Here is a 225,600-nt window from a genome sequence, read left to right as displayed (position 1 = left end):
CGCGGTGAACGTGAGGTGGTCCAGTTCGCCGGGCGACGCGGTCAGCAGGTAGCCGGAGGCCCGGCTGCTGATCCGTTCGCCGAGTTCGGGGTCGATCTCGGCGAACCGCCTTCGCAGCGAATGGACGTACGTCCGGATGTTCGCCGCGGCCGATCGCGGCGCCGAATCCGGCCACAGCACTTCCACCAGCACGTCCGTCGACACGACGACGTTCGGCTGCAGCGCCAGGGCGGCCAGCAGCAGCCGGGGCTTTGGCCCGCCGAGGGCGATCACCCGCCCACCGGCGGTGACCTCCAGCGGGCCGAGGACGCGGATGGTAAGCGAGGTGGTCTCAACCTGCCCGATGAGTTCCCCCATGCCCGGATGTTATTTCCCCACCACCGTGCCCGATAGATCCATTCGGAGTGTCTGTCCGCAGGCCAGCGCTTTGTATGGGACGTGTACCGGGTTGCGTCACGCTCCCGCCATGAAGCGTTTGAACCTCCGGCGTATCGCCGGTCTAGGGATCATTCTCACGGCGGTGGGCACGCTCTCGGTGGGCGGCGCGCTCGAGGCGTCCGCCGCGGCGACCGGCACCGTGAAGACGGCGGGCGACCCGCTGAACGTCCGCCGGGCGCCCACCACGAGCGCCACGGCCGTCAAGACCGTCGCGAACGGCGCGTCGGTCAGCATCGACTGCCAGACCGCCGGCACGTCCGTGACCGGCACCTACGGCACGAGCACGCTGTGGGACTACGTGCCCGCGCTCGGCGGCTACATCTCCGACACCTACGTCCTCACCGGTTCCGACACGCGGATCGCGCCCGACTGCGGCGTCGGCACGGGCAGCGGCCAGTGCGCCGACGCCTGCGCCGGCGAGGGCCAGTACCGCTCGTCCGACTCGCACTTCCTGGTCTACGACACCGATGCCGACGGCTACTCCGCCGTCGTCGCGTACTGGCTCAAGGGCGGCGCCGGCCCGTTCTACGTCTGGAACTCCGGCGGCGAGGGCACGAAGGTCGACAAGGCCGTGACCGTCACGAAGGGCGGCTGGGTCTTCTACAAGGTCTGCGTCGCCAACTACACCACCGGCAAGCCGGACCTGAAGTCCTGCAGCGACGGCATCACCGACTTCGCGGCCTGACCGCGTCTTCCCCTTCCCCGAAAGGACTTCCGACATGGGTCAGGTCAACCGGCGCAAGGTGCTCCTCGGCGGGCTCGCCGCGGTCACCGCCACCGCGGCTTCGGCGGCCCTGCCGTCCTGGGCGAACGCCCGCACCACCGCGGCCGCGCCCGCCATCCACGATCCGTTCCAGCTCGGTGTCGCCTCCGGCGATCCGCTGCCCGACAGCGTGGTGCTGTGGACGAGACTCGCGCCCGCGCCGCTCAACGCGGACGGCTACGGCGGCATGCCCGACGCGACGTACGCGGTCGACTGGGAGATCGCGAACGACGCGGCGTTCTCCTCCGTCGTGCAGAGCGGCTCGGCGAGCGCGGTCCGCGCGTCCGCGCACAGTGTCCACATCGAACCCGCCGGGTTGCAGCCCGCGCGTGAATACTTCTACCGCTTCAAGACTTCCGGCTACATCTCGCCGGTCGGCCGCACGCGCACCGCACCCGCCGCGGGCGCCGCCGTCAACCAGCTCAAGTACTGCTTCACCTCCTGCCAGCACTGGGAGGAGGGCTACTACCACGCGTACAAGGGCGTCGTGGCCGACGACCCGGACCTGGTGCTGTTCCTCGGCGACTACATCTACGAGAAGAAGTCGGGCCGCGCCGCGGCGGAGCGCAACCCGCGCAGCCTCGCCGTCGCCGACGACGCGACCACGCTCGCGATCTACCGCGCCCGTCACGGGCAGCACAAGACCGACGCCGACCTGCAGGCCGCGCACGCCATCGCGCCGTGGATCGTCGTCTTCGACGACCACGAGGTGAGTCAACTAACAACAGTGTATCACCCTCTGAACAGCGGAAAGGTGAGGAGCTGCCCGGCACCACGCCGGACAGGTTGGCGGACGGCTCACTCTGATGCTCGGGTGATCGCAGGTGCTTCGTCGCGGCCGGATTCGGTAGCCGCTCCACACTGGAGGCGGGTTAAGGCCACGGGTCGCCGACGATGCCACCTCGTAGCCACTTGGCAGTCTTCGCGTACTGCTTCACAGAGACTTGATTAGTAAGGAACGCAGCACCACCGTGATGTGGTATTGCGACCGCGAACGGGCCATGGTCATCTTCGTACAGGGTGAACGGCTCGATCAGGCCTGGCGGGCAGAAGGACGCCGAAACAAGACTGACGGAAATGCGCAGCAGTTTCGACACCGTCGCCACCTCCTCGATCTGATCGTATAGCACACTCGGAGTGCAGGCGTCTGGCCGAGTGGCGGCCTCCCCGAGAAGAAACACGTACAACTGCTGCCCCCTTTCCTCCGGACAGATCCGCGCCGACGCTGGGACAAGGTCATTGGCGCTGGTGTCGGTGTGTGCCAATTCTGGCACCTGAACCGCGCTGGAGTACTCGGCTGAGCGCAGCACTTTCGGGAACAACGTCGGCGACCATTCGAATATCTTCCTGGACAGCCGCTCGAATCCGGAACGAAGCAATCTATCGTTGTGTCCCGTCGGATCGAAGAAGTCGGGTTCGTCGACACGGCTTGCCACGTCGACGAGTTGTTTCATTACGACTTCTGAGGTGCCCAGAATGCCAAGGAGATACGCCACCGTGGCGACCCCCTGTCGACGATAAGTTTCGAGCCCCGACAGTTTGCTCGGGCTAATTTTTGCAATTCTGGAGACCTGGCGAAGACTAAGTCCGCGCTGCTCGCGGAGCCTGCGAAGTTCGTTTGCGACTATGATAACAGTGGGGCGGGCGGAAATTCGGGTCATGCTTCAGGCCATTCGTTTCGTGGGCGACTAGCGTTGTCGAGTGTTCGTGGTCGTAGCTACGAAGCGGGGTTGGCGCCCTTCGTGTTCCGCTCCTCTGGTGTCAAGGCGGGACATTCGCCAGAAGTGAGCTGCCGCACCTCTGGGGGGTCGATTTGTGACTGATTCATACTCGCGGTAAGTACTTCCCTTGCTCGTAAAACGATTGCCTGAGCGGCTTCCAGGTGGCTCACCAGTCGTTGAGACCCGTACAGTGTAAGGCGCACCCGCATCCGTCGACCTCGTCCACGGTGGGTCTGCACGATCTGCGCGCGTCGAAGAACGGCTACGTGGTACTCGAAGCTGCTCTGCTTAACCTCGATGGACTCGCAGACGAACTGGTAGTCACGCCACTTCATTTCGGCAAGCAGAGTTACGATGAACAGTCGAACGGGCGTGATCAGATGACGATCAAGTGCACAACCTGGCCAGCTAGGTTGCGATTCATTCTTCTGTGTCAACGATATTTCCCAGGTAGTGGACGAGATGGACGGAACCGGGGCCAATAGGTGTTTGCAATGTGTTGCGCTGCCGTCCAGTCTTCGTCGGTCATTGGCTCGCCGGGTACCCGTTCCCGCGCCAGTCGCTCAAAGTCCTGATCCTCCGTCGAGTCAGGCGCCGTTTGATCTGTCATGTCAAACCTCCGGTGAACCGTCGGGAAGCGGAAGCTGAGGCTCGGTGGTCGGAGTCCGACGAAGACAAGATTCGCATGGCATCCCTAGTGGACGATCAAGCAATTCGAGTTCGCCGGGATCGAACGATGCCGAGCAAAACGCGGTCAATCGGTCCGGCGCGGTGTTCTGGTCCGGCGCCTCGAATACGTGTACGACGCGGCGCGTCTCGCCCACGACGCCGGGCCGTGGGCGGCCGAAGAACAGGCGAACCGTCATCGCTCACCTCGCCGCGCGTGGCGTTCGGCGGGAACGGGCGCGGTCGGGGCGCAACCCGTCCCCGCCGAACTCTCGGGTCCACCGACACGTTTAGGGGACGTGGTGGCGGACGATCGTGCGTGCCGGAAGATCCGACTCCGCAAACCTCGTTTTTGACGCTTTGGTGCCCGCAGGCGCTCGTTCACGTCTGGCAACCTGGCGCGTGCCGCCAGGTACGCGCGGCATCGGGCGCACGGCGGGCCGGGTGGCATGAGGCTCGACGCGATCAACAACCGGTGCCCGCACAAGGCGGAAAACTGTCCGCATCGCCCCCGGACTCCGCGTGCGAACTCCTCATCCGTGACCGCGTGATCGCGGCCATCGGTGAGGCATCGACTCCAGGTCGTGTATAGGTCGCCGGCCAGCTCCGTCCGGCCCGACTTGTTCATGTGCCACTCCGCTCGGCTGTTGCTCTGACCAGCTACAACGGCTGGTAACGCTGAGATCAGCCTTGCGTATAGGATGATTTCGTCGAAAGGTCGTGGAAGGGCCACGGCCGTGCCCTGGCAGGGCCACCGGAGATGCGGGGAGCGCAGCATGAGCGATGAGCAGGAGCCGCGCCATTCGCGCACCGTGCTCGAACAGCTCATCCGGGAGCGGCGAGAGACGTTCGAGGAGTTCGCCGGATTCGCGATGACCTTTGCCAGGGACTGCGGCGAACCCGGCACGCTCAGCAGTCGGCACCTCAAGCGGCTGGCGTCAGGTCGTGGCGATGGCGGCAAGCCTCTCGGTCGCCCCCAGCAAGCCACGGTGAGACTGCTTGAGCGCATTTTCGGCGTGAGTATCGACGAGCTGCTTTCCCCGCCCCGGGAGCGCCGCACCTCCGGTGAGAACGACGGAGAGTTTCGGGCTCTGCTCCGCACGTCGGCTCGGATCGACGGCACGGTGCTCAACCTGTTGCGCGATCAACTCAACGCGACGCGCCGACTTGATCGGCAGTTGGGGGCGATCCTCGCGCATGACGAAGTGGTCGCGAAAATCAGCCAGGTTGGCAAACTGATGGGTCACAGCGTCATGCCGACCACCCGCGAGGCATTGGCCGCTTTACTTTCGGAGCTTCGCACGCTGGCTGGCTGGCAAGCCCTCGACCTGGGCAACGTCTCGCAGTCCTGGCAGCACTACGAGCAAGGCAAGCTGGCTGCCAAGGAACCGGCGAATCCCGCTTTCGAGGCGCACACCTGGGCAGGCCAGGCGTTCGTGTTGTTGGACGTCGGCGATTCAGCGGCAGCGGTTGACCTGATGACGACGGTCCGCCGGAGGGTGGAGCGAAAGACGGACCGGTTGCTCCGGTCGTGGCTGGCAGCCGCGCACGGGGAAACGCTAGCCGCCGATGGGCAGCGTTCGGCGAGCCTCCGCGCTTTCGATCACGCTGCCGCGTTGCTCCCGGATAACGTTCGTCAGGACGGCGGGCCGTATCTCGCGCTCGACCCCGTCCACCTTGGCCGCTGGCGTGGCCACGCTCTTGCGAGGGTCGGTGAGCCTGAGGCAGTCGACGTGCTCACGGATGCGCTTGATCGTCTCGATCCCACGTTCGTCCGAGCGGAGACCGCGTTGCGGGTCGACTTAGCCACGGCGTTCGTGGCGATGCATGAGCGTGAGCAAGCCCATAAGCACATCGGACGCGCTCAGGCTCTCGCTGCGGACATCGGCTCGGCGCGCCAGCACCGTCGGCTCGAAAGGCTTAAGGCGCGCGTCGAATCACGCTAGGCTCCCTGCGTGACTGAAGACGTGGGGTCGTGGAAGACCTTCGGTGAGCGGACCGTCTATGACAACAAGTGGGTGCGGCTCGGGCTGACCGACGTACAAGCGCCTAACGGTGAGCGGTGGGAGTACCACGTCGTCCACCTGGCTCCGATCGCGATCGGGTTGATCGTGGATGATCAGGATCGAGTCCTGATGTTGTGGCGCTACCGGTTCGCCACGGATCAATGGGGTTACGAACTGCTTGGCGGGCTGGTCGAGGACGGCGAGGAACCGGCAGCGACGGCCGCCCGTGAAATCAGGGAAGAGAGCGGTTACCAGCCTATCGGCGACCCTGAACACTTGATCAGCTTCGAACCTCTCCCCGGGCAGGTGACAGCACCGACCGATGTCTACCTGTGGCGCAATGCCGAGAAGGTTGGCGAACCGACCGACACTGAAGAAGTCGGACGGCTTGAGTGGGTTCCGCTGAGCCGGATTCCGGAATTGGCCCAGCGCAAAGAAATTCTAGGCGCGGGCGCGCTGGTTCCCTTGCTGTACTACATCGCCTCACGCTATGTCGTCGATGGCACTGCCGGGCAAGATCAGCCCACTGAGACGGCGTAACTGCCGATCTGACTTGATCTGTGCGGCGAGCCGCCGCGCCTGCCGTGCGTGTTCGAGCGAAGCGTCTCGGTCGCCTGCCGCTGCAAAAGCGAATGCCAGGTCGACCAACATGCCAGTCTTGGCACGGATGAAATCCGGCGGCAGGCGCGGTAACGCATCGGTGAGCCGTTGGATCGCATCCGGCTCGCCGAGTTTGCTCAACGCGTTGCCGCGCCAGCGATCCAGGTGCGCTCCGCCCAGAAAGAGGAACGGCAAAGCCGGGTCCACGGGGTCGGTTGGCAACTGCTGGTCCGCCGTGTCGAATGCGCGTAACGCATCATCCCTCTGGCCTGCCGCCGCAAGCCCTTCTCCGTGTGCCGCTGCCATCCATGCCCGCAGGACGGGTGGTGCAGTGCGTTCGGCAAGAGCGCGTGCTTCGGCGAGTTGCCCCACGGCCGATTGAACTTCGCCGAGATCAATCAAGATGAACGCCTGCTGTGCGGTCGAGTGAGCAAGCAGAATCGGTGATCCCGCTTCGCGGGCTGCCGCCTTGGCTGTCTCGTGGTGTTCCCACGATTGCCGAATTGCGTTGCGGTCAAGTGCCTCCCAGCCGGCCAGCGCGGACGCCTCAGTGAGCACGCTGGCCAATGCTTGGCGTTGGCCTTGTAGCGTACTGAAGCCAAGTAAGCTCTGTATCTGTTCTATGTTGCTGCGCAACTGATCCAGCAGTGCAACGCCGCCGAACCTCCGGTCGACATGCCGCGCCTGATCGACTTGCCGTTTGAAGATTTCGATGGTCTCGGTGTCGACTGAGCGCGCCAGCGCGAGCCGCGAGATCAGTTCATCGGCTTCGTCGTTCACTTCCTCTTCGGGAAAGCCAAGTTCTTCGTTGGTACGGCCGTAGACGTCGCGGAACAGGCGGCGGTACGGCTGGCTGACACCCTCGCGACCGTTCTCCCAGCGCGACAGCTTGGTCTTAAGGCTCGTGGCCGACATGGCCGGGACATTGAGTGTATCCGCGCGTCGCAACAGCATCTTGATTACATCGTCGGCCTTGTAACCGAGATGCCTGCGCACTGCCTGAAGCCTGGTCTCAGCCATCAGTCGCAACCCGCAAATAACCACCCTGACCTGCGTAGTTAATTGAAGTTAATGGGACCGCGGTTAACCTCAGCCACCTGTGTAAAGGTGCCTCCCTGCCGTTTCCTGGAGGCATGAACACGAACGAAAGCAGCCCGCTGTGCAGGTCGCAGAGGCAGTGTGGACCGGTCAGCATCAGACTCCTAACGTCTGTCGGGCCGACTCAACACGACGGCAATTTCTCCGCGCAGTGCGGCAAGCTGCTCGGTGATCTCCGACAGTCGGCGCTCGATGACGGCCAGCCGTGCCGACACGGCGTCTTCCATGTCCTCGCGAGGCTGCCCCGGAGCCGGCGGAATTCGGCCATGCAGTACCGCGAGCAGGTGTTGCGGGTGCAGGCCGAGCGCCTGGGCCAGCGCCTCAAGAGTCCGGTCACTGCGCTTGCGTTCAACGGTGTGGTTCTGAATCTCGCGGACTATCGCCTGAGAAACCTGCGAGCGTTCCGCCAGCTCGCGTTGCTTCCACCCGAGCTCGTGAACGCGCTCGTTGATGGTCCTCGCGACCGCCGCCCAATCTTCCAACACCCATTCCTCCGTGGTCCGCCTCAGTGCCGAGATTAGCGCTTGACGGATTGCGCGGTACCGAGATCGACACCGCGTCGCGCATTCGGCCTACTCGCGTGCACGTAAGAGACTAAATCAGCTTGTTTTGTCCGCTTAAATCATCGTTCTTGACTCTTAGGGACTCAATCTAATGACGAAGAAACTTCCTGACGTCGGTATCCCGGCGTTCTACTCACTGGCCGACGCCGCGTGGATTCTTGGGGTCGACCGCAACGAGGTTCACCGCGCTGTTCGAGTCGGCGTACTTCGGGCGGAGCGCCGCCGGTCTCGGCTCGTGATCCCTGCCGCCGAGTTGCGCCGGGTGCTCGACGGCGGTGCGCGATGACTGAATACGACTACACGGAGATGGCTTCCCAGCTCGACCGGTACGCCGACGTGCCGGACGACGTGCTTACCAGCGTGGTGACCGGCGAGGGCCTGTGTTTCTGGGCGTTCGACCGGACCGACGTCCCCCGGCTGTCCGGGGAGTGTTCTCCGGATCGGGAGCTGGCCGCGCGGATGTGCGGCGGGTGCCCGGTGATCGACCAGTGCCGCGAGCTGGACTTGCGGACCGCCGGGCCGGACACGGTCGGGGTGTGGGGTGCGCTGCCCGACACCGACCGGCGTGCCCTGCACCCGGTGTGGCTGCACCGCCGGGGTGGTGAGGCGCGATGACGCTCAACCTCACTGCCTCACAGGTCCTCGCCGGGGCCGGGGTGCTGCTGGCCCTGTTCGCGGTGTGGCGCTACAGCGCCCGCAAGGCGCAGCGGGCGGCCGACAAGGCACGGGCCAGTGCCCGGGTGGTGTCGCTGGCCGGTCGGGTGCTGTTCACGGGTGCGGCGTTCATGGGCGTTCAGTGGCTCGTGATCACCCACGTCCATAACCCCACGTTGGTGCTGGTGGTCCTCGGGCTGCCGGACCTGATCGCCGCTTATGTCCTGACGCGGGTCCTGACGGTCACGTCCATGGACACCACCACCACCAGCCGACGCCGGGGCGGTGGTCGCCGATGAACACGACCAACGAACCTCGTCGCCGGTTGGCAGCGGTGCGGGACCTTCCCGCCGTGGCGGGTCGGGCGCAGCGGCTGGCCGCCGACGCGGCAGAGGCGGCCGACGTCCGGCGGTGGCAGACCCACCCGGACGTGGTGGCGTTGCGGGTGGAGCGGGTCCGGGCGCAGGTGGACCGGCTGTGCTGGTCCGGGATCGTGCTCGGGTTGGCGTTCACCACGGCCAACGTGCAGTTCTTCGCCGCTGCCGGGTCGGGCGTGGGGTCGCTGCCGTGGCTCACGGCGTGGCTGCTGGACCCGACCGTGTGCCTGATCCTGCTGGCCATCCTGCGAGCCGAACAGGTCACCGCCCGGTACCAGGTCCACACGGGAGCGTGGGTGCGGGCGGCGAAGTGGCTCACGCTGGCCGCGACGTACGTCATGAACACCTGGTCGTCTTGGCTGGCCGGCTCACCCGCCGGGGTGGTGCTGCACTCGGTTCCGCCGCTGGTGGTGTTCGTGGCCGCCGAGGCGGTCACCGATCTGCGGGACAAGCTCACCGACGCCGTGGCGGTGGCGTTCAGGAACGCCACCGACCAGGCACAGGTTCGTGAACCGGAGCCGGTCCACGAACCGGGTGGATCGGTTCACGAACCGGCCGCGCCAGTGGTTCACGAACCGGCTGGACCGGTTCGTGGACCGGTCCGCGAACCGCACGCACTGGTCCACGAACCCGGCGCGGCGGTCCGCGAACCGCACGAGGAGCGTCCGGCCCGCCGGAAGCTGTTCGCGGACTATCTCGCCGACGCCCGCCACGCGTGGACGCCCGGGGTGGAGATCACTCCGGCGTGGGTGCGGGAGGTCACCGGGTGTTCCCGTGGCGTGTCGTTGCGGGTCGCCGCCACCTTGACCGCCGAGACCGGCGGGGAGGTGCGCGACGATGACTGAACCCCACGGAAAGGAACACGACCACGCCGAGCTGGCCCGCGCCGCCGGGCGGGACGTCGAACACGTCGGTCCGGTCCTCGACGGTGAGTTGATCGACGACACGTTGCCTCAGCCGCGTAGCCGCACGGCCTCACGTCGGGTGGTGTCGTGGCGGCAACGCTGCGGTGCGGTCGCCGGGCGGCTGTGGCGGTCCGGGCCGGTGCTGCGGTCGCGGTCGCTGGTGGCGTATCGGGTGCGGAAGGTCCCACATGACGTCCTGCGGTTGGTGTGGTTCGTGCTGCGGGGCAACTGGCGGTGGCTGGTCAAGTTCTGGAACTGGGCCACCTATGCCGACCTGCGGGCCGACGCCCGCCGTGCCCGGCTGGCCGGAGACGCCGACGCCCGCCGCGCGGCGCAGGAGCTGATCCGGTCCGACGCCACCGCGCGGTGGGCGAAACTCGGGATCGTTTTGCGCAGGTTGGTGATCACGCTGCGGGTTGCCGCGCCGGTTGCAGCGGTGCTGTGGCTGGTCGATTCGGTGATGGACCGGGCGGACATGTGGCCGTGGCTGGCCGACGTCTACGTCGGAGTCAACACGGCGTGGTCGGTGGTGACCGTGACGGTGCCGCTGCTGCTGGTCCTGGTGCCGGTGGTGTGGGCGGTGGCAGCGGCATTCGAAGGACGCGACCGCACGCCCGGGGCGGGGTGGCTGGTCCGGCCCGACCGAGACGACGCCGATTCCTGGATCGACGAACGCATGATCAGCAAAGCGTTGGCGCACTTGGGCATCAGTCCGCTGGATCGGTTCTACAAGGACGGTGGCGAACTCGTCTACACCGTGGCGGCCCGCAAGGACGGTGACGGGACGTTCGCGCAGGTCCGGTTGCCGATGGGGGTCACCGCGGACATGGTCGCGGGGCGTCGGTCGAAACTGGCCGCCAACCTCGGGCGGGCGTCGTTGGAAACGTGGCCTACCAAGGGAGATGAAGACGGAATCCTTGACCTGTGGATCGCCGACAAGGGCGTCTTGCGGGGCGGTGCCGGCGGCTGGCCGCTGGTGGCCGAGGGACAGGTGGACGTGTTCGACGGTGTCCCGTTCGGACTGTCGCAACGTGGCCTGGTCATCAACGCGCCGTTGATCGGGGTGAACTGGCTGATCGGTGGCCGACCCGGGCAGGGCAAGTCGGCTGCGTTGCGGACGTTGCTGCTCGGTGCGGCGCTGGACCCCACGGCGGAGCTGTGGGTGTTCGTGATGGGCGAGTCACCCGACTTCGACCCGTTCGCACCGCGCCTGTCCCGCTACCGGATGGGAATGGATGACAGCGTCGCCGAAGCGGCAACGCAGGCGTTGGCCGATCTGCTGGCCGAAATGGAGCGACGCGGCAAGATCCTCGGGGAGCAGCCGGGCCGCCCGCCGAAGGTCTCACGCAAGCTCGCCGACAAGGCCGGGCTTGGCCTGCACCCGCTGGTCTGTGGGATCGACGAGTGTCACGAACTGTTCCAGCACCCCACCTACGGGAAGAAAGCCGCCGAACTGGCCGTGCGGTTGATCAAGCGAGGACGCAAGTACGGGATTGTGCTGCTGCTGGCCACCCAGTCGCCGACACGCGACAGCATCCCGAGGGAGGTCACCCGCAACGTCTCGTGCGGGGTGGCGTTCTCGGTGGCTGATCAGGTGGCCAACGACGGGTTGTTGGGGTCGGGCAAGTACGCCGCTGGCATCCGGGCGACCGATCTGCGGATCAACACCGACCGGGGAACGTGTGTGGCGGTCGGGATCACGGATGAGACGTTCGAGTTGGTGCGCACGTTCTACGTCCCGTTCGAGGACGGGGCCGACGACGTGTCTCCGGTCATCGCGCGGGCGGTGGCGTTGATCGAGGAGATGGGCCGGGCGGTCGAGTCCAGCGCACGTCCGGTGATCGAAGCGGCACCGGTCGTCGACCACCTGGCCGATGTGGACGCCGTGATGGACGGACAGCGTCGCGTCCGGACACAGGTGATCCTCACGCGGCTGGCCCGGCACAACCCGGGCGAGTACGACGGGTGGGCGTTCCGGGACCTCACGGCCGCGCTCACCGTCTACGGCATCGCGCCCGGCAAGTCGGACGGGCACAAGGTCATCCGGGCTGAGGACGTGGCCGCCGCGCTCGCCGACCGCGCCGGCGACGACACCGACGGGGACGGCAGGGAGGCGGGCAGGGACCCGGCAGGGACTCAGGGACTTCTCCCTGAGAGGCCCCTGACTGAAAGTCCTGCCTCTGACCAGCGTGAATACGGATCAGGGACCCCAGGGACTCACCGCCAGCCTGACCCAAATCGGGCCGAAGCCGGGGTGATTCCGGGACCAGCGAAGGTCCCTCCCTGCCTTCCCCGCCGACCGGATGAGGGGAGGTGACCGGCCCTCTGCCCGACCACTTCACCGACGCACCGCAGACGACCACACGGCAGGACCGGAAAGGCAGCGATCATGACCACCACCGCGAGGCAGAGGACGGCGGTCCGCTCCACGACGGGGGAGCGATCGGGCCGAGCACATCGGATGGTGACCGTGCCGACTGCCCGGACAGCGGAGACCAGTCCGACACCGACCAGTCCCGGCGTACCCGGCAGAGCGCCACCGTAGAACGACCTGAGCGAGCGGTAGGCTGCTCGGAGCCATACGCCTCGAGCACACCGGCGGACCCGGCGGCTAATGGTCCCACGGTGGCGCTGACTGCGGATTCGGACGGCACACTGTGGGTTGCAGTCGACGGTACGGATATCGAGGAACTGGCAGGCAGGATTACCGCAGCGTGCGACGCCCTATCCCGGATGCGCTCAGCCCGGTGACGGCCCGCAGCGCAGCGGCCCCCGGCCTATGGGACGGAGGGGCCTCACACGGTCCGCGCAACGGAGCCCGGCAACCACAAACCAGGTTGCCGGGCTCCGTTGCGAACGGAGTCGTCAGTCTCTTAAGTCGTCACGGGGACTACGCCCAGCGCTGAGCGTGTTTTACGTGGTGACCGGTCGCTGATGAGCAATGATCTTGGGTGTGGTTGATCGGTTCACCTGCTACAAAACTCCGCCAACTCACCAGATGAGACACGCCTCTAGCAGTCCAGGTCCGTAAAGTCAAGACTTCCACCTAAAGTCCCCTAAAGGTAGTAGTCAGAGATCCTACTGCGACGCAATGCGGCCAGAAGCCATCAGCAGCCAGAGCGTGCGATATCGTATCAGTGCGAATGAGTTGCGACGGAAGGTGGATTGCCAGACGGCAAGCAAGTGGAGGCTCATGCGGTGCGTCACCCGACAACATCAGAAGACGCATCGGCCACTCTACCTGTAAAGCAAACCACTCCTGCGGACTGAAGGAACTAGGACTACCTGACGTGGACGAACCGAACGGTAGGGTGGAGCAGCATTACGCCACGCTCGAAAATCGATGGACCGTCACCGACGGTGTCAACGAGTACGGCAGGCTTGTTGTACCATTCGGCAACTCCGATGAGCCTATTCATCGATGGTTCCACTTCAAAGAAGCCTACTCATCTCACCTGCTTGCACGTGTCGTCAAGGATCTCAACCTCGATAGTCGTCGACAACTTCGCATCCTGGATTGTTTTGCCGGTGGTGGCACAACTCTGGTCAGTGCAGTGCAGATGGCTTCAGACTTTCCAGACGGTGTGTTGGCCGCAGGAATCGAGCGTAATCCCTTCCTGCATCACCTCGCGTCAACTAAGGCCAGAGCGGCTGCTTCGGGAGAATCTGGACTTATCTCGCAAATTAACGATGACTTTGCTGTAGTAGAGAGACAATTTGAGGTACAACTCAAAAGGCGTCACCAGGTTCCCGAACTAACAACATGGAAAAACGATCACTACTTCCCTCCGCGGCAGCGGCGGAGGCTTCTGGCGCTACATGCCGCAGTAGAAGGCCTCAAGTCATCCATGTCGCGGGACGTGTTGCTTCTCTGCGCCGCCGCCGCCGTCGAGCCATCAAGCAGACTTCGTCGGGACGGACGCACGTTGCGGTTCGCAGAATCAAAGATTCTGCGCGATCCGTGGGAAGAATTTTCGCGGCGTGTTGAGGTTGTCGTTGAGGATCTTGCCGTAAACGTTCCCAGGAAAAGCGTTCGGGCAGTGGTTCATCTGGGGGATGGACGCAAGGCTGCCGAATACGTAGATGAAGGCCAGCAATTTGACCTTATCATTTTTTCACCGCCGTACCCGAACAACATCGACTACACAGAGGTCTACAAAACCGAGGCTTGGTATCTAGGTGCATACGGAAGTCAGGAGGATTTCCGAAACCAGCGCCTTTCAACCGTGCGAAGCCATCCGAGTGTAAAGTATGAAGACGTATACCACTATAACGAATCTGAGAACGCTGCGGAAGTCGAACGGCTCCTAGCGCCACTGCTGGCGGCGGTGCCGAAAGATCGATACCGGAGTGGACGCGAGATGATCATCCGTGGATACGCAGACGACATGCTTGCAGTGCTCCGCTCCGCTCGAACAGTGATCGCAGACGATGGGCGGCTCGCATTTGTTGTTGGTAACTCAGTACACGGCGCTCCTGGATCGAACTTTGTGATCGCGGCGGATCTCATCATGGCAAGGCTTGCTGAGTTGTCATGCTGGCGCGTGGAGGAGATTCGCATTGCCAGGACGCTGCACAGAAGACGGGTCACATCGCCCTACCTGCGAGAGTCGATGGTAATTCTGGGGCCGAGTGAATAGCACCTGCGAACTTAACGAATTAACTTAGGGGGTAGTTGGCTTGAGCGTCAAGAGGAAGCTTCCTGTACTTGAGCGGGTTGAGCTCAAGAATTTTACCCTTTATCAAAACATGCGCCACGTTGACGTGACCGTCGGCCCGGGCGTTTTTTGCCTCGCAGGCGCTAACGGCATGGGTAAATCGACCTTCCTGGCTGCCGTCAACTACGGCTACACCGGAATCGTCCCGCAACCTGATCGAACATTCAAATCTGTCGACGAGTACTATCGCTTTAGTCTGCCGTACGCGGCAGACTATTTCGATGGTCGTGTCGATGAAACTGACCGAGATTCAGCCGAGGTAAGAATTTCATTCTCGATTGATTCTGTCCATTACGAAGTGGCTCGGAACTTTTTTGAACCCCAGTCGCTTACGTATCTCTCGGTCAAAGACGATCAGGGCAATCCCCTTATTGACACCGAGGGTCTAGATGGTGCGGCCTTGCATACGCAGTACACCCACCGTATCCTGCAAGACTGTAGGTTGAACAAATTCGAACAATTTGTGTTTTTGCAGCTCTTCTTGGTCACGTTCGATGAGCGCAGGCATCTTATTTTTTGGGACGCCACCGTAACTGAGCCAGCGCTCTACCTAGCGTTTGGACTTGAGGCTCACGAAGCGAGCATGGCGGGAGAACTCAGGCGAAATATTGAGCGCGCTGATTCTCTAGCAAGAAACGCTCAGTGGCAAGCGACTGCGGCACGGAAACGTCTGAATGCTCTAGGAGATCCTGCTGATGAGGAGCAATTAAAGGACCTCAAGCGGCAGTATGATGACCTCTGTGAAGTGTCGTTCGAGACATCAAAGCTATTCGCAGCTGCGCGGCGCGAATATGACGATGCCGAGCTGCGGGTCGCCGAACTGAGTGCAAAGCACACGCAGCTTAGACAAAGTTACGACCATGCTTTCGCTCATCGCATGCAAGCAAACAGGACGCCTCGACTTCATCCTGTCGTGCAGAGTGCCATAAACTCTCACAAGTGTGAAGTTTGTGGAAATGAGGGCGAACAAGTTGTGCGGCACGTTGAGCAGATCCTGGAGTCTGGCCATTGCCCGCTGTGCGCCAGTGAGCTGGTTGTCGCAACAAATCCTGGCGCGATGGACGAGTTGGAATCTATCGATAGAGATCTGGCTGGCCTACAGAAAGATCTGAAAGACGCCCAAGTAAGGGCAAGGCGTCTGCGCTCAGAGATGGACGAACGCGGCCGCAGCGTTGAGGTCTCATCGGACGCGCTTATGAAGTTCGAGGCAGAGCATACTTCTGCGCTTGCACTGATTGCTGATCCTAATATCTCGACCATCGCTCGAAGGGCGGCGGCGAAGACGGAATTCGATGATGCTGTAAAGCGCCGTGATGAGCAACGGGCAAAGCGCGAAGCTTTCAGACGCGAACTTAAGCCACTGCAAAAAAAACTCGCAACAGCATACGAAGACGCGGAACTTCGATTCGTTCCGTTGTTTCGACAGTTAGCGCATCAGTTCATCGGACTCGATCTAGACATTTTTCTTGGAAAGACTAAGGCTGAAGGAAAAGCGGAATCTTACAATCTTCAGTTGGAGGTTCAAGGAACACGCCGCCAAACAACATCTGAGCTTTCGGAGAGTCAGCGGTTCTTTCTGGATATCGCACTACGCATGGCTCTGCTCCAACATATGAGCGGCCAGCACGGTGCAGGGATGCTTATCGACACCCCCGAAGGATCCCTAGATATCTCATACGAGAAGCGTGCGGGTTCTATGTTCGCTGGTTTTATAAATGATGGTTATCAGATCGTAATGACTGCGAACATCAACGCTAGCCAGTTGCTGGTTCAGCTTGCTTCTGTCTGCGGCAAGGACCGCATGAAGCTGGTCCGGATGACAGAATGGGCGCCGCTAAGTGAGGTGCAGGCTGAGTCTGAAGATCTTTTCGACAAAGCCTTTCAATTCATCGAGAAGGCGCTGGTCGCGGCTAATCCGCAGTTGACGCTCTTCACGGAAGTATGATCGTGGCGTCTGCTGCGCCCGAGGCGCACTATGACGTATTGTTCATTACTGCTCGCATAACTGAGATCGCAGGTGGAGTAACTCGGAACGAGTTGACACTCTTCGCATATCTCTCCTGCTTGTTGTCTGTCTACCGCGGTGAGCCGCCAAGTTCGTGGGGGTATCGGTTTGCCGCTACTCGTACATATTCGCCATACAGTGACGACCTCGCGGAGGCTGTAGATGTGCTGTTGGCGGGAAATCTTCTTGACGAACAAGATGCTGGACTAAATCTAACATCAAAAGGTAGTGCAGAACTCGACGGATTCTCACTGTTGCGTCGGTTCGCTCTTCGCGGCGAGTTTCTACGTGCTTCGTGCTCTAGCGCATTCGCAATGCCACTTCCAGAAGTCGGGAAATCTCTGGCTGAAGAACCCCAGCTTCGGCGCGCTTTCGAGCTATCTAGCAGCAGGCCGCTGTTGGATGCCCAGGGCGAAGCGGCTATCATGGAGCACTTTGCTGCTTTGGCTGATGCATTGCCCGATCAGTCGGATCTATTTGTTCCCGCAGTTGTATGGCTTTCGTACCTCTCAAAGGCTGTGGACGATCGCCTTTCCGGTGCGAAGGAAGATATAGGAGGCTCGTTGAGATTGACCGAGGGGGATAAAAAGTGACACGAGTCAATCCTGATGAGCTCAAAGCGATTGCTAGTGAGCTGTTCGCGCCGCGCATTGCGGAGGATCTAGGGCGGTGGGGGAGTGTTACTCTCCAGTCAATGCTTCGTAGCCTGCGCTCCATACACCGAGCAGTGAGCACCGAGCGCCTTAGTAGAGGACTCACTGTTGTTGCGCTCGAGCATGACAGTGAGCGCATCCTTGCGCTACCACCTGCGACAATTTCGCAACATAGGCATCTTACGACTTTTCATAACGGTGGTGATCCTCTTTCGATCCAAGTTTGCGCCGATGGGAGTTTTTATGCATGGGCGCAAGAGGTTTCGCTCGATGACCTTGAAGGAAAGTTTCTTGCATATCGCTTTGATGGCCCTAGAAATGAATACTTTGTAACTCCAATAGCGGAACATCCGGTGCCTGAGCTATCCGCTGCACCTAGCTACTTCGGTGTTCCTTACTTTCGAGAGCTTCAGGATGCTCTTGTTGACTACGGTCAGAGCCTGGCGAAGAAGTCCCAGTGTCCCGTTCTTGCAAAGACTTGGCGTGATGAGAAGCGGCTAATGTTCCGCCCGAAGCCTGAGGCGGACATGCGCAGATCTCTGGAGTCGTACTTACGTGCATCGCTGCGCGACTACTCAGAGATTTGTATCATGCCGGAGCAAAACGTTAATGAGTCGAGGCCTGTAGATATCAAGGTTGTCTGGTCTGGTGAAAACCGCGTTGCGCTAGTAGAAATCAAATGGCTCGGAATGAGTCATGGTGAAGGTCCAGAGGCGAAGATGGTGACTTGGACTGCCTCAAGGGCTCGCGATGGCGCAACGCAACTTTCGGACTATCTTGATCTTTACGCGCGAGAGGCGACACATGAGGAGACCAGGGGCTATCTGGCGGTATTCGACGCACGAAGGCGTCGGATAAAGCCTACGTCAGTTAGTTTAAGCGTCGATGATGGCATGCACTTTAGAGCGCTCGAGATTGATTACCCGAATACCGTGTTGGATCGGTATGATTTCGCACCGCCTGTTCGGATGTTTTGCGAGCCCGTGGTCGAGAGTCTGGATCCAAAAAACTAAAGATTTCCCACTGCCAGCGGACGTGGCTCGAACACCGGGGCCAGCGGCTCCGCCAACGCCCACAGCTCATCCGGCCCCAACCGCAACGACAACCGATCAACCGCGTCCAAGATCATCGCTCATCAGTGACCGGTCGCCACGTAAAACGCTCTCAGCCGTGTTCCGACTTGCCGGTTCCCGGATTCCAATCGAGCAGATCGGTGATTTCCAGCGTGTTCCCGGCGTCGGTGACTTGCTCGGCTAGTTCCGGCATGGCATCCCTCCACCCTTCTGGCAACTGCCAACCAGCTTTCCATACGCCATCGGGCCGTTTCTGAATTGCGAAGGAGAACCCAAGTTCCAGCCACCTGAGGCGACGGTCTTCCGACGTCATGCCCGCTAATTCCTGCTGCCATGTCCGATCGGTCGGGACCCATTGCACGCCGCCAGGGTCGACGGGTTGTTCCCTCAGTGCGTCCAAGTCAGTGAGAATCTTGTCGCCGTCTTCTTTGGCTCGGCGTCGTTCTTCTGCTGACTTGGCCCGCGCCACGCTCGACATGACTTTGCCGTACTCGCGTTCCAGCTTGGCTATTTCGTTCGCGTGGTTGGTCGGCGGCAACACCACGCGTTCGCGAACGGGAACCAATGCGAAGATCTTATAGAAAGCTTGCGTGGCTAGTGGCTCGATTTCCTCAGCTCGCATCGCCGGGCCGTGTTTGCGTGACGGGCAACGCCAGTAATTGTATTCGTACACGACTGACGTTCCGTCTTTGCGTTTCCGGTCATGGTGGGCGATACGGTGCCAGAGAGGGTCGAAGCATTGTGCGCACACCAGGACGCCGGAGAACTCATAAGGCTGATTACTGCCGCGCACCTTCCGGATGGACTTCTCGTCCAGTCGGGCGGCTATCTCTGCCTGCTCGGCGGGTTCGAAGATCCCGTACTCCACAAGGACGGGGTGTGTCAGTAGGCGGCGCAGGACGGAAGGATTCCACTCGTGCCCCTTGTATTCAATAGTAGCAGGGTCTTCGCCGCGTCGTTCTGCTCCGAGCTGCAATTGCCGATCGCGAGGGGCTAGAACCTTGTTCGCTTTAAGCCATGTGCACATTTCGGTAAGGCCCTTGCCTTTGCGTGCGAGCTTCGATAGTGAATGAAGGTTCCTCACCGCGTACGGGTCGAGTCCGAGAACCCATCCGGCGCCGCTGGGAAGCTCTACCGGCATGGTGCCGTAATGATGCCCCTCGCCGCCCCAGCGGCCTTCCTCTTTAAGCTTTGCCTTGGCCGAACGGAAACGCTCTTTCATTCGCTCGCGTTCCATTCGGGCGAAGGCGGCAATCAGCGTGATCAGGAATTCGGACATAGAGTTGCTGGAGTCGATGCCCTCGGCAATGCAGATGAGCCGCTTCCCACGCGCCCTCAGCCATTCTAGCAAGGTGAGAGCGTCCATGACATTGCGGACCAGACGATCCAGCTTGGAAACAACGAGTGTCTTCCACGGTTTCGGTGGCGCATCAGACAGCCAGGATTTAAGGCCGGTCCGCTTATAGGGCTCCAAATCGCCGGACACGTGCAAGTCTTCGACGGTGTCAACGATCGGGATTCCGTAGGCATTCGTCCACCGATGCGTGGCGTCCGTCTGTACTTCCTTGGACGTGCTCTCGTCGGTGAAGAACGACTGCCGGACGTAGCACAGGGCCGCGTCGCCCTCCGGGGTGAACGGCACCACCTCCGGCCGCTTGCTGGCCTGGAGCTTGTAGCGGCGCTTCTTCCGGGGTGCAGGTGCGCTCATGGTCGGTATCCTCGCTGGTAGACGCCGTGATCGAGTGTAGTCAGTTGACGCGCCTGGTGCGACCACGAGGTGATGAACAACTGGAACGGCACCACCTCGCCCGCGCCCGCCACCCGCAAGGCCGCCGGGTTCCAGGCGTTCTACGAGCACACCCCGATCCGCTCGACCGCCAAGCCGAACGGCTCGTCGATCCAGCTGTACCGCCAGCTCATGTGGGGCAACCTCGCCCGGTTCCACATGCTCGACACCCGCCAGTTCCGCAACGCCCAGGTCGCCGACCCGTCCGGCTCGGCCGGCCCGGCCTGCGCCGACATGCGCAGCACCTCGCGCAGCATCCTGGGGGCCACGGAGGAGGCGTGGCTGCTCAAGCAGTTCGAGTCGCACCCGGCGACGTGGGACTTCCTCGGCCAGCAGGTCTTCTTCGCCACGCGGGACGGCGACGGCAACAAGGCCACCTGCGAGAGCCCCGACTCCTGGCAGGGCTACGAGGCCTCACGCGACCGGATCGCCAAGGGCTGGGTCGACCGGAAGGTGGCCAACCCGATCGTGCTGACCGGCGACGTCCACCGGCACTGGGCCGCCGACCTGCGCCTGGACTACTTCGACCACAGCGACCCGCTCATCGGCTCGGAGCTCGTCACGACGTCGGTGACGAGCAACAGCGACACCGCGACCCCGCCGAGCGCGGCGTGGCTGGCGAACAACCCGCACGTCAAGTACTGCAAGGGCGAGCGCGGCTACGTCCGCGTCACGGCCACGCCGTCGCAGACGCGGGCGGACTTCATGACGACGTCCGACACCAGCGTCTACGACCCGGCGAAGGTGGTCATCAAGAACGACGCCAGCTACGTAGTGCAAGCAGGGACGCCTGGCCTGCAGAAGGTCTGAAGCCCGGGCGCTACGCTGAGTGACGTGACCGATGAACTGGGCCTGCGGGAGCGCAAGAAGCTCCGCACGCGGGCGGCGATCTCGACGGCGGCGATCACGCTCTTCCTGGAGCGCGGGTTCGACGCCGTCGGGGTCGCCGAGGTGGCGCGGGTGGCCGAGGTGTCCAAGCGGACCCTCTTCGCCTACTTCCCGAGCAAGGAGGACCTGGTGCTGCACCGGTTCGCCGACCACGAGACGGACGCGGCGGACGTCGTCCGCGCGCGCCGCCCGGGTCAGGGGCCGCTGGCGGCGCTGCGGGAGGCGTTCCTGCGCGGCCTCGCCGAGCGCGAGCCGGTGACCGGCCTGTGCGACGCCCCCGAGGTCGTCGCGGTGTTCCGGTTGGTCACCGGCACCCCGGCGCTGGTGGCGCGGCTGGCGGAGTTCGTCTCCGCGGGGGAGGCGGCACTGACGGCCGCGTTGACCGAGGCGGGCGTGCCCGCGCCGGACGCCGAACTGGCCGCGGCCCAGATCGCGGCGGTCCGCCGGCTGCTGTCCACGGCGAACATGGACGCCGTCGCGGCGGGGATTCCGGCCGAGCGGCGCCATCCGGACGCGGTCGCCGCCGCCGATCGGGCGTTCGGCCTGCTGTCGTCCGGCGTAGGTTTCGGCTGATGCCCGATTCATGGTGTGGACCATGAAAAATGCACGTTCGCCGCGGCCTTCGCGAAGGTAGACTGCGAAAATCCTGATAGGACACCGAAGCCGGCAGAGGTCTCCGGTGTCAGGACCGGTTCGCCGCCACGAAAACCGGAGCACCGCACCATCGCACAACGGGGGACCCGCACCCGGCTGGGGGTGGTGCGGGTCCCCCGGTCAGCCGTGGAAAACGCTTTCTGGCGCTCGCGGCACGTCGGGCCTGGGTGATGGCGTCGTCGGCCCGGCACAGCACAACCCGAAGCGGCGGCCGGCCCACCCGCCCCCGACGCGGCTGGGCCGGCCGTCAGCCGGCGGTGGACACCAGGTCCACGGTGAGCGCCGCGGTCCAGCCGAACGAGCGGGCGCCGTGGCCCGCGCCGGTGAACGGGTCCGCGTACTCCGCGAAACCCGTGCGCGTGGCCGTTTCGACGAGGTCGTCGCGCAGCCACGAGGCCAGCGCGTGCTCGCCGTGGTGCAGCAACCCCTGGCGGACCAGCCAGCCGACGTTGAACCACGACGGGCCGCGCCAGTAGCGGCCCGGGTCGAAGTCCGCCGCGGTCAGGTCGTAGCTCGGGACGCCGTGCACCTGGCCGAGCCGGAAGCGCGGGCCGGTGGCGGTGGCCAGCAACGCGGGCGCGACAGCGAGATCCGGCAGCACGAGCGGCAGCAACCCGGCGCAGGTGTACTCGCGGGTGCGCTCGCCGGTGCGGACGTCGCGGGCGAAGAAGAAGCCGGACTTGCTGTCCCACAACGTTTCCTGCAGCGCCTTGGCGACGCGGGCCGCGCTGTCGCGGTGCGTGGCGGCGGCCGCGGGCAGGCCGAGCACCTCGGCGATTTCGGCCAGCGCGAGCTCCGCGTCGGCCAGCAGCGCGTTGAGGCCCGGGTCTTCGACGGTGAAGCCGCCGTCGACGTCGGCCCAGCGCGCGTCGAGGTAGCCGCTGTCGCGGTAGGCCGAGGCGAGCCGGACGTAGCGGCCGTAGTCCTCGTCGCTCGGGCGGTCGGCGGCGTGGCCGTGCTCCAGGTCGCGGCGGACGAACCCGGCCGGGTCGGCGGGCGTGACGCGCGAAAGCGGGCCATCCCACGCCGGGCTGTTGTCCATCCCCGATTCCCACGGGTGCACGATCGAGGCGAGCCCGCGCCCGCCGGCGTCGCGGTAGGTCCGCAGGTAGCCGTGCCAGGCCTTGAGCTTCGGGTAGAGCGTGGCGAGGAACGTCTCGGCGCCGGAACCGGCCGGGTCGGCGCGGTGCACGGCCAGCACGGCGCGCGCGTGCACCGGCGGCTGGATCAGGCCGGACGTCCGCCCGGCGCGCCAGAACGCGGGGCCGGGGAAGTACGCCTCGGGCGGGGTGTCCGGGTTGAAGAGGATGTGCGGGACGCGGCCGTCGCGCCACTGCGCGGAGAACAGCGTCACCAGCTCGCGCCGGGCGCGCTCCGGGGCCAGGTGGCGCAGGCCGAAGGCGATGAAGGCGGAGTCCCAGCTCCACTGGTGCGGGTACAACCCCCGCGAAGGCACGGTGGACGCGCCGATCCAGTTGTCGGCCAGCACAGCCTCAGCGGACCCCCATGTTACGTCCATGTGTCCAATCTATCTCCTACTTATGTCTTGTCAATGGACAAAAGTGGCCCCTGGGATGATGTGACCCACAGCGAAGGGGGCCCGGATGACCACGCCGACCAGCGCCGGTGAGCTGCTGAGACTGGTCCGGACCGGTCAGGCGACCACGCGCAAGGCCCTGCTCACGCGCAGCGGGCTGTCTCGCTCGACGCTCACCGCGCGGCTCGATCTGCTCCAGTCGGCGGGCCTGCTGGCCGAAGGCGGGCAGGAGGACTCCACCGGCGGCCGCCCCGCGCGGCAGCTGCGGTTCGACGACCGGCACGCCGTCGTCCTCGCCGCGAGCGTCGACACGATGCACGCCGAAGCCGCGCTGACCGACCTGTCCGGACGCCGGCTGGGGGGCCGCGAGGGCCCGGTGCGCGTCGCCGACGGCCCGGAACCCGTGCTCGGCCGGATCGCGGAGTGGTTCGAGGAGCTGCTCGCCGACGTCGACCTGCCGGTCTGCGGCGTGGGGATCTCCGTCCCGGGGCCGGTCGAACCGGGGCAGGCGCGGGTCACGCAGCCGCCGATCATGCCGGGCTGGGACCGCTACCCGATCGGCGAGTACCTGGGGGAGCGGTTCGGCGCCCCGGTGCTGGTCGACAACGACGCGAACCTGATGGCCCTGGGCGAGCACCGCGCGCGCCACCCGGAGTCGCCCGCGCTGGTGGTCGTCAAGGTGTCCACCGGCATCGGCGCCGGCCTGGTCATCGGCGGCGAGGTCTACCGCGGGGTCGACGGCGGCGCCGGCGACATCGGGCACATCCGGCTGCCGGCGTTCCCGGAGGCCCGCTGCATGTGCGGCTCCCTGGGCTGCCTCGCGGCGGTCGCCAGCGGCGGCGCGCTGGCCGCGCGCCTGACCGAGCAGGGCCTGCCGACGACGTCAGGCTCGGGCGTGCGCGATCGCATCGTGGCCGGCGAACCGGCGGCGGTCCGGCTGGCCGGGTTCGCGGGCCGCCAGGTGGGCGAGGTGCTCGCGACGCTGGTGTCGGTGGTCAACCCGGGCGTCCTGGTGATCGCGGGCGACCTGGCCGAGCCGCATTTCGTGGCCGGCGTCCGCGAGGTGCTGTACCGGCGCGCGTTGCCGCGGGCGACGCAGAGCCTGCAGGTGGAGATCGGCGGTACCGGGCTCGCGGTGGGCGGCGCGGTGGCGATGGTCGTGGAGTCGGTGTTTTCCCCGGTGGAAGTGGATCGCCGGCTGGCGGCGCAGGCCTGACGCCGGGCCGCGGCCCGACCCGGATCACCGGCCGAGCCGGTTGCTGACGGCCTAAGTGCCGTCATCGCGGGACTGTCCGGAGTGGACGGAGCAACCGACTTTCGTAGGTGGCGGGTACTCCGATCGCGTGGTCCGTAATACGGCCACGAAACGGACTTACCGCGCATCGCGGAGCAATCCTCGCGTATTTCGGACGACAAATCGGATTTCCGTCCCGCGCTCCGGATCCGGTGAATTCGCGACCAGATAACGGTTCCGCAAGTACTTCCCCGGGGCCGGAACCCCGATCTAGTCTCGTCCGGTGTTCTAGGTCCGTTACCTGGGCCGAATCAGAAGAGGGAGATTTCTGTGCGAAGAAGCTCCACCCTGCTCCTTTCGCTCGCGGTGGTGGGTGGTCTCACCGCGGCCATGCCGGCAGCGGCGTCGGCACAGGGGCGTCAGGACATTCCGCAGTCGCACCCGTTGTGGGCGAACGCGCAGGCGAAGGTCGCCGACACGGCGCCCGCGGCGAAGCTGAGCTTCCGCGTCTACCTGAACCAGCGCGACAACGCCGGAGCCGAGGCGCTGGCCCAGGCCGTGTCCGACCCGGACAGCAAGACCTACCGCCAGTTCCTGAGCACCGACCAGGTGCGGGACCGCTTCGCGGCCGGCGACGCGACGGTCAACGCCGTCAAGGCGTGGCTGACCGGCAGCGGCTTCAGCATCGGTGACATCCCGTCGAACCGCGCCTACGTCGAGGCCACCGGCACCGCCGGCCAGACGCAGAACGCGTTCGGCGTCAAGCTGGGCAAGTACAGCGTCAAGGGCCAGACCCTCCGCGCCGCCGACAAGAACCTGTCGGTGCCCGCGAACCTGGCGAACGACGTGCTCGGCGTCGTCGGCGTGGACCAGGCGACCAACCTGTTCAAGCCGGACCACACGGACGGCATCGACTCCGGCAAGGCGACCAAGTCGGTCCAGCCGTCGGACGTCGCGCCCGGTCCCGGCTTCCGCAACGCGCCGCCGTGCAGCTCCTACTACGGCGAGAAGGTCGACACCACCGACCCCGCCTACAACGGCAAGCAGCTGCCGTACGCGCCCTGTGGCTACACCCCGGCCCAGCTCCGCTCGGCCTACGGTGTCGACCAGGCCGCGCGGTTCGGCGCGGACGGCCACGGCACCACGATCGCCATCGTGGACGCCTTCGCTTCGCCGACGATCTACGCCGACGCGAGCACGTACGCGAAGAAGAACGACCCGCAGCACCCGCTGAAGCAGAGCCAGTTCTCGCAGCACATCTTCCCGGCGAACCCGGTTCTCGAGCCGCCGGACCAGTGTGACGCGGCGGGCTGGTACGGCGAGGAGACCCTCGACGTCGAGGCCGCCCACGGTCTCGCCCCGGGTGCGAACATCCTCTACGTCGGCGGCGAGTCCTGCGAGGACAACGCCCTCGACGTGGCGCTGAACTACGTGATCGCCGGCCACAAGGCCGACATCGTGTCGAACTCCTACGGCGACACCGGCGAGGACATCCCGGCCGACGAGGTCAAGGTCTTCAACCAGATCTCGCTGCAGGCGGTCCTCGAGGGCATCGGCGTGTACTTCTCCTCGGGCGACAACGGTGACGAGGTGGCGCGCCTCGGCACGCCGTCGCCGGACTTCTCCGCCTCCGCGCCGTGGATCACCGCGGTCGGTGGCACGTCCATCGCGATCGGCAAGAACGGCCAGAAGATCTTCGAGACCGGCTGGGAGACCAGCAAGTCGGTGCTGACCAACGGCGTCTACGGCCCGGCCAACTACACCTCCGGTTCCGGTGGTGGCACGAGCCGCCTGTTCCCGCAGCCCTTCTACCAGAAGGGCGTCGTTCCGGACGCGCTGTCCACGAAGAACCAGACGGCCGGCAACAAGGGCCGCGTGGTTCCGGACATCTCCGCGATCGGTGACCCGAACACCGGCTTCCTGGTCGGCCAGACGCAGACCTTCCCGGAGGGTGCGCACTACGACCAGTACCGGATCGGCGGCACGAGCCTCGCGTCGCCGGTGTTCGCCGGCATCATGGCGGTGGCCGACAGCTTCGACCACTTCCACCACGGCTTCATCAACCCCGTGATCTACAAGCTGACCTCCCGCACCAAGGCGATCAGCGACGTGCAGCACGTGGACGCCGCGGTGGCCCGGGTCGACTACGCCAACGCGGTCGACGCGTCGGACGGTCTGCTCCGCTCGGTGCGGACGTTCGACTACCAGGGTCTGACGATCCACACCACCAAGGGCTACGACGACGTGACCGGCCTCGGCTCGCCCAGCGGGCTGCTGTTCCTGCTCCTCGTCTAGTCAGCTCCATCGAGGTCCGTGAAGGCCTCCTTACCGGCTCTTATGGCCGGTAAGGAGGCCTTCACGGCGTTTTAGGCCGCATTGCGAGGGGGATGACCGCGCGGATCGTCGTGCCTTCCCCGGAAGTCTCCACGCACAGCTCGCCGCCCAGGGCCTGGACGCGGTCGCTCAGCCCGGCCAGCCCCGAGCCGCCGCCGGGGTCCGCGCCGCCCACGCCCCGGTCCGTCACCTCGACCCGCAGCCGCGCACCGGCCACTGCGATGCGGACGTCCGCGTGGCCGGTCCGCGCGTGCTTCAACGTGTTCGTCAGCGCTTCCGACGTGACGTAGTAGGCCGTCGCCTCCACCGCGGCGTCGAGGCGCGGGACGGTGCCGACCGAGAGCGCCACCTCCATCGGGACGCGGTCCGCCAGCGACCGCACCGCCGCGACCAGGCCCGCCTCGGTGAGGATCGCCGGGCGGATGCCGCGGGCCAGCTCGCGCAGTTCGGTGATCGCCGTCTGCAGCTCGTCGACCGTGCTCGTCAGCAGCTCGCCGACCGCCGGTGGCAGCTCCGCGCGGCGGTTGGCCATCCGCAGCAACAGGACGACGCTGACCAGCCGCTGCTGCGCGCCGTCGTGGAGGTCGCGTTCCAGCCGGCGGCGCTCCTCGTCGCCGGCCGCGACGAGCCGGGCCCGCGACGCGCGCACCTCGGCCAGCCGTTGTTCGAGCTCGGCGGTGAGCCGCTGGTTGTCCAGCACCAGCCCGGCCGCCGCGTTGAGCGCGTCGATCGAGCGGCTGTCCTTCCACACCTCGTCGTCCTGCACCAGCGCCGCCAGCCCGGTGCCGTCGCGCTCCAGCAGCAGCCGGGTCATCTCGGCGTTGCCGACGCGGGCGCGCAGCACGCCGGCCAGGAACGCCAGCGGCCACAGGCAGAACGCGATCCGGTAGATCCCGAGCAGCGGCTCCCACAGGGGGCTGGCATCACCGAGCGCGGTGCCCGCCGCCGACGTCGCGGCGCCGACGAGGGCGATCGCGATCACCGGCGACAGCAGCCGCCGCTGGGGCAGCCGGCCGGTCAGCCACTGGTACAGCAGCACCACGAGGACGCCGGCGCTGATCACCGCGGCCGCGAGGCCCAGGACGCGGTCGGCGAGGCCGCGCCCGTCGTGGTCGGCGGAGATCGCCAGCAGGTCGCGCGGGTCGTCGCCGAACAGCAGCCCGAGCACCCCCAGGCCGAGCACGACCAGGTAGGACGCGGCCACGAGCAGCCGTTCCCACCGCGACCGGAGCCCGCCGTGCGGGAAGGCGAGCACCAGGTGCGCGATCACCGGGCTGGACGCGGCCCGCAGCGGCACGGCGAGCGTGTACAGCACCGGGTTCGCGGTGAACTGCAGGTCTTCGAGGAACAGCGCGACGCCGACGAGCGCGATGAGCACGCCGATCGCGTTGGCCGGGCGCCGCACGTGCGCGACCGCGCCGGCGAGCAGGAACAGGAACCCCGTGGTGGTGCTGAGCGCGGTGTCGAGCGCGGCGTGGCTGCCGTCGGCGACCTTGAGCGTCAGCGCGGTGACGCCGAGGCCGAAGCCGAGGCTGAGCAGCCCGGTCAGCACGACGGTCCGGGGGTGCTGCACCACGCGAACCCCTCCCCGGACGGCTAACCGTGATTCGCCCGTTCGGCCCGCCGCGTTACACCGCGCGGCCGTCCGGGCACGGTGTGGCGCCGCGCACTCGCGGCCGGCTGGGTCGCTAAGCTCCCCTGACCATTCGGCGAGGAAGGGCCTCACGGTGAAACTGCTGGTCACGGGCGGTGCGGGCTACATCGGGAGCGTGGTGACCCGGGCGCTGCTGGCGGCCGGGCACGAGGTGAAGGTGAGGTCGCGGAGTCCGTTTCCCGGCCGGACCGCTACTGGACGTCAACGTGCGCGGCTCCCTCGCGCTGCTGGAAGCGGCCCGCACGGCGCGCGTCCGGCGCCTGATCTTCTCGTCGACCGGTTCGATGTACCGGGGCGAGGGCGACGAGACCGCCAGGGTGGAACCACGCAACCCCTACGCGGCCAGCAAGCTCATGGTCGACCTGATGCTGTCCGCGGAAGCCGCGGCGTTCGGCCTCGGCGCGACTAGCCTGCGCTACTTCAACGCGGCGGGCGCGGTCGGCGACCTCGGCGAGCGACACGACCCGGAGAGCCACCTCATCCCCATCGTGGTGCAGGTCGCGGCGGGCAAGCGGGAGCGGTTGCAGATGTACGGCGACGACTACCCGAGCCCGGCCGGCACGAGATCTACAACCTGGGCAACGGCAACGGCTACACCAACATGCAGGTCGTGGCCGCGGTTCGCGAGGTCACCGGGCACCCCATCCCGGTCGTGCTCGCCCCTCGGCGCGACGGTGACGCGGTCGTCACCGTCGCGAGCAGTGAGAAGGCCCGGAAGGACCTGGGGTGGCAGCCCGGCCGGCCCGACCTGCGCGACATCGTCGCCGACGCCTGGACCTTCCACACCAACCACCACTGACCGTCGAGGCCCGGTCGCGAGCTCGCCGGGCCGGTGGGTGATCACGCATCCCCTAGGGTTGCCTCGATCACCCGAGTGGAGGCAGGACATGAGCGGACGCGGTCTCGACGCCGAGGTCTTCGGCGGGCGGATGCCCGCCGGGGGCTCGGACCTGGCGATCGAAACCCACGGCATCACGCCGGTGCCGGAGGGCAACCGGTTCGGGCGGCCGTGGCGGTTGTTCAGCGTGTGGTTCGCGCCGAACCTGACCATGACGGCGGTCTTCACCGGCACCCTCGCCGCGTCTCTCGGCCTCGGCTTCTGGACGGGCCTGGTCGCGATGCTCGCCGGCACGGTCCTCGGGTCGCTGCCGGTGGCCTACCTGTCCACCTGGGGCCCGCGCACCGGCACCGGCCAGCTCCCGCTCGCGCGGCTGCCGTTCGGCGGCGGCGTCGTGCTGCCCGGCCTGGTGCAGTGGCTCGGTTCCATCGCCTGGGACGCACTGGTCGGCCTGTTCGGCGGTGAGGCGCTGGCCGAGCTGACCGGGCTGCCGTTCTGGGCCGCGGTGCTGATCGTGCTGGTCCTGCAGTGCGCGCTCGGCGTCTTCGGCTACGCGCTCATCCACCGCGTGCAGGCCGTGATGAGTGTCCTGCTGGTGCTCGCGTTCGCCGCGCTCGCCGTGAAGGTCCTTTCCGGACACCCGGTCGCGACGGCCGACACGGCCACCGGCGGCGACCACACCGGCGCCGTCGTGCTGTTCTCGACGATCGCGCTGTCGCTGGCGATCTCCTGGGCGCCGTACGCCTCGGACTTCAGCCGCTACCTGCCCGCGGACACGTCGTCGCGCGGCGTCTTCTGGTTCACGCTCCTCGGTCTGACGGCGTCGTACGCGATCGGCGAAGGCCTCGGGCTCGCGCTCGGGTCGTCGCTGGGCGACCAGACGGCGACCGGCGTCGCGACGTTGCTCGGCGGCGGTTTCCTCGGTTCGCTGGCCCTCGCGGTGATCGCGCTCGCGGCGGTGTCGTCCAACGCGATGAACGACTACAGCGGATCCCTGGCGCTGCAGACCGTCGGCGTCCGGCTGCGGCGCCCGGTGTCGGCGGTTCTCGTCACGGTGCTCGCGTTCGCGCTGATCCTCTGGATGCACAGCGGCGAACTGGCGGCGAAGTTCCAGAACGTGCTGCTGTTCGTCAGCTACTGGATCCCGCCGTTCCTCGGCGTCGTGCTCCCGGACTGGCTGCGGCGCACCCGCGGCGGCCGGCCGGTGGACACTCGCGCCGCGACGACCACGCGTCCCTGGGCCGCCGTCGTGGCGTTCGTCGCGGGCTTTGGCGCCGCGGTGCCGTTCATGAACACGTCGCTCTACACCGGCCCGGTCGCCGCGGCCCTGCACGGCGCCGATCTCGCTTACTACGTCGGGTTCGTCGTTTCGCTGGCAGCGTATTTCCTGCTGCGCGGCCGCCGTCCGGTTGACCTCGACTAATGTAGAGGTTCAACGATGGTGTGGTACCCCTGCAAGGAGGAACCATGCCAGTCGCACTGATCACCGGCGCCTCGGCGGGGCTGGGGAAGGCCCTCGCCGCGGCCCTGGTGAGTCGCAAGTGGACGGTCGTCGGCGACGGCCGGGACGCGGCCGCGCTGACCGCCGCGGCCCGGGAGGCGGGCTTCACCCCCGTCCCCGGCGACGTCGCCGACCCGGACCACCGCGCCGCACTCGCCGCCACCGTCGGCTCCGGGCTCGACCTGCTCGTCAACAACGCCGGCACGCTCGGCGTCAGCCCACTGCCGCCGCTGAGCCGTTATCCCCTGGCAGAGCTGGAAAACGTCTACCGCGTGAACGTCTTCGCGCCGCTCGCGCTGACCCAGCTGCTGCTGCCCGCCCTGACGAAGGCCGGCGGCACGATCGTCGACGTCAGCTCGGACGCCGCCGTCGAAGCCTACGAAGGCTGGGGCGGCTACGGCTCCGCGAAGGCCGCGCTCGACCAGCTCACCGCCGTGCTCGGCACGGAGCACCCGGACCTGGCCGTCTACGCGGTCGACCCCGGCGACCTGCGCACCGCGATGCACCAGCTCGCCTTCCCCGGCGAGGACATCTCCGACCGGCCGCTGCCCGAGACGGCGGTCCCGGCGTTCTTGCGGCTGCTCGACGAGCGTCCGGCCAGCGGCCGTTACCGCGCCGCCGACCTGCTGGTGCCCGCATGAGCGTCCGGTTCGACCTGCCCGGCGAACTGTCGGCGTCGGCGCCACCGGAAGCCCGTGGGGTGGCGCGCGACGAGGTCCGCCTGCTGGTCGCGAGCCCGTCCGCGGTGCACCACACGGTGTTCAGCGCGCTGGGCGATCACCTGCGGCCGGGGGACCTGCTGGTCGTCAACACGTCCGGCACACTGCCGGCGGCGGTCGACGCGCGGCGCGGCGGGCACGCGGTCGTCGTCCACTTCTCGACCGAGCTGGACGACGGCGCGTGGGTGATCGAGCTGCGCGCCCCCGGCGGCCCGCTGCTCGACGGCCGGGCGGGAGAGCGCCTGGACCTGCCCGGGGGCGCGTCGCTGACGCTGCTCGCCGAGCACGTGCCGGGTCGGGCGCGGCTGTGGCAGGCGGCCGCGTCGGTGCCGGTGCCCGGGTTGCTGGCCGCGAGCGGCCGCCCGATCCGCTACGGCTACGTCCCGCGCGCGTGGCCGCTGAGCGACTACCAGACGGTGTTCGCCCGCGAGCCGGGCAGCGCGGAGATGCCGTCGGCGGCCCGGCCGTTCACGGACGCGCTGGTCACCCGCCTGGTGACCGAGGGCGTGCTGGTCGCGCCGCTGCTGCTGCACACCGGGGTGTCGTCGCTGGAGACCGGCGAGCCACCCCAGGCCGAGCGCTTCCGGGTGCCCGCGACGACCGCCGCGCTGGTTTCGTGGGTCCGCACCCGCGGCGGCCGCGTGATCGCGGTGGGCACGACGGCGGCCCGCGCCCTCGAATCGGCGGCCGAAGGGACGTCCGAAGGCTGGACGGACCTGGTCCTGGGCCCGGACCGCCCGGCCCGGGTGGTGGACGGCATCGTCACGGGCCTGCACGCGCCGGACGCGTCCCACCTGCTGCTCCTGGAGGCGGTGGCCGGCCCGGAGCTGGTCCAGCGCGCCTACGACGCGGCTGTCGACCACCGCTACCTGTGGCACGAGTTCGGCGACGTCTCCCTGCTCCTGCGCCGCTGAAACGCCGTGAAGGCCTCCTTACCGGCCATAAGAGCCGGTAAGGAGGCCTTCACGGACATCCGCTACTGGCGGGCCGGTTCGCGGGCGTCGTCCTGGCGGCGGGCCCGGTACAGGCCGGCCACGGCGACGACCGTGATCCCCAGGCCGACGCCGCTGACGATCGAGGCCACCAGGCTCGCCGTGCCGGTCGCCAGGCCGAAGAGGCCGCCCAGGTACACCGGAATGCACAGGCTGACCGGCAGCCAGGTCCGCAGCGCGAACGCGCGGTCCGACGCCAGCCACAGCACGAGCGAAACGGCCGCCGCGGTGGCGACCGGGATGGCCCAGACGACCATGCTCGTCACGGCGTCCATCCCCAGCGACCGGAGCCATTCGAACGACGCCTGGCCCAGCCCGACGAAGAGAACGACCAGCGCCACGCGGATGGTGGCCCCCTGGCCGGCACGGTGTGCGGTGCTCGTCATGTCATCCCTCCCAAGTCCGTGGTCACCTGTACCACGTCCGGATGACGCGTCCGGTTGCCCGCGGCCCGCAATTCGATGGCGACGACCAGCAGAACGATCAACGCCAGGCCCGTCAGGACGATCAACACGAACAGGTGACCCCGCGACGCCGTGCCGGTGACCAGGCCCGTCATGGCGAAGGCCAGGGACAGCACGGCCGCCCAGTCCGGCAGGAACGCGGCCCGTGGGCGCGGCCTCCCGGAGAGCGCCCAGACCGCTAGACCGGCCAGCAGACCCAGCAGCGGGGCCGCGGCGACCGCCCCCACGGCCGGCCACTCGCCCAGGCCCGTCGTCTCCAGCCAGTCGGCGCCGATCGGCCCCAGCCCGAGACCCGCCCACATCAGCAGCACCAGCTGGATCGTCAGCCGGTTTCGCGCGTCAGGTTCCACAGCTCCCCCTCGGAAGTCGTCGGGAGAACCACGCGCGAGCGGCCCAGGAGGTTGCACGTAGGCGCCTGAATCGCCGATGTCAAGGAATCTCACTCGTTTTCCCGGGATGCGGATGGCTATGCGCCCCAGTGGGTGACCGTGCGAACCTCGCCCCCGACATCGACCCCGTGAAAGGCGACGCTGACGTGCGCTCCCACCACAGAACCCGCTTCCTGGCCTCGGCGTTCGCCGCCCTGACCGTCGTGGGCGTGCTCGCCGGCTGCTCCCGCGCCGCGGAGAACACCGCCCCCGCCGCCAACGCGGGCGCCGCCACCGAGGTCCGGCTCGGGTTCTTCCCGAACGTCACGCACGCCCCGGCGCTGATCGGCGTCAAGAAGGACTTCTTCAAGCAGGAACTGGGCTCGACCAAGCTCACCACCCAGACGTTCAACGCGGGCCCCGACGAGGTCAACGCGCTGCTGGGCAACTCCCTCGACATCGCCTACATCGGCTCCGGCCCGGCGATCAACGCCTTCACCAAGTCCAAGGGCACCATCCAGCTGATCTCCGGCGCGGTCTCGGGCGGCGCGCAGCTGGTCGTCAAGCCGGACATCGCGAGCGTCGACGCGCTCAAGGGCAAGAACATCGCCACCCCGCAGCTGGCCAACACCCAGGACGTCGCGCTCAAGAAGTTCCTCGCCGGCAAGAGCCTGACCGGCCAGGTCAAGATCACCAACCTGGACAACTCGAAGACGCTCGACGCCTTCAAGAAGGGCGAGGTCGACGGCGGCTGGCTGCCCGAGCCGTGGTCGTCACGGCTGGTCCTCGACGCCGGCGCGAAGGTCCTGGTCGACGAGAAGGACCTGTGGCCCGGCGGCCGGTTCCCGACCACCGTCGTCATCGTGCGCAGCCAGTTCCTGCAGGAGCACCCGGACACCGTCCGCGCCGTGCTGAAGGGCCAGCTGGCCGCGATCGACTGGGCGAAGGCCAACCCGGCGGACGCGAAGACCGTCGTCAACGGCGCGCTCAAGGAGCTGGCCGGCAGCAGCCTGAGCCCGGCGGTCATCGACCGCGCGTTCTCGAACATCGAGCTGACCTCCGACCCGATCCCCGCCGAGTTCCCGCAGCTCGCGCAGGACTCGGTGACCGCGGGCGTCGTGAAGAGCGTCGTCGCGCTGAAGGGCTTCGCCGACTTCGGCCCGCTCAACGACGTCCTCAAGGTCCAGAACCAGCCCGCCGTGAACGCGCCCGAGCTCGTCAAGTGATCCGGAGAGGCAGCCTGCGATGACCACGACCCTCCCGAGTGGCCGGACCGGGCACACCGGCGTGGCCGCGGTGCGGCTGGACGGTGTGCGCAAGACGTTCGGCACGGGCGGGAACGCGGTGGTCGCACTGGACGGCGTCGACCTGACGGTCGCGCCGGGCGAGTTCGTCTGCCTGCTCGGCGCGTCCGGCTGCGGCAAGAGCACGCTGCTGAACCTGGTCGCGGGCCTGGACGCGCCGTCGGCGGGGCAGATCACGCTCACGACGTCCCGGCCGGCGGTGATGTTCCAGGAAGCCGCGCTGATGCCGTGGCTGACCGCCGCGCGCAACGTCGAGCTGCCGCTGCGCCTCGCCGGCTTCGGCCGGGCCGAGCGCCGCGAGAAGGCCGCCGAGCTGCTGGACCTGGTCCGGCTGACCGACGCCGGGGCGAAGCGGCCGCACGAGCTGTCCGGCGGGATGCGCCAGCGCGTCGCGCTGGCCCGCGCGCTGGCCGCGACCCTGCGCGTCGGCGGCGACCCGGAGCAGGCGCTGCTGCTGATGGACGAGCCGTTCGCCGCGCTCGACGCCATCACCCGCGACGTCCTGCAGGGTGAGCTGCTGCGCGTCTACCGCAGCACCGGCACGTCGGTGCTGTTCGTGACCCACGACGTGCGCGAGGCGGTCCGGCTCGGGCAGCGCGTGGTGCTCCTGTCGTCGCGGCCCGGGCGGGTCGTGCGCGAGTGGGTGGACGTGCCGCTGGCCGACGCCGAGGAGCTGACCGAAGAGATCACCGGCCACCTGCGAGAGGTGATCAGCACCCATGCCGCAGCTTGACCGGTCCGCAGATGTCGAAGACCTCGACGCCGTCGGCGCCGGACTGGACTCGCTCGACACCCCGGTCGGCGACCGCCGGCCGAGCTTCTGGAAGCGGTTCGCCTGGGGTTTCCTGCCCCCGGTGCTGGCGATCGTCGTGCTGGTCGTCGTCTGGCAGCTGCTGTGGGCCGCGGCGTTCTGGCCGGAGACGCAGCTGCCCGCGCCGATCGCCGTCTGGGACGAGTTCTGGAGCCACGTCGTCACCGGTGAGGTGTTCGGGTTCGTCTGGACATCGGTGCACCGCGCCGCGCTCGGTTTCATCGCCGGAGTCGTCCTCGGCACGCCGCTCGGGCTGCTCGTCGCTAAGGTCCGCGTGGTGCGGGCCGCGATCGGGCCGCTGCTGACCGGGCTGCAGAGCCTGCCGTCGGTGGCGTGGGTGCCGGCCGCGATCCTGTGGTTCGGCATCAACGACGGCGCGATCTACTTCGTCGTGCTGCTCGGTTCGGTGCCGTCGATCGCGAACGGCCTGGTCTCGGGCATCGACCAGATCCCGCCGATCCTGCCGCGTGTCGGCCAGGTGATGGGCGCGGGCCGGCTGTCGTCGGCCCGGCACATCCTGCTGCCCGCGGCGTTGCCGGGCTTCCTCGCCGGGCTCAAGCAGGGCTGGGCGTTCTCGTGGCGCTCGCTGATGGCGGCCGAGCTGATCGCGCTGTCCCCGCAGCTGGGCGTCGGCCTCGGTGCGTACCTGAACCAGGGCTCCTCGCTCAACAGCATCGAGACGGTGATCGCGGCGATCTTCCTGATCCTGCTGGTCGGCGTCGGGATCGAGCTGATCGTGTTCCGCCCGCTGGAGCGCTCGGTGCTGCGGGCCCGCGGGCTCACGTCGTCGCTCTAGAAACTTTTCCGCGCGGCGTGTCGAAGCGCCGCTGACGGCGTCGACGTCCCCTTCGCAAGCAGGTCCTACGCGAAGGAGATGGCGATGGGTGTCATGGCTGTGCTGGTGGCCTCGGTGGCGGGGTTCGTGGTGAGTTCCGCCTGGTACACGGCGTTCGGGACGGTCTGGGCCGGTCTGAGCGAGGCGGCCGCCGAGCGTCCGGCGCCGTGGAAGATGGCGGCGGAGTTCGTCCGGACCCTGGCGCTGGTCACGGTGTTCGCCGGGCTGAGCACCGCGGTCGGCGTCGACGGCGTCGCGGGTGCGCTCGGCCTGGCGCTGGTGCTCTGGGTGGGCTTCCCGGTGCTGATCCTGGCCGGGTCGGTGCTGCACGAGAACGTGCCGGTGCGGCTGGCCGCCTTGCACGCGGGCGACTGGCTCGTGAAGATCGTGGTCGTGGCGCTGGTGCTGGGGGTGTGGCGATGACCGGGGTGCTGATCGACGGGATCGCGTTCGGCGAGTCCCCGCGCTGGCACGACGGCCGGTTGTGGTTCGCCGACTGGCTGGCGCACGAGATCGTCGCGGTCACGCCGGCGGGGGAGCGCGAAGTGGTGTTCCGCGCGGACTTCCCGACGATGCCGATGTGCTTCGGCTTCCTGGACGGCGACCCGCTGATCGTCTCGTCGTCGCAGGGTCTGTTGCTGCGGTTGTCCCGGGACGGCTCCTTGTCCACCCACGCCGACCTGGGCGGGAAGGGCTACAACGAGATCGTGGTGGCCGCGGACGGTGGTTGCTACGTCAACGGCGGCGGCTTCGACCTGATGGCGGGGGAGGCGTACCGCCCCGGCGGCGTCTGGCACGTCTCGCCGGCCGGCGTGGCTCGCCAGGTCGCCGACGACATCGCGTTCGGCAACGGCATGGCCCTGACCCCGGACGGCTCGACGCTGGTCGTGGCGGAGTCGTACGCGAACCGGCTGGCGGCGTTCACCGTGTCACCGGACGGCGCGTTGAGCGAGCGCCGGGTGTGGGCGGACCTCGGCGACGGCGTCCCGGACGGCATCGCCCTCGACGCGTCGGGCGCGATCTGGGTGGCGGACGTCCCGGGCAAGTCGTGCACGCGGGTGCGCGAAGGCGGCGAAGTCCTGGAGCGGGTGGAGCTGGACCGCGGGTGCTTCGCGTGCGCGCTGAGCGAGGACACGCTGTACCTGGTGGCCCAGGAGTGGCACGGCCTGGACGGCGTCGGCGGCCCCCGGACGGGCCGGATCCTGACCCACCCGGTCGGTCAGTCCTCCGGCGGGGCCGTCGCCACCTCGAGCGAGAGCTGCTGAAGGACCTCCAGCACGTCGGGCTCGGGCTGCTCTTCCTCATAGGCCTCGACGACCTTGACGAACCCCATCAGCAGGCCGCGCATGACGGCCTCCTGGCGGTGCGCCAGCTGGTCGACGGCCTGGTTGACGATGTGCTGGACATCGGCGACGTGCTCCGCCGGGACGTTCATGTCCGCGGTCATGGTGAAGTCGAACGCCCCTTCGAGCAGCTCGGGGTACCCGCTCGAGCCGGACTCGTCGTTGCCGTCGCGCAGGTTCCGCCGAAGCCGGTAGACCGACGCGAGCAGGCCGATCCCGGTCTGCACCAGTTCCGTGTCCTCCATGGCCGTGAGCATGCCACGGCCGCGGCCGGACCCCGGTGATCGCCGCGCGACCCGGCCCGACGCGGAGTTGTCATCGGTCCGGGTTGTTTGCCAGGGCTGACCGAGCCGCTGCCAGAACTGGCTCCCGTGTACATGCCCGCCGTCACTTCGCCGTCATGGGGCGGACTGACTTGGCGAGTCCCCTCCGTTTGCCGGCCGCACCGGTGCGATCTCGTCGACAGAGGGAAAATTGTCCGTCTCCGAGGTTCGAATCGAACGACGAACAATCTCCACTTGCTCAAAGTAAGCCGCCAGCTGTTGCTGCTCGGTCAGGCCGAACAGCCTTGGCCGGTCTAGTAGTCGCCTGTACAAGTCATAGAACTCGGACTCGCCGTGTCGAAACGCCTTGTAGTTGTTCTCGACCCTGAAAGCTCGCGAGAATGCGAGCAAGATCGCGGCGTGTGCACCGACGATGGTCAACAGCCACTTGGACTGAGCGTCGTCAGTGATGGCTTGCGACAAGAATGGCACGGATGCAGTCGACAGCGTGATCCAGACCAGGCAATACGTGTGGAACGCTTTGTACTTGCTCGCCTGTGTCTTCCAGTAACCCAGCGTGCCGCGAAGGCGTTCAAAGTGCTGATCAAGCAGCTTCCTGGCCTCTTCGGAGAAATGCGGGGACTCGTCAAACGACGGGCCGCCGGGATGCAGGTCAACCCCCTTGAGCAGCGCCCGTCCAACTGGCACGAAACTTCCAACAGCTGCAGCTGGGTAAAGGATCAACGCGAGCGTCCAGCCGTTCACTGCACCGACCTCACTCCTTCACGCGGCGCCGACGTAGCACCCTGCAGATCGTCCAGGCCTCAGCTGACGTCCGACCCCCTCGATCGTAGTTATGACGGTTGGTCGACCACCGGGCCTTGCCTGTTACGGATCGCCAGCGAAGGTGCGACCTTCTGATCCGCAGTCAGATGCCCGGCGTGACGTGTGATCTCTCGTGGAGCGGCATCGGCGAAAGCCGGCCACCCACAGACGCCGTCACCGTGCAGACGACTCGACCCCCGGGCCGGAGCCCGGGGGTCGATGTCAGCTAGGTGCGAAGGTCAGCGGCCTCGGCGGGCGCCCGCGCGGGTGCCCGAGGAGAACGCCGCCGCGCCGCCCGACCGGCCGGCGCCCGCGCCGGCGGCAGGGGCGCCGCCACGGCGACCGCCGCCGCCGGAACCACGGCGGTCGGCAGAACCCGAAGCTCCGGCCGCCGCCGGGGCACCCGACCTGCGGCCCGAACCCGAGCCGCGGCCCGGCTCCGAAGACTGCGTGCGGCGGTCCGAACGCGGCTGGTCGTCGCGGCGGGACTGAGAGTTCGCCCGGGCCCGCTGGCCGCCGCGGTTTTCCTTCGGCGCGCCCGCGCCACCGTGACGTCCGCCGCGGGCCGGGCGCTCTTCACCGTCGCGCACGCGGGCCGGGCGGGCCGCGCCCGAGGCCGTGACCTTCTTCGGGCGGTTGTCCACCGGGGGCCGCTTCGGCGCCGCCGTGAACGACCGCTCGCCCGGGGCCAGCTCCGCCAGCAGCGGGTGGCCCGGGCCGAGCTGGGTGGTGGTCGGCTTGATGCCGGCCTTGCGGGTGAGGTCGCGGACGTCGCGGACCTGCTCGTCGGTCATCAGCGTGACGACCGTGCCGGACGCGCCGGCGCGCGCGGTGCGGCCCGAGCGGTGCAGGTACGCCTTGTGCTCGACCGGCGGGTCGGCGTGGATGACCAGCCGGACGTCGTCGACGTGGATGCCGCGGGCCGCGATGTCCGTCGCGACCAGCGTCTTGGCCGCGCCCGAGGAGAACGCCTCGAGGTTGCGCGTGCGCGCGTTCTGGCCGAGGTTGCCGTGCAGCTCGACGGCCGGGACACCCGACGCCACCAGCTTGCGGGTCAGCGCCTTCGCGCGGCTCTTCGTCCGGGTGAACACGAGCGTGCGGCCCGGCGCCGCGGTGAGGTCGACCAGCACCGGCAGCCGGTGGGTCTCCTCGAGGTGCAGGACGTGGTGCTCCATCGTCGAGACCGGCGACTGCGCCGAGTCGACGCTGTGCGTGATCGGGTTGCTCATGAAGCGCTTGACCAGCACGTCGACGCCGTTGTCCAGGGTCGCGGAGAACAGCATCCGCTGGCCGCGGGACGGCGTCGCGTCCATGATCCGCCGCACCTCGGGCAGGAAGCCCAGGTCGGCCATGTGGTCGGCCTCGTCGAGCACGGTGATCTCGATGGCGTCGAGCTTCACGTGCCCGGAGCGCATGTGGTCGGCGAGCCGGCCGGGGCAGGCGACGACGATGTCGACGCCGTCGCGCAGCTTGGTGATCTGCGGGTTGGCCGAGACACCGCCGAAGATGGTGGTCGTGCGCAGGCCCAGCGGCTTGGCCAGCGGCAGGATGGACGCCTCGATCTGCGTCGCGAGCTCACGGGTCGGCGCCAGGATCAGCGCGCGCGGACGGCCGGGCTTGCGCCGCGTCGGCCCCGCCGAGAGGCGGGCCAGCACGGGCAGCACGAAGCCGTAGGTCTTGCCGGAGCCGGTCCGGCCGCGGCCGAGCACGTCACGCCCGGCGAGGGTGTGCGGCAGGGTCGCCGCCTGGATCGGGAAGGGCTCGGTGACGCCCTGAGCGGCCAGCGCGTCCACGAGCGTGGTGGGCAGGCCGAGTTCAGCAAATGTGCTCATAAGTGCATGCGGGCGCGGCTGCGCCCTGGTCTCCATAACCTGAGAAGGGTTGTCCTGCCCGGCGCAGACCGGTCAACGGCCGCGGCGCGTGGTAGTCGACAACAGCAGCGGGCCGAGGCAGAACTGAGCGGCCCGCAAGATCAGTGTACCCAACGCGAGTGACGTACTCCTAGTGAGATTGCCCGCACCAGGATCGCCTTGCTAAGTTACCGGTCGGTAATCAAGGAGGCTCACCCCATGCTGCTGAACCCGCACGAGTACGACCCGGCCCACTTCGACGCCGAAACGCGCCGGCTGCTCCGGGCCACCATCGACTGGTTCGAGCAGCGCGGCAAGGCGAAGCTGGCCGAGGACTACCACGCGCGCACCTTCTACGCGGACTTCCTCGAGTTCGCCGGCAAGGAAGGCCTGTTCTCGACCTTCCTGACGCCCGCCGCGAACGCCGACGGCAACCCGGACAAGCGCTGGGACACCAGCCGCGTCGCCGCGCTGTCGGAAATCCTGGGGTTCTACGGGCTGAACTACTGGTATCCCTGGCAGGTCACGATCCTCGGCCTGGGACCGGTGTGGCAGAGCGGCAACGACGTCGCCCGCAAGCGCGCGGCGGACGCCTTGGACGCCGGCGGCGTCGGCGCGTTCGGACTGTCCGAAAAGGACCACGGCGCCGACATCTACTCCTCGGACCTGGTGCTCACCAAGGACGGCGACGGCTACCGCGCCACCGGGTCGAAGTACTACATCGGCAACGGCAACGTCGCCCGCACGGTCGCGGTGTTCGGCCGGATCGACGGCGTCGAGGGCCCGGACCAGTACGTCTTCTTCTACGCCGACGCCGAGCACCCGAACTACCACGTGGTGAAGAACGTCGTGCCGTCGCAGATGTACGTCGCCGAGTTCCGGCTCGAGGACTACCCGGTGCACGCCGAAGATCTCCTGCACGTCGGCGCCGAGGCCTTCAGCGCCGCGCTGAACACGGTCAACATCGGCAAGTTCAACCTCTGCTTCGGCGGCATCGGCATGGCGACGCACTCGCTGTACGAGGCCATCACGCACGCGCACAACCGCGTCCTCTACGGCAAGCCCGTGACGAACTTCCCGCACGTCCGCCGCGAGTTCGTCGAGGCCTACGCGCGGCTGACGGCGATGAAGCTGTTCTCCGACCGCGCCGTCGACTACTTCCGCACGGCTTCCGCGGACGACCGCCGCTACCTGCTCTACAACCCGATCACCAAGATGAAGGTGACCACCGAGGCGCAGAAGGTGATCGGCCTGGTCGCCGACGTCGTGGCGGCCAAGGGTTTCGAGGCCGGCACCTACCTCGCGATGGCCAAGAACGACATCGACGGCCTGCCGAAGCTCGAAGGCACGGTCGCGGTGAACCTCGCGCTGATCGCGAAGTTCATGCCCGCGTACCTGTTCTCGCCGCAGGAGTACGCCCCGGTGCCGACCCGCACCGACGCCGCGGACGACGAGTTCCTCTTCCGCCAGGGCCCGGCGCGCGGGCTGTCGAAGGTCCGCTTCCACGACTGGCGGGCCGCGTACGCGCAGGCGTCGCACATCCCGAACGTCGCGCTGTTCACCGAGCAGGCCGGCGCGCTGGTGAAGCTGCTCACCGAGGCGACGCCGGACGAGGCCCAGCAGGCCGACCTCGACTTCGGCCTCGCCCTCACCGAGCTGTTCACCCTGGTCGTCTACGGCCAGCTGATCCTGGAGCAGGCCGGCATCACCGGGCTCGACGAACAGGTCGTCGACCAGATCTTCGCGGTGCTGGTGCAGGACTTCAGCCTCGCCGCGGTGGACCTGAACGGGAAGCCGAGCTCGACCGAGGCCCAGCAGGCCATCGCGCTGGCGGCGCTGCGCAAACCGGTCGTCGACGCAGCGCGGTTCGACGCCGTCTGGGCGCTCGTCCGCGACCTCTCCGGGGCCTACGCTATGCACCCATGATGGCCAGGGAGTACCGGCTGGGAACGCTGCGGAAGACCGTCAACGCGCTGGTGAAGCCGCTGCTCGCGCGCGGCGTCCCGGCCGCGGGCAAGGGCGGCGTGCTGTTGACGACGAAGGGCCGCAAGAGCGGTCTCGAGCGCACGACACCGGTAAACGTCGTCGAGGTCGGCGGCGACCGGTGGCTCGTCGCGCCCTACGGCGCCGTCGCCTGGGTGCACAACCTGCGGGCCGACGCCGTCGCCCGGCTGAGCCGCGGCCGCGAGCACGAGACGTGGGAGGTCGAGGAGGCCGACGCCGCCACCGCGGCGCCGGTGCTGCAGGCCTACGTGCGGCAGATCCCGGTCACCGCGCCGTACTTCGACGCCAAGGGCAGCGGCCCCGTCGAGGCGTTCGCGGCGGAAGCCGATCGACACCCGGTGTTCCGGTTGGCAAGATCGCGGGCGTGAGGCACGAGCGGGCGGCGGAGCTGCTCTGGGACGCGTGGCGCACCGGCGAGCGGCTGGACGGGCTCCCGGCCGACGTCCGCCCGCGTGACGCCGCCGAGGGCATGGCGGCCCAGACCGCGCTGGCCGAGCTGGCCGGCCCGGTGAGCGGCTGGAAGATCGCCGCGACCACGGCGTACGCCCAGCAGCACCTCGGCGTCCCCGGGCCGCTGCCGGGCGCGTTGTTCGAGCGCTTCCACCAGCTCGAAGGCACGCCGGTGCCGGCCGACACGATGACGATGGGCGTCGCCGAGCCGGAGTTCGCCTTCCGCATGAAGGCCGACCCGGGCCCGGCGCCGTCGCTCGGCGGGGTGCTCGACGCGGTCGACACGATGTTCCTGGCGCTCGAGATGCCGGACAGCCGCTACACCGACCACCGCGCCGCGGGCGGCCCGCAGCTGCTGGCGGACGTCGCGTGCGCGGGCCGGTTCGTCGAAGGACGGGCCGTGCCGGGCTGGCGCGACCTCGACCTGCCGGGCCACGCGGTGGTCCTGCACGCCGACGGCGCGGAGTTCGCCCGCGGCCACGGCGGCCTCGTCCTGGGCGACCCGCGCCTGGCGCTGCACTGGCTCGCGACGGAACTGGCCCGCACGGGCCACCGCCTCCGCCCGGACGACGTCGTGACGACGGGCACGGCGACCCCGCCGTGCCCGATCCACGCGGGCGGCCACGTGCTCGCCGACTTCGGCACGCTGGGCCACGTCGAAGCGCGTTTCGTCTGACGGTCGGTGCCGGTTGTCGTGAGTGGTAATGAGGGTTCTAATCCTCATTACCACTCACGACCGGTAGCTGCGTCCGGGCACTAGGGTGATCATGTGCTGACTTTCCGTGCCGGGTTCGTCGTGCTCGCCGTGGTCGTGGCGGCGCTCGACGCGGGGTTCTGGCTGTTCACCCGCGGCCAGCACCAGACGAGTGCGCGGGTCGGGTTCCTGGTCGCGTTCGTGCTCCTGCTGGCCCTGCTCGCGGCGACCGCGGGCCTGGTGCGCTGGGAGGTCGCGGCCCCGCTCGCCGCGGCGTCGACGTCGGGCCTGTTCTTCGTCGGCGCGGCGTCGATCTTCAGCGTGGGCCTCGGTTTCCTGCTGACGGCGGTCGTCGAGGCGGCGCTCGTGCGCGGCATGGTGCTGGACGCGTCGCCGGTCGGCTGGCGCGGCGGCACGTGGCTGATCAGCCTGTCGGCGGCCGCGGTCCCGGCAGGGCTGTTCGTGGTGGGCCTGGTAGCGCTGAAGTGAGCCGGAACGCCGCCGGGCTCGCCAAAAGCCGTGAAGGCCTCCTTCCCGGCCATAAGAGCCGGTAAGGAGGCCTTCACGGCTTTGGTGCCTACTTGCCGAACCCGGCCCGGCGAAGCGCTTCCGCCATCGAGCCGCTGCTGCTCGAGGAGCCGGAGTTCCCACCCCGGCCGCCACCGCCGCCACCGCTGCCACCGCGCTGACCGCCGCCGCCACCGGAACCGCCCCGGCGCTGACCACCGCCACCGCCGCCGCCCTGCTGACCCCGGTCACGACCGCCGCCCCCACCACCACGGGACGACGAAGCCGCACCAGGCTCGTCGTCCAGGCGGAGGGTCAGCGAGATCCGCTTGCGCGGCACGTCGACCTCGAGGACCTTCACCTTCACGATGTCGCCGGGCTTCACGACCTCGCGCGGGTCCTTCACGAAGTTCTTCGACAGCGCCGAAACGTGCGCCAAGCCGTCCTGGTGGACGCCCACGTCGATGAACGCGCCGAAGGCCGCCACGTTCGTGACGACGCCCTCCAGGCGCATCCCCGGCTTGAGGTCGCCGATCTTGTCGACGCCCTCGGCGAACGTCGCCGTCTTGAACGCCGGGCGGGGGTCGCGGCCCGGCTTGTCCAGCTCCGCCAGGATGTCCGTCACCGTCGGGAGGCCGAACGTCTCGTCCACGAAGTCGGCCGGGCGAAGCGACGACAACGTCCGCGTGTTGCCGATGAGCGCGCGCAGGTCCGTGCCCGTCGTGGTCAGGATCCGCCGGACCACCGGGTACGCCTCCGGGTGCACCGACGACGAGTCGAGCGGGTCGTCGCCGTCCGGGATGCGCAGGAAGCCCGCGCACTGCTCGAACGCCTTCGGGCCGAGCCGCGCGACCTCCTTCAACGCCGTCCGGGAGCGGAACGGGCCGTTCGAGTCGCGGTGGGAGACGATGTTCTCCGCCAGCCCGGTCGTGATGCCCGAGACGCGGGTCAGCAGCGGCGCGGACGCCGTGTTGACGTCGACGCCGACCGCGTTCACGCAGTCCTCGACCACCGCGTCGAGCGAGCGGGACAGCGAGACCTCGGACAGGTCGTGCTGGTACTGGCCGACGCCGATCGACTTCGGGTCGATCTTCACCAGCTCGGCCAGCGGGTCCTGCAGCCGCCGGGCGATCGAGACCGCGCCGCGCAGCGAGACGTCCATGGTCGGCAGTTCCGCCGAGGCGAACGCCGACGCCGAGTACACCGACGCGCCCGCCTCGGACACGATCGCCTTGGTCAGCTTCAGCTCCGGGTGCTTCTTGATCAGCTCCTGGGTGAGCTTGTCCGTCTCGCGCGACGCCGTGCCGTTGCCGATCGAGACCAGGTCGACCTGGTGCCGGGCGCACAGCGCGGCCAGTTCGGCGATCGACTGGTCCCACTTGTTGGCCGGCTGGTGCGGGTAGATGACGTGGGTGTCGACGACCTTGCCGGTCGCGTCCACGACGGCCACCTTGACGCCGGTGCGGAAGCCCGGGTCGAGGCCCATCGTGGCGCGGGTGCCGGCCGGGGCGGCGAGCAGCAGGTCGCGCAGGTTGGACGCGAACACGCGCACGGCGTCGTCCTCGGCCGCCTGGCGCAGCCGCATCCGCAGGTCGATGCCCAGGTGCAGCAGGATCTTGGTGCGCCACGCCCAGCGCACGGTGTCGTTCAGCCACTTGTCGCCGGGGCGGCCCTCGTTGGTGACGCCGAACTTCGCGGCGATGCGCGTCTCGTAGTCGGTCGGCCCGACCTGCGGCTCGTCGGTCGGCTCGGCCGGCAGCATCGTGAGGTCGAGGACCTCCTCCTTCTCGCCGCGCAGCATCGCGAGGATCCGGTGCGAGGGGAGCTTGGTGTAGGGCTCGGAGAAGTCGAAGTAGTCGGAGAACTTGGCGCCGTCCTCCTCCTTGCCGCTGCGGACCTTGGCCACGAGGTGGCCCTGACCCCACATCTTCTCGCGCAGGTCGCCGATGAGGTCGGCGTCCTCGGCGAAGCGCTCGACGAGGATCGAGCGGGCGCCGTCGAGGGCGGCCTGCGCGTCCGCGACGCCCTTGTCCGCGTCGACGAACACCGCGGCCGCGGCGTGCGGGTCCGTGGTCGGGTCGTTCAGCAGGCCGTCGGCCAGCGGCTCGAGGCCCGCCTCGCGCGCGATCATCGCCTTCGTGCGGCGCTTCGGCTTGAACGGGAGGTAGATGTCCTCGAGCCGCGACTTCGTGTCCGCGGCGAGGATCGAGGCCTCGAGGGCCTCGTCCAGCTTGCCCTGGCTGCGGATCGAATCGAGCACGGCGAGCCGGCGCTCGTCGAGTTCCCGCAGGTAGCGCAGCCGCTCTTCGAGCGTGCGCAGCTGCGCGTCGTCGAGCATGCCGGTGACTTCCTTGCGGTACCGCGCGATGAACGGGACGGTCGAACCGCCGTCGAGCAGCTCGACGGTGGCCTTGACCTGTCCTTCGCGCACGCCCAGTTCTTCGGCGATCCTCTGCTCGACCGACACGCTCACTGCAACACGCTCCTGCTTCGCCCTCGGGTGGATCCGATCCGTCCATTCTGCCGTTCCGACCGCCCCGACTTTCGGATGGGGCTGACATCGGTGTCCTTGACATTCAGATTGGTCTAGTCCATTTTGTGGTGACCTGCCTCACGACCAGTGGAGGTCGCCCCGTGGTCCCCCAAGCCCGTCTAGCTCTGTTGTCGTTACTTTCCGCGGTCGCGCTGTGTCTCGGCGTGACGTTCGTGCTCGCCGGCAACGCCTCGGCGGCCAACATCCTCGCCAACCCCGGCTTCGAGTCCGGCACCTCGGGGTGGACCTGCACCGCCGCCCCGACCGCGGTGAGCACCCCGGTCCACAGCGGCAGCCGCGCCCTGAGCGCGACGCCGACGTCGTCGGACACCGCGCAGTGCTCGCAGACGCTCACCGTCGCGGCGAACACCGCCTACAAGCTGTCCGCCTGGGTGCAGGGCAGCTACGTCTACCTGGGCGTTTCCGGTTCCGCGACGACCAGCACGTGGACGCCCGGCACCAGCGGCTACGCGCAGCTCTCGCTGAGCTTCACGACCGGCGCCAGCACGTCGCTGACGGTCTACCTGCACGGCTGGTACGGCCAGCCGACCTACTTCGCCGACGACGTCAGCCTCGACGGTCCGGGCACCCCGCCGCCGACGACGCCCACGACCCCGACCACGCCGACGACCCCCACCACCCCGACGACGCCGCCGACCACGACCACCCCGCCGACGACGACCACGACGCCGCCGACCCAGGGTGACCTGCCCAAGCACGTCCTCACCGGCTACTGGCAGAACTTCTACAACGGCGCGAAGGCGCTGAAGCTGGCCGACGTTCCGACGAAGTACAACATCATCGCGGTGTCCTTCGCGGACGCCACCGGCACGCCGGGCGCGGTGAGCTTCACGCTCGACTCGGGCCTGTCGTCGCAGCTCGGCGGCTACACCGACGCGCAGTTCAAGGCCGACATCAAGACGGTCCAGGCGCGCGGCCAGAAGGTCATCATCTCGGTCGGCGGCCAGAACGGCACGATCAGCGTCGGCGACTCGTCGTCGGCGACCAACTTCGCCAACAGCATCAAGACGCTGATCACGAACTACGGCTTCGACGGCGTCGACATCGACCTGGAGAACGGCGTCAACGCCACCTACATGGGCCAGGCGCTGCGCAGCATCTACAACGGCGGCGGCAAGGTCATCACGATGGCGCCGCAGACGATCGACATGCAGTCCACCGGCGGCGGCTACTTCCAGCTCGCGCTGAACATCAAGGACATCCTGACGATCGTCAACATGCAGTACTACAACTCGGGCACCATGCTCGGCTGCAACGGCAGCGTCTACGCGCAGGGCACGGTCGACTTCCTGACCGCGCTGGCCTGCATCCAGCTGCAGGGCGGTCTGCGGGCCGACCAGGTCGGGCTCGGGCTGCCGGCGTCGTCGCAGGCGGCCGGGGGCGGCTACCAGGCGCCGGCGAACACGGTTTCGGCGCTGAACTGCCTGGCCAAGGGCACGTCGTGCGGCTCGTTCAAGCCGTCGGCGACCTACCCGACGATCCGCGGCGCGATGACGTGGTCGATCAACTGGGACGCGACCGCCGGGTACGCGTTCGCGAACACCGTGTCCGCTGGGCTTGCCGGCCTGCCGTGACGCACCCGTCATGAAGGGGCCCTTCCGGACGCTCGTCCGGAAGGGCCCCTTCACGGCACCCCCAGCCGGCGCGCGCAGACCCCCCGGCCGCGCGCCCGCGCCACCTAGACTGCAGGACGATCCGTGTGTGATCGTTGCGGAAACGTGGAATCCGCAGGTCGGAGCGGGTCTGAGCAGGTCTAGGGAGGAGTTCGGTGATGCGGTTCGGCGTCCTCGGCACCCTCGAAGCCGAATCCGAGGGGGCCGCCCTCGACGTCGGGCACACGCGCCAGCGCTACGTGCTCGCGGCGCTGCTGGCGGACCCGAACCGGCCGGTGACGCCGGACCAGCTCGTCACCCGCGTCTGGAGCGGCAACCCGCCGCACCGGGCGACGGCGACGCTCCGGAGCTACCTTTCGCGGCTGCGCGCCGCCGGGTGCGCGATCGAGCGGACCCCGCACGGTTACGTGCTGCGCGTCGACCCGGCGTCGGTCGACCTGCACCGGTTCCGGGACAAGGTGACGCGCGCGCGAGCGGCGTCCGACGACGTCGCCGCGGCCACGCTGTTCGACGAAGCGCTGGCGCTGTGGCGCGGCGAGCCGTTCGCCGGGCTGGACTCGCCGTGGCTGACCGGCGTCCGCGAAGGCCTGGAAGCGGAGCGGTTCGCGGCCCGGCTGGACCGCCACGACGTCTCGCTGCGGCTCGGGCGGCACGCGGCGCTGCTGGCGACGCTGCCGCAGCTGGCCGCCGAGCACCCGTTCGACGAGCGGCTCGCGGGGCAGCTGATCCTCGCCTACTACCGCAGCGGGCGGCAGGCCGACGCGCTCGCGCACTTCGAGGGCATCCGCCGTCGCCTGGCCGAGTACCTGGGCGCCGACCCGGGGCCGGGACTGCGCGGGCTGCACCGGCGGATCCTGGCGGGCGACCCGGGGCTGGAACCGCCGCCGGCCGCGCGTGAGGAGGTGCGGACGGGGTCGCTGATCGAGCTGGCCGCGATCCGCGCCGTCGCGACGTTGCTGATCGTGGCGCGCGAAGGCGACTTCGAGTCCGCGGCCTGGCGCGTGCGCAGCACGGCGGACGCGCTGGAGAAGGAGATCGGCGAGCTGGAGGCCGAGATCGGCGGCCCGCTGGTGGTGCACGACGACACCGGCGTCCGGCTGACGGAGCTGGGGGAGCGGCTGCGCACGGGCGCCCGGGCGGGCGTGGCGGAGCTGGCGGCGATCTTCACCGAGACGCGGGTGTCCGGCCGGCGGATCAGCGGCAGGCTGCGCGTGGGGTACGTCGCAAGCCTCGGCGGCGACCTGGTGACGCGGCTGACGTCGGAGTTCGAGCGCCGCCACCCGGCGTGCCGGGTGAGCCTGACCCCGACCCGCATCGGCGCCCGCTGGACCGAGCACGACCTGCTCGCCGAGGGCGACCTGGACCTGGTACTGCACTGGTCACCGGGCGGCGACACACGGTCGTTCGACCTGCCGAACCTGCGCACGGGCCCGCCGCTGCTGTCCCTGCCCCGAGGTCTCCTGATGCGCGAAGACCACCCGCTGGCGTCGCGGGCTTCGGTGACCCTGGAGGACATCGCGGACTACCGCCTGCTGGACCCGAGCAAGACGCTGAACCCGGTGGCCCGCGACCAGTGGGCCCCGCCGCGAACGCCGTCGGGCCGCCCGATCCCCCGCACGGAGGACGACGTCCCCCAGCTGATCGGCCGCACCCGCATCGGCGTCGAGGACATGCTCACGCTGGTGGCGCGCGGAATCGGCCTGCACATCACGGTGCTGTCGCTGCTGGAGCGCTACCCGTTCCCGGGCCTGAAGGTGGTCCCGGTGACGGGCATCCCGCCGATGATCGCGGTCCCGGTCTGGCGCGCAGCGGAGGAGAACGAAGCGATCCGCGCGTACGTCGCGGTGACGACGGAGCTGATGGCCGAAACTGTCGGTGACCCCGGATAAACTGGCGACATCGGGGAGCCGCACATCCACGCGCGCTGCTGAACCGCCCCCTCCGGGCGGGAAACTGCCACTCGCAGCGCGGCGAACGCGCGGCTCACTGCGGCACCAGTGGCAGCCGCAGCGCGCCAGGTGCCTCCGCAGGCACCACCGGCTTCCGCGGTGCCACCGCCGCCACTCGCCGATACTCCGCGCCCAGCGAAGGGCGCGGGTCCGGCTCGCCGGCGTTCGGCCAGAAAGCCATCGCCCGCTCCGCCTGGGCCGTGATCGTCAGTGATGGGTTCACGCCCAGGTTCGCCGTGATCGCCGAGCCGTCGACGACGTGCAGGCCCGGGTAGCCGTACAGCCGCTGGTACGGGTCGACCACCCCGGTGGCCGGCGAGTCACCGATCGCGCAGCCGCCGATGAAGTGGCCGGTGATCGGGATGTTCGCCGGGTCCGTCCACGCGCCCTGCGGGAGGCCGCCGATCTTCTCCGCCACCCGGCGCGTCACCTCGTGGCCCGCCGGGATCCACGAAGGGCTCGGGTCACCCGCACCCTGCTTCGTCGTCATGCGGCGGCCGAACAGGCCGCGTTTCGTGTACGTCGTCACGGAGTTGTCGAGCGTCTGCATCACCAGCAGCCCGATCATCCGCTCCGACCAGCGCCGCGGGTTGTGCAGCTTGACGACGTCCCGTCGCTGCCGCCACAACTCCTTCATCCCCAGTACCCAGCGCCGCTTACCAGAAGCAGCGTCCACCAGCACCGTCGTCATCAGGCCCATGAAGTTGCTGCCACGCCCGTACCGCACCGGCTCCACGTGCGTCACCGCGTCCGGGTGGATCGACGACGTGATCGCGACGCCGCGTGTGTAGTCCGTGTCGTCCCGCAGCGACCGCGCGGCCAGCACCGCCTCGGAGTTCGTCCGGGCGAGCAACCCGAGACGCGGTGACAGATCCGGCAAAGTCCCGTTGTCCCGCAAGCGGTGCAGCAGCCGTTGGGTACCCAGGGAAGCCGCCGAGAACACCACCTGCGACGCGGTGAACGTCCGGCGAGCCCGCCGCCCGGTGCGCACGGTGTCCACCGCGTAGCCGCCCTCGATCGGCCGGACGGAAACAGCTGTGGTCAGGGGGCGCACCACGGCACCCGCCTTTTCGGCCAGGTACAGGTAGTTCTTCACGGTCGTGTTCTTCGCGCCGACGCGGCAGCCCGTCATGCACTCGCCGCACAGCGTGCACTTCTGCCGGACCGGTCCCGCGCCGCCGAAGTACGGGTCCACTCCGGACTGTCCGAAGTAGACGCCGACGGGCGTGCGCCGGTAGGTGTGGCCGATGCCCATGTCCTCGGCCACCGAGCGCAGCACCCGGTCCGCGGCCGTCGTCGCCGGGTTCTCGACCACGCCGAGCATCCGCTTCGCCTGGTCGTAGTACGGCGCCAGCTCGTCCTTCCAGTCCGTGATGTGCGCCCACTGCGGATCGGCGTAGAACTCGTCCGGCGGCTCGTAGAGCGTGTTCGCGTAGACCAGCGACCCGCCGCCGACGCCCGAGCCGCTCATCACGAAGGTGTTCTTCAGCAGCGGCTAAGCGTTCCAATGCCGAAACACCCGAGCTTCGGCGCCCACAGGTACTTCCGCAGCCGCCACGACGCCTTCGCGAACTCGTCGTCGGCGAACCGGCGGCCGGTCTCCAGCACGCCGACGCGGTAGCCCTTCTCGGTCAGCCGCAACGCCGTGACGCTGCCGCCGAACCCCGACCCGATCACCAGGACGTCGTAGTCCATCACGCCACCCGGTAGTCGGCGATGTCGAACCGCTTGGTCCGGCGGTCGTATTCGGTGACCAGGCCCGGCCAGTTGGTCGTCACCCGGCCGTCGGCCTGGCGGTACCAGCTCGTGCACGCGCTCCACACGCTCCGGCCCAGCCGCGCCTGCACCTCGTCGTCGTACCGCTGTTCGACCTCCGGCAGCACGTCCAGCAGGGACACCTCAGGACGGGCTAACCGTTCTACAGCCTGACGGATATACCGAGCCTGGCGTTCGAGCATGTAGATGATGGAGCCGGCGCCGAGGTTGGTGTTCGGCCCGTAGACGCAGAACAGGTTGGGGAAGCCGGGCACGGTGATCCCGAGGTAGGCCCGCGCGCCGCCGGACCACGCGTCCCGCAGTGTCCGGCCGCCGAGACCGCGCACCTCGATCCGGCCGAGGAAGTCGGTCGCGGCGAACCCGGTGCCGTAGACGATGACGTCCGCCTCGTGCTCGACGCCGTCCTCGGTCCGGACGCCCTTCTCGGTGATCTCGCTGATGCGCGCCGTCTCGACGTCGACGTTCGGCTGCGCGAGCGCGGGCAGGTAGTCGTTGGTGAAGAGGATCCGCTTGCAGCCCAGCGGGTAGCTCGGCTTCAGCTTCGCGCGCAGCTCCGGGTCCTCGATGTGCCGGCGGCGCAGCTGCGCGGTCCGCAGTTCGAACATCTTCGCCAGCACGGGGTGGCGCGTCATCGCGTAGGTCGCGTACTCGGCGAGCAGGAAGATCCGCAGCCGGCCGAGCAGCTGCGTCGGCGGCAGGTGCTCGAACAGCCAGTGCTGCCAGCCGCGGTAGGCCGGGTCGGATTTCGCCATGACGTACGGCGGCGTCCGCTGGAAGACGGTCACCCGGTCGGCGTGCTTCCGCACCTCGGGGACGAACTGGACGGCGCTGGCCCCGGTCCCGATGACGGCGACGCGCTTTCCGCGCAGGTCGACGTCGTGGTCCCAGCGCGCCGAGTGGAAGGCGGCTCCCGCGAACCGGTCCCGCCCGGGGATGGTGGGCAGGACCGGCCGCGACAGCTGCCCCACGGCCGGGACGAAGACGTCGGCCGTGTAGGTCTCGCCGCTCTTGGTCGCGACGCGCCAGACGCCGTCGTCGAACACGGCCTCGGTGACCTCGGCGCCGTACCGGATGTGCGGCTCCAGGCCGTACTTCGTGATGACACCGCGCAGGTAGGCCAGGATGTCCGGCTGGTGCGAGAACCGCTTTGGCCAGCGCGGGTTCGGCTCGAACGAGTAGGAGTACAGCGGCGAGGGGATGTCGCAGGCGGCGCCCGGGTAGGTGTTGTCCCGCCAGACGCCCCCGGGCCCGGCCGCGCTCTCCAGGATCGTGAAGTCCGTGAACCCGGCGCGCTTGAGCTCGATCGCCGTGCCGATGCCGCCGAACCCGGTGCCTGCGATCAGCACCGACGGCCCCTTCGCCGAACCAGTCATGCTGAAGAAAGCTACCCACCCGGAGCCTGTGACAACAGGACACGAGCGGTCACGCGATCGAGATTTCCGGCCACGGCGCCGTTCAGGTCAGCACCCGGACGTCGTGGGTCGCCGCGTCCGGCTCCGCCCAGCTCAGCAGCCGCGCCGCCGCGCTCTCCAGGGCCTCCAGGTCCCGCTTCGGCAGCTTCTCGAACGGCGTCAGCTCCACCGCCGCCGCCTTGCGGTCCTTCCGAAGTTCCCAGAACCCGCGCACGTACCCACCCGTTAGCAGCGTCCCCTTGACCAGGCCGTTCTGCGTGATGACGCGCTTGCGGTGCTCGTCGCTGATCACCCGGCTGCGGTCGGCGTACGACAGGATCGTCTGGTCGAACGGCCCCAGCAGCCGCGGCGGCGCCGGGACGTCCTCGTCCGGCACGGACAGCTCCGGCAGGTCCAGCAGCTCGCGGCCGTCCGGGTCGCGGTAGCGGCGCAGGTCCATCGCCGCCGCGACCTCGCCCAGCCGGGCGATGCCCGCCCACGTCTGGACGTCCGCCACGGACGCCGGGCCGAACGCGCGCAGGTACCGCGCGATCAGCGCGGCGGGGGACGGCGGGGGCAGCGGCGCGCCGACCCACTCGTCCAGGCACGCGTACGTCGTCTGGCCGGCCTTGCCCCAGATCGCCCGCGGCGGGACCTGCACCAGCGGCAGCCGGCCGCGGGCCAGGTGGGTGAGGGACGCCGTCGGGACGTCCGGCCACCGCCGCGCCAGCTCGGCGCCCAGCGCGGTGCTCGACAGCGGCGTGTCGAGCAGCAGCTCCCGCGCGGCCGCGGCGACGACGTCGTGGTCCAGCCCGGTCAGCGCCTGCGCGTGCAGGGTGTTCTGCTTGAGGTCGCGGTCGTAGAGCACCTGCACCGCCGGCCGCCACGCCAGCGCGTCCGCCGCGGTCACGAGGTGGACCGTGCCGCGCATCAGCGCGATCCGGACCACCCGGCGGCTCTCCAGCAGCTCCGCCAGGTCGCCCGGCTGGAAGCCGTGCAGGCGCGCCCACAGCGCGTAGTACGGCGGGAACGGCGCCTGCGCCTGCAGCCCGGCCAGGTGCGCCACCGCGTCGTAGGCGGACAGCTTCGCGCGGCGCAGCAGCAGCTGGCGCTCCAGCGTCGCGCGGTTCAGCGCCCGTCGGCTCAACGTCGTCACAGTGTCACCCTAACGATCACCCAGGACAGTTCCGGTCCTCGATTCGCCGCCTCGCCGGGCGTGATCCATACTTCCGGCCATGGCCGAGTTCGCCGCCCCCGCCGTCGGGGACTGGGACTTCCCGCGCGGCACCGCGAGCATCGAGCTGATGACCCGTTTCGCCGCCGACCGCGGCCTGGCCGCCGGCCGGCTCCTCGCGGCGACGTCGTTGTCCGCGGACCTGCTCGCCGACCCGGCGGCGCAGGTCGACGCGCGCCAGGAGCTGGCCGTCGTCCGCGCGCTGGCCGCGGTGGACGGTTCGGACGCGACGGCCCTGGAGCTCGGGCGCCGTTACCGCGTCACCACCTTCGGCATCTTCGGGTTCGCCTGCATCAGCAGCCCCACGCTGCGGGACGCGATGCTGCTGGCGCTGCGCTACTTCGACCTCAGCTTCGCGTTCTGCATCCCGAACGTCGTGGCCGACGGCGACCGCATCGCCATCGAGCTCGACAACAGCCGCGTGCCCGCCGACGTCGCCCGGTTCCTCGTGCTGCGGGACCTGTCCGCGATCTTCGCCGTGATGCGCGACCTGCTGCCCGAGATCGCGCTGGACGACCTGAGCTTCCGCCACGACGCGTCCACAGTGGACGCCTACCGGGCGGCGTTCGGCGTCGAGCCCCGGTTCGGCGCCGACGCCTGCCGCGCCACCCTCGACCCGGCGTTCCTCGCGCTGCCGCTGCCGCAGGCCAACGAGCAGACCGTCGCGCTCTGCGCCGCGCAGTGCGAGGCCCTCGTCGCCCGCCGGCGGCAGCGGTCCGGGATCTCCCAGCAGGTGCGCGAACGCCTGGTGCGGCTCGGCGGGGTCGACGCCGGGATGGACGAGATCGCCCGCCAGCTCACGCTCAGCACGCGCACGCTGCGGCGGCGCCTGGCCGAGGCCGGCACCAGCTACCGCGCGCTGGTCGACGAAGTCCGCCAGGCGCTCGCCGAAGAGCTGCTCGACACCGGCGTGCTGTCCGTCGAGGACGTCGCGTACCGGCTCGGGTACGCCGAGGCGTCGAGCTTCATCTACGCGTTCAAGCGCTGGACCGGGATGACGCCCGCTGCTTTCGCCCGGCGCTTCCGCGCTGCTCGGCAAGCACCGCCGGGTAGGTGATTTTCAGCAGGTTGAGGATCGAATCGGTGAGAAACGTACGCAGCGCCGTCCGGTCCAGGGTGCCGCGGATGAGCCATTCGCGCGACGCCGCGCGCAGCATCCCGCCGAACGACCGGATCATCGCGCGCAGCTCCTCGCGGCCTTCGGTCACGTCCGTCATCAGCGCGGCTTCGAGCACGCGGTCGGCGGCGATCTCGTCCGCCTCCAGCATGATCCGCTCGATCTCCGGGTCGCGGCCCGCCGACTCCGGCCCGATCACGGTCAGCCAGGCGTCCCGGTTGCGGTCCACGACGTCGATCCAGCGCTCGACGCCGATCGCCAGCCGCTGCTCCATCGTGGTGTCCGGCAGCGCCTCGGTGACCGGCGCGGGCACGATCATCAGCTGCCGCACCACTTCCAGGTACAGCTCGCGCTTCCCGCCGAAGTAGTGGTTGATCAGCGGGCGCGCCACCCCGGCCGCGGCGGCGATGTCCGAAGTGGACACCGACGCGTAGCTGGCCGCGCCGAACAGGCGCCGCGCGGCGGCGAGGATCTCGGCGCGCCGCTCGGCGGGCTCGAGCCGCCGACGGGGCCGCGTTCCGCTGGTCATCCGCTCAGCCTCGCCGGGGAGCGGCACGCTGTCAACAAGTAGTTGACTTCTCGTCAAGAGAGTGACTCCGGTGGCGGGCAACCGAAGTCGCGTCAGCCGCTGCCGTTACGGAACCGGAACAACCCGCCGGTAACTTCCCGGCGCCCGGACACGACGAGACGACAGGGGGTCCGTGTGACCGGGGGTAGGAGCAGATGATCGAAGACGACGCGCCGATCCGGCCGGCGGGACGCTGGGTGAGCGTCCGCCTGCAGCATCGTCACGTCAGCTTCGACGACGCCTTCGAGCCGGACGAGCCGCTCCCGGACGGCGACTGCGCGGACGACGAGTCCTTGTCGTACTCCGGAATCGTGATCACGAGCTTCGACCAGGGGTCGAAAGTGGCCGAGCGCTGGATCCCGCTCGGCGTCGACCCGTCCGAAACGGACGACGAAGAACTGATCGAGCAGCTGCGCGAAGCCCTTCTCTGGCAAGCGGGGCGGCCGCCCCAGGAAGCTTCCGGCGAGTGACCTGCCGCGGCCCTCGTGAGTGGTAATGCGGGTTCTAACCCGCATTACCACTCACGAGGGCGTGCGCAGCCCTTCGAACGCCACCTTGCACACCGCGTCGGCCACCTCCGCCGCCGAACCGCGCCGCGGCCGGTACCACTCGATCAGCGAGTTGACCATGCCGAAGATCAGCCGCGCGATCACCGCCGGGTCGACGTCCGGGCGGATGTCGCCCTCGGCTTCGGCTTGCTTCACCAGGTCCGTCACCAGGAGGTCGAATTCGCGCCGGCGAGCCAATGCGGCGCGTTCCACCTTCGTGTTGCCGCGCACGCGCAGCAGCAGCGTGACGAACGGCAGCCGGTCGGCCAGCACCAGCACGCTGCCGCGCACCAGGTGCTCCAGCCGGTCGACCGCCCGCCCGTCGAGCCGGGCCGTCTCCTCGGCGACGGCGAACAAGCCGTCGAGGGCCCGGTCGACCGACAGCCGCAGCAGCTCTTCCTTGCTGGGGACGTGGTGGTAAATGGCCGACTTCGTGATGCCGAGCTTGCGGGAGAGGTCCTCCATGCTCGTGCCGTCGTAACCGCGCTCGTTGAACAGCTTCACCGCCACCTGCAGCAGCGATTCGAGGTCGTAGCCGGGACGTCCGCGCCGGGGCGCCGTCACGGCTTCTCCCGCTGGTCCACGATCCGCCGCATCTTGCCCATCGACCGCTCCAGGGTGTCCGGGTCGACGACGTCCACCGACACCGTCACGCCGACGCCGTCCTTCACACCGGTCACCAGCTCGGCGGCGGCGCGCACCCGGTCCTCGGCGACGGCGTCGTGGCGCGCCTCGACCAGCACGGTCAGGTGGTCGAGCCGCCCGCGCGTGGTGCGGACGAGCTGGAAGTGCGGGCTCAGCGCCTCCGTGCGCAGCACGATCTCCTCGATCTGGGTGGGGAAGACGTTGACGCCGCGCAGGATGATCAGGTCGTCGGTGCGGCCGGTGACCTTGTCCATCCGCCGGAACGCCGGGCGCGCGGTGCCCGGGTTCAGCGCGGTCAGGTCGCGCGTGCGGTAGCGGATGATCGGCAGCGCCTGCTTGGTCAGCGACGTGAACACCAGCTCGCCGGTCTCGCCGCCGCCCAGCACGTGCTCGTCGAAGGGGTCGATCACCTCGGGGAAGAAGTGGTCCTCCCAGATGTGCAGGCCGTCCTTCGTCTCGACGCACTCCTGCGCGACGCCGGGGCCCATCACCTCGGACAGCCCGTAGATGTCGACGGCGTCGATCGCGAACCGCTCTTCGATCTCCGTGCGCATCTGCTCGGTCCACGGCTCGGCGCCGAAGATCCCGACCTGCAGGGAACTTTCCCGCGGGTCGACGCCCTGGCGCTCGAACTCGTCGAGCAGCGTCAGCATGTACGACGGCGTCACCATGATGATCTCGGGCCGGAAGTCGGTGATCAGCTGCACCTGCCGCGCCGTCATGCCGCCGGACGCCGGGATCACCGTGCAGCCCAGCTTTTCCGCGCCGTAGTGCGCGCCGAGACCGCCGGTGAACAGGCCGTAGCCGTACGCGTTGTGCAGCTTGTGGCCCGGCCGCCCGCCCGCCGCGTGGATCGACCGGGCCATCACCGTGGCCCAGGTGTCGATGTCCTGCTCGGTGTAGCCGACGACGGTGGCCTTGCCGGTCGTGCCGCTGGAGGCGTGGATGCGCCGCACCTGGTCCTGCGGCACCGCGAACATCCCGAACGGGTAGTTCTCGCGCAGGTCCTGCTTGGTGGTGAACGGGAACTTCGCCAGGTCGGCGAGCTCCTTGCAGTCGTCCGGGTGCACGCCCGCGTCGTCGAACTTCCTCGTGTACGCGGGCACGTTCGCGTAGGCGTGCCGGAGTGTCCACTGCAGACGTTCGAGCTGCAGCGCGGCCAGCTCGTCGGCGGAGATGTTCGCCTCGATCATGCTTCTTCCCGTTTCCCGGAGATGACGCGGCTGCGGCCGCGGAATTCGGCGACTGTTTCCGGTCCCGCGGGGGTCTCCCGGTGCACGGTGACGTCGTAGATGCCGTTGCGGCCGTAGCGGGTGCGCTCGGTGGCCGTCGCGACGAGGTGGTCGCCGAGCCGGCCGGCGGCGACGAAGGAGATCTCCGCGCCCGCGGCGACGGTGACCGGGCCGTGGGTGTTGCAGGCGCAGGCGAAGGCGGTGTCGGCGAGCAGGAAGACGTACCCGCCGTGCGCGATGTCGTGCCCGTTGACCATCGACGCGGTGATCGTCATGGTCGCGACCGCGCGCCCGTCGCCGGCCTCGACGAGGTCGATGCCCAGCGCGCGGGACGCCTCGTCCGCGGCGAACATGGTGTGCGCGGCGTTGGTCAATGCACCCCTCCGTTGACTGACCGAATGGACGGTCATCCGGTGGTGCGCCTCAGTAAAGGCAGAGGTCCGGGCCGGTGTCAAGCGCCGGGGCCTTCCGATCTCGGCGGCCAGCGGCTACGATGGAATTACTGAACGTCCGGTAGGTAATTCGGTGGAGAGGTCGGACTCGATGGGTTTGCTGCGCAGCTACGTCTCGGGCGAGTGGCACACGGCGGCGGAAGACGGTGTTCCGCTGCACGACGCCACGACCGGCGAGGAGGTCGCCCGGGTCTCCTCGGCGGGCGTCGACTTCGCGGGCGCGCTCGAGTACGGCCGGCGAGTCGGTGGCCCGGCGCTGCGCGAGCTGACGTTCCACCAGCGGTCGGCGCTGCTCAAGGCGCTGGCGTCGCACCTGCGCGAGCACCGCGAGGAGCTGTACGCACTCTCCGCGAAGACCGGTTCCACGCTGGGTGACTCCAAGTTCGACATCGACGGCGGCATCGGCGTCCTGTTCAGCTACGCCTCCAAGGGCAAGCGCGAGCTGCCGAACGCCACCGTCTACGTCGAGGGCGGCGTCGAGCCGCTGAGCAAGGGCGGCACCTTCGTCGCCCAGCACATCGCCACCCCGCTGCGGGGCGTCGCCGTCCAGATCAACGCGTTCAACTTCCCGGTCTGGGGGCCGCTGGAGAAGTTCGCCCCGGCGTTCCTGGCCGGCGTCCCGAGCCTGGTCAAGCCCGCCAGCCAGACGGCCTACCTGACCGCGCGGCTGGTCGAGCTGATCATCGAGTCCGGCATCCTGCCCGAGGGCTCGCTGCAGTTCGTCGCCGGCAGCGTCGGCGACCTGCTCGACCACGTGACCGCGCAGGACCTGGTGTCGTTCACCGGCTCGGCGTCCACCGCGCAGAAGCTGCGCGCGCACCCGGCGATCATCCGCAACGCCGTCCGGTTCAACGCCGAGGCCGACTCCCTGAACTGCTCGATCCTCGGCCCGGACGCGCGCCCCGGGACCACGGAGTTCGACCTCTACGTCAAGCAGCTGACCTCGGAGATGACGGTCAAGGCGGGCCAGAAGTGCACGGCCATCCGCCGCGCGTTCGTCCCTGCCGAGCTGCTCGACGACGTCGCCGCGGCCGCGTCCGCACGTCTCGCGAAGGTGACCGTCGGCAACCCGACCGCCGAGGGTGTCCGGATGGGCGCCCTGGCCAGCCTGGAGCAGCGCGAAGAGGTCCGGCGCTCGCTCAAGGCCCTGCTGGACGCCGGCAGCATCGTGTTCGGCGACCCGGAGAAGGTCGACGTCGTCGGCGCCGATGCCGAGCGCGGCGCGTTCCTCTCGCCGGTGCTGCTGAAGGCCGACCCGGAGCGCTCCGAGCCGCACGAGGTCGAGGCGTTCGGCCCGGTCTCGACGCTGCTGCCCTACACCTCCACCGAGCAGGTCATCGAACTGGCGGCGCGCGGCGGCGGCAGCCTGGCCGGCTCGATCGTCAGCGCCGACAAGGAGTTCGTCCGCGAGGTCGTCCTCGGCGCGGCGGCCTACCACGGCCGGCTGCTGGTCCTGGACGCCGACGACGCGAAAGAGTCGACCGGCCACGGCTCGCCGATGCCGCAGCTGGTGCACGGCGGCCCCGGCCGCGCGGGCGGCGGCGAGGAGATGGGCGGCATCCGCGGCGTGCTGCACCACATGCAGCGCACGGCCGTGCAGGGCTCGCCGGCGGTGCTCTCGGCGGTCACCGGCCGCTGGGTCGCCGGCGCGCCGCGCACCGAGAGCGACGTCCACCCGTTCCGCAAGTCCCTGGCCGAGCTGCGCATCGGCGACTCCGTCGTCGCCGGGCCGCGCACGGTCCTGCAGTCCGACATCGACCACTTCGCCGAGTTCACCGGCGACACGTTCTACGCGCACACCGACCCCGCGGCCGCGGCCGCGAACCCGCTGTTCGGCGGGATCGTCGCGCACGGCTACCTGGTCGTCTCGTTCGCGGCGGGGTTGTTCGTCTCGCCCGAGCCCGGCCCGGTCCTGGCCAACTACGGCCTGGAGAACCTGCGGTTCCTCACGCCGGTGAAGGTGGACGACGCGCTGACCGTGACGCTGACCGCCAAGCAGATCACGCCGCGCATCGACCAGGAGTACGGCGAGGTCCGCTGGGACGCCGACGTGACCAACTCCGACGGCGATTCGGTCGCGAAGTACGACGTCCTGACCCTCGTGTCGAAGGAGCAGCCGTGACCGCTGTAGCCGAAAACCTGGAAGAGCTTTTCGAGCACACCATCGAGCGCGACCAGCGCATCGAGCCGCGCGACTGGGTGCCCGAGGGCTACCGCAAGACGATGATCCGGCAGATCGCGCAGCACGCGCACTCCGAGATCATCGGCATGCAGCCCGAGGGCAACTGGATCACGCGCGCGCCGTCGTTGCGGCGCAAGGCGATCCTGCTCGCCAAGGTGCAGGACGAGGCCGGCCACGGGCTCTACCTGTACTCGGCCGCGGCGACGCTGGGCGCCGACCGCGCGGACCTGACCGACAAGCTGATCACCGGCAAGCAGAAGTACTCGTCGATCTTCAACTACCCGACGCTGACCTTCGCCGATGTCGGCGTGATCGGCTGGCTGGTCGACGGCGCGGCGATCTGCAACCAGGTGCCGCTGTGCCGCAGCTCGTACGGGCCGTACGCGCGGGCGATGATCCGCATCTGCAAGGAGGAGTCCTTCCACCAGCGGCAGGGGTACGAGCTGCTGATGACGATGATGAAGGGCACCCAGCAGCAGCGGGACATGGTCCAGGAGGCCGTGAACCGCTGGTGGTGGCCGTCGCTGATGATGTTCGGGCCACCCGACGCCGACTCGCCGAACACCGCGCAGTCGATGGCGTGGAAGGTCAAGCGCCACACCAACGACGAGCTGCGGCAGCGCTTCGTCGACATGTCGGTGCCGCAGGCCGAGGCGCTGGGCGTCACGTTCCCGGACGCCTCGTTGAAGTGGAATTCGGAACGCGAGCACTACGACTTCGGCGCGGTCGACTGGGACGAGTTCAAGAACGTGCTGAAGGGCAACGGCCCGTGCAACGCGTCGCGCGTCGCCCACCGGCGTCGCGCGCACGACGACGGCGCGTGGGTTCGCGAGGCCGCCGTGGCGCACGCGGCCAGGAAAGAGGAGCGCAAGTGAGCGACCTGACTGCCGAAGGCGGCCACGGGGCCGTCCCGCTCGAGGGTGTTCCCGCCGCGCCCGGGCCGGTCAAGCACGACTGGCCGTTGTACGAGGTGTTCGTCCGGGGCAAGCGCGGGCTGAACCACGTGCACGTCGGCTCGCTGCACGCGGCCGACGACGAGATGGCGCTGCACCACGCGCGTGACCTGTACACGCGGCGCAACGAAGGCGTGTCGATCTGGGTCGTGCGCGCCTCCGACATCACGGCGTCGTCGCCGGACGAGAAGGACCCGTTCTTCGCGCCGAGCGGCGACAAGGTCTACCGGCACCCGACGTTCTACGACATCCCCGAGGAGGTGCCGCACATATGAGTTTCGACAACGTCTACGAGTCGCTGACCGAGGAGAACGACGCCCGCTGGGCGTTCGGCACCGGCTTCGAGGACCCGCTGTCCGGAGTGGACACGTCTGTTCCGTCCGGTGTGGACGGTGCTCAGCTGGCCGCGTACTGCCTGATGCTCGGCGACGACGCGCTGATCTTTTCCCACCGCCTGCAGGAGTGGTGCACGAACGCGCCCGAGCTGGAGGACGAGGTCGCGATCGCGAACATCGGCCTCGACCTGCTCGGCCAGGCCCGGCTGCTGCTGGCTCGCGCCGGCAAAGCCGACGGCTCCGCGCGTTCGGAAGACTCGTTCGCGTTCGACCGCGTCGAGCGCGAGTTCCGCAACGTCCGGCTCGCGGAGCTGGGCGGCGGGCACTTCGGGCACCTGATCGCGCGGCTGTTCGTGTTCTCGACGTGGCGGCTGGCTTTGTTGCAGCGACTGGTGTCGTCGGTGGACCCCGTGCTCGCGGCCATCGCGGACAAGGGCGTCAAGGAAGTCACCTACCACCGCGACTACGCGGCGCAGTGGCTGGTCCGGCTCGGCGACGGCACGCCGCTGTCGCATGAGCGGATGCAGGAGGGGCTCGACGCGGTCTGGCCGTACATCGGCGAGCTGTTCAAGACGCACCCTCTTGAACTGGTGGACGCTGCTTCGCTGCGTCCGGAGTTCGATCTTGTCCTGGACCAGGTGCTGTCCGCGGCGACGTTGAGTCGGCCTTCGTCCGGTGACATCGCCGGCGTCTCGGGCCGGACGGGCCGCGACGGCGTTCACACCGAGCAGCTGGGACTCCTGCTGGCCGAGCTGCAGAGTGTGGCCCGGGCGATGCCGGACGCGAAATGGTGACCGCGTCTCTGGTCGCCGCGACCGTCACCGACCCCGAGCTGCCGATGCTGACGCTGGCCGACCTGGGCGTGCTGCGTTCGGTGTCCGAAGAGGACGGTCGCGTCGTCGTCGCGATCACGCCGACGTACACCGGCTGCCCGGCGATGGACACCATGCGCGACGACCTGGAGCACGCGCTGGTCACGGCGGGCTACGCGGACGTCGAGATCCGGACGCAGCTGGCGCCGTCGTGGACGTCGGACTGGATCACGTCGGAAGGCCGTCGCAAGCTGGCCGAAGCGGGGATCGCGCCGCCGGGCGCGGCGCCGCGGCGGTCGGGCCCGATCCCGCTGACGCTGTCGGCGCCGGTGTCGTCGGTGCCGTCGGTGCCGTGCCCGCTGTGCGGGTCCGCGGACACGGAGGAGCAGTCCCGCTTCGGCGCGACGGCGTGCAAGGCGCTGCGGCGCTGCCGGTCGTGCCAGGAGCCCTTCGAGAACGTCAAGGAGATCTAGGTGGCGTTTCACCCCTTGAAGGTCGCGGGCATCGCGCGCCTGTGCGACGACGCCGTCGCCGTGACGTTCGACGTGCCCTCCGCGCTGGCTTCGGACTTCGACTTCAAACCGGGCCAGTCGCTGACGCTGCGCCGCTCGGTGGACGGCCGCGACGAGCGCCGTTCGTACTCGATCTGCGCGGCGGCGGGAACGGCGCCGCGAGTGGGCGTCCGCCTGGTTCCGGGCGGCTTGTTCTCGTCGTGGCTGCTGAACGACGTCCGCGCGGGCGACACGATCGAGGTCGCCCCGCCCACGGGTTCGTTCACCCCGGATCTGACGCAGGGCGGCCACCACGTCCTGATCGCGGCGGGCTCGGGCATCACGCCGGTGCTGTCGATCGTGTCGTCGCTGCTGGCCACCCCGGACGCGACGGTGACGGTGCTGTACGGCAACCGCCGCACGGACACGGTGATGTTCGCGGACGAGCTGGCGGACCTGAAGGACCGCGCACCATCCCGCTTGGAGCTGATCCACGTCCTGTCCCGCGAGCCCCGCGAAGCGGAGCTGTTCACCGGCCGCCTGGACGTCCCCAAGCTGCGGCAGCTGTTCTCGTCGCTGGTTCCGGTGTCCGAAGTGGACCACTGGTGGCTGTGCGGCCCGTTCGAGATGGTGACGGGCGCGCAGGAGCTGCTGACGTCGCTCGACGTGCCGCGCGCACGCATCCACCAGGAGCTGTTCTACGTCGACACCCCGCCGGAGCCCGTCGCGCACCTGGACCCCGAGGTCGCCGGAGAATCATCGGAAGTCCGGGTGGTCCTGGACAGCCGCTCTTCGACGATGACGCTGCCCAGATCGTCCTCGGTCCTGGACGGCGCGCAGAAGTTCCGCCCGGACCTGCCGTTCGCCTGCAAGGGCGGCGTGTGCGGCACCTGCCGGGCGCGAGTCACGGAGGGCAAGGTGGACCTGCGCCGCAACTTCGCCCTGGAAGAGGCGGAGGTGGCGGCGGGTTTCGTCCTGACGTGCCAGTCGTACCCGGTCTCGGAAACGGTCACGGTCGACTACGACGCCTGAGGCTTTCGCGGGCTGTCCACAGGGGTCCTCACTTGTGGACAACCCGAGGCTCCAGCGCCGTTTCCGTGGGTCCGGACGGTGGTCGCCACTAGACTGGACCTGGGGACGCCCCCCTGGGAGTGGCGGGGGAGTTTCAGCTGGTGCCGAGGTGGGTCAGAGCATGCGGCGGCGGCGGCGACGGCGTGAGCGGGGCGTCTCGGCGGTGTCCTCGCCGACAAGCGCGGTCTCGTCTTCCGGGGGCTTCGGCTCCGTGAGGCCCAGCATCTCCGCCGCCAGCTGCTGTGAGCTTGCGAAGGCGCCCGTCGGGACCTTTTGCGCGCGGCGCAGCGCCGAGGGGCGGAGGCGGTTGTAGCCGCGGACCGTCACCGGGCGGCGCTGGCGCAGCTCGTACGCCGGTTCCTCCGCCAGCTCGCTCGCCAGCTCGCGGTCGATCAGGATCGTGCCCGGGCGGGCCACCGACGTCAGGCGGGCCGCCAGGTTGACGACCGAGCCGTAGACGTCGCCGAAGCGGTTCAAGACGCGGCCGGACGCCATGCCCGCGCGGACCGCCGGAATGCTCTCGTCCGCCGAGGTGCGCTCGGACAACGCCAGCGCGATCTCCGCCGCGGCCACCGCCGAGTCGGCGACGAACAGGACCTCGTCGCCGATCATCTTCACCACGCGGCCGTGGTGCTCGGCGATCGTCTCCGTCGCCAGCAGCTCGAACACGTCGAGCACGCGGCTCAGCTCGTCCTCGTCGATCTGGCGCGTCAGGCGCGTGTAGCCGACCATGTCGACGAACCCGACCACCTGGGTGCGCGTCTCGAGGTTCTCGTCCGGCGCGGCGAACGCCCGGCCGGCGTACGCCGCCAGGTGCCGGCGCCAGACGAAGTTCTGCACCTGCTCGAGCTCCGGCAGCAGCCGGTCGACGAGCCGGGCCACCTGGCGCTCGCTGCGGCCCAGCTCCGGCTGCTCCTTGATCAGCTCGAACAGCATGTCGACCTGCCACTCGGCCAGCCGCGACAGGTGCTGGCCGAGCGCGCGCGTCACCGACACCTCGATGCTCGGGTCGATCAGGCCCGACCGCACCAGCTGATCCGCCGTCCGCATGGCCTCGACGTCGGCGTCGGTGAAGACCACCTCGTCGTCGGGGACGGTCGCGAACCCCAGCGCACGCCAAAGCCGGCGCGACCGATCGTCGGGCACGCCGGCCTTCTCGGCCACTTCGAGCCGGGTGTACTTCCGCCGGCCGCCGAGCAGGATCCGCTCGAGCCGCTGCTGAAGCCCTTCGCCCGAATCGGTCACGTCAGGTCGTGTGGACGATCAGCACGTCCACACCGGACTTGCGCGCCACCTCCGACGGCACCGAGCCCAGGATCCTGCCCGCGATCGTGTTCAACCCGCGGTTGCCGACGACCAGCAGGTCCGCCTCGCGCTCGTGGACGACCTTGCGCAGCGATTCGACCGGGTCGCCCTTCACCGCGACCGTGTCGATCTTCTCCGCGCCGGCGCGGACCGCCCGGTCGCGCGCGGACTGCAGGGTGTCCTCGGCCGGCGCCGAGCCGACGACCTGGTAAGCCTCGTCACCCAGGACGTCCTGGGCCTTGTCGACGTCGGTCTTGCTGGCCGGGTAGAACGCGCACGTGATGACGAGCGTCGCCCCCGCGTCGCCGGCCACCGCCGCCGCGCGGTCCACCGCCGCGAACGAAGACTCCGAGCCGTCCGTGCCCACCACCACGGTCCGATATGCCGCACCCATGCGCAAAACCTCCACGTGATCCCGCGTGAGCAGGGACGATGACGGTCGGCCTCGACCGCGCGGGCTCGTCCGAGCTCGTGTCGGGTCGAAGGCTACTCGCCAGTCGCTTTCTGCGCTCCGCTTGGCCGCGGACTGGGCTTCGGTGTGGGCTTGGGGGCAGGCTTCGCAGCCGGCTTCGGCTTCGGAACGTCCGAGGCCCGGATCCGGATGGTCTCCTCGACGTCGTTCACCGGCTTCGTTTTCCCGGTGTCGGATTTCGCCGCGGGCTGGTCCGGTTTCAGGTCCGCCGCCTTCAAATCGGTCGTGACCTCCGCGGGCACCTTCACGTCGTCGCCGAGGACGGTGTGCGCCTCGGCGAGCACCGCCCGCGCCGCGCGCACCTGCTCGGCCAGCCCGCCGCGCACCTTGCGCAGCGAGTCGACACGTTCATTCGCCTGGGTGATCCGCCGGTTCGACTCGTCGGTCGCCGTCGAGACGCGGCGCCGGGCCTCGTCCGCGGCCTCGGCGAGGCGAGCGTTGGCCTCGTTGAGCGAGTCCTGACGACGCTTGTTCGCGTCCGCGACCGACTCCCGCTGACGGCGGTCGATCTCGGCCTTCGCGGTCTTCTCCTCGTCGAGGATCTTCGTGCGGATGTCGGCGGCGTCCTGCGTCGCCTCCTGGACGCGGCGCGCGGCCTCGGCCTTGCTCGCCGCTTCCTGCTCGGCCAGCACCCGCATCGCCTCGCTGCGGCGCGCGGCCATCGCGATCTCGAAGTCCTCTTCGACCTTCGTCCGCCGGTCTGACGACTCGGTGTCGAGCTTCGTGCGCTCGGCCTCGGCCTTGTCGGTGATCTCCGTGGCCTGCGCGCGGGCGTCCTCGAGCACCTTGCGGTGCTCCGCCTCCATCTCCTTGCGGCGCAGGTCGAGCTCGGTGAGCAGCTGCTCGTAGCGGGCGCGCATGGCGCTCGCGTCCGTCTCGGCCTTGGCCCGGATGTGGCCGGCCTCCGCTTCGGCGCGGGCCCGCGTGTCCGCGGACTCGTCCTGGGCCAGGCGCAGCATCCGCTGCAGCCGCTCCGAGAGGCCTTCGACGCTGGTGGGCGGCTGGGCCAGCCGGTCGACCTGCCCGCGCAGGTCCGCGATCTCGCCGCGCGCGATCTCCAGCTGCCGGGCCAGGTCGCCGGCCTGCGCGATGGCGGCGTCCCGATCCGCGGTGAGCATCTTCAGGTCGGCGTCCAGCCGTTCGAGGTGCTCGTCGACCTGTGCTCGGCTGTACCCGCGCTTCGCCACGTCGAAGCCGGCTCCCAGCGGCACAAGCTCCCGTTCATCGCCAAGGCTCATGCGCCTACCGTAGTCGCAGCCGGGTCACGGAAGGGTGAGCACCCGGGGCCTGCGCCGAAAGTACCGCCCGATGCGGCGAAAGGATCTTGCCGGATCGGGCCGGATCCAGGCGGATCCCGACGCCGCGATCCGGCCCCTTTCCCGCTCAGGCGCCGCGAAACGCGTTGATCCCCTCGAGGTGCTTCGCGCGCTTCTCCTCATTGCGGACGCCAAGGCCTTCCTGCGGCGCGAGCGCGAGCACACCGACCTTGCCCTGATGCGCGTTGCGGTGCACATCCAGCGCGGCCTGCCCGGTGTCCTCGAGCGAGTACGTCTTCGACAGCGTCGGGTGGATCAGACCCTTCGCGATCAGCCGGTTCGCTTCCCAGGACTCGCGGTAGTTCGCGAAATGGGAGCCGACGATCCGCTTCAGGTTCATCCACAGATAGCGGTTGTCGTACTGGTGCATGTATCCCGAGGTCGACGCGCAGGTGACGATCGTCCCGCCCTTACGCGCGGCGTAGACGGACGCGCCGAACGTCTCCCGGCCCGGGTGCTCGAACACGATGTCCGGGTCCTCGCCGCCGGTCAGCTCGCGGATCTTCGCGCCGAAGCGCTGCCACTCCTTCGGGTCCTGCTCGGTGTCGCTCTTCCAGAACTTGTAGGCCTCGGCGCTGCGGTCGATGATCAGCTCCGCGCCCAGCTTCCGGCAGATCGCCGCCTTCTCCGGGCTCGACACCACACACACCGGGATAGCGCCGCCGTTCAACGCGTACTGCGTCGCATACGACCCGAGCCCACCCGAGGCGCCCCAGATCAGGACGACGTCACCCTGCTTCATGTCCGCGCCGTTGCGCGAGACCAGCTGCCGATAGGCCGTCGAGTTGACCAGCCCGGGCGAGGCGGCTTCCTCCCAGGTCAGGTGGTCCGGCTTCGGCATCAGCTGATTCGCCTTGACCAACGCGACCTCGGCCAGGCCGCCGAAGTTCGTCTCGAAGCCCCAGATCCGCTGCTCGGTGTCGAGCATCGTGTCGTTGTGCCCGTCCGGGCTTTCCAGCTCGACGTTCAGGCAGTGCGCGACCACCTCGTCGCCCGGCTTCCACGTGTGCACACCGACCCCGGTCCGCAGCACAACACCGGACAGGTCCGACCCGACCACGTGATACGGCAGATCGTGGCGCTTCGCCAGCGGCGACAGCTTCCCGTACTTCTTGAGGAACTTGAACGTCGGGATCGGCTCGAAGATCGACGTCCACACGGTGTTGTAGTTGATCGCGCTCGCCATCACCGCGACCAGCGCCTCACCAGGGCCCAGTTCCGGGACGGGCACGTCATCGACGTGGAGCGACTTGCGCGGATCCTTGTCCCGGCTCTCGAGGCCGTCGAACATGTCGACCTCGTCCGCGTGGACGGTCACCCCTCGATAGCTCTCCGGCACGGGCAACGAGCCGACCGCGGCCGACTCGCCGTTCAGGATGGCCTGCTGGATCTCGCCGAGCTGCGTCATTGATTCCTCCGGGGTCAACGGCGTTGGCGGCCGAAATTACTCGCCGGTAACTCGCGTCCACAACTGTACGAGACAAGCAGCACGACTTCACCTCGAACTGTGACGGAGCAGTCTTGACCGGCTGGCCAGTCAAAGTGCACGATCGAAGCCGGGAACACCCCGCCCGACCAGCAGGATCACCTACGAAGGTGAGCACGAATGAGTGAAGTCTCTCCGCGCGCATGGACCCGGCCCCACGACTGGGCCGAGGTCGTCATCGGAGCCGTCGCCGCTCTTTCACCCCTTTGGCTGAGCACGGACACGACCGCGATGTGGACGATGGTCGTCCTGGGAGCGTTGATCGCCCTCGACGGCCTGGCCTCGCTCGCGGTGCCCGGCGCGGTCTACGGCGAAGGCATCCGGACAGCCCTCGGCGTGCTGTTCTCCATCGCGCCGTGGGTGCTGGGCTACACCGAGTTCACCGGCGCGTCCTGGACGTCCTGGATCGCCGGAGTGCTGACGGTCGTCGCCGGCGCGGCGGCGATGCCGGTCGCGACCGCGGCGCACCGCACAGCGGGCCAGCACTGATCGGCCGGGCACCTGAGCGGCCGGCACTTCAGCTGCCGACACCGAGCGGTCGGCACCTGAGTGGCCGGCACTCGGCGGTCGGCACTGCGCGGGCCGGCCTTTGAGTGGCAGCACTGAGCGGCAGGCGCTTGGGTGGCCGACACTGAGCGACCGGCGCAGGCCGCCCCGCACGGGGCGGCCTGCGCAGTCCGACCGGCTTTGCGTGGCCGGCACACCGAACGACCGGCAGTTGGACGACCAGGAGGCACCGGAATGACCGAGGACTCGGCGAAAGAACGCATCCTCTGCGCCGCCGAGGCGCTCTTCGCCGAGTCCGGCTTCGACGCCACCCCGACCTCCCGCATCGCGGAGCGGGCCGGGGTGCCGAAGGGCCTGGTGCACTACTACTTCCGGCACAAGGCGGACCTGCTCACCGCGCTCGTCGAGCGGCTGCCCGACGAGCGCATCGAACCGGCCGTGGTCGTCGTCCCCGGCGACCTCGCGGGCAGCCTGCGCCGGCTCGTCCGTGAACTGGACCACCGCTTCAGCCGCTCACTCGGGCTGTCGCACCTGCTGTGGCGCGAGGCCGACACCCACCACGTCGTCCGCGACGCCCTCCACGAACGCTTCCAGGCCCTGGTGCGCCAGGTTCGTACGGTGATCCTGGCGGCCACCGGCGGCCACTTGTCGAACGCCGACGTCGACCGCGCATCGGGTCTGCTGGCCCGCGCGGTCAGCCACCGGCACGCGACGGCCCGCCACTCGGAGGGAGACCTCCCCGCCGAGTTCGACGGCGAGCTCACTTTCATCGCGGAGTCGCTCGCCGCCAAGGCCGCATCGCCTGGCGCCACACCCGCCAAGGCGACACCCGCCTAGCAGCGCGCCCGCCGAAGTCGCATCGCCAGGCGCCGCACTCGCCAAGGCCGCCCCGCCCCGCATGCGCGGTTTCGCGCCGGACCTGTTCTGCCGGGCAGGGTTCCGCGTCGGCGCTAGTGCGCGGAGCCGTTCTTGGCCGGCTCCACCAGCTCCACGAGAACGCCGCCCGCGTCCTTCGGGTGGACGAAGTTCACCCGGCTGTTGGACGTACCGCGCTTCGCCTCCGCGTACAGCAGGCGCAGGCCCTGACCGCGCAGTGCCGCCGCAGCGGCGTCCACATCGGACACGCGGTACGCCAGCTGCTGCAGCCCCGGCCCGCTCTTCGCCAGGAACTTGCCGATCGCCGAGTCGTCGCGCAGCGGGGCCAGCAGCTGGATCTGCGTCTCCGTGCCCGCCGTGCCGGGCGCGCGCAGCATCGCCTCACGCACTCCCTGCTCCTCGTTCACCTCCTCGTGCGCCACTTCGAGGCCGAAGTGCGCGCGGTGGAACTCGATGGCCGCGTCCAGGTCCGGGACCGCGATGCCGACGTGGTCGATGGCCGTCACGAACGGCCGCAGGGCGTCATTCATGGAGGCAGGATAGGCGGCCGCGGCACGGCGTCGAGCCGGAATCGTCGCGTGCCCCGCCTCACACTGGCTCCATCAAGAAGCCCACCCCCCGGGTATGGTCGAGCGAACTGCCCATGCGCCGAAGCTTGGAGGACGCCGTGTCCGGTTCCGTGATCCTGGGTGCCGCCCGTACACCGATCGGGCGCCTGCTGGGGTCCCTCAAGGACCTCACGGGGGCGCAACTGGGCGGGGTCGCGATCAAAGCGGCCCTCGAACGCGCCGGGGTCGCCCCGGACGCGGTGCAGTACACGATCATGGGCCAGGTGCTGACCGCCGGCGCCGGTCAGATCCCGGCCCGCCAGGCCGCGGTCGCCGCGGGCATCCAGATGAGCGTGCCCGCGCTGACGATCAACAAGGTCTGCCTCTCCGGCCTCGACGCCATCGCGCTCGCCGACCAGCTGATCCGCGCCGGCGAGTTCGACATCGTCGTCGCCGGTGGCCAGGAGTCGATGACCCAGGCGCCGCACCTGCTGCCCAAGTCCCGCTCCGGCTTCAAGTACGGCGACACCACGCTCGTCGACCACATGGCCTACGACGGTCTCTTCTGCGCCTTCGACCAGGTCGCCATGGGCGCCTCGACGGAGAAGTACAACTCCCGCTACGGCGTCACCCGCGAGCAGCAGGACGCGTTCTCGGCGCGCTCCCACCAGCGCGCCGCCGAAGCCATCAAGAACGGCTACTTCGCCGACGAGATCGCGCCGGTCTCCATTCCGCAGCGCAAGGGTGACCCGGTCGTCTTCGACACCGACGAGGGTGTCCGCGCCGACACCACCGCCGAAGGCCTCGCGAAGCTGCGCCCCGCGTTCGCCGCCGACGGCACCATCACTGCGGGGTCGGCCTCGCAGATCTCCGACGGCGCCGCCGCGGTGGTCGTGGCCAGCAAGGCCAAGGCCGAGGAGCTGGGACTCACGGCGATCGCCGAAATCGGTGCGCACGGGGTCGTCGCCGGTCCGGACGCGAGCCTGCACGAGCAGCCGTCGAACGCCATCCTCGCCGCGCTGGCGAAGGAGAAGCTCACCGCCGACGCGCTCGACCTGGTCGAGATCAACGAGGCGTTCGCCGCCGTCGGCCTGGTGTCGACCGACAAGCTCGGCATCGACCCGGAGAAGGTCAACGTCAACGGCGGCGCCATCGCGCTCGGCCACCCGATCGGCGCGTCCGGGGCGCGGCTGGCCGTGCACCTGATCCACGAGCTGCGCCGCCGCGGCGGCGGGCTCGGTGCCGCCGCGCTGTGCGGTGGCGGTGGCCAGGGCGACGCCCTGCTGCTGCGGGTGCCGTCCGCGTAAGTGGCCGGCGCACTCGACCTCGACGATCTGGTCGGCCGCGCGCGGGACGGGCAACCCCGTGCCGTCGCGCGGCTCCTTTCGCTCGTCGAGGACGCCCACCCGCGTGTCGCGGAGATCGCGCGAGCGCTGACGCCGCACACCGGGCGGGCCCGGATCGTCGGGCTCACCGGCCCGCCCGGCGTCGGCAAGTCGACTTCGACGTCGGCTTTGCTGACGGCGCTGCGCGCGGAGGGCAAGCGGGTCGGGGTGCTCGCGATCGACCCGTCTTCGCCGTTTTCGGGCGGGGCGCTGCTCGGCGACCGGATCCGGATGACCGAGCACGCCACCGATCCCGGCGTGTTCATCCGCTCGATGGCCACCCGCGGGCACCTCGGCGGGCTTTCGTGGGCCACCCCGCAGGCCGTGCGCGTGCTCGACGCCGCCGGTTTCGACGTGGTGCTGATCGAGACCGTCGGGGTCGGACAGTCCGAAGTGGACGTCGTGAAGCTGGCCGACACCACCGTGGTGCTGCTCGCTCCGGGCATGGGCGACGGGATCCAGGCCGCCAAGGCCGGGGTGCTGGAGATCGCCGACGTCTTCGTCGTCAACAAGGCTGACCGCGACGGCGCGGAGGCCACGGTGCACGACCTCAAGCAGATGATCTCGCTGGCGCGCCGGGAGATCCGCGGGCCGAGCTGGCGCCAGCCGATCGTCCGGACGGTCGCGGCCAAGGGCGAGGGAGTCGACGACGTCGTCCGCGCGCTGGCCGAGCACCACGACTGGCTGGTCGCCCACGACGAGCTGGGCCGCCGCCGGGTGGCGCGGGCCCGCGACGAGGTGGAGGCCATCGCGCTCCGGCGGTTGCGAGCCGAGCTGACCGACCTGCGTGGTGGCGGTCGGCTGGCCGGCGTGGCCGAGCGGGTCGTCGCCCGGGAGCTGGACCCGTTCGCCGCCGCGGACGCGCTGATCGCGGACCTGCGGAGCTAGTGCGGGTTCCGCGGTCGGACGGAAGCGGCGCACTACGCGGCTGATGAGCCGGAGGATCAGAGCGCCCACGGCCACTCCCCGGTCAGGTGCGTTCTCAGCAGTGCCGCGTGGGACAACGGTTTCGACAGGTTCTCGACCTCGCCGTTCGTGGTGTAGTCCAGCAGCACGATGTCCCGCTCCGCGCTCGCTTCGCGGAGTTCGCCGACCAGGTCGGCCAGCTTGTTCTCCAGGACCCAGCGGTAGGACGGCAGGTAGATCCGCCTACGGGCCTGTTCGTACGCCAGCAGCTCCGAGCCTTCGACGCCGGTGCGGTGACCCACCACCTCGCCGTGTTTGCGGACCGTGCGCTTCAGGCCCTTCATCGACGTCACGCCCAGCTTCCCGACGTCGATTCCGGTGCCGCGGAAGACTTTCAGCGCCTGCCAGATCCCTTCGACCGACGCGCTCTCGACGCCAGGTGAGTAGGGCACCGGGATCCCGCCGTGCGGGTAGAACGGGCTGAACCGCACCCACGGCTCCGGACCGCGCGACGTCACGTCCGCGATCAGCGCGCCGGGATGGCTTGCCGCCACGGTGTTTCTTCGCCGGTTGACCACGTGGACCGTCATGACTTCCCCCTTCGCCGGGCGGCGCTTTGCCGCGTGATCGAGATCGTGCTCCGGGGGTCCGACAATTTCCGGGGTCCGGCGCCGCGGTTCACCCGAGTGGATGACATGGGCGACTTTTGCCGGTTCTTCTTGTCGGTGGCGGGCCCTAGACTGCGGGACGCTCCGGAACCGGGCGATCACTGGGAGGGCGTGCAGGATGAAGAAAGCACTGGTCACCGCGCTGGCGGTCGGCGCGTTGTTCGCGGCCGGGAGCGGCGTCGCCGCCGCGGCCGACACCGCGCCACCGCCGAAGACCACGCACGGCCCCTGCCAGTACACCGAGACGCCGGACGAGCCGGCTTCCCGGCCGGTGCCGCTGCCGCCCGACCCGCGGCACACCCCGGACCGCGGCAAGGTCGACGTCGCGGTCCCGACCAGCCAGGGCGCGCTCCCGCTGCGGCTCGACCGCGCGAAGGCACCGTGCACGGTGCAGAGCTTCCTGCACCTGGCGCAGCACCGGTTCTACGACCGCACGGTGTGCCACCGGCTGACGTCGTACCCGACGCTGAAGGTCCTGCAGTGCGGCGACCCGACCGCGACCGGCGAGGGCGGGCCGGGTTACAAGTACAAGGACGAGCTGCCGGTGGACCTGCCGCCGGCCCCCACCGACCCGACCGGCGCGCGCCGGGTCTACGCGCGGGGGTTGCTGGCGATGGCCAACGCGGGTCCGGCGACGAACGGCTCGCAGTTCTTCGTCGTGTACGGCGATTCCGCGCTGCGGCCGGACTACACGGTGTTCGGCACGGTCGGCGCCGCGGGCTTGCGGACGCTGGACAAGGTTGCCGCCGCCGGTATTCAGCCGACCGCGGACGACCCGGCGCCCGTCGACGGGACGCCGGTGCTGAAGACGGAACTGCTGCGGGTGCGGCCCGACTGCTGGTTCTGACGGGTACCGCGGGCCACCTCGACGGGGTGGCCCGCGGGATCGGTACGGGCTTGCGTGATTGATGGCGAAACTGGCGCGGTTGGGCCGGTCTGGTGGTTCGGCTGGCCTGCTGTGATGGGGGCCGGAACTCATGTGGTTGGGAGCGGGACTGGCGTGATGGGGGCCGGAACTCGGGTTGCTGGGCCCAGAAACTCGGGCGGCTGACTCGGTTCTGGCGTGGTTGGGCCCGGAATTCGCGCGATTGGGGTCGTAATTGGCGTGATTGGGGCCGGAACTCGGGTGACCGGAGGCGGGACTCGTGTGATTGGCGGCGGGATTCGCGTGATCGGCGAGGCATCTCGTGTGATTGAACGGGCATCACGCGTGATTGAGGGGTCGACTCGCGTGCCTGGAGGGTCGGTTCGCGTGCCTGGAGGGTCGGTTCGCGTACTTGGGGGGTCGGTTCGCGTGTCTGGAGGGGCTGGCCCGTGGCTGGGAGGTGAGTCGCGCGTGAGGGTCAGGTGTTGATTTCCCAGAGGGCCTCTACCAGGGTTTGGACTGCTCCGTTGTAGGCGTGTTTGGGGGGTGCCGCGTAGCCGACTATCAGGCCTCCGGGGCGGTTTGGGTCCATCCAGTAGGTGCCCAGGCCTTCTATGCCGATTGCGCGGCGGCGGCAGGCTGCCATGGCTTCTGTTTCTGTGGGGCCCTCTGGGGGGAGCATCAGCAGGAGGTGGAGGCCCGCCGCTATGCCGTGGGGGCGTACTGAGTCCGGCAGGGCTTCCAGGAGCCGGGCGCGGCGGGCTCGGTACTCCGCCCGGCAGCGGCGGATGTGCTGGTCGTAGGCGCCCGAGTCGATCAGTTCGGCCAGGGCCAGCTGGTTCAGGATCGCCGGGCGGGAGCCGCTGTCCGACATGGCCGCGCGGACCGGCTCTACCAGGGAACGTGGCAGGACCAGCCAGGCGAGGCGGAGTGCGGGGGCCAGGGTTTTGCTTGCTGTGCCTGCGTAGATGACCCGCTCCGGTGCCAGGGCCTGCAGGGCGCCGACCTGCTGGTGGTCGAAGCGGAACTCGCCGTCGTAGTCGTCTTCCAGGATCAGGGCGCCCGAGCGGGTCAGCTGCGTGCGGCGGTGCGGGGCCAGCGTCACACCCGTGGGGTACTGGTGTGCCGCCGTGACGACCACCGCCGGACTGTCCACTGCGGACACGTCGATGCCGTGTTCGTCGACCTCCACGCCGACGATTCGCTGGCCCTGCGCCGCCGCGATGTCGCGGTACATGTGCAAAGACGGGTTTTCGAAGGCCATCTCGGTGATGCCGAGGCCCACAAGGGCCCTCGCGAGGACGGCGATCGCGTGGGAATAGCCGTGGCACACCACGATCCGCGCCGGGTCCGCGACCACCCCGCGGCTGCGGGCCAGGTACGCGGCGAGCGTGTCGCGCAGCTCCGGGGCGCCGAGTTCCGACTCGTAGCCGAAGGCCGCCGCCGGGGTGCGCAGCAGGGCGCGGCGGGTTGCGATGATCCAGGCCTGGCGGGGGAACGCCGTCAGGTCCGGGCGGCCCGGCCGCAGGTCCCAGCGCGGGGCCGGGTCGCGGGGCGCCGGCCGGGGCGCGGACTGGGGGAGCGCGCCCGCCGTCGCGACGCGGGTCGGGGCGCCCTGGGCCGTGTGCAGGTAGCCCTCGGCGGCGAGGTCGGCGTAGACGCGGGTCACCGTGCCGCGGGCGATGCCCAGGTCCTGGGCCAGCGCCCGGGTCGACGGCACAGTTGCGCCCGGCTGCCAGCGGCCCTCGCGGATGGCCGCCCGGATCGCCGCGGCCAAGCCGGGGCGCCCGGTTTCCGGCTGCCAGTCGAGGTGGACGTCGAGGCCGGAACTGGTCCACGAATCTGCCATGTGACTGGACCATACTCGTGGGCCAGTTCGGGCTAGCGTGAAACCATGACGAAGCGAATCGGACTCGGGCACGCGCCCGGGATCTACAAGGCGATGGCGAACGTGCAGGCCGAGGTGGAGAAGGCCGCCGCGAACGCGGGGGTCGACCACAAGCTGCTGGAACTGGTGAAGATGCGCGCCTCGCAGCTCAACGGCTGCGCGTTCTGCCTCGACATGCACAGCCGCGACGCGCTCGAGTCGGGCGAGTCGCCGCGGCGGCTGTTCGTGCTCGACGGCTGGCGCGAGACGACCCTGTTCACCGAGCAGGAGCAGGCCGCCCTCGCCCTCACCGAGGCGATGACCAAGCTGTCCGCGACCCAGAGCGTCCCCGACGACGTCTACGAGGCCGCGGCCGAGGTGTTCACCGAAGACCAGTACCGCGCCATCGCGTGGGAGGTCATCGCGATCAACAGCTGGAACCGGATGGCCGTCACCAGCCACACGCCGCTGCCGAAGCGTGACGCGTGAGCGCCGCCGCGCTCAAGGCCCTGCACGTCCCGGGCACGCCGCTGGTCCTGCCGAACGCGTGGGACGCCGACACCGCGAAGGCCGTCGAGGCCGCTGGGTTCCCCGTGATCGCGACCAGTTCGGTCGCCGTCGCGGCCGCTCTCGGGTTCCCGGACGGGGAGCAGGCACCGGTCGACGAGATGTTCGCGGCCGCCGCGCGGATCGTGAAGGCCGTCGGCGTGCCCGTCACGGTGGACGCCGAGTCCGGCTACGGCCTGTCCGGCGCCGAGCTGGCCGGCCGGCTCCTGGACATCGGCGCGGTCGGCCTCAACTTCGAGGACACCGACAGCGCCACCGGGCAGGTCCGGCCGGTCGTCGTGCAGGCCGACCGGATCGCCGCCCTGCGCGAAGCGGCGGGTGACGCACTGGTGATCAACGCCCGCGTCGACGCCTTCCGCGGCGCGAGCGACCCCCACGACGTGCTGACCGCCAACGTCGCCCGGGCGAAGGCGTACTTCGCGGCCGGCGCCGACTGCGTCTACCCGATCCACCTGCGGACCCCGGACGTGCTGGCGGAGTTCGTGCAAGGCGTCGGCGGCGCGGTCAACGCGCCCGCGTGGCCGGGCAGCCCGGGGATCGCCGGCCTGGCCGAGCTGGGCGTGGCGCGGATCTCGCTGGGCGGCGGCCTGTGGGGCCACACCCGGAAGTTCCTGGCCGACACGCTGGCCGAGGTCGCCAAGGGCACCCTGCCGTACTGAAATGGCCGAAGGCCGCCGCGAGGGGATCGGGAACACCCTCGCGACGGCCTTCGGTGTCGGGCGGCCGTTAGTGGGAGACGGCCTTCTCGGCGCCCGCGCCGGTGAGGGAGCGGACCTCCATTTCGGCGTACTTCTTCGCGTTGTGCTCCTTCGACAGGACCGTGCCGAGCCAGCCGAGGAAGAACGCGATCGGGATCGAGACCAGGCCCGGGTTGTCGAGCGGGAACCAGTGGAAGTCGACGCCCTGAAGCATCGACGCGCTCTTGTGCGTCTTCGGGTCGATCGGCTTGCCCGAAACGGCGGGGGAGAACACGATCAGGATGATCGTGATGGCCAGGCCGCCGTAGATCGACCACAGCGCGCCCTGGGTGTTGAACCGCTTCCAGAACAGCGAGTAGAGGATCGTCGGCAGGTTCGCCGACGCCGCCACCGCGAACGCCAGCGCGACCAGGAACGCCACGTTCTGCCCGTTGGCCAGGATGCCGCCGAGGATCGCGACCGCGCCGATCACCAGCGCGGTGATCCGGGCGACCTTGACCTCCGAACCCGGCGTCGCCTTGCCCTTCTTGATGACGTTGGCGTAGACGTCGTGCGCGAAGGACGCCGACGCCGTGATCGTCAGGCCCGCCACCACGGCGAGGATCGTGGCGAACGCGACCGCCGCGATCAGTCCCAGCAGGACCGGCCCGCCCAGTTCGAGCGCGAGCAGCGGTGCCGCCGAGTTCGCGCCGCCGGGGGCGGCCTTGATCTTGTCCGGGCCGACCAGCGCGCCCGCGCCGTAGCCCAGCACCAGCGTGAACAGGTAGAACACGCCGATCAGCACGATCGCCCAGACCACCGAGCGGCGCGCGTCGCGGGCGGTCGGCACGGTGTAGAAGCGCATCAGCACGTGCGGCAGGCCCGCGGTGCCCAGCACCAGCGCGATGCCGAGGGAGAAGAAGTCCAGTTTGGACGTTCCGGTGGCGCCGTACTGCTTGCCCGGGCCGAGCAGCGCTTCACCCGTCTTGCCCGCCTTGTCGACCGCGCCCTGCAGCAGCGAGGAGAAGTTGAAGCCGTACTTCCCGAGCACCCACAGCGTCATCACGAGCGCGCCGACGATCAGCAGCGCGGCCTTGATGATCTGGACCCAGGTGGTCCCCTTCATGCCGCCGATGAGCACGTAGGCGATCATGATCACGCCGACGATGACGATGACCAGCGACTGGCCGGTCTTGCCCTCGATGCCCAGCAGCAGCGCGACCAGGCCGCCCGCGCCGGCCATCTGGGCCAGCAGGTAGAAGAACGACACGACCATCGTCGACGTCGCGGCCGCCGCGCGGACCGGACGCTGCTTCATCCGGAACGCCAGGACGTCGCCCATCGTGAACTTGCCGGTGTTGCGCAGCAGTTCCGCCACCAGCAGCAGCGCGACCAGCCAGGCCACCAGGAAGCCGATGGAGTAGAGGAAGCCGTCGTAGCCGTAGATGGCGATCGCGCCCGCGATGCCGAGGAACGACGCCGCGGACAGGTAGTCGCCCGAGATCGCGATGCCGTTCTGCGGGCCGGTGAACGCGCGGCCGGCGGCGTAGTAGTCCGACGCCGTCTTGCTGTTGCGGCTGGCCCGGAACACGATCACCAGCGTGATGATCACGAACACACCGAAGATGCTGATGTTGAGGAGCGGGCTGCTGCCTTCGACTCCCGCGGCGATGGTGGTGATCACGCCTGCTCCCCCTTCGTGTTGTCGGCTTCGATGTCCTCGCGGATCTTCTCCGCGATCGGGTCGAGACGGCGGTTCGCGTAGCGGACGTAGAGCCCGGTGATCACGAACGTCGAGACGAACTGCAGGAGACCGAAGATCAGGCCGATGTTGACGTTGCCGAACACCTTCGTGCTCATGAAGCCGTGCGCGTAGTCGGCGAGCAGGACGTAGAGCAGGTACCAGAGCAGGAACAACGCCGCCATCGGGAAGACGAACCGGCGCAGTCGGCTGCGCAGCTCCCGGAACTCGGTGCTTTCGTGCGCGCGTTCCCAGATGGCGTCGGCCGTGTCCGGGGGTCCGCCGGGTTCCGTCGTGCTCATGCTGCTCCCTCGCGACGTTGCGGAATGTGGTCCGCGTCACCGTAGGGAGGAGTAAGGCTCGCGTGAAGAATCAGCGGCTCAACAGCCTCGCGAGACGACGAACGGTTGACGAACGGTCGCGCGGCCTGGCCGAACGGGGTTCGTCCAGGTGCAGGCGGAGCATCGCGGACGTCGCCCAGAGCGGGGGCCGGCCGCGCAGGGAGACCAGCGCCATTACGCCGAACGCCAGCGGTACCGACCAGGGTGCCGGTTGCTGCACCAGGATCGCCACCCAGCCGTGCAGCTGCGGGCCGGCGAGGGCGAACAGGATCGAGCCGGACGACGCGATCAGCCCGGTCAGCACGCCGGCGATCCCGCCCGCCGCGGTCAGCCGCGGCCACCAGATGCCGAGCACGAGCAGCGGGCAGAACGTCGACGCGGCGACGGTGAAGCCCCACGTGACGAGCACCCCGGCGTCCAGCTCGGCCGAGCGCAGGGCCAGCAGCACCATCACGCCGGCGACGCCGAACACGGCGAACCGCAGCCGGCGCAGCCCACCCGGCACCAGGTCGTGGGCGAGCGCCCCGGACATCACCAGCAGCAGCCCGAGCGACGTCGCCAGGAACGCGGCGAACGCGCCCGCGGTCAGCAACGCCGTGAAGAACCCGCCGGCCCAGCCACTGTCCACTTGGTACGGCAGGGCGACGACGACGGTGTCGGTCGCGCCGGAGAGGTAGAGCCCGGGGACCAGGACGCGGCCGAGGACGCCGTAGATGCCGGGGAACAGGTAGAAGATCCCCAGCAGGGCCACGGTGATCGCGGCGGTGCGGCGCGCGGCGCGGCCGTCCGGGCTGGTGTGGAAGCGCATGAGCACGTGCGGCAGGCCCATCGTGCCGAGCATGGTCGCGATGAGCACGGACCACGTGCCCAGCAGCGGGTAGCCCTGGTCGCCGAGGTCGAGCAGCGGGCGCCGCCAGTCCTGGCCGCCCAGCGGTGCGCCGCCGCGGACCGCGGGCACCGCCGTGCCTTCGCCGAACACGACGACGTCCTGGCTGTGCGCGGTGAACTCGCCTGGTGGCAAGGTTTCCGCGACGCCGTTGCGTTCGACGGCGGTCGGTTCGCGGATCACCATGGTGACGTCGACTTCGAAATTCACCGGCGTCTCGCGGGTGAAGTGGGTGAACTCGACGGGGTTCAGCGCGTCGGCCCGGTTCACCGCGCCCGCCTGCAGCACCAGCCAGATCGCCGGGATCAGGAACAGCAGCAGCTTGAGGACGAACTGGAACGCCTGGACGTACGTCGCCGCGCGCATCCCGCCCAGGGCGAGGGTGACGCTGACCGCGGCGCCGGCCAGCACGACGCCGACCCAGTACGGCGTGCCGCCCACCGCCGTCAGCACGAGACCCGCGGTGCGGAACTGCGGGACGACGTAGATCGTGCCGATCACCAGCACCACTACCGCGGCGAGGCGGCGCAGGGCGGGGGAGTTGAGCCGGGCTTCGGCGAAGTCGGGCACGGTCAGCGCGCCCGAGCGCCGCATCGGCGCGGCGACCAGCACGAGCATCGCGATGTAGCCGGCGGTGAAACCGACCGGGTACCAGAGCGCGCCGATGCCGTCCTTGACGACGAGCCCCGCGACGCCGAGGAACGACGCCGCCGACAGGTACTCACCCGACACCGCGGCCGAGTTGACCAGCGGCGAGATCCGCCGGGACGCCACCAGGAAGTCCGACGTCGTGCGCATCGCGGCGACCCCGCGGACGCCGATCAGCAGCGTCATGAGCACGACCGGCGCGACGGCGAGCGCGACGCCCACTACTCGTCCTCGATGCGCTCGGCGCGGCGCAGCTGCCAGCGCGCCAGCAGCGCCATCGACGGGTACGGCAGGACCGCGATCATCAGCCAGGACAGCGGAATCCCCAGCAACCGCACCGAGTCGAGGCCGGGGAAGATCGCGAACACCCCCGGCAGGCCCAGCAGCAGCGCGAACATCAGCACCAGCGCGGGCAGGCCGTGCCGGCGCTGCGCGCGGTATAGCGCGGTGGCGCGCTGGGTCTCCGCCGGTGGCAAGCGCGGGACGCGCCAGCGGCCGCGTGAGCGACGGCGGGCATGGGCGAGGCGCGTCTGCGGGCTGGTGACGGCCACCCGCCGGATCTTGCTCATCGCGCGCCCGGCCCGAGCCGGCCGCGCTGGGCGGCTTCGAGCAGCCTGTCCCGCAGGTCGCGGGCGTGACGCCGGCTGACCGGGACGTCGCCCGCCTCGGTGTGCGCGAGCAGCCCGCCCGCGCTGTCGCTGCGCAGCTCCAGCACCGCGCCGACGGCGAGCAGGAACCCGCGGTGCACCCGGCTGAACCCGGTGCCCTCCCAATACTCCTCGAGCCGCGAGATCGGCATCCGCACCAGGTGCACGCCGCCGCGCGTGTGCAGCCGGACGTAGTCGCCGTGCGCCTCCACGAACAGGACGTCGTCGCGGCGGACGTAGCGGGTGCGGCCGCCGGACTCGACCGGCAGTGCGGCCATCGCGTCCGGGGTCGAGCGCGAAGACGGCGTGGCCATCCGGCCGACCTTCGCCAGCGCGGCGGCGAGCCGTTCGGCCCGGACTGGCTTGAGCAGGTAGTCGACCGCGCCGATGCCGTACGCGGTGACGGCGTGGCCGTCGTGCGCCGTGACGAACACGATCACCGGCGGCTCGCTCAGCTTCGCCAGCAGCGACGCCAGTTCGAGCCCGTCGAGACCGGGCATCGAGATGTCGAGGAACACCGCGTCGAACCGGTCGGCCTGAAGCAGCTTCAACGCCTTCAGCGCGTCACTCGCGCCGACGACTTCGCCGACTTCGGGCGCTTCGCGCAGCATCCGGCAGAGTTCGTCCAACGCGGGCGGCAGGTCGTCGACGGCGAGCACGCGCAGGCCCGTCACGGCAGCACCCCCGGCTGGAACAGCGGCACCCGGACGATCACCCGGGTGCCCGCCCCGACCTCGGTTTCCACGGTGAGGCCGTACCAGGCGCCGTAGACGTCCCGCAGCCGTCTGTCCACATTGGCCAATCCAAGACCGGCCGGGTCGTCCTCGCCGACGCGCCCGGCGAGCAGGTCCGCGGCCCGCTTCGGATCCATGCCGACCCCGTCGTCCTCGACGAAGATCACGCAGTCGTTCCCTTCCGCCTGGCCGTGCACCTGGACCAGCCCGGCCTCCGGGCGCGGCTCGATACCGTGCCGGATCGCGTTCTCCACCAACGGTTCCAGCACGAGGTACGGGACGGCGACGGCGAGGATCTCCGGTGCGACCCGCACCTGGACGCGCAGCCGTTCGCCCAGCACCGCGCGCTGCAGCGCCAGGTACGTCTCGATCGCGCGGAACTCCTCGGCGACGACGGTGTACTCGCCGTGCCGGGCCAGGCTGTAGCGCGTGTAGTCGGCGAAGTCGAGCATCAGGTCCCGCGCGCGGTCGGGGTCCGAACGCACCAGCGACGCGATGACGGTGAGCGCGTTGTAGACGAAGTGCGGCGACATCTCGGCCCGCAGCGCGCGCAGCTCGGCCTGCGCGGCCTGTTCGGCGGACGCCTCGAGCCGGCCGCGTTCCAGCGCCCGGATGACGAGGTCCGCGGCCTGGCCGGCGACGGAGTCCCGGACGTCGCCGACGACCAGCAGCGCCCCGGCGAGCTCGTCGTGGGCGTGCAGCGGCAGCACGAGGACGTCGTCGGCGGAGCCCGGCTCCTCGCTGTGCAGGACGCCGTCCAGGACCGTCGCGACGACGTCGTCCGGCCCGGGACGGCCCGACCAGAGCAGCACGCCGGACAGGTCGGTGAGGCCGACGCCGGGGAAGCCGAACAGCCGCCGCAGGCCGTGCGCGGCGCGGCGGGCGCGGGTGCCGGAGAGGCCGTCGCGCAGGTCGTCGGTGATCCGGCGGGCCGCGGCGAGCACCGGCAGCGGATCGGCACGGGACGCCGCCCGCAGGTGCAGCGCGGTCATCGGGCTCCCCTCGGCGACGGTGTCCAGGGCAGTAGATCCTACGGTGCGGTCCCCGGGCTAGAGGCTCTCGTCCTGGTCGGCGAGCACCTTGGCGTGCCGCCGGAAGCGGCGCCACGTGCTGTATTCACCGCTCGCGGGGGCCGGCACCTCGGCCAGGCGGCTCGGGAAGAGCCGGTCCGGCAGCGAGATCCAGCCCGTCGTGCGCGTCTCCTTCACCGCCACCCGCACCGGCCGGAACGTCGTCGGGTCGAGGTCGTCGCTGTGCCGGACGACCTCCTCGTAGAACCAGGCCGACGTGATCAGCGCGAGCACGCCCCGCGACGTCTTGAGGGCCTTCTTCAGCGGAGGCGCCTCCAGGAGCCGGAACGAGTGGTTGATCGCCGGCGCCGTGACGCCGTTGTCGTCGTAGGCGACCTCGCCCGCGTGCAGCGCCATCCGGAGCCGGATCCGCGCCTCGGCGTGGTGCGTGCGGTTGTGGCGGTGCAGCGCCACGGCGAGCGCGTTGGGCAGGTACTCGACGAACGGCCCCTTGGGGATCTCCGGCGGGGCCAGGACGAAGACGCCGTCGCCGCAGTCCTCGGTCCGGCAGCCCGCCCACGGGACACCGGCGTCGTCGAAGGCCCGGCGCAGCGCCCGGTAGAGGCCCTCGCGCAGCGCCAACCGGTGCGGCGTGGTCCGGCGCGGGTCGCCGTACCCCTCCACGTCCACCGCGAAGATCGTCCGGTGCACAGCCGGCCGTTCGTAGTTCATCGCACCCCTCCCGGCGACACATGCATGTGCTGATGCATGTGCAGCCAGTGTGACGGAAGTCGGCCGTCCGGGGGAATGGGTCATGCGGTGAACGGTTCCCCCACGACGGTGACCGGCAACGGGGGAAAGCCCAGATCAGAGGCCCTGTGAGTGGTGCGCACACCTCTCACGGGGCCTCTGACGGACCGGAAGGGATCAGCAGCTCTGCTTGTAGAAGTACTGAGAGTTGGCGTCCATGTCGTCCTTGGTGATCGAGTGCAGCTGCGCGGTCAGGTTCCGCGTCACCGGCTTGCCCTCGAGTGCCGCGACGGCCTGGTCGACACCCTGGGTGCCGATCGACGCCGGGTCCTGGGCGATCAGGGCCTGGTACTGGCCGCTCTTGAGGCCCTCGACCTCGGACGGGCTGGCGTCGAAGCCGATCAGGTTGACCGCGCCGACCTTGCCGGAGTTGCGGAGGCCGGTCGCCGCGCCTTCACCGGTGTTGAGGTTGGTCGCGAAGACGCCGATCAGGTCCGGGTTGGCGGCCAGCGCGGCCGTCACCTTGGACGCGGCCTGGTCGGGCTCGTTCTGGGTGAACTGGACGCCGATGGACTTCAGGGCCGGCGTGTTCTTCAGCTCCTCTTCGAAACCCTTGACGCGGGCGGCCGTCGTCGACGTGCCGGCGATGGTGTCGAGCACCAGCACCGAACCGCTCTTGCCGGCGGCCAGCTTGACCATGGTCTGCGCGGCGAGCTTGCCGCCCGCGGCGTTGTCCGACGAGACGGACGACTCGGCGACACTCGTGTCCTTGAGCGAGGTGTCGACCTCGACGATCTTCGTGCCGCGCGCCTTGACCTGCTGGATCGGCGCGAGCATCGCCGTGTCGTCGGTCGGCGCGATCAGCAGCGCGGCCGGCGGGTTCGCGCCGAGCGCGTTGACGAGCTGGGTCTGCAGGGGCGCGTCGAACTTCTGGGGCGCCTGCGTGGTCAGCTCGTAGCCGAGCTTCTTGGCTTCGGCCTGCGCGCCGCACTGCAGCGAGATGTAGAACGGCTCGGCCTGCACGCCCGGGATCAGCGCCAGCTTCTTGGCGTTGGCCGAGTTGGCCTGGCTGCTGCCCCCGCCGGTGTCGCCCACCGTGCCGGAACCGCACGCGGTGAGCAGCGCGGCGGCGGACGCCAGCGCCCCGGCCGCGACGAGCGTCTTGGTCAAGTTCATCGGAAGCACCTCTTTGTACTCGGGGGAACTCGGGAGTCTCGGGAACGGGGTCAGCGGGAGTTGCGCTGGCGGCGGCGCCGCTGGTCGAACCAGACGGCCGCGATCAGCACGGCGCCGACCGCGATCATCTGCCAGAAGTCCGGGACGCCGGTGATGTTGAAGCCCTTCTTCAGGACCGCGGGGATGAACACGCCGATCACGGTGCCGAGCACCGAGCCGACGCCGCCGAACAGGCTCGTCCCGCCCATCACCGTCGCCGCGATGGCGTTGAGGTTGTCGCTGGTGTGCCCGGTGATGGTGGTCGAGTTGTAGTAGGCCAGCGACAGGAACCCGGCGAGCCCGGCCAGGACGCCGGTCAGCGTGTAGACCTTCATCAGGTGCGCGGTGACGCCGATGCCCGCGCGCCGCGCGCCTTCGGCGTTCGAGCCGATGGCGAAGGTGTAGCGGCCGAACTTCGTGGTGTGCAGCAGCCACGCGCCGATCAGCGTGATCACCACGGCGATCAGCACCAGGTTCGGGACGACGCCGAAGGACGTGCCGTAGCCGAGCTGCTTGTTGAGCACGACCGGGACCGTGCGCACGTCGCTGCCGTTGTTGATGAGCAGGGACGCGCCGAGCGCCGCGCCCATCGTGCCGAGGGTGACGATCAGCGGCGGGATGCCCGCGACCGCGATGAGGAAGCCGTTGACCAGGCCCCACACCGTCCCGGCCAGGATGGCGACGACCAGCCCGACGATGATCACGCCCCAGCCCGCGCCGCCGGCGTCTCCGCCGGACATGGCTTCCATCGTCTTGCCGCCGACCATGCCCGCGAAGATGAGCACCGAGCCCACCGACAGGTCGATGCCGGACGTGATGATCACGAACGTCATGCCGACCGAGAGCACCAGCAGCACGGCCGTCTCGATGAGCAGCAGCTGGAAGTTGTACACCGTCGGGAACGCGTCCGGCGCGAGCGCGCTGAACACCACGATCAGCGCCGCCAGCACCAGCGCGATCCAGAACGTGTTGGCGCCGACGAGCCGCTTGCCCAAGGGGCGCTTGGTGAAGCCTTCTTCCACAGTGGACTGGATTTCCGGGGCCGGGGCGCTCACGCCGCCTCCTCCTGCACGAGGGCGCCGGTCATCGCGGCGACGAGGTCTTCCAGCTTGGTGCCGGCGCCGGCGAACCGGGCCACCCGCTTGCCGAGCCGGAGCACCTCGACGCGGTCGGCGACCGACAGCACCTCGGGCATGTTGTGGCTGATCAGCACGACGGCGATGCCCTTGTCGCGCACCTTCTTGATGACGTCGAGCACGCGCTCGCGCTGCACGACGCCCAGCGCGGCCGTCGGCTCGTCCATGAACACGACCTTGGACGCCCAGACGACCGACCGCGCCACCGCGACGCTCTGGCGCTGCCCGCCGGACAGCGAGCCGATCGGGACGTCGGTGCTCTGCAGCGTCACGCCGAGCCGCTGGAACTCCTCGATCGCCCGGCGGCGCATCTCGGCCTTGTCGAGCATGCCCAGCTTGCCGAGAATGCCCTTGCGGTGGATTTCCCGGCCCAGGAACAGGTTCGCGGCCGGATCCAGCTCGGGGGCGACGGCCAGGTCCTGGTACACGGTCTCGATGCCCAGGCGCCGGGCCGTGGTCGGGGAGTCGACGTGCACCTGCGCGCCGTCGAGCAGGATCCGGCCCGACGTCGGCTGCTCCGCGCCCGAGAGGCACTTGACCAAAGTGGACTTGCCGGCGCCGTTGTCGCCGATCAGCGCCGTCACCTCGCCCGCGCGGGCCTGGAACGACGCCCCGCGCAGCGCCTCGACCGACCCGTAGTGCTTCGTCAGGTCGACCGCGTCCAGCAGGATTTCGCTCATCCGGTCCGCCCTTCGAGCGCCGGCGGGCGGCAGCGGATCACCGTCGCGGTGCCGGCCAGCTCGGTCTGGCCCGCGTCGAACGGGACGACGAACGTGTCGCCCTTGGCCAGCGCGTGCTCGCCGCCGTGCTCGGTGCGCAGGGTGCCCTCGCCGTCGAGGACGACCAGCACCGCGAACGACGGGTCGAGTGACAACGTTGTCAGTTCGGTCGTGCGAAGCTGCTCCGCTTGGAAGAACCGCTCCGATCCGGCGGCCAGCAGATCGACGGTGGCCGCGGTGTCGCCCGCGGTCCGCTTGATGATGGTCTCGAGGCGCTCGGCGTCCCAGCCGGACGTGTCCAGCGCCTGGATCGCCGTGTCGAAGCCGAGGCCGAGGTGGCCCTTCTCCGGCGAAGCGAGGAAGTCACGCCACTCGATGGTCAGCGAGAAGTCCGTCGGCTGCTGCAACTCGACAACGAAGACGCCCTCGCCGATCGCGTGCGGCAGGCCGGAGGGGATGTAGACGGTGTCGCCCGCGGTCACCGGGACGCTGTTCAGCGCCCCCAGCATCGACGGCACGTCCTGCTCCCGCGTCCACTCGGACACGGTGTCCTTGGTGAGCGTCTCCTTGAAGCCGGGGTAGACGCGCGGGTCGTCGCCGTAGGTGCCGACCACGATCCACGCCTCGGTCTTGCCGAAGTGCGAGTCGAAGTGCTGCTTCGCGAACGCGTCGGACGGGTGGAAGTGCACCGGCAGCCGCTGGCCCGCGTCGAGGAGCTTGACCAGCAGCCCGGTCGACGTCCCGAGCACCTCGACGTGCTTGGCGCCGAGCCACGCCGGGGCGTCCGCCTCGACGGCGTCGCGCAGCCAGGCGCCGCTCGGGAGCCGGGTCAGGCCATTGGTCTCCTGGCCGAACATGGTGCTGACCGAGGCGACCCAGTCCTCCGGGCCGAACTTCTTGTCGGGCGAGGCGCCGCGCAACGCCGCGATGGCGTCGCCCCCGCGGTAGAACTGCGGCGGCTGGTTGGCCGGAAGCCGGATCGGTTCGAGGGTCACGGGGCGACCTCACCGGAACCACGGGCGACGAGATGCACGGGCAGGACGACCTTTCTCGGCGGGGACTGATCTCCTTGGACACGGGCGAAGAGCAGCTCGGCCGCGGCGTGGCCCAGTGCGCTGACGTCGTGCGCGATCACGGTGACCGGCGGGTCGAGCAGGTCCGCCAGCTCGAAGTCGTCGAAGCCGACCATCGCCGGGCGGTACTCGGCGTGGGCCAGGGCCCGCAGCAGGTGCACGGCGACCCGGTTGTTGCCCGCGATCACCGCGGTGGCGGCGTCGGGCCCGTGCAGCAGCCGCTTGACGGCGTCGCCGACGCCCTCCTGGGTCGGCGTGCGCATGGCGACCAGCGACTCGTCGTAGGAGATGCCGTTGCGCACGCAGCCTTCGCGGAACCCGCGCAGGCGCTCGGCCGCGGTGAAGATGTCCGGGCTGTCGCCGAGGAACGCGATCCGCCGGTGGCCGTGCTTGGCCAGGTGCGTGACGGCTTCGATGGTGCCGCCGAGGTTGTCGACGAGCACGGTGTCGGCGACGATGTCGCCCGCCGGGCGGTCGATGAACACGACGGGCGTGCCCGCGCGCATCTCCGGCACCAGGTACCCGTGCTGCAGGCCGGCCGGGACGACGAGGATGCCGTCCACCCGCCGCGCGCAGAACTCCAGCACGAGCTCGCGCTCGCGGTCGGAGTTCTCCTCGGACGAGCCGGTGAGCACCTGCCGGCCGAACGACGTCGCGATGCGTTCCACCGCGCGGTTCAGCTCGGAGTAGAAGGGGTTGCCGACGTCCTCGACGATCAGCCCGATGGTCCCGGTGGTCGACCCGCGGCGCAGGTTGCGCGCGCCGAGGTTGCGCCGGAAACCCAGCTGCTCGATGGCCGCCATGACCCGCTCGGCGGTGTCCGGGTGCACCGCCGGTTCGTCGTTGACCACGCGCGAGACGGTCTTGATGGACACGCCCGCCAGCCTGGCCACATCGCTCATCGTGGCCCGGCGGCTCGCGGTGCGCGTGCTGCCGTCCCGGTCCCGGCCGGGTGGAGACAACGTTGTCATAGTGCACGGGATTGAACGCCAAGGTTCCGGTGCTTGTCAACGCCTTGGGCGCGGATTGTGCCGATTCGACTACGGAAGTCGTAGGTCAGACGGCTGATCAGCTTGTCCGGAAGTGGACAGGTGTTGACAGCACCCTTGACTGTCTCGTGAGCCGCTGCCCAAGGTGGCCCGGTTCGACCGAGCGCGCGACAAGGTTGTCATTCACCCTCTGGTCGCGCTGATGTGGTGGAGAGGCGATGGCGATGGCGCGAGCGCGCTGGAGAGCCGGTTCGATCTTGTCAGCCCTGGCGGTGACCGCGGCGATGGCACCCGCGATGCCCGCTGCCGCGGCCCCCGCGACCGACTTCGCGAAGTGGGTCAACCCGTTCGTCGGCACCCGGCCCGGCGGCGAGGACCACGGCACCGGTGGCGGTGCCGGCAACACGTTCCCGGGCGCGGTCGCGCCGTTCGGCATGGTGCAGTGGAGCCCGGACACGGTGAAGTCCCAGCCGGGCGGGTACTTCTACGACGACAACGTGCTGAACGGCTTCAGCCTGACGCACCTTTCGGGCGCGGGCTGCTCGACCTACCAGGACATTCCGTTCATCCCGTACGTCGGCGAGGTCTCGACGTCCCCGGCGACCGACCCCGCGCACTACACGTCGAAGTTCTCGCACACAGGAGAACACGCGACGGCGGGCGCTTACGACGTCACCCTCGACAGCGGCGCGAAGGTCGAGCTGAGCGCGACCCAGCGCACCGGCTCGGCGCGGCTGACCTACCCGGCCGGCGCGTCCTCGACGCTGCTGGTCAACACCTCCGGCTCGGTCAACGGCACCGACGACGCGTCGATCACCCTCGGCAAGGACACCATCAGCGGCTGGGCCACGAGCGGCCGGTTCTGCGGCGCGCAGAACAGCTACCGCGTCTACTTCTCGGCCAAGTTCGACACGCCGTTCGAGTCGATCGGCACCTGGAAGAACGGCGCCGTGACGCCGGGCAAGTCCGCCGAGACCGGTGGTGCCAAGGCGAAGGTCGCGCAGCCCAACGGCGTCGGCGCCTCGATCGCGCGCCCGGCCAAGGCGAAGCAGCAGGACACCACCGTGAGCGGCCCGGGCAGCGGCGGGTACGTCACCTTCGCCAACCTCAACGGCGCGCAGGTGAACGTCCAGGTCGGACTGTCCTTTGTGTCCGTCGACGGCGCGAAGGCCAACCTCAAGGCCGAGAACACCAAGAAGTCGTTCGACACCGTGGCCGCGTCCGCGCGCAAGGCGTGGAACGACCAGCTCGGCAAGATCGCCGTCACCGGTGGCTCGGACGCCGACCTGACGACGTTCTACACCTCGCTGTACCACTCGCTGATCCAGCCGAACGTCTTCTCCGACGTCGACGGCCAGTACCCGGGCTTCGACGGGCGGATCCACAAGGCCGACAAGGGCCACGCGATGTACACGAACTTCTCCGGCTGGGACATCTACCGCTCGGAGGCCCCCCTCCTGGCGACGATCGACCCGAAGGAGACCTCGGACATCGTCCGGTCGATGATGGCCTACGCCGAGCAGGGCGGGTCGTGGGACCGCTGGACGGTGGCCAACGACTACACCGGCGTGATGAACGGCGACCCGTACCACATCATCGTGTCCAGCGCGTACGCGTTCGGCGCGCGTGACTTCGACGCCCAGAAGGCGTTGCTGCTCATGATCAAGGGCGCCACCCAGCCGACGCAGGGTTACACCGAGCGGCCGGGCCTCGACGACTACCAGAAGCTCGGCTACGTGCCGGGCGCCGGCGCGGACACGCTCGAGTACACCAGCGCCGACTTCTCCATCGCCGAGTTCGCGAAGCGGCTCGGGGACAGCGCGACGTACACGACGTTCATGAAGCGCGCGCAGAACTGGCAGAACCTCTACAACCCGGGCACCGGTCACCTGCAGCCGCGCAACGCGGACGGCTCGTTCGCCGGCACCTACGACCCCGCCAGCTCGCAGGGCTGGGTCGAGGGCAACGGCGCGCAGTACGAGTGGATGGTGCCCTACGACCTCGGCGGCGTCGTGACGGCGTTCGGCGGCCCGGCGGCGACGCAGTCCCGGTTGGACACCTTCTTCACGAAGCTGAACGCGGGCACCCAGGAGCCGTACGCCTTCATGGGCAACGAGCCGAACTCCAACGCGCCGTACGTCTACTCCTACACCGGCGCCCCGGCCAAGACCCAGGCGATCGTGCACCGCTCGATGGACGAGCTGTACAACCCGCGCCCAGAAGGCCTGATCGGCAACGACGACCTCGGCCAGATGTCAGCCTGGTACGTCTGGTCCGCGCTCGGCATCTACCCGGAGATCCCGGGCCGCGCCGAGACGCTGCTCGTCACCCCGCGCTTCGAGCACGCCGTGCTCACCACCGGTGCGGGCAAGAAGATCACCGTCAACGCGCCGGGCACCGGCGACTACGTGGGCAGCCTGAAGGTCAACGGCGGCGCGTCGTCGAAGGCGTGGCTGCCGGAGGCGCTCATCTCCAGTGGCGGCACGCTCGACTACACCCGCTCCGCCACGGCCACCTCGTGGGGCAGCGCCGCGGCCGACGCGCCGCCGTCGTTCCGCGAGCAGGAGAAGCCGAGCCTGTCCTTTGTGGACCCGTCGCGCGCGGTGACGCCGGCGGGCTCGACGTCGAAGGCGTCGGTCGGCGTCCAGGACCTCTCCGGCACGGCCCGGACCTGGACCTACACCGCGGGCAGCGTCGACGGGATCACGCTGACGCCGGCGACGGGCAGCATCGCCGTCCCGGCGGGCGGCAAGGCGCACGCCGACCTGACGGTTTCGGTGCCCGCGGGGCTGGCCGACGGTGCGCGTCGCATCCCGGTGACGTTCTCGGCGCCGGGTGTGGCTTCGACGCAAGCGGTGCTCACGGTGCTGGTCGCCCAGCCGAACAGCTGGCTGGCCACGGTCGACAACGCGGGCATCTCGCCGGACTCCGACTCGTCGGCGGCCAACTTCGACGGCGGCGGCTGGAGCTACTCGGCCGACGCGCTGGCCGCGGCCGGCGCCACCCCGGGTGGCACGGTGACCAGTGACGGCATCAAGTTCACCTGGCCGTCGTTCCCGGCCGGCGACCCCGACAACGCGGTCGCGAACGGCCAGACGGTCAACGTCACCGGCACGGGCACCCGGCTCGCGCTGCTCGGCGCCGGCTCGAACGGCAACGCGCAGGGCACGCTGACCATCACCTACACCGACGGCAGCAAGTCGACCGCCACGATCGGGACGTCCGACTGGACGCTCGGCGGTGGCGGCGCCCAGCCGTCGTTCGGCAACCGGATCGTGCTGTCCACGCCGTACCGCAACGCCGCGGGCACTGACCCGCAGCAGATCCGCACGATGGTGTTCGGCACCGCGCCGATCACCCTCGACGCGGGCAAGACGGTGGCCAGCGTGACGCTGCCGTCGAACGTCAGCGGCGGCGTGCTGCACGTCTTCGCCATCGCCATCGGTTAGCAGTTGTTGTCCGTGAAGGCCTCCTTACCGGCTCTTATGGCCGGGAAGGAGGCCTTCACGGCTTTTCGTCGTTTCAGGGAGGAAGCTCGATGAGGAGCAAGGTCCTGGCGGGCGCGTTGGCGCTCGCCGTCGTGGCGACGGGGGTGAGTCCTGTCGTCGCGGAAGCGTCCGGCGGGGACGCTCTCGACGCCGTCAACACGTTCATCGGCACGCAGGACGAGGGCAACACGTTCCCCGGCGCGTCGGCGCCGTTCGGGATGACGCAGGTCAGCCCCATCACCTCGCACTACGCCGGCTACCGCTACACCGACACCGCGATCCGCGGCTTCGGCCACTTCTTCCTCTCCGGCGCGGGCTGCTGGGAGCAGGGCGGCCTCGTCTCGACGCTGCCCACGACCGGCGAGATCGGGCCGGGCAAGGCGTTCGACACGACGAAGGCCGCGACCTTCGACCAGACGAAGTACGCGGCGCCGTTCACCCACGACGGCGAGGTCGGCAAGCCCGGCTACTACAAGGTCCACCTGACCGGCTACGGCGGCGTCGACGTCGAGACGACGGCGGCGACCCGGGCCGGCGCCGAGCGGTACACCTTCACAAAACCGGGTGATGCCAACGTCTTCGTCAACGTCGGGCAGGCCAACGACAAGGAGCCGGTGACCGGCAGCAGCATCCGGGTCGTGGACGACCGGACCGTCGAAGGCACCGTGGAGTCGCAGGCGTTCTGCGGCGGCAAGTCCTACACGACGTACTTCACGACGAAGTTCGACAAGCCGTTCAAGGCGTCCGGCACGTGGTCGCCGACCGGCGGCACGCCCGGCAGCAAAGAGTCGAGCGGCGGCGCGGGCCTGCGCGGCACGTGGCTGACCTTCGCGGGTGGTGGCCAGGTCACCGCGACCACCGCGATCTCCCAGGTGGACGCGCAGGGCGCCCGGGGCAACCTGGCCGCCGAGCACCTCCGGTCGTTCGACGCGGCGAAGGCCGACGCCCAGCGCACCTGGCGCCGCGAACTGTCCAGTGTGGACATCAAGGGCGGCACGACCGACGACCGGACCGTGTTCTACACCTCGCTGTACCACGCGCTGCTGCAGCCGCTGACCGCCAACGACGCGGACGGGCGTTACTACGGCTTCGACAAGAAGATCCACCGCGCGATCGGCTGGACGTACTACGACTTCTTCTCCCTGTGGGACACCTACCGCACGCAGAACCAGCTCCTGGCGCTGCTGCGGCCTGACCGCGCGAAGGACATCGCCAAGAGCATCCTGGCCATCCACGACCAGGGCGGCTGGCTGCCGCGGTGGGCGTACGCCAGCCAGGAGACGAACACGATGACCGGTGACCCGGTCACGCCGTTCCTGGTGGATCTTTGGCGGTTCGGCGCGCTGTCGGGCAACGAGATGCGCGCCTACCAGGCGTTGCTGCAGAACTCGACGCGGATCCCGCCCGCGTCGTCGCCGTTCCAGGGCCGCTCGGGCAACGCGAGCTACCAGCAGGACGGGTTCGTGCAGTACGACCCGGACTTCCCGAAGAAGGGGCAGGACACCGACCCGAACCACGGCGCGTCGGCCACCCTCGAGTACGCGCTCGGCGACTGCTCGCTGTCGGTCATGGCGGCGGCGCTCGGCAAGAAGGCCGACGCGGCGGCGCTGTCGGAGCAGGCCCGGACCTACCGGACGCTCTGGGACGCGTCGCAGACCGACCGCGGCTTCACCGGCTTCTTCCGGCCGAAGGTCGCGGGCGGCGACTGGTTCACCCCCGCCACCGGGCCGTACAGCCCGCAGAGCCAGGACGGCTTCCACGAGGGCACGGCCTGGCAGTACCAGTGGCTGGTCCAGCAGGACGTCCCCGGCCTGGTCCAGCGGATGGGCGGCCCGGCGGCCACCGGGAAGCGGCTGGACGACTTCTTCGCCTACGACGAGCTGGTGAAGGACCCGGCGGCGGCCGTCCGCGAGAACTGGGTCGTCGGGCCGTACGACTACTACGACCAGTTCCGCTACAACCCGAACAACGAGCCCGACCTGCACTCGCCGTGGATGTACGCGCTCACCGGGCAGCCGGCGAAGACGTCCGGGGTCGTGCGGGCCGCGCACACGCTGTTCACGAACGCGCCCAACGGCGTCACCGGCAACGACGACCTCGGCACGATGTCGGCCTGGTACGTCTTCAGCGCGCTCGGGCTCTACCCCGCCGTCCCAGGGACTGGGAACTTCGTGCTCAACGCGCCGCGGTTCGAGCGGTCCGTGCTGCACCTGGAGAACGGCCGCGACGTCACGATCAAGGCGCCCGGCGCGGACGGCTCGAAGCTGCAGTACGTCTCGGGCCTCAAGGTCGGCTCGAAGCGGTCCGACAAGGTGTACGTCGGTCTCGAGCAGCTGAAGAGCGGCACGACGCTGGACTTCGGCCTGACCGCCGACGCCGCGAAGGCGACGTGGGGGACTTCGCCGTCCTCAGCACCGATTTCCCCGTGTTCTGACTAGATAGCGGTGCTCACGAACGTGGTCCGGACCACAATGGACCCACGTTCGTGAGCACCATCACGGCCCCCGGTGTTCCGGTGAGGGCCGTCACGCCTCACACTGGTCTCAGTACGTCCGACAGCGCTGTTGACGTCCGCGGGCGAGTCCGCCTCGGACGGTGTGTCGGGCGGCTTTTTCGTGTCAGGACCAAAAGTGGTGAGACCCCACAGGAGGAAGCAGTGTCCAGCAAGGCCGCTCTAGTGTTCCGCGTGGCCGCAGTCGCCGAAGCCCTTTCCTGGGCCGCGCTGCTTGTCGGGATGTTCCTCAAGTACGTCGTGCACTCCTCCGGTGAGGGCGGCGTGCCCGTCATCGGCATGGTGCACGGCGTGATCTTCGTCCTGTACGTGGTCGTCTCCCTGTCCGTGGCGAAGCCGCTCGGCTGGCGCCCCAAGACGCTGGTCCTCGCGCTGCTCGCGAGCATCCCGCCGCTGTTCACCTGGCTGTTCGAGAAGTGGGCGCTGCGCAACGGCAAGCTCGACGGCCCGCAGCGGCTGACCCACGGCGGTGTCGGCCTGTTCCAGGTGCGGGAGCCCGTCGCCGCTTGATTCCCAGTACGTGAGAAAGGCCCGCGTCTTCCGGCGCGGGCCTTTCTTTGTGTGCGCGTGGTTACTCGGTAAAGTCCCCGGTCGCGCGGCGGACCTTCGTCAGCAGGTCGGTCAGCTGCTCGGTCTGGCGTTCGGTCAGCCCGTTGAGCCCGAAGTCGATCTCGGTGACCGCCGCGGTCGCGGACTCGCGGCGCTTGCGGCCCTCGTCGGTGATCTCCACCAGCGTCGTGCGGCGGTCGGTCGGGTGCGGGACGCGCTTCACGAGCCCGTCGCGCTCCAGCCGGTCGACTATGTTGGTGACGCTGGTGGGGTGCAGCTGGAGCCGCTCGCCCATCACCCGCATCGGCAGGCTGGCGCTGCGGGCGAAGGTGAGCAGCACCAGCGCTTCGTACCGGGCGAAGGTCAGGCCGTGCGGCTTGAGCGCGCCGTCCACCGCGGACTGGATGATCTGCTGGACCCGCATCACGCCGGTGACCGCGGCCATGGTGCCGGAGGGCCCGATCCGGGCCTCCCAAAGCTGTGCCGCGCGGGCGATCGGGTCGAACGGCAGCGGACGGTTCATGACACGCGAAGTTACCAGCGGGTACCGGCGCGTGTCGCCCGACCGGCGGAAAGAGCACCGAAGAAGGGACTTCCGAGCATGATCGTCGCGTTCAGTGTCAGCCCGTCCGGCGGGGAGCCGGACGGCGGAGTCAGCGAGGCCGTCGCCCGCGCGGTGAAGGTGGTCCGCGAGTCCGGGCTGCCCAACTCGACCAACGCCATGTTCACCAACGTCGAGGGCGAGTGGGACGAGGTGATGGACGTCGTCAAGCGCGCGGTCGAGGCCGCGGGGGACGGCTCGGCCCGCGTCGGGCTCGTCCTGAAGGCCGACATCCGCCCCGGCTTCGCCGACCAGCTCGAGGCCAAGGTGGATCGGATCGAAGCCCACCTCCGCGACAGCTGAGCCTCATGCGCCCCAATGTGGCGTTCGGTGCGTTGGACGCACCCAATGTGGCGTTCGGTGCGTCAGATGCACCCAACGCCACATTGGGGCGCTCGGGGTCAGGGCAGCGGCGGGGTGAAGGCGACCGTCCAGCGGCCGTCGTCGGTCGTCACCGTCAGCGGGTAGCTGAACGGGCGGCCGTCGGCGAGGACGCCGTCGACCGTGGCGCGGGTCGGGGCCCGCTCGTCCGGGGCCAGGCGGACCGTGACGCTGTGGACGCCGTTGCCGGCCAGCACCTCGACGTAGTCCTTGGCGAAGTCGTCCGCGCCGGAGCCGGGGTAGTCGAGCAGGCCGGCGAGGGCGTCCGGATCGTGGGCGGCGAGCGCCGTGGCCAGGCGGTCGCGCAGCTCGGCGGGGGTGGCCGCGCCCGGGTCCGGTTCGTGCACGATCAGCAGCGTCACCGCGCCGATCCAGAGGACGGCGGCGGCGATCGAAAGCCCCACTTTGACGTCCCGCCGGATGTGCACCCGGCCGAGCCTGCCCCAGCCACGCCGTCCTGCCAAGCGGACGTGCCGGGCACCCGGTGAAACACTCCGGCGCGCGTGCCAGGATGGAACCGTGACACAACCACGCGGATCTGCAGCGAAGTCAGCGGCCCTGTCCGCCGCCCTGTCCGGCGCGGTCGACCTGTCCGCGCTCAAGGCCCGTGCCGAAACGGCGCGCAGGCCGCCGGCCCCGCCCGCGAGCGGCCCCGGCCCGGAGGGTGACGCACCCCCGCCCGCCCCGTCGTCCGGGGCCGTGATCGATGTCACCGAGGCGACGTTCCAGACCGAGGTCGTGGAGCGGTCCCTGCACCAGCTGGTGATCGTCGACCTGTGGGCCGAGTGGTGCGGCCCGTGCAAGCAGCTGTCCCCGGTGCTGGAACGGCTGGCCGGCGAGTCCGGCGGCGCCTGGATCGTCGCGAAGGTCGACGTCGACGCCAACCCGCGGATCGCGCAGCTGTTCGGCGCGCAGTCGATCCCGACGATCGTCGCCATCGGCGGCGGCCAGCCGGTCGACGCGTTCTCCGGCGCGCTGCCCGAGCCCGAGATCCGCAAGTGGATCAACGCGCTGCTCGACGCCCTGCGCGACAAGCTGCCGGCGATCCGCGAGGCGGAGGCCAACGGCGGCGGCCCGGTCGAGGAGCCGGAGGACCCGCGCTTCACCGAGGCGGAGGAGGCCTTCGAGCGGGGCGACTTCGCCGCCGCACAGGCCGCCTACGAGCGCATCCTCGACGTCGAACCGGCCAACGAGCTGGCGAAGAACGCCCTGGCCCAGGTCAAGTTCACGGCGCGAGCGGAGGCCGCGGACCCGGACGCCCGCACGAAGGCCGACGCGGACCCGGCTGACCTGGACGCCCAGCTCGCGGCGGCCGACCTGGACATCGCGGAGAACGACGTCGAGGCGAGCTTCAAGCGCCTGATCGACGTGGTCCGCCGCACCGCGGGCGACGACCGCAACAAGGCGCGCGAGCACCTGGTGGCCCTGTTCGACCTCTTCGACCCGGCCGACGACCGGGTCATGAAGGCCCGCCGCGACCTGGCTTCCGCCCTCTTCTGAGCCCGGAAAGCCGTGAAGGCCTCCTTACCGGCCATAAGAGCCGGTAAGGAGGCCTTCACGGCTTTTGCCGCTTGGAACCTCAGCCGTACTGCTTCGAGCAGACCGACGAGCCTTCGAGATACCCGCGACGCAGCGACTCGACCCGGTCGAAACCGCTGTCCGGGCGCTTGCCGTTGACGTCCGCCGAGACCAGGCTCTCCGGCTGCAGCAGGTCCGCGATCGCCTCGTCCAGGTCACCGGCCGACAGCCGCAGGTCGCCCGGGCGGTTCGTGAACGCCGCCCACGCTCCCACCAGGCACGACGTGCGCAGGCCCGCGTTCGGGTTGTCGATCGACGCTCCCACGCCCTTCTGGATGCCCAGCGCGTACCGCGAAGCCACTTCCGCGAACGCCGCGAAGTCGCCCATGCCGCCCGGGTCCTCGCCCTTCATCTCGGCCTCGCGGTCGATCGGCTGGGCCAGCTCGGCCAGCTTCGCCAGGTCGATGCTCACGGAGTTGTCGTCCGGGCAGTAGGACGCCGGCGCCGTGGTGGTGCAGCTGCCGCCGTCGTTGATCTCCGGTGCGGCCACGCCGGCGCCCTTGAAGGCTTCGTCGAGGCTCTTCTTCAGCAGTTCGACGGCCTGGTCGTTGAACTTCGCGTCGCCCTTGCCCTTGTCGCCCTTGTCGAACGGGCGCTCGGTGAGCCGGGCCTTGACGTTGTCGGTGTTCATCGCCGCGCACTCCTTCGGGCCCTTCTCGAACCCGGCCTGGAACGCGAACGTGCGGTCGAACGCCGTGCCGTGCGCGCCGCGGTCGGCGGCGCTGGTGCCCGCCTGGTCGCGGATCAGGAACATCGACGCCATCACCTGGTTCAGGCCTTCGGACGTCGACACCTGGTAGTACTTGCTCTTGTCCTCGGCGACCCAGCGGAAGTAGCCGCCGGCGAAGCAGTCGGCCTGCTGCTCCTTCACCACGGTCGGGGTGCTCTTGGTGATTCCGGCCTTGTCGCCGAGCCGGTACTGGACGGCGTGGCCGAACTCGTGCGCGAGCACGACGACGACCGACATCGGGCCGAACCGCTTGCGCAGCATCGGCAGCAGCACGCCGCGGTCCCACGCCACCGAGTCGTCGGTCGGGCAGTAGAACGCGTTCACGAGCTTCTTGACGCTGCCGCAGCCGGTTTCCTCGGTGTCGGTGTTCGCGTCGTAGGACAGCAGCGACTTCACCGGCTCGAACTGGACGCCGAAGTCCGGGGGCAGCATCTCGCCCCAGTACGTCTGGACGTCGTCGATCGCGGCGGTGGCGAGCTTGTCGTCCTCGCCGCCGTCGGCGTTGCGGACGTCGAGGCTCGGGGTCGGCGCGCCGGACTTGAGGCCGCTCTCGAAGTGCGTCACCGGCAGCCCGGCGACCGAGCCGGCGCCGGTGTCCTGGACCGGCCCGCTGCCGGAGCCGCTCTTGCTGTCGCACCCGCTCACGGCGACCGCCGCGATCGCGAGCAACGCGACCAGCGCGCGCCGTCCTCCCCCTGAGGTCATCTTCACTCGCTCCACTCCCAGCCTGCCCGTACCCGACGGGCAGGACCATACCCAGGGCTTACGGGGCGTGTGCGCGTAATCCCCGAAGTACTCCCCGAGCAGCGCGCGGGGCGGCCCGATATCGTCGCTGTCCATGCGTGCAGTCCGCCGGTTCACCGTTCGCGCCAGCCTCCCGGAGTCCCTTTCCGGCCTCGGCGCGCTGGCCACCAACCTGCGCTGGACGTGGCACCCGCCGACGCGCGACCTGTTCGCGTCGATGGACGCCGAGCTGTTCAACGCCGTCCGCGACCCGCTGCGCATGCTCACCGCGCTGCCGCCGGCCCGCCTCGACGAGCTCGCCGTCGACGAAGACTTCCTCTCCCGCGCCCGCGTCGCCGCCGCGGACCTGGAGAACTACCTGTCCGAGCCGCGCTGGTACCAGCAGCGTGACGACGCCGGCCTGCCGCCCGCGGTCGCCTACTTCTCGATGGAGTTCGGCGTCACCGAGGCCCTGCCGAACTACTCCGGCGGCCTCGGCGTGCTCGCCGGCGACCACCTCAAGGCCGCGTCCGACCTGGGCGTGCCGATGGTCGGCGTCGGGCTGCTCTACCGCAACGGCTACTTCCGGCAGTCGCTCTCGCTCGACGGCTGGCAGGTCGAGCACTACCCGGTCATCGACCCGAACGCGTTCCCGCTCGAACTGCTGACGGTGGGCGGCCGGCCGGTGCTGATCGGCGTCGCGATGCCGGGCGGGCGCGAGCTGTGCGCGCAGATCTGGCAGGCCCGCGTCGGCCGGGTGCCGCTGCTGCTGCTCGACACCGACACCGAGGCCAACGACGACGACCTGCGCGGCGTCACCGACCGGCTCTACGGCGGCGACGCCGACCACCGGCTGCGGCAGGAGATCCTGGCCGGCATCGGCGGCTTCCGCGCTGTCCGCAAGTACTGCGAGATCACCGGGCACCCGCAGCCGATGGTGTTCCACACCAACGAAGGCCACGCCGGGTTCCTCGGGCTGGAGCGGGCCCGCGAGATCGTGCAGGCCGACGGCCTCGCGTTCGACGAGGCCATGCCCGCGGTCCGCGCCGGCACGCTGTTCACCACGCACACCCCGGTCAGCGCGGGCATCGACCGCTTCCCGGTGGACCTGGTGCAGCGCTACTTCGCCGACGGGCGGCTGGTGCCCGACATCGACCCGCGGCGCGTGCTCGCGCTCGGCGCCGAGGACAACCCCGGCCTCTTCAACATGGCGCACATGGGCCTGCGGCTGGCGCAGCGCGCGAACGGCGTCTCGCAGCTGCACGGCCGCGTCACCCGCAAGATGTTCTCCCGGCTGTGGCCCGGGTTCGACCACGACGAGGTGCCGATCTCGTCGGTGACCAACGGCGTCCACGGCCCGACGTGGGTGGCGCGCGAGCTGAGCACGCTGCTCGGCCGCGAGTGGGGCCTCGACTCCGGCGACAAGCCGCTGCGCGAAGGCGTTTCGGACGCTCAGCTGTGGGCGCTGCGGCGCGAGCTGCGCGAGAAGCTGGTGTTCGAGGTGCGCCGCCGGGTGCGCGCGGCGTGGCTGCAGCGCGGCGCGTCCCCGCTGGAGCTGGGCTGGGTGGACTCGGTGTTCGACCCGGACGTGCTGACCGTCGGCTTCGCCCGCCGCGTCCCGACGTACAAGCGGCTCACGCTGATGCTGCGCGACCCGGACCGGCTGCGCACGCTGCTGCTCGACGAGCGCCGGCCGATCCAGGTCGTCGTCGCCGGGAAGTCGCACCCGGCCGACGAGAACGGCAAGCAGCTGATCCAGCAGATCGTCCGGTTCGTCGACGGCGCGGACGTCCGGCACCGGATCGTCTTCCTGCCGGACTACGGCATGTCGATGGCGCGCTACCTCTACCGTGGCTGCGACGTCTGGCTGAACAACCCGGTGCGGCCCCTGGAGGCGTGCGGGACGTCGGGGATGAAGTCGGCGCTCAACGGCGGGCTCAACCTGTCCATCCGCGACGGCTGGTGGGACGAGAGCTACGACGGCAGCAACGGCTGGGCGATCCCGACCGCGGACGGCGTCGCCGACCCGCTGCGCCGCGACGACCTCGAGGCCGCGGCCCTCTACGACCTGCTCGGCCAGCAGATCTCGCCGTTGTTCTACGACCGGTCCGCTGACGGCGTGCCCACCGGCTGGCTGTCGATGGTGTGGCACACGCTCGAGACGCTCGGCCCGCGGGTGCAGGCGTCCCGGATGGTCCGCGAGTACGTCGACCACGGTTATCTCCCGGCGTCCCGCACGGTCGCGGCGGCCACCGGTGACGGCTACCGCGGCGCGCTGTCGCTGGCGGACTACCGCACCAAGATCGAGGTGTCGTGGCCGCGGGTGAAGATCTTCGACTCGGAGCTGCAGGTCGAGGCGACCGAGCCGCTGGTGGTGGGCACCGAGGTGACGATCCGCGCGCGCATCGACCTGGCCGGCCTGGAACCGTCCGAAGTGGACATCCAAGCGGTGGTCGGCCGGGTGGCCGACGACGACGAGCTGCGCGACCCGGTCACCGTCCCGATGGAGGGCGACGGCATCGGCGCCTTCGCGGCCCGGCTGAAGCTCCCCCAGCCGGGAGCGATCGGCTACACGGTGCGAGTGCTGCCGAAGCACGGCCTGCTGGCGACACCGGCGGAGCTGGCCCGGGTCATCCTGGCCTGAGCTCACCATCCCCGGCCGATCGGCGGCACGGGGATCACGGGCGGCGCGATGGGGTAGAGCCGCGCGTACTCGATCGCCTGGAGACGGTTCTCGAGCTCGGTGAGCCTGCGCCGCTCTTCGTTGTCCTTGTGCCGTGACAGCCACGTCGCCGCGAGCGACGTCGACAGGCTGCCGACCAGGAAAGCCAGGGTCGCGATCAAGGTCAATTCCACTGTGGTCTCCGATTTCCAGTGGCCGTCAGGTGGGGGCCGTGGAAACCAACTTACGGGCGTTGATCCATTTTCGATGCGCTGATCAGGCCTTTCGCCAGAAACACGTCACGGACGACCGTACGGTTTGGACGTTCGCCGATCGGATTTGTCGACTTCGTGGCGAAAGGCAGGCGAGAAAGTGTCACAAATCTGTCCAAAATCTGGCAGAAAGCCTGGTGGAAGCGGATTTTCGCAGGTGACGCGCCGGGTAAACAGAGTTGCACGTTCAGGTGAATCGTCCCTTATGATTCTGACTCCATTGTGGAGGCGGGGAGGACGATGACCGGGGAAAACCGGCCGGCGGACGGGGGCAGGTCCCCGGCTGTCCTGCGCGCGGAGAACGCGGCGAGCAGGTTGCACAAAAACGCCGGGGTCCGGCGTCCGGGACTCCGGAGCGAGCTCGGTGCCGATTTGCGCGGGATCTGGGGGATCGCCGACGACGATCCGCCGCACCGGGTCTGCGCGATCGTCCACCTGCGGTTGGTGCAGGTGCTCCGCTCGATGGCCGAACCCGCTTCCAAGCTGGAACAGATCGTCCTCGCCGCCTACAACGCGGGTCCCGTGCCACTGTCCGGGAACAAGACCGAGCGGCTCGCGAGCATCCCCGGCCGCTCGGGTCGCAGCTGCGACCGCGACCTCCGGCCGTTCCAGGAAGAGCTGCTGGTCAGCCTGCGCACCGGTAGGCAACCGCTCTCGGCACACGAGATCGGCGCCGCGGAACGCCGGTTCGCCGCCCGTCCCGCCGGACCGGACCCGGTGGCCGCGCCGCGCAACCCGATCCACGGCTTCCACACGGACGCCGACCAGGTCGTCCGGTGGTTCCTGGGGGAGTCCTGGTGCGCGCCGGCCGACGCGGTGCGCGAACCGATCGTCCTCGACCTCGGCGAGCGCGGGGCCTGGTTGTGCGTCTTCAGCGATCAGGGCGCGCTGGACCACTACCGCGGCACCGTCGGGTGCGGCTGGCCCTTGTCCCTGAGCGGGACCGGCCGGGAGTTCGCCGGTCGGGTCCACGGCCGAGCCGCGCCGACCGGCCTTCTCGTCGACCCCAGCCCGCACCGGGGGAGGGGCGCCGAGCGGGCGTTCTCCCTGTCACCGTCGTTGATCGCCCAGCTGAGCCCCGACTTCCCGAGCTGACTCCCCGAGGACGGCCCCGATCATGAACGGATTCGAAGCCGATCCCGTGCTGCTGCACGCCGCCGGTCACCGGCTCGGCGACCGGGCGGCCGACTCTGCTGCCCGGCCCGAGCTGCGCTACGCGGCCAAGCCGGAGCAGTCCGGTGACGCGTTGCTCGCCAGGGCGCTCGCCGAGCTGCAGGAGGCGTCGACGCGCGCGGCCAAGCTCGTCCTCGGTGAGGCGCGGGAGCTCGGCGCGCGCCTGGAGCAGGCCGCGGACCTGTACGCCAAGCAGGATGAGAACGTCCACGAAGCGTTGGCGTCGAACCACTTCGGCGCCGCGCCGGCCGCGGATCCGGCCGGGCTCGGCTGAGCGGCGGGCAGGACACCATGACGTGGGGTTCCGGCTGGTCGCCGGGCACGGTCAAGCTGCTCCGGGGCGAGGCGGCCCGGCTCGGCGAGCTGGCGCGAATGTTCGACGACCTGGACGCCGAGCTGCGGCTGCTCCTTCCCGAGGGGTGGGCGGGTGCCGCGCACGACGCCTACGTGGACGCGCGCGGCCGGCTGGCGAAGCAGCTGCGGTCGGTCGCCGACGCGCACGAACTGGCTTCGCAGGCGCTGGACGACTACGCCGACACCCTCGAGGAGCTGGGTGAACGGCGTCGCTACGAGACGGCGTCCGACGGTCTGGCCCGGCTGGAACTGCAGAGGGTCGACGCGGCCCGGCAGGCGGAGGAGGCCTGCCGGAAGGCTGCCGAGGAACTCGCCGCCGTCAAGCCGGTGCTGCCGGAGCTCGCCAAGGCGACGGCGGTGCCGGAACGGGTACCGGCCGCCGGCGGCCCGCCGCTGCTTCCGCTACCCGTTCCGGCCGGTAAGGCGACCCACGAGCGGGAGCCCGCGGACCCGCACGACCCGCACCTTGGCGACTCCGACCGCGTGGCGTACCGCACCAACCTGCAGGACCTGTGCGACGCCGTGCTCGACCACCTGTCCGCGCCCTAGCCTGCCGCTGACCTGGAGTTACTCCAGCCGGACAGCCCGGAAAACCACACCGCGTCCCGGCGCCGGTCGCGTTAAGTTGGGGGTATGCGCTTCGGACTCTTCATCCCGCAGGGCTGGCGGATCGACCTCGCCGGCATCGAGCCCGCGGACCACTGGAAGACCATGCTCGGCCTCGCGAAGCACGCGGAGGCCGGGCCCTTCGAATCGATCTGGGTCTACGACCACTTCCACACCGTGCCGGTACCCACGGAGGAGGCCACGCACGAGGCGTGGTCGCTGATCTCGGCGTTCGCCGCCGCGACGGAGACCATCCGGCTCGGGCAGATGTGCACCTGCATGGGCTACCGCAACCCCGCCTACCTGGCGAAGGTCGCCGCGACCGCGGACACCATCGCCGGCGGGCGCGTCGAGATGGGGATCGGGGCCGGCTGGTACGAGCACGAGTGGCGGGCCTACGGCTACGGCTTCCCGGGCGCCGGCGAGCGGCTCGGTCAGCTCGACGAGGGCGTCCAGATCATGCGGGACCTCTGGACCACCGGGACGTCCACACTGGACGGCAAGCACTACCGGACCGACGGCGCGATCCTGCGCCCGTTGCCGCCGCAGGAGGGCGGGATCCCGCTGTGGATCGCCGGCGGCGGTGAGAAGAAGACGCTGAAGATCGCGGCGAAGTACGCGAAGTACACGAACTTCGGCGGCGACGCCGAGACGTTCACCCGGAAGTCGGAGATCCTCGCGCAGCACTGCAAGGACGTCGGTACCGACTTCGACGCGATCGTCCGCTCGGTCAACCACAACGTGGTGATCGGGGAGACCGAAAAGGACGTCCAGGACAAGCTGGCCTGGCTGAAGTCCCACCTGCACAAGTACACCCCGGCGGACGCGGCCGAGCGGTGGCTCGCCAACTTCGTGAACAGCCCGACCACCGGCACACCCGAGCAGGTCACCGAAAAGCTCGCCGCGCTGGGCGAGCTCGGCATGTCCTACGCGATCTTCAACTTCCCGGAAGCCGCGTACGACCGCGCCGGCATCGACCTGTTCGCCGCACAGGTCGCGCCCGCGCTGAGCTGACGAAAACCTAGGGAACCGCCGGGCTTCCGCCGGTCTGCACGGGCAGGCCGGCGGACGCCCAGGCCCGGAAGCCGCCGTCGAGGTCCGTCGCGTGCGGCAGACCCAGCCGTTGCAGGTCGGCCGCCGCGAGGCTCGACGAGTAGCCCTCGTTGCACAGCACGATCACCGTCGAGTCCGGCGTCACCGAGGGCAGCCGCCAGTCGCTGTCCGGCGCCAGCCGCCACTCCAGGTGGATCCGCTCGACGATCACCGCGCCGGGGATCTCGCCCTCGGCCTCGCGGTTGGCGAGGGGCCGGATGTCGACGAGCAGCGCGCCCGCCTCCTGCAGCTCGTGGGCCCGGGCCGGGGTCGCCCGGTCCAGGCCGGATCGGGCGGCGGCCAGGAGGGTGTCGATGGCGCTCATCGGCGCACGATAGCGGGCAGCGGCGGGATTTCGGCCGGAACGTCCGCGAGCGCCGTGTACTCGCGGGTCGCCACCAGCGGCGGTGAGTACGCGTGGACGCTCGCCGCGGGCCGGTCGCCGATGCCGGTGACCTGGTGGGCGCGCCCGGCGCCGAAGCCGATGCCGTCGCCCGCGGTGTGCGTGCGGCTTCGGATCGGGCCGCCGGGGTAGCGGTACTCCTCGTTCAGCTCGCCCTGCAGCACGGTGAACGAGCCGGACGCGCCGCCGTGGTCGTGCGGCTTAGTGTGCTGGCCGGGCAGCCAGGACAGCAGCCACAGCTCGACGCCGTCGGTCAGCGCCAGCCGGGCCCACCAGCGGCGGTCCTCGTCGAACCGCAGGATGTCCTGGACGTTCGCGGTCAGTTCGGTGGTCACGGTGGCGGTCAGGTCCGCCAGCTCACGCGGGGTCCACAGCAGCCGCGACGGGTGCAGCAGCTCGGGCAGCAGCGGGTCGGTCAGCTGCGGGTGGATTTCGACGGCGGGAAGGGTGATGGAGGTGGTCAACGCGGGGCTCCTCGGACGCGAAGGTGATTCGGGACGCGGGGGCGAGCACGGCGCCGGCCGCACGTCGGGAAGAGGACGCGCGGGGTCAGCGGAGCCGTGCCGGGGTACACCCGGCCGAGGCGACGAGGAGCAGGTCGATCGTGCGACGGCGCCAGAACGAGCCCCGGGTCACCGGGGTCACGGGCGCGTCGGCTGACATGCCCGTGATCCTGCCACAGCCCCGCCGGGCCCGGCACTTCCGGCGTGCGGCGTTCCACGTCGTGGACGTCCCCGACCTGCCGGTTAGCCATCTCACCCGGGCGGGTGCGCACGCGCGCGCGACGGCAGACAGAATGGGGTTCGTGAGCGAGCCGATCCAGCCCAGCGAACTTGACGACCTCGTGGTCCGGATGGCCGGTGTCGGCGTCCGCCGCGGGACCAACGACCTCCTCGCCGGCCTCGACTGGTCCGTGGAACTGGACGAGCGCTGGGTGGTGCTCGGCCCGAACGGCGCGGGCAAGACCACGCTGCTGCGCCTCGCCGCGGCCGAACTGCACCCGAGCACCGGCGAGCTCGACCTGCTCGGCGAGCGCATCGGCAAGGTCAACATCTTCGAGTTGCGCCCCCGCATCGGGTTCACCTCCGCCGCGATCGCCCAGCGCGTCCCGGGCGACGAGCTGGTGAAGGACGTCGTGGTGAGCGCCGGGTACGCCGTGGTGGGCCGGTGGCGTGAGGAGTACGACAAGCTCGACACCGAGCGCGCGACCGAGCTGCTGGGCGCGATGGGCATCGGGCACCTCGCCGACCGCACGTTCGGCACGCTGTCCGAAGGCGAGCGCAAGCGGGCCCTGATCGCCCGGTCCCTGATGACCGACCCGGAGATGCTGCTGCTGGACGAGCCGGCCGCCGGCCTCGACCTCGGCGGCCGCGAGGACCTCGTCGCGCGGCTGTCCGCGCTGGCCCTCGACCCGGACGCGCCGGCCATGGTGCTCGTCACCCACCACGTGGAGGAGATCCCGCCGGGGTTCACCCACGCGCTGCTCCTCCGCGACGGTCACGCGGTCGTGTCCGGCCTCGTCGACGACGTCATCACCAGCGAAAACCTCTCGAAGACGTTCGACCAGGACCTGGTGCTCGAACGCTCCGGGGATCGCTTCTTCGCCCGCCGTCGCTAGGCTGTGCTTACCGGGCAGTAACCTGTGTTGAACGGGCTCTCACCGGTAAAGAGTGGTTCGAGCCGAAGGCAACTCGTCGACTGAGGAGGAACGGGCGTGGGAGAGTTCGTATCGCTGGAGGTCAAGGACGGCGTCGGGACGATCCGGCTCGACCGGCCCCCGGTCAACGCCCTGAACGCCCAGGTCACCGCCGAGCTCGCGGAGCTGGCCAAGGAGGTCTCCGAGCGCGACGACGTGCGCGCCGTGATCCTCTACGGCGGTGAGAAGACTTTCGCCGGCGGCGCGGACATCAAGGAGATGGCCACCCGCACCTACCCGCAGATCGCGAAGTTCGGCGCCACCCTCACCGGGACGCTCGCCGCGATCGCCAACATCCCGAAGCCGGTCGTCGCCGCCATCACCGGCTACGCCCTCGGCGGCGGCCTCGAACTGGCGCTGACCGCGGACCGCCGCGTCGCCGGCGACAACGTCAAGGTCGGCCAGCCGGAGATCCAGCTCGGCGTCATCCCGGGCGCGGGCGGCACGCAGCGCCTGGCCCGGCTGATCGGCCCGAGCAAGACCAAGGACATCGTCTACACCGGACGGTTCGTCAAGGCCGAAGAGGCGCTGCGGCTGGGGATCGTCGACGAGGTCGTCGCCCCGGACGACGTCTACGCGGCCGCGCTCAAGTGGGCGTCCCAGTTCGCCAACGGCCCCGCTGTCGCCCTGCGCGCGGCGAAGGCGGCCATCGACGGCGGTCTCGACACCGACCTGGCGAACGGGCTCAAGCTCGAGTCGCACCTGTTCGCCGCGCTCTGGGCGACCGAAGACCAGCAGAACGGCATGAAGTCGTTCATCGAGAACGGCCCCGGCAAGGCCACTTTCGAAGGGAAATGACGCCTTGACCGACGTGAACGACCCGGCACCGCACCCGCACGCCACCGCGGCAGAGGTCCAGGCCGCCTGGGCCGACCCCAAGCTCGCGAACGTGCTGTACCACGACTGGGAAGCCGGCACCTACGACGAGAAGTGGTCCATCTCCTACGACGAGCGCTGCATCTCGTACGCGACGGACGTGTTCAACGCCGTCGCGGGTGATGACGGCCAGCCGTATCAGCACGCGATGGAGCTGGGCAGCGGCACGGGCTTCTTCCTGCTGAACCTGATGCAGGGCGGCGTCGCCAAGAAGGGCTCGGTCACCGACCTTTCGCCGGGCATGGTCCAGGTCGCGCTGCGCAACGCCGAGAGCCTCGGCCTCGACGTCGACGGCCGGGTCGCCGACGCCGAGCGGATCCCGTACGAGGACAACACGTTCGACCTGGTGGTCGGGCACGCGGTGCTGCACCACATCCCGGACGTCCAGGCGGCGTTCCGCGAGGTGCTGCGCGTGCTCAAGCCGGGCGGGCGGTTCGTGTTCGCCGGTGAGCCGACCAAGATCGGCGACACCTACGCCCGCAAGCTCGGCCAGCTCACCTGGTTCCTGACGACCAACGTGACGAAGCTGCCCGCGCTGAGCGGCTGGCGCCGGCCGCAGGAGGAGCTCGACGAGTCCTCGCGCGCCGCCGCGCTGGAGGCCGTCGTCGACATCCACACCTTCGACCCGTCGGAGCTGGAGTCGTGGGCCCGCGGCGCCGGTGCCCAGGACGTCCGCGCGGTCACCGAGGAGTTCGCCGCGGCGCTCGCCGGCTGGCCGATCCGGACGTTCGAAGCCGCGGTGCCGCAGGAGAAGCTGACCGTCCGCTGGCGGCTGTTCGCCTACAAGCTGTGGCTGCGGCTGTCCGTTGTGGACAAGAAGCTGCTGTCGAAGGTGCTGCCGCGCGAGCTGTTCTACAACGTGATGATCACCGGGACCAAGCGGCCGTCCTAAGTGCCTTATGCGTTCAGCCTCGACGACGTCGCCTACCTGCGCTCCGGCGCGGGTGTGGCGGCGCTCGCCGAGATCTCCGCGCGGCCGCTGACCGACCGCATCGCCGACGTCGCCGCTGTGCGCCGCCTGGTCGGCGAGCAGCACGCGGCCGCGGTGCTGGAAACCGCCGTGCTGCGCCGGAAAGCCGTCGGCAAACTGTCCGGTGTGGACTGGCTGTTCACCTCGGACGCGCTCCAGCAGGCGAGTGCGTCCCTCGTCGCGCGGCACCGGGCCCAGCGCCTGGCCGGCCTCGACGTCCACGACGTCACGTGCTCGGTCGGCGCGGACCTGGTCGAGATCGCCCGGGTGGCGCGGCACGCGCTCGGGTCCGATGTGGACCCGGTGCGGCTGGCGATGGCCCGGCACAACGGCTCGGCCGCCGGCGTCGCGTTCGGGCTCGCGCGAGCCGACGCGCTGCGGCCGGTGAGCCGCTCGGGCGTTGTCGTCGCCGACCCGGCCCGGCGTGACGCGACCGGGCGGCGGGCCTGGAAACCCGCGGACTTCACCCCGCCGCTCGACGGCCTGGTCGACGCCTACCCGGGGCGTCCGCTGTCGGTGAAGTGCGCGCCCGGCTTGGACTTCGCGATCGCGCCGTGGGCGGACGAGGTCGAGCTGGTGTCCCTCGACGGCCAGGTGCGCGAGTCCTGCCTGTGGCGTGGCCTGGGTACCGGCGTCACCCGCCGGGCGAGCGTGCTGCGCTCGGACGGGACACAGTGGACGGTCACCGACGCCGAACCGGACGAGCTGCCCACGCGCGAGCCGGGGGAGTGGATCGTCGACCCGGACGGCGCGGTCGTGCGGGCCGGGCTGGTCCGCCACTACGCGGCGCGGCACGGGCTGTGGCAGCTGGACGAACGCATCGCGTACCTGACCGGTGACACACCGCCGCCGGGCGTGCGCGCGTTCCGCGTCCTGGAGCAGGGCCCGTACAGCGAAAAGTCCCTGAAGTCCGTCCTCAAGCGACACGACGTCGGCCGGCTGGAGATCCTGATCCGCGGCCTGGACGTCGACCCGGACGCGTTGCGCCGCAGGCTGAAACCGCGCGGCTCGGCGGAAGCGTCGGTGGTTTTGACGCGGATCGGCCGCGCTCCCGTGGCATTCGTGTGCCGCGCCGAGCGGGTCTAGGTGAACAGGAACCAACGAAGGGTGGAACTCCGGGTGAACGTGACGTAGGTTCCCCGAGTCGCCAAGTCTTCACTGGAGGGTCGCCGTGTCCGGAAAATGGTCAGGTCTCGTCAAGCTCGCCGCCGCCGCGGCGATCGGTGCCACCATCGCTTCGGGGGCCACCGCGCTGGCCGGCTCGGACGACGCCACCGCCGCCCGCGCGAAGGAACCGGCCAACATCGGCCAGGTCAAGAACGACGTCAAGGCCTACTACGGCGACTACCTCGACGCCGCGGGCAAGCACCACTACTCCGACACGAGCAAGTTCGTGAAGGACACCAAGAACGTCGTCTCCGACGCGAAGCGCTACCTGCAGCAGCAGCTGGGCCGGGTGAAGAACCCGGCGATCGTGCTGGACGTCGACGACACCTCCGAGGTCACCTACGGCTGGGAGGCCGACAACGACTTCGGCTTCGACCCGGTCAAGCAGCAGCAGGCCATCGACAACGGCACCTTCGAGGTGAACAAGCCGGTGCTGGAGCTGACCAACTGGGCGGCCCAGCACGGTGTGAAGGTGTTCTTCCTGACCGGCCGCAACGAGCTGCAGGGCCCGCAGTCGCTCAAGAACCTCGCCAACGAGGGCTACCCGGCGCCGACGGCTGCGTTCTTCAAGCCGAAGGTGACCGCGCCCGACTACCTGCCGTGCGGCCTGACCTGCAACACCGTCCAGTACAAGTCGGGCACGCGGGCGCACATCGAGGCGACCGGCGCGAAGATCGTGCTGAACGTCGGTGACCAGTTCAGCGACCTCGAAGGCGGCCACGCGCTGCGGCCGACCAAGCTGCCGAACCCGATGTACTACCTGCCCTGACCCGGAATAACCGCCGGGTCCCGGGTGCTGGTCCCAGTACACGACTTCGTCGAGGAGCTGACATGCCGGAGAAGAAGGTGCTGGTCCCGGGCCCGGACCACCCGATCACCGTCGAGCCGACCAAGGCCCGCGTGGTGGTCAAGGCGGGCGGGCGCGTGGTGGCCGACAGCCGCAACGCGCTGACACTGCAGGAGTCGAACTACCCGGCGGCGCAGTACATCCCGCGGGCGGACGTCGACTTCAGCGTGCTGGAGCGGACCGACCACGAGACGTACTGCCCGTACAAGGGCGACAGCAGCTACTACAGCCTGAACGCCGGTGACGTGCAGGCGGAAAACGCGATCTGGACGTACGAGAAGCCGTACGACGCGGTCGCGTCGATCAAGGACCACGTCGCGTTCTACCCGAACGTCGTGGACTCGATCGAGCTGATCGAGGACTGACCTGGACCTCGACCTGCTGCGGACGTTCCTCGCGGTCCACCGCGCGGGCTCGCTGACCGGCGCGGCACCGTCACTGGGCTTGTCCCAGCCGACGGTGACCGCGCAGGTCAGGGCCCTGGAGGCGGAGCTGGGCCGGCAGCTGTTCGTCCGCCGCGCGCGAGGCGTCACGCCGACGTCGGTGGCCGACGAACTCGCGGCCCGCATCGCCCCGCACGTCGACGCGCTGACCGACGTCGCCCTGGGCCCCGCCGATCGTTTCGCGGTGCCGGTCCACCTGGCCGGACCGGCCGAGCTGACGACGGCCCGCGTCCTGCCCGCGCTGGCCGGGCTGGTGGCTTCCGGCTTGAAACTACGGGTGAGCTTCGGCCTGGCCGACGACCTGCTGGCCGGGCTGGCGCAGCGCCGTTTCGACCTGGTCGTCTCGACGATCCGCCCCCGCGGCCGCGGCTTCGCGGCAACACCGTTGACCGACGAGGAGTTCGTCCTGGTCGGCCCGCGCGGCTTCACCGGCGACCCGCGGACGGCGCCGTTGGTGGCGTACGCCGAGGACCTGCCCATCATCCGCCGCTACTGGCGCTCGGTGCTGGGCGTCCGGCCGCCGGCCGGGCCCGCGGTGGTGGTCCCGGACCTGCGCGGCGTGCTGACGTGCGTGCTCGCCGGCTTCGGCGTCAGCGTGCTGCCGCGGTACCTGTGCGCGGCCGAGCTGGCCTCGGGTGCGCTGGTCGCCCTGCTGGACCCGCCCGAACCACCGATCAACACGCTGTTCGTGGTGAGCAGGACCGAACCGTGCCGGGCGGGGCCCGCGGCGGTGCGGGACGCACTGCTCGCGGACGCCGCCCGGTGGTGACCCAGTGGTGACTCAGCCCGTGTAGCCGCGTTCAAACGAGCCGTTGGGTGAATCCTGCCGAGACCAACCGGTCGTAGGCGTCGCGCACGTGATTGGGTACTGCTTGAGGAATGGCGAATCCCTTTTCGGCGTAAACCGTGATTCGCTGGGTGTCACCGACGAGCATGGCGATCACGCGGTCGACATCTCCGATGCCGGCGATGTATTCGTCGAGCGGCAGGGTGAGGGATGCGCAGGTGACGTCGACTTCCGGCCAGAGCTTCCGGCAAGTCGCGTAGGCGCGTCGTTGCTGGTAGGGCCTGGAGACCAGGGTGACAGAGCTGACTTCGGTGCCGTGGTCTGCCAAGACTTGCCGCGTGAAGATGATGTTCTCTCCGGTGTTTCGCGCGTTGGGCTCGACGAGCACGGCTTGCGCCGGTACTCCGAGCTCGATGGCGCGTTCCCGGTAGTGAACGGCTTCACCGCGGGGGAAATTTTCGATCGTGGTCGGGGCATTCGCGCCGGTGAAGACGATCACGGGGAACAACTCGGCTTTGAAGAGCCCGGCCGCGCAGTCGGCGACGCCGAGGTCGTGGCTTCCGAGTCCGATACCGACGTCCGTGGGGTGTCGTTCGTGGTGCATGTCGTGGAAGTCCCAAAGCGTCTCCACGTCCGCGCGAAGCGCGTCAGGCAGGGACGCGGTGTGCTCGGGCACGGCTTCTCCGTCAGTCGGGGATCTTGAACGTATAGGACCACGAAAACCGGCTGGCGGCATGCACTCCGCGGGCGAACTCGACGACACGTCCGTTGGCGGTGAACGTACGTCGCAGCAACACCATGACCGGTTCCCCGGCCGGCAGCAGAAGCTGCGCGACTTCGCCAGGAGTGGGCATCCTGGCATGAATGGTCTCCGTCATCGTGTCAGGTTCGAGTCCTCGGAGGGTGAGGACCAGGAATCCACCGCCCCGGCCTGCCGGACCGGGTGTCGCATCGAGAAGACGAGTCCCTTCGACATCGGCGGGGCGGTAGTAGCTGGTCAGCGTGTGGGTCGGTTGGCCGGCATCTTTCACCAGCCGTGCCCGCTCGTACACCGGCGAGCCTGCCGGCACCCCGAGTGCTTCAGCGACTTCCGAGTCGGCTTCGACCTTGGTGACGGACTGCGTCTGATCCGTCGGCTGCCAACTCCGCCCGGAGGCCTCCCGGTCGGCGATGAACGGCACGACATCGCCGTACTTCCACTTGTTCTTGGCGTAGCGATCCGCGCCGAGCCGCTTCATCGGTGGCCGGGCGCGAACGACGGTGCCCCGCCGGCGGACGGGGGTGACCAACCCCTCGGCCTCGAGCACGCCGATCGCCTTGCGAACGGTGTTGACGTTCACCTGGAACTCGGCGGCCAGCTCCTCCTGTTTGGGCAGGGTCGTCTCGGGCGGGTAGTCGCCACGCTGGATGGCATCACGAAGGACGGTGGCCAGTTCGCGGTAGCCGATGCTCACTCGCTCCTCCTCCGGTCAGCGGGCCTGGTTAACGCTAGCGCTAACCAAGTTATCTGACCCATACCCACTTTAGAGATAGTTCTATTGTCTTGAGGCTGGCAATCTGTGTAAATAGAGATGTCTCTATGGGGCCTGGCGATGGAGGGTGTGATGGAGGGGGAAGCGGATGAAGACGACCGGAGGCGGTTTCGCCGATCCTGCCGGGTGCCTCGGGTCGTTGGGGCCGGTGCGACCTGGTTTGTCGAACCTCGCGGCTCGGTGTCGGTAGAAGAGACCGGTCCGGAGCCCGGGAATCCGCCGATGCCGGTCGTGACCGGGGCCGCCTCGGTGGTGTCGTTGGCGGTGCCGGAGGGGCCGGACGAGTGGCCGGGGTGCGTGGCGTTTCTCTTCCGGCTTCGCGACGCGATCGGCGAACTCGCGGAACTGCTGGCAAGCCGCGTGGCGGTTCCGGAGGGGAGCGACTGTGGCGGCTGAGGATCGGTGGCCTCGGACGCTGCGAGAGGCCCACGATGACGCGTTCGCGCGGATGCCGAGCCGGGAAGCCCCGGTCTCGGCGTGGGTGGAGTTCCGGCGGGTCAACGCCCGGATGTACCACGCGGTCGCCGATCTGGATCGGGGTCACCATCACGAGGCGCTGTACTGGTTCGGCCGGGAACTTCGGGAAGTCGAACGGCTGACCGAGAAACCGGAATGGAAGGCGGAATACGGACGGGAGGGATGGCGCTGATGAGCTTCACGCTGCCGGGCGGGGCCCGCGGCGGTGCGGGACGCACTGCTCGCGGACGCCGCCCGGTGGTGACCCAGTGGTGACTCAGCCGGTGTAGCCCGCGAAGATCTTCGCGAACTCGTACTTCGCCTGCGGCACGTTCGTGCACTTGTACAGCGCCCCGGTGCACGCGTTCGCGTCGCGGCCGGCTTCCCAGAACGACAGCATGCCCAGGTGGACCGTCTTGGCGAAGGCGACCAGCGCCTTGGCGTCCTTCTGGTAGAAGATCTCGTTCTGCGAGTCGTTGACGCCGATCATCGGGGTGACGCCGACCTTCTTCCACGCCGCCGCGTCGCTCAGGCCGTACAGCGACTTCAGCTGCGCCTGCGTGGCCTTCGCCGCGGAGATCGCCTTCGCGCCCTGGTCGCCCGCGCCCTGGTAGTAGTCCATGGCCATGATGTTGACCAGGTCCAGGTTCACCCCGGCGTCCTTGGCGGCCTTGACGACGTTGAGCCCGTTCGCGTCGAGGCCGGTGGGCAGCACCGGCAGGGTCAGCGAGATCTTCAAGCCCGGGTTGTTGGTCTGCAACGTCTTCAGCGCCTGCGAGCGGCGCGTGATCGACGCCGGGTCCGCGACGGCCGCGCCCTCGACGTCGATGTCGACGTACTTCAGGCCGTACGCCTTGACGACCGCGTCGTACTCGGCCGCGACCTGGGCGGACGTGGTGCACGCCTGGGCCAGCTCGATGCCGGACGCGCCGCCGAAGGAGATCTTGACGTCGCCGCCGGCGTTGCGGATCTTGGTGATCTCGTCCTTCTGCCAGGCCGTGCGCGGGTCGTACGCGCCGAACCAGCTGGCCTTGCAGCCGTAGGAGTTGACGAAGGCGAGCGTGAAGCCCTTGACGCCGCTCGCGGCCGACATCGCCGAGAGGCTGGGCGTCGGCCACGCGCCCATGTCGACGTAGGGGCCGACCGGGATCGGCGAGCCGGCCGCGGCGCCGGCGGGTGCCGCGAACCCGGTGGCCAGGACGGCCAGACCGCCCAAGGCGGCCAGGAGGGGACGGAGACGGGGGAGACGCATGGGGGGACCTCCACGACAAGCAGCGCGGCGGCGGGAATTCCGGACCTAATTGGTATAGACCATTAATGTGGTCCGGACCATAGGCCGTTCGGGGGCATGACGGCGGGTGACGGGGCGGAACCGGCCCCCACGACCGGTTCCGCCCGTTCTCACGCCGTCGCGCGCCGGCGTCCCCGGTCCAGCCACCACTGGGCGATCAGGAACGGGATCACCCAGCCGGGCCACGTCGTGAGCCCGGCGATCGCCTGGCCCAGCGCCAGTTCGCTGCCGCCGAACGTCGTGTCCAGCTGCCCGGGGAGCACGAGTGACCAGACGATCGCCCAGATCCGGTTGCTGATGATCGACATGCACAGCACGAAGCTGCGGATCATCCAGCGGCGGTGGTCGGCGAAGCGCCGGGCCCGCGCCATCCGGTAGCCCTGCACGGTGCAGCCGAACCAGAGTGTCGCGAGCAGCACGTTCGACACCGCGCCGACCGGCCCGAACGGCGCGGCGACCGCGATGGCGAACCCCGCGATCGACGCCGGGATGGCACCCGCGAAGACGTACACACGGCCGGTGCGGCGGTGCACGACCGGGTGCTTCCGCCGCAGCCACGGCCAGATCTGCAGCGAGCAGGTCACCATCGCGATGGTCGCGAAGCCGATGTGCGTGACCAGCACGGGGTAGTACCAGCCGACGCCGTCCGGGGCCGGGATCCGCGACTCCGCCGGGTCCAGCCCGAGGTAGGGCGGGAGCGAGTACACCAGGAACACCGTGACGATCAGGCCCAGCGGGAACACCCACGGCCGGCGCCACCACGGCGTGGCGCGCCGGGTCCCGCTCGGGCTCGCCGGTTTCTCTGTCGTGGTCATGCCGTCCCCCTGTCTCGTACGCTGTATCGGCACCGTATTGACCAGCGCGAAGACGCGGCAATCCATGCTGCCGAGAATGGGTGAGTACCCTGGAAGTGTTCTAGTCGACCGGGCGAAGTGTTCTAGTACGGATCGAGGGGTGCTCGTGGCCGAGCAGGCGCCGTACCTGCGGATCGCGGCGGACCTGCGGCGCCGGATCACCGCCGGTGAGCTGCGGCCCGGCGAGCGGGTGCCGTCCACCCGGTCGCTGGTGCGCGAGTGGGGCGTGGCGATGGCGACCGCGGCGAAGGCGCTGACCGTGCTGGGCGAGCAGGGCTGGGTGCGCGCGGTGCCGGGCAGCGGCACGGTGGTGAGCGACCGGACCCCGCAGAAGCCGCCGCTGGGCCGGGCGCGGCTCGTCCGGGCGGCCATCGCGCTGGCGGACGCCGAGGGCCGCGGGGCGCTGTCGATGCGCCGGCTCGCGGCCGAGCTCGGCGTCGGCCCGATGGCGCTGTACCGGCACGTCCCGGACAAGGACGAGCTGGTCCGGCTGATGGCCGACACCGCGCTCGGAGCCGAGGAGCTGCCCGAGCCGGGCCCGGCGCGGTGGCGGCCGCGGCTGGAGCTGGCCGCGCGGACGCAGTGGCGGGCCTACCGGCGGCACCCGTGGCTCGCGCCGGTGCTGCTGAACTCGCTGGTGCGGCCGCCGGTGGTGCCCAGCGGGCTGCGGCTGGTCGACTGGATGCTGCGGGCGCTGGCCGGCACCGGGCTGCACCGGCGGACGAAGCTGCAGGTGATCATGACGCTCAACGGCTGGGTCGGCGGCCTCGCGGTGAGCCACGCCATCGAGGTCGAAACCGAGCAGGACACCGGCATCACCGGCTCCCAGCGGGTCGAGGCCGACATGGCGGTGCTGGCCGGGCACCTCGAGTCGGGCCGGTTCCCGGCGCTCGCGGACACGATCACCGGCCTGGCCGACGTCGACCTCGACGAGGCGTTCGAGTTCGGCCTGCGGGTCCAGCTCGACGGAATCGCCGTGCTGCTGCGGGAGTCCTAGACTCGTCGTGGTGCGGCTCATCACGGAACGGCTCACGTTGCACGCGTGGTCCGAGGCCTTCTTCGACGACCTGTTCGCGCTGGCCCAGGTGCCCGAGACGGTCCGGTACGTCGGCACCGGTGAGCCGTGGACCCGGGAGTACACCCTCGCCAAGCACCGCGCGACGCTCGCGCACTGGGCCGAGCACGGCTTCGGCTGGTTCGCGGTGTCGGCGGCGCCGGGCTCGTTCGACGGCGTGGTGTCGCTGGTGTGCCGCGACAACATCGAGTCGGGCCTCGGCCACCCCGCGGTGGAGATGGGCTGGTGGATCGCCCAGCCGTGCTGGGGCCGCGGTTACGCGACCGAAGCGACGACGGCGGTGCGCGACCACGTCTTCGCGTCCGGCTTCGCCGATCGGCTGCTGGCGATCTACGAACCGGCGAACGCGGCGTCGGCGCGGGTGGTGGCGAAGCTCGGGTTCGCGCCGCACAGCACGTTCCCGGTCGCCGGGCGCCGGCAGCAGCGGGCGGTGCTGAACCGCCCGCGCTGAGGGCCCCGAACGCCCCAATGTGGCGTTGGGTGCGTCTGACGCACCCAATGTGGCGTTCGGTGCGTCCAACGCACCCAACGCCACATTGGGGCGCATTGGTCAAGCGGGCGCCGGGATCGGGATATCGCCGACCCAGCGGTGGATCGCTTCGGCCAGCCCGGTGTCGTCCGAGCCGGTCGTCAGCCAGGCGACGTGGCCGTCCGGGCGCAGCAGCAGTGCGCCGACGTCCGAAGTGGACTGTGCGGCGACCACGTCGATTCCCGGTGCCCACGCGGCGAAGGCGCGCTCGGGCGTCAGGTCGAGGAGCACCGGACGGCCGGGGTGCAGCAGCGCGGCGAGGTGGGTCACCTCGCCCCGCAGGGGGAGGTCCGGGGCGAGGCGGCCGAGCCACGGGTGCCCGGCCGGCTCGTAGCGGGCGTCGAGGCCGGTGATGATCTCGGCCAGCGCGAGCTTGCCCGCGGGGTGCGTGGCGACGCGGCGCATCAGGTCGGCCAGCGGTTCCGCCGCCGCGGCCTCCGAGAGCGCGACCTGCGCCCGGGTGTTGGCCAGGATGTGTTCGCCCGCCGCGTGCCGCTCGGCGTGGTAGGTGTCGAGCAGGCCCTCGGGCGCGGTCCCGCGCACCGTCGCGGCGAGCTTCCAGCCGAGGTTGAACGCGTCGTCGAGCGCGACGTTGACGCCGATCGCGCCGGCCGGCGGGTGGATGTGCGCGGCGTCGCCGGCCAGCAGGACCCGGCCTTCGCGGTAGCGCTCGGCCAGCCGGGCCGCGTCGCCGAACCGGGTCAGCCAGCGCGGTTCACGCAGCTCGACGTGCCGGCCGAGCACATTGTCCACTTGGGATTGGAGCCGGTCGAACGTGACGGGTGTGTCCTTGTCCGCGGGCGGGTCGTCCTCCCGGACGATGATCCGGACGTACCCCGGCCGCGGGATGACGAACAGCGTCCGGCCGTCCGGGCCGGCCGAAACCCCGTACGGCAGCTCGCATTCGACGTCGCCGAGCAGTGCGAACCACCGCGCGTCGACGCCGGGGAAGCCGATCCCGGCCCGCTTGCGCACGGTGCTGCGCCCGCCGTCGCAGCCGGCGAGGTACCGCGCCCGGACGGTCAGTCCATTGTGGATCTCCACGGTGACGCCGTCCGCGTCCTGCGTGAAGCTCCGCAGTTCGTGGCCGCGCGACAGTTCCGCGCCGAGGTCGAGCGCACGGGCTTCCAGGACCTCCTCGACCCGCGTCTGCGGGATGCCGAGGGAGAACGGGTGGTCGGTGGTGGCGCCGTCGAGCAGCAGCGGCTCGGGCATGCCGGTCGCCGGCGCGTGCGGCACCTGGTGTCCTTCGGCGACCAGGCCTTCGGCCAGCCCGCGCCGCGCCAGCAGGTCCAGCGACCGCGAGTTCAGGTTGAAGCCACGGCAGTACGGCGGCTTTTCCGGGAGCCGTTCGACGACGGTGGTTCGCACGCCGGCCAGCGCGAGCTCCGCGGCGAGCAGCAGGCCGGCGGGTCCGGCGCCGGCGACGAGGACGTCGGTTTCGAGATCGGGCACGGTCTTCCCCTCAGAAGGTTTCGGGCCAGGGCAGGGAGCCACTGCGGATTTCGGCGGCCGTGCGGCGGGCCCAGTCGAGCTCGGCCTGCCACGCGTGCCGGACGTACTCGACCTCGATCATGAACAGCCGCGGCGCGCCCTGGCCGACCGTGCCCGCCAACGCCGTCTCCGCGCCTTCGACGCGGGCGGCGAGGTGGCGGGCGCGTTCTTCCAGCGCGTCGGCGGCGCGCTCGGGCCCGAGCGCGCCGAGGTAGCTGACCGCCGCGACGAACTTCGGGTACTCGTCGACCGGCACGCGCACGAGCTCGTCCAGCCAGGCGACGAACTCCTGCCGGCCGAGCTCGGTGTGCGTGTAGACGGTCCGCTCCGGCCGGTTGCCCTCCCGGACCGTCTCGACCGGCTCGATCCAGCGGTGCTTGGCCAGGGATTCCACGGTGTCGTAGAGCGACCCCGGGTTGATCTTGAAGCTGGAGTCCTTGTGCCGTTCGCGCAGCGTGGACGCCATTTCGTACGGGTGCATCGGGCGTTCCAGCAGCAGGCCCAGCAGGGCCAGCGCCAGGGTGTTGCGAATCTTGCGGGCTGCCATGGTCTTCAGTCGCTCCCTATTAGTCGGTTCCGACTATACGGGTGCGGTCAAGTCAGGTTCCCGATGCGGGTAAGCAACAGGGCGCGGAGCATGGCGTACTGCGATATCGACAGTTCGAGGAGCCGGGCTCGCGGCGGCGCGAGCTGGTGGACCTGCTGACCGAGGCGACGATGCGGCACCGACTGAGCTTCGTCTCGGCGAACACACTCGAGTCGGTGCACCACGTCTGACGTCAGCGCACGTCGAGCGCCGTCACCCCGGAGACGTAGCGGCCGCTCGGCGTGATCGCGTTCTGCGGGTTCGTCGCCGAGGGCGCGGTCAACAGCTGGAGCGCGGTGTACCTCGCCGACGTCACCGGCGCGACGCCCGCCCTGGCGTCCCTGGGCTACTTCGCCTTCTCGACGACGATGATCGCGATCCGCCTGGTCGCCGACCGGGTCGTGGCCCGGACGGGCGCGGTGCGGTTCGCGCGCGTGGCGACCGCGGTCGCGGTGCTGGGGTTCGCCGTGGTTCTGTTCGCGCCGTGGCCGATCGCCGTGGTGCTCGGGTTCGCCGTGGTCGGGCTCGGTGTGGCCGGGATCGTGCCGATCGCGTGGAGCGTGGCGAGCCGCAAGCAGGCGGACAAGCCGGGCCAGGCGGTGGCCGCCGTCGCCGCCTGCGGTTACCTGGGGTTCCTGGTCGAGCCGGTCCTGGTCGGCGCGCTCGCGACGCGGGTCGGGCTGCACTGGGCGTTGTCGTCGGCGGTCGTGGTGACGCTCGGGATCTTCGCGCTGGCGCCGTCACTGCGGGAAGCCAGCCGCCGCAGCCCCTCGGCCGACGGAGTGCCCGGCGCCGCGGTGTAGACGAGCAGCCGGTGCTCGTGGCCCGGGACCGCGAGGATCTCGCAGTCGAGCTCCAACGCGCCGGCCACCGGGTGGACGGTCCGCTTGGTCAGCGTCCGCTGCACCGCGACCTCCCGCTCGGCCCACAGCCGGGCGAACTCCGGGCTCGTTTCCCGCAGCTCGTCCACGAGCGACCGGACCGCCGGATCGGCCGGGTACCGGCCGCTCGCGCGCAGGTCCGCGACGCACAGCCGGGCCAGGTCCAGCCGGTTGCCGGTGATCGTGTCGCCGGTGTCGAACAGTCGGCGCAGCCGGTTGCGACGCCGTGGCGGCCAGCCGGCCGGGTCGCCGATCAGCGCGACGAGCATCCGGTTCCAGGCGACCATGTCGAACCCGGCGTCGATCACCATCGCGGGCACGTCGTCGAGGCGGTCGAGCAGCCGCAGGACGTTGGCGGGCACTTCGCGCGGCGGGGTCACCGGTGCCGGGTGGGCCAGCCGCCGCAGGTAGGCGTGCTCGTCGCCGGTCAGCCGCAGCGCCCGCCCGAGCGCGGCGAGGACCTGCTCCGACGGCCTCGGCCCGCGGCCCTGCTCGAGCCGCACGTAGTAGTCGACGGAGATCCCGGCCAGCAGCGCGACTTCCGTGCGCCGCAACCCCGGCGTCTGGCGTCGCGGGCCGGGCACGAGCCCGACGTCGCCCGGCTGCAGCCGCGCGCGGCGGCTGCGCAGGAAACCGCTCAGTTCCACGCTGTCCACCGTGCCATCATCACCCCGGCCCGGGGTGGTACCGATTGGCCTACCCCGGTCGCCCGGATCGGGACGAGCCTGGGCGCATGACGATTCTGGTGACCGGAGCCCGCGGGAACGTCGCCCGCGCGCTGGTGGGACAGCTGCTCGACGCGGGGCAGCCCGTACGCGCGGCCGGCCGGGACCCGAGCCGCGCCCGGCTGCCCGGCGGCGTCGAAGTGGTCGCGGCCGACCTGGCCCGGCCCGAGAGCTGGGACGCGGCCCTGAACGGCGTCACGAAGGTGTTCCTCTACGCCGGGACGGCCGGGCTCGGCGGGTTCCTCTCCCGCGCGGGCGGCCTGGCGCAGGTGGTCCTGCTGTCCGCGGCGGGCGCCGACCCGACGTCGGACGACGCCATCACCCGCGCCCACGGCGAAGCCGAACAGGCGGTGCGCGGCTCGGGAATCCCGTGGACGTTCCTGCGTCCGGGCGGGTTCGCGGCCAACCGGCTGCTGTGGACCGAGCCGATCCGGACGGCCGGCGTGGTGCGCGACCCGTTCCCCGGCTCGCACTCGGCGCTGATCCACGAGTCGGACATCGCCGCCGTCGCCGCGTGCGCGCTGACGGCGGCCGGGCACCTCGGCGCGGAGTACACGCTGACCGGGCCCGAGTCGCTGACCGTGCGGCGCCAGGCCGAGCTGATCGGGCTCGCCACCGGGCGGCCGGTGCGCGTCGAAGTCCAGGACCTCGACGACTACCGCCGTGAGCTGACGACGGCGTTCAAAGTGCGGGGCCTGGGCGCGGTCGGTTCGGCGGACGTCGTCGAAGCGCGGATCCGGCGGCTGGCAGCGCTGGTGGACCGGCCCCAGCCGACGACGGAGACGGTCCAGGTGGTGACCGGCCGCCCGGCGCGTGGCTTCACGGAATGGGCCGCGGACCACGCCGCCGATTTCGCCTGAACACTCAGGCTTCGTGCTCGCGCAGCAGCCTGCGGACGGCTTTCCGGTCACCCTCGATCGTGACGCGGCCGTCGGCGAGCGCGGCGTCGAGGCCGGCGGGCTTTTCGAGGAGTGCGTTGAGGGTGTGCGGGTCGGTTCGGACGACGGCGTCCGGATCGGCCGGCTCACCCGGCTCGACGGTCAGCCGCCCAGGTTCGGTGCGGACCGTCCACACGCGACTGTCCAGTTCGACGCGGTAGCAGGCATTCCCGCGCGGGCGCGCGGAGCCGCGGAGGAACAGCAGCACCGACGTCGCGCCGAGCGTCGCATCCCGGGGGAGCGGGACTTGCGCGGCCCACGCGCCCAGCGCGAGCACGATCGGCTCCAGCTCCCGGCCCCACGCGGTCAGCTCGTAGACCGTCGAACCGGCGGGCGGCGGCAGCGTCCGGCGAGTCACGACGCCCCGGCCTTCAAGCTCGCGAAGCCGGTCGGTGACCAGGTTCGAACTGGCACCCGGCAGCGCGCGGCGGACGTCGGAAAACCGTTGCGGCCCCAGGAGCAGCTCGCGCACGACGAGCAGCGCCCACCGCTCTCCGACGACGTCGAGCGCGCGGGCGGTGGCGCACGCGTCTCCGTAGCTGCGACTGGTCGGCATGACGCTAATTTACAACCTTGAGGTTGTTTTTAACAACTACCGTGGCCTACGGTGAGGCTCTGGACGTCGAACGGAAGGAACCGGTCATGGCCTCTCCGGTCGTGCACTTCGAGATCATCGGCACCGACCCGGCCCGGCTGCGCGGGTACTACGGCGAGCTGTTCGGCTGGGAGTTCGACACGTCGGGCCCGGTGTCGGACCAGGTGTCGGAGCCGGGAAACTACGGCTTCGTCGAAACGGACGGCATCCCGGGAGGCGTCGGCGGCGGCGCGTCTTTCACGCGGCAGACGGTGTTCTACGTGGGCGTCCCGGACGTCGCGGCGGCGCTGGAGCAGGCCGAACGCCTGGGCGGCACGCGCCGCATGGGCCCGGACCGCGCGCCGGGCCGCGACCTGGTGGTCGCCCACTTCACCGACCCGGAAGGCAACCTGATCGGCCTCGCGGGCCCGGCCTGACCGAAGCTCAGTGCTCCTCGGCCGTGCCCTGGACGTCGGCGCGGCACGCCTCCAGGAACCGTTCGCCCGCTTCGCTGATCCCGGTCAGCACCCGGTCGAGGCTTTCCTTGCGCACCAACGTTTCCTCAGTGTCCAGTGTGGCGTCCAGTTCGGCGAGGACGCCGTTCACGCCGTTGCGGGCCGCCTTCCACAGTTCCTTGCCGCGACGGCGGGGTTCGTCGGTGCCGAAGAGCTCCACCTGGTTGTACGCCTTGCGGAGCTCGCCGCGGCGTTCGCGCCATCGGGCCTCGACCGTCTCCCGGTTCTTCAGCAGCCCGGGGAACTCCGACCGGATCAGCTGGAACGCTTCCTCGCTCGCCGTCGAAAGGCCGGCGTACGCCTTGACGCGCTCGTCGCGCAGCCAGGTGGCGCGGTCCGCCGCGCGCTTCCGCGCTTCGGTCAGCTGGGTCGCCTTCAGCTTGCGACCCTCCACGAACGTCGTGGTCAGCAGGGTCAGCACCACCCCGCCGAGCGTCGCGCCGACGGTGATCAGCTGCGTGGTCGTCCCCGAGTCCATGCCGGGATCATCCCAGGGCGTCGTAAACCGCCTGGACGTACGTGCCGCTGCGGTCGGAGCCGATGACGCCCGGGCCCATCCGGTTCATCATGTACGAGATCGTCAGCCGCCGGTCGAGGTCCATGATGATCATCGAACCGCCCCAGCCGCCCCAGAAGCAGATGCGGCCGTCCGGGATCCACGGCACCGCCTCCCGCAGCGGCAGCCCGTAGCCGATGCCCCAGCGCAACGGGACGCCGAGCCCGAGGTCGACGCCGTTGGCCTGTTCCTCGAAGATCACGTCGATCGTGTCCGGGCCGAGCAGGCGGACGCCGTCGACCGTGCCGCCGCGGGCCAGCGCCGACAGCATCCGCGCGACCGACCGCGCGTTGCCGTGCCCGTTCACCGCGCCCAGGTCCGCGCGGCGCCACGCCGGCGTGTTCGCCACGTTCGCGTCGATGACCGGCCCGGTCAGCGTCTTGACGATCACGCTGTCCGCGCCCAGCGCCACGAGGTCGAACTCCGCGGGCGGCGGCGGGACGACGTCCGCGATCCGGTCCCAGTCCGCTTCGGCGGCCCCGATCTGGAAGTCGGCGCCCAGCGGCCCGGCGATCTCCTCGGCGACGAACGCCTTCAACGGCTTCCCGCTCACCCGGCGGACGACCTCGCCGACCAGGTGCCCGAAGTTCGCCGCGTGGTAGCCCGAAGCCGTCCCGGGCGTCCACCACGGCGCCTGCGCGGCCATCCGGGCGGTCGACGTCTCCAGGTCGTAGAGGTCCTCGACCGCCGCGGGCTGCTCCAGGCCGGAGACGCCGGAAGTGTGCGACAGCAGGTGCCGGACCTCGACGTCCTCCTTGCCGTTGGCCGCGAACTCCGGCCAGTACCTCGCGACCGGCGCGTGGACGTCGAGGTCGCCGCGGTCGACGAGCATCAACGCGGCCAGGCTGGTCACGGTCTTCGTCGTCGACCACACGTTGGTGATGGTGTGCTCGTCCCACGGGACGGTGCGGGACTGGTCGCGGAAGCCGCCCCAGAGATCGACGACGACGTCGCCGTCGAGGTCGACGACGAGGGACGCGCCCAGTTCGTCACCGGTGTCGACGTTCTTCTCGAGCGCGGCGCGGACGTCGTCGAAGCGGGCGTCGTGCGTTCCGTGGATGTCGGTCATGCGACCTACGGTAGAACCTGACATTGATGTCAGGGGCAAGAGTGAACGCCGTGCGCTATCCCGGATCGAGGTCCCGCGCCCGGTCGACGGCCACCATGTTCTCCTCCGCCCAGTTCCGCAGCGCGGCGAGCGGCACTTCGAGCGACCGGCCCAGGTCCGTCAGCCGGTAGTGCACCTTCGGCGGCACTGTCGCCTCCACCCGGCGCGCGACCAGGCCGTCGCGCGTCAGGCTCCGCAAGGTCACCGACAGCATCTTCTGCGAGACACCCGGCATTCGCCGTTGCAGCTCGGCGAACCGCACTTCATCCGGCTCGGCCTCGGCCAGCACCTTGACCGCCATCGACGTCCACTTCGTGCCGATCCGGTCCAGCAGCCGGCGCGTCGGGCACTTCGGGTCGAAGAGGTCGCCTCTTCCGGAGGGGGGCACCTGGAGCTCACCACCTGTCGTGAAAGTGCCTTCTTGGCTCTTGGAACGCTGTTACCTACCGTTTGGTAGTAACCAATGGTAACTGTGGAGGAGACAGCGTGCGCGAGTATCGGGTCGAAGCGAACGGCATCGAGATCAACGTCGCCGACGCCGGGGAAGGGCCCGCGGTCCTGCTGTTGCACGGCTTCCCGCACACCTGGCGGCTCTGGTCGGAGGTCATCCCGCACCTGGCTCGCGACCACCGCGTCCTCGCGCCGGACCTGCGTGGTCTCGGCGCGACGACGCGCGCCGACGGCGGCTACGACGCCGGAAACCTCGCCCTGGACGCCGAGGCCCTCCTCGACGCGCTGGGCGAGCCGACGGCGGCGGTCGTCGGCATCGACGCGGGCACCCCACCCGCGTTCTTGCTCGCGCTGCGACGCCCCGAGCGCGTCCGGCGGCTCGTCCTGATGGAGTCGCTGCTCGGCCGGCTGCCCGGCGCCGAAGCCTTCCTCGCCGGCGGCCCGCCGTGGTGGTTCGGCTTCCACGCCGTGCCCGGCCTCGCCGAGACGGTCCTGGCCGGCCACGAAGCGGACTACATCGGCTGGTTCCTGGACGCCGGCACGCGCGGCCGTGGGGTAGCACCGGAGATCCGCGACCACTTCGTCGCCGCGTACACCGGGCGCGAATCCCTGCGGTGCGCGTTCGAGCACTACCGCGCCATGCCCACGAGTGCCGCGCAGATCGCGGAGGTCGGTCGTCTCACGGTGCCGACACTGGCGATCGGTGCTCACCCGGTCGGCGACACTCTCGCGAACCAGTTGCGGCCGATCGCCGACGACCTCACGGCGCACCTCGTCGAGGACTGCGGGCACATCGTCCCGCTGGACCGCCCGGACGTCCTGGTGCCCCTGCTGACTTCTTTCCTTGACCTCGACCTTACTGGAGCTTCAAGACTGGCGCCATGACGATCTGGATCTGCGGAACCTGCGGGGTCGAGCACCCCGACACCGAACAACCCCCGGCCGGCGTGTGCGCGATCTGCGCGGACGAACGGCAATGGGTGCCCGCCTCCGGTCAGGTGTGGACCACCCTGGAGAAACTCGCGGCCGACAGCCGCGAAGTCGTGCACCACGAACTGGAACCGGGCCTGCACCGGTTCAACCGCGAACCGCCGTTCGGCATCGGCCAGTGGACGCACCTCGTGCGGACGTCCGAAGGCAACCTGCTGTGGGACCCGCCGAACCACCTCGACCCGGCCCTGGTCGCGAAGATCGAGGAGCTGGGCGGGGCCGCGGTGATCGTGGCCAGCCACCCGCACATGTACGGCTCGCAGGTCAGCTGGAGCCACCGCCTCGGGCGCGTCCCGGTGCTGGTGCACGCCGCCGACCGGCGGTGGGTGCGGCGCGAGGACCCGGTGCTGCGGGAGTGGTCCGGCACCGAGCGGGTCCTGCCCGGCGTGACGCTCGTCGAGGCGGGCGGCCACTTCCCCGGCGCCGCCGTGGCCCACGTCGGCAACGACACCGGCGGCGTGCTGCTGACCGGCGACACGATCGTGCCCGTCGTGGACGCGGGCTGGGTGACGTTCATGCGCAGCTACCCGAACAAGATCCCGCTTTCCGCGGGGCTGGTGCGGCGGATCGTCGACCGGCTCGAGCCGTACGAGTTCGATCGGCTGTACGGCCTGCTGGGCGGGACGGTGCTCGGTGACGCGAAGGGCGCGGTGCGCCGGTCCGCGGAGCGCTACATCGACTGGGTGAGTGGCGCGAACGACCACCTCGGCTGAACGGGAATCGCGCACCCGAAAGAAGTATTTCCTCGCCCCCTTCAATTTATAGCCGACCCCGGGGCTTGCGGCAAGGCCGGGGTGATGCCGCAGAATGGCCCGCCGTAGGCCGTGAACAGGGGAAATGGGGATTCTTAAGTGCGTGTTTTGCTGACGACGTGGGGATCGCGCGGGGACGTCGAACCGCTGGTGGGGCTCGCGGTGGCGTTGCGGGAGCTGGGGGCGGAGGCGCTGGTCGCGGCGCCGCCGGACGACGATTTCGTGGCGCTGCTGGAGCGGGCCGGGGTCCCGCTGGTGCCGCTCGGCCCGACGGTGCATTCGGTGGTCGCCAACCCGAAACCGCCGACCGGGGCGGACGCGTTCAAGCTCGCTCCCGCACTGGTCGCCGCGCGGTTCGAAACGCTCGGCGCGGTGGCCGGGGAATGTGACGTGCTGCTGGCGACCGGCCTGTTGCCGGCCGGCGCCCGGGACGTGGCCGAAAAGCGGGGCATCCCGTACGTGTACGCGTGTTTCCACATCTTCGGGCTGCCGTCGCGGCAGTTCGCGCCGGGCATGCGGCCGGGCACGCCGTCACCGGCCGAGGAGACCGACCTCGAGGTGCGGTGGGCGCAGGACGCCGAGCGGGTGAACGCGCTGTACGGCCCGGAGTTGAACAGCCGGCGGGCGGCGATCGGCCTGCCGCCGGTGGACAACGTCCGCGACCACGTGTTCACCGACCGGCCGTGGCTGGCGGCGGACCCGGCGCTGTGCCCGTCCGAGGGCATGACGAACCTCGACCTGGTGCAGTCCGGGGCGTGGATCCTGCCCGACGACCGGCCGCTGCCGGACGACCTGGAGGCGTTCCTGGACGCCGGCGAACCGCCGGTCTACGTGGGCTTCGGCAGCATGGCCGCGTACGCCCCGGAGGGCATCGCCCGCGAAGCCACCGAAGCGGCCCGCGCGCAGGGCCGCCGGGTCGTCCTCGGCCGCGGCTGGGCCGGCCTGACCGCGATCGACGACGCCGAGGACTGCTTCGTCGTCGGCGAGGTCAACCAGCAGGCGCTGTTCCGCCGGGTGGCCGCGGTCGTCCACCACGGCGGCGCGGGCACCACGACCACGGCCGCCCGGGCGGGCGCGCCCCAGGTGGTGGTGCCCCGGATCGCGGACCAGCCGTACTGGGCGGAGCGGGTGGCCGGGCTGGGCATCGGAGTAGCGCACGAGGGCCCGACCCCGACGGCCGAGTCGCTGTCGGCCGCCTTCACCACGGCCCTGACGCCCGAGATGCGGACCCGAGCCCAATCGGTGGCGGGCACGATCCGCGACGACGGGGCGACGGTGGCCGCGAAGACGCTCCTCGACGTCGCGAGCCAGGGACGTCAGTAGCCGGGTGAGCCGCGCCGCACGTCGCACCCAGCGACGCGCGGCGTGGTTCGTTCGACGACCGTGAGTCGGGCGGCCCGCGCATCGCGGCTCAGGCAACTGGTGGACTGTCAGTATTCGAACCCTGCCGTATTCCCTGTGTTTGTGCGGGCTGCGAGGTAGGTGCTCCAGTCGTGTTGGGCGTAGTTGGCCCAGGTGATGGCGGTGTTGATGTTGAGGTCGAGTAGTTGTGCGAGGACGGCGGCGGGGATGTGGGCGGCGAGTGCTGCGAGGGCGGCGCTGCGGGCGCGGCGGAGGTGGACGGGCAGGTGCGCGCGGAGCGCGCGGTAGAGGCCGTCGCGGGTGGGTCGTCCGGGGAGCCCGCCGGGGAATAGCCAGTGGTGTTGGTTGCGGGCGAGCGTGGCCGTGCCGGTGCCGTGGTCGCGTTGGTCGCGCAGTAAGGCGGCAACGGCTGCGGGGAGCAGGAGTCTGTGGTGGGTCATCTGCAGCCAGGTGGTGCCGTCGCGGTTTGTGTGGATGTCTTGGTGTCGCAGGGTGGTGATGCGGCTGACGGGGAGTCCGAAGAGCAGGACGAGGGCTCCGGCGGCGCGGACTGCGGTGGGCAGGGTCTGCTCGTGTAGGCAGCGTCGCAGTTGTGTCCAGCGGTCGTCCTCGGTGATCGGCGCGAGGCTGCTGCGATGGGGTTTCTTCGGAATGGTCACGTCGCCGGCCAGGCGATGTTGTCTTGCCCAGTATAGGAATTCTCGCGCTGCGTAGGTGGCGTCTGTGGGGGTCACGGTCAGCCAGCGGTCGATCGCGGTCTGGGTCACGGTGGCCAGGGTGAGGTGTTGCTGGTCGAGCCAGGTCAGGAAGTTGAGGGTGGCGCGAACGCGGGTGCGGAGCCAGTTGCCCGCGCAGGGAGTGAACGGGCGGGTTCGGGTCCGCTGGCGGGCTCGGCGTAGCAGGGTCCAGTGCGTGTAGGTGCGGAGCAGATGAGCTTGGTCCGGTGGGTGGCCGCGAAGCTGGTCTTCCAGCCAGGGGACGAGGCGTTCGAGGTAGTCGGCCCGGTCAGGCAGGACCTTGGTGTGGATGAGGGTTTGGCGTAATCGGTGCAGGGCAAGGGTTTGCTCTACGGTGTCGAGTAGGTCATGGCTGATGGGTTCGCCAGTGGCGTTGAGGTGGTTCAGGATCGTGGTGGCGGGCTGGCCGGGGCGTAGCCAGTGCAGGACGGCTTCGGGTGATTCGGCGGTGCGTAGTGCTTCAGCGAACGGTTCGAGTTGGGTGGGGATGTGATCGGCGTTGTCTGCGAGCAGTTTGTGGACTCGGTCGCTTGCCTGGCAGCGGGTGCAGAGGCCGGCGGTAAGGAAGAAGCCGGTGTCGCCGCATCGGGTGCAGCGGTAGTTGTGGCGCGTTGTGCCGCTGCAGGTGGCGCAGAGTCCGGCGCCGGTGGTGTCACGGCCGAGAAGGATTTCTGTGTTGCCGCAGTGGGCGCAGGTGTCGCGGTGGGTGCGGGTGCGTTTGTAGCAGGTGCCGCAGATCGGGCCCAGTGGCCAGGTGGTGATGATCCGGCTGCTCTGGTGGCAGAGGGCGCATTGCTGTTGCTGTGCGGTGAATGTGGCGCGAAGACAGTCTGGGCAGGTCTTCTTCCCGTCCAGCCGCTTACTTGTCCGCCAGGGGCCGAATCGTCCGCAGAGATGACATGGAGTGTGGTTGCGGGCCGGGAGGCAGGTGCGGCAGAGGTCAACGTGGGCGTCGCTGCGCGTAGCGAGTTTGGTGATCGTGCCGCAGCGCTGGCAGCGCCTCGGTGGGTGTTTCACGCAGGTGGCGCAGACAGGGCCGTCGCCGGTGCGGACACGAGCTCGTTTGTTCCGTCCACAATGGATGCAGTTCTGGGTCGGCGGCCGGTAGCAGCGTCGGCAGATCGGGTGTCCGTCTGTTGTGTGCGCGGAGATCCGCGCGAGGTCGCCGCAGGCCCAGCAACGGGTGCCGTTGGCCGGATCGTTGCTGTAGCAGGGCTGGCAGACGGGCTGTCCGTTCTCGCGGGCGTGAACCGTGCGGACCCGACCGCAGCGGCTGCAGGGCCGCGCGCGGTGGGCGTTGGCGCAGGTGCCGCAGAGCCGCCCGCCGGGGATGTGGCAGTTCAGGGTGAGTCCGCCGCGGCCGCATCCGTGGCAGCGCAGTGGTGTCACCGAATATCCGGCTCTGGTCAGAGATCCCGCGAGCCGCAGGAACACAGTCGGGCAGTCCGAGTCGCCAGAGTAGAGCGCGTCGGGGTGGGTGCGCAGATGCCGGTGCAGCAGTGAGAGGCCTTTGCGGCCTCGGGTGACGGACTCGGTGATCTCGCGAGCCCTGGGTTCGTCGAGGCCGGTGATGGCCGCGGCGATCCAGGCACCGAGGTCGGTGAGGTTGTCCGCGGCGATCTTCGCCCGTAGGGTGACCCCGTAGGTGGGTGCGGCCACGTCGGTGCGGAATGCGGCCGTGGTCATCAGAGTCCTTGTGGCCGGCGGATTGTCGTGCGCCGCGGTGTCGGCTTGCTGGTGCCGTCGGTAGTGCCGGTTTTGCGGACCTGGGTGGAGGCAGTGGTGATCTCGATCAGGTCGTTCGGGGTGGCGCCGAGGATGTCGCAGAGTGCGGCGAGGGTGTCCAGTGACAATCGTTGCGGGGGCTGGGTGACCATCCGGTAGACCTGTTCGCGGGACAGGTGGATGCCGCGGTCGGCCAGCAGTGGCACCAGGTCCGAGGTTTGGAACAGGCCTTTCTCGGCCATGCGGGTGCGCAGGTGCCAGGTGTGGCCCATTTTGCGGATCATGATGTGGTCGTCTCCCAAAGCTCAGGGTGCCCGGTGAGGGCTTGTTCCAGCAGCCGGTTGCGGAACTCGTCCGACACCGAGGTGTAGAGCGCGGTCGTGGACTGGTAGGCGTGCCCGACCTGCTGCTGCACCATCAAGGGCGGGTAGCCGAACTCCAGCAGATGCGTGACATAGCTGTGCCGCAACGAATGCAGGTCCAGCTCGGCGGGCAGTTCCGCGTCTTCGCGGGCAGCGGCGAACGCGTCGTTGAGGTGGCGCGCGGAGACTCGCCCGCATCGCTCAGTGATCCATAGCGCGGGATGCCGCTCGGGTGCCGGTAGCGGCCGCACTTCCTCGACCCATTCCCGTAGCAGGCTGACGATCCAATCCAGTTCCGGCAGCGTCAGCACTGTTCGCCGTTTGGGTGGGCTGCCGCGCGATGCCTTGCCGTAGCGGACCTGCACCGAGCCGAAACCGCCGTAGTCCGGCGCCCGTGGATTGCGCCGGAAGTCCACCAGATCCAGCCGGGCAGCTTCCTGACGCCGCAAGCCGAACGCGTAGACCGTCTTGAGGATCGCGGCGTCACGCAGTGCCGCCAGGGCTCCTTTGCGGCCCCGGGACCGGATCTGTTCCACCCGGGCGTCGGCGGCGTCGAACAGGGCCTGCACCTCGTCGTAGGTCAACGCGCGCCGGCCGGGCCGGCATTCGAGCTCGACCAGGTGCGCCACGGTGTTCCACTCGTGGCAGATCTGGATGGGTGTCTCACCGAACCGTCGTTCGCACTCGGCGGCCCAGCCGTAGCGGGCGTCGGTGACGAACTCGCAGAACAGCCGCAGCGTCACCTGATAGCCACGGACCGTGGAATGGGCCAGCGGCGCGGGCCCGGACACCAGCTCAGCGGTGAACGCCTCGATCTCACCCGGGCCCCACTGCCACGGGTACTGGCCGGTGAACTCGGCGAATCGCCGGATCAGCCGCACCCGCGGCGCGATGGTTTCCGTCCGCAGGAACCGGCTCCGCTGCTGGCATTCCCAGCCGTGAAGCATCGCCTCGAACACCGCGGTCGTCTCGTCGAGATGCCGCACCCCGGGCGGCAGCATCAGATGCGCCGCGCCGTCCAGCTCAACTTGTCGCACCACCTGAACCTCCGGTTGCAGTGGATACAACATCGTTGCATCCACATCGGCCAGTCCAGGTCAGCGACACACCGCGACCGTCGCCGACATCACCGGAAAACGCCCTGACCAGCAGAGACAGGCCGCACCAAAACGTGCTGAGTGTTGCATCAGATGCAATAAAGCCTAGTTGGTCGGGCGGCCCGCTCCCGCGTAGTCGTCGCCGTCCTTGCGATACGTGTGGACCTGCACGGCCTGCCCGGTCTGCGGCGCGTCGATCATCTGCTGGTTGCCGATGTAGAGACCGACGTGGTGGATCTTCGTCGTCGGCTCGCCGTAGAAGATCAGGTCGCCCAGCTGCGGCTCGGTCACGTGCGCCACGCTGCGGTACTGCGTGTCCGCGGTGCGCATCAGCTTGACGCCCGCGCTCGCGTACGCCGCCGTCGTCAGGCCCGAGCAGTCGAAGCCCGGGTCGCCGCCGCCGGTGCCGTTGCCGCCCCAGATGTAGGGGAGGCCGATCTTGTCGATGGCGAAGTTGACCGCGCTCAGCACCGCCGCGTTCGGCGCCGCCGAGCCCTGGCCGACCGTGCCGTAGACGTTGACCGTCGCGAGCGTCCGGTGCAGGAACAGCGGCGCCGACTGCAGCGCACTCACCGAGTCCCACCAGGTCTGCCCCTGGGAGAGGTCGTGGCCGTCGGCGCACAGCGCGCGGCCGGTGGACAGCGCCGCGTCGTCGATGTTCTGCACGTCCGGGGTGCCGCCCGACGCGCTCGTCTGGTACTTACCCCAGATCGCCGGGGACAGCTGCATCGGCCCGGCGGCGTTCGCCGTCGAGACGACCTTGTTGTAGAAGTCGCGTACCTCGACCGTGCCGAGCGGCTTGCTCAGCACGCCGGCGGCACCCAGCTGCCCACCCTGCGCGCGGCCGTGGTCGGAGGTGACCTTCCCGACCGCCGCCAGCGTCACCCACGACAGGTGACAGCCCGGGATCTCCTTGGTCAGTGTCACGGTGGCCTGCGCGTAGCCGGTCATCGCGCGCAGCGGGATGTCGAGCCACTGGCTGGTCTTCGACGCCCACTCGTCGAACTCGCTCGCCTGCGGCAGCTTCGGCTGCGTCGGCGGCGGCGTGGTCGCTTTCGGGACCACTGTCGGGACCACCGACGGCGTCGGCGCGGCCGTCGCGGCGGCGTTCTCGGCCGTCTCCTGCTTCGGCGCGAACTGGATCGCGACCACGAGCGCGGCCGCGATCACGACGACCGCGGCCACCACGATCCCGGCTCGGCGTCGGCGTGGCGGCGGCGTCGGCGCGGGCGTGTCCTCCGGGACGACCACGGGCTCTTCGCTCACCGCGCGGCTCCGGTCAGCCGGTCCAGCACGAAACCGCGCAGGCCGTCGAGGTCGGTGTCCATCGCGACCTCGATCAGCCGGCCGGGGGAGAACTGCGGATCCTCTTCGCCGAGCCGTCGCCGGTCGACCAGGGTCTGGCCGCGCGCCGGGCCCAGCCCGCAGTCGACGTCGACGCGGTAGGTCTCGGTGTGCAGGATCCCGGGCGAGATCGCCTCGGCGACCGCGACGGCGTCGTGCATGACCATCCGGTCCTCGCCGAAGACCCGCGTGTAGTGCCGGCGGTAGGTCGAGGTGAGCCCTTCGAGCGTCGCGCCGATCGGCCCGGACGCGGCGAGCTTCGCCAGCCACTCGGCGTCGACGGCGCACCGGTGCGTGAGGTCCAGCGGCACCAGCACCACCGGGACGTCCTCCTCGACCAGCACCCGCCGGGCCGCCTCGGGGTCGCTCCAGATGTTGAACTCGGCCGCCGCGGTGCTGTTGCCGAAATTGACCCCACCGCCCATGACCACCAGCCGAGCGATCTTCTCCCGCGCGCCCGGATGGGCGGCCAGCAGCGCGGCGATGTTCGTGAGCGGCCCGATCGGCGCGATGGTCACCGGCTCGTCGGCCGCCTCGAGCAGCGCGAGCATCAGGCTGACGGCGTCCCGCTCGTCGAGCGGCCGGGTTGCCTCGGGCAGGGTGTCCGCGTGCCCGGAGAGGCCGTCGCCGCCGTGGACCTCTTTCGCGTCCCGCGGCTTCGAGTACACCAGCGGGCGGGCGGCGCCGGCCGCGACCGGCACGTCGGTGCGGCCGAACAGCTCCAGCAGCCGCCGCGCGTTCGCCGTGGTCTTGTCCAGGGGCACGTTGCCGAACACGGTCGTCACGCCCAGCAGGTCGACGTCGGGCGAGACCGCGGCCAGCGCGATCGCCAGCGCGTCGTCGACGCCCGGGTCGGTGTCGATGATCAGCTTCGTGCCCATCCAGCTCCCCTTGCCTGTGAACCCGTCCCGTACACAGGTTACGGTCACCGGCATGACGTCGATGTGGGGTGCGCCCGCTCTTTCGCGGGTGCGGGCCTGGCGGCAGGCGCGCCGCGACCCGCGGCAGGCGAAGTTCCTGACCGCCGACTCGCTGCGCTGGGTCCTGCGCAACCGCGCGTACACACCCTGGTACCTGGTCCGGTACTACCGGCTGCTCAAGTTCCGGCTCGCCAACCCGCACATCATCCTGCGCGGGATGCTGTTCCTCGGGAAGGACGTAGAGATCCACTGCCGCCCCGGCTACGGCCGGCTGGAGATCGGCCGCTGGGTCCACATCGGCGACGGCAACGCCATCCGCTGCCACGAGGGTTCGCTGCGGATCGGCGACAAGTCCGTGTTCGGCCGCCAGAACGTCATCAACTGCTACCTCGACATCGAGCTCGGCGCGGCCACCCTGGTCGCCGACTGGGTGTACATCTGTGACTTCGACCACGTCATTTCGGACATCCACGTCCCGATCAAGGACCAGGGCATCGTCAAGACGCCGGTCCGCATCGGCCCGGACACCTGGCTCGGCACCAAGGTCAGCGTCCTGAAGGGCACCCGCATCGGCCGCGGTTGTGTGCTGGGCGCCCACGCGGTCGTCCGCGGCGACATCCCGGACTACTCGATCGCGGTCGGCATGCCGGCCCGCGTCGTGCGCAACCGCGAAGACGACTACGCCGCCGACACCGCACGCCGCGAAGCCGTCGCGGACATGGCCCGCAAGGCGAGCAAGGCCCTGCAGAAAACCCTCGGCGAGCAGTAGATCCACTCAGGTCCGCAGTCGTCGATCCGGCCATACTGACCGGGTGGGGGAAGTTCGTACGCTCTGGGCCTCGGTCGTGCTGGCGCTGTGCGCCGTGGGCCTGCTGCTCGTCGTCCCGTTCCTGGTCCTGCAGGGGTTCTTGGCGAGCTTCCCGGTGTTCGGCACGAGCACGCACGAGGGCGGCGGCTACCTGACCTGGGCGGCCTGGCTCGGCGCCGGGCTGCCGCTGGTGGGCGTGGTCGTCGCGGCGACAACGCGGCGCCGAGGGTGGACGTGGTTCTTCGGGATCTGCCTTCTCGTGGCCGTCGCGGTCGCCGGGATGAACTGGGCCGGCCACGTTCGCCACGCCGCGCCCGCGCCGCCGGGGCCGCGCCACTGCGTCGAGCGCAGCGGCGGCGGCACCGAATGCCCGGGCGGCTGACTACTCCTCGAAGGTCATCTCCGGCGGCGGCCGGCGGAAGCCGCGGGTGATCGCCGCCAGCACGACGATGCCGATCGCCAGCCAGGCCAGGCCGAAGATCAGCGCGATGCCGTCCAGGTTGACCAGCAGCCACAGATCGACCACGGCGCCGATCACCGGGAAGACCACCCAGGTCAGCACCCGTTTCCCGGACCGGTCGCGCAGCCAGGTCGCGATCACGCTGACGTTGACGAACGTGAACGCCGTGAACGCGCCGAAGTTGATGAACGACGTCGACGTGCTGACGTCCAGGGCCAGCGCGACCAGCCCGACGATCCCGGTCAGGACGATGCCGAACACTGGCGTCGCGAACTTCGGCTGGAGCTTGCCGAACACGCGCGGCAGCACGCCGTCGCGGCCCATCGCGTACATCAGCCGCGACGCGCTCGCCTGCGCGGCGATCCCGGACGCGAACTGCGCGACGACCAGGCCGGCGAGGAAGAACGACGCGAAGAGGTTGCCGCCGATCGTCGTCGCGATCTCGAACGCGGCGGACGACTCGTCGGTGAACGCGCTGCCCGGGTGGGCGAGCTGGGTGAAGTAGGCGAGCACGATGAAGATGCCGCCGCCGATCAGCGCGGTGAGCAGGATGGCGCGGGGGATCGTCTTGCGCGGCTCGATCGTCTCCTCGGTCAACGTCGTCACGGCGTCGAAGCCCAGGAACGAGTACGTCGCGAGCGCGGCGCCACCGGAGATCGTGCCCAGCGTGCTGCCGGGGTGGAAGAACGGCTGCGAGCTCGCCAGCGCGTCCCCGACGTGCAGCACCTGCTTGATCGAAAGCACGACGAAGAAGCCGATCACCAGGATCTGGAACGCCATCAGCACGAAGTTCGCCTTCTCGGCGATCTTGATGCCGAGCACGTTGAGGACCGTGGTCAGCAGGATGAACGTGATGAGCCAGATCCACGTCGGGACGCCCGGGAACTCGGCGGAGAGGTAGGCGCCGCCGATCAGCCAGATCACCATCGGCAGGAAGAAGTAGTCGAGCAGCACCGCCCAGCCGACGAGGAACCCGGCGCGCGCGTCGACCGATTTCCGGACGTAGGTGTAGGCCGAGCCGGCGACGGGGTGGGTGGCGGCCATCTTCCCGTAGCTGGCCGCGGTGAACAGCATCGCGACCAGGGCGAGCAGGTACGCCGAAGGCACCGTGCCCTCGGTCGTCGTCGCGACGATGCCGAACGTGCCGAGCACGATCAGCGGCGCCATGTAGGCGAGCCCGAACAGGACGACGCCGGGCAGGCCGAGCCGGCGCTGCAGGGCGGCCGGGGCCGCGGCCGTGGAGGTCATCGGTCGTCTCCTTCTCGTGGACGCCAGCGGTCCGGGTCGATCCGGCCCTGGTAGAGCGGCAGGGGCAGCGGCGCGTCGGCCGGGGTGAACTGCTCCCACATCCGGTTGGTGCCCGCGGTGCCGTCCCGTCGGACGCGCGCCACCTCGTCGAGGTCGATCGTGTGCGCGAGGACGCCTTCGCCGGGCCCGGGCAGCGCACCGAGGACGTCACCCTCGGGCCCGACGAGCAGGCTGTCGCCCATGCCGAACGGCCCGGCCGTGTTCACGCTGGCGACGAACACCTGGTTGACGATCGCGTTCGCCCGCGCCAGGACCAGCTCCTGCGCGCGGTCGGGGGTCGTGGTCTGGACGGGGTTGAGCACCACCTCGGCGCCCATCCAGGCGAGGTGGCGGGTCACTTCGGGGAACCACGCGTCGTAGCAGATCGAGAAGCCCACGCGCCCGGCGTCGGCCAGATCGGCGACGACGAACTCCGTGCCGGGGTCGTACGGCTCGTGCGGCCGCCACGGGAAGACCTTCCGGTACCAGCCGGCCAGCTCGCCCTGCGGCGAGAAGACCAGGGCGGTGTTGAACAGCTCGCCGTGGTCGCCTTCTTCGCACACGGTGCCCGGAGCGAGCCAGATCCCCAGGTCGCCGGCCAGTTCCGCCAGCTCCTTCGTCCGGGGTCCGTGCAGCGGCTCGGCGGCGGCCCTCAGCTGCGCGGTGCGTTCGTCGTCCTCACCCTCGACGCCGCAGAGGTGCAGCTCGGGGAAGGCGGCCAGGCGCGTGTCCGGAAACCGGCTCAAGACGGCTTCGACCTCGCCCGCGAACCCGGCCGAGCCGGGCCGGGGCGGCGCTTGCACCAGAGCGATCGGGAGTGGTCGCGGCATGGACGGAAAATAGTCCATCTTGAACACTCAAACAAGAGTGCTCAAGATGAGCAATTTGTGCGGTACCGTCGGGTTCATGGCCACGGCAGACCTGGACGCCCCCGCCCTGACCGGCATCCGGCGGCTGTCGGCGCTGGACACGGTCCGCGCCCGGATCGCCCTCGCCATCGAGCTGGGCCTGCTGAAGCCGGGGGAGCGCCTGCCGCCGAACGGCGACATCGCTCAGGCCCTGGGCGTCGCCGAGATCACCGTGCGCCGAGCGCTGGAATGCCTGGCCGAAGACGGCCTGATCGAGCGACGCCGAGGTCGCGGCGGCGGCACCCTGGTCGCCGAGCACCCACCGGCGGAGCGAGTACGCGAGGTCGGCGCCTACCGCGAGTCGGCCGCGGAGGTCCGCGAGCTGATCGACCACCGCCTGGTCTTGGAGGCGGGTCTGGTGCAGCTGGTGGCCAGACGCCGCCCGGACGTCGAGCGCCTCCGGGCACTGGTCGCCCGGATGGACACGGCGACAGGCTGGGCGGAGTTCCACGAACTGGACGCCGAGTTCCACCTGACGGTCGCCGCACCGGGCCCTCCGGCAGCGGTCCGCCAGTACGAGGCGGTGCTCACGGAGTTGTACCGGTTCTACCTGCCGTACCCGTTGCCGAAGCTGCGCGAGTCGAACCACGAGCACGCGAAGCTGGTGAAGGCCCTGGCCTCGGGAAACAGGGACGCGGCGACCCGGATAACCCGCGACCACGTGGGAGACCTGCACCGGACGATGTTCGTCGGCCTCGCCTGACCTGCGGATTCACCCCGTGGTCGAGTCCACGACCACGGCTCCGGGGCGCGCGTGATCACGGATCGACGGGGCCGGACCGGCCGGAGCGTGGTCCGGATCCGACGACGATCGAGCGGCCCGGCATGGACGCAAACCCGACCGCAGCTGAAGAGTCGAGCCGTCGTCGCGGAACGACCAGGGACGCGCGGGCCAGACAGCCGGAACCAGCCGCGGCCGCGACTTGGCTGTGGTCCCGGACCGACCGTGGCATGAGCCGGCCGTGGTCGAAGGACCGGTCAGCACCGCGCTCGAGCCTGGTTGGAGGGGCAGCCGAGGGCGCGTCGCCAGGTGTGGTCGGGCCTGACCATGGTCCCGTCAGCCCGTCAGCCCGTCAGCCCGTCAGCCCGTCAGCCCGTCAGCCCGTCAGCCGGGTCAGTCAGGTCAGTCAGGCGGCCCGGTCGACTGGAGTGGCCCGGCCCGGCCGGCTGGCCTGGCCGGCGGCTGTGGTCGCGAATCGCCCGTACCTCGACCGCCGCGATCGCGGTCCGTCTTCGACCAACGCCAGAAGCCCGCGAGCCCATCCTCAAAACCCCTGGCCGTTCGGCTGGCCGGCCGATCACCCCAGCGGCACGACCCGCGAAGCCGAGGCGCATGTGCGCCTCAGTGCCGATCCCGGCGCCCTGAGCAGGTCAGCGGCTGCGCAGCTGCTCGCGGACCTCCATCAGCGCGAAGCCGAGCAGGTTCAGCCCGCGCCAGTAGTCCGGCTTGTCCGAGTTCTTCTCTTCGCGGGCGAGGCCGCTGCCCCAGACCAGGTCCTTCTTCGACGCCTCGACGAGTACGGCGTCCCCGGTGCCGAGGAGGAAGCGGCGCAGGTCGCGGTGCGCGCCGAACTTGGCCAGGTTGCCGTCGACGACGATGTCGTAGCGGTGCCGCTCCCACGTCTCGTTGTCATACCCGGAGACTTCGCGGCCGAGCACCTTCGCCGTCTTCGGGTCGGGCGCCTGCCGGATCAGCTCGGCCTTCTCGTGGTCGCCGAACAGCTCGGCCTTGCCCGCCATCATGTAGTGCTCGGCGGACGGGTAACGCACGCCGCCGGCCTCGAACGGGTCCACCCACCACTGGCTCAGGCAGCTCGCCGTCGCGCGACCCGTCTTGGAGGGCGCGTGGCCGTAGAACAGCAGGTACTCGGGCTCCGCACCCTCGTGGACCTTTTCCCGCAACGCTTCGATACTGCGGACTCCGTCGACCTTCACAACCATCCGTCTAGTGGACCACAGCGCTCACAGCAGGAAGTGGAAGAGGGGGCTACCCGGCTCGATCCGCTCCACCTGCAGCGGGCTCGCGTCCATCCGGGCCAGCAGTCCGGGCAGGTCGGCCGAGCGCGGGATCTCGATGCCGACCAGCGCCGGCCCCAGCTCGCGGTTGGTGCGCTTGACGTACTCGAAGCGGGTGATGTCGTCCTCGGGCCCGAGGACCTGTTCCAGGAACCGCCGCAGCGCGCCCGGCTCCTGCGGGAACCCGACCAGGAAGTAGTGCTTCAGCTGTTCGTGCATCAGCGAGCGTTCGAGGATCTCGCTGTAGCGGCTGACGTCGTTGTTGCCGCCGGAGACCACGACCACGACCGTCTGGCCGGGCTCGACGTCCACGACCGAACCGAGCGAGGCCGCGGCGAGCGCGCCCGCGGGCTCGGCGATGATGCCGTCCGACTGGTACATCGCCAGCATCTCGGTGCAGATTGCGCCTTCGGCGACCGACGTCAGCTCGGCGCCGCTCTCGCGGATCAGCGGGTAGGTGACGCTGCCGGCGACGCGCACCGCGGCGCCGTCGACGAACGTGTCGAGCTCGGGCAGCCGCACCGGGTGCCCCGCGGAAAGCGCCGCCGCCATGCAAGCCGCGCCCGCCGGCTCGACGCCGACCACCCGGACGCCCGGGTGCCGGTCCCGCAGGAAGCTGCCGACGCCGGCGAGCAGCCCGCCGCCGCCGACCGGCACGACCACGACGTCGGGGACGAAGCCGAGCTGCTCGATCACCTCCAGCGCCACCGTGCCCTGGCCGGCGACGGTCCGGACGTCGTCGAACGCCGGCACCAGCGTCGCGCCGGTGCGCTCGGCGTCCTCGGTGGCGGCCGCGAAAGCGTCTTCGTACGTTTCGCCGACGACGATGACCTCGATGTGCGCGCCGCCGAGTGCCGCGATGCGTTCGCGCTTCTGCCGCGGCGTGGTTCCCGGGACGTACACGCGCCCGTTCGCGCCGAGCCGGCGGCACGCGTACGCGACGCCTTGGGCGTGGTTGCCGGCGCTGGCGCAGACGACGCCGAGCGCGCGCGTGACGTCGTCCAGCTGGACGATGAAGTTGTAGGCGCCGCGGATCTTGTACGACCGGACGGTCTGCAGGTCCTCGCGCTTCACCCAGACCTGGGCGTCCACCCGGGACGACAGCCGCGCGCTCGGCTCCAGCGGCGTGCGGGTCACCACCCCGGCCAGCCGCGCGGCGGCGTTCTCGATGGTCGCCGCGGTCACCGTGTCGATGTCGTGCACCTGGTTGAATGTACGACTCGCGCGCCGAACCCGACCGGGTGCCCCTACCCCTTGGGCACGGCCGGGTACGGGACGAACGTACTGGTGTTCTCGTCGACCGTGAGCTGCTTGCCGATCGTCGGGAACGCGCGCTGCGAGCAGGCCGGGCGTTCGCAGACTTTGCAGCCCATGCCGATCGGGGTGGCGGCCGCCGGTTCGTCCAGGTCCAGGCCCGTCGAGTAGATCAGCCGCCCGGCGTGCCGCAGTTCGCAGCCCAGGCCGACCGTGAACGTCTTTCCCGGGCTGCCGTAGCCGCCGATGTTGCGCGAAATCGTCCGCGCGATCCAGAAGTAGCTCTTGCCGTCGGGCAGCGTCGCGATCTGGGTGAGGATCTTGCCCGGCTGGGTGAACGCCTCGTAGATGTTCCACAGTGGACAGGCCCCGCCGACGCGGGAGAAGTGGAAGCCGGCCGCGGACTGCCGCTTCGACATGTTCCCGGCCCGGTCGACGCGCACGAACGAGAACGGCACCGCGCGGTGCTTGGGCCGCTGCAAGGTGGACAGCCGGTGGCAGACGGTCTCGAAGCCGACGCCGTAGTGGTCGCACAGCCGCTCGATGTCGTAGCGGAACCGCTCGGCCGCGGCCAGGAACGGTCCGTAGGGGAGGATCAGCGCCCCCGCGAAGTAGTTCGCCAGGCCGACGCGGGCCAGCGAGCGCGCGGCGGGGCCGGAAAACGCCCACGAGTCGGCCAGCTCGGTGATCAGGTCGTCGTACTCGAGCAGGGCGATCTGCGAAGCCATCCGGAACGCCTGCTGCCCGACGCGCAGGCTCGGCGCGAGCCGCAACGTCCGGCTGAGCGGTTCGTAGCGATGCTGCTGACCGGCGGCTTCGTCGATGCCGTCGCTGGTCACTTCGACGCCGTAGCGCTGGGAAAGACAGTCTTTCAACGCGCTGAGCACCTGGCCGCGCTGCAGCGGGATGTCGGCCGCCATCTTCTCGGCGCGTTCGTCCAGCTCGGCGACGTAGTTCTCGCGCTCGTAGAAGAAGTCGCGGACCTCTTCGTGCGGCAGCGCCGAGGCCGCGCTGCCGTGCAGGCCCAGGCCGTTTTCGGTGGTCAGCGCGGCGGTGTTCTCGACGGCGTTGCGGTAGCTGCGGTGCAGCTTGACCAGGGCTTGCGCGATCGCCGGCAGGTTCGTCGCCAGCTCGTTGAGCTCGCTCGTCGTGACGTCGACGCCGAGGGACTCGTCGAGCAGCGCCTCCTTGACGTCGGCCACCAGCCGGGACGTGTCGTTGTTGGCGAAGAACTCGGTGTCCACGCCGAACGCCTGCGTGATCCGCATCAGGACGGGCACGGTCAGCGGGCGCGAGTTGTGCTCGATCTGGTTGAGGTAGCTCGGTGAGATCTCCAGCACACGGGCGAGGTCGGCCTGGCTCATCGCCCGGCTTTCGCGGAGGTGCCGCAGCCGCGCTCCGGCGAAAGTCTTCTCCATCCGAGCCCGCCTTTCCGGAAGGTTTCCGGTCCTGAACGGTTACGTGAACGGTCAAGAACGCGGATTTTCGTGGTTGTTGCGAACCAGTGATTCGCAACCTTTGCAAAGAGCGTACGTACCCTTCGCACAAATTGGCAAATTGGACGACTGGATCGGATTTCCACTGGCGTGCGAGGGTCAGGCCAAGCAAGGCGAGCAATCGCAAACTTCGCAACACCGGGAGAGTCCGATGACCGAACAGGCCAAGCAGGCGGCCGCGGAGCTGACCGCGAAGTGGGCGAATGATCCCCGCTGGGCGGGCGTGCAGCGCTCCTACTCGGCCGAGGACGTCGTCAAGCTGCGCGGCAGCGTCGTCGAAGAGCACACCCTCGCCCGCCGCGGCGCGGAGAAGCTGTGGGACCTCCTGCACACCGAGGACTACATCCACGCGCTGGGCGCGCTCACCGGCAACCAGGCCGTCCAGCAGGTCCGCGCCGGCCTGCAGGCGATCTACCTGTCCGGCTGGCAGGTCGCGGCCGACGCCAACCTGGCCGGCCAGACCTACCCCGACCAGAGCCTCTACCCGGCCAACTCCGTGCCGGCCGTGGTTCGCCGCATCAACAACGCGCTGGGCCGCGCCGACCAGATCAACTGGGCAGAAACATTCAACAAGGGCAATACTGGTGACGACATCGACTGGTACGCCCCCATCGTCGCCGACGCGGAAGCGGGCTTCGGTGGCCCGCTCAACGCGTTCGAGCTGATGAAGGGCATGATCGCGGCCGGCGCCGCGGGTGTGCACTGGGAAGACCAGCTCGCGTCCGAGAAGAAGTGCGGCCACCTCGGCGGCAAGGTGCTGATCCCGACCAAGCAGCACGAGCGCACGCTGAACGCCGCCCGCCTCGCCGCCGACGTCCTCGACGTGCCGACCCTCGTGGTCGCCCGCACCGACGCGCAGGCCGCGACGCTGCTGACCAGCGACGTCGACGAGCGTGACCAGCAGTTCCTCACCGGCGGCCGGACAGCCGAGGGCTTCTACGAGGTCACCAACGGCATCGACCCGTGCATCGAGCGCGGCCTGGCCTACGCCCAGTACGCCGACCTGCTCTGGATGGAGACCTCGAAGCCGGACCTCGAGGTGGCGCGCAAGTACGCCGAGGCGATCAAGGCGAAGTTCCCGGACCAGATGCTGGCCTACAACTGCTCGCCGTCGTTCAACTGGAAGAAGCACCTGGACGACGCCACGATCGCGAAGTTCCAGCGCGAGCTCGGCCACATGGGCTACAAGTTCCAGTTCATCACGCTGGCCGGCTTCCACGCCCTGAACTACTCGATGTTCGACCTGGCGCACGGGTACGCCCGCGAGGGCATGACCGCCTACGTCGACCTGCAGGAGCGCGAGTTCGCGTCGGAGGCCCGTGGTTACACCGCCACGAAGCACCAGCGCGAGGTCGGCACCGGTTTCTTCGACCAGGTCGCGACCGCCCTGAACCCGACCAGCTCCACCACGGCGCTGAAGGGTTCCACGGAGGAAGCCCAGTTCTGACGCACTTCGCGGGCCGGCGGCGACCCCCTGCGCCGCCGGCCCGTGACCCCCACTTCCCTTCCCTGCACAGCTCTGCTCGCGGAGGCACCCCATGGTTGATCGATTGAACTACCGCATCGAGGTCACCGGTCCGGTCGAGGGCCGGTTCGCCGAGATCCTCACCCCGGCGGCACTCGACTTCCTGGCCAAGCTCGACAACACGTTCGCCGGCCGCCGGCGCGAGCTGCTCGACGCCCGCCGCGTGCGCCGCGAGGAGCTGCAGTCGGGGGAGAAGCCGCTCGGCTTCCTGCCCGAGACCCGCCGGGTCCGCGACGACGAGTCGTGGAACGTCGCGCCGACCGCACCGGGCCTGGAAGACCGCCGCGTCGAGATCACCGGCCCGACCGACCGCAAGATGACGGTCAACGCGCTGAACTCCGGCGCGAAGGTCTGGCTGGCGGACTTCGAGGACGCGACGTCGCCAACGTGGCACAACGTGATCGACGGCCAGCTCAACCTCTTCGACGCTATCCGCCGCAACATCGACTTCACCACCGAAGCCGGCAAGCAGTACACGATCGGGGACGACCCGGCCACGATCGTCGCGCGGCCCCGCGGCTGGCACCTGGTGGAGAAGCACATCCGCATCGACGGCCGTCCGGTGTCGGCGAGCCTGGTCGACTTCGGCCTGTTCTTCTTCCACAACGCCCGCCAGCTGGTGGCCCGCGGTGTCGGCCCGTACTTCTACCTGCCGAAGCTCGAAAACCACCACGAAGCGCGGCTGTGGAACGACGTCTTCCTGCTGGCGCAGCGCGAGCTCGGCATCCCGCGCGGCACGATCCGCGCCACGGTGCTGATCGAGACGATCACCGCCGCGTTCGAGATGGACGAGATCCTCTACGAACTGCGCGAGCACGCGGCGGGCCTGAACGCCGGGCGCTGGGACTACATCTTCAGCATGATCAAGAACTTCGCCGCGCACGGCGCCGACTTCGTGCTGCCGGACCGCGCGCAGGTCACCATGACCGTGCCGTTCATGCGGGCCTACACCGAGCTGCTGGTGCGGACCTGCCACAAGCGCGGCGCGCACGCCATCGGCGGCATGGCCGCGTTCATCCCGAGCAAGGACCCCGAGATCACCGCGACCGCGCTGGAGAAGGTCCGTGCGGACAAGGAACGCGAGGCCGGCGACGGTTTCGACGGCTCGTGGGTCGCGCACCCCGGCCTGGTCTCGGTCTGCCGCGAGGTGTTCGACGGCGTGCTCGGCGGCTGGCCGAACCAGCTCGGCAAGCTCCGCGAGGACGTCGACGTCACCGCCGAAGACCTGCTCGACGTCGCGAGCGCCGGCGGCGAGGTCACCGAAGCGGGTGTCCGCGCGAACATCAACGTCGCGCTGCGCTACGTCGACGCGTGGCTGCGCGGCACCGGCGCGGCGGCGATCCACAACCTGATGGAGGACGCGGCCACCGCAGAGATCGCGCGCTGCCAGATCTGGCAGTGGATCCGCAACGGCACGAAGCTCGAGGACGGCACCGCGCTCACCCGCGAGCTGGCGGTCGAGTTCCTGGACGACGAGCTGGCGTCGGTGCGCGCGGAACTCGGCGACGGCAACCGCCTCGGCGACGCGTACCAGATCTTCACGGAGACCGCGCTCAGCGAGAAACTGCCGAGCTTCCTCACCACCGGTGCCTACGCGCGGTACCTCACAGACGCCCGGTAGCAGGGCAGTGCTTGATGCGCTCTCAGCGGTAGAGAGTGCTTCGAGCTCCGGCCGTCCCTTCCTGACGAGGGACGGCCGGCACCACACCCTTCTCGGGACGGTGTGGTCCGGAACTGGTCCGACGGCGGTGGCTCCCCGCCGTCGGACCAGTTTCACGCGTACCTTTCCCGGATGAGCCTGAGCTTCCCGGGCGAGTCGCCCGAGTACCGCGCCGCGCGTGATCGCCTGCTCGAACGGGAAGTCGCGCTGCGTCGCGAACTGGAGGCGGTGGCTGTCCAACGCCGCGACCTGCCACTCGGCGGCCTGGTGCCCGAGGACTATGTCCTCCAGGGCGACAACGGCGAAGTGCGGTTGTCGGACCTGTTCTCGCCGGGCCACGACACCCTGGTCGTCTACCACTACATGTTCCCGCGCGACCCCGACGACGACCGGCCCGGTCCGGCGTCGGGAGAAAGCGCGCAGCTGACGCTGGAGCAGGGCCCGTGCCCGTCCTGCACGGCGTTGCTCGACCAGCTCGACGGCGCCGTGGAGCATTTCTCGCCCCACGCCGGTTTCGCCGTCGTCGCGCGGGCACCGATCGGGCACCTGCGGACGTTCGCCGCCGAGCGCGGCTGGCGCCGGCTGCGGTTGTTCTCGTGCGCGGGCACCACGTTCAGCCGTGACTACCACGGCGAAGCGGCCGACGGCAGCCCGCGCCCGATGCTCAACGTCTTCCGCCGCGACGACGACGGGATCCGGCACTTCTGGGGTTCGGAGCTGCTGTACGAGCCGGCCGAACCGGGCCAGGACCCGCGCCACGTCGGGACGATCGAGCCGGTGTGGAACCTGTTCGACCTCACCCCGCACGGGCGTGGCGCGGATTGGGACGAGCAGCTCAGCTACTGCCACGAGTGAGCGGTGCGAACGGCCCGGTCGTGCCGTTCACGACGTCAATTCACCGCGTACGCCCGGTCTGCCGCGGCGTGTTCCCGTCGTCGACGTCGTTGCCCGAAGCTCGCCGCCCGGCTGACGCCCTACCCGTGAGCGGCCAGGAGGACCTTCGCGGCCGCCCGGGCCGTGCTCGCCTCGCCCGGGTCACCGGTGATCGCGGCGAGCACGGTCGCGCCCTCCACGAGCGAGAACAGCTGGTCGGCGGTGGTGTGGTCGGCAACGAGACCACGCAGGTAGGCGCGCAGTTCGTCCTTGTGCTTGCGGATCGCGGCGGCGATGCCGGGCGCCGGTTCGCCGAACTCGCCGAAGGAGTTGACGAACGCGCAGCCGCGGAAGCCGGGCTCGCGGAACCAGTCGTGCAGCCAGTCGAACACGGCGAGCGGGTCGTCGCCGCGGGCGTGGACGAATTCACGCAACGACCTTCGCCAGCGTTCGTCGCGGCGCAGGAGATATGCCTCGACCAGGTCGTTCTTGGCCGGGAAGCACTGGTAGAGCCGTTTGAGCGAGACGCCGGAGCGCGCGCGGACGGCGTCCATCCCGACCGCCTGCACGCCGTGGGCGTAGAAGAGCTCCTCGGCGGCCTCCAGCAACCGGCCGGTCGCCTCCGTGGGATCCATGTCACCTGCCTCTGGTGTGGAGAATGAGCGTTCTCTACTCTAGCGGCAACCCGGAGAACGGCCGTTCTCCGGGTTCGGAAGGAGCCGTCCATGACCCCGCGCCCGCCGTTCCCGCCGTTCGACGAAGACACCGCCCGCCAGAAGGTCCAGGCCGCCGAGGACGCCTGGAACACCCGCGACCCCGAGCGGGTCTCGCTGGCCTACACCGAGGATTCGGTGTGGCGCAATCGCGACCGGCACGTCGTCGGACGCGCGCGGATCGTCGAGTTCCTGACCGCGAAGTGGGAGCGCGAACTGGACTACGCGCTGCGCAAGGAGCTGTGGGGCTTTCGCGGCAACCGCATCGGCGTCCGCTTCCAGTACGAGTCCCGCACCGCGGCCGGCGAGTGGTTCCGCAGCTACGGCAACGAGCTGTGGGAGTTCAGCGACGAAGGCCTGATGCGCCGTCGCGAGGCGAGCATCAACGACGTCCCGATCGCCGAGACCGACCGCCGCATCTTCGGCCCGCGCCCGGAGTCCGAGCACGGCGTCCTGCTGCCGGTCTTCTAGGCGCTTCCGCCCGCAGCGGAACCACGCTCGCCCGGCCGGTTCCGGCGGCATCCTCGGGGTCATGACGGCACCGGCGTTCGGCGGCGAAGTGAGCGAGTACTACCAGCGGTTCCGCCGCGGCTACCCGCCCGAGGTCGTGGACGCCCTGGTCGGCGCGTGTGGTCTCACGCGGGACGACGTCGTGCTCGACCTCGGCTGCGGCACCGGCCAGCTCACCCGCGCCTTGGCGCCGCACACCGGCGCCGTGCTGGGGATGGACCCGGAACCGGACATGCTGGCCGAGGCCCGCCGGGCGACGGCCGAGCCGAACGTCGGCTGGCTGCTCGGCGCGGACACCGACCTCGGCGCCCTGACGGCGGCTCTCGGCCCCGGCCGGCTGGGCGCGGTGACGGTGGTGCAGGCGTTGCACTGGATGGACCACGAGCGGCTGTTCGCGGCGGCGCGCCCGCTCCTGCGCGCCGGCGGCGGCGTCGTGGTGGTGACCAACGGCGAGCCGCTGTGGCTCCAGGACGCCGCGTGGTCGGCCGCGCTACGACAGGTCCTGTCCGACCACCTCGGCGTCCCCTTACACCGGACGTGCGGCACGGACACGGCGAGCCAAGAGCGCTACCGAGACGCTCTCTCGGCCGCCGGATACGCCGTCGACCTGCGGGTTGTCGACTACTCGGCCACGCTCACCGTCGAGGAGATCGTCGGTGGCGTGTTTTCGGCGATGAGCCCGGAACAGCTGCCGCCCCCGGCGTCCCGGCCCGAGTTCGCCGACCGCGTCCGGCGCGCGGTCGAGCCGCACGGCCCGGTGGTCGAACGCGTCCAGGTCCGGATTCTGACCGGCGTCCACTGACGGGCGAACCGGTCACGGAAGGCGAATGCGTAGCCGCCCGTGGTGTTCTCCCTATTGTTTCGCCGGGAGGGGGCGCGGATGCTCGCTGCGTGGTGCCTGTCGCGCCACTGCTCCCCGAGGAGTCCCGATGACCAGCAAGTTGAGCGCTGTCCTTGTCGCGCTCGTTGCCCTTTTCGCCTGCGCGTCCGTCGCCGCCGCGGCCACGGCCGTGCCCGCGGCCCACACGGACCGCGTCCAGGTCCGCCACTTCTGACCCGGCCGCTACCTACAGTTCCGGGATCCCGGCCGCGACCGGTTCGAACGCGTTGCCGGTGGCGATCTTCGGCCGCGGCAGCTCCACCGGCTCTCCCGCCTTCGTCCGCCGGTAGACCGCGACGGTCGCCTCGGCGATCCGGCCCCAGTCGAAGTCGGCGGCCAGCCGTGCCTGCGCGGCCCGGGCCCGCCGCGCCGCCGCGTCCGCGTCGTTCAGCACCGTCGTCACGGCGTCGGCCAGCGCGCCGACGTCGCCGGGACTGAACGCCAGCCCGGTCTCACCGTGGACGACGACCTCGCCGAGCCCGCCGGCGGTCGACGCCACGAGCGGCGCCTTCGCGGCCGCGGCCTCCAGGGCGACGATCCCGAACGGCTCGTACCGGCTGGGCAGGACCACGGCGTCGGCCGCGGCCAGCGCCGCCCGCAGGTCCCGGTCGGACAGGTGCCCGACGAAGTCGACCGCGCGCCGCACCCGCAGCTTCCGCGACTGCTCGACGAGCTCGTCGAGATGTCGTCCTTTCCCGGCGACGACCACGCGCGTGCCGGGGTGGCGCCGCCGGATGCGGGGGAGTGCGGCCAGCAGGTCCTGGACGCCCTTCTCCCATTCGAGCCGGCCGAAGTAGAGCAACAGGGGCGCGCCCGCCGGGCTGTAGACCTCGCGGGCGTGGGCGATCTCGTCGGCCGGCACCTGCCAGCCGCGCTCCTCGATGCCGTTGTGGATCACCGTGACGTCGCCGGCCTCGATCTCGAAGAGGTGCGCGACCTCGCGGCGCATGGCCTGCGAGCAGGTGATCACGGCGTCGGCGCGGTTGGCCAGCCACCACTCGACCGAGTGAACTTGCTGGTTCAGCGGGTGCGACAGCCAGCCGGAGTGCCGGCCGGCCTCGGTGGCGTGGATCGTGCCGACCAGTGGCACCCGCGCGGCCTCGGCGATCGCGATGGCCGGGTGCGCGACCAGCCAGTCGTGCGCGTGGACGACGTCCGGCTGCCAGCTCCGCAGCAGGTCCTGCGCGGCGCGGACCATGGCGTGCCCCATGGCGAGGGTCCAGGCGACGAGGTCGCGTTCGAAGGTCACGTGCATCGGGTCTTCGGCGACCCGGATGATCCGCACGCCGTCGACGACGCGATCGCTGCGCGGATGCGTCCCGGCGTCGGTCCCGGCGGCGTGCCGGCACAGGACGACGACCTCGTGACCCTGTCCGGCCAGGTGACAGGCGAGCGCGTGCACGTGCCTGGCCAGGCCGCCGATGGCCACTGGCGGGTACTCCCAGGACAGCATCAGCACACGCATGGGCAGAGGTTACTCGCGAGTCGCAAGAGCCCGGCGGCGGTCCACCAGACCCCTTCGCGTGTGACGTCGATCACTGGCTTGTGACTGTGGCTCTGCCATCATCGGCCGGGATGACTTCCCCCGAGGACACCGGCTGGCGCCGGCTCGACCCCGTCCTGCCGACCCCGTGGTCCGGTGATGCCGGCCCGGACAACGCGCTGCCCGAGTACCCGCGACCCCAGCTGACCCGGCCTCGCTGGCTGAACCTCAACGGCGTCTGGGAGTACGCGGGCTGGCCGGCGGCCGCGGCCGAGCCGAGACCGTCCGGCTACGCCGAGCGGATCCTGGTGCCGTTCCCGCCGGAGTCGGCGTTGTCCGGAATCCGACGACGCGACGAAGTCCTCTGGTACCGCCGCCTCGTCGAGATCCCGGACGATTGGCGCGGCGACCGCGTCCTCCTGCACTTCGGCGCCGTCGACCAGAAGGCCCAGGTCTGGGTTAATAACCAGCTCGTCGCGACGCACGAGGGCGGCTACACGGCGTTCAGCGCGGACATCACCGACGTCCTGCGGCCGACGGGCCCGCAGGAGCTGACCGTCCGCGCCGAGGATCGCACCGACATCGAGCCCTTCCCGGTCGGCAAGCAGCGCAACGCCCCTGGCGGAATCTGCTACACGGCGTCGTCGGGCATCTGGCAGACGGTCTGGCTCGAGCCGGTGCCCGCCACCCGCGTCGAACGGCTGGAGCTGACCCCGGACCTCACCGGCGTCACGGTGTTCCCGCAGGTCACCGGCGGCGACGAGGTCGTGGTCGTGCTTTCGGCCACCGACGGCGAGGTAGCGCGCGGTTCGGGCGAAGCCGGGACGTCGGTCCGCGTGGACGTTCCCGAACCACACCTCTGGACACCTGACGACCCCCACCTCTACTCCGTGGACGTCCGGCTGCTCGACCGCCACGGCGCGGTCCTGGACGAGGTCGGCGGCTACGCGGGCCTCCGGACGATCGGCCTGGTCCCCGACGCCGAGAGCCGTCCGCGGATCGCGCTCAACGGCCGGATCACCTTCCTCCACGGCCCGCTCGACCAGGGCTACTGGCCCGACGGCATCTCGACCGCGCCGACCGACGACGCGTTGCGCTTCGACCTCGAAAAGACGAAGGAGCTGGGCTTCAACTTCGTCCGCAAACACGTCAAGGTCGAGCCGGCCCGCTGGTACTTCTGGGCCGACCGGCTCGGCCTGGTCGTGTGGCAGGACATGCCGTCGTTGACGGTGTCGTTCGACGGCCCGCCGGGGCCCGCGCCGGACCCGGTCCCGCAGGCCAGGGATCGGTTCGAAGCAGAACTGATCAAAATGATCACACAGCTGCGAGCGGTCCCGTCGATCGTCGGCTGGGTGCCGTTCAACGAGGGCTGGGGCGAGTACGACACGGCCCGCGTCGCGGAACTGGTCAAAACGCTCGACCCGACCCGCCTGGTGATCGCCAACAGCGGTGTCAACTGCTGCTTCTCGCGCCCTGACACCGGCGCGGGCGACGTCTACGACGACCACACGTACGTCGGCCCGGGCGAGCCGTCGGTCCACGACGCCCGCGCGATAGTCGACGGCGAGTACGGCGGCCTCGGCCTGGTCGTCGACGGTCATCGCTGGCCCGGCCCGCCGAACGCGTACGAGATGACGACGACGCCGGAACGGCTCACCAAGCGCTACGCGGAGGTGAGCTCCCGCTTGGAGCGAGTGATAGCGGAGCGCGGCCTGTCCGGCGCGATCTACACCCAGACGACCGATGTCGAGAACGAGGTCAACGGCCTGCTTACGTACGACCGCCAGGTGACGAAGCTCGACCCGGCGGTAGTCGCGAAGTGCGTCCGCGCGGTGATCGACGCGGGCTCCGACTGATGTCGGCAACGCCCGGACGCGACGTCGCCGCCGGGGCTGTCGTCGGCGTTCGGCAACGCCCTGGTGAGTTGCCCTCGCCCGGCCGCCGTTTGACTTCGGCAACGCTCAGGCGCTGTGCTGCCGGCGGGCGTTGGCCTGACTCTGAGTGACGCCCGGAGGACGTCTCGTCGTCTGCTCTCCGGCAGCCGGCAGCCGGAGGCTGCGCGGCCGTGACTAGCTTTCGGCGACCGCCGCGAGCAGGGCGTCGTGGCCGTGGTCGAGTGCGGACAACAGCGCGCCCCGAAGGGCCGCCGAGTCCGTGACCGTGCCCGCCTCCAGCTGGACCGGCCCCGGCGCGGCCGCCGTGACCCATCGGTGGATTTCGGCGACCAGGCCTGAGTGGCCGCCGGCCGGGCCACTCAACAGGACGACATCGCCGACGACGACCTCTGCGGCGCGGCCAACGGCCAGGCCCTGCCCGTCGGCGACAAGTACCACGACGACCTGCTGCCGGCACTGACGTCGATTCCCGCCGTCGAACCGGGCGACACGGTCTGGTGGCACGGCGACGTCATTCACGCGGTCGCCGACGGCACCAACCCGGACCGCTGGGGAAACGTCATGTACATCCCGGCGAGCCCGCATTGCGCGAAGAACGCCGCGTATGCCGAAAAGTGCGGCCGCGCGTTTCTGGCCGGTACGAGTCCGGGCGATTTCGCGCCGGAAGACTACGAAGTGAACTGGACCGGCCGCGCCACCGTCGGCGACCTCGACGACGTCGGACGCGCTCAGCTCGGCCTGTGAACGTGCCGGGGCGGGAGGCCACCGCCCCGGCACGGCGGAGCCGGGATCTACAGGTGCAACCAGAGTCCCAGGTGCAGACCCAGGATGTTGATGTGCCCGTGGTGGTGATGGTGGTGGTGACCGACACACAGCAGGCAGTCGCGAGCCTGGCCGGCCGCGTCCGGCTGTGCCGCGACCGGCGCGGCCGAAGCTGCGCCCACCGCGGGCCCGGCCAGCAGCAGCCCGAGTGCCACGGGGAATGCTGCCAGCGCTGCCCGGCGTCTGGAGGTGCTCATCGGGTGATCCCTTCTCGCACACGAAGACGCCGGAATGGCGTCGTCAAAAGTATTCGATGCGGGAAGGGGAAAACGGCAGGCTGATCACCCGGGGTTCGACCGTCCGGCTCACGGAAACCGTTTCAGGCGCGTTTCCGTGATACCCGAACGGCCGCTGAAACCCGTCGATCCGGTGAATTCCGGTGACGCCGGGGGAGCGCGCCCCGGGCCGCCGTCACGCGGGCAGGGCCGCCTCGATGGCCTTGACGACCGCCTCGTCCTCGGGCTCGGTGCGCGGCCGGAACCGCGCCAAGACCTCGCCGTCGGCGCTGACGAGGAACTTCTCGAAGTTCCACTGGACGTCGCCGGACGCGCCCTCGGCGTCGTCGGCCTTCGTCAGTTCCGAGTACAGCGGGTGCCGGTCGTCGCCGTTGACGTCGATCTTCTCGAACAGCGGGAAGGTGACGCCGTAGGTCGTGGAGCAGAACGTCTGGATCTCGTCCGCGCTGCCCGGTTCCTGCCCGGCGAACTGGTTGCACGGAAAACCGACCACGGAGAAGCCCTGGGCGCCGAAGCGCTCCTGCAGCCGCTCCAGGCCGGAGTACTGCGGGGTCAGGCCGCACTTCGACGCGACGTTGACCACCAGCAGCGCCTTGCCGGCCAGCGAACCCAGCGAGCTGTCCTGCCCGTCGAGCGTCTTGACCGGAATTTCGTGGATCCCCATCCGATGAGTCCCTTTCACTTGTGCTTCAAAGCCCGGGCGTCGAGGTGCCCGAACGGTCCGTCGTCGGCGCGGTAGGCCGCGGCCAGCTCCTCGCCTCGCGCGCGGTCGCCGCGGCGCACCGCCCCGGCCAGCGCGTCGAAGCGTTCGGTGTGCACGGCCGCCCGGCGCCGCGCGTAGTCGGCGGCGGAGTCCTTGGTGACCATGAACGCCCAGTCGCTCTGCAGCGCCAGCATCGCCTCGGCGACGGCCTGGTCGGCGACGGTGTCCCGGGCCGTGGTGGCCAAACCGGCCACGAGCTCCAGCAGCCGTTCCTGCAGCGCCGTGTTGGCCTCGACCATGTCCTTGACCTGCTCGCCGTCCCAGACGCGCCAGTCCTTGCCCGACCCCCACGACGACGCGGGCAGGTCGATCGGCGGGCCGACGTGCCCGGCTTCGAGCGCGCCCTTGAGCGTCGTCACCCGCACCCCGGCCTCGGGCAGCGCGCGCAGCACGCCCTCCAGCCAGGCCGGTCCCTCGTGCCACCAGTGCCCGAACAGCTCCGTGTCGTACGCGGCGACCACGAGCGACTCACGCCCGTGGTGCGCCTTCAGCGACCGCAGCCGCGTCACCACGGTGTCGACGAAGTCCTTGACGTGCAGGCCCAGGACGTCCGCGGCGAGCGACGGGTCGTACGGCGCCTTGTCGGCCGGCTCGACGGTCTTGCCGGTGACGCGCGATGCCTTGAGCCCGACCTCGTGCGCCCAGGTGTGGAAGTCGCGGTACGCGGCGTGCCCGGGGTAGCCGGCCTTCGGCGACCAGACGCGGTAGGTGACCTCGAGGTCGCGCCCGAAGGCGAGGACGTCGCTGTCGCCGACCGGCCGCGCGGCCCAGGTCTCGCCGCGCAGCGACGGCCCGTCGACCATGAACCGCCGCACGCCCGCGGCGGCGTAGTCGTTTTCCAGACCAGGCGCGTAGCCGCACTCCGGCGCCCAGATCCCCGCGGGCCGCGAGCCGATCCGCAACGCCGTGTCGGCGAGCCCCGCGTTCAGCGCGAACTCCCGCACCCGCGGCTCCAGCAGCGGCTGGAACGGGTGGGCCAGCGGCCCGCCGAGCACCTCGATGGTCGAGTTGTCGACCAGCGATCGCAGGATCGGGGAGAAGCCGTGCCGCCAGCGCGTCCCGAGTTCGTCGGCCGCGCGGACGGCGGTCCGGTGCTCGGCTGCCGCGAGCTCGCGCAGGATCGGGTCGCCGCGCCAGAGCGTCGACGCGTGCTGGGCGCGCAGCTGCCAGTGGCCGAGCCAGTCGTGGCAGGCGCGGATGCTGTACGGGTCGTCGAGCTGCGCGGCGAGCACCGGCGTCATGCCGAGCGTCAGCACGTCACGGCGGCCTTCGGCGGCGAAGCGTTCGAGCAGGTCGACCATCGGCAGGTACGAGTGCGCCCACGCCTGGTACAGCCATTCCTCGCCGACCGGCCAGGTCCCGTGGTGCGGCAGCCACGGCAGGTGGCTGTGCAGGACGAGGCAGAACGTGCCCTCGAAGTCGTTCGTCATCGGCGCACCGCCACGGCGATCAGGTCCAGGCTCGCGTCGAGGTCGTCGCCGTGGATGTCGAACCCCGTGGCCTCGATCGCGGCGACGTCGGCGAGCAGCGCCGCCGGCCAGACGGCCTGCCCGGGCAGCTCGCCCATGACGACGTCGAGCTGCGCGTCGATGATCGAACCGCCGTACCGCTCGTCGAGCGCGCGGACGGCTTCGCCGTGGTGCAGGCCGTGCAGTGCCACGACGTCGAAACCGGCGTCGGTCAGCAGCCCGGCCAGCTCGGCCGGCGCCAGCTCGCGGGTGTGGTACGGATTCAGCGGCGTGTCGCTGTCCGGGGTGAAAGTCAGCCGGTTCGGTGTCGTGACCAGCAGTTTTCCTCCTGGCGACAACACCCGCCGGCACTCCGCGAGGAAGCCGCCCTGGTCCCAGAGGTGCTCGATGACCTGGAAGTTGGCCACGACGTCCACCGAGGCGTCCCGCAGCGGCAGGTACGCCAGGTTCGCCCGCGCGACGGCGACCTCGGGGTAGCGGCGGGCGACGTGTTCGGTGGTCGGCACGTCGTAATCCAGTGCGAGCACCCGGCGGGCCGTGGTCGCGAGAAGACCGGCGCCGTAGCCCTCGCCGCAGCCGGCTTCGAGCACCGTCGCGTCCACGCAGTGGGGGAGCAGAGCGAGGTACGCGGCTTCGTGGCGCCTGAACCAATAATTCTCGACGGCGATGCCGGGCACGGTCCGTTCGCCGGTCAGGTGCAGCGCCTCGGCCCGGGTGGCTGGGGTGGTCACCTCCGCGACCCTAGCGGTGTCACGTCCGGCACGGCCGTCTCGTTCCGTGGTCATGCAACGGACCATCACCCGCGTACTCCTCGTGTTCTTCGGCGTCGTCGAAGCCGTGACCGGAATCTGGCCACTGGTCACCCCGAGTGGCTTCTACCAGGACTTTCCCGGCTTCCGCACGGGCTGGGTCTCGATGGACGGGCCCTTCAACGAGCACCTCCTGCGCGACTTCGGCGGCCTCAACCTGGCTCTCGCGGCCCTGCTGATCGGGGCCGCCGTGATCGGCACCACAGCCGTGGCGCGGCTGGCCGCCGTCGCGACGGTGCTGTTCGGCCTGCCGCACTTCCTCTACCACCTCGGCCACGTGTCGCATTTCGAGCAACTCGACCAGGTGCTCATCGTCGTGACGACCGGGCTCGGTGTCGTGGTGCCGATCGTGCTGCTGCTGATCCCCGGGCGCCGGGTCAGTCCACCGGCGACACGGTGATGCCGAGCGCGCCCGGGCCGAGGTGCGCGCCGATGACCGCGCTCGCCTCGACGACCATGCTCTCGGTCATCCCGGACACGCGGCGCTCGATCTGCCGGCCGATCTCGAGCTCGTGGTCGCTGGCGCCGAACCGCGTCACGGCGATGTCGACGCGGAAGCCACCGGACTTCCGCACGGCGAGGTCGACCATCTTGGCCAGCGCCCGCCGCGTGCCGGGGACGCGGGCGAGCGGCGCGACTTCGCCGTCCTTGACCGTGAGCAGCGGCTTGATGGAGAACGCGGTGCCGAGCGTCGCCTGCGCGGCGCCGATCCGCCCGCCGCGGCGCAAGTATTCGAGCGTGTCGACGTAGATGAACTCGGTGCCCGTGAAGCACCGGCGTTCGGCGGCTTCGATGACGCGGGCTGCGTCCCCGCCGTTGGCGGCCGCCCGGGCCGCGGCGATCGCGGCGAAGCCGAGGCTCATCCCGGTGGTGCGGCTGTCGAGGACGTGCACCGGGATGCGGACCTGCTGGGCGGCCTCCCGGGCCGCGCGGACGGTGTCGGACATCCGGCCGGAGAGGTGGACGCTGACGATCGCGGTGGCGCCGGAGGCGGCGGCCTCCTGGTAGGTCCAGAAGAACGCCCCCGGGTCCGGGGGCGAGGTGGTGATCATCTGGCCGGCTCTCATGGTGTCGATGACCTTGCCGCGGTCGAAGCGGTTTTCGTCGTCGAAGTGGCTTCCCATGTTGAGCTGGATCTGCACGACGCCGATGGCCCAGCGGGCGGCGACGAGGTCGGGAAGGCACGAACTGGAGTCGGTGATGACGGCGATGCGCGCTGGCATGGTGCCGGAGGTTAACCCCTAACGGCCTACTGGGAGTAGGCCGTAGTTGGTCCGATCGGACGAACGGCGGTTCAGGTGGGGTAACCGGTCGACTACCGGGACGATGGTCCCACTAGTTTGCGCATCCAGGTGAATGGCGTCACCTCGGCGGGTCCTGGCGGCGGAATGGCCCTAATCTACCGGCCAGTAGAGCACTGACCCGTGGCGCGCCCGCGGGCCACAACCGGGAGGTCGAAGAAGACCCATGACCAACATCGTCGTCCTGGTCAAGCAGGTACCGGACACCTACTCGGAGCGAAAGCTCAGCGGGGCCGACCACACCCTTGACCGCGAATCCGCCGACGCCGTTCTCGACGAGATCAACGAGAAGGCCGTCGAAGAAGCCCTGAAGATCAAGGAAGCCGGCGAGGGCGAGGTCACCGTGCTCTCGGTGGGCCCCGACCGCGCGACCGACGCGATCCGCAAGGCGCTGTCCATGGGCGCCGACAAGGCCATCCACGTCTCCGACGAGGCCCTGCACGGCTCCGACGCCATCGCCACCGCGAAGGTCATCGCCGCCGCGATCGCCAAGGTCGAGAGCTACGACCTGATCATCGCCGGCAACGAGTCCTCCGACGGCCGCGGCGGCGCCGTCCCGGCGATCCTCGCCGAGCTGCTCGGCCTGCCGCAGGTCACCTACGCGCGTGAGGTCACCGTCGAGGGCACCACCATCAAGGCCGTCCGCGAGACCGAGGACGGCCTCACCCACCTCGAGGCGACCCTGCCCGCGGTGGTCAGCGTCGGCGAGAAGATCAACGAGCCGCGCTACCCGTCCTTCAAGGGCATCATGGCCGCCAAGAAGAAGCCGGTCGAGACCTTCACCATCGCCGACCTGGGTGTCGACGCGGGCGAGGTCGGCCTGGCCAACGCCTGGTCCACCGTGACCGAGGCCTCGCCGAAGCCGCCGCGCACCGCCGGCGAGAAGACCGAGGACGAGGGTGACGGCGGCACCAAGGTCGCCGAGTACCTGGTCGGCCAGAAGCTCATCTGACAACGGTTCGAGGAGGAAGTAGAACAATGGCTGAAGTACTCGTCCTCGTCGACCACGTCGACGGTGAGGTCAAGAAGGTCACGCTGGAGCTGCTGACCGCGGCCCGCGCGCTCGGTGAGCCGTCGGCCGTCGTCGTCGGCCCGACCGGCACCGCCGCCAAGGCCAAGGAGTCGCTGGCCGCGCACGGCGCTGCCAAGATCTATGTCGCCGAAGGCGACGACGCCGCGAACTACCTGGTCACGCCCAAGGTGGACGTGCTCGCCGCGCTGGCGCAGCAGGCCTCCCCGGCCGCCGTGCTCGTCACCGCCAGCGGTGAGGGCAAGGAGGTGGCCGCGCGCCTGGCCGTCCGGCTCGGCTCCGGCCTGATCTACGACGCCGTCGGCGTCAACGGCGACGGCGTGATCGACCAGTCGATCTTCGGTGGCGCGTTCTCGGTGAAGTCCAAGTCGTCGAAGGGCGTCCCGGTCGTCTCCATCCGCCCGGGTGCGGTCGAGGCCGAGACCGCCGAGGGCGCGGCGGCCGAAGAGACCGTCGAGATCCCCGCAACCGACGCGGCGAAGGCCACCAAGATCACCGGCGTCGAGCCGGTGACCGGCGGTGACCGTCCGGAGCTGACCGAGGCCTCGATCGTGGTCTCCGGCGGTCGTGGTGTCGGCTCGGCGGAGAAGTTCGACGTCGTCGAGAAGCTGGCCGACTCGCTCGGCGCGGCCGTCGGCGCGTCCCGGGCCGCCGTCGACTCCGGCTACTACCCGGCGCAGTTCCAGGTGGGCCAGACCGGCAAGACGGTGTCGCCGCAGCTGTACATCGCGCTCGGCATCTCCGGCGCGATCCAGCACCGCGCCGGCATGCAGACGTCGAAGACGATCATCGCCGTCAACAAGGACCCGGAGGCGCCGATCTTCGAGATCGCCGACTTCGGCATCGTCGGCGACCTGTTCAACGTCGCGCCGCAGCTGACCGAAGCGGTCGCGAAGCGCAAGGGCTGATCTGCTGTCCCGAAGGGCCTTCCGGGTGCTCCCGGAAGGCCCTTCGCGCGTCTCCGGGACCTGAGAGAAGCCTGAGAACCCGCAATTAACTGAACGTGCACTAATCGGTCATCGGATGGCACTCTCCGCGGATTCCCACTCCCGGGTACACCTTGACCATGACGACGTCACAGCTCCTCGTCAGCACTGATCAGGCGGGTTCCGCGCTTCCGGCGGACGCCCCTCGGTACTCCCTCCTCGTCGCCCACGCGAACGACGAAGTGGTCGCGGCGCAGCGCCTGCGTCACCAGGTTTTCGCCGAAGAGATGGGCGCGCTGCTGCATTCCCCGCGTCCCGGCCTCGACGTCGACGAGTTCGACGAGTTCTGCGACCACCTCGTCGTCCGGGACGACAACACGGGCGACATCGTCGGCTGCTACCGGATGCTGCCGCCGGACCGCGCCGTCCAGGCCGGGAAGCTCTACGCCGACAGCGAGTTCGACCTGAGCGCGCTCGACGCACGGCGGCCCTCCCTGGTCGAAACCGGCCGTTCGTGCGTGCACCCCGACCACCGCAGCGGCGCCGTCGTCAGCCTGGTCTGGGCCGGGATCGCCCGCTACATGCTGCTGTCGGGCCACCGCTACCTCGCCGGCTGCGCGTCCGTCCCGTTGGTGGACGGCTCGTTCGCCGCGGGCGTCTGGGACGTCCTGCGCACCAAGCACTACTCGGACGAGGCGACGCGCGTCTCGCCGCTGATCCCGTGGGACACGTCCGCGATCGAGCGCCCGGCACGGGCGACGCTGCCGCCGCTGATCAAGGGCTACATCCGGCTCGGGGCCAAGGTCTGCGGTCCGCCGGCGCTCGACGTGGACTTCGGCGTCGCGGACTTCTTCGTCCTGCTCGACCTGCAGAACGTCGACGAGCGCTACCTGAAGTTCTTCCTCGGAGCCCAGGCATGAGCCACGCCTGGATGCCGACGTCGCCGTGCGGCGACGGCTGCCTCACCGAGGGCGACCCGGTGGTCGCCCTCCCGCGCCGGGTGCTGCGGTTCGCCTCGGCGATCGTGGTCGTCTTCGCGGCGATGCTGGCGTCACCGCTGCTCCTGGTCGCCCGCGGCCGAGAGCGCCTGGTCCGCCTGATCTTCCAGGGCGTGCTGCGCGCTTTCGGCGTCCGCCTCGACATCCGGGGCGGCGACGACTTCCGTACCGCGCCCGCCGGCCGTGGCGCGCTGGTGGTCAACAACCACATCTCCTGGCTGGACATCGTCGCGATCAACGCGCTGCGGCCGATGCGCGCGCTGGCCAAGAAGGAGATCGCGGGCTGGCCGGTGCTCGGCGGACTCGTCCGTCGCGGCGGCAGCATCTTCCTCGACCGCGAGCGGCTGAAGACGCTGCCCGCCACGATGTCCGAACTGGCCGGCGCGCTGCGCTCGGGCTCGCTCGTGAGCGTCACCCCCGAAGGCACGACGTGGTGTGGCCTGGCGTCCGGTCGTTTCACGACCGCGACGTTCCAGGCGGCCATCGACGGCGGTGTCCCGGTCCGCCCGGTCGCCCTGCGCTACCGCCTGGCCGACGGCCGCGAGACCAGCCACCCGGCGTTCATCGGGCCGGAGTCGCTGATCGCGTCCCTGCGCCGGGTTGCGGCACTGCGAGGCCTGGTGCTCGAGGTCCACATCTGCCCGGAGATCGCGCCGGGCCGCGCGGAAACCCGCCGCGAGCTGGCCGCACTAGCCGAGGCGGCCGTCCATTCCGCACTGGGAACGGTGAAGATCCCGGCTCAGCAGCGCCGGCGGACACCGCGTCCGCAGGTCGTGCCGATCCTGGCCGTCGCGGCGGAGGTCTCGGCGTCCGAAGTGACGACGTTCCGGGCTGTGGCCATGACGTCCGAGTCGGCGGCTTGCCGGGTTGGGGCCACGCCGTCCGAACTGGTGGCTTCCCGGGCTGTGGCCATGACGTGCGAGCCGGTGGCTCGCGGGGTTGTGGCCGCGCCGTCCGAACTGGTGGCTTCCGGGGTTGTGGCCGCGCCGTCCGAGTCGGTGGCTCGCGGGGTTGTGGCTACGCCGTCCGAGCCGCCGGCTCGCCGGGGGGCGGCCACGTCGTCGGATCAGCGGCTCCCCGAGGTGTGACCACACCGCCTGACGTGGTGCTTCCCCGCGCCGGGGCCATCCAGACTGTGCCGACCCAGGTCGTGGCCGACCAGGCCAGGCCTTCCCTGGCTTCGCCTCCCGCGAAGTGATCCGGGCCTGTCGCCGCGATCCGGCGACAGACCCGGATCGGCTCGCGAACGGGCCTGTCGCCGATTGCCGGCAACAGGCCCGTTCCGCGTATTGCCGAAGGCCGGCGGCAGGCCTGCTCCGCGTTGCCGATCGTCGGCGACAGGCCCGTCCGTGATCAGCCGACGGTGAGCGTCAGCTTCCCGCCGGGGTGTCCGCCTTCGCTCTCCGTCTGGGCGGCGGCCGCTTCGGCGAGCGGGTAGCTCTTGCCGTGCGCGATGGTCACCCCGCGGTCGGTTACCCAACCGGCGATCCCCTCCAGGACCTCACGCGACTGCTCACCGCCGCTGGAGAACGTCAGCCCCAGCTCGAACGCCGCGGCGTCGGCGATCGTGATGATCCGGTCCTGCGAGCCCCGCAGCTCGACCGAGCCCGGCAGGACGCCGTGCCCGGACGTGTCGAAAACGGCGTCGACCGAGCCCGGCGCGGCCTCGCGGACCCGCTCCAGCCAGCCGTCGCCGTAAAGGACCGGGATGACGCCGAGGGACTTCAGGTCGTCGAGGCTCCGGCTGCCGCCGGTGCCGATGACGGTCAGCCCCTTCGCGACGGCGACCTGCGCCGCGAACCGGCCCACCGTGCCGCTGGCGCCGTGGATGAGCAGCGTCTCGCCTTCGCGGATCTCGAGCAGGTTCAGGACGCGAAGGGACGTCTCACCGGCGACGGGCAGCGCCGCGGCATCGGCCCACGAGAGTCCCGCGGGCTTCGGCGCAAGCGTTTTCCCCAGGGCGTATTCGGCGTAGGCGCCGGTCTCGGACCAGCCGAAGACCTCGTCGCCCACTGAGAGACCGGCGCCCTCCCCGACGGCGTCGACGACCCCGGCGACCTCGAGCCCAGGGGTGTGAGGGAAGGCGGTCGGGAAGTTCTGCGCCATTCCGCCGCCGCGGATCTTCCAGTCGATCGGGTTGATCCCGGCGGCCCGCACGGCCAGCCGCACCTGCCCGGGACCGGGCTCCGGCACCGGAACCTCGGACAGCTTCAGGACGTCCGGCCCGCCGTACTCGGCGAAGGTGATAGCTCGCATGGTGTCGTCTGCGCTCCTCGATTCGGGACCTTCGATGCTCGAATGTCCTCGCCTCCGAGTCAACTCGCCCGGCGGGCGCGCCGAACCGCTCGGACGAGCAGTGTTCACTAGCCGGACGAGCAGGCCGCCGACGCGCGAGCACGCCTACGTTGGAGCCATGGACGCTTCCTGGTCGGATCCGCGACACGTGCTCGACGTCGTCGAACGGCTGTTGTCGGCGCCGCGCCCCCGGCTGCTGACCCAGTTCTCGATCGAGCTGGGGAAGCTGGTCCCGCACCGCGCCGCGGCGATGCAGACGGGCGACTGCCCGCGCAGCCCGCTCAAGGTCGTCGGCGACCCGGCGATCGCCCAGGCGGTGACGAGCGTCGAGCTGCAGCGGCTGGTCGACCGCAGCGAGCCGGGCACGGCCCTGGTCGTCGACGGCGTCCTGGGCGGCGTCGAACGCCGTCTCGTCCTGCTCGCGTCGTCGCCACCGGTCGGGAAGGGCGCGGTGCTCGCCGTGGTGCCCTCGTCGCCGGAGCCACCGGCCGCCGAGCTGGAGCTGGCCGCCCGGCTGTGGCACATCCTCAGCACGGACGCCGGCCAGCGCGCGACCGACCCGGGTCCGGAGGTCCTGGCCAGCAACCTCGCCGCCGCCACCGCGCGGGCCCAGGCGATCACCGACCTCGGCCAGACCCACGCGACAGCCCTGTCGACCCTCCTAGCGGTGCTCAGGTCCAGCCGCCTCCCCGACGCCGCCGCCCGCCGGACGGCAGTCGACCTCGCCGCCGACGCCCTGCTCGAGCTCAAGGGTGTCGTCGACCGCGACCAAGCCCTGTCCGCCGAACCGGCGGGCGCGGCGTTCGCCGTGCTCAAGAACCAGCTGGCCGACCTGGTAAGGCACACGGACGTCGAAGTCGACCTGGTCAGCCCGGTCGGCGAGGGCTCGCTCGCGCAGGACATCGCCCACACGGCCCGGACGTTGACCCGCGGCCTGGTGCTCACCGCCCTGGACCGCCCGGCGACCACGCGCCTACGGGCGTCCTGGCGCCTGGACGGCTCGGTCGTCCGCATCACGGTCCGCGACGACAGCCCCGACGTCGCCGCGGCTGTCCCGGCGGGCGGCCTGACGGAACGGCTCACCACCCTGGGCGGCCACTGGGAGGTCGACGCCGTTCCGGGCTGGGGGACGACGGTCACCGCCGTCCTGCCCCTCGGCGTCGCCGAACCGCCCGAACTGCGTCCGCTCGACCGGCTCAACCCACGCGAGATCGAGGTCTTGTCGGGAATCTCCCAGGGCCTGCGCAACCGGCAGATCGCCGAGCAGCTGCAGCTCAGCGAGCACACGGTGAAGTTCCATGTCCGCAACATCCTCGACAAGCTGGACGTGAGCTCCCGTGGCGCGGCCGCCGCCCTGGCACGCGACCTGCGCCTGGAGCCGGCGACGCGCCACACCGCCTGAAACCGGCTTGACCTCCAGCGCGCTGGAGGTTGCACGCTGCTGATCATGACCTCGGCCATCGACCTCGTGCCCGTCCGCCGCAGTGTGCTCTGGAGCGCGGAACACCGGCTGACGACGATCGCGCTGCTGCTCGTGGTCACCTTGGTCGCCTTCGAGAACATGGGCGTCGCGACGGCGATGCCGACCCTGGTCGCCGACCTGCACGGCCTGTCGCTGTACTCGTGGCCGTTCACGATCTTCCTGATCTCCAGCGTCGTTGCCACAGTCCTGTCGGGCCGCATCGGCGACCGCCGCGGCCCAGCGCCGGCCCTGCTCGCAGGCCCGGCATTGTTCGCCGCCGGCCTGCTCGTCGCGGGAACGGCGACAGGCATGCCGACACTCCTGCTCGGCCGCGCTTTGCAGGGCTTCGGCTCGGGACTGCTCCTGGTCTCGGTCTCGCTCCTGATCGCGTTGACGTTCACCGACCACGAACGCCCGGTGATCTACGCCGCGAACGCCGCCGCCTGGGTCTTGCCTGCGGTCATCGGCCCGTCTGTAGCCGGCGTCCTGACAGTCAGCGTCGGCTGGCGCTGGGTCTTCCTCGGCCTGGTTCCGCTCGTGATCGTGGGCGTGGCCATGTTGCTGGTGGTCGTCCGCCGCCTGCCCGCGCACGTCCCCGCCACCGGCGGCCCCCGCGCAGGCGTGGTCCAGGCGATCATCGCCGCGTCGGGCATCGCCGCACTGACCTGGGCCGCACAGCACCAGTCACTCCTCGCACTCGGCTATGGCACGGCCGGGCTGATTGCCCTCGGCTACGCCCTCCGAAAATTGCTCCCGGTGGGGACACTGACCTCCCGCCGAGGCCTCCCCACAGTCGTCGCCTCCCGGGCATTGATCGCAGGCGCGTATGCCGGAATGGAGGCCTACCTACCTCTGACGATGAGCGCAGTCCACGGTTACAGCCCGGCCCTAGCCGGCCTGCCTTTGACGATCACGGCACTGGGGTGGTCCGCAGCATCTGCCGCCCAGGGCCGTTACCTCAACTGGTCGAGGGAAGCATCCCTGCGCACCGGATTCTGGCTCGTGGCGGCCGGCCTGGTCTGCTTCCTCCTGGTCTCGCAGCCCTGGTGCCCAGGTTGGACGGCGTTCGTGGCCTGCGCGGTCGGCGGCGCGGGAATGGGGATAGCGATGCCTGCGATCTCGGTCCTCCTGCTTCGCTACTCGCCCGAGGGTGAACGCGGGTTCAACACCTCGGCGATGCAGCTCGCAGACTGGGTCGGCTCGGCACTGCTCATCGGTCTGGGTGGCGTCTTGCTCGGTGTTGTGGGCTCCGTTCTCGACCCGTCGCCCGCGATGGCCCTGCTCACAGTCGCCTTGATAGCGCTCGCCCTCTTGGGCGTGCGGCTGACCAGACGTTGGCCGTCGAAGGTGTGACAGGCCACTTCGAGGGTCAGGGTGCGCTTCGTCACGCGCTGGAGCGGACTACTCTGAAGGGGCGATGACCTATCTCGACCACGCGGCGACCACTCCGATGTTGCCCGAAGCCATAGCGGCGATGACCGAGGCGCTGTCCACCGTGGGCAACGCCTCAGCGCTGCATTCCTCGGGTCGCCGAGCCCGACGGATGGTCGAGGAAGCTCGAGAGACCATCGCCGATGCCTTGGGTGCGCGCCCTTCGGAAGTGATCTTCACCGGCGGTGGCACCGAGAGCGACAACCTCGCGCTCAAGGGCATCTACTGGGCTCGTCACGACGAGCAGAAGCAGCGCCGCCGCATCTTGTGCGGCGCTGCCGAACACCACGCGGTGCTCGACACCGTCGAGTGGCTCGAAGCCCGCTGCGACGCCGAGATCACCTTGCTGGACGTGGACGGCCAGGGCCGCGTGTCGCCTGAGGTTCTGCGTGCCGCGATCGCCTCGGATCCAGAAAGCGTCGCGCTGGCGACGGTGATGTGGGCCAACAACGAGGTCGGCACGATCAACCCGATCGCCGAGTTGGCCGCCGTCTGTGCCGAGTTCGACATCCCGCTGCACACGGATGCGGTCCAGGCCGTCGGCGCTGTCCCGGTCGACTTCGCCGCCAGCGGCGCAGCGGCGCTCACGTTGACCGGCCACAAGCTCGGCGGACCGTTCGGCGTGGGAGCTCTCCTTCTCGGCCGTGACGTGACCTGCGTACCTCTGTTGCACGGTGGCGGCCAGGAACGCAGCGTCCGCTCCGGCACCCTGGACGTCCCGGCGATCGTCGGGTTTGCGGCCGCGGTCCAGTCCAGCATCTCCACTCGGACCGAATACGCGAAGCGCGTCGAGGAACTGCGCGACGAGCTCATCGGAGCGATTCAACGCGAGGTGCCCGACGCCGTTCTCAATGGCGGAGAGTGCGAGCGGCTCCCCAGCCACGTCCATTTCACGTTCCCCGGATGCGCCGGCGACAGCCTGCTGATGCTGCTCGACGCCAAGGGCATCGAATGCTCGACAGGATCGGCGTGCACCGCGGGCGTCGCCCAGCCGAGTCACGTACTCCTCGCAATGGGCGCGGACCCAGCGGCCGCTCGTGGCTCGCTCAGATTCTCTCTCGGCCACACGTCCACCGCCGCTGACGTCGAGGCGGTTGCAGCCGAGATCGGCGGTATCGTCACACGCGCGAGACAGGCCGGACTCGCCGGAATGCGCAAGCAGACCCAGAAGCAAGAGGTGTAAGGCAATGCGGGTTTTGGCCGCGATGAGCGGAGGAGTGGATTCGGCAGTCGCCGCGGCGCGCGCGGTTGATGCCGGGCACGATGTCGTCGGCGTGCACCTGGCGCTGTCGGCGAAACCTGGCACTCTGCGCACTGGTTCGCGCGGGTGTTGCACGATCGAAGACTCGCACGATGCCCGGCGAGCAGCTGACATTCTCGGTATCCCCTTTTACATTTGGGATTTCGCCGAGCGGTTCACCGAAGAAGTCGTGGAGACTTTCGTCGACGAATATGCCGCCGGCCGAACGCCGAATCCCTGTGTCACCTGCAACGAGAAGATCAAGTTCGAGGCTCTCCTCGAAAAGGCAATGGCACTCGGCTTCGACGCGGTCGCGACCGGCCACTACGCGCGCCTGTCCGTAGTTGACGGTGTGCCCGAGTTGCGCCGTAGTGCGGACAGTGGCAAGGACCAGTCCTACGTGCTCGCCTCCCTTACCTCGGAGCAGCTCAGTCACGCGATGTTCCCGCTCGGCGACTCCTGGAAGACCGAGGTGCGAGCAGAGGCCGAGCAGCGGGGGTTGTCCGTCGCGAACAAGCCGGACAGCCACGACATCTGCTTCATCCCTGACGGCGACACCAAGAAGTTTCTGGAGAACCGGCTGGGGCAGCGTCCGGGCGAGCTCGTCGACGCGGAAACCGGTGCAGTGCTCGGTCAGCACACCGGTGTGCACGGATTCACTGTCGGGCAGCGCAAGGGTCTCGGTATCGAAGCCCCGGCACCGGACGGGCGTCCTCGCTACGTCCTGTCCCTGGAGCCGGTGTCCGGCTCCGTCAAGGTCGGCTCCGTGGCCAGCCTCGGGATCAACGTGATCGACGCCGACCGGGCGATCTGGCCGAGTGGCCATCCGCTGACGGAGCCGACTGAGTGCGTGGTCCAGGTTCGGGCTCACGGCGGAATCGTCAATGCGGTCGCCGAAGTGGACTCGGACACCATGACTGTGCGGCTACGAGAACCGTTACGTGGGGTCGCTCCAGGGCAGGTCGTCGTGCTCTACCGACCGGATTCTGACGGCGGCGATATCGTGCTGGGCAGCGCGAAGATCTCGGGCACTCGCTGACCTCGTCATTTCCGAGGCTTCTTCGAGGACCGGTGCGCTCGTCGCCGGATCGGATGCATTGATGGTGGTGTTGTAGAACGAACCCCGCCGGTCGGCGTCGCAACGTTCACGGTCCCGTCAGGAGTGACCTCGTAAGCCCACCCAGGCTGGTTCTTCAGCTTACGGTGGCGGGAGCAGAAGGTGACCGGCTGGTGCACGACTGCCTCGGTCCCGCCTGACGCTCGAGTCGGCTCGATCCCGCAACTCTGGGCGGGCCGCGTGCACCCAGGCTGTCGGCACTCCTGGTCTCGGACGCGGATGAACTCGTCGTGTGCCGAGTCGAGCGGATATCGCTTCGGCGAGAGCTCGACCACCTGGCCGGTACGCGGGTCGGTGAGAACTCGTCGCAACGTCGTGTCGGGCCCGCTGATGATGCTGCGGGCGACCGCAGGTGCAATCGGACCGCGGCCGGCCAAAGTCACCGGGAGATCGTTCAGGCTCAGATAGGTGGCCAGGTCGACGTGCAAGAACACCTCGGTTCGTGCGCTCGGCCCACCCGTGCCGCTCAGGAGCAGATCCAGCGCGACATCGGCTCGGAGCTGGTCCAGTGTTCGCGCTTCTTCGGGCGTCTTCAGGGCGCGAGCAGCCTGGTCGATGCGGGTATAGACGGCGGTTGCCTTCTCGGTCGGAGCATTGTTGATCGACAGGTGGGTCACGGCGGTGTCTTGGTGGTGCAGGCTGAACCGTCGTTCGAGGAGCTTCTGCTCGGTCCGACTCGCGGCACCTTCCGGGTCGGCCTTTGCGGCGGCGTACGCGGCCGCCCGACGGACCTGGGTGGCGTTCCGTCCGGGAACCCGATCTTCGAGCGCTTCGTCGACGATGCGCACGTAGTCACCGGAAACCCAGGCGGTGGCGTCCGTGACCTTCATGGCGCGATAGAGGTCCAGCCTGCCGTCGTCCATGAGGTTGAGCATGCGCGGAAGCCGGGCGATCAGCGCGTTGGCCGCGGAAACAATGGCACCGGCGCGGTGTTCCGTTATGGACAGGGCCAAGGCCACTTCCGAAGCTGTGCTGGGTGCCCGTCTCCGGCGCACGCTGAGGTCCGCGATCGCTCTCAGTTGAAGTGCCTGGAGCTTGGAGATTTCGGCATCGGTGTCGCGTATCAACTCGACGACCTGGTCGTCTTGCATGCGCTGCAACGTATCCGGGCTCGCGCGGACGGTCTGCAACATGAAGGGAAGCTTGCCGTGAGTGTTCCGGGAATTGGTCGCGGGGTCGAGTTTGCGGAGTGATCGCGAAGATGACATGAGCGCGACCGTACGGCAGTTTTCGGCAAAATTGCGGCGGAGGGCACGAACGGTCCGTTCGTGCCCTCCATGGCTTGACTCGCCGAGACTTATTCAGGAATGGTCGGTTTGTGCGGACCTATGCAGTGACAGATCCAAGGGGAGTGATGACCGTGAATGGTCCTATGTGGATGTTCGAGTCGGCCGGTCGTTCAGAGCTTCAGCTTGAATCCGGTGTGGCTCGGCTCGAAACCGAGGCGCTCGTAGAACCGGTGCGCCTGCGTTCTGGAGGTGTCCGACGTGAGTTGTACAAGGGCGCACCCGCGCCGCCGTGACTCGTCGATCGCCCACCGAAGGAGGTCGGCGCCGAGGCCGGAACCCCGATGATCGGCCCGGACCCGTACGGCCTCGATTTGACCGCGAAGTGCGCCACGCCTCGCCAGGCCGGGAATGATGGTCAACTGCAGGGTTCCGACAGTCTCGTCGTCGGCCACGACCACGACCAGGAGCTGGTTCGGGTCCGCGTCGATAACGTCGAACGCCTGCAGGTACGGGGCTAGATCGGCGGGGTCGTCACGGGTCGCGCCGAGCTGGTCGTCCGCCAGCATGTGCACTATCGCTTCGACGTCGTCACGCCGTGCTTTGCGGATGGTGTAGTCGGTCACGGCGCCAGTATCACAGCGCGCGAGTGAACCCTTGATAACTGTGTTCGAATCCGAAACGCGCGTAGAACTCTCGCAGATCGGCGCGCGCGAGGCCGGAGTCCAGGTGGAGCCGGGTGCACCCACGTCGGCGAGCTTCGTCGACACCCCAGCTCAGCAGCGCGCTGGTCACGCCTCGCCGGGCAGCGCGGATACCTTCCAGCAGGCCACGCGATGCCCCGTCCCAGGCCAAGCCACGCATTACCGTCAGTTGCGCGGTGCCGACGACGCCGTTGTCGTCCTCAGCTACGACCAGCGTGACGTGCGGGGTGCTCGTGAGGTCGCGGAGTGTGGTTGCCAGCGGTCCGCCCGGTGCGCCGAACAGGCGCTCGAGCGCCGCGATGTCCGTTGCCCTGGCACGTCTGATGACATCCATTGCACCCAGTATGCAGGAAGCCCTCAGGTCACCGAGTAGTGCAGGACTCCGTCGACGACCTGCGCGGTCAGTTTGCCTTGCGAAACCAGCAGGTCGAGATGTGCCGCGGTTTCCAGGACGGCGAGCATCCGGTTGAACGAGTCCATTTCGGACAGCTTGCGCTTTCGACGGGTCCAGCCGACTCGGTTAGCGGCCTCGAACACGGTGCTCGCGCCGGCAGCGATCTGCCCGCCCATGGTCTCGAGGCGTTCACGGTGGTGTTCCAAGAGTTCGTCTACACGGGTGTGCACGCTCTCCGACACCGGACCATGGGCGGGAAGCATGCGACGGTCAGGCATGGAACGCACCAGGCGCAGCGAATCCATGAAGTCGTTCAGGGGCAATTCGGCCGGCACCGGCTGGAAGCCGATGGACGGTGTGATGTGCGGCAGTACGTGGTCGCCGGAGAACAACAGGTCGGCCGCGTCGTCGACGAAGACGAGGTGTCCGCTCGTGTGTCCCGGAGTGGCGACGATGTCGAAGTCGCGTCCCGGCATGATCGATCGGCGTCCTGGTGTCAGCCACTCGTCGGGCGCTTCCCACAGATCGGCTTCCCTGTGGCGCCGGTTCGTGCCGAACTCGTGTCCCAGCGCTTCGACGACCTCGCCGGCGCCCGCCTTGAACAGGAGGTCGACCTGGGCTTCCATCGGCAACCGTTCAGAGTTGCCCGAAACCTTCAGTGACGGCTCTTCGTCTTGGCCGAGCGCGATCTTCGAACCGAACTCACGGCGGAGCACGACCGCCTGCGAGTAGTGGTCGCGATGGACGTGGGTCACGAGGAACTCGCTGACGTCGGCGAGCTCGGCGCCGATCCCGCCGAGGGCGTCAGTCAGCCGCTGACGGGCCACGTCCAGCGCCCAGCCGGAGTCGACCAGGACCAGCTTCGTGCCGTCTGTGACTGCGTAGACGTTCACCGCGCGCAGGCCGTCGTTGGGCAGCGGCAACGGGATCCGGTAGACGCCCGCCGACACCTCGTAGATCCCGGGTTCGGTCCAGTTCCGGTCGCTGCTTTCCGGCAACGGTTCCACGGTGACCTCCGTCCCGGCGAGACTCCGGCGTCCCGGCCTTTTCTTCACCCTGTGCCGTGCCTGGCCCGCTGTCCACCTGGAGGAGATGAGACGCCGGTCACTAGGTCAGTCGGTGTCCTGCTTCAGAGCGGTGTCGATCGTGAGGGCCGCGGCGACCACCATGCTGGCCAGCGGATCCGGCAATGGGTGAGGGATCTCGACCACGTAGTTGTCGGCCGTGGTGAAGGCGGCCTTGATGAAGCCACCCCACGTCTTGGTCACCCGGGCGACCTCGGTGCCGGTGTGGTCCCGGATGGAGAAGTTCCAGGCGCGCCAGTTCTCGGCGAAGATCCCGCCGACCGAACGGCCGTCGACGACGAAGCCGAAACGGATCTTCCCGAACACGTTCTCCTGGACGATCTCGCCGATCGGCGACTCGTCGGCCCGGGTGACGAGGAATCGGGACTTGAACACCTTGGCCGGCCGCGTCACCTTCAGCACCGTGCTGTGGCTGGCGTCGCGGACCTCGAACTTGTGGGTCAGGAACTGGTCGTAGTTGGTCAGGAGCCGGATCGCCTTCTTCAACGTGCTCTGGCCGACCTCGACGACTCCGCCGATCCGGGTGCCGTTCTGATCGAAGACGCCGAACTCGTTGGCCATCTCGATCAGCTTGGCGCGCTGGTTCACCACCAGGACCGGCTCGGTGAACAACGTCCCACCGCCGTTGCGCGCGCTGCCGCGGCTGCGGGTGGCGCGACTGACCTGGTTCTGGATCCGCGACGGGTCGTGGGCGCGTTCGATGTCCAGCTCGATCGGCTCGGAGTCGCTCGGCGGGACCTGGTGGGCCGGACGCGTGTTGGCGGTCCAGGCCTGACCGTCCCACCAGCGGTGCAGCCGCGGGTCCCGCGCGTCGGGATACCAGCCCGGTTGCGGTGGCGAACTCGTCATGACCGGGCAGCCTATCCGCGCGGACGCGCCCACGGACCACGTAACGGGAAATGCGGCGTATGTCCGCCTCCGTGGAGTGCGGTCCGGTGGCCCGGTCGGTGTCGGTGGCCGGTGGTCGACCAGAATCCGGGGTTGTGAGCAAACAAGCTTGGCCCAGCGGTGCCGCGACGGCGATCGGCTCGATGCCCGGCACGGACCCCGCGGAAGCGGCGGCGGTCGTGTTCGGCGAGCTGCCGGACTTCCCGCACCTGCCGGAGTTGCCGGCCCGCGGCGTCGGGGCGGACATGCTCGGGCGGACGGCGGCGCTGCTGGTCGACCTGGCCGTCGAGGTCGTGCCGAGCGGCTACCGCGTCACTGCCCGGCCGGGGCACGAACACCGGCGGGCCGTCGACCTGCTTCGCTGGGATCTGGACGCGCTGCAGGAGGCCAAGGAGAAGGCCGGGGTCACGCCACCGGTCTTCAAGGTCCAGCTCGCCGGGCCGTGGACGCTCGGCGCCGGGATCGAGCTGCCCCGCGGCCACCGGGTGCTCACGGACCGCGGCGCCCTGCGGGACTTCACGTCGTCCCTGCTCGACGGCCTCGCGGAACACGTCGCGGAGGTCCGGTCCAGGATCGGTGCTCCCGTGGTCGTCCAGTTCGACGAGCCGTCGCTGCCCACGGTGCTGACCGGCGGGCTGTCGACGCCGTCCGGCTACGGGAACGTCGCGGCGGTGCCGGAACCCGAGGCCCGTGATCTGCTCGCCACCGTCATCGAAGGCGCGCGCACGATCACCGACCAGCCGGTGATCGTGCACTGCTGCGCCGCGGAACCGCCGCTCGGTCTGCTGCGCGAGGCCGGCGCGGACGCCTTGGCGTTCGACCTCCGGGTGCTCGACGGCGTGTCCGCCGCGTTCCTCGACGAGATCGGCGAGGTGTGGGACGGCGGCGCGACGCTGTTCATGGGCGCGATCCCGACCACCGCCCCCGCCACTCCGGTGAGCCTGAAGGATGTCGGCGAAGCGCCGTTCCGGCTGGCGAGCCGGCTCGGGTTCAACGAAAGCGTCCTGGCCGAACGCGCCGTGCCGACCCCCGCCTGCGGTCTTGCCGGCGCGACGCCGGACTGGATGCGCCGGGCTCTCGCGCTGTCCCGTGAGCTGGGCAAGGCCTTCGTGGAGCCGCCAGAACGTTGGTGACGGATTTCCGGCAACTCGCCGACGTCGGCGCGGCACGCCAAGTAGCGTGGCGGGGAAGCCGACCGAACGAGGACCACCGATAGCCATGCGCCTGTTCCGCCGCAAGAGCTCTGCCGCCGATCCGCCCGACCCGCGCACCGCGTGGCCGGAGCAGCACGTGCCGGCGGACCCGGCCGTCGCCGCGGAGACGTTCTGGCAAGGCTGGTACGACCTGCTTCCGATGGTCAGCGCGGCACTCGGCGAGGGCGAGCCGCACCGGGTCGAACACGAGCTCTGCCAGCTGGTCGAGGCGCTGCACCCCCGGCTGCACTTCTCGCTCGAACGTGGTCGTCGGTCGATCTACGCCCTGGTCGTGACCGGCCAGGAGGACCCCGAAGTGCGGCCGTTCACCGACGCGTGGCGGGCCGCCGCGCCGCCGGACGACGCCATCTGGGAGTACCACGACTCGGTCCCGCCGGTGCCCGATCCGACCGAGGTCACCGTCAACCTCGGCGAGCACCGGATCTCGCTGGCCGATGTCCGGGTCGTCGCGCAGGTGGACGAGGACGTCGTCGACGTCGCCGTCTTCCACCCCGGGTTCCGGGACCTCGACGAGGCCACGCGGCTGACCATGACGTTCCTGCCCCTCGACGCCACATTGGGTGAACGTCTGGCCGCCGAACGACTACGGCGTGTCGAGACCGCGGAGACCGAACCGGCGGGCGCGATCACCCTTTTGGAGTTCCGTGAACTGGTTCGCGGGCTCGGCGGCGGGACGCCCGAAAATGTCGGTGCCGCCGACTAGGGTTACCACCCGTGAGCAGCACAGACCGTCCCCAGGACCAGATCGCGGCGGTGGACGCCCCGGAGGCCGCCGAGGACGTCATCGACGTCCCGGCCGACGTGCGGGAGCGCCACAGCGCGCTCGCGGAGGAACTGCGCAACCACCAGTTCCGCTACTACGTCCTGGACTCGCCGATCGTCTCCGACGGGCAGTTCGACGAGCTGCTCGGCGAGCTGCAGGCGATCGAAGACGCGCACCCCGCGCTGGTCACACCCGAATCGCCGACCCAGCGGGTCGGGGGCACGTTCTCGACCGAGTTCACCGCGTATGACCACCTCGAGCGCATGCTCAGCTTGGACAATGTGTTCGACCGTGACGAGTTCCTGGCCTGGGTCGAGCGCGTCGAGAAGGAGGTCGGCCGGACCGAGTTCCTCGCCGAGCTGAAGATCGACGGCCTGGCGATCAACCTGTTGTACGAAAACGGCCATCTCACCCGGGCGCTCACCCGGGGTGACGGCCGCACAGGTGAAGACGTGACGCTGAACATGCGCACGCTCGAGGAGGTGCCCGAGACGCTCACGGGCACCGAACAGTTCCCGGTGCCCGCTCTGGTCGAGGTCCGTGGCGAGGTCTTCTTCCGCGTCGAGGACTTCCTCGAGCTGAACGCGAAGATGGTCGAAGCCGGGAAGCCACCGTACGCGAACCCGCGCAACACCGCCGCCGGGTCGCTGCGGCAGAAGGACCCCAAGATCACGAAGGAACGTCGCCTGCGGCTGATCTGTCACGGGCTCGGCAAACGCCGGGGTTTCGAGCCGCAGCGCCAGTCCGAGGCGTACGACGCGCTGGCCGCGTGGGGCCTGCCGGTGTCGCCGCACAGCAAGGTCCTGACGACGGCCGAGGAGCTCACCGAGCACATCGCCTACTGGGGTGAGCACCGCCACGACGCCGAGCACGAGATCGACGGCGTCGTCATCAAGGTCGACCAGGTGTCGCTGCAGAGGCGGCTGGGCTCGACGTCGCGGGCGCCGCGGTGGGCGATCGCGTACAAGTACCCGCCCGAAGAGGCGATCACCACATTGCTGGACATCCAGGTCGGCGTCGGCCGCACCGGGCGGGTGACGCCGTTCGCGGTCACCGAGCCGGTCACGGTCGCGGGGTCGACCGTCGCGCGCGCCACCCTCCACAACGGGGAAGAGGTCAAGCGCAAGGGTGTGCTGATCGGCGACCGGATAGTCATCCGCAAGGCCGGCGACGTCATCCCCGAGGTCCTCGGGCCGGTGGTGGACGCGCGCACGGGCGACGAGCGCGAGTTCGTCATGCCCACCCATTGCCCGGAATGCGGCACCGAGCTCGCCTACCAGAAGGAAGGCGACAAGGACATCCGCTGCCCGAACACCCGGTTCTGCCCCGCGCAGCTGCGGGAGCGGCTTTTCCACCTGGCCGGCCGCGGCGGTTTCGACATCGAGGTTCTCGGCTACGAGGCGGCGGTCGCGCTGCTGGACGCGCGGGTGGTCGCCGACGAGGGTGACATCTTCGACCTGGACGAGGACAGCCTGTCCGAGGTCGAGTTGTTCCGCACCAAGGCCGGCGAGTTGTCCGCGAACGCGCGAAAGCTGCTCGCCAACCTCGACGCGGCGAAGGACCGGCCGCTGTGGAAGGTGCTCGTCGCGCTGTCGATCCGGCACGTCGGGCCGACGGCCGCGCAGGCGCTGGCTCGCGAGTTCGGCTCGGTCGAGCGGATCGAGGAAGCCACCGAGGAGGAGCTCGCGGACGTCGACGGCGTCGGCCCGACCATCGCGCGCGCGACCCAGGAGTGGTTCGAGGTCGACTGGCACCGTGAGATCGTCGAAAAGTGGCGACGTTCCGGCGTACGGATGGAAGAGGAGCGCGACGAGTCGATCCCGCGCAACCTCGAAGGCCTGTCGATCGTGGTGACGGGTTCGCTCGACGGGTTCTCCCGCGACGAGGCCAAGGAGGTCCTCATGGCCCGCGGCGGCAAGGCGGCCGGGTCGGTGTCGAAGAAAACGGCGTTCGTCGTCGTCGGGGACTCGCCTGGTTCGAAATACGACAAGGCGGTCCAGCTGAAGGTGCCGGTGCTCGACGAGGCCGGCTTCCGCGTCCTGCTGGAGCGGGGGCCCGAGGCGGCGCGAGAGGTGGCGCTGCCGGCCGGCGACGAAACCACCGAAGACGAGTCCGGGGAGACGGATGGGTGATGTCGAGATCCGGCCACCGCGGCCGGGGGAGTACGCGGCAGCCGGCGAGGTCACTGTCCAGGCCTACGACGTCGACGGTCATCTGGCCGGAGACGTCGGGTACGACGCGGAGCTGCGTGACATCGCGCGCCGGGTCGAGCTGGCCGAGGTGCTCGTCGCCGTCGGCGAGGCGGGGGACGTGCTCGGCTGCGTGACGATCGTGCAGCCGGGTTCGGCGTACGCGGAGATTTCACGTCCGGGCGAACTGGAGTTCCGGATGCTCGCGGTGGCGCCGTCGGCGCGTGGCCGTGGTGTCGGGGAGGCACTCACGAGGGCCGTGCTCGATCGCGCCCGGACGTTGGGGCTTCGCAGGGTGGTGTTGAGCAGCCTTGACGGGATGCGCACCGCGCACCGGCTCTACGAACGCCTCGGTTTCACCCGGCTGCCCGAACGCGACTGGCGGCCGTTCCCGCACATCTCCCTGATCGCGTACCGGATCGACGTCTGACCGAGCGGGATCGAGGGCGACGAGGTTCGTTGTCGAAGGGGCGACGTCTTGAGAAGAGACGTCGCCCAAAATCGGCCGACCGAGCCAACAAGCCGATTGGCTGTCGACGGCCGCGCATGCCCACCCGGCCGGGTGGCCGGGATGGCGTTGCCCGGATTCGGTCGACGCGGTCTACCTCGCGTCAGCCGTCGAGGACGACCGCGACGATCCCTGCCAGGTGAGCGAGCCGGGCGACTTCGGCGGCGCGGAAGTTCGGCCCGCCCGGGCGGGCCACCAGCAGCGCCTTGCCCGGCTTGCCCAGTGGGGTCGCGGCCAGCTCGGTGCCCAGTTCCTTCCACGTCTCCGGGATCCAGGCCTCCTCGCTGTCGAGCACCGTCGCGCGCTCGAGCGGCAGCCAGGGCAGATCCGTGATGGGAGTTTCCGGCGCGGCACTCGACGATGCCAGCCGGACGGCGCCGGTCTCGGAGTATTCGACGATCATCGCCCAGCCCGCGCGCACGATGCGGGGTACGCCCTCGGCCAAGATGTCGAGACCGGTCTTCGGCCGCGCGGCTATCTCTTCGACGAGTTCGAGCTCACGGTGGGTGTCGAGCACGCCCGCGTACGGGCGGACCGCGTCCACTTCGACGCCTTCGACACTTTCCGCCGCCGTGATCAGCGCGTCGGGCAGGCGGCCCGACGGGAGCTCGACGACCAGGTCGTCCACGGCCACGCCCGTGCCGCGTTCGACGACGTCCACGCTGAGTATGTCCGCGCCTACCGTGCCGAGGGCCGTGGCGACCGCGCCGAGGGTCCCCGGGCTGTCCGGAAGGAGGACCCGGATCAGGAACGACACCACGCGCCCCTCTCACCTCTGGCGTCCCAGCCTTGCCGTGGGACGCTCGATGCCGGTCGCCGATTGTGACAGACCCACCCGGCTCGCGGGACCCACTGTCCGCCGGGCGGGACTTCGGTGTCGCCGGACGGCACTCAGCTTGCGCCGGGCGTAACCCAGTCGAGTCCGCCCACGCCGCCACCATAGACTTGCAGCTTCCGAGACAACCCGCACAGCACAACCCGGGAGTCACCCGCGTGCCCAACATTTCCCGAGACGAGGTCGCGCACCTCGCGAAGCTGGCCAGGCTGGCCGTGACCGACGACGAGATCGACGTCTTCGCCGGCCAGCTCGACCAGATCCTGGACTCGGTGGCCAAGGTGAGCGAGGTCGCCGCCGAAGACGTGCCGCCTACTTCGCACGCCGTGCCGCTGACGAACGTCTTCCGGCAGGACGTCGTCCGTCCCGGGCTCACCCAGCAGCAGGCCCTGGCCGGTGCGCCGGCCGCCGAAGAGGGCCGGTTCCGGGTGCCGCGGATTCTGGGGGAAGAGCAGTGACCGAGCTGATCAAGCTGACCGCCGCGGAGCTGGCGGAGAAGATCCACACGCGCGAGGTGTCCGCGGTCGAGGTCACGCAGGCCCACCTGGACCGGATCGCCGAGGTGGACGACCACGTCCACGCGTTCCTGCACGTCGACACCGAGGGCGCGCTGGCCGCGGCCAAGGCCGTCGACGAGGGCATCGCCGGCGGCCAGGCGCCCGTGTCGCCGCTGGCCGGCGTGCCGCTCGCGCTGAAGGACGTCCTCACCACCGAAGGCATCCCGACGACGTGCGGGTCGAAGACCCTCGAGGGCTGGATCCCGCCGTACGACGCGACGGTGACGCGCAAGCTGCGCGAAGCCGGCGTCGTCATCCTCGGCAAGACCAACATGGACGAGTTCGCCATGGGGTCGTCGACGGAGAACTCGGCGTACGGCCCGACGCACAACCCGTGGGACCACGCCCGCATCCCGGGTGGTTCCGGCGGTGGTTCGTCGGCGTCGATCGCGGCCTTCGAAGCCGCGCTGGCGATCGGTACCGACACCGGTGGCTCGATCCGGCAGCCCGGCTCGGTCACCGGCACCGTCGGCGTCAAGCCGACCTACGGTGGCGTGTCGCGCTACGGCCTCGTCGCTTTCTCGTCGTCGCTCGACCAGGCCGGGCCGTGCGCCCGCACGGTGCTCGACGCCGCGCTGCTGCACGAGGTCATCGCCGGCTACGACCCGATGGACTCGACGTCCATCGACGCGCCGGTCCCGCCGGTCGTAGCGGCGGCCCGCCAGGGCGCGAACGGCGACCTGTCCGGCGTCCGCGTCGGCGTGGTGAAGGAGTTCGGCGGCGACGGCTACCAGCCGGGCGTGCTGCGGTCCTTCGAGGCCGCGGTCGAGCAGCTGCGCGCGCTCGGTGCCGAGGTCGTCGAGGTGTCCTGCCCGAACTTCACCTACGCGCTGCCGGCGTACTACCTGATCGCGCCGAGCGAGTGCTCGTCGAACCTCGCCCGGTTCGACGCCATGCGCTACGGCCTGCGCGTCGCCGACGACGGCACGCACAGCGCCGAAGAGGTCATGTCGCTGACCCGCGAAAAGGGCTTCGGTGCCGAGGTCAAGCGGCGGATCATGCTGGGCACCTACGCGTTGTCGTCGGGCTACTACGACGCGTACTACGGCTCGGCGCAGAAGGTGCGCACGCTGATCACGCGTGACTTCGCCTCGGCCTTCGAGAAGGTCGACGTCCTCGTTTCGCCGACCACGCCGACCACGGCGTTCAAGATCGGTGAGCGCGTCGACGACCCGATGGCGATGTACCTCGCCGACCTGTGCACCATCCCGTCGAACCTGGCCGGCAACGCCGCGATGAGCGTGCCGAGCGGCCTGTCCGACGAGGACGGGCTGCCGGTCGGCCTGCAGATCATGGCCCCGGCGCTCGCCGACGACCGGCTCTATCGGGTCGGCGCCGCCTACGAGGCCGCCCGCGACGCCGCCGCCGGCGGTTCGCTGGTCCACAAGGTCCCGGAGCTGGGAGGAACGAAGTGACTGCCGTGGCCGAGTTGATGGACTACGCCGACGTCATCGAACGCTTCGACCCGGTGCTCGGGCTCGAAGTGCACGTCGAGCTGAACACGAACACCAAGATGTTCTGCGGCTGCGCCAACGAGTTCGGCGGCGAGCCGAACACGAAGGTGTGCCCGACCTGCCTCGGCATGCCGGGCGCGTTGCCGGTGGTGAACGGCAAGGCCGTCGAGGGCGCGATCCGGATCGGTCTCGCGCTGAACTGCGAGATCGCCGAGTGGTGCCGGTTCGCCCGGAAGAACTACTTCTACCCGGACATGCCGAAGAACTTCCAGACGTCGCAGTACGACGAGCCGATCGCCTTCAACGGCTACCTCGACGTCACGCTCGACGACGGCGAGGTCGTGCGCGTCGAGATCGAGCGCGCGCACATGGAGGAGGACACCGGCAAGTCGCTGCACGTCGGTGGCGCCACCGGCCGGATCCACGGCGCCGAGCACTCGCTGCTCGACTACAACCGCGCCGGCGTGCCGCTGATCGAGATCGTCACCAAGACGATCGAGGGCACCGGCGAGCGGGCACCCGAGGTCGCTCGGGCCTACGTGTCCGCGCTGCGTGACCTGCTGCGCGCGCTCGACGTGTCCGACGTCCGGATGGACCAGGGCTCGCTGCGCTGTGACGCGAACATCTCGCTCATGGCGAAGGACACGACCGAATTCGGCACCCGCACCGAGACGAAGAACGTCAACTCGCTGCGCAGCGTCGAGCGCGCGGTGCGCTACGAGATGACGCGGCAGGCGGCGATCCTCGCCGACGGCGGCACGATCAAGCAGGAGACGCGGCACTTCCAGGAGGCCGACGGCTCGACGTCGCCTGGCCGCACCAAGGAGACCGCCGAGGACTACCGGTACTTCCCGGAGCCCGACCTGGTCCCGATCGCGCCGTCGCGCGAATGGGTCGAGGAACTGCGCGGCACGCTGCCGGAGATGCCGGCCGAACGTCGGAAGCGGATCCAGCAGGAGTGGTCGCTTTCCGACGAAGCCCTGCGTGACCTGCTGAACGTCGGCGCGGTGGACCTCGTGGCGGCCACGGTCGAAGCCGGCGCGAAGCCGGACGAGGCGCGCGGCTGGTGGGTCAACACCCTCGCCCAGGAGGCCAACGCCCGCGAGGTCGAGCTGGCCGACCTGGCCATCAGCCCGGCCCAAGTGGCCGAGGTCATCGGGCTGGTGACGTCCGGCGAGCTGACGAACAAGCTGGCCAAGGAAGTCGTCCAGGGCGTGCTCGCCGGCGAGGGTTCGCCGCGCGAGGTCGTCGAGAAGCGCGGGCTGAAGGTCGTCTCGGACGACTCGGCCCTGCTCGCGGCGATCGACGACGCCCTGGCGTCGCAGCCGGACGTCGCGGAGAAGATCCGCGGCGGCAAGGCGGCCGCGGCGGGCGCGATCGTCGGCGCGGTCATGAAGGCGACCAAGGGGCAGGCCGACGCCAAGCGGGTGCGCGAGCTGATCATCGAACGCGTCGGTTCCTGACCGCTTTCATGACACAGCCGTTTTCCGTCAAGAGCGTCACCTGGCGCGAGTGGCTCGGCCTGGCGGCCGGGCTGCTCGCGCTGGGTTCGGCGTTCCTCCCGTGGACCACGCTCAGCACCAACAAGCCGGACATCGAGGACATCCTCTCGCAGCTGCCGCACGACCAGGTAGTGCGCGACGCGTGGGACTCGAGCTTCTTCGCCTGGTGTCCGCCGCTGCCGTTGCTGCTGGCCGGGCTGGTCGTGGTCGTATTCGGGCGAGTCCGGAACGTGCGGGTCAGCGGCCTGCCGCACCTGTGGCTGGTCGTCGCCGCGGCGTCGGTGCTGCTGATGGCGATCGGCTGGCTCACGCTCGACTGGGAGTTCGACGCCGACCAGCGGGGCATCTTCGAGGCGGCAGGCATCGCCATCGGGCCGGGTTTCGGCCGGTTCCTGGGGATGTTCGCCGCGCTGGCGTCCGGGGTGGTCGCTTTCCTGGACGTGCGGGCGATGCGCGCCGAAAGCCGGCAGCCGCGGAAACGCAGCCTGCGGAACAAAAGCCGCTGAGCTGCAAGAGGGCGCGAGTCTGCAGAACTGTCTGACCTCGGCCTTGCGGTGGCGAAGCCTCGATCTCTGGCGTCAACGTTCGCTTGTCCGCCTGAGGTCGGTTGTGGTGGCAAGTTTCAGTGACCTGCTCGATGTGTGAGTGGCGGCAAGGTCTGCCCGCTGATTCGCGATGCCGCTTGTGGTTGCGAGGGCCTCCAAGTGCGGTGGCCGGTCTTCTGCGCCGGTGCGCGTTCTCGTCCGTTCTGGTTGCGCACCAGGCGCTGACAACGTTGACAGCGGGACGGCCTGTTGCGTGAGAAAGCGCTTTCTGCGACGGTCGAGGAAGCCTCGCTCCAGGGACGTCGAGGTGCGGAGGCTGGTTGCCGGGCATCGCCGCGGAGGGGAGGAGGTCTCACGTTGCATAGCGGAAAGCGCTTACGGGTCGCCGTCGTCGGGGCCGGCGGGATCGCGAAAAGTCACTGGGCCGCGTACGAAGCCCATCGTGATGACGTCGAGGTGGTGGCCGTCGCGGACGTCGATGAAGCGCGTGCCGCCGCGTTCTGTGCCGAGGCCGCGAGCGCCAAGCCGTACCCGGACCTCGGTACCCTGTTGGCCGAGCAGGAGCCCGACCTCCTCTCGATCTGTACTCCGCCCGGACTGCACGTCGAGCAGGTCAAGAAGGTTCTCGAGAGCGGCGCCTGGGCCTGGTGTGAGAAGCCGCCGTGCCGGTCGCTCGCCGAGTACGACGAGATCGCCGCCGTCGAACAGGACGGTGGGCCATATGCCGCTTTCGTGTTCCAGCACCGGTTCGGCTCTGCCGCCGGGCACTTCCGGACGCTGCTCGCGGACGGGGAACTCGGTCGTCCGCTCGTCGCGCATTGCCAGACGACCTGGTACCGCGACGCCGGCTACTACTCCGTGCCGTGGCGGGGGAGGTGGGCGAGCGAGGGCGGCGGTCCTGCCATGGGCCACGGGATCCACCAGATGGATCTGCTGCTTTACCTGCTCGGCGACTGGGCCGAGGTGCGGGCGATGACCGCGCGGCTCGTGCACGACGTCGAGACCGAGGACGTCTCCACGGCGCTCGTCCGGTTCGAGTCGGGCGCGCTGGCGACCGTGGCCAACAGTGTGCTGTCGCCGGACGAAGTGAGCCGGATCCGGATCGACTGCGAAAACGCGACCGTCGAGCTCACTCACCTCTACGGCTACAGCGGCAAGGACTGGCGCTACACCCCGGCGCCGCACGTGGTCGCCGATCGGACGACGCGCTGGGCCGCCTCGCCTGACGACGTCGCCAGCTCGCACACCGCCGCGTTTGCGCCGGTCCTGGCCGCGTACCGGGCCGGGCGGCGGCCGCCGTGCAGTGGGGTGGATGGGCGGCGGGTGCTGGAACTCGTCGCGGCGCTCTACAAGTCGGCCTTCACCGGGTGTGGGGTGCGCCGGGGCGAGATCGGGCCAGATGACGACTTCTACTGGTCGATGGCCGGCGCCGGTCAGGGCTTGGAGTAGGAAGGAGTGCGGGTATGAGCGCGGCGATCACCGTCACTCACCGGCACGGCGATCACGTCGCCGTCGAAGCCGGCGGGGTCCAGTTGATGTCCTATGTGTACAAACCCGACCCGGTGGCCTACGAGTCCCGCAAGCCCTACACCCACCCGCTGCGCACCCTCGGCGGACGGCGCGTCAGCGGCTACCGCCCGGCCGACCACCGCTGGCACAAGGGCCTGCAGATGACGTCGAGCCACCTGTCCGGCCAGAACTTCTGGGGCGGCCACACCTACGTCCCCGGCGATTGGTACCAGGACCTGCCCGATCGCGTCGGCTCGATGCGGCACGACGAGTTCGCCGGGTTTGCCGTCGACGGTGACCGGCTGACCTTCACCGAGCAGCTCACCTGGGTCGCCAACAGCGGTGAGGAGTGGGCTCGGGAGCGGCGCGACATCGTCGTCCACTCGGTCGAGCCGGACGAAGGCGCTTGGGCCATCGACTGGGCGATCGAGCTGACCAACATCCGCGACACGCCGCTCGCGTTCGGCAGCCCGACCACCGCCGGCCGCGAGATGGCCGGGTACACCGGGCTGCACTGGCGTGGGCCGCGCGAGTTCAGCGGGGGTCGGATCCTCGGGCCCGGCGAGCTGGGCGGCGAAGAGATGATGGGCCGGCAGGCGCCCTGGCTCGCCTTCGTCGGCGAACACGACGACGTCGACGCGCATTCGACGCTCGTGTTCGCGCACGCCCCGGAGAACGACAGCGCGATCCACGAGTCGCACTGGTTCGTCCGTTCGCGGGACACGCCGACCGTGGCGATCTCGTGGGCGTTCTTCGAAGAATTCGTCCTGCCCCCGGGGGAGAGCTTCGCCTACTGCTACCGGGTCGTCGTCGCCGATGGCGCCTGGGATCGCGACCGCGTCACCGGCTACCTCGGCACGCACGGGTTCTGAGAGGCGGCCATGGACGAATTCCCCCTTCCGGGTGGCATCGGCGTCTCCCACCTGCGGGCTTACGACTGGGCGGCCGAAGACGGCGTCTGCGGTGGCAGCCCGCACCTGCACCTCGCCTGCACCGAGGCCTACGTCGTCACGAGTGGGCGCGGCGCCGTGCAGACGCTGAGCGTCGGCGGTTACGCCGAGACGCCGTTGGCGGCCGGGGTCATCGCGTGGTTCGCGCCGGGCACCGTGCACCGGATGGTGCAGGGCGGTGACCTGCGCGTCACCGTGCTCATGCAGAACAGCGGCCTGCCCGAGGCCGGCGACGCCGTGTTCACTTTCCCGCCCACGGTGCTCGCCGACCCCGCCGCCTACGCCGAGGCCGCGGCGTTGCCGAATTCCGACGACGCCTCTCGGCAACGTCGTGACCTGGCGGTTCGCGGCTATCTGCCGCTGCGTGAAGCGCTGCTCGACGGCGACCCGGAGCCGCTGCGGGCGTTCCACCGCGCGGCTGTCGCGCTCGTCGCGCCAAAGGTCGGGGAGTGGGTGCCGCAGTGGCGAGCCGGGGCGCTCAAGGCCGCCGAACTGACCGGCGCGCACCTCAAGGCGCTCGCCGACGGCGACGGGAGTCACCTCGAGCAATCGGGGGTGCGGGTCGCGACGCCGTCGAACCCCGACGGCTACGGCATGTGCGGCCGGCGCGCCGAATACGACATCCCCGGTGTGACCGCGCCGTACGGCGGGGAACGAATCATCGACGTGGAAGGCCGGTAGTTGTGAACCAGACCATCGGAGTGCTGCTCAACGGGGTCACCGGCCGGATGGGGTACCGGCAGCACCTGCTGCGGTCGGTGCTGGCGATCCGCGAACTGGGCGGAGTGGCGCTGCCGGACGGCACCCGCGCGCAGCTCGAGCCGATCCTCGCCGGGCGCAACGCCGTCAAGGTCAAGGCGCTCGCCGACCGGCACGGCCTGACGTCGTGGACCACCGACGTCGACACCGCGCTGGAGGACGTGCAGATCTACTTCGACGCGCAGCTGACGTCGGCACGCGAGCCGGCGGTGCGAGCGGCGATCGCCGCGGGCAAGCACGTCTACGCCGAGAAGCCGTTGGCCGAGACCCTGGCCGGGGCGCTGGAGCTGGCGGGCCTGGCTCGGGACGCCGGGATCTGTCACGGCGTCGTGCACGACAAACTGTTCCTGCCCGGGCTGCGAAAGCTGCGGCGACTGGTGGATGGCGGCTTTTTCGGGCGGATCCTGTCCGTTCGCGGCGAATTCGGCTACTGGGTGTTCGAGGGCGACTGGCAGGATGCGCAGAGGCCGAGCTGGAACTACCGCGCCGAGGACGGCGGCGGGATCGTGCTCGACATGTTCTGCCACTGGAACTACGTGCTGGAGAACCTTTTCGGCCGGGTTTCGGCCGTGACCGCGAAAGCGACAACGCACATCCCGCGTCGCTGGGACGAGCAGGGCGAGGCATATGCGGCGACGGCGGACGACGCCGCGTACGGCATCTTCGAGCTGGAATCGGGGGTGATCGCGCAGATCAACTCGTCGTGGTCGGTGCGCGTCTTCCGCGACGAGCTGGTCGAGTTCCAGGTCGACGGCACCGAGGGCAGCGCGGTGGCCGGGCTGCGGCGGTGCCGCGTGCAACACCGGTCGGCGACGCCGAAGCCGGTGTGGAACCCGGACCTGCCGGCGACCGAGGCTTTCCGGGAGCAGTGGGCCGAGGTGCCGGACAACGCCGAGTTCGACAACGGGTTCAAGGCGCAGTGGGAGGAGTTCGTCCGCGACGTGGTCGCCGGACGGCAACACCGCTACGACTTCTTCTCGGCCGCCAGGGGACTGCAGCTCGCGGAGGCGGGGCTGGCGTCGTCCGCGGAGGGACGACGGGTCGAGCTGAAGCCGCTGATCTGACCGGACGCCGCTGGCTTGTGGTCGGCGAGCCGCCGACAGCTGCGCGGCTACTGGTGATGTGGTCCGTTGGGCGACGAGGCGGCTGGGTTGGGCCGGCGGGGCGCCGACTGAGACTAGATGATTGATTCCGTGAAGTTGGTGTTAGTGATCGTAGGCGATCAGTGACCTTTTGCTGGTCAGACCGGTCTGCCAGTTGTGCCAGATGCCGGCTGCCATCGCCAGCAGACGCTGCGCGACACGGATGAACACCCCCGACGAGGTGCGCCCGGCATGCCGTTCGAGACCGAGCTGGCTTTTGAGAGTCTGGTTGACCGACTCGATCCACTGCCGGACTCCGCCGAGGTTGCCATTGCGGTAGGTCTCGTCCTTACGATCCGGACGCAGCAGACGCAGCGCCATCGTCTCGGCGAGCGCCGCGAACTCCGCGCCGGAGAAACCCTTGTCCGCCAGCAAGATCTGGCCGTTGCGGATCAGGTGATGATTGTTGTCCAGCAACGCCGCGAGCACCTCGCGTTCCCCGATCTTGGGGTCGGCCAGGCACCACATGACCGGCATGCCGTCCCCGGTGCAGACCAGGTACAGCTTCAGGCCCCAGTACCACCGGGAATGTGACGCACAGTATCCGTAATTGGCGTGTCCTGCCAGCTCGGAACGTTTCACCGTTTCCTTCGACATGCCGCACGGCACCGGGGTCGCGTCGGTGATCCACAGGTCGTCGAACCAGGATGGGCAGCACGCGGCCAGAGCAATGATCGTTTTGCGCACCAACGGGTACGCCGCCCTGAGCCGTTTGTTGTAGCCGGACTGTCCCGGCAGGCCGGGGGAACCAGGCGCGCCACTTCGACTCACTGTGAAGGTGGCGGATCCAGCGGCGTTCACTGTCGAAGCGCAGCAGCACCTGGGCCACCGCAAGACAGATCAGTTCACTGTCAGTCAACTCGGGTCGGCGGCCACGACCGACCCGAGGTGGGACCACATGGTCATCCACGAGCACGTAGAGTGCTGTCAGGAGGGTGTCTAGTTCTTTGCTCACACATTGATCTTGGACACCCTCCTCTCATGTCCTGAACCGGGTCAGCTCACATGATCTTCACGGAATCAATCATCTAGGGGGCGCGGGATGTTGGCGCGTGTTCAGTTGGGCGACGACAGAGCTGAACCGGATCTGACGGCGGCGGGCTGAGGCGAGCAGGCGCGGGTGTTGGTGGTGTTGTCGGTTAGGCGACGGCAGGGCTCAACCGGATCGGATGACGGCTGCCTGAGGCGAGCAGGCGCGGTTGCGGGTGGCGTGGTCGGTCAGGCGATGACGTGGCTTACCGAACCTGACGACGGCCGGCTGGGGCGAGCAAGCGCGGGTGCCGGTTTGGGCGACGACAGTGCTCAACCGGATGGATGACCGTCGGCCGAGGCGGGTGGGTGCGGGTGCCGGTGGCGTGGTCGGTCAGGCGACGACACCGCTGAACCGGAGCGAGCAGATCGCCGGGCGACCGGTCATGTGGCGTTGTCTCGGGCGCGACTACGACTGCGGCACCAGCGTTGAGCGGACAGCAGGCGGGCCGTCAGTCCTTGCCGTTGCCGCCGCCGGAGGTGGCCGGCGTGATCAGGACCACTCGGTCGTCGCTCGAGACCGGGGTGCCGCCGTCCTTGTTGACTGTTCCCGCCACCGCCAGCTGGGGGTTGATCATGCTGATCCCCGCGAGGCGGCCGTACGTGACCGGGGGTTTGCCCGTCTTGCCGTCGAGGCTGATGGTCGGCTTGCCGCTGACCGCGCCCTCCGCCGTCACCGGGAGGTTCTGCAGGTTTCCGGCCAGGGACGTGCCCACCGAGACCGAGCCGTTGGCGTCGACGAAATCCGCGCACCCCGCCACGCCCGGTTTGTCCGGCCACGTCCACGCCGGGGTGGTGAGCGGCTGGCCGGTCTGCACCCGGTACAGCGCGTCCTTGTCGGCCAGCCGGTCGGTGACCCAGACGCGGCCGCCGTCGGCCGAGGCGCAGATGCCGCCCGGGGCGTGGAGGCCCGCCGCCATCGCGATGGCGCCGTTCGGGTTGCCCGCCGCGGCCTTGCCGGACGTGTCGATCCGCAGCACCTTGCCCGCCAGCGACGACGGGTCGGCCGCCGCGTTCGGGTTGCCCGCGTCGCCCGTCGCGACCAGGAGCGCGCCGCGGTTGTCCGTGCCCAGCGAGCCGCGGTTGCCGGTCGCGCCCTTGGGGATGCCCGTGAGCACCGGCTTCGGCGTCTGGCCCTTCGCGAAGCGGACGACGCGGTTGTCCGTCGCCGTCGTCACGTAAGCGAACACGAGCTGGTCCTCGACGTACGACGGCGACAGCGCGAGGCCGGTCAGGCCGCCGTCGCCGGCCGCCTGGACGTCGAGCTTCGCGAACTCCGTGGCGTCCTTGCCGGCCGTGGCCAGCAGGACGCGGCCGCTCTTGCGCTCGCCCGCGAGCGCGCTCGGCGTGGAGCCGTCGCCCGGCAGGCCGGCGACCGCGGCCACCGTGTCCAGGCAGGTCGCGATCACCGTCTGGTCGAAATCCTTGCAACCCTGCGGCGGCGGGATCGTCGTGGCCGGCTGACCAGGGCGGGCCTGCTTGCCGTCGCCACCGGAGTCCGAGCCCGGACCCTGCACCTCGGGAGGTGATTCGGGGCTCGCGACCGGCGCTGGGCTGAACGTCTGGCCCGCCGCGGTGTCGTCGAACCGCGCACAACCGGCGGGCAGCAGGGCGCCGCAGGCTAGAATCGCCAGCAAGGCCGACCGGTACCGGGTTCGCATGATCGCCCAGCCTAGGGGCCGGTGCGTGAACCATGGGTGAGTACTCCTCGATTACCGTGGCGATCATGACTCTGACCGTGCTGGTGCCCGACGACGAAGGGCTGTCCGTGCTGGCCGAGGTGCCGCGGGTGCTCCCGGTGCGCTACCAGTGGGGCGAGCCGGTGCCACTCGAGGCCGCGAAGGCGGAGGTGCTCATCCCCGGCAAGCACCGCGCCGGCGACGAGCTGTGGCGCGCGTTGCCGAACCTGAAGCTGATCCAGCTGCTGTCCGCCGGCGCCGAGGACTGGATCGGCAACGTGCCGGACGGCGTCCTGCTGTCCACCTGCCGCGGTGCGCACGGTGGCAGCACCGCCGAGTGGGTCGTCGCCGCGCTGTTGTCGATTTATCGCAAACTCGACGTCTTCGCCGACGCGCGCCGCGAGGGCCGCTGGGCGCGGCAGACCGCCGACACGCTGCAGGGCAAGCGCGTCCTCGTGATCGGGGCCGGCGACCTCGGGTAGCACCTGCGGCGGCGGCTCGAGCCGTTCGACGCGCGCTGCACCATGGTCGGGCTGACCGCACGGGACGGCGTGCACGGCGTGCAGGAGCTGCCCGGGCTGCTCGGCCTGCACGACGCCGTCGTGCTGATGGTGCCGCTGACCTCGCGCACCCGCGGGATGGTCGACGCGGACTTCCTCGCCGAGATGCGGGACGGCGCGGTGCTGGTGAACGTCGCGCGCGGCAGCGTCGTGGACACCGGTGCCCTGGTCGCCGAGCTGACCACGGGCCGGCTGCGGGCCGCGCTCGACGTCACCGATCCGGAGCCACCGCCGGCCGGGCACCCGCTGTGGACCGTTCCGGGGCTGCTGCTCACTCCGCACATCGGCGGCACCGTGCGCGGCGTGCGCGGGCGGTCGTACGCCGTCGCCGCGGCCGAGATCGCGCGCTACGCCGGGGGCGAGCTGCCGGACAACCTGGTGCACGGGGAGTACTGAGCGCGGCGCGCTGCCTCGCCAGGCCCGCGCGGATCCCCTACCCTTCGCGCGTGACCAGTGCAGACGACTTCTCGCAGCAGCCCACCAGCGTCCTGTCGGGTGTCGAGGACGACGGGCCGGCCGACGACGGTCCCCGCCAGGGCGGGCTCGGGCTCGGCCTGCTGATCCTGCGGCTGGCGATCGGCGTGACCATGGGGGCGCACGGCCTGCAGCACCTGTTCGGCCTGTTCGGCGGGCCGGGCATCGGCGGGTTCGCGCGGATGCTGGAGACGTTCGGCTACCACAAGCAGACGACGCTGCTGTCGTGGATCACCGGCATCACCGAACTCGCGGGCGGAGCGCTCGTGGTCGTCGGGTTGTTCACGCCGCTGGCCGCGGCGGGGCTGCTGGGGGTGGCCGCGAACGCGGTCTACGCGAAGTTCCACGGCGGGTTCTTCGAGGGGCAGGGTCAGGGCTTCGAGTTCGAGCTGGTGCTCGGTCTCGGCGCGTTGAGCCTGCTGTTCACCGGCGCCGGGCCGATTTCGCTGGAGCGGAACACGCCTTGGCGACGGCGGCCGTTGCCGCTGGGACTGGTGAGCCTGTTGCTCGCCGCCGCGGCTTCGGTCGTGGTCATCGTGCTGACCCGATAGGGGACTGTGGACAACTTCCGACTCGGACGGCCGGCTGTGGACAGCTCAGCTGTGCGGGTCGGAAGTTGTCGGTGGTCGCCGGTAGCGTGGAAAACGGGGGTCCCCCCGCGGCCCGGGGAGCTGAACCGGGCTTCGTGACGGGCTGGTTCCGCGAAGGTCGGCTTCGGCAAACGGCAGACGTCCCGGGTGGGTGAAGGCGGCTGGGGGCGTGGTCGTTCGTTGGGACACGTGACGGCCGACCGGGAATGTGGCCGCCTCTGGGGTACGTGGAGGCTGGTCGGGAGCGTGGTCGTCCGCGCGGATGCGCGATGGTCAGCGGGGGCGTTCGCTCGGGTACGCGGTGGCTGGTCGGCGAAGTGTCCGCTCGCATGGATGCGTGAAGACCGACCGGGGAAGCGGCGTTCGCTCGGATACGGGGTGGCCGGCCGCTGACGTACACGCAAAAGCAGGCTGTGGGGGCGTGGTCGAGAAAGTGCGAAGGCCGCCCCCAGGAAACCGGGGCGGCCTTCGGGCAGCTCGAGTGAGTGCTTACTTGTTCGGGTCGCGGACCGCGCCCGTGTCGGCCGACGTCGCCATGCGGGCGTAGGCGCGCAGGGCCGCCGTGATGGGGCGCTCGCGGTCCTTCGGCTGCCACGGTCGCTCCGCCGTCTCCATCTTCGAACGGCGCTCTGCCAGGATTTCCGCGTCCACCAGGAGTTCCAGGCGGCGCTCGTGGACGTCCAGGACGATCTTGTCGCCGTTTTCGACCAAGGCGATCAGGCCGCCCGCCGCCGCCTCCGGGGAGATGTGGCCGACCGAGATGCCCGATGAACCTCCCGAAAACCTGCCGTCCGTGATCAGGGCGCACTTCTTGCCCAGGCCCGAACCCTTGAGGAACGCCGTCGGGTGCAGCATCTCCTGCATGCCCGGGCCGCCCGCGGGGCCTTCGTAGCGGATGACCAGGACCTCGCCCGGCTGGATCTCCTTCTTGAGGATCGCCGACACGGCTTCCTCCTGGCTCTCCAGCACCCGCGCGGGTCCTTCGAAGTGCCACAGCTCTTCGTCGATGCCCGCGGACTTGATCACCGCGCCGTTCTCGGCGAGGTTGCCGCGCAGGATGGCCAGGCCGCCGTCCTTCGTGTACGCGTGCTCGACGTCGCGGATGCAGCCGCCCGCGGCGTCCGTGTCCAGCGACGACCAGCGGTTCTCCGTCGAGAACGCCTGCGTCGTGCGGACTCCGCCCGGTGCCGCGTGGAAGAGTTCCACCGCGGTCTCGGAAGGCGACGAAGCGCGGATGTCCCAGGCGGAAAGCCAGGATTCGATGTCGGGGGAGTGCACCGAGCGGACGTCGGTGTTGAGCAGCCCGCCGCGGTACAGCTCGCCCAGGATCGCCGGGATTCCGCCCGCGCGGTGGACGTCTTCCATGTGGTAGTCGGAGTTCGGCGCCACCTTGGACAGGCAGGGGACGCGACGGCCGATCGCGTCGATGTCGTCGATCGTGAAGTCGACCTCGCCCTCCCGGGCGGCGGCGAGGATGTGCAGCACCGTGTTCGTCGAGCCGCCCATCGCCATGTCGAGGGCCATCGCGTTCTCGAACGCCGCCTTCGACGCGATCGAGCGCGGCAGCGCCGAGTCGTCGTCCTGCTCGTACCAGCGCTTGCAGAGCTCGACGACCGTCCGGCCGGCTTCCTCGAACAGCGCGCGCCGCGCGGCGTGCGTGGCCAGCGTCGAGCCGTTGCCCGGCAGCGACAGGCCCAGCGCCTCGGTCAGGCAGTTCATCGAGTTGGCGGTGAACATGCCGGAGCACGAGCCGCAGGTCGGGCAGGCCGAACGCTCGACGATGTCGAGGCCGTCCTCGTCGACCTCGGGGCTGGCCGATGCGGCGATCGCGGTGATCAGGTCGGTCGGGGCCTGCGCGACGCCGCCCACGACCACGGCCTTGCCGGCCTCCATCGGCCCGCCGGAGACGAACACGACCGGGATGTTCAGCCGCATCGCGGCGTTGAGCATGCCCGGGGTGATCTTGTCGCAGTTGGAGATGCAGACGAGGGCGTCGGCCTGGTGCGCGTTGACCATGTACTCGACCGAGTCGGCGATGATCTCGCGCGAGGGCAGCGAGTAGAGCATGCCGGAGTGGCCCATCGCGATGCCGTCGTCGACGGCGATCGTGTGGAACTCGCGCGCGACGCCGCCGGCTTCCTTGACCGCGCCGGCGACGATCTCGCCGAGGTCCTTGAGGTGCACGTGGCCGGGCACGAACTGCGTGTAGGAGTTGGCGATCGCCACGATCGGCTTGCCGAAGTCGCTGTCGGTCATGCCGGTGGCGCGCCAGAGCGAGCGCGCGCCCGCCGCGTTGCGGCCGTGGGTGGTGGTCCGGGAACGGAGAGGCGGCACGGCGAACTCCCAGGTCGGATGGGGGCCAGGCGGAGGTTCGGGACGCTCCGCAGAAACTGGTCCTACCAATTTAGACCTTCACGGGGCCGCGCCGCCGTGGGGGTTACTCGCTGGGCGACGTCTCGGGCTTGGCCGGCTTGACGTCCTCGGTGTCCAGCAGCCCGCTCGGGTCGGCGACGAGGCCCTCGCTCACCAGCGACAACACCGGCAGGTGGCGGGTCCGCACGGTCGGCAGCGGCACCTTCGTGTCGTCCGTCAGCACGGCCTGGACGCGGGATCGCTTGGTGATCGCCAGCCCCTTCAACGCCGACCACGGCACGTCGCGGTGGCCGAACATCGTGCGCGTCGCCAGGCCTTCGCGCGTCGCGACGGTGCGGGTGCGGATCACGAACACCGCCAGCGCGATCGGGAAGACGTAGAGCCACTGCAGGTACGGGATCTCCCCGAGGGCGATCGGCGTCACACAGATCGTCAGGAGCGCGATCGCCATGAACGACGTGCGGGGGATGCGGAAGACGGCCTTCCGGCCCGTGTCCTGCTCTTTTTCGGCCACGCCGAAATGGTGCACCGCCCGGCGCGAGCACGGGAAACCGGGTCGGTGCGGACGTGACACGCGCCGCCCACGTGTCCACGATGCGGACTCTCCGTCCCGCAGAGTTGACACTTGAGAGACCTTCGGACTAGCGTCAGCGTCGTGACACCGCTGACCGGCCTCGTACTTCCCAAGCGCGTCGACGCTTAGGGAAGTCTTTCCGCTGCGTCGACGCGCGACCCTCGTGCGACCTTACGGTCGGCGAGGGTTTTTTGTTGCCCGAGGGAAGCAATTCCTGGCCCCACCGCACAAAAACCGACCCGAACGAGTGACACCGAGACCCACGAGGCAGAACCGATGACCAGTGCCACAAACCCGACGAAGCCGGGCCCGGCGCCCGGCGCGCCAGGAGCACGTCCGAAGCCGGCGCCACCGGCGGGAACCCCGGTGCGCGTCACCGGCGCGCAGTCGCTCGTGCGCTCGCTCGAGGCCGTCGGCGCCGAGGTGGTCTTCGGGATTCCGGGCGGCACCATCCTGCCCGCCTACGACCCGCTGCTGGACTCCACGAAGGTCCGCCACATCCTGGTCCGCCACGAGCAGGGCGCGGGCCACGCGGCCACCGGCTACGCGCAGGCCACCGGCAAGGTCGGCGTCTGCATGGCCACCTCCGGCCCCGGCGCGACGAACCTGGTCACCCCGCTGGCCGACGCGAACATGGACTCCGTCCCGGTCGTGGCCATCACCGGCCAGCAGAGCCGGGCGCTGATCGGCACCGACGCGTTCCAGGAAGCCGACATCTGCGGCATCACCATGCCGATCACCAAGCACAACTTCCTCGTCACGGACCCCGCGGACATCCCGCGGACCATCGCCGAGGCGTTCCACCTGGCGTCCACGGGCCGACCCGGCCCGGTCCTGGTGGACATCCCCAAGGACGTGCTGCAGGAGATGACCTCGTTCTCCTGGCCGACCGAGCTGCGCCTCCCGGGCTACCGCCCGACGCTGCGCCCGCACGGCAAGCAGGTCCGCGAAGCCGCGAAGCTCGTCGCGAAGTCGCGTCGCCCAGTGCTCTACGTCGGCGGCGGCGTGATCAAGGCGGAGGCGCACGAGCAGCTGAAGCAGCTCGCCGAGCTGACCGGCATCCCCGTCGTCACCACGCTGATGGCGCGCGGCGCGTTCCCCGACTCGCACCCGCAGCACCTCGGCATGCCGGGCATGCACGGCACGGTCGCCGCGGTCGCCGCGATGCAGCGCGCCGACCTGCTGATCGCGCTCGGCGCCCGGTTCGACGACCGCGTCACCGGCCAGCTCTCGTCGTTCGCGCCGGACGCCGCCATCGTGCACGCCGACATCGATCCGGCCGAGATCTCCAAGAACCGCAAGGCGGACGTCCCGATCGTGGGCGACTGCAAGGAGATCATCGGCGAGCTGATCACCGCCGTGCAGACCGAGTTCGACCACGGCGGCAAGCCCGACCTCACCGACTGGTGGACCCAGGCCGACGGCTGGCGCAAGAACTACCCGGCCGGTTACGAGTGGCCGGACGACGGTTCGCTGTCGCCGCAGTACGTCATCGAGCGGATCGGCCAGATCGTCGGCCCGGACGCGGTGTACGCCGCCGGCGTCGGCCAGCACCAGATGTGGGCCGCGCAGTTCGTCAAGTACGAGAACCCGCGCACCTGGATCAACTCCGGCGGCCTCGGCACCATGGGCTATGCGGTGCCCGCGGCGATGGGCGCGCAGTTCGGCGTCCCCGGCACCCAGGTGTGGGCGATCGACGGCGACGGCTGCTTCCAGATGACCAACCAGGAGCTGGCCACCTGCGCCATCGAGGGCGCGCCGATCAAGGTCGCCGTCATCAACAACGGCAACCTGGGCATGGTCCGGCAGTGGCAGAACCTCTTCTACTCGGGGCGGTACTCCAACACCGACCTCGGCACGCACAAGCACCGCATCCCGGACTTCGTGCTGCTCGCCGAGGCGCTGGGCTGCGCCGGGCTGCGCTGCGAGACGAAGGAAGACGTCGACGCCACCATCCGCCGCGCGATGGAGATCAACGACCGCCCCGTCGTGATCGACTTCGTCGTGGGGAAGGATGCCCAGGTGTGGCCGATGGTCGCGGCCGGCACCGGCAACGACGAGATCATGGCGGTCCGGGGCATCCGGCCGCTGTTCGACGACGACGAGGTTTCGGTGGAGACGGTCAAGGAAGACACAGTCGCCCATGCCGCTGGGGAAGGTGAGCGCTGAGATGAGCGTCCACACGCTGAGTGTCCTGGTCGAGAACAAGCCGGGTGTGCTCGCGCGCGTCTCGGGGCTGTTCTCCCGCCGCGGTTTCAACATCGAGTCCCTCGCCGTCGGGCCCACGGAGAACCCCGAGGTGTCCCGCATGACGATCGTGGTCGCCGTCGAAGAGCTACCGCTCGAACAGGTGACCAAACAGCTCAACAAGCTGGTCAACGTGATCAAGATCGTCGAGCTGGAGCAGTCGACCGCCGTGCAGCGCGAACTGCTGCTCGTGAAGGTTCGCGCCGACAACACCGTGCGCAGCCAGGTCCTCGAAACCGTCCAGCTCTTCCGGGCCAAGGTGGTGGACGTCTCCCCGGAGGCGCTCACCGTCGAAGCCACGGGGACGTCCGACAAGATCGGTGCCCTGCTGCGGATGCTGGAGCCCTATGGCATCCGCGAGCTGGTGCAGTCCGGCATGGTCGCGGTGGGGCGGGGCGCCCGTTCCATCACCGCCACATCACCGCGTTAAAGAAGTAAGTCTCGAAAGGAAGCAGTAACCCCCATGGCAGTGGAAATCTTCTACGACGACGACGCCGACCTCTCGATCATCCAGGGGCGCAAGGTCGCTGTCATCGGCTACGGCAGCCAGGGCCACGCCCACTCGCTGAGCCTGCGCGACTCCGGCGTCGACGTCCGCATCGGCCTGCCCGAGGGGTCCAAGTCGCGGGCGAAGGCCGAGGAGCAGGGCCTGCGCGTGCTCACCCCGGCCGAGGCGTCGGCCGAAGCCGACCTGATCATGATCCTGGCGCCGGACACGAAGCAGCGCCACATCTACGAGCAGGACATCGCGCCGAACCTGAAGGACGGCGACGCGATCTTCTTCGGGCACGGCTTCAACATCCGCTACGACCTGATCAAGCCGCCGTCGAACGTCGACGTCGCCATGGTCGCCCCCAAGGGCCCGGGCCACCTCGTGCGCCGCCAGTTCGTCGACGGCAAGGGCGTCCCGGCGCTCATCGCGGTCGAGCAGGACGCCACCGGCAACGCCCAGGCGCTCGCGCTGTCCTACGCCGCGGCCATCGGCGGTGCCCGCGCCGGCGTCATCAAGACGACCTTCACCGAGGAGACCGAGACCGACCTCTTCGGCGAGCAGGCCGTGCTCTGCGGTGGCGCGTCCGCGCTGGTGCAGACCGGTTTCGAGGTGCTCACCGAGGCCGGTTACGCCCCGGAGATCGCCTACTTCGAGGTGCTGCACGAGCTGAAGCTGATCGTCGACCTGATGTACGAGGGCGGCATCGCGCGCCAGCGCTACTCGATCTCCGACACTGCCGAGTACGGCGACCTGACCCGCGGCCCGCGCGTCATCTCGCCGGCGGTCAAGGAAGAGATGAAGAAGATCCTCGGCGAGATCCAGGACGGCACGTTCGCCCGCGAATGGGTCGCCGAGGACGAGGCCGGCCGGCCGAACTTCACCAAGCTCGAGGAGCAGGGCAACCAGCACCCGATCGAGGCGACCGGCAAGAAGCTGCGCGACCTGATGTCGTGGGTGGACCGGCCGATCACCGAGACCGCCTGAGTTCCCGCTGGGTTTCGCATAGGTCCGTGAAGGCCTCCTTACCGGCGCAAGATGCCGGTAAGGAGGCCTTCACGGCTTTCCGGGGCAGGGGAGCGGTTTCGTTCGGTGCCCGGGTGGTTACGCTGACGGCATGAGTGAGCAGCCGGCCGACGACAAGGCGCACATCCGGCACCACCTGGACCTCACCGAGGCCGAGTGGATCCGGGCCGAGCCCGAGGGCGTCACGCTCGACGAGGTCGCCGAGTACGCGTTCGTCCCGCACACCGACGGCGTCACCTACGTCGCGATGCGGAAGTCGACGGACCCCGGCGGCACGGTCCTCGTCTTCACCCCCGCGGAGTGGGACGCCTTCGTGAAGGGCGTCCGCGACGGCGAGTTCGACTTCCCCGGCGCCTAGGAACCCAGGCGGGCGGCCAAAGCGGGAATCGTGCCGGTGTCACCCGCGACGGCGAGGTGGTCGCCGTAGTCGCGGGACTCGACGATCAGGCCGTCGCGGATCCGCATCACGAAGATGTTCGCGATCCGCACCGGACGGCCGCCGTACTCGCCCTGGTAGGCGAACTCGCCGATCAGCACCTCCGGGTCCGTGCTCCGGTAGGTGACCAGGTCCGCGACCGAAAAGCCGGGGTTGAGCGCCTTCCCGGCTTCGAAGTGCGCGCGCAGCTCGTCGCGCGTCCGCACCACGCCCGAGCCCGGCAGGAACGGGTGCGTCACGTGGGTTTCCTCGGCGTAGAGCTCCGGCAGCTCGTCCCAGCGCGCGCCCGCGACGCCGTGGACGAGCCGCTCGAACACACTGCCCGCGCTCTCCGGCGTGACCGGTGAGAGCTCCCGCGGCGGCGCCTGTTCGTACGCCTTCGGCAGCTGGTCGACGCCGTCGCGGATCGCGGCCAGCCGCAGGTAGTCGTGGTAGTCGCGAGATCCGATGATCAGGCCGTCGCGGATCCGCAGGACCTGGATGTTGGCCGTGACGTCGGTCTTGCCGGTCTCGACCGACTCGGCGTCGTAGTCGTACTCGGCGATGATCACCTCGGGGTCCGTGGTCTCGTGGACGACGACGTTCTTGCGCTTGAGCCGGACCATCCCGGCGAGCGTGCCGGCGAACCGCTCGTGGACGGCCGCGCGGCCGGTGATGCGCGTCGGCCGCGGCACGGCCTGGGGGTGCTCGACGACGGTGTCCTCGGCGTAGAGCGCGGAAAGCTCGCCGAACCGTCCTTCGCTGATGCCGTCGGACAGCGCGGCGAACACGTCGCGGGGTGAGTTCACGAAATCCTCCCAGAAGACAAAACGGAGTCTGTAGTCCGTCTCGACGATACGGACTACAGACTCCGTTTGTCTACAGGGTAGCCAGCAGCTCCTTCGCGGCCGGCTGGTCGCAGTGCTCGGCCCAGGACTCCGGCATGCTGTCGAACAGCGCGTCCCGCGCGGCCAGGTCGGCACCGCCTTCGACGAGCACCCGGATCACGTCGAGGTGCCCGGACTGCGCCGCCAGGTGCAGGGCGGTGGCGCCTTCACCGTGGTTCGGGCCGCCGAACGTGCCCGCGTGGTTCACGTCGGCGCCGAGGTCCAGCAACGTCCGGACCGCCGTGAGCTTGCCGGACGCGGCCGCCCAGGTCAGGGCCGTGCCGCGGTAGACGTCGGCGTCGATGCGGGCGCCGCGCGCGACGAGCGTGCGCAGGGCGCCGGCGCGGTCGTTGCGGGCCGCCCAGGCCAGGGCCTCGTCGCGGACCTCCGCCGGGTCGTCGCCCGGGCGCCAGGCCGGGAAGCCGCTGTGCGGGCGGTAGAACCCGCGGTGATCACCCGCGGCCGGGGCCAGGGTGCCGTCCGGTTTCAGCAGCTCGTCGAGGAGCGCGGCGTGGCCGAGCCCGGCCGCGACGCGCAGGTTGCCGGGGGCGAGATCCCGGGCCGCCAGCTTTTCCGCCGCCTTGCGGTGTCCCCAGAACAAGGCGACGACCAGGGGAGTACCGCCGTCACCGCGCGCGGAGACGGCGACCGGCGCGCCCGCGTCGAGCAGGAGGTCGACGAGCCGCGCCTGGTTGCTGTAGGTGGCCTGGTGCAGCGGTGTCCAGCCGTGGACGTTGCCGCGCGCCGGGTCCGCGCCGTGGTCCAGCAGAACCCGGCTGAGCCGCTCGTCACCGGTCGCGCCGGCCATGCCGAGCAGGTCGTTGCCGTTGGTGCCGCGGGCGGTGACGAGCCCGGGGAACTCGTCGAGGAGGGTCGCCAGCGCGTCGGGATCCCGCGCCTCGACCGCGCGGTACGCCCGTGCGAACGGCTCCCCGCTGTCCACAAGCGACTTGATGTACTCGCGAAGTGCTTTCCAGGAAACGAAACCGTGCTCGCGGGCGACGACCACGCGGGCGCCGTCGCGGGTGACCGGCTGGCTCCAGCGGTCGAACGGCTCCCGCGCACCGGACGTCTCGTCTTCCGCGGACGCGAGCAGGCCGAGCGCGCGCTCGGCGTAGTAGTGGACGTCCTGGTGGTACGGGTGCTGCAGGGTTTCGCCGTGCTCGGTGACGCGCCGGACGTACGCCTGCAGCTTCGGCCAGCTCGGGAAACCGTGCTCGCGCGCGATCCGGAACTGCGCTTCGGACAGCTTCACGGCTTCGGCGCGCGCGAGGTCTTTCGCGCGTTTGCGGAGCTGGTCCAGGCTGGGTTTGGCGGGCAACGTGCCCATGGTGCCTCCTTTCCTCGGGCGCCCGTGGTCCGCCGGCACCGGGCAGGAAAGAAGGTGCGGAGCTGGTGGTGCGGTGCTGCGGGGGTGGGCTCGGCCCTTTCCGCGGACGGGACGCGGCCCTCACCGCGTCCCGCCAGCCTACCCCGGTCAGGGGACGAGTGTGGACAGATGGCGGTAGGAGTCCTTGGTGCGGGCCAGGACCTGGACGCAGACGTGGTCGGCGCCGGCGTCGAGGTGGGCCCGGATCCGGTCGGTCACCCGCTGCTCGCCGCCGAAGGCGACCAGGGCGTCGACCAGGCGGTCGCTGCCGCCGTCGGCCAGGTCCTCGTCGGTGAAGCCGAGCCGGCGGAGGTTCGCCTGGTGGTGCGGGGCGAGCTGCACGTACGTGCCGACGTGCTCCCGGGCCGCTTCGCGGGCCGCCTCGGGGGACGAGTCCAGCACCACCGCCTGCTCGACGGCCAGGTACTTGTCCGGGCCGAGCCGTTCCCGCGCCACCGCCGTGTGCTCGGGCGGGACGAAGTACGGGTGGGCGCCGTCCGCCCGCTCGGCCGCCAGGTCGAGGGCGCGCGGGCCGAGCGCCGCGAGCAGCCGGCGCGGGCGGGGTGCCGGCGGTGGCAGCCCCGGCAGCTCGGCAGCGTCCATCCCGGCCAGGTACTCGCGCATCGCCGAAACCGGGCGCGCACCGGGGAAGTGGCCGCCGAGCCCGACGGTGAACCGGCCCGGGTAGGCCTCGCCCAGCGCGCGCGTCGCCGCCTCCGCCGTGATCGGCGCCCGCCGGTCGAAGCGGGCGATCCCGGTGGCCACGGTGAGGCGCGAGGTCGCCGCCAGGATCAGCGCGGCCTGGGTGAACGCCTCCCGCCCGGCGTACTCGCCGAACCAGAGCGTGTCGAAGCCCAGCTCCTCGACTTCGGCGGCGGTCTCCCGCAGCTCGCCGATCGGGGCGTCCTCGAAGAACTGCCAGATCCCGACGCTCACCGGACCACCGCCGGCGCCAGCTCGGCCAGGATGTCCACAGTGGAGTCGAACGTGGCCGCGGACGGCGTCAGCAGCACGTGGTCCGCGCCCGCGTCGAGCAGCTCGTCCAGGCGTTTCGCGATGGTTCCCGCGTCACCCCACAGGACGAGGTCGTCGACGAACCGGTCGCTCGGGCCGTCGATGTCGGCTTCGGTGTAGCCGAGCCGTTTCCAGCCCGCGAGGTAGGCCTCGATGTGGTGCTCGCGCGAGAGCGCCACCCGCTTCCGGACGCTTTCGCGGGCGTCCTCGCGGGTGCCGAGCAGCACCGTCTGCTGCGGGATCAGCAGCTTGTCCGGTCCGAGGATCTCCCGGGCGTACGGCGTGTGGCTGACGGGCTGGGCGAACGGGTGCGCGCCGTCCGCGTGGTCGCGGGACAGCTCCAGCATCTTCGGCCCGACGGCGGCCAGCACGCGCGGAAACGCCACCGGGGCCGGGTTTTCCGCGGCGCTGGCGTCCATTTCGGACAGGTAGGCGCGCATCCGGTCGATCGGCCGGTACGCCTCGCCGGCCTTCGCCGCCTGGAACGCGTGCCCGACGCCGACACCGAGCACGAACCGGCCGGGGTGGGCTTGGGCCAGCGTGGCGCCGCCCTTCTCGGCGGTCACCCCCGGCCGGGCCCAGAGGTTGGCGATGCCGGTGCCGAGCACGACGTCGGGCACCGACGCGAGCAGGTCGCCGAAGTGGGCGAACACCTCGCGCGAGCCGGGGCCTTCGCCGCTCCAGACCGAGCGGTAGCCGAGCTCGGCAAGCCGGCGGGTGGCCGCGCGCTCGACGTCCGGCGGCGGGGCCAGCGGGGCACTCGGCAGCCAGGCGCCGATGGCGCCGAGCCGGGCCCGGGTTTCTTCGATCAGGGTCATCCTCGTCCCTCCAGTAATATGAGGCTGCCTCCGGTTAATATACGGAGGCAGCCTCCGATTGGCTACCCGGTAAGCTCGGAAGGGCGATGACCGAAGTCAAGCCGATGCGCGCGGACGCCCGCCGCAACTACGAACGCCTCCTGGCGGAGGCGCAGCGAGCCTTCGCCGAACACGGCGTCGAGGCTTCGCTGGAGGACATCGCCCGCCGGGCCGGCGTCGGCATCGGCACGCTCTACCGGCACTTCCCGACCCGGGATGCCCTGCTCGAGACCCTCCTGCGGGCCCGGTTCGACGGCCAGGCCGAGCGGGCGCGCGAGCTGCTCACCGACCCGGCGCCCCTTGACGCGCTGCAGGCGTGGCTGCTCGGGCTCGGCGACACCACCGGCACGTTCCGGGGCCTGGCCGAGCTGACGGCCGACGCGCTCAACGACGAGACGTCCCGCTTGTACGCTTCGTGTCACGCCATGCGGGACGCGGCGTCCCAGCTGGTGGAACGCGCGAAGGCGGCGGGGGAGCTGCGCGCGGACGTCACCACGCACGAACTGCTTCTGTTGCTGCACGCGGCATCCTGGGCGGGGCCACATCTGCCCGGTGACGCGGGCATGCAGCGCCTGCTGGCTCTTGTTTTCGAGGGATTACGAGCGAGTTAACACCGTGGGAAGCCAGGACGTGCTCCTGCGCGTTAAACTCCCGCTCGACTGCCGCACAACGACGTGCTGAGACCGTCTGTCGACACATATGAACGTCCTGGAAGTGACCAGATAGTGGGAGCAGCATCGTGAGCAAGCCCAGTCTCCAACGTCCAGTTGTCCTCATCGCGGAGAAGCTCGCCCCCTCCGTGCTGAGTGTGTTCGGTGACGAGGTGGAGGTCCGGCACGTCGACGGCACGGACCGATCCGCGCTGCTGGAGGCGGTGAAGAGCGCCGACGCGCTCCTGGTCCGGTCCGCGACCAAGGTCGACGCCGAGGTCTTCGCCGCCACGACCCAGCTCAAGGTCGTCGCCCGGGCCGGGGTCGGCCTGGACAACGTCGAGGTGCCCGCCGCCACCGAGCGCGGTGTCCTCGTCGTGAACGCCCCGACGTCCAACATCGTCTCCGCCGCCGAGCACGCCGTGGCGCTGCTGCTGGCCGTCGCACGACGCATCCCGGCCGCCGACCAGAGCCTGCGCGGCGGCGAGTGGAAGCGCAGCTCGTTCTCCGGTGTCGAGCTGCAGGGCAAGATCGTCGGCGTCGTCGGCCTCGGCAAGATCGGCCAGCTGTTCGCGCAGCGCCTCGCCGCGTTCGACGCCAAGCTCATCGCGTACGACCCCTACGTCTCGGCCGCGCGCGCCGCGCAGCTGGGCATCGAGCTCGTCACCCTCGACGAGCTGCTGACCCGCGCCGACGCGATCTCCATCCACCTGCCGAAGACGCCGGAGACCAAGGGCCTCATCGACGCCGCCGCGCTGAAGAAGACCAAGCCGGGCGTCATCATCGTGAACGCCGCCCGCGGCGGGCTGATCGTCGAGCAGGACCTGGCCGACGCGCTGCGCTCGGGCCACGTCGGCGGCGCCGGCGTCGACGTCTTCGTCACCGAGCCGACCACGTCCAGCCCGCTGTTCGAGCTGGAGAACGTCGTCGTCACCCCGCACCTGGGCGCGTCCACCGCCGAGGCGCAGGACCGCGCGGGCACCGACGTCGCGAAGTCGACGCTGCTGGCCCTGCGCGGCGACTTCGTGCCGGACGCGGTGAACGTCTCCGGCGGCGGCACGGTCGGCGAGCACGTGCGCCCGTACCTGTCGCTGGTGCAGAAGCTGGGCACGCTGCTCACCGCGCTCAACCCGAAGGCGCCGACGTCGGTCGAGGTCGTCGTCAAGGGCGAGCTGTCCAACGAAGACACCGGCGTGCTGCAGCTGGCCGCGCTGCGCGGGGTGTTCACCGGCGTGGTCGAGGACCAGGTCACGTTCGTCAACGCGCCGCAGCTGGCCGAGAAGCTCGGCGTCCAGGTGCAGCTGACCACGGAGTCGGAGAGCCCCAAGTTCCGCAACCTGGTCACCCTGCGCGCGGTGCACGCCGACGGCGCGACGCTGACGGTGTCCGGCTCGGTCACCGGCAAGGACGAGGCCGAGAAGCTCGTCGAGGTCAACGGCCGCGGGTTCGACCTGCGCGCCGAAGGCACCGTGCTGCTGGTCGAGTACCCGGACCGCCCGGGCGTGATGGGCCGCGTCGGCACGCTGCTCGGCGAAGCCGGCATCAACATCGAGGCCGCGCAGATCAGCCAGACCACCGACGGCTCCGACGCCGTGATGCTGCTGCGCGTCGACCGCCACATCGACGCGCACCTGCTGGAGCCGATCGGCGCCGCGGTGGGCGCGCACACGATCCGCGCCGTCGACTTCAGCTGACGTTTCGCGCTTTCGAAGGCCCCCGCACCCGGTTCGGTGCGGGGGCCTTCAGGCGTTTCCGGGCCCTCGGTTCGCGTTCAGCCACTCGGCGCGGTTCCAGCTCACGGACGAGGCGCCGACCGGCGCGAAGAGGATGTCCGGATCGTCGCTCTGCACCAGGACGACGAGCGGACTGCCGAACAGCATCGCGACCCGTGAGTGGCTCGCCAGCAGGTCCAGCACGATCTGGGCCGACCGCGGGCTGCGCGCGGCGTACGCGTCGTAGCCGGTGAAGACGATCGCGAGCCCGGCCGAGTCCGGCGACCACCCGTAGTCGCGGGCGATGACGTCACGCAGGCAGTCGTTGAGCGCGTCGAGGTTCTGCCCGTAGTAGTCCGGGAAGTCGAGCGCCGCGGCGACGGCGGTGTGCATGTCGTGATCGGACGTCCACTCGCGCGCGCTCAGCCGGGTGAGCTGGTAGTCGTGCTCCACCAGCCATTCCGTCGTCTCGGTCAGCAGCCGCGGCCGCCAGAACAGTGTCACCGGACCGTCGCGCAGCAGGCTGAACGCGAGGTCGTTCCGGGGCTCGTAGCGGCGCATGGCTGACGAGAGTATCGGCAATCACATTCACATAACGGACTTCTTTGCCTACCTAAGTAGGTGTTTTGGGGCATTAGGTTCTCCCCGCGAGGTTGAACCACGCGTCGTCGAGGGCACGGCGCGGTTGCCGTGCTTCACCGTCGGGGGTGCCAGGAGCGGCAGGCAGGTTCGGGTCCAGACCTCGAGTAAGGGGCCCACTCATGAGCAGATCCCGCTTACCCGCGCGCGCCACGACGGCGGCCTTCGCCGTCGTGCTGGCCGCCGCGCTCGGGGCGCCCGTCGCGAGCGCGGCAGACGCTCCGCTCGCCGACGGCGTCTCCCCGGCGAAGATCGACGACGCCAAGCTGCAGGGCAAGGTCGAACCGCGCCTGGCCGCCGCGCAGGGCCGCGTCACCGCGTTCGTCGAGCTGGCCAAGAAGCCCGCCGTCGACGCGTTCACCGCCGCGCAACCCCAGGGCAAGGAGCAGGCGAAGCGGGCCGCTCGCGCCGCGAAGGACGACACCACCGCGGCGGTGAACTCCGTGCTCGGCCAGCTGCGCACCGCCGGCGCCCAACCCCAGACCGTCACCCAGACCGCCAATGCCGTCCCCGGCGTCGTCGTCACCGCCGACGCCGCGAAGCTGCGTGACGTCGCGAAGCGCGCGGACGTCGTCTCGGTGCGCACGGTCGTGCCGAAGACCCGCACCAACGCCAGCGCCGAGCAGCTGACCAACACGCTCGCCGCGTGGCAGCAGACCGGCAAGTTCGGCGACGGTGTCCGCGTCGGCGTCATCGACGACGGCATCGACTACACCCACGCCGACTTCGGCGGCCCCGGCACGCCGGCGGCCTACAAGAGCGTCGACAGCACCAAGCCGACCCCGCTGTTCCCGAGCGCCAAGGTCGTCGGCGGCACCGACCTCGTCGGCAACGACTACGACGCCGCGACGCCCGGCAAGACCACCCCGGCGCCGGACCCGAACCCGCTGGCCTGCGGGGAGCACGGCACGCACGTCGCCGGCACCATCGGCGGCTTCGGCGTCACCGCCGACGGCAAGACCTTCAAGGGCGACTACAAGAAGCTCGACGCCAAGAAGGTCGACGCGATGCAGATCGGCCCGGGCACGGCGCCGAAATCGCTCCTCTACGCCATCAAGGTGTTCGGCTGCGCGGGCTCGACGAACGTCACCTCGCAGGCGCTGGACTGGGCGCTCGACCCGGACGGCGACGGCGACTTCACCGACCACCTCGACATCGTCAACCTGTCGCTGGGCTCCGACTTCGGCGCGCCGGACGACCCGGACTCGCTGTTCGTGCGCAAGCTCGCCGCGAACAACGTGCTCCCGGTGATCTCCGCGGGCAACGGCGGCGACATCAACGACATCGCCGGCTCGCCGGGCAACACGCCCGAGGCGCTCACCGTGGCCAGCACGCGGGACGCGGGTGTCCTGCGCGACGCCGCCGAGGTCACCGCGCCCGCCGCGGCGAAGGGCCAGAAGACCGGCCAGTACAGCCAGAGCTACGCCGGCTACGACACGCTGAACCTGACCGCTCCGGTCGTCGCGCTGGCGGGCGCGAACAACGCGGGCTGCGCGGCGTACTCCGCGGCGGACAAGGCGAAGGCGGCCGGCAAGTTCGTCTGGCTGGAGTGGGACGACAACGACTCGACCCGCGCGTGCGGTTCGGCCGCCCGGGCGAACAACGCCCAGGCCGCGGGGGCCAAGGGCGCGCTCCTGTCGTCCACTTTGGAGCACTTCAGCGCGGGCATCGCGGGCAACGAGGCGATCCCGATGTTCCAGTTCACCGGCTCCGCGACCGCGCCGCTGCGCGCGTCGCTGACCGCGGGCACGCTGCAGGTGCGCCTCTACGGCACCGGTCGCGCGTCGATCCAGACGTACGACAAGAAGATCGTCGACACCCCGAGCTCGTTCACCTCGCGCGGTACCCGCGGCCCGGCGCTCAAGCCGGACGTGGCCGCCCCCGGTGACACGATCACCTCGGCGTTCCGCGGCAGCGGCAACGGCCGGACCGTGCTGTCCGGCACGTCGATGGCGGCCCCGCACACCACGGGCATCACGGCGCTGGTCCGCCAGTCCCACCCGGACTGGTCGGTCGAGGAGGTCAAGGCCTCGGTCATCGACACCGCCGGCCACGACGTCACCGACGGCGCGGGCCACACCTTCGCGCCGCAGCGCGTCGGCAGCGGCCGGATCGACGCCAAGGCGGCGCTGGACAACCAGGTGCTCGCCTACGTCCAGGACGACCCGGGCGCGGTCAGCGTCAGCTTCGGGACGGTCGAAGCCGGTGGCCCGGTGACGCTGTCGAAGACGATCAAGCTGGTCAACAAGGGCGTCACGGCGGCCGAGTACTCGGTGGCCTACCAGGCGGTCGACGCGCTGCCGGGCGTCGAGTACACAGTGGACACGCCGACGGTGAAGCTCTCGCCGCGCGGCACCGCCAAGGTCAAGGTGACGCTGAAGATCACCGACCCGAAGGCCCTGCGCAAGGTCATGGACCCGACCATGCAGGCCGTCCAGGCCGGGCTCGCCCGCCAGTTCGTCGCGGACGCCTCCGGCCGCGTCGCCTTCACCCCGAAGAGCGGGGCCAAGGTGCCGCTGCGGGTCTCGGTCTACGCGGCGCCGAAGCCGGTGTCGGCGATTGCGACCCCGGCGTCGGTCAAGTTCGCGCCGGACGCCACCCAGGCCGTGCTGAACCTGAGCGGTAAGGGCGTCGACCAGGGAACGGGTGCGCAGCGCTACCGCTCGCTGATCAGCGTGCTCGAGCTGCAGGCGGAGTCCCCGCAGCTGGCCGAGTGCGACGCGGACGTGGTCACCGACTGCACGGTGAACAAGACCGCCAAGGGCGGCGACCTCCGCTACATCGGCGCGGCTTCCACCGCTCCGCTGGCGAAGGCGCAGGGTGAGCCGGAGAACGCGATCCTCGCGTTCGGCCTGTCCACCTGGAGCGACTGGGCGAACATCGGCAGCAACACGTCGCCGTTCGTCGACATCGACACCACCGGGGACGGGCAGCCGGACTTCGAGACCTACGTGACCAAGGCGACGGCGACCGACGTCCTGATCGCGGTCACGGTCGCGCTGACCCCGGGCTTCCCGACCGTCGACATCCAGGCCGTCAACGGCCAGCTCGGCGACGTCGACACCAACGTGTTCGACACCAACGTGATCACGTTGCCGGTCTCGCTGGCCGCGCTGGGCATTGACGCGACCGCCGACACCCACCGCATCTCCTACACGGTGGGCGTCAGCGGCTACTACGTCGCTCCGGGCACGACGAACGGGCTGATCGACTACGTCGGCACGCCGCTGTCGTTCGACGCGCTCGCGCCGGGCTACGCGGTCCAGGGTGGCGGCGACGCCGCGCTGGGCTACGTCGCCAAGCCGGGCACGGCGCTGGTCGTCACCCGGAACGCGGCGTCGGCCGCGGCCGACAACGCGCTCGGGCTGCTCGCCATCGAGCACCACAACGCCGCGGGGAACCGGGCGACCGTGGTCAAGGTGGACGCGGCCCAGGGTGCCCGGCCGGGGAATGACCGTCAGCCGATCGGGGCGGGCCGCCACTAGGGGGCCGGAAGATCGATCTGTGCAGGTTCAGGGGCGTCTCCGGCGGGTATCCGCCGGGGGCGCCCCGCTGCAATTCACCCAATCGGGTGTCTCACCCTGCGGGAGGATGCGGCATAAGGGTGGTGCGGCTACGGCCATTTGTCTACGGCCGGTAACCTTCCGGCTGCTGGCGTTTTGTTGCGGTGGGCCATCGGTGCGTCCGGTGGCCTGGTCGACGGAGGTGTGTGGATGCGGCTCGCGGTGATCCCAGGAGACGGGATCGGGCCCGAGGTGGTCGCCGAGGCGTTGAAGGTGCTCGGTGAAGTGGCACCTACGGCGGAGATCACGAACTACGACCTCGGCGCCGCGCGATGGCACGCGACCGGTGAGCTGCTCCCGGAGTCGGTGCTGGGCGAACTTCGCCAGCACGACGCCATGCTGCTGGGCGCGGTCGGCGATCCGACGGTGCCGAGCGGGATCCTGGAGCGCGGCCTGTTGCTGCGTCTGCGGTTCGAAATGGACCACCACGTCAACCTGCGCCCGGCGCGGCTGTACCCGGGTGTCCGGGGGCCGCTGGCCGACGCCGGCGACGTCGACATGGTCGTCGTGCGCGAAGGCACCGAAGGCCCGTACGCGGGCACCGGCGGCCTGATCCGCAAGGACACCGAGAACGAGATCGCGACCGAGGTCAGCATCAACACGGCGTTCGGCGTGCGTCGGGTGGTCGCGGACGCGTTCAACCGCGCCGAGGCGCGGCCGCGCAAGCACCTGACGCTCGTGCACAAGACCAACGTGCTCTCGTTCGCCGGGTCGCTGTGGTCGCGGATCGTCGAAGAGGTCTCGCTGGAGCACCCGGAGGTGACGGTCGCGTACTCGCACGTGGACGCGGCGACGATCCACCTGGTGACCGACCCGTCCCGGTTCGACGTCATCGTGACGGACAACCTGTTCGGCGACATCATCACGGACCTCGCGGCCGCGGTGACGGGCGGAATCGGCCTCGCGGCGAGCGGCAACCTGGACATGACCCGCCGCAACCCGAGCATGTTCGAGCCGGTCCACGGTTCGGCGCCGGACATCGCGGGCCAGGGCCTGGCCGACCCGACGGCCGCGGTGCTGTCGGTGGCGCTGCTGCTGGACCACCTGGGCCAGAAGGAAGCCGCGCGCCGCATCGAGGCTTCGGTGGCGTTCGATCTGGCCACGCGGGACCAGGCATCCCCGGGAGCCACGACGGCGGTCGGCGACCGGCTGGCGGCACTCGTGTCGTCGAACGTGCGCACCGGCTGAGACTTTGCCTGCTGCTTGACGGGGAGCCCCGCACCGCGATTCGGTGCGGGGCTCTTTCGTGTGTCTGTGGGCGGCGGACGGTCCTTTCGCGCGCTGGCGTCGCGAGCGGGCCGCTGGTGCCGGTTTGGTCGCGAACGGGCCACTCGTGCGCAGGTGGCGTCGCGAACGGGCCGCTCGCGTGCAGGGTTGGTGTCACGAACGGCCCTTTCGCGTCGGCGTCGCGGGTGGACCGCTGGTGCGGCTTCGGTCGCGAACGGCCCGTTCGCGCGCAGGTGGTGCGAACGGGTCCTTTCGCGCGCTGGTGCCGCGTGTGGGCCGCCGGTGCGTGTCTGGTGACGAACGGGCCGCTCGTGCTCGGCTGGTAGCGCGAGTCGCCCGTTGGTGCAGCTTCGGTCGCGAGTGGGCCGCTCGTGCTGTGCTCGCGTTGGCCGCGGCACCAGCCGGGTTCGGGTTGTCCACAGCACTGCCGTGATGTGGACAACCCGGCCGCGGAACGGTCTTCCGGGCGGTTGTGTCCGCGGGTGCCGATAAACTGGATGCGGGGCCGGCCCCCAGGGAGTGGCGGGGGATGTCCGCGCGGCGTTCCCGGATGGTGGGAGCTTGGCCCAGGTTGTGGACTTCCAGCGAAAGCCTGTGGCATGATGCGGCTGTGACCAGCTTCGCGATCATTATCATCGAGCGCGCCGGACGGTAGCTCCACAAGAGCTCCCGGCGCGCAACCTCTCGCACCCCTGCGGGAGGTTTTTTTGTTGCCCGAAACCGCTCGGAACCGCCCGAGATCGCCGCCACCGCATCGAGGAGACAGACCGTGACCCGCAAGGAGCCCGCCGATACCCCCCTCGGCGATGCCTTCCACCTCTACGACACGACCCTGCGCGACGGTGCGCAGCGCGAGGGCATCTCCTACTCCGTCCAGGACAAGCTGGCCGTCGCGCGGCTGCTGGACGAACTGGGCGTCGGGTTCATCGAAGGCGGCTGGCCGGGCGCGCTGCCCAAGGACACGGAATTCTTCGCCCGGGCCGCGAAAGGCGAGCTGCAGCTCAAGCACGCCGCGCTGGTCGCGTTCGGCTCGACCCGCAAGGCCGGCACCACCGCCGACGCCGATCCGCAGGTCCAGGCCCTTCTCGACAGCGAAGCCCCGGTCATCACGCTCGTCGCGAAATCCGATCTTCGGCACATCGAACGCGCCCTGCGGGTCGACGTCGACGAGGCCTGCGCCATGGTGCGCGACACCGTCGGATTCCTCACCAAAGAAGGCCGGCGGGTCTTCCTCGACGCCGAACACTTCTTCGACGGCTACGCGCATTCCCCCGAAACCTCGCTGAGGATCCTCGACGCCGCGGGAAACGCGGGCGCCGACGTCCTCGTGCTCTGCGACACCAACGGCGGGCAACTGCCGCTGGGGCTCGCGGAGACCGTCCGTGAGGTCCAGTACAAGACCGGGTTCCGGCTCGGGATCCATTGTCAGGACGACACTTCCTGCGCCGTGGCGAACTCCGTCGCCGCGGTGCAGGCCGGCGTGACGCACGTCCAGTGCACCGCCAACGGTTACGGGGAGCGGGCCGGCAACGCCGACCTCTTCGCCGTGACGGGAAACCTGGTGACCAAGCTCGGCATGGACGTCCTCCCGACCGGAGGCGCCGCCGAACTCACCCGGGTCTCCCATGCCCTTGCCGAAATCGCCAACCTCGCCCCCTACTCCCACCAGGCGTACGTAGGGGCGTCGGCTTTCGCTCACAAGGCGGGACTGCACGCGAGCGCGATCAAGGTGGATCCGTTGTTGTACAACCACATCGATCCGTCTTCCGTCGGCAATGACATGCGGGTACTGGTCACCGAGATGGCCGGCAGGGCCAGCCTCGAGCTCAAGGGACGTGAGCTCGGGGTCGACCTTGCCGGCCGGCCCGAAGCGCTGACGAGCGCGCTCCGGAAGGTCAAGCGCCTCGAAGCCGAGGGCTGGTCCTTCGAAGCCGCCGACGCCTCCCTCGAACTCCTGCTGCGCCAGGAGGCCGACGTCCCGGCCGAGGCGCCGTTCGAGCTCGAGTCCTACCGCGTGGTGCTCGACCACCGCGCCGACGCCGAGGTCGTCTCCGAGGCGACGGTCAAGGTGCACGTCGGCGGCCAGCGCGTCATCGCCACCGCCGAGGGCATCGGCCCGGTCCACGCCCTCGACGCCGCGCTGCGCAAGGCCCTGAGCCCGCACTTGTCCTGGTTGGACAGTGTGGACCTGGCCGACTACAAGGTCCGGATCCTGCAGGGCCACCCCGGCACCGACGCCGTGACGCGTGTGCTGGTCGAGAGCACCGACGGCGAGCGCGAGTGGACCACGGTCGGGGTGCACGGGAACATCGTCGAGGCCAGCTGGCTGGCCCTGTGCGACGCGCTCGTCCACAAGAGCACCACCGTGGCCCCGGTCACGGGTGGGGCGCACGTAGACTGATCCGTGTGCGCCTAGCCCGTATTGCTCATCCCGGTGGTGTCGCGTTCGCTTCGGTCGAAGGGGACGGTGACGACGCCCAGGTCCTGGAGATCGCCGAGCACCCGTTCGGCCAGCCCAACTTCACCGGCAAGCGGTGGCCGCTGGCCGACGTCCGGCTGCTCGCGCCGATCCTGCCGTCCAAGGTGATCGCCGTCGGCCGCAACTACGCCAAGCACGCGGCCGAGCTCGGCAACGAGGTACCCACCTCGCCGATGCTGTTCATCAAGCCGTCGACCTCGGTCATCGGCCCGAACGCGGCCATCCGCCGCCCGTCCGGCGTCGGCCGCGTCGACTTCGAGGGCGAGCTGGCCATCGTGATCGGCCAGCCGGTGAAGAACGTGCCGGCCGCGCGCGCCGCGAGCGCCATCCTCGGCTACACCGTGGCCAACGACGTCAGCGCCCGTGACCTGCAGAAGTCCGACGGCCAGTGGGGCCGCGCCAAGGGCTACGACTCGTTCTGCCCGCTCGGGCCGTGGATCGAGACGTCCCTCGACGCGTCCGACCTGGCGCTGCGCTCCGAAGTCGACGGCGAGCTGAAGCAGGACGGCCGCACCTCCGACCTGGTGCACAAGATCCCCGAGCTGGTCGAGTTCATCTCCGGCGTGATGACGCTGCTGCCCGGTGACGTCATCCTCACCGGCACCCCGGAGGGCGTCGGCCCGATCGAGGGCGGCCAGAGCGTCTCGATCACCATCGACGGCATCGGCACCCTGACCAACCCGGTCGAGAGCATCTGACCCCAAAGCCGTGAAGGCCTCCTTACCGGCGCCAAGAGCCGGTAAGGAGGCCTTCACGGCTTTTCGGAGCCCTACCGCTGCACCGGCTCCATCGGACGGCGGGCGTAGGCCGGGGCGTGCTCCGGCCGCAGGCCCAGGCCCAGCAGCCGGGCCGGGACGTACGACAGCCGCGGGAACCGGGCGAACAGCTTGATCATCGCGGCCGGCGGGCCGTTGCGCCTGCCCGCCATGACCTGCCGGACCACGGTCCCGTGCAGCAGCCGCTGCAGCCCCTGCACCAGCAGCGTCGGCAGCAACCGCCGGCCACGCACCTTCGCCAGGTCGGCCTCGCGCGGCCGGCCGCGCCGCAGCGGCCCGGCCAGCAGCGTCGCCGCCGCGACCGCGTCCTGCACCGCCAGGTTGATGCCGACGCCGCCGACCGGCGACATCGCGTGGGCCGCGTCGCCGATGCAGAGCAGCCCGTCGACGTGCCACTTCTTCAGCAGGTTCATCCGCACGTCGAGGAACTTGACGTCGTCCATCGTCGTCAGCTCGGGCACCCGGTCGGCGAACCCGGGCAGAATCTGCGTGACGTTCTCCCGGAACGCCTCGATGCCCTGCTCGCGCAGGTCGTCGCCCTTTGGGCCGAGGTAGGCGATCTGGAAGTAGTCCGGCCGGGGGAGCGGGATGGCGAAGCGGCGGTCCCGCATCTGCGGCAGGAGCATGCCGTCCACGTCGTCGGTGCCGCGGGAGAGCCGGAACCACCAGACGTCGAACGGGCAGTCGTACTCGCGCGGCACGAGACCGGCCTCACGGCGGGCCGGCGACCACCGGCCGTCGGCGGCGATCACCAGGTCGGCGCGGATTTCCCCGGTCTCCCCAGCGGCCGTGCGATAGGTGACGCCGGCGACGCGGCCCCGCTCGCGGACCAGCCCGGTGCACTCGGTCTCCATCCGCTGGACGAACGTCGGCTCCTTGCGCGCGCTCTCGGCCAGCAGGTCGAGGAAGTCCCACTGCGGCACCATCGCGACGTAGGGGTGCGCCACCTTCAGCCGGGTGAAGTCGGCCAGCTTCATCAGCTCGCCGTTCTCCTGCGGGAAGCCCGCCGAGCGCATCTCGCTGTGCGGCAGCGCGTCGAACTTCTCGCCCAGCCCCAGCTCGTCGAGCAGGGTCAGGGTCGACGGGTGGACCGTGTCGCCGCGGAAGTCCCGCAGGAAGTCGGCGTGCTTCTCCAGCACCGTCACCTCGACGCCGGCCCGGGCCAGCAGCAGTCCCGTGACCATCCCGGCCGGTCCGCCGCCGACGACGACGCACCCCGCGCGCTCGATCATCTCCACCATCTCCCCGTCTATTTCATCGTCTGTTGAATAAAGCGAGGATGCACCCGCCCCGGTCCGTGCGTCAAGCGATGTGGCGACGGATACGCTGATCGGGCTATGAGTGAGACATCGGTGGTTCGCGCGCGTTTCTGTCCTTCGCCGACCGGCGCCCCGCACGTCGGGATGATCCGCACGGCGCTGTTCAACTGGGCCTTCGCCCGGCACCACCAGGGCAGCCTGGTGTTCCGGATCGAAGACACCGACGCGGCGCGCGACTCGCAGGAGTCCTACGAGCAGCTGCTCGAAGCGCTGCGCTGGATGGGCCTCGACTGGGACGAAGGCCCCGAGGTCGGCGGCGAGTACGGGCCGTACCGCCAGAGCGAGCGGCGCGCGACCTACGCCGACGTCGCCGCGAAGCTCCTCGAGGCGGGGGAGCTGTACGAGGCGTTCTCGACCAATGAAGAGGTCGAGGAGCGGCGCAAGGCAGCCGGCCTGGACCCGAAGCTGGGTTACGACAACTTCGACCGCGACCTCACCGACGAGCAGCGCGCCGCCTACCGTGCCGAGGGCCGCGCGCCGGTGCTGCGGCTGCGCATGCCGGACACCGACCTCGGCTGGACCGACCTGGTCCGCGGCGACATCACCTTCCCGGCGAACACGATCCCGGACCCGGTGCTGGTGCGCGCGAACGGCGACCCGCTCTACACGCTGACCAACCCGGTCGACGACGCGCTGATGAAGATCACGCACGTGCTGCGCGGTGAGGACCTGCTTCCCTCGACCCCGCGGCAGATCGCGCTGTATTCGGCGCTGGAGCGCGTCGGCGTGGCGGAATTCACGCCGCGGTTCGGCCATTTGCCGTACGTGATGGGCGAGGGCAACAAGAAACTGTCCAAACGCGACCCTTCGTCGAATCTCTTCAACCTCCGCGACCGCGGTTTCATCCGCGAGGGGCTGCTGAACTACCTGGCCCTGCTCGGCTGGTCCATCGCGGACGACCGCGACGTGTTCTCCCCCGAAGAGCTGATCGCCGCCTTCGACGTCACGAAGGTCAGCGCCAACCCGGCGCGCTTCGACGTCAAGAAGGCCGAAGCCATCAACGGCCAGCACGTCCGGGCCTTGCCGGCGGCCGAGTTCGTGAACCGGGTGACGCCTTATCTCGTCACGGCGGGCGTCCTGCCGGACTCGCCCAGCGACGAGCAGGTCGCGCGGCTGAACGCGATCGCGCCGCTCGTCCAGGAGCGCGTGACGGTTCTCTCGGACGCGTCTCCGATGGTGCGCTTCCTGTTCGCGGACGAGGAGACGTTCGCGCCGGAGGAGGACGCCGCGGCGAAGAACCTCGGCGAGCCCGCGCGGCCGGTGCTCGAAGCCGCGCTGTCGGCGCTCGAAGCGTTGCCGTCGTGGGAGACCGCGGCCATCGAGCAGGCGCTGAAGGACGCGCTTGTGGACGGTCTGGGTCTCAAGCCCCGCAAGGCTTTCGCGCCCGTCCGGGTCGCCGTCACCGGACGGACCGTTTCCCCGCCGCTGTACGAATCGATGGAGCTGCTCGGCCGCGACGTCTCATTGGGACGCCTGCGCCGCGCAATGGTCGGATAACCGAAAGAAGACGGTTCGCCAACTGGGAGTAGAGCGACCACGCCGGAACAGGCGAGCGGCAATCACCTCTTTGGCAGCGTCGCGAACGCTGCCGTTGCCCTAGCCTCACTGGGTGGATTTCGCTTTGGCACCCCGGACCCCGTCGCGAACCGCCCCCGCCGAGGCGGCGCCCGAGCCCTGGGCGCCGCCGGCGCTCCGGCTGGTGTGCCTGGACATCGACGACACCCTCATCGACTGCACCGCCGCGATCCGCCGCAGCCTCCACATCCTCACCGGCCGGGGTGATCTCTGGCCGTTGTGGGACCTGATCACCGAGGAGCACGTCGCGCTCGTCGTCGCGGGGGAGATCGACTACGCGACCATGCACCAGCGCCGCACGGACTGTTTCCTGGCGGAGCTCGGCATCCTCGCCGACGAGGAGCAGGTGCGGTCGTTCGAACGCCGCCGCCGCGAGCTGCTCGACACGTCGTGGCAGCTGTTCGACGACGTCCTCGAGTGCCTGGAGTGGCTGCGCGCCGCCGGTCTCGTCCTGGCCGCCGTGACGAACGCGTCAGGTGTCCACCAGCGCAAGAAAATCGCCGATCTCGGCCTCGCGCCGTTCTTCGATCACGTCGCCATCGCCGGCGAGCTGGGGGTGGCGAAACCCGATCCGGTGATGTTCCACACGGTCTGCCTCGGCCTGGGCTGCGCACCCGCCCAGGCCGTGCACGTCGGGGACAAACTCGACACGGACGCGATCGGCGCCCGCGACGCCGGCCTCGGCGCGGTCTGGCTGGACCGCGACGGCATCGGCGAGCGCGCCCCCGAGGGCGTCCACACGGTCGCCGGTCTCGCCGAGCTGCCTGAGCTGCTGGTTTCGGAGTACGCGACGATCGGCGTCCCCGCTCAGCGCCGCAGTGACACCCCCGCGTTCACCGTCGGGAACGGCGTGCTCTAGTATTTCTTCTCGTGCGGTGCTGAGCCGGACCGGTAGTTCAGGTCGGCAGAGTACCTCACTGGGGTATGGTGTAATTGGCAGCACGACTGGTTCTGGTCCAGTTAGTCTAGGTTCGAGTCCTGGTACCCCAGCTGCGGAGAGTGACCCCCCTGCGGAGCGAGAAATCGCTTCTGGTAAGTTTTCTCCAGCAAGAAAAACAGAAAAGCCCCTGGGAGACCAGGGAAGTTCCTAAGCCCCCGTCGTCTAGCGGCCTAGGACGCCGGCCTCTCACGCCGGTAGCGTGGGTTCGAATCCCATCGGGGGTACAAACAGCTACCACGCAAGCCTCGTTGACCGTTGGTCAACGAGGCTTTTTGCGTGGTGGACATTGTCGCGTCGGAGATCTCTTTCCGCGGCTTGTGCCGTTTCTGGAAGTCGATCGTCAGGCGCCTCCAGCCGTTGTAGCTCTGCTGAAGTCCCTCGCGTTGATGACCGGCCTCATGCTGCAGTGGCTGGTGGACCCCGAGCACGCACCCTCCGGCGAGGACGTGGTCGCCGAACTCCGTTCCCTCACCGCAAAACTCTGATCACGCCGGAACGGTGTGTCAGCGACGTTCGCGGAGCAGCCCCGTGTCGCCGAGTGCGATGCGGACGTCGTGGACGAAGCCGGTGGTGTCGTCGAGTCCGAATGCCGTGTACTGCAGGACAAAACCGTGCAGCACGGCCATCACCACACGCGCACCGCGGTCGGGGTCCAGTTCGGCCGGGACACTGCCCGCCCGCTGGCCGTTGCGGAGCGCGTCCGCGATGCGTCCGCGCACGCCCTCGAAGCCGGCTTCGGCCTGCTGCCGCAACCCTTCGTGGCGTAGCAGCTCGCCCCACGCCTGGACGGCGCAGCGCAGCAGCTCGTCGACCGGGACGGCTTGGCCCGCCTCGTCGACGGTGATCTCGCCGCTCACCGGGTCGATCGCCGCCGCGACCAGGTCGGCGACCGTCACGTCGCCGGCCGCGTCGACGTACTGCTCGACGGGATCGAACATCACCCGGAAGGCGTCGCCGGCGATCTCGAGGATGATCTCCTCCTTGCCGGCGAAGTAGCGGTACGGGGCACCGACCGACATGCCCGCTTCGGCGGCGATGTCGGGCATCGACGTCTGGTGGAAGCCGTCGCGCGAGAAGCAGCGACGGGCCGCTGCCACGATCTGCGACCGGTTGGCCGCCCGGCGCTCGGCGGTGATGCGGGGCACGGCCCAGCTCCTTCCGTGAATGATCGTTCGCCTTGACGATAGCAGGGGACACGCGGCATCATCAAAATGAAAGGTCGTTCACGGAAGCGACCCACGAGGCGAAGGAGGACCTGTCATGACCGACCTGAAGCTCACAATGGGCGTCTACCGGTACGAGCACACCGAGCCGCTGTTCGACGGGCGCGTCGCGATCGACGCGACCCTCGAGACGTCTCCGCTGATCTCCGACGTCTTCCAGCGGATGGCCGAGGGTGACCTGGACATCGCCGAGTACGGGCTGACCTACTTCCTGCGCTCGTTCGACCTGGCCGATTCGCCCTTCCTGGCCCTGCCGATCTTCCCGAACCGCAACTTCCGGCACTCGGCCCTGTTCGTGAACGCCGACAGCGGGATCGAGCGACCGGAAGACCTCGCGGGCAAGACGATCGGCGAGTTCGCGCTGTACGGCTCCGACCCTGGTGTGTGGGTGAAGGGCGTCCTGGCCGACGAATACGGCGTGACGCCCGATCGGATGGACTGGGTGATCGGCGGTACCGACCACCCGATCCCGTCGTTCGACTGGATCCCGCAGCCCGTCCCGGACGGCGTCGACGTCCGCCACGCCGGCGACGAGGAGACCCTGGCCGCGCTGCTCGAAGCGGGCGAGATCGACGCCCTGCTCTCGGTCGACGTCCCGCGGAGCCTGCTCGACGGCTCGACGAAGAAGATCCGGCGGCTGTTCGTCGACTACGAAGCGGTCGAACGGGACTACTACCGCCGCACCGGCATCTTCCCGATGATGCACGTCGTCGCGATCCGCCGGGAACTGGCCGAGGTGCCCGGCCTGGCCGCGTCGGTCTACCAGGCGTTCGGCCAGGCCAAGGAGATCGTGCAGGAGCAGTACCGGGCCAACGCCGCGAAGCAGCACATGGCCGTGATCACCCCCTGGTTCAGCGAGTTGTTCGCGGAGAACCGGGCGCTGCTGGGCGAGGACTGGTGGCCGTACGGCCTCGACGCCAACCGCAAGGCCGTCGACACCTTCCTGCGCTACCACCACAAGCAGGGGCTGTCCCGGCGGCTGCTCACGTCCGAGGACATCTTCGTCCCCGAGCTCCTCGACACGTGAAGGAAAAGCTCGTGAAGATCACCGGCTTGGAAGAACATTTCGTGACCCGCGACGTCGTCGACGCGTGGTGCGCGCTGGAACCCGAGTGGCAGGATCTTTCGCTGACGCCGTCCACGCGGGGCGATTCCGCACGCCGGCTGGCCGACTTCGGCGACGAACGGCTTGCCAGGATGGCGAAGGCGGGACTCGACGTCCAGGTGTTGTCGTTGAGCACCCCGGGCGTGCAGAACCTGGCCCCGGCCGACGCCGTCGCCTTGCAGACCGCCACCAACGACACCCTCGCCGAGGTGATCCGCGCCCGTCCGGACCGCTTTCAGGGCTTGGCGACCTTGGCCACGCCGCGTCCGGCCGCGGCGGCCGCCGAACTGGAACGCGCGGTGACCGAGCTGGGGCTCAACGGCGCGATGATCTTCGGGCGCACCAGGGACCGGAACATGGACGAGCCCGCGTTCTGGCCGATCTACGAGGCGGCGGCCGCGCTCAAGGCGCCGCTGCACCTGCATCCGCAGTCCCCGCCCGCTGCCGTGCGCGGTGCCTACTACAGCGGCTACGGCCCGCGTGTCGATGCCGCCCTCGCCACGCACGGCATCGGGTGGCACTACGACAGCGGCGTGCAGGTCCTCCGCCTCGTCCTGAGCGGGGTGTTCGACCGCTTCCCCGACCTGCAGGTGATCGTCGGTCACTGGGGCGAGATGGTCCTGTTCTACCTGGACCGCATCGATTCGCTGAACGAGCTGGCCGAGTTGCGGCGGCCGGTCTCGGATTACTTTCGCACCAACATCTTCCTGGCACCCAGCGGCATCCTCAGCCGCCGCTACCTGCGGTGGGCGACCGAGGTGGCCGGCGTCGACCGGATCCTGTTCTCGACGGACTACCCCTTCGTCACCCCACCGCAGGGCGGGGCGCGCGCCTTCCTGGCAGAGGCGTCGCTGAGCGATGCGGACCGGCTGAAGATCGCCTCGGGCAACTGGGACAGGCTCTGCGCCTCCATCCGGCGCTGATCCGGTTTTGGTTGCGGTGTGCCCGAAACTCGGTCGCTGCGGAAGGTGTCTCCGACCTACCATCACAAAGAGCCCGCCCAAGGCACATCTACCCGGTAAGGGTGTGTCCTGCCCGTCGCACGGTGGGGGTGGCCGCCCGTTCGAGCGGGGCCGGGTCCGGGGAGCTCACGCCTCGACGGGAGGTGTCGGGGTTCCCGCATCAGACGCGCTCAGCGGCATGACCGGACGTCAGTTGCGTCCCCCTTCGCCAGGGGCGGATCCCACGCGCGATCAGTGATCGTGATGCCCGTGCGGGGGTTGGGGCGTGGGGAGGGTCGAGCGCAATGGTCGCGCGAGTGCCTGAACGAGGGCAGCGGGTAGCCCCAGGGACGGCGTTGACTGCAGCTCCGTCTCGAAGCCAAGATCGACTTCGGCGCAGCCGCAATCGAGGTACTCCTCTGCGGTGAAGCATCGGTTGGCCAGGTCCGACTCGAAATCCGGGGGTGCGATCCGGGCTAGTAGGCGAGTCATCGGTGCCGTGATCGCCGCCGGCCGGGCACGGATTTCGTCCGCCATCAACCGGGTGATGAGATCCGTTGACTCGTCCCGGCCGGGAACCGGGACCCCGTGTCGCTCGTAGGCGGCGGCCACCAGTGGTTCGGTGTCCCATCCGTTCGCTCCGGGGCTCAGGCCCGCCAGCTCGGCGATCTCGGGATCTTCGTTGCCTTCCAGCACCAGGCTGACCGCGACATCCGGCCAGTCGCCCGGCTGAAGGCAACCGTGGGATTCGGCGACTCTGGCCACCAAGAGCGCCGTTCGCAATGAAGCGTCGTCCACCTGGCAACCTTAACGTCCGCTCGTCGGCACGTGAGTGTGTATCGACCGGACGCTGGGTCCTCCGCGGCGAGGAGTCGCGTTCGCCAGCTGCTGACCGCGTCCTTGCCCCGCCTCGGCTTTCGGGGCGTCGCTGCCCCACGAATCCGAAGGCGCCGGCCGAGCCGCGTCCGGGCGTGTCGGCTGGGGCGCGACGCGGCGGGTTCAGTCGTTGGTGCGGAGTTCGGTGTTGAGGCGCTGGGCTTCGTGGAGCTGGTCTTCGAGGGTGACGATGCGGCACGCGGCGTCGACGGCGGTGCCCTGGTCGACCAGTTCCCGCACGCGGGCGGCCAGCCTCAGCTGGTGCCGGGAGTAGCGGCGGTGCCCGCCGGTGGAACGTTGCGGGGTGACCAAGCCGGCTTCGCCCAGGCTGCGCAGGAAACCTTGTGTGGCGCCGAGGATGTCGGCGGCCCGGCCCATGGTGTAGGCGGGGTAGTGCTCGTCGTCGAACTTGTCGGCCCCGCTGGGCGTGGCCGGTCCTTCTTGGTCAGGAATCACTCTGCCTCCACGTCACAAAGGACCCCGGGTGCCACTGCGGCACCCGGGGTCCTCAAGGGTTGGGTTTCACCATTGTCAACCGACGCGACCGTCGGCTTCCTGCACCCGCGTCCGGCGTGAAGCCGGATCGTGCGGGGATCGCTTACTCGTGACCGAGCACCACCTCCGAACTCGATGGGACTGCGGCACCCGCGCGGCGCTACTGCCTGGCCGCTGCGGGCGATCCAATGATGGTTCCGTTCCCTTCTTTCCGGTGTTTCCCACTTACTCGGTACTGCCACTTCACTTGCTGCGGACGTCACTGCCGGGACCCTTTCCCTGATCGGTCCCAGCACGCTGACGCCGCTGGTCACTGCCCGGAGCCCCGTTCACCGATCGGCTCCGGCCACCTGACCGGTACTGCACTTGCACAACGACTACTGCTGATCTTCGCGGGCGCACATTCGCCGCCCGCACGGTCACCAGCCGGAACCTGTTCCTTGATCGGCTCCGTCCTGCCTGACCGTCTTGTCTCACCTCGCGGGTAGTTACGTCATCTCCCGCGCCTGCTTGACGTTGTCTCTCTCGGTATGAGTAGAACACTACACACGTCCGCCCGGGAATGTCTACCCCAGTCAGCATAGATTTTCTGGAGTCAGTCGAACGGGTGGCGAGGGGGTGCGTGACCTGCGCCGAAGCCTTGGCGCGGCCGCCGGAGCGAGGGCGGCGGGCCCGGGGGATGGCCGGGCCCGCCGAACCTGCGCCTCAGACCAGGGACGCCGACAGGCCGCCGTCCAGGACGTAGTGGCTTCCGGTGATCCAGGTTGCCCGGTCGGAGGCCAAGAAGGCGGCCACCTCCGCGATGTCCTGCGGGGTGCCCAGGCGGCCCTGCTTCGCCGCTACCAGGTCGCCGAAGGGGACCTGGGTCGCCGCCTCGAAGTCGGGGACCAGGCGCTCCACCATGGCCGTGTCCGCGAAGCCCGGGCAGACGGCGTTGACGCGGATGCCCGCCGGGCGCATCTCGACCGCCGCCACCCGCGTCAGCTGGATGACCGCGGCCTTCGTCGCGCAGTAGGAACCCAGCAGCGGGCTGCCGCCGATGCCGGCGATCGACGAGATGTTGACGATGTTGCCCTTGGACTCCACCAGGTGCGGGGTCGCCGCCTTCATCGCGACGAACGTGCCGCGCACGTTGACCGCGAAGATCTTGTCGAAGCTCTCCGTGGACTGCTGCAGCAGCGGCGACGACACCTCGATCCCGGCGTTGTTGACCAGGACGTCGAGGCCGCCGAGGAGGTCGACCGCCTGCTGGATCGCCGCCTGGACCTGGGCTTCGTCGGTGACGTCGCAGTTGGCGACGCCGGCCGCGCCGATCTCGTCGGCCGCCTGCTTGGCCGAGTCGGCGTTGATGTCGCTGACCACGACCTTGGCGCCGCGTTCGATGAACAGCGTCGCGATGGCCTTGCCGATCCCGGCGCCGGACCCGGTGACGAAGACGCGCTTTCCCTCAAGCTCGGACATTCTCGTTCCCTTTCACATCGCGTCGATCT

Annotated in this window: 211 protein-coding genes, 2 tRNA genes and 9 pseudogenes (2 of these 222 cut by a window edge); 125 read left to right on the top strand and 97 right to left on the bottom strand. The window is 69.9% G+C overall.

Going from position 1 to position 225,600, the window contains the following annotated elements; genetic code table 11:
• Positions 1-357 carry the 5' portion of an AfsR/SARP family transcriptional regulator gene (locus ACLJQZ_RS19995; protein WP_410621471.1) on the bottom strand. Its footprint begins 2,577 nt before the window's first position, so the window shows 357 of its 2,934 coding nt (coding positions 1-357); its start codon is at positions 355-357; its stop codon lies off the left edge, out of view.
• Between the two features lie 109 nt (positions 358-466).
• Between ACLJQZ_RS19995 and ACLJQZ_RS19990 the strand changes: the two genes are divergently transcribed.
• Positions 467-1,123, top strand: a complete 657-nt coding sequence (locus ACLJQZ_RS19990; protein ID WP_410621470.1) for a hypothetical protein — start codon at positions 467-469, stop codon at positions 1,121-1,123.
• A gap of 34 nt (positions 1,124-1,157) precedes the next feature.
• Positions 1,158-1,917, top strand: a pseudogene (locus tag ACLJQZ_RS19985) (alkaline phosphatase D family protein); the annotation flags it as partial.
• Between the two features lie 156 nt (positions 1,918-2,073).
• Here the strand turns inward: ACLJQZ_RS19985 and ACLJQZ_RS19980 are convergent.
• Together ACLJQZ_RS19980 and ACLJQZ_RS19975 are read right to left on the bottom strand one after the other, a co-directional pair.
• Entirely contained in the window at positions 2,074-2,655 is a 582-nt protein-coding gene (locus tag ACLJQZ_RS19980; protein WP_410621521.1) for a Scr1 family TA system antitoxin-like transcriptional regulator, read from the bottom strand.
• A gap of 9 nt (positions 2,656-2,664) precedes the next feature.
• Positions 2,665-2,862: pseudogene (locus tag ACLJQZ_RS19975) on the bottom strand (helix-turn-helix domain-containing protein); the annotation flags it as partial.
• A gap of 1,502 nt (positions 2,863-4,364) precedes the next feature.
• Between ACLJQZ_RS19975 and ACLJQZ_RS19970 the strand changes: the two are divergent.
• Entirely contained in the window at positions 4,365-5,534 is a 1,170-nt protein-coding gene (locus tag ACLJQZ_RS19970) for a hypothetical protein (RefSeq protein WP_410621469.1), read from the top strand.
• Between the two features lie 9 nt (positions 5,535-5,543).
• Positions 5,544-6,134, top strand: coding sequence for an NUDIX hydrolase (locus ACLJQZ_RS19965; protein ID WP_410621468.1), 591 nt, complete (start codon positions 5,544-5,546; stop codon positions 6,132-6,134).
• On the opposite strand, the gene ACLJQZ_RS19960 is transcribed toward ACLJQZ_RS19965, so the two are convergent.
• Complete coding sequence (locus ACLJQZ_RS19960; protein WP_410621467.1) at positions 6,078-7,214, bottom strand: tetratricopeptide repeat protein; 1,137 nt, start codon at positions 7,212-7,214, stop codon at positions 6,078-6,080. The two genes, ACLJQZ_RS19965 and ACLJQZ_RS19960, sit on opposite strands and share 57 nt — an antisense overlap.
• 182 nt (positions 7,215-7,396) lie before the next feature.
• Complete coding sequence (locus ACLJQZ_RS19955; protein ID WP_410621466.1) at positions 7,397-7,777, bottom strand: helix-turn-helix domain-containing protein; 381 nt, start codon at positions 7,775-7,777, stop codon at positions 7,397-7,399.
• A 169-nt stretch (positions 7,778-7,946) separates the two neighbouring features.
• On the opposite strand from ACLJQZ_RS19955, the gene ACLJQZ_RS19950 reads away from it, so the two are divergent.
• The 9 genes from ACLJQZ_RS19950 (at position 7,947) to ACLJQZ_RS19910 (ending at position 18,180) form a co-directional block, all read left to right on the top strand.
• Positions 7,947-8,141, top strand: a complete 195-nt coding sequence (locus tag ACLJQZ_RS19950) for a helix-turn-helix domain-containing protein (RefSeq protein ID WP_410621465.1) — start codon at positions 7,947-7,949, stop codon at positions 8,139-8,141.
• Entirely contained in the window at positions 8,138-8,470 is a 333-nt protein-coding gene (locus ACLJQZ_RS19945; protein ID WP_410621464.1) for a WhiB family transcriptional regulator, read from the top strand. The genes ACLJQZ_RS19950 and ACLJQZ_RS19945 overlap by 4 nt, the downstream gene beginning before the upstream one ends.
• A complete protein-coding gene (locus ACLJQZ_RS19940) occupies positions 8,467-8,808 on the top strand; it encodes a hypothetical protein (RefSeq protein WP_410621463.1) in 342 nt (113 codons plus the stop codon). The genes ACLJQZ_RS19945 and ACLJQZ_RS19940 overlap by 4 nt, the downstream gene beginning before the upstream one ends.
• On the top strand, positions 8,805-9,731 hold the full coding sequence (locus ACLJQZ_RS19935) for a hypothetical protein (protein WP_410621462.1): 927 nt from the start codon (positions 8,805-8,807) through the stop codon (positions 9,729-9,731). The genes ACLJQZ_RS19940 and ACLJQZ_RS19935 overlap by 4 nt, the downstream gene beginning before the upstream one ends.
• Positions 9,724-12,108 (top strand): FtsK/SpoIIIE domain-containing protein, encoded by a 2,385-nt coding sequence (locus ACLJQZ_RS19930; protein WP_410621461.1) that lies wholly within the window; start codon positions 9,724-9,726, stop codon positions 12,106-12,108. The genes ACLJQZ_RS19935 and ACLJQZ_RS19930 overlap by 8 nt, the downstream gene beginning before the upstream one ends.
• Before the next feature lie 973 nt (positions 12,109-13,081).
• Complete coding sequence (locus ACLJQZ_RS19925) at positions 13,082-14,431, top strand: hypothetical protein (protein WP_410621460.1); 1,350 nt, start codon at positions 13,082-13,084, stop codon at positions 14,429-14,431.
• A gap of 40 nt (positions 14,432-14,471) precedes the next feature.
• Positions 14,472-16,454: an AAA family ATPase gene (locus ACLJQZ_RS19920; protein ID WP_410621459.1), complete on the top strand. Its 1,983-nt coding sequence runs from the start codon at positions 14,472-14,474 to the stop codon at positions 16,452-16,454.
• A 224-nt stretch (positions 16,455-16,678) separates the two neighbouring features.
• Positions 16,679-17,107: a hypothetical protein gene (locus ACLJQZ_RS19915; protein ID WP_410621458.1), complete on the top strand. Its 429-nt coding sequence runs from the start codon at positions 16,679-16,681 to the stop codon at positions 17,105-17,107.
• 134 nt (positions 17,108-17,241) lie between these two features.
• Entirely contained in the window at positions 17,242-18,180 is a 939-nt protein-coding gene (locus ACLJQZ_RS19910; protein WP_410621457.1) for a hypothetical protein, read from the top strand.
• A 151-nt stretch (positions 18,181-18,331) separates the two neighbouring features.
• Here the strand turns inward: ACLJQZ_RS19910 and ACLJQZ_RS19905 are convergent, their stop codons facing one another.
• On the bottom strand, positions 18,332-19,948 hold the full coding sequence (locus tag ACLJQZ_RS19905) for a recombinase family protein (RefSeq protein ID WP_410621456.1): 1,617 nt from the start codon (positions 19,946-19,948) through the stop codon (positions 18,332-18,334).
• Positions 19,949-20,008: 60 nt separating this feature from the next.
• Here ACLJQZ_RS19905 and ACLJQZ_RS19900 point away from each other — a divergent pair.
• A pseudogene (locus ACLJQZ_RS19900) lies at positions 20,009-20,836 on the top strand (alkaline phosphatase D family protein); the annotation flags it as partial.
• Between the two features lie 24 nt (positions 20,837-20,860).
• A complete protein-coding gene (locus ACLJQZ_RS19895) occupies positions 20,861-21,487 on the top strand; it encodes a TetR family transcriptional regulator (protein ID WP_410621455.1) in 627 nt (208 codons plus the stop codon).
• Between the two features lie 328 nt (positions 21,488-21,815).
• On the opposite strand, the gene ACLJQZ_RS19890 is transcribed toward ACLJQZ_RS19895, so the two are convergent.
• The gene (locus ACLJQZ_RS19890) at positions 21,816-23,087 is read right to left on the bottom strand and encodes an MGH1-like glycoside hydrolase domain-containing protein (protein ID WP_410621454.1); all 1,272 of its coding nucleotides are present in this window, start codon (positions 23,085-23,087) and stop codon (positions 21,816-21,818) included.
• An 85-nt stretch (positions 23,088-23,172) separates the two neighbouring features.
• Between ACLJQZ_RS19890 and ACLJQZ_RS19885 the strand changes: the two genes are divergently transcribed.
• Entirely contained in the window at positions 23,173-24,321 is a 1,149-nt protein-coding gene (locus tag ACLJQZ_RS19885) for an ROK family protein (protein ID WP_410621453.1), read from the top strand.
• Positions 24,322-24,669: 348 nt separating this feature from the next.
• On the top strand, positions 24,670-26,634 hold the full coding sequence (locus ACLJQZ_RS19880; RefSeq protein WP_410621452.1) for a protease pro-enzyme activation domain-containing protein: 1,965 nt from the start codon (positions 24,670-24,672) through the stop codon (positions 26,632-26,634).
• Between the two features lie 61 nt (positions 26,635-26,695).
• Here ACLJQZ_RS19880 and ACLJQZ_RS19875 read toward each other — a convergent pair whose 3' ends face one another.
• The gene (locus tag ACLJQZ_RS19875) at positions 26,696-28,246 is read right to left on the bottom strand and encodes a sensor histidine kinase (RefSeq protein ID WP_410621520.1); all 1,551 of its coding nucleotides are present in this window, start codon (positions 28,244-28,246) and stop codon (positions 26,696-26,698) included.
• Between ACLJQZ_RS19875 and ACLJQZ_RS19870 the strand changes: the two are divergent.
• The 5 genes and pseudogenes from ACLJQZ_RS19870 to ACLJQZ_RS19850 form a co-directional block, all read left to right on the top strand.
• Positions 28,134-28,812: pseudogene (locus ACLJQZ_RS19870) on the top strand (NAD-dependent epimerase/dehydratase family protein); the annotation flags it as partial. The gene ACLJQZ_RS19875 and the pseudogene ACLJQZ_RS19870 sit on opposite strands and share 113 nt — an antisense overlap.
• 125 nt (positions 28,813-28,937) lie before the next feature.
• On the top strand, positions 28,938-29,126 hold the full coding sequence (locus ACLJQZ_RS19865; protein WP_410621523.1) for a hypothetical protein: 189 nt from the start codon (positions 28,938-28,940) through the stop codon (positions 29,124-29,126).
• An 88-nt stretch (positions 29,127-29,214) separates the two neighbouring features.
• Complete coding sequence (locus ACLJQZ_RS19860) at positions 29,215-30,588, top strand: purine-cytosine permease family protein (protein ID WP_410621519.1); 1,374 nt, start codon at positions 29,215-29,217, stop codon at positions 30,586-30,588.
• Positions 30,589-30,632: 44 nt separating this feature from the next.
• Positions 30,633-31,307: an SDR family NAD(P)-dependent oxidoreductase gene (locus tag ACLJQZ_RS19855; protein ID WP_410621451.1), complete on the top strand. Its 675-nt coding sequence runs from the start codon at positions 30,633-30,635 to the stop codon at positions 31,305-31,307.
• Positions 31,304-32,299 (top strand): S-adenosylmethionine:tRNA ribosyltransferase-isomerase, encoded by a 996-nt coding sequence (locus tag ACLJQZ_RS19850; RefSeq protein ID WP_410621450.1) that lies wholly within the window; start codon positions 31,304-31,306, stop codon positions 32,297-32,299. The genes ACLJQZ_RS19855 and ACLJQZ_RS19850 overlap by 4 nt, the downstream gene beginning before the upstream one ends.
• Positions 32,300-32,361: 62 nt before the next feature.
• Here the strand turns inward: ACLJQZ_RS19850 and ACLJQZ_RS19845 are convergent, their stop codons facing one another.
• Together ACLJQZ_RS19845 and ACLJQZ_RS19840 are read right to left on the bottom strand one after the other, a co-directional pair.
• Positions 32,362-32,763 carry a hypothetical protein gene (locus ACLJQZ_RS19845; RefSeq protein WP_247061644.1) on the bottom strand — a complete coding sequence of 134 codons (402 nt, stop codon included), beginning with the start codon at positions 32,761-32,763 and terminating at the stop codon, positions 32,362-32,364.
• Positions 32,760-33,191, bottom strand: coding sequence for a hypothetical protein (locus ACLJQZ_RS19840; protein WP_410621449.1), 432 nt, complete (start codon positions 33,189-33,191; stop codon positions 32,760-32,762). The genes ACLJQZ_RS19845 and ACLJQZ_RS19840 overlap by 4 nt, the downstream gene beginning before the upstream one ends.
• Before the next feature lie 185 nt (positions 33,192-33,376).
• Between ACLJQZ_RS19840 and ACLJQZ_RS19835 the strand changes: the two genes are divergently transcribed.
• The 5 genes from ACLJQZ_RS19835 (at position 33,377) to ACLJQZ_RS19815 (ending at position 37,424) form a co-directional block, all read left to right on the top strand.
• Positions 33,377-34,435 (top strand): ABC transporter substrate-binding protein, encoded by a 1,059-nt coding sequence (locus tag ACLJQZ_RS19835; RefSeq protein ID WP_410621518.1) that lies wholly within the window; start codon positions 33,377-33,379, stop codon positions 34,433-34,435.
• Between the two features lie 19 nt (positions 34,436-34,454).
• Positions 34,455-35,246, top strand: a complete 792-nt coding sequence (locus ACLJQZ_RS19830; protein ID WP_410621448.1) for an ABC transporter ATP-binding protein — start codon at positions 34,455-34,457, stop codon at positions 35,244-35,246.
• Positions 35,233-36,120, top strand: coding sequence for an ABC transporter permease (locus tag ACLJQZ_RS19825; protein WP_410621447.1), 888 nt, complete (start codon positions 35,233-35,235; stop codon positions 36,118-36,120). The genes ACLJQZ_RS19830 and ACLJQZ_RS19825 overlap by 14 nt, the downstream gene beginning before the upstream one ends.
• 84 nt (positions 36,121-36,204) lie before the next feature.
• Positions 36,205-36,582, top strand: coding sequence for a DUF1761 domain-containing protein (locus tag ACLJQZ_RS19820; protein WP_410621446.1), 378 nt, complete (start codon positions 36,205-36,207; stop codon positions 36,580-36,582).
• On the top strand, positions 36,579-37,424 hold the full coding sequence (locus ACLJQZ_RS19815) for an SMP-30/gluconolactonase/LRE family protein (protein WP_410621445.1): 846 nt from the start codon (positions 36,579-36,581) through the stop codon (positions 37,422-37,424). Before ACLJQZ_RS19820 ends, ACLJQZ_RS19815 begins: the two co-directional genes overlap by 4 nt.
• Here the strand turns inward: ACLJQZ_RS19815 and ACLJQZ_RS19810 are convergent.
• The 3 genes from ACLJQZ_RS19810 to ACLJQZ_RS19800 all read right to left on the bottom strand — a co-directional run bounded on the left by ACLJQZ_RS19810 (position 37,379) and on the right by ACLJQZ_RS19800 (position 40,422).
• The gene (locus ACLJQZ_RS19810) at positions 37,379-37,747 is read right to left on the bottom strand and encodes a hypothetical protein (protein ID WP_410621444.1); all 369 of its coding nucleotides are present in this window, start codon (positions 37,745-37,747) and stop codon (positions 37,379-37,381) included. The genes ACLJQZ_RS19815 and ACLJQZ_RS19810 overlap by 46 nt on opposite strands.
• A 153-nt stretch (positions 37,748-37,900) precedes the next feature.
• A complete protein-coding gene (locus ACLJQZ_RS19805) occupies positions 37,901-38,530 on the bottom strand; it encodes a hypothetical protein (RefSeq protein WP_410621443.1) in 630 nt (209 codons plus the stop codon).
• 299 nt (positions 38,531-38,829) lie between these two features.
• Positions 38,830-40,422, bottom strand: a complete 1,593-nt coding sequence (locus ACLJQZ_RS19800) for a DEAD/DEAH box helicase (RefSeq protein ID WP_410621442.1) — start codon at positions 40,420-40,422, stop codon at positions 38,830-38,832.
• Positions 40,423-40,659: 237 nt separating this feature from the next.
• Here ACLJQZ_RS19800 and ACLJQZ_RS19795 point away from each other — a divergent pair, with 237 nt between their 5' ends.
• From ACLJQZ_RS19795 to ACLJQZ_RS19780, 4 genes are all read left to right on the top strand, one after another.
• Positions 40,660-42,366 carry an acyl-CoA dehydrogenase gene (locus ACLJQZ_RS19795; protein WP_410621441.1) on the top strand — a complete coding sequence of 569 codons (1,707 nt, stop codon included), beginning with the start codon at positions 40,660-40,662 and terminating at the stop codon, positions 42,364-42,366.
• Complete coding sequence (locus ACLJQZ_RS19790; RefSeq protein WP_410621440.1) at positions 42,363-42,812, top strand: nitroreductase family deazaflavin-dependent oxidoreductase; 450 nt, start codon at positions 42,363-42,365, stop codon at positions 42,810-42,812. Before ACLJQZ_RS19795 ends, ACLJQZ_RS19790 begins: the two co-directional genes overlap by 4 nt.
• A complete protein-coding gene (locus ACLJQZ_RS19785) occupies positions 42,809-43,570 on the top strand; it encodes a 2-keto-4-pentenoate hydratase (RefSeq protein ID WP_410621439.1) in 762 nt (253 codons plus the stop codon). The genes ACLJQZ_RS19790 and ACLJQZ_RS19785 overlap by 4 nt, the downstream gene beginning before the upstream one ends.
• A gap of 93 nt (positions 43,571-43,663) precedes the next feature.
• Positions 43,664-44,077, top strand: coding sequence for a hypothetical protein (locus tag ACLJQZ_RS19780; RefSeq protein ID WP_410621438.1), 414 nt, complete (start codon positions 43,664-43,666; stop codon positions 44,075-44,077).
• A gap of 88 nt (positions 44,078-44,165) precedes the next feature.
• On the opposite strand, the gene ACLJQZ_RS19775 is transcribed toward ACLJQZ_RS19780, so the two are convergent.
• Positions 44,166-46,568 carry a Tex family protein gene (locus ACLJQZ_RS19775; RefSeq protein ID WP_410621437.1) on the bottom strand — a complete coding sequence of 801 codons (2,403 nt, stop codon included), beginning with the start codon at positions 46,566-46,568 and terminating at the stop codon, positions 44,166-44,168.
• A 161-nt stretch (positions 46,569-46,729) separates the two neighbouring features.
• Here ACLJQZ_RS19775 and ACLJQZ_RS19770 point away from each other — a divergent pair, with 161 nt between their 5' ends.
• The gene (locus ACLJQZ_RS19770; RefSeq protein ID WP_410621436.1) at positions 46,730-48,223 is read left to right on the top strand and encodes a chitinase; all 1,494 of its coding nucleotides are present in this window, start codon (positions 46,730-46,732) and stop codon (positions 48,221-48,223) included.
• 197 nt (positions 48,224-48,420) lie between these two features.
• Positions 48,421-50,151 carry a BTAD domain-containing putative transcriptional regulator gene (locus tag ACLJQZ_RS19765; protein WP_410621435.1) on the top strand — a complete coding sequence of 577 codons (1,731 nt, stop codon included), beginning with the start codon at positions 48,421-48,423 and terminating at the stop codon, positions 50,149-50,151.
• A gap of 94 nt (positions 50,152-50,245) precedes the next feature.
• On the opposite strand, the pseudogene ACLJQZ_RS19760 reads toward ACLJQZ_RS19765, so the two are convergent.
• From ACLJQZ_RS19760 to ACLJQZ_RS19750, 3 genes and pseudogenes are all read right to left on the bottom strand, one after another.
• Positions 50,246-51,906: pseudogene (locus ACLJQZ_RS19760) on the bottom strand (GMC oxidoreductase).
• Complete coding sequence (locus ACLJQZ_RS19755) at positions 51,906-53,360, bottom strand: flavin-containing monooxygenase (RefSeq protein WP_410621434.1); 1,455 nt, start codon at positions 53,358-53,360, stop codon at positions 51,906-51,908. The pseudogene ACLJQZ_RS19760 and the gene ACLJQZ_RS19755 overlap by 1 nt, the downstream one beginning before the upstream one ends.
• An 82-nt stretch (positions 53,361-53,442) precedes the next feature.
• Positions 53,443-54,534: a winged helix DNA-binding domain-containing protein gene (locus tag ACLJQZ_RS19750; protein WP_410621433.1), complete on the bottom strand. Its 1,092-nt coding sequence runs from the start codon at positions 54,532-54,534 to the stop codon at positions 53,443-53,445.
• 79 nt (positions 54,535-54,613) lie between these two features.
• Here ACLJQZ_RS19750 and ACLJQZ_RS19745 point away from each other — a divergent pair, with 79 nt between their 5' ends.
• Entirely contained in the window at positions 54,614-55,669 is a 1,056-nt protein-coding gene (locus ACLJQZ_RS19745; RefSeq protein WP_410621432.1) for an AraC family transcriptional regulator, read from the top strand.
• Here the strand turns inward: ACLJQZ_RS19745 and ACLJQZ_RS19740 are convergent.
• Positions 55,590-56,258 (bottom strand): TetR/AcrR family transcriptional regulator, encoded by a 669-nt coding sequence (locus tag ACLJQZ_RS19740; protein ID WP_410621431.1) that lies wholly within the window; start codon positions 56,256-56,258, stop codon positions 55,590-55,592. The genes ACLJQZ_RS19745 and ACLJQZ_RS19740 overlap by 80 nt on opposite strands.
• Positions 56,259-56,452: 194 nt before the next feature.
• Between ACLJQZ_RS19740 and ACLJQZ_RS19735 the strand changes: the two genes are divergently transcribed.
• Positions 56,453-56,767 carry a hypothetical protein gene (locus ACLJQZ_RS19735; RefSeq protein WP_410621430.1) on the top strand — a complete coding sequence of 105 codons (315 nt, stop codon included), beginning with the start codon at positions 56,453-56,455 and terminating at the stop codon, positions 56,765-56,767.
• Positions 56,768-56,818: 51 nt separating this feature from the next.
• On the opposite strand, the gene ACLJQZ_RS19730 is transcribed toward ACLJQZ_RS19735, so the two are convergent.
• From ACLJQZ_RS19730 to paaI, 3 genes are read right to left on the bottom strand one after another with little or no spacing between them, the layout of a single operon-like run.
• Positions 56,819-57,409, bottom strand: a complete 591-nt coding sequence (locus ACLJQZ_RS19730) for a TetR/AcrR family transcriptional regulator (protein ID WP_247061674.1) — start codon at positions 57,407-57,409, stop codon at positions 56,819-56,821.
• Positions 57,406-58,683, bottom strand: coding sequence for a phenylacetate--CoA ligase PaaK (gene paaK / locus ACLJQZ_RS19725; protein ID WP_410621429.1), 1,278 nt, complete (start codon positions 58,681-58,683; stop codon positions 57,406-57,408). The genes ACLJQZ_RS19730 and paaK overlap by 4 nt, the downstream gene beginning before the upstream one ends.
• Positions 58,680-59,075 carry a hydroxyphenylacetyl-CoA thioesterase PaaI gene (gene paaI / locus ACLJQZ_RS19720; protein WP_326959847.1) on the bottom strand — a complete coding sequence of 132 codons (396 nt, stop codon included), beginning with the start codon at positions 59,073-59,075 and terminating at the stop codon, positions 58,680-58,682. The genes paaK and paaI overlap by 4 nt, the downstream gene beginning before the upstream one ends.
• A 190-nt stretch (positions 59,076-59,265) precedes the next feature.
• Between paaI and paaZ the strand changes: the two genes are divergently transcribed.
• From paaZ to paaE, 6 genes are all read left to right on the top strand, one after another.
• Positions 59,266-61,296 (top strand): phenylacetic acid degradation bifunctional protein PaaZ, encoded by a 2,031-nt coding sequence (gene paaZ / locus ACLJQZ_RS19715; RefSeq protein ID WP_410621428.1) that lies wholly within the window; start codon positions 59,266-59,268, stop codon positions 61,294-61,296.
• The gene (gene paaA / locus ACLJQZ_RS19710; RefSeq protein ID WP_410621427.1) at positions 61,293-62,231 is read left to right on the top strand and encodes a 1,2-phenylacetyl-CoA epoxidase subunit PaaA; all 939 of its coding nucleotides are present in this window, start codon (positions 61,293-61,295) and stop codon (positions 62,229-62,231) included. The genes paaZ and paaA overlap by 4 nt, the downstream gene beginning before the upstream one ends.
• An 86-nt stretch (positions 62,232-62,317) precedes the next feature.
• Positions 62,318-62,584: a 1,2-phenylacetyl-CoA epoxidase subunit PaaB gene (gene paaB, locus ACLJQZ_RS19705; protein ID WP_247064017.1), complete on the top strand. Its 267-nt coding sequence runs from the start codon at positions 62,318-62,320 to the stop codon at positions 62,582-62,584.
• The gene (gene paaC / locus ACLJQZ_RS19700; RefSeq protein ID WP_410621426.1) at positions 62,581-63,438 is read left to right on the top strand and encodes a 1,2-phenylacetyl-CoA epoxidase subunit PaaC; all 858 of its coding nucleotides are present in this window, start codon (positions 62,581-62,583) and stop codon (positions 63,436-63,438) included. The genes paaB and paaC overlap by 4 nt, the downstream gene beginning before the upstream one ends.
• A complete protein-coding gene (gene paaD, locus ACLJQZ_RS19695) occupies positions 63,432-63,929 on the top strand; it encodes a 1,2-phenylacetyl-CoA epoxidase subunit PaaD (protein WP_410621425.1) in 498 nt (165 codons plus the stop codon). Before paaC ends, paaD begins: the two co-directional genes overlap by 7 nt.
• Positions 63,930-64,979, top strand: a complete 1,050-nt coding sequence (gene paaE, locus ACLJQZ_RS19690; RefSeq protein ID WP_410621424.1) for a 1,2-phenylacetyl-CoA epoxidase subunit PaaE — start codon at positions 63,930-63,932, stop codon at positions 64,977-64,979.
• A gap of 153 nt (positions 64,980-65,132) precedes the next feature.
• On the opposite strand, the gene ACLJQZ_RS19685 is transcribed toward paaE, so the two are convergent.
• The 4 genes from ACLJQZ_RS19685 to ccrA form a co-directional block, all read right to left on the bottom strand.
• Entirely contained in the window at positions 65,133-66,263 is a 1,131-nt protein-coding gene (locus ACLJQZ_RS19685; RefSeq protein ID WP_410621423.1) for an adenylate/guanylate cyclase domain-containing protein, read from the bottom strand.
• Position 66,264: 1 nt separating this feature from the next.
• On the bottom strand, positions 66,265-66,717 hold the full coding sequence (locus tag ACLJQZ_RS19680) for a universal stress protein (protein WP_247061691.1): 453 nt from the start codon (positions 66,715-66,717) through the stop codon (positions 66,265-66,267).
• Between the two features lie 92 nt (positions 66,718-66,809).
• Complete coding sequence (locus ACLJQZ_RS19675) at positions 66,810-68,006, bottom strand: chromosome segregation protein (RefSeq protein ID WP_410621516.1); 1,197 nt, start codon at positions 68,004-68,006, stop codon at positions 66,810-66,812.
• A 172-nt stretch (positions 68,007-68,178) separates the two neighbouring features.
• A complete protein-coding gene (ccrA, locus tag ACLJQZ_RS19670) occupies positions 68,179-69,519 on the bottom strand; it encodes a crotonyl-CoA carboxylase/reductase (protein WP_410621422.1) in 1,341 nt (446 codons plus the stop codon).
• Between the two features lie 198 nt (positions 69,520-69,717).
• Between ccrA and ACLJQZ_RS19665 the strand changes: the two genes are divergently transcribed.
• Together ACLJQZ_RS19665 and ACLJQZ_RS19660 are read left to right on the top strand one after the other, a co-directional pair.
• On the top strand, positions 69,718-70,086 hold the full coding sequence (locus ACLJQZ_RS19665) for an SPW repeat protein (RefSeq protein WP_410621421.1): 369 nt from the start codon (positions 69,718-69,720) through the stop codon (positions 70,084-70,086).
• 252 nt (positions 70,087-70,338) lie between these two features.
• Complete coding sequence (locus tag ACLJQZ_RS19660) at positions 70,339-70,941, top strand: TetR/AcrR family transcriptional regulator (RefSeq protein ID WP_410621420.1); 603 nt, start codon at positions 70,339-70,341, stop codon at positions 70,939-70,941.
• A gap of 113 nt (positions 70,942-71,054) precedes the next feature.
• On the opposite strand, the gene mce is transcribed toward ACLJQZ_RS19660, so the two are convergent.
• The gene (gene mce, locus ACLJQZ_RS19655; protein WP_410621419.1) at positions 71,055-71,510 is read right to left on the bottom strand and encodes a methylmalonyl-CoA epimerase; all 456 of its coding nucleotides are present in this window, start codon (positions 71,508-71,510) and stop codon (positions 71,055-71,057) included.
• A gap of 137 nt (positions 71,511-71,647) precedes the next feature.
• Here mce and ACLJQZ_RS19650 point away from each other — a divergent pair, with 137 nt between their 5' ends.
• Both ACLJQZ_RS19650 and meaB read left to right on the top strand, forming a co-directional pair.
• Entirely contained in the window at positions 71,648-72,835 is a 1,188-nt protein-coding gene (locus ACLJQZ_RS19650; RefSeq protein ID WP_410621418.1) for an acetyl-CoA C-acetyltransferase, read from the top strand.
• Complete coding sequence (meaB, locus tag ACLJQZ_RS19645; RefSeq protein WP_326946787.1) at positions 72,836-73,801, top strand: methylmalonyl Co-A mutase-associated GTPase MeaB; 966 nt, start codon at positions 72,836-72,838, stop codon at positions 73,799-73,801. It begins immediately after the preceding gene.
• A gap of 56 nt (positions 73,802-73,857) precedes the next feature.
• On the opposite strand, the gene ACLJQZ_RS19640 is transcribed toward meaB, so the two are convergent.
• Complete coding sequence (locus tag ACLJQZ_RS19640) at positions 73,858-74,409, bottom strand: DUF6939 family protein (protein ID WP_410621417.1); 552 nt, start codon at positions 74,407-74,409, stop codon at positions 73,858-73,860.
• Positions 74,410-74,605: 196 nt separating this feature from the next.
• On the opposite strand from ACLJQZ_RS19640, the gene ACLJQZ_RS19635 reads away from it, so the two are divergent.
• The gene (locus ACLJQZ_RS19635) at positions 74,606-75,334 is read left to right on the top strand and encodes a peptidylprolyl isomerase (protein WP_410621416.1); all 729 of its coding nucleotides are present in this window, start codon (positions 74,606-74,608) and stop codon (positions 75,332-75,334) included.
• A 496-nt stretch (positions 75,335-75,830) separates the two neighbouring features.
• On the opposite strand, the gene ACLJQZ_RS19630 is transcribed toward ACLJQZ_RS19635, so the two are convergent.
• Positions 75,831-77,201: a PLP-dependent aminotransferase family protein gene (locus tag ACLJQZ_RS19630; RefSeq protein WP_410621415.1), complete on the bottom strand. Its 1,371-nt coding sequence runs from the start codon at positions 77,199-77,201 to the stop codon at positions 75,831-75,833.
• 45 nt (positions 77,202-77,246) lie between these two features.
• Between ACLJQZ_RS19630 and ACLJQZ_RS19625 the strand changes: the two genes are divergently transcribed.
• Positions 77,247-77,708: a carboxymuconolactone decarboxylase family protein gene (locus ACLJQZ_RS19625; RefSeq protein ID WP_410621414.1), complete on the top strand. Its 462-nt coding sequence runs from the start codon at positions 77,247-77,249 to the stop codon at positions 77,706-77,708.
• Positions 77,705-78,445, top strand: coding sequence for an isocitrate lyase/phosphoenolpyruvate mutase family protein (locus tag ACLJQZ_RS19620; protein WP_410621413.1), 741 nt, complete (start codon positions 77,705-77,707; stop codon positions 78,443-78,445). Before ACLJQZ_RS19625 ends, ACLJQZ_RS19620 begins: the two co-directional genes overlap by 4 nt.
• Positions 78,446-78,512: 67 nt before the next feature.
• On the opposite strand, the gene ACLJQZ_RS19615 is transcribed toward ACLJQZ_RS19620, so the two are convergent.
• From ACLJQZ_RS19615 to ACLJQZ_RS19560, 12 genes are all read right to left on the bottom strand, one after another.
• Entirely contained in the window at positions 78,513-80,144 is a 1,632-nt protein-coding gene (locus tag ACLJQZ_RS19615; protein WP_410621515.1) for a cation acetate symporter, read from the bottom strand.
• Positions 80,144-80,506 carry a DUF485 domain-containing protein gene (locus tag ACLJQZ_RS19610; protein ID WP_410621412.1) on the bottom strand — a complete coding sequence of 121 codons (363 nt, stop codon included), beginning with the start codon at positions 80,504-80,506 and terminating at the stop codon, positions 80,144-80,146. Before ACLJQZ_RS19610 ends, ACLJQZ_RS19615 begins: the two co-directional genes overlap by 1 nt.
• Before the next feature lie 70 nt (positions 80,507-80,576).
• Positions 80,577-82,301, bottom strand: coding sequence for a cation acetate symporter (locus ACLJQZ_RS19605; RefSeq protein ID WP_410621411.1), 1,725 nt, complete (start codon positions 82,299-82,301; stop codon positions 80,577-80,579).
• Complete coding sequence (locus tag ACLJQZ_RS19600) at positions 82,301-82,648, bottom strand: hypothetical protein (protein ID WP_410621410.1); 348 nt, start codon at positions 82,646-82,648, stop codon at positions 82,301-82,303. Before ACLJQZ_RS19600 ends, ACLJQZ_RS19605 begins: the two co-directional genes overlap by 1 nt.
• On the bottom strand, positions 82,645-83,400 hold the full coding sequence (locus tag ACLJQZ_RS19595; RefSeq protein ID WP_247061713.1) for a LytR/AlgR family response regulator transcription factor: 756 nt from the start codon (positions 83,398-83,400) through the stop codon (positions 82,645-82,647). Before ACLJQZ_RS19595 ends, ACLJQZ_RS19600 begins: the two co-directional genes overlap by 4 nt.
• Positions 83,397-84,452, bottom strand: coding sequence for a sensor histidine kinase (locus ACLJQZ_RS19590; RefSeq protein ID WP_326946796.1), 1,056 nt, complete (start codon positions 84,450-84,452; stop codon positions 83,397-83,399). Before ACLJQZ_RS19590 ends, ACLJQZ_RS19595 begins: the two co-directional genes overlap by 4 nt.
• A 57-nt stretch (positions 84,453-84,509) precedes the next feature.
• The gene (locus tag ACLJQZ_RS19585; protein ID WP_410621409.1) at positions 84,510-85,202 is read right to left on the bottom strand and encodes a hypothetical protein; all 693 of its coding nucleotides are present in this window, start codon (positions 85,200-85,202) and stop codon (positions 84,510-84,512) included.
• Between the two features lie 195 nt (positions 85,203-85,397).
• The gene (locus tag ACLJQZ_RS19580) at positions 85,398-86,396 is read right to left on the bottom strand and encodes an ABC transporter substrate-binding protein (protein WP_326946798.1); all 999 of its coding nucleotides are present in this window, start codon (positions 86,394-86,396) and stop codon (positions 85,398-85,400) included.
• A 50-nt stretch (positions 86,397-86,446) separates the two neighbouring features.
• The gene (locus ACLJQZ_RS19575; protein ID WP_410621408.1) at positions 86,447-87,490 is read right to left on the bottom strand and encodes an ABC transporter permease; all 1,044 of its coding nucleotides are present in this window, start codon (positions 87,488-87,490) and stop codon (positions 86,447-86,449) included.
• Positions 87,487-88,251, bottom strand: coding sequence for an ATP-binding cassette domain-containing protein (locus ACLJQZ_RS19570; RefSeq protein WP_410621407.1), 765 nt, complete (start codon positions 88,249-88,251; stop codon positions 87,487-87,489). Before ACLJQZ_RS19570 ends, ACLJQZ_RS19575 begins: the two co-directional genes overlap by 4 nt.
• Positions 88,248-89,285: a class I mannose-6-phosphate isomerase gene (locus tag ACLJQZ_RS19565; RefSeq protein ID WP_410621406.1), complete on the bottom strand. Its 1,038-nt coding sequence runs from the start codon at positions 89,283-89,285 to the stop codon at positions 88,248-88,250. Before ACLJQZ_RS19565 ends, ACLJQZ_RS19570 begins: the two co-directional genes overlap by 4 nt.
• Entirely contained in the window at positions 89,282-90,265 is a 984-nt protein-coding gene (locus tag ACLJQZ_RS19560; RefSeq protein WP_410621514.1) for a LacI family DNA-binding transcriptional regulator, read from the bottom strand. The genes ACLJQZ_RS19565 and ACLJQZ_RS19560 overlap by 4 nt, the downstream gene beginning before the upstream one ends.
• 371 nt (positions 90,266-90,636) lie before the next feature.
• On the opposite strand from ACLJQZ_RS19560, the gene ACLJQZ_RS19555 reads away from it, so the two are divergent.
• From ACLJQZ_RS19555 to ACLJQZ_RS19545, 3 genes are all read left to right on the top strand, one after another.
• On the top strand, positions 90,637-93,801 hold the full coding sequence (locus tag ACLJQZ_RS19555) for a GH92 family glycosyl hydrolase (RefSeq protein WP_410621513.1): 3,165 nt from the start codon (positions 90,637-90,639) through the stop codon (positions 93,799-93,801).
• A gap of 89 nt (positions 93,802-93,890) precedes the next feature.
• A complete protein-coding gene (locus ACLJQZ_RS19550; RefSeq protein WP_410621405.1) occupies positions 93,891-96,278 on the top strand; it encodes a GH92 family glycosyl hydrolase in 2,388 nt (795 codons plus the stop codon).
• 218 nt (positions 96,279-96,496) lie between these two features.
• On the top strand, positions 96,497-96,862 hold the full coding sequence (locus tag ACLJQZ_RS19545) for a DUF3817 domain-containing protein (RefSeq protein WP_247061728.1): 366 nt from the start codon (positions 96,497-96,499) through the stop codon (positions 96,860-96,862).
• Positions 96,863-96,923: 61 nt separating this feature from the next.
• Here the strand turns inward: ACLJQZ_RS19545 and ACLJQZ_RS19540 are convergent, their stop codons facing one another.
• Positions 96,924-97,424, bottom strand: a complete 501-nt coding sequence (locus ACLJQZ_RS19540; RefSeq protein ID WP_410621404.1) for a MarR family winged helix-turn-helix transcriptional regulator — start codon at positions 97,422-97,424, stop codon at positions 96,924-96,926.
• Positions 97,425-97,502: 78 nt separating this feature from the next.
• On the opposite strand from ACLJQZ_RS19540, the gene ACLJQZ_RS19535 reads away from it, so the two are divergent.
• Positions 97,503-97,805, top strand: a complete 303-nt coding sequence (locus ACLJQZ_RS19535) for an MTH1187 family thiamine-binding protein (protein WP_410621403.1) — start codon at positions 97,503-97,505, stop codon at positions 97,803-97,805.
• Positions 97,806-97,903: 98 nt separating this feature from the next.
• On the opposite strand, the gene ACLJQZ_RS19530 is transcribed toward ACLJQZ_RS19535, so the two are convergent.
• A complete protein-coding gene (locus ACLJQZ_RS19530) occupies positions 97,904-98,311 on the bottom strand; it encodes a hypothetical protein (protein WP_326946805.1) in 408 nt (135 codons plus the stop codon).
• 91 nt (positions 98,312-98,402) lie between these two features.
• On the opposite strand from ACLJQZ_RS19530, the gene ACLJQZ_RS19525 reads away from it, so the two are divergent.
• Positions 98,403-99,383, top strand: a complete 981-nt coding sequence (locus ACLJQZ_RS19525) for a tetratricopeptide repeat protein (RefSeq protein ID WP_326946806.1) — start codon at positions 98,403-98,405, stop codon at positions 99,381-99,383.
• Positions 99,384-99,462: 79 nt separating this feature from the next.
• On the opposite strand, the gene ACLJQZ_RS19520 is transcribed toward ACLJQZ_RS19525, so the two are convergent.
• The gene (locus tag ACLJQZ_RS19520) at positions 99,463-100,896 is read right to left on the bottom strand and encodes a neutral zinc metallopeptidase (RefSeq protein WP_410621402.1); all 1,434 of its coding nucleotides are present in this window, start codon (positions 100,894-100,896) and stop codon (positions 99,463-99,465) included.
• A gap of 133 nt (positions 100,897-101,029) precedes the next feature.
• Here ACLJQZ_RS19520 and glgP point away from each other — a divergent pair, with 133 nt between their 5' ends.
• Entirely contained in the window at positions 101,030-103,558 is a 2,529-nt protein-coding gene (glgP, locus tag ACLJQZ_RS19515; RefSeq protein ID WP_410621401.1) for an alpha-glucan family phosphorylase, read from the top strand.
• Positions 103,559-103,560: 2 nt separating this feature from the next.
• On the opposite strand, the gene ACLJQZ_RS19510 is transcribed toward glgP, so the two are convergent.
• Entirely contained in the window at positions 103,561-103,758 is a 198-nt protein-coding gene (locus ACLJQZ_RS19510) for a hypothetical protein (RefSeq protein ID WP_410621400.1), read from the bottom strand.
• A gap of 330 nt (positions 103,759-104,088) precedes the next feature.
• Between ACLJQZ_RS19510 and ACLJQZ_RS19505 the strand changes: the two genes are divergently transcribed.
• The 4 genes from ACLJQZ_RS19505 (at position 104,089) to ACLJQZ_RS19490 (ending at position 106,995) form a co-directional block, all read left to right on the top strand.
• Positions 104,089-104,943: a hypothetical protein gene (locus ACLJQZ_RS19505; protein WP_410621399.1), complete on the top strand. Its 855-nt coding sequence runs from the start codon at positions 104,089-104,091 to the stop codon at positions 104,941-104,943.
• Between the two features lie 22 nt (positions 104,944-104,965).
• Positions 104,966-105,295, top strand: a complete 330-nt coding sequence (locus tag ACLJQZ_RS19500) for a hypothetical protein (protein ID WP_410621398.1) — start codon at positions 104,966-104,968, stop codon at positions 105,293-105,295.
• A 17-nt stretch (positions 105,296-105,312) separates the two neighbouring features.
• Positions 105,313-105,924 carry a putative T7SS-secreted protein gene (locus tag ACLJQZ_RS19495; RefSeq protein WP_410621397.1) on the top strand — a complete coding sequence of 204 codons (612 nt, stop codon included), beginning with the start codon at positions 105,313-105,315 and terminating at the stop codon, positions 105,922-105,924.
• Between the two features lie 84 nt (positions 105,925-106,008).
• Positions 106,009-106,995: an LLM class F420-dependent oxidoreductase gene (locus ACLJQZ_RS19490; RefSeq protein ID WP_410621396.1), complete on the top strand. Its 987-nt coding sequence runs from the start codon at positions 106,009-106,011 to the stop codon at positions 106,993-106,995.
• Positions 106,996-107,002: 7 nt separating this feature from the next.
• Here the strand turns inward: ACLJQZ_RS19490 and ACLJQZ_RS19485 are convergent, their stop codons facing one another.
• Both ACLJQZ_RS19485 and ACLJQZ_RS19480 read right to left on the bottom strand, forming a co-directional pair.
• The gene (locus tag ACLJQZ_RS19485; RefSeq protein ID WP_410621395.1) at positions 107,003-107,398 is read right to left on the bottom strand and encodes a rhodanese-like domain-containing protein; all 396 of its coding nucleotides are present in this window, start codon (positions 107,396-107,398) and stop codon (positions 107,003-107,005) included.
• Entirely contained in the window at positions 107,395-107,940 is a 546-nt protein-coding gene (locus tag ACLJQZ_RS19480; protein ID WP_410621394.1) for a cysteine dioxygenase, read from the bottom strand. Before ACLJQZ_RS19480 ends, ACLJQZ_RS19485 begins: the two co-directional genes overlap by 4 nt.
• A 332-nt stretch (positions 107,941-108,272) precedes the next feature.
• Between ACLJQZ_RS19480 and ACLJQZ_RS19475 the strand changes: the two genes are divergently transcribed.
• The 7 genes from ACLJQZ_RS19475 (at position 108,273) to ACLJQZ_RS19445 (ending at position 114,244) form a co-directional block, all read left to right on the top strand.
• Positions 108,273-109,094 (top strand): ABC transporter ATP-binding protein, encoded by an 822-nt coding sequence (locus tag ACLJQZ_RS19475; RefSeq protein WP_410621393.1) that lies wholly within the window; start codon positions 108,273-108,275, stop codon positions 109,092-109,094.
• A gap of 96 nt (positions 109,095-109,190) precedes the next feature.
• Positions 109,191-109,970 carry an enoyl-CoA hydratase/isomerase family protein gene (locus ACLJQZ_RS19470; protein WP_410621392.1) on the top strand — a complete coding sequence of 260 codons (780 nt, stop codon included), beginning with the start codon at positions 109,191-109,193 and terminating at the stop codon, positions 109,968-109,970.
• A gap of 4 nt (positions 109,971-109,974) precedes the next feature.
• Complete coding sequence (locus tag ACLJQZ_RS19465) at positions 109,975-110,940, top strand: class I SAM-dependent methyltransferase (protein WP_410621391.1); 966 nt, start codon at positions 109,975-109,977, stop codon at positions 110,938-110,940.
• On the top strand, positions 110,941-112,104 hold the full coding sequence (locus ACLJQZ_RS19460) for a THUMP-like domain-containing protein (RefSeq protein WP_410621390.1): 1,164 nt from the start codon (positions 110,941-110,943) through the stop codon (positions 112,102-112,104).
• Between the two features lie 85 nt (positions 112,105-112,189).
• Positions 112,190-112,954 (top strand): HAD family acid phosphatase, encoded by a 765-nt coding sequence (locus ACLJQZ_RS19455; protein ID WP_410621389.1) that lies wholly within the window; start codon positions 112,190-112,192, stop codon positions 112,952-112,954.
• 62 nt (positions 112,955-113,016) lie between these two features.
• Positions 113,017-113,397, top strand: a complete 381-nt coding sequence (locus tag ACLJQZ_RS19450; RefSeq protein WP_410621388.1) for a DUF427 domain-containing protein — start codon at positions 113,017-113,019, stop codon at positions 113,395-113,397.
• A 1-nt stretch (position 113,398) separates the two neighbouring features.
• Entirely contained in the window at positions 113,399-114,244 is an 846-nt protein-coding gene (locus ACLJQZ_RS19445; protein ID WP_410621512.1) for a LysR family transcriptional regulator, read from the top strand.
• 31 nt (positions 114,245-114,275) lie between these two features.
• Here the strand turns inward: ACLJQZ_RS19445 and ACLJQZ_RS19440 are convergent, their stop codons facing one another.
• Both ACLJQZ_RS19440 and ACLJQZ_RS19435 read right to left on the bottom strand, forming a co-directional pair.
• Entirely contained in the window at positions 114,276-114,938 is a 663-nt protein-coding gene (locus tag ACLJQZ_RS19440) for a YdcF family protein (protein ID WP_328646413.1), read from the bottom strand.
• Between the two features lie 10 nt (positions 114,939-114,948).
• Positions 114,949-115,716 (bottom strand): GntR family transcriptional regulator, encoded by a 768-nt coding sequence (locus tag ACLJQZ_RS19435; protein WP_410621387.1) that lies wholly within the window; start codon positions 115,714-115,716, stop codon positions 114,949-114,951.
• Positions 115,717-116,016: 300 nt separating this feature from the next.
• Here ACLJQZ_RS19435 and ACLJQZ_RS19430 point away from each other — a divergent pair, with 300 nt between their 5' ends.
• Both ACLJQZ_RS19430 and ACLJQZ_RS19425 read left to right on the top strand, forming a co-directional pair.
• The gene (locus ACLJQZ_RS19430; protein ID WP_410621386.1) at positions 116,017-116,190 is read left to right on the top strand and encodes a hypothetical protein; all 174 of its coding nucleotides are present in this window, start codon (positions 116,017-116,019) and stop codon (positions 116,188-116,190) included.
• On the top strand, positions 116,180-116,443 hold the full coding sequence (locus tag ACLJQZ_RS19425) for an AMED_5909 family protein (RefSeq protein WP_410621385.1): 264 nt from the start codon (positions 116,180-116,182) through the stop codon (positions 116,441-116,443). Before ACLJQZ_RS19430 ends, ACLJQZ_RS19425 begins: the two co-directional genes overlap by 11 nt.
• Positions 116,444-116,527: 84 nt before the next feature.
• Here ACLJQZ_RS19425 and ACLJQZ_RS19420 read toward each other — a convergent pair whose 3' ends face one another.
• On the bottom strand, positions 116,528-117,502 hold the full coding sequence (locus ACLJQZ_RS19420; protein ID WP_410621384.1) for a chitinase: 975 nt from the start codon (positions 117,500-117,502) through the stop codon (positions 116,528-116,530).
• Between the two features lie 149 nt (positions 117,503-117,651).
• Positions 117,652-118,356, bottom strand: a complete 705-nt coding sequence (locus ACLJQZ_RS19415; protein ID WP_410621383.1) for a DUF2306 domain-containing protein — start codon at positions 118,354-118,356, stop codon at positions 117,652-117,654.
• 145 nt (positions 118,357-118,501) lie between these two features.
• On the opposite strand from ACLJQZ_RS19415, the gene ACLJQZ_RS19410 reads away from it, so the two are divergent.
• Together ACLJQZ_RS19410 and ACLJQZ_RS19405 are read left to right on the top strand one after the other, a co-directional pair.
• On the top strand, positions 118,502-119,392 hold the full coding sequence (locus tag ACLJQZ_RS19410; RefSeq protein ID WP_410621382.1) for a TetR/AcrR family transcriptional regulator C-terminal domain-containing protein: 891 nt from the start codon (positions 118,502-118,504) through the stop codon (positions 119,390-119,392).
• 10 nt (positions 119,393-119,402) lie between these two features.
• Complete coding sequence (locus ACLJQZ_RS19405; protein ID WP_410621381.1) at positions 119,403-119,921, top strand: GNAT family N-acetyltransferase; 519 nt, start codon at positions 119,403-119,405, stop codon at positions 119,919-119,921.
• 99 nt (positions 119,922-120,020) lie between these two features.
• On the opposite strand, the gene ACLJQZ_RS19400 is transcribed toward ACLJQZ_RS19405, so the two are convergent.
• The gene (locus ACLJQZ_RS19400; protein WP_410621380.1) at positions 120,021-121,454 is read right to left on the bottom strand and encodes an FAD-dependent monooxygenase; all 1,434 of its coding nucleotides are present in this window, start codon (positions 121,452-121,454) and stop codon (positions 120,021-120,023) included.
• Between the two features lie 10 nt (positions 121,455-121,464).
• On the bottom strand, positions 121,465-122,040 hold the full coding sequence (locus ACLJQZ_RS19395) for a PadR family transcriptional regulator (RefSeq protein ID WP_410621379.1): 576 nt from the start codon (positions 122,038-122,040) through the stop codon (positions 121,465-121,467).
• A 281-nt stretch (positions 122,041-122,321) separates the two neighbouring features.
• Here ACLJQZ_RS19395 and ACLJQZ_RS19390 point away from each other — a divergent pair.
• Positions 122,322-122,786 (top strand): annotated as a pseudogene (locus ACLJQZ_RS19390) (MFS transporter); the annotation flags it as partial.
• Here ACLJQZ_RS19390 and ACLJQZ_RS19385 read toward each other — a convergent pair.
• On the bottom strand, positions 122,702-123,616 hold the full coding sequence (locus ACLJQZ_RS19385) for a helix-turn-helix transcriptional regulator (protein WP_410621378.1): 915 nt from the start codon (positions 123,614-123,616) through the stop codon (positions 122,702-122,704). The pseudogene ACLJQZ_RS19390 and the gene ACLJQZ_RS19385 overlap by 85 nt on opposite strands.
• A gap of 77 nt (positions 123,617-123,693) precedes the next feature.
• Here ACLJQZ_RS19385 and ACLJQZ_RS19380 point away from each other — a divergent pair, with 77 nt between their 5' ends.
• Entirely contained in the window at positions 123,694-124,545 is an 852-nt protein-coding gene (locus tag ACLJQZ_RS19380) for an SDR family oxidoreductase (RefSeq protein WP_410621377.1), read from the top strand.
• Between the two features lie 4 nt (positions 124,546-124,549).
• Here the strand turns inward: ACLJQZ_RS19380 and ACLJQZ_RS19375 are convergent, their stop codons facing one another.
• On the bottom strand, positions 124,550-125,179 hold the full coding sequence (locus ACLJQZ_RS19375; RefSeq protein ID WP_410621376.1) for a winged helix-turn-helix transcriptional regulator: 630 nt from the start codon (positions 125,177-125,179) through the stop codon (positions 124,550-124,552).
• Positions 125,180-125,265: 86 nt separating this feature from the next.
• Here ACLJQZ_RS19375 and ACLJQZ_RS19370 point away from each other — a divergent pair, with 86 nt between their 5' ends.
• A complete protein-coding gene (locus tag ACLJQZ_RS19370; RefSeq protein WP_410621375.1) occupies positions 125,266-125,634 on the top strand; it encodes a VOC family protein in 369 nt (122 codons plus the stop codon).
• A 7-nt stretch (positions 125,635-125,641) separates the two neighbouring features.
• On the opposite strand, the gene ACLJQZ_RS19365 is transcribed toward ACLJQZ_RS19370, so the two are convergent.
• Genes ACLJQZ_RS19365 through ACLJQZ_RS19355 form a run of 3 tightly spaced genes read right to left on the bottom strand, consistent with a single transcriptional unit; the run spans position 125,642 to position 127,764 of the window.
• Positions 125,642-126,190, bottom strand: coding sequence for a hypothetical protein (locus tag ACLJQZ_RS19365; RefSeq protein WP_410621374.1), 549 nt, complete (start codon positions 126,188-126,190; stop codon positions 125,642-125,644).
• Positions 126,191-126,197: 7 nt separating this feature from the next.
• Positions 126,198-127,337, bottom strand: a complete 1,140-nt coding sequence (locus ACLJQZ_RS19360; protein ID WP_410621373.1) for a serine hydrolase domain-containing protein — start codon at positions 127,335-127,337, stop codon at positions 126,198-126,200.
• Positions 127,338-127,392: 55 nt separating this feature from the next.
• Positions 127,393-127,764: a winged helix-turn-helix transcriptional regulator gene (locus ACLJQZ_RS19355; RefSeq protein WP_410621372.1), complete on the bottom strand. Its 372-nt coding sequence runs from the start codon at positions 127,762-127,764 to the stop codon at positions 127,393-127,395.
• Between the two features lie 98 nt (positions 127,765-127,862).
• Between ACLJQZ_RS19355 and ACLJQZ_RS19350 the strand changes: the two genes are divergently transcribed.
• The 3 genes from ACLJQZ_RS19350 to ACLJQZ_RS19340 all read left to right on the top strand — a co-directional run bounded on the left by ACLJQZ_RS19350 (position 127,863) and on the right by ACLJQZ_RS19340 (position 130,891).
• The gene (locus ACLJQZ_RS19350; protein ID WP_410621371.1) at positions 127,863-128,711 is read left to right on the top strand and encodes an alpha/beta fold hydrolase; all 849 of its coding nucleotides are present in this window, start codon (positions 127,863-127,865) and stop codon (positions 128,709-128,711) included.
• Entirely contained in the window at positions 128,708-129,529 is an 822-nt protein-coding gene (locus ACLJQZ_RS19345) for a hydrolase (protein ID WP_410621370.1), read from the top strand. The genes ACLJQZ_RS19350 and ACLJQZ_RS19345 overlap by 4 nt, the downstream gene beginning before the upstream one ends.
• Before the next feature lie 138 nt (positions 129,530-129,667).
• Positions 129,668-130,891 carry a glycosyltransferase gene (locus ACLJQZ_RS19340; protein WP_410621369.1) on the top strand — a complete coding sequence of 408 codons (1,224 nt, stop codon included), beginning with the start codon at positions 129,668-129,670 and terminating at the stop codon, positions 130,889-130,891.
• Between the two features lie 107 nt (positions 130,892-130,998).
• On the opposite strand, the gene ACLJQZ_RS19335 is transcribed toward ACLJQZ_RS19340, so the two are convergent.
• From ACLJQZ_RS19335 to ACLJQZ_RS19315, 5 genes are all read right to left on the bottom strand, one after another.
• The gene (locus ACLJQZ_RS19335) at positions 130,999-133,353 is read right to left on the bottom strand and encodes a hypothetical protein (RefSeq protein WP_410621368.1); all 2,355 of its coding nucleotides are present in this window, start codon (positions 133,351-133,353) and stop codon (positions 130,999-131,001) included.
• A complete protein-coding gene (locus tag ACLJQZ_RS19330) occupies positions 133,353-133,664 on the bottom strand; it encodes a helix-turn-helix domain-containing protein (protein WP_410621367.1) in 312 nt (103 codons plus the stop codon). The genes ACLJQZ_RS19335 and ACLJQZ_RS19330 overlap by 1 nt, the downstream gene beginning before the upstream one ends.
• A gap of 8 nt (positions 133,665-133,672) precedes the next feature.
• The gene (locus ACLJQZ_RS19325; RefSeq protein ID WP_410621366.1) at positions 133,673-134,836 is read right to left on the bottom strand and encodes a tyrosine-type recombinase/integrase; all 1,164 of its coding nucleotides are present in this window, start codon (positions 134,834-134,836) and stop codon (positions 133,673-133,675) included.
• A gap of 120 nt (positions 134,837-134,956) precedes the next feature.
• Entirely contained in the window at positions 134,957-136,102 is a 1,146-nt protein-coding gene (locus tag ACLJQZ_RS19320; RefSeq protein WP_410621511.1) for an NlpC/P60 family protein, read from the bottom strand.
• Between the two features lie 11 nt (positions 136,103-136,113).
• Positions 136,114-137,076, bottom strand: a complete 963-nt coding sequence (locus ACLJQZ_RS19315) for a nucleoside hydrolase (RefSeq protein WP_410621365.1) — start codon at positions 137,074-137,076, stop codon at positions 136,114-136,116.
• 52 nt (positions 137,077-137,128) lie between these two features.
• Between ACLJQZ_RS19315 and ACLJQZ_RS19310 the strand changes: the two genes are divergently transcribed.
• Together ACLJQZ_RS19310 and ACLJQZ_RS19305 are read left to right on the top strand one after the other, a co-directional pair.
• On the top strand, positions 137,129-137,884 hold the full coding sequence (locus ACLJQZ_RS19310; protein WP_410621364.1) for an acyltransferase: 756 nt from the start codon (positions 137,129-137,131) through the stop codon (positions 137,882-137,884).
• A gap of 43 nt (positions 137,885-137,927) precedes the next feature.
• Positions 137,928-138,305 carry a hypothetical protein gene (locus tag ACLJQZ_RS19305; RefSeq protein ID WP_410621363.1) on the top strand — a complete coding sequence of 126 codons (378 nt, stop codon included), beginning with the start codon at positions 137,928-137,930 and terminating at the stop codon, positions 138,303-138,305.
• Here ACLJQZ_RS19305 and ACLJQZ_RS19300 read toward each other — a convergent pair whose 3' ends face one another.
• Positions 138,306-139,631, bottom strand: coding sequence for an APC family permease (locus ACLJQZ_RS19300; RefSeq protein ID WP_410621362.1), 1,326 nt, complete (start codon positions 139,629-139,631; stop codon positions 138,306-138,308).
• Positions 139,628-140,500 (bottom strand): carbon-nitrogen hydrolase family protein, encoded by an 873-nt coding sequence (locus tag ACLJQZ_RS19295; RefSeq protein ID WP_410621361.1) that lies wholly within the window; start codon positions 140,498-140,500, stop codon positions 139,628-139,630. Before ACLJQZ_RS19295 ends, ACLJQZ_RS19300 begins: the two co-directional genes overlap by 4 nt.
• Positions 140,501-140,576: 76 nt before the next feature.
• Here ACLJQZ_RS19295 and ACLJQZ_RS19290 point away from each other — a divergent pair, with 76 nt between their 5' ends.
• Entirely contained in the window at positions 140,577-141,281 is a 705-nt protein-coding gene (locus ACLJQZ_RS19290; protein ID WP_410621360.1) for a FadR/GntR family transcriptional regulator, read from the top strand.
• A gap of 668 nt (positions 141,282-141,949) precedes the next feature.
• Here the strand turns inward: ACLJQZ_RS19290 and ACLJQZ_RS19285 are convergent.
• Genes ACLJQZ_RS19285 through ACLJQZ_RS19275 form a run of 3 tightly spaced genes read right to left on the bottom strand, consistent with a single transcriptional unit; the run spans position 141,950 to position 145,266 of the window.
• Positions 141,950-142,519 (bottom strand): NADAR family protein, encoded by a 570-nt coding sequence (locus ACLJQZ_RS19285; protein WP_410621359.1) that lies wholly within the window; start codon positions 142,517-142,519, stop codon positions 141,950-141,952.
• Positions 142,520-142,540: 21 nt separating this feature from the next.
• Positions 142,541-143,797: a threonine ammonia-lyase IlvA gene (gene ilvA, locus ACLJQZ_RS19280; protein ID WP_410621358.1), complete on the bottom strand. Its 1,257-nt coding sequence runs from the start codon at positions 143,795-143,797 to the stop codon at positions 142,541-142,543.
• Positions 143,798-143,841: 44 nt separating this feature from the next.
• Positions 143,842-145,266, bottom strand: coding sequence for a short-chain fatty acyl-CoA regulator family protein (locus ACLJQZ_RS19275; protein WP_247061829.1), 1,425 nt, complete (start codon positions 145,264-145,266; stop codon positions 143,842-143,844).
• A gap of 229 nt (positions 145,267-145,495) precedes the next feature.
• Between ACLJQZ_RS19275 and aceA the strand changes: the two genes are divergently transcribed.
• The 3 genes from aceA to ACLJQZ_RS19260 all read left to right on the top strand — a co-directional run bounded on the left by aceA (position 145,496) and on the right by ACLJQZ_RS19260 (position 149,384).
• A complete protein-coding gene (gene aceA, locus ACLJQZ_RS19270; protein ID WP_410621357.1) occupies positions 145,496-146,791 on the top strand; it encodes an isocitrate lyase in 1,296 nt (431 codons plus the stop codon).
• 91 nt (positions 146,792-146,882) lie between these two features.
• Positions 146,883-148,490 carry a malate synthase A gene (gene aceB, locus ACLJQZ_RS19265; RefSeq protein ID WP_410621356.1) on the top strand — a complete coding sequence of 536 codons (1,608 nt, stop codon included), beginning with the start codon at positions 146,883-146,885 and terminating at the stop codon, positions 148,488-148,490.
• Positions 148,491-148,661: 171 nt separating this feature from the next.
• The gene (locus ACLJQZ_RS19260; RefSeq protein ID WP_410621355.1) at positions 148,662-149,384 is read left to right on the top strand and encodes a DUF899 family protein; all 723 of its coding nucleotides are present in this window, start codon (positions 148,662-148,664) and stop codon (positions 149,382-149,384) included.
• Between the two features lie 119 nt (positions 149,385-149,503).
• Here ACLJQZ_RS19260 and ACLJQZ_RS19255 read toward each other — a convergent pair whose 3' ends face one another.
• Positions 149,504-150,037 (bottom strand): TetR/AcrR family transcriptional regulator, encoded by a 534-nt coding sequence (locus ACLJQZ_RS19255; protein WP_410621354.1) that lies wholly within the window; start codon positions 150,035-150,037, stop codon positions 149,504-149,506.
• A 90-nt stretch (positions 150,038-150,127) separates the two neighbouring features.
• Here ACLJQZ_RS19255 and ACLJQZ_RS19250 point away from each other — a divergent pair, with 90 nt between their 5' ends.
• The 3 genes from ACLJQZ_RS19250 to ACLJQZ_RS19240 all read left to right on the top strand — a co-directional run bounded on the left by ACLJQZ_RS19250 (position 150,128) and on the right by ACLJQZ_RS19240 (position 151,680).
• Positions 150,128-150,586 (top strand): nuclear transport factor 2 family protein, encoded by a 459-nt coding sequence (locus tag ACLJQZ_RS19250; RefSeq protein ID WP_410621353.1) that lies wholly within the window; start codon positions 150,128-150,130, stop codon positions 150,584-150,586.
• A 61-nt stretch (positions 150,587-150,647) separates the two neighbouring features.
• Complete coding sequence (locus ACLJQZ_RS19245; RefSeq protein ID WP_410621352.1) at positions 150,648-151,427, top strand: class I SAM-dependent methyltransferase; 780 nt, start codon at positions 150,648-150,650, stop codon at positions 151,425-151,427.
• Positions 151,428-151,554: 127 nt separating this feature from the next.
• Positions 151,555-151,680, top strand: coding sequence for a hypothetical protein (locus ACLJQZ_RS19240; protein WP_256475969.1), 126 nt, complete (start codon positions 151,555-151,557; stop codon positions 151,678-151,680).
• 12 nt (positions 151,681-151,692) lie between these two features.
• Here the strand turns inward: ACLJQZ_RS19240 and ACLJQZ_RS19235 are convergent, their stop codons facing one another.
• On the bottom strand, positions 151,693-152,970 hold the full coding sequence (locus tag ACLJQZ_RS19235; protein WP_410621351.1) for a glycosyltransferase family 4 protein: 1,278 nt from the start codon (positions 152,968-152,970) through the stop codon (positions 151,693-151,695).
• Positions 152,971-153,080: 110 nt separating this feature from the next.
• On the opposite strand from ACLJQZ_RS19235, the gene ACLJQZ_RS19230 reads away from it, so the two are divergent.
• On the top strand, positions 153,081-154,844 hold the full coding sequence (locus ACLJQZ_RS19230) for a glycoside hydrolase family 2 protein (protein WP_410621350.1): 1,764 nt from the start codon (positions 153,081-153,083) through the stop codon (positions 154,842-154,844).
• Between the two features lie 213 nt (positions 154,845-155,057).
• Here ACLJQZ_RS19230 and ACLJQZ_RS19225 read toward each other — a convergent pair whose 3' ends face one another.
• Positions 155,058-155,246, bottom strand: coding sequence for a hypothetical protein (locus ACLJQZ_RS19225; RefSeq protein ID WP_410621349.1), 189 nt, complete (start codon positions 155,244-155,246; stop codon positions 155,058-155,060).
• Between ACLJQZ_RS19225 and ACLJQZ_RS19220 the strand changes: the two genes are divergently transcribed.
• Entirely contained in the window at positions 155,223-155,627 is a 405-nt protein-coding gene (locus ACLJQZ_RS19220) for a YbiU family protein (RefSeq protein ID WP_410621348.1), read from the top strand. The genes ACLJQZ_RS19225 and ACLJQZ_RS19220 overlap by 24 nt on opposite strands.
• 47 nt (positions 155,628-155,674) lie before the next feature.
• Here the strand turns inward: ACLJQZ_RS19220 and ACLJQZ_RS19215 are convergent, their stop codons facing one another.
• From ACLJQZ_RS19215 to ACLJQZ_RS19200, 4 genes are all read right to left on the bottom strand, one after another.
• Positions 155,675-155,902 carry a hypothetical protein gene (locus ACLJQZ_RS19215; RefSeq protein ID WP_410621347.1) on the bottom strand — a complete coding sequence of 76 codons (228 nt, stop codon included), beginning with the start codon at positions 155,900-155,902 and terminating at the stop codon, positions 155,675-155,677.
• Between the two features lie 214 nt (positions 155,903-156,116).
• The gene (locus ACLJQZ_RS19210) at positions 156,117-156,605 is read right to left on the bottom strand and encodes a glutathione peroxidase (RefSeq protein WP_410621346.1); all 489 of its coding nucleotides are present in this window, start codon (positions 156,603-156,605) and stop codon (positions 156,117-156,119) included.
• A 14-nt stretch (positions 156,606-156,619) separates the two neighbouring features.
• Complete coding sequence (locus tag ACLJQZ_RS19205) at positions 156,620-158,134, bottom strand: 1,4-alpha-glucan branching protein domain-containing protein (protein ID WP_410621345.1); 1,515 nt, start codon at positions 158,132-158,134, stop codon at positions 156,620-156,622.
• The gene (locus ACLJQZ_RS19200) at positions 158,131-158,904 is read right to left on the bottom strand and encodes a methyltransferase domain-containing protein (RefSeq protein ID WP_410621344.1); all 774 of its coding nucleotides are present in this window, start codon (positions 158,902-158,904) and stop codon (positions 158,131-158,133) included. The genes ACLJQZ_RS19205 and ACLJQZ_RS19200 overlap by 4 nt, the downstream gene beginning before the upstream one ends.
• Before the next feature lie 52 nt (positions 158,905-158,956).
• Here ACLJQZ_RS19200 and ACLJQZ_RS19195 point away from each other — a divergent pair, with 52 nt between their 5' ends.
• A complete protein-coding gene (locus ACLJQZ_RS19195; RefSeq protein WP_326955466.1) occupies positions 158,957-159,382 on the top strand; it encodes a hypothetical protein in 426 nt (141 codons plus the stop codon).
• Here the strand turns inward: ACLJQZ_RS19195 and ACLJQZ_RS19190 are convergent.
• Positions 159,360-160,205: a DegV family protein gene (locus tag ACLJQZ_RS19190; RefSeq protein WP_410621343.1), complete on the bottom strand. Its 846-nt coding sequence runs from the start codon at positions 160,203-160,205 to the stop codon at positions 159,360-159,362. The two genes, ACLJQZ_RS19195 and ACLJQZ_RS19190, sit on opposite strands and share 23 nt — an antisense overlap.
• Positions 160,206-160,449: 244 nt before the next feature.
• Between ACLJQZ_RS19190 and ACLJQZ_RS19185 the strand changes: the two genes are divergently transcribed.
• The 4 genes and pseudogenes from ACLJQZ_RS19185 to ACLJQZ_RS19170 all read left to right on the top strand — a co-directional run.
• Entirely contained in the window at positions 160,450-161,235 is a 786-nt protein-coding gene (locus tag ACLJQZ_RS19185) for an electron transfer flavoprotein subunit beta/FixA family protein (RefSeq protein WP_410621342.1), read from the top strand.
• Between the two features lie 26 nt (positions 161,236-161,261).
• Positions 161,262-162,221: an electron transfer flavoprotein subunit alpha/FixB family protein gene (locus ACLJQZ_RS19180; RefSeq protein ID WP_410621341.1), complete on the top strand. Its 960-nt coding sequence runs from the start codon at positions 161,262-161,264 to the stop codon at positions 162,219-162,221.
• Between the two features lie 158 nt (positions 162,222-162,379).
• Positions 162,380-163,159, top strand: a complete 780-nt coding sequence (locus tag ACLJQZ_RS19175; RefSeq protein WP_410621340.1) for a GNAT family N-acetyltransferase — start codon at positions 162,380-162,382, stop codon at positions 163,157-163,159.
• Positions 163,156-164,037: pseudogene (locus tag ACLJQZ_RS19170) on the top strand (lysophospholipid acyltransferase family protein); the annotation flags it as partial. The gene ACLJQZ_RS19175 and the pseudogene ACLJQZ_RS19170, both read left to right, overlap by 4 nt.
• 553 nt (positions 164,038-164,590) lie before the next feature.
• Here the strand turns inward: ACLJQZ_RS19170 and ACLJQZ_RS19165 are convergent.
• Complete coding sequence (locus ACLJQZ_RS19165) at positions 164,591-165,493, bottom strand: NADP-dependent oxidoreductase (RefSeq protein WP_410621339.1); 903 nt, start codon at positions 165,491-165,493, stop codon at positions 164,591-164,593.
• 157 nt (positions 165,494-165,650) lie between these two features.
• On the opposite strand from ACLJQZ_RS19165, the gene ACLJQZ_RS19160 reads away from it, so the two are divergent.
• The 4 genes from ACLJQZ_RS19160 (at position 165,651) to mnmA (ending at position 170,704) form a co-directional block, all read left to right on the top strand.
• Positions 165,651-166,934: a LuxR C-terminal-related transcriptional regulator gene (locus tag ACLJQZ_RS19160; RefSeq protein WP_410621338.1), complete on the top strand. Its 1,284-nt coding sequence runs from the start codon at positions 165,651-165,653 to the stop codon at positions 166,932-166,934.
• Between the two features lie 45 nt (positions 166,935-166,979).
• Positions 166,980-168,347 (top strand): MFS transporter, encoded by a 1,368-nt coding sequence (locus ACLJQZ_RS19155; protein WP_410621337.1) that lies wholly within the window; start codon positions 166,980-166,982, stop codon positions 168,345-168,347.
• 64 nt (positions 168,348-168,411) lie between these two features.
• Positions 168,412-169,608, top strand: coding sequence for a cysteine desulfurase family protein (locus ACLJQZ_RS19150; RefSeq protein ID WP_410621336.1), 1,197 nt, complete (start codon positions 168,412-168,414; stop codon positions 169,606-169,608).
• A 4-nt stretch (positions 169,609-169,612) separates the two neighbouring features.
• On the top strand, positions 169,613-170,704 hold the full coding sequence (gene mnmA / locus ACLJQZ_RS19145; protein WP_410621335.1) for a tRNA 2-thiouridine(34) synthase MnmA: 1,092 nt from the start codon (positions 169,613-169,615) through the stop codon (positions 170,702-170,704).
• Positions 170,705-170,709: 5 nt separating this feature from the next.
• Here mnmA and ACLJQZ_RS19140 read toward each other — a convergent pair whose 3' ends face one another.
• The 5 genes from ACLJQZ_RS19140 to ACLJQZ_RS19120 all read right to left on the bottom strand — a co-directional run bounded on the left by ACLJQZ_RS19140 (position 170,710) and on the right by ACLJQZ_RS19120 (position 175,040).
• Positions 170,710-171,915 (bottom strand): DUF222 domain-containing protein, encoded by a 1,206-nt coding sequence (locus ACLJQZ_RS19140; RefSeq protein WP_410621334.1) that lies wholly within the window; start codon positions 171,913-171,915, stop codon positions 170,710-170,712.
• 266 nt (positions 171,916-172,181) lie between these two features.
• Positions 172,182-172,634: a GNAT family N-acetyltransferase gene (locus tag ACLJQZ_RS19135; protein ID WP_410621333.1), complete on the bottom strand. Its 453-nt coding sequence runs from the start codon at positions 172,632-172,634 to the stop codon at positions 172,182-172,184.
• Between the two features lie 10 nt (positions 172,635-172,644).
• A complete protein-coding gene (locus tag ACLJQZ_RS19130; RefSeq protein ID WP_410621332.1) occupies positions 172,645-173,046 on the bottom strand; it encodes a GNAT family N-acetyltransferase in 402 nt (133 codons plus the stop codon).
• Positions 173,047-173,069: 23 nt separating this feature from the next.
• Positions 173,070-174,113 (bottom strand): MBL fold metallo-hydrolase, encoded by a 1,044-nt coding sequence (locus ACLJQZ_RS19125; protein WP_410621331.1) that lies wholly within the window; start codon positions 174,111-174,113, stop codon positions 173,070-173,072.
• A 105-nt stretch (positions 174,114-174,218) separates the two neighbouring features.
• The gene (locus ACLJQZ_RS19120) at positions 174,219-175,040 is read right to left on the bottom strand and encodes a phospholipid scramblase-related protein (RefSeq protein WP_410621330.1); all 822 of its coding nucleotides are present in this window, start codon (positions 175,038-175,040) and stop codon (positions 174,219-174,221) included.
• A 134-nt stretch (positions 175,041-175,174) separates the two neighbouring features.
• On the opposite strand from ACLJQZ_RS19120, the gene ACLJQZ_RS19115 reads away from it, so the two are divergent.
• From ACLJQZ_RS19115 to ACLJQZ_RS19100, 4 genes are all read left to right on the top strand, one after another.
• On the top strand, positions 175,175-176,212 hold the full coding sequence (locus tag ACLJQZ_RS19115; RefSeq protein WP_410621329.1) for a methionine synthase: 1,038 nt from the start codon (positions 175,175-175,177) through the stop codon (positions 176,210-176,212).
• A gap of 85 nt (positions 176,213-176,297) precedes the next feature.
• Positions 176,298-176,996 (top strand): hypothetical protein, encoded by a 699-nt coding sequence (locus ACLJQZ_RS19110; RefSeq protein ID WP_410621328.1) that lies wholly within the window; start codon positions 176,298-176,300, stop codon positions 176,994-176,996.
• 11 nt (positions 176,997-177,007) lie between these two features.
• Positions 177,008-179,188, top strand: a complete 2,181-nt coding sequence (gene ligA / locus ACLJQZ_RS19105) for an NAD-dependent DNA ligase LigA (RefSeq protein ID WP_410621327.1) — start codon at positions 177,008-177,010, stop codon at positions 179,186-179,188.
• Positions 179,181-179,675: a GNAT family N-acetyltransferase gene (locus ACLJQZ_RS19100; RefSeq protein WP_410621326.1), complete on the top strand. Its 495-nt coding sequence runs from the start codon at positions 179,181-179,183 to the stop codon at positions 179,673-179,675. The genes ligA and ACLJQZ_RS19100 overlap by 8 nt, the downstream gene beginning before the upstream one ends.
• A 181-nt stretch (positions 179,676-179,856) precedes the next feature.
• Here ACLJQZ_RS19100 and ACLJQZ_RS19095 read toward each other — a convergent pair whose 3' ends face one another.
• Positions 179,857-180,510, bottom strand: coding sequence for an amino acid-binding protein (locus ACLJQZ_RS19095; RefSeq protein ID WP_247064029.1), 654 nt, complete (start codon positions 180,508-180,510; stop codon positions 179,857-179,859).
• 236 nt (positions 180,511-180,746) lie between these two features.
• Between ACLJQZ_RS19095 and gatC the strand changes: the two genes are divergently transcribed.
• The 8 genes from gatC to ACLJQZ_RS19055 all read left to right on the top strand — a co-directional run bounded on the left by gatC (position 180,747) and on the right by ACLJQZ_RS19055 (position 188,928).
• Entirely contained in the window at positions 180,747-181,046 is a 300-nt protein-coding gene (gene gatC / locus ACLJQZ_RS19090) for an Asp-tRNA(Asn)/Glu-tRNA(Gln) amidotransferase subunit GatC (protein ID WP_247061885.1), read from the top strand.
• Positions 181,043-182,560 carry an Asp-tRNA(Asn)/Glu-tRNA(Gln) amidotransferase subunit GatA gene (gene gatA / locus ACLJQZ_RS19085; RefSeq protein WP_247061887.1) on the top strand — a complete coding sequence of 506 codons (1,518 nt, stop codon included), beginning with the start codon at positions 181,043-181,045 and terminating at the stop codon, positions 182,558-182,560. Before gatC ends, gatA begins: the two co-directional genes overlap by 4 nt.
• Positions 182,557-184,062, top strand: a complete 1,506-nt coding sequence (gene gatB, locus ACLJQZ_RS19080; RefSeq protein WP_410621325.1) for an Asp-tRNA(Asn)/Glu-tRNA(Gln) amidotransferase subunit GatB — start codon at positions 182,557-182,559, stop codon at positions 184,060-184,062. The genes gatA and gatB overlap by 4 nt, the downstream gene beginning before the upstream one ends.
• A gap of 8 nt (positions 184,063-184,070) precedes the next feature.
• The gene (locus ACLJQZ_RS19075; protein ID WP_410621324.1) at positions 184,071-184,607 is read left to right on the top strand and encodes a hypothetical protein; all 537 of its coding nucleotides are present in this window, start codon (positions 184,071-184,073) and stop codon (positions 184,605-184,607) included.
• A 396-nt stretch (positions 184,608-185,003) separates the two neighbouring features.
• Positions 185,004-186,095 carry a Gfo/Idh/MocA family protein gene (locus tag ACLJQZ_RS19070; protein WP_410621323.1) on the top strand — a complete coding sequence of 364 codons (1,092 nt, stop codon included), beginning with the start codon at positions 185,004-185,006 and terminating at the stop codon, positions 186,093-186,095.
• Positions 186,096-186,109: 14 nt separating this feature from the next.
• The gene (locus ACLJQZ_RS19065) at positions 186,110-187,027 is read left to right on the top strand and encodes a PmoA family protein (RefSeq protein WP_410621322.1); all 918 of its coding nucleotides are present in this window, start codon (positions 186,110-186,112) and stop codon (positions 187,025-187,027) included.
• Positions 187,028-187,036: 9 nt separating this feature from the next.
• Entirely contained in the window at positions 187,037-187,786 is a 750-nt protein-coding gene (locus ACLJQZ_RS19060) for a cupin domain-containing protein (protein WP_410621321.1), read from the top strand.
• Positions 187,787-187,788: 2 nt separating this feature from the next.
• A complete protein-coding gene (locus ACLJQZ_RS19055) occupies positions 187,789-188,928 on the top strand; it encodes a Gfo/Idh/MocA family protein (protein WP_410621320.1) in 1,140 nt (379 codons plus the stop codon).
• Between the two features lie 141 nt (positions 188,929-189,069).
• Here ACLJQZ_RS19055 and ACLJQZ_RS19050 read toward each other — a convergent pair.
• A pseudogene (locus ACLJQZ_RS19050) lies at positions 189,070-189,961 on the bottom strand (IS982 family transposase).
• Between the two features lie 526 nt (positions 189,962-190,487).
• Positions 190,488-191,696, bottom strand: a complete 1,209-nt coding sequence (locus ACLJQZ_RS19045) for a PQQ-dependent sugar dehydrogenase (RefSeq protein WP_410621319.1) — start codon at positions 191,694-191,696, stop codon at positions 190,488-190,490.
• A gap of 65 nt (positions 191,697-191,761) precedes the next feature.
• On the opposite strand from ACLJQZ_RS19045, the pseudogene ACLJQZ_RS19040 reads away from it, so the two are divergent.
• Positions 191,762-192,670: pseudogene (locus ACLJQZ_RS19040) on the top strand (2-hydroxyacid dehydrogenase).
• 50 nt (positions 192,671-192,720) lie between these two features.
• Entirely contained in the window at positions 192,721-193,299 is a 579-nt protein-coding gene (locus ACLJQZ_RS19035) for a DoxX family protein (protein WP_410621318.1), read from the top strand.
• A gap of 528 nt (positions 193,300-193,827) precedes the next feature.
• On the opposite strand, the gene ilvD is transcribed toward ACLJQZ_RS19035, so the two are convergent.
• On the bottom strand, positions 193,828-195,672 hold the full coding sequence (gene ilvD, locus ACLJQZ_RS19030; RefSeq protein ID WP_410621317.1) for a dihydroxy-acid dehydratase: 1,845 nt from the start codon (positions 195,670-195,672) through the stop codon (positions 193,828-193,830).
• Between the two features lie 103 nt (positions 195,673-195,775).
• Entirely contained in the window at positions 195,776-196,225 is a 450-nt protein-coding gene (locus ACLJQZ_RS19025; RefSeq protein ID WP_410621316.1) for a PH domain-containing protein, read from the bottom strand.
• A 336-nt stretch (positions 196,226-196,561) separates the two neighbouring features.
• On the opposite strand from ACLJQZ_RS19025, the gene ACLJQZ_RS19020 reads away from it, so the two are divergent.
• The 4 genes from ACLJQZ_RS19020 (at position 196,562) to ACLJQZ_RS19005 (ending at position 200,406) form a co-directional block, all read left to right on the top strand.
• Positions 196,562-198,454 (top strand): acetolactate synthase large subunit, encoded by a 1,893-nt coding sequence (locus ACLJQZ_RS19020; protein ID WP_410621315.1) that lies wholly within the window; start codon positions 196,562-196,564, stop codon positions 198,452-198,454.
• A gap of 1 nt (position 198,455) precedes the next feature.
• Positions 198,456-198,962: an acetolactate synthase small subunit gene (gene ilvN, locus ACLJQZ_RS19015; RefSeq protein WP_003080760.1), complete on the top strand. Its 507-nt coding sequence runs from the start codon at positions 198,456-198,458 to the stop codon at positions 198,960-198,962.
• A 33-nt stretch (positions 198,963-198,995) separates the two neighbouring features.
• Positions 198,996-200,009, top strand: coding sequence for a ketol-acid reductoisomerase (gene ilvC, locus ACLJQZ_RS19010; RefSeq protein WP_326946881.1), 1,014 nt, complete (start codon positions 198,996-198,998; stop codon positions 200,007-200,009).
• Positions 200,010-200,139: 130 nt separating this feature from the next.
• Positions 200,140-200,406 (top strand): DUF397 domain-containing protein, encoded by a 267-nt coding sequence (locus ACLJQZ_RS19005; protein ID WP_410621314.1) that lies wholly within the window; start codon positions 200,140-200,142, stop codon positions 200,404-200,406.
• Here ACLJQZ_RS19005 and ACLJQZ_RS19000 read toward each other — a convergent pair.
• The 4 genes from ACLJQZ_RS19000 to ACLJQZ_RS18985 all read right to left on the bottom strand — a co-directional run bounded on the left by ACLJQZ_RS19000 (position 200,403) and on the right by ACLJQZ_RS18985 (position 204,551).
• Positions 200,403-201,272, bottom strand: coding sequence for a nuclear transport factor 2 family protein (locus ACLJQZ_RS19000; RefSeq protein WP_410621313.1), 870 nt, complete (start codon positions 201,270-201,272; stop codon positions 200,403-200,405). The two genes, ACLJQZ_RS19005 and ACLJQZ_RS19000, sit on opposite strands and share 4 nt — an antisense overlap.
• A gap of 70 nt (positions 201,273-201,342) precedes the next feature.
• Entirely contained in the window at positions 201,343-202,680 is a 1,338-nt protein-coding gene (locus tag ACLJQZ_RS18995; protein WP_410621312.1) for an ankyrin repeat domain-containing protein, read from the bottom strand.
• A gap of 147 nt (positions 202,681-202,827) precedes the next feature.
• Entirely contained in the window at positions 202,828-203,655 is an 828-nt protein-coding gene (locus ACLJQZ_RS18990) for a TIGR03620 family F420-dependent LLM class oxidoreductase (protein ID WP_410621311.1), read from the bottom strand.
• Positions 203,652-204,551 (bottom strand): TIGR03620 family F420-dependent LLM class oxidoreductase, encoded by a 900-nt coding sequence (locus tag ACLJQZ_RS18985; RefSeq protein WP_410621310.1) that lies wholly within the window; start codon positions 204,549-204,551, stop codon positions 203,652-203,654. Before ACLJQZ_RS18985 ends, ACLJQZ_RS18990 begins: the two co-directional genes overlap by 4 nt.
• A gap of 86 nt (positions 204,552-204,637) precedes the next feature.
• On the opposite strand from ACLJQZ_RS18985, the gene ACLJQZ_RS18980 reads away from it, so the two are divergent.
• Both ACLJQZ_RS18980 and serA read left to right on the top strand, forming a co-directional pair.
• Positions 204,638-205,201: a TetR/AcrR family transcriptional regulator gene (locus ACLJQZ_RS18980; RefSeq protein ID WP_410621309.1), complete on the top strand. Its 564-nt coding sequence runs from the start codon at positions 204,638-204,640 to the stop codon at positions 205,199-205,201.
• A gap of 128 nt (positions 205,202-205,329) precedes the next feature.
• On the top strand, positions 205,330-206,934 hold the full coding sequence (gene serA, locus ACLJQZ_RS18975) for a phosphoglycerate dehydrogenase (protein WP_410621308.1): 1,605 nt from the start codon (positions 205,330-205,332) through the stop codon (positions 206,932-206,934).
• A gap of 48 nt (positions 206,935-206,982) precedes the next feature.
• On the opposite strand, the gene ACLJQZ_RS18970 is transcribed toward serA, so the two are convergent.
• Positions 206,983-207,513, bottom strand: a complete 531-nt coding sequence (locus tag ACLJQZ_RS18970; RefSeq protein WP_410621307.1) for a barstar family protein — start codon at positions 207,511-207,513, stop codon at positions 206,983-206,985.
• A 200-nt stretch (positions 207,514-207,713) separates the two neighbouring features.
• Here ACLJQZ_RS18970 and ACLJQZ_RS18965 point away from each other — a divergent pair, with 200 nt between their 5' ends.
• From ACLJQZ_RS18965 to ACLJQZ_RS18950, 4 genes are all read left to right on the top strand, one after another.
• On the top strand, positions 207,714-211,076 hold the full coding sequence (locus ACLJQZ_RS18965) for a S8 family peptidase (RefSeq protein ID WP_410621306.1): 3,363 nt from the start codon (positions 207,714-207,716) through the stop codon (positions 211,074-211,076).
• Between the two features lie 228 nt (positions 211,077-211,304).
• The gene (locus ACLJQZ_RS18960; RefSeq protein ID WP_410621305.1) at positions 211,305-212,342 is read left to right on the top strand and encodes a 3-isopropylmalate dehydrogenase; all 1,038 of its coding nucleotides are present in this window, start codon (positions 211,305-211,307) and stop codon (positions 212,340-212,342) included.
• A gap of 808 nt (positions 212,343-213,150) precedes the next feature.
• On the top strand, positions 213,151-214,782 hold the full coding sequence (gene cimA, locus ACLJQZ_RS18955) for a citramalate synthase (protein ID WP_410621304.1): 1,632 nt from the start codon (positions 213,151-213,153) through the stop codon (positions 214,780-214,782).
• Between the two features lie 5 nt (positions 214,783-214,787).
• On the top strand, positions 214,788-215,558 hold the full coding sequence (locus tag ACLJQZ_RS18950) for a fumarylacetoacetate hydrolase family protein (protein WP_247061924.1): 771 nt from the start codon (positions 214,788-214,790) through the stop codon (positions 215,556-215,558).
• A 71-nt stretch (positions 215,559-215,629) separates the two neighbouring features.
• Here ACLJQZ_RS18950 and ACLJQZ_RS18945 read toward each other — a convergent pair whose 3' ends face one another.
• Positions 215,630-216,868: an FAD-dependent oxidoreductase gene (locus ACLJQZ_RS18945; RefSeq protein WP_410621303.1), complete on the bottom strand. Its 1,239-nt coding sequence runs from the start codon at positions 216,866-216,868 to the stop codon at positions 215,630-215,632.
• A gap of 105 nt (positions 216,869-216,973) precedes the next feature.
• Between ACLJQZ_RS18945 and gltX the strand changes: the two genes are divergently transcribed.
• The 4 genes from gltX (at position 216,974) to ACLJQZ_RS18925 (ending at position 219,694) form a co-directional block, all read left to right on the top strand.
• Complete coding sequence (gene gltX / locus ACLJQZ_RS18940; protein WP_410621302.1) at positions 216,974-218,452, top strand: glutamate--tRNA ligase; 1,479 nt, start codon at positions 216,974-216,976, stop codon at positions 218,450-218,452.
• A gap of 202 nt (positions 218,453-218,654) precedes the next feature.
• Positions 218,655-219,389: an HAD family hydrolase gene (locus ACLJQZ_RS18935; RefSeq protein ID WP_410621510.1), complete on the top strand. Its 735-nt coding sequence runs from the start codon at positions 218,655-218,657 to the stop codon at positions 219,387-219,389.
• A 59-nt stretch (positions 219,390-219,448) separates the two neighbouring features.
• Positions 219,449-219,520 (top strand) — tRNA-Gln (locus ACLJQZ_RS18930).
• Between the two features lie 101 nt (positions 219,521-219,621).
• Positions 219,622-219,694, top strand: a tRNA-Glu gene (locus ACLJQZ_RS18925).
• 279 nt (positions 219,695-219,973) lie between these two features.
• Here ACLJQZ_RS18925 and ACLJQZ_RS18920 read toward each other — a convergent pair.
• A complete protein-coding gene (locus ACLJQZ_RS18920; RefSeq protein ID WP_410621301.1) occupies positions 219,974-220,615 on the bottom strand; it encodes a TetR/AcrR family transcriptional regulator in 642 nt (213 codons plus the stop codon).
• Between the two features lie 115 nt (positions 220,616-220,730).
• Here ACLJQZ_RS18920 and ACLJQZ_RS18915 point away from each other — a divergent pair, with 115 nt between their 5' ends.
• Both ACLJQZ_RS18915 and ACLJQZ_RS18910 read left to right on the top strand, forming a co-directional pair.
• The gene (locus ACLJQZ_RS18915; RefSeq protein ID WP_410621300.1) at positions 220,731-221,720 is read left to right on the top strand and encodes a PhnD/SsuA/transferrin family substrate-binding protein; all 990 of its coding nucleotides are present in this window, start codon (positions 220,731-220,733) and stop codon (positions 221,718-221,720) included.
• Positions 221,717-222,721, top strand: a complete 1,005-nt coding sequence (locus ACLJQZ_RS18910; protein ID WP_410621299.1) for an amidohydrolase family protein — start codon at positions 221,717-221,719, stop codon at positions 222,719-222,721. The genes ACLJQZ_RS18915 and ACLJQZ_RS18910 overlap by 4 nt, the downstream gene beginning before the upstream one ends.
• Positions 222,722-222,991: 270 nt before the next feature.
• Here the strand turns inward: ACLJQZ_RS18910 and ACLJQZ_RS18905 are convergent, their stop codons facing one another.
• The 4 genes from ACLJQZ_RS18905 to ACLJQZ_RS18890 all read right to left on the bottom strand — a co-directional run.
• Entirely contained in the window at positions 222,992-223,537 is a 546-nt protein-coding gene (locus ACLJQZ_RS18905) for a hypothetical protein (RefSeq protein WP_410621298.1), read from the bottom strand.
• 201 nt (positions 223,538-223,738) lie between these two features.
• Entirely contained in the window at positions 223,739-224,071 is a 333-nt protein-coding gene (locus ACLJQZ_RS18900) for a MerR family transcriptional regulator (protein ID WP_410621297.1), read from the bottom strand.
• Positions 224,072-224,815: 744 nt separating this feature from the next.
• Complete coding sequence (locus ACLJQZ_RS18895) at positions 224,816-225,571, bottom strand: SDR family NAD(P)-dependent oxidoreductase (protein WP_410621296.1); 756 nt, start codon at positions 225,569-225,571, stop codon at positions 224,816-224,818.
• Positions 225,572-225,583: 12 nt separating this feature from the next.
• A protein-coding gene (locus ACLJQZ_RS18890) for an LLM class flavin-dependent oxidoreductase (protein WP_410621295.1) crosses the window boundary here: on the bottom strand, positions 225,584-225,600 show its end. 976 nt of this gene lie beyond the right edge of the window; only the last 17 of its 993 coding nucleotides appear in the window; the start codon falls outside the window, past its right edge — the gene reads right to left on this strand; it ends in the stop codon at positions 225,584-225,586.

It is taken from the genome of Amycolatopsis sp. cmx-8-4 (assembly GCF_046548675.1).
In the GTDB taxonomy this organism is placed as follows: Bacteria; Actinomycetota; Actinomycetes; order Mycobacteriales; family Pseudonocardiaceae; genus Amycolatopsis.
The sequence above is the reverse complement of the archived record's forward strand: the minus strand, read 5'-3'. Positions and strand labels throughout refer to the sequence as shown.

Coding starts and splice junctions, on each gene's coding strand:
- ACLJQZ_RS19495 (WP_410621397.1), top strand. CDS start 105,313: ATGACGTGGGGTTCCGGCTGGTCGCCGGGCACGGTCAAGCTGCTCCGG.
- ACLJQZ_RS19845 (WP_247061644.1), bottom strand. CDS start 32,763: ATGACGAGCACCGCACACCGTGCCGGCCAGGGGGCCACCATCCGCGTG.
- ACLJQZ_RS19735 (WP_410621430.1), top strand. CDS start 56,453: ATGATCGAAGACGACGCGCCGATCCGGCCGGCGGGACGCTGGGTGAGC.
- ACLJQZ_RS19930 (WP_410621461.1), top strand. CDS start 9,724: ATGACTGAACCCCACGGAAAGGAACACGACCACGCCGAGCTGGCCCGC.
- ACLJQZ_RS19295 (WP_410621361.1), bottom strand. CDS start 140,500: ATGCCGCGACCACTCCCGATCGCTCTGGTGCAAGCGCCGCCCCGGCCC.
- ACLJQZ_RS19195 (WP_326955466.1), top strand. CDS start 158,957: ATGCAACGGACCATCACCCGCGTACTCCTCGTGTTCTTCGGCGTCGTC.
- ACLJQZ_RS19935 (WP_410621462.1), top strand. CDS start 8,805: ATGAACACGACCAACGAACCTCGTCGCCGGTTGGCAGCGGTGCGGGAC.
- ACLJQZ_RS19260 (WP_410621355.1), top strand. CDS start 148,662: ATGAGCCTGAGCTTCCCGGGCGAGTCGCCCGAGTACCGCGCCGCGCGT.
- ACLJQZ_RS19155 (WP_410621337.1), top strand. CDS start 166,980: ATGACCTCGGCCATCGACCTCGTGCCCGTCCGCCGCAGTGTGCTCTGG.
- ACLJQZ_RS19300 (WP_410621362.1), bottom strand. CDS start 139,631: ATGACCTCCACGGCCGCGGCCCCGGCCGCCCTGCAGCGCCGGCTCGGC.
- ACLJQZ_RS19075 (WP_410621324.1), top strand. CDS start 184,071: ATGACACAGCCGTTTTCCGTCAAGAGCGTCACCTGGCGCGAGTGGCTC.
- ACLJQZ_RS19600 (WP_410621410.1), bottom strand. CDS start 82,648: ATGAGCAAGATCCGGCGGGTGGCCGTCACCAGCCCGCAGACGCGCCTC.
- ACLJQZ_RS19335 (WP_410621368.1), bottom strand. CDS start 133,353: ATGACCACGGCCGCATTCCGCACCGACGTGGCCGCACCCACCTACGGG.
- paaI (WP_326959847.1), bottom strand. CDS start 59,075: ATGTTCGCCGCGGACGAGGCGTCCCGCGCGCTGGGCATCGACCTCGTC.
- ACLJQZ_RS19635 (WP_410621416.1), top strand. CDS start 74,606: ATGAAGAAAGCACTGGTCACCGCGCTGGCGGTCGGCGCGTTGTTCGCG.
- ACLJQZ_RS19060 (WP_410621321.1), top strand. CDS start 187,037: ATGGACGAATTCCCCCTTCCGGGTGGCATCGGCGTCTCCCACCTGCGG.
- ACLJQZ_RS19140 (WP_410621334.1), bottom strand. CDS start 171,915: ATGTTGCAGACCGTCCGCGCGAGCCCGGATACGTTGCAGCGCATGCAA.
- ACLJQZ_RS19740 (WP_410621431.1), bottom strand. CDS start 56,258: ATGACCAGCGGAACGCGGCCCCGTCGGCGGCTCGAGCCCGCCGAGCGG.
- ACLJQZ_RS19450 (WP_410621388.1), top strand. CDS start 113,017: ATGCCGGAGAAGAAGGTGCTGGTCCCGGGCCCGGACCACCCGATCACC.
- ACLJQZ_RS19275 (WP_247061829.1), bottom strand. CDS start 145,266: ATGGAGAAGACTTTCGCCGGAGCGCGGCTGCGGCACCTCCGCGAAAGC.
- ACLJQZ_RS19345 (WP_410621370.1), top strand. CDS start 128,708: ATGACGATCTGGATCTGCGGAACCTGCGGGGTCGAGCACCCCGACACC.
- ACLJQZ_RS19815 (WP_410621445.1), top strand. CDS start 36,579: ATGACCGGGGTGCTGATCGACGGGATCGCGTTCGGCGAGTCCCCGCGC.
- ACLJQZ_RS19370 (WP_410621375.1), top strand. CDS start 125,266: ATGGCCTCTCCGGTCGTGCACTTCGAGATCATCGGCACCGACCCGGCC.
- ACLJQZ_RS19005 (WP_410621314.1), top strand. CDS start 200,140: ATGAGTGAGCAGCCGGCCGACGACAAGGCGCACATCCGGCACCACCTG.
- ACLJQZ_RS19500 (WP_410621398.1), top strand. CDS start 104,966: ATGAACGGATTCGAAGCCGATCCCGTGCTGCTGCACGCCGCCGGTCAC.
- ACLJQZ_RS19795 (WP_410621441.1), top strand. CDS start 40,660: ATGCTGCTGAACCCGCACGAGTACGACCCGGCCCACTTCGACGCCGAA.
- ACLJQZ_RS19850 (WP_410621450.1), top strand. CDS start 31,304: ATGAGCGTCCGGTTCGACCTGCCCGGCGAACTGTCGGCGTCGGCGCCA.
- ACLJQZ_RS19820 (WP_410621446.1), top strand. CDS start 36,205: ATGGGTGTCATGGCTGTGCTGGTGGCCTCGGTGGCGGGGTTCGTGGTG.
- ACLJQZ_RS19610 (WP_410621412.1), bottom strand. CDS start 80,506: ATGAGCACGACGGAACCCGGCGGACCCCCGGACACGGCCGACGCCATC.
- ACLJQZ_RS19235 (WP_410621351.1), bottom strand. CDS start 152,970: ATGCGTGTGCTGATGCTGTCCTGGGAGTACCCGCCAGTGGCCATCGGC.
- mnmA (WP_410621335.1), top strand. CDS start 169,613: ATGCGGGTTTTGGCCGCGATGAGCGGAGGAGTGGATTCGGCAGTCGCC.
- ACLJQZ_RS19660 (WP_410621420.1), top strand. CDS start 70,339: ATGACCGAGGACTCGGCGAAAGAACGCATCCTCTGCGCCGCCGAGGCG.
- ACLJQZ_RS19485 (WP_410621395.1), bottom strand. CDS start 107,398: ATGAGCGCCATCGACACCCTCCTGGCCGCCGCCCGATCCGGCCTGGAC.
- ACLJQZ_RS19890 (WP_410621454.1), bottom strand. CDS start 23,087: ATGGACGTAACATGGGGGTCCGCTGAGGCTGTGCTGGCCGACAACTGG.
- paaC (WP_410621426.1), top strand. CDS start 62,581: ATGAGTTTCGACAACGTCTACGAGTCGCTGACCGAGGAGAACGACGCC.
- aceB (WP_410621356.1), top strand. CDS start 146,883: ATGGTTGATCGATTGAACTACCGCATCGAGGTCACCGGTCCGGTCGAG.
- ACLJQZ_RS18985 (WP_410621310.1), bottom strand. CDS start 204,551: ATGACCCTGATCGAAGAAACCCGGGCCCGGCTCGGCGCCATCGGCGCC.
- ACLJQZ_RS19310 (WP_410621364.1), top strand. CDS start 137,129: ATGACGTCGATGTGGGGTGCGCCCGCTCTTTCGCGGGTGCGGGCCTGG.
- ACLJQZ_RS19580 (WP_326946798.1), bottom strand. CDS start 86,396: ATGAACTTGACCAAGACGCTCGTCGCGGCCGGGGCGCTGGCGTCCGCC.
- ACLJQZ_RS19940 (WP_410621463.1), top strand. CDS start 8,467: ATGACGCTCAACCTCACTGCCTCACAGGTCCTCGCCGGGGCCGGGGTG.
- ACLJQZ_RS19240 (WP_256475969.1), top strand. CDS start 151,555: ATGACCAGCAAGTTGAGCGCTGTCCTTGTCGCGCTCGTTGCCCTTTTC.
- ACLJQZ_RS19825 (WP_410621447.1), top strand. CDS start 35,233: ATGCCGCAGCTTGACCGGTCCGCAGATGTCGAAGACCTCGACGCCGTC.
- ACLJQZ_RS18895 (WP_410621296.1), bottom strand. CDS start 225,571: ATGTCCGAGCTTGAGGGAAAGCGCGTCTTCGTCACCGGGTCCGGCGCC.
- ACLJQZ_RS19110 (WP_410621328.1), top strand. CDS start 176,298: ATGCGCCTGTTCCGCCGCAAGAGCTCTGCCGCCGATCCGCCCGACCCG.
- ACLJQZ_RS19585 (WP_410621409.1), bottom strand. CDS start 85,202: ATGAACTACGAACGGCCGGCTGTGCACCGGACGATCTTCGCGGTGGAC.
- ACLJQZ_RS19490 (WP_410621396.1), top strand. CDS start 106,009: ATGCGCTTCGGACTCTTCATCCCGCAGGGCTGGCGGATCGACCTCGCC.
- ACLJQZ_RS19945 (WP_410621464.1), top strand. CDS start 8,138: ATGACTGAATACGACTACACGGAGATGGCTTCCCAGCTCGACCGGTAC.
- ACLJQZ_RS19520 (WP_410621402.1), bottom strand. CDS start 100,896: ATGACCTCAGGGGGAGGACGGCGCGCGCTGGTCGCGTTGCTCGCGATC.
- ACLJQZ_RS19205 (WP_410621345.1), bottom strand. CDS start 158,134: ATGACGAACGACTTCGAGGGCACGTTCTGCCTCGTCCTGCACAGCCAC.
- ACLJQZ_RS19505 (WP_410621399.1), top strand. CDS start 104,089: ATGACCGGGGAAAACCGGCCGGCGGACGGGGGCAGGTCCCCGGCTGTC.
- ACLJQZ_RS19315 (WP_410621365.1), bottom strand. CDS start 137,076: ATGGGCACGAAGCTGATCATCGACACCGACCCGGGCGTCGACGACGCG.
- ACLJQZ_RS19290 (WP_410621360.1), top strand. CDS start 140,577: ATGGCCACGGCAGACCTGGACGCCCCCGCCCTGACCGGCATCCGGCGG.
- ACLJQZ_RS19810 (WP_410621444.1), bottom strand. CDS start 37,747: ATGGAGGACACGGAACTGGTGCAGACCGGGATCGGCCTGCTCGCGTCG.
- ACLJQZ_RS19950 (WP_410621465.1), top strand. CDS start 7,947: ATGACGAAGAAACTTCCTGACGTCGGTATCCCGGCGTTCTACTCACTG.
- ACLJQZ_RS19175 (WP_410621340.1), top strand. CDS start 162,380: ATGACGACGTCACAGCTCCTCGTCAGCACTGATCAGGCGGGTTCCGCG.
- ACLJQZ_RS19190 (WP_410621343.1), bottom strand. CDS start 160,205: ATGCCAGCGCGCATCGCCGTCATCACCGACTCCAGTTCGTGCCTTCCC.
- ACLJQZ_RS19830 (WP_410621448.1), top strand. CDS start 34,455: ATGACCACGACCCTCCCGAGTGGCCGGACCGGGCACACCGGCGTGGCC.
- ACLJQZ_RS19990 (WP_410621470.1), top strand. CDS start 467: ATGAAGCGTTTGAACCTCCGGCGTATCGCCGGTCTAGGGATCATTCTC.
- ACLJQZ_RS19215 (WP_410621347.1), bottom strand. CDS start 155,902: ATGAGCACCTCCAGACGCCGGGCAGCGCTGGCAGCATTCCCCGTGGCA.
- ACLJQZ_RS19180 (WP_410621341.1), top strand. CDS start 161,262: ATGGCTGAAGTACTCGTCCTCGTCGACCACGTCGACGGTGAGGTCAAG.
- ACLJQZ_RS19045 (WP_410621319.1), bottom strand. CDS start 191,696: ATGCGAACCCGGTACCGGTCGGCCTTGCTGGCGATTCTAGCCTGCGGC.
- ACLJQZ_RS19120 (WP_410621330.1), bottom strand. CDS start 175,040: ATGACGAGTTCGCCACCGCAACCGGGCTGGTATCCCGACGCGCGGGAC.
- ACLJQZ_RS19360 (WP_410621373.1), bottom strand. CDS start 127,337: ATGACCGACATCCACGGAACGCACGACGCCCGCTTCGACGACGTCCGC.
- ACLJQZ_RS19680 (WP_247061691.1), bottom strand. CDS start 66,717: ATGGGTGCGGCATATCGGACCGTGGTGGTGGGCACGGACGGCTCGGAG.
- ACLJQZ_RS19555 (WP_410621513.1), top strand. CDS start 90,637: ATGGCACCCGCGATGCCCGCTGCCGCGGCCCCCGCGACCGACTTCGCG.
- ACLJQZ_RS19755 (WP_410621434.1), bottom strand. CDS start 53,360: ATGACTGGTTCGGCGAAGGGGCCGTCGGTGCTGATCGCAGGCACCGGG.
- ACLJQZ_RS19100 (WP_410621326.1), top strand. CDS start 179,181: ATGGGTGATGTCGAGATCCGGCCACCGCGGCCGGGGGAGTACGCGGCA.
- ACLJQZ_RS19960 (WP_410621467.1), bottom strand. CDS start 7,214: ATGGCTGAGACCAGGCTTCAGGCAGTGCGCAGGCATCTCGGTTACAAG.
- ACLJQZ_RS19475 (WP_410621393.1), top strand. CDS start 108,273: ATGGGGTTCGTGAGCGAGCCGATCCAGCCCAGCGAACTTGACGACCTC.
- paaZ (WP_410621428.1), top strand. CDS start 59,266: ATGGGTTTGCTGCGCAGCTACGTCTCGGGCGAGTGGCACACGGCGGCG.
- ACLJQZ_RS19885 (WP_410621453.1), top strand. CDS start 23,173: ATGACCACGCCGACCAGCGCCGGTGAGCTGCTGAGACTGGTCCGGACC.
- ACLJQZ_RS19020 (WP_410621315.1), top strand. CDS start 196,562: ATGACCAGTGCCACAAACCCGACGAAGCCGGGCCCGGCGCCCGGCGCG.
- ACLJQZ_RS19800 (WP_410621442.1), bottom strand. CDS start 40,422: ATGAGCACATTTGCTGAACTCGGCCTGCCCACCACGCTCGTGGACGCG.
- ACLJQZ_RS19380 (WP_410621377.1), top strand. CDS start 123,694: ATGACGATTCTGGTGACCGGAGCCCGCGGGAACGTCGCCCGCGCGCTG.
- aceA (WP_410621357.1), top strand. CDS start 145,496: ATGACCGAACAGGCCAAGCAGGCGGCCGCGGAGCTGACCGCGAAGTGG.
- ACLJQZ_RS18915 (WP_410621300.1), top strand. CDS start 220,731: ATGACCGACCTGAAGCTCACAATGGGCGTCTACCGGTACGAGCACACC.
- ACLJQZ_RS18970 (WP_410621307.1), bottom strand. CDS start 207,513: ATGCGCCGCTACGAGCCCCGGAACGACCTCGCGTTCAGCCTGCTGCGC.
- ACLJQZ_RS19255 (WP_410621354.1), bottom strand. CDS start 150,037: ATGGATCCCACGGAGGCGACCGGCCGGTTGCTGGAGGCCGCCGAGGAG.
- ACLJQZ_RS19550 (WP_410621405.1), top strand. CDS start 93,891: ATGAGGAGCAAGGTCCTGGCGGGCGCGTTGGCGCTCGCCGTCGTGGCG.
- ACLJQZ_RS19590 (WP_326946796.1), bottom strand. CDS start 84,452: ATGACCGCGCTGCACCTGCGGGCGGCGTCCCGTGCCGATCCGCTGCCG.
- paaK (WP_410621429.1), bottom strand. CDS start 58,683: ATGATCGAGGCGAACATCTCCGCCGACGAGCTGGCCGCGCTGCAGCTC.
- ACLJQZ_RS19790 (WP_410621440.1), top strand. CDS start 42,363: ATGATGGCCAGGGAGTACCGGCTGGGAACGCTGCGGAAGACCGTCAAC.
- ACLJQZ_RS19855 (WP_410621451.1), top strand. CDS start 30,633: ATGCCAGTCGCACTGATCACCGGCGCCTCGGCGGGGCTGGGGAAGGCC.
- ACLJQZ_RS19185 (WP_410621342.1), top strand. CDS start 160,450: ATGACCAACATCGTCGTCCTGGTCAAGCAGGTACCGGACACCTACTCG.
- ACLJQZ_RS19375 (WP_410621376.1), bottom strand. CDS start 125,179: ATGCCGACCAGTCGCAGCTACGGAGACGCGTGCGCCACCGCCCGCGCG.
- ACLJQZ_RS19970 (WP_410621469.1), top strand. CDS start 4,365: ATGAGCGATGAGCAGGAGCCGCGCCATTCGCGCACCGTGCTCGAACAG.
- ACLJQZ_RS18995 (WP_410621312.1), bottom strand. CDS start 202,680: ATGGGCACGTTGCCCGCCAAACCCAGCCTGGACCAGCTCCGCAAACGC.
- ACLJQZ_RS19210 (WP_410621346.1), bottom strand. CDS start 156,605: ATGGGGATCCACGAAATTCCGGTCAAGACGCTCGACGGGCAGGACAGC.
- ACLJQZ_RS18945 (WP_410621303.1), bottom strand. CDS start 216,868: ATGATCGAGCGCGCGGGGTGCGTCGTCGTCGGCGGCGGACCGGCCGGG.
- ACLJQZ_RS18960 (WP_410621305.1), top strand. CDS start 211,305: ATGCGGCTCGCGGTGATCCCAGGAGACGGGATCGGGCCCGAGGTGGTC.
- ACLJQZ_RS19630 (WP_410621415.1), bottom strand. CDS start 77,201: ATGGCAGATTCGTGGACCAGTTCCGGCCTCGACGTCCACCTCGACTGG.
- ACLJQZ_RS19330 (WP_410621367.1), bottom strand. CDS start 133,664: ATGGGCCACACCTGGCACCTGCGCACCCGCATGGCCGAGAAAGGCCTG.
- ACLJQZ_RS19860 (WP_410621519.1), top strand. CDS start 29,215: ATGAGCGGACGCGGTCTCGACGCCGAGGTCTTCGGCGGGCGGATGCCC.
- ACLJQZ_RS19165 (WP_410621339.1), bottom strand. CDS start 165,493: ATGCGAGCTATCACCTTCGCCGAGTACGGCGGGCCGGACGTCCTGAAG.
- ilvC (WP_326946881.1), top strand. CDS start 198,996: ATGGCAGTGGAAATCTTCTACGACGACGACGCCGACCTCTCGATCATC.
- ACLJQZ_RS19540 (WP_410621404.1), bottom strand. CDS start 97,424: ATGAACCGTCCGCTGCCGTTCGACCCGATCGCCCGCGCGGCACAGCTT.
- ACLJQZ_RS19415 (WP_410621383.1), bottom strand. CDS start 118,356: ATGACCACGACAGAGAAACCGGCGAGCCCGAGCGGGACCCGGCGCGCC.
- ACLJQZ_RS19160 (WP_410621338.1), top strand. CDS start 165,651: ATGGACGCTTCCTGGTCGGATCCGCGACACGTGCTCGACGTCGTCGAA.
- ACLJQZ_RS19980 (WP_410621521.1), bottom strand. CDS start 2,655: ATGAAACAACTCGTCGACGTGGCAAGCCGTGTCGACGAACCCGACTTC.
- ACLJQZ_RS19570 (WP_410621407.1), bottom strand. CDS start 88,251: ATGAGCGAAATCCTGCTGGACGCGGTCGACCTGACGAAGCACTACGGG.
- ACLJQZ_RS19250 (WP_410621353.1), top strand. CDS start 150,128: ATGACCCCGCGCCCGCCGTTCCCGCCGTTCGACGAAGACACCGCCCGC.
- ACLJQZ_RS19535 (WP_410621403.1), top strand. CDS start 97,503: ATGATCGTCGCGTTCAGTGTCAGCCCGTCCGGCGGGGAGCCGGACGGC.
- glgP (WP_410621401.1), top strand. CDS start 101,030: ATGCGTGCAGTCCGCCGGTTCACCGTTCGCGCCAGCCTCCCGGAGTCC.
- ACLJQZ_RS19420 (WP_410621384.1), bottom strand. CDS start 117,502: ATGCGTCTCCCCCGTCTCCGTCCCCTCCTGGCCGCCTTGGGCGGTCTG.
- ACLJQZ_RS19745 (WP_410621432.1), top strand. CDS start 54,614: ATGGCCGAGTTCGCCGCCCCCGCCGTCGGGGACTGGGACTTCCCGCGC.
- paaD (WP_410621425.1), top strand. CDS start 63,432: ATGGTGACCGCGTCTCTGGTCGCCGCGACCGTCACCGACCCCGAGCTG.
- ACLJQZ_RS19065 (WP_410621322.1), top strand. CDS start 186,110: ATGAGCGCGGCGATCACCGTCACTCACCGGCACGGCGATCACGTCGCC.
- ACLJQZ_RS19665 (WP_410621421.1), top strand. CDS start 69,718: ATGAGTGAAGTCTCTCCGCGCGCATGGACCCGGCCCCACGACTGGGCC.
- ACLJQZ_RS19150 (WP_410621336.1), top strand. CDS start 168,412: ATGACCTATCTCGACCACGCGGCGACCACTCCGATGTTGCCCGAAGCC.
- ccrA (WP_410621422.1), bottom strand. CDS start 69,519: ATGACGCAGCTCGGCGAGATCCAGCAGGCCATCCTGAACGGCGAGTCG.
- ACLJQZ_RS19130 (WP_410621332.1), bottom strand. CDS start 173,046: ATGGATGTCATCAGACGTGCCAGGGCAACGGACATCGCGGCGCTCGAG.
- ACLJQZ_RS18980 (WP_410621309.1), top strand. CDS start 204,638: ATGACCGAAGTCAAGCCGATGCGCGCGGACGCCCGCCGCAACTACGAA.
- ACLJQZ_RS19905 (WP_410621456.1), bottom strand. CDS start 19,948: ATGAGCGCACCTGCACCCCGGAAGAAGCGCCGCTACAAGCTCCAGGCC.
- ACLJQZ_RS18965 (WP_410621306.1), top strand. CDS start 207,714: ATGAGCAGATCCCGCTTACCCGCGCGCGCCACGACGGCGGCCTTCGCC.
- ACLJQZ_RS19230 (WP_410621350.1), top strand. CDS start 153,081: ATGACTTCCCCCGAGGACACCGGCTGGCGCCGGCTCGACCCCGTCCTG.
- ACLJQZ_RS19395 (WP_410621379.1), bottom strand. CDS start 122,040: ATGGCAGCCCGCAAGATTCGCAACACCCTGGCGCTGGCCCTGCTGGGC.
- ilvN (WP_003080760.1), top strand. CDS start 198,456: ATGAGCGTCCACACGCTGAGTGTCCTGGTCGAGAACAAGCCGGGTGTG.
- ACLJQZ_RS19560 (WP_410621514.1), bottom strand. CDS start 90,265: ATGAGCGATGTGGCCAGGCTGGCGGGCGTGTCCATCAAGACCGTCTCG.
- ACLJQZ_RS19765 (WP_410621435.1), top strand. CDS start 48,421: ATGCGGTTCGGCGTCCTCGGCACCCTCGAAGCCGAATCCGAGGGGGCC.
- ACLJQZ_RS19245 (WP_410621352.1), top strand. CDS start 150,648: ATGACGGCACCGGCGTTCGGCGGCGAAGTGAGCGAGTACTACCAGCGG.
- ACLJQZ_RS19430 (WP_410621386.1), top strand. CDS start 116,017: ATGCCGGTCGTGACCGGGGCCGCCTCGGTGGTGTCGTTGGCGGTGCCG.
- ACLJQZ_RS19640 (WP_410621417.1), bottom strand. CDS start 74,409: ATGACGGTCCACGTGGTCAACCGGCGAAGAAACACCGTGGCGGCAAGC.
- ACLJQZ_RS19365 (WP_410621374.1), bottom strand. CDS start 126,190: ATGGACTCGGGGACGACCACGCAGCTGATCACCGTCGGCGCGACGCTC.
- ACLJQZ_RS19285 (WP_410621359.1), bottom strand. CDS start 142,519: ATGGTTGTGAAGGTCGACGGAGTCCGCAGTATCGAAGCGTTGCGGGAA.
- gltX (WP_410621302.1), top strand. CDS start 216,974: ATGAGTGAGACATCGGTGGTTCGCGCGCGTTTCTGTCCTTCGCCGACC.
- ACLJQZ_RS19625 (WP_410621414.1), top strand. CDS start 77,247: ATGACGAAGCGAATCGGACTCGGGCACGCGCCCGGGATCTACAAGGCG.
- mce (WP_410621419.1), bottom strand. CDS start 71,510: ATGAATGACGCCCTGCGGCCGTTCGTGACGGCCATCGACCACGTCGGC.